The following is a 228610-nucleotide window of genomic DNA, read 5'->3' on the forward strand; positions in this document are numbered from 1 at the left end:
CCTCGCCCTTGACCTGGGGGCCGAGCTTGGGCTCGACCCACTCGAACGGGGTCCACTGGTCCGGGTTGGTGCTCCGGCTTCCGAACTCGATCTTCCGGACGAGTGATGTGGTCATTTCATTTCCCTTTCAGTGGGTGCCCCAGTGGGCTCGGTGGGGTGAAACATCGAAGCGGCGGGGATCAGGCGTTCGCCTGCGCGGCGGCCGGCTCCTTGCCGTTGGTGGAGACCGGACCTGGGGCCAGGTCCTTGAAGACCCCGAAGCTCGATTCCTGCTCGGTCATGTACGGGAAGTGGAATCCGCAGTTCGGGCACTGCTCACGCAGCACCGCCTGCTCCTGCCCGAGGTCGTACGGTTTGTCCTGAAGTTCGTTGCAGCACGGACAGATTCGCAGCAGGCGGGTTCCCACCAACTCGAAGTTGGTGATGATGTCCTCCATGATGGCGCCGTTCGCCGCCCATGCCTTGGCGTGCTTGTGATAGGTGTCGGTGTGCCAGTCGTAGAGCGCTTCCTTGTTCGCCCAGAAGCTGCATTCGTTGAACCACATCCGGTCGTCGGGGTGCTCCCACCAGGTCAGGTGCAAGAAGCCGGGCAGCTTCATCAGGTGGTGCCGGGTGTCGGCGAAGACCACCTTGAACTTCTCGTACGCGTCCGGGCTGGAGAACCGCACGCGCTGCATGCTCAGGTAGATAGCCATGATGGGGTCAAACCTTCCTCGTCTCGAAACAGTGCGCTCTCGGGGCGCCCGGGGAAGTGGGCGTCGACTCCAGCACGCGCACCGATGTCGCTCTGTGACTGCGTTCACACTGATCTGTGTGTGGTTCCTATAATTGACCTGATCCGACCGGTCCAACAGATCCAATTCCGAGGCAGTTAGAGGTACCGGTATGTCATCTGTCAGTAACACCCCAGATGGGCCGGATTCACCCGCGCCCGGGTATCGCCGCCTGTATGAACAGCTGAGGGAGGGCATCCCCAGCGGCCAACGAACGGTGATTCCTGCCGGATGAGCGAGCGCCGTCAGTCCGGGCGGGTCCAGCCGCTCTCCAGGCGGTACCGGCGCGGGCTTACCCCGTATCGCGCGGTGAACTCCCGGCTGAAGTAGGCGGGTGTCGAGAAACCGAACCGGGACCCGATCTCGTTGATGGCCAGGTTCCGTGATGCCGGGGAACCGAGTGCTCGCCGGGACGCTTCCAGCCGTCGATTCTTGATCCAGGCGGACACCGTGTACCCGCCCTGCGCGAAGAGTCGATGCAGCGTCCGGGGCGAAATGAAGAACTCCTGTGCAATGCGGTCATGGGTCAGAGCCGGCTCCGTGAGGTGCGCCTCGATGAAGGCCTGGATCTCCCGCAGCCGCTCACCGCCGCGCTCCACCGCCCGCTCGCCTCACCCGCCGCGGTGACGGTCAGTTCGGCGACCTCACATGCCAGGCGGACTGCCCCCTCCCCGGACATGCCCGCGGCGGACTGCGTCAGGCGGTCGAGCATCGGCGACAGGAAGAACCCGACACCGGCACTCGTGCGCACCGGGGTGGCTGTCAGCTGCTGCAACTCCGCCGCGCCGACCGCGATGCTCTCACGCGGCCACGTGTACACCCGCAGTCGCCAATCCCCCGACATCGCCCAGGTGAAGGGCCGCGAGGTGTCGTAGACCGCGAAATCACCGCCGGACACGACGCAGTCGCGGCCGTCCTGAGCAAGATATCCACTCCCCCGGTCGACCAGACCGACAGCGGCTCATCGAGAACACCGCCGCCCTCGTACGCCAAGGCTGCCCACTACCACCAGACGTCACCGAAGACGTCCGACCCCACCTGCAGAAGACACTCCGCGAAGACGCCGCCCGGCTCCGGGCACTGATCCCCGACACCAGCCGACGGTCCGGCTCCGGCCTGTGGGCGGTACCCGACGATCCATCGTGACCGGCGCGGGCGCATTCGTACCGACAGAATCGATAGAAGCGCAGACGTGTCCGCGAAGGGCTGATCCTTGATGCGGCGCCTCGCAGCGATCACGACCATTTTCATACTTATCGGATAAATGGAAATCTTTGTCTGCCAGCATATTTGGCAGACACGCACTGTCTGTAAGTTGGTTATTCGCATGGCCTGCGAATACGCCCACTCGTGGTAACGCTCCTCCGCCGCCGTCTCCGAGGGTATTCACCTGCAGTCCTGGTGAATTGAGTAATGCGATGACATCTGCGATACGCAGTACATGGGCGGCCGAGCCGAGCGAACGAAACAGGTTCTGACCTGGTAATTCTGCGCCGGTCCGGCAGTGGTCTCGTCCCTGCCATGAGGCTAATAGCGAATGCACATCGGCGCCCGGACGGAAGCGCCGGTCTACCGGGAGCTCCGCGACCGGGTCCCGATCCAGTCGTCAAGTACATCCTCGGTATCAGTTACCATCTGTCGGGGCCCTGTCGGGGTCGCGGCGGGAGTTCGGGAGAACCTGGGAGCAGGTGCCGGCTGCGGAACCTCGTCGATCTCGATAATCGTGCCACGGTGGGCCAGATGGTCACCGGCCGCAACCTCATCGAGCGTAAGGACCGGCGTCACACATGCGTCGGTGTCGGCGAACACGGTCGCCCAGTGATCGCGACTGTGTGCGGCGATCGTGTCGGTGAACAGTTTCCGCAGTAGCGGCCACTGGTCGCGGTCGTTCTGATCGGGCAGATCCGCGGGCGGGATGCCGAGACCGTGCAGAAGTTGCGCGTAGAACTGGGGCTCGATCGCTCCCAAGGCAATCCACCGGTCATCGGCACAGCGGTAGGTGTCGTAAAAGGGGGCCCCGCCGTCGAGGAGATTCGCGCCCCGTTCGCCGGTCCACGCATCCGCGCCGCGCATAGCCCACATCATCTGCATGAGCACGCTCGCCCCGTCCACCATCGCGGCGTCGACGACCTGTCCCTTGCCGGAGCGTTGCCTTTCGAAGAGGGCGGACAGAATGCCGACAAGGAGGAACATCGATCCTCCGCCGAAGTCTCCCACAAGGTTCAACGGTGGCACCGGTTTGCCATCACGGTCACCGATCGCATGCAGAGCCCCGGTGAGGGAAATGTAGTTGATGTCGTGCCCGGCCCGTGGGCTCAGCGGACCGTCTTGCCCCCACCCGGTCATGCGTGCGTAGATGAGGGCGGGGTTGACCTCCGCGCAGTCATCCGGGCCCAGGCCGAGCCGCTCCGTTGTCCCGGGGCGGAAGCCTTCGATCAGCACGTCGGCGACCGACGCGAGCGCGAGCACCCGGGCCCGGCCCTCCTTCGTTTTCAGGTCGGCGCCGACGGACCGCCGGTTGCGCAGCATGTGGTCGGCGCGCCCGTTGGTCACGTCGAGCCCACCGTGGGGACGTTCGACCCGTACAACGTCGGCGCCGAGATCACCGAGGATCATCGCGGCGTGCGGGCCGGGACCGATGCCCGCGAGTTCGAGAACCTTGAGACCATGGAGTGGACCGGGCATTGGCTAGTAACCTTCCATGACGCGAGGGTCGGCGTGCCCGCCGACCCTCGTCGAACGTGAGCGATTCAGACAGATTCGATCGCTGGTGTGGGACTTGAGAATTGCTCGCGATAGCTGTGAACGATCGGAGTGAGCTCGAGGGGAGTTGCGCCGTGCATGATGACGCCGTCGACACCGAGATCGAATTGGCCTCGTACCTTGCGGGCACATTCGGCGGCGGTCCCGACTGCCGCGCAGTCCAACCACGAACGGGGAATAGCTTTCTTGAGCGCCCTCAGCTTGTCGTTTAACCTCGGCCATCGCGTGGGGCAGTTGGTGATGATGTTGTTCGGCGTGTCGCCGCGGCATGGGGCGACCACCGCCTGATCATCTTGAGGTTCCTCTCACAGAACTTTCGAGACAAAGGCAAGCGGTGGCCGTGAGTGTCAGTGTGCCCTACACGCAGGTGGTCGGGGAAGGGTCGTGCGCGGATGACGGGGTCGAGCTGGTGTCGTTCCGCGAAGAGTTCTACCGGTGTTTGTCGGCGCGCAGCGATGCGGTGTTCGAGCTGACCGATGCGCTGCTGTGTTCCGGGGACCCGGTCACCACACTGGTCGACTTGTCGCTGACCCCTGAGCATAGGCGCGGTCACGGCGCCTTGTACGACGGATTAAACTGCGGCCGAGTAGATATCGGTCGACTGCGACGCGCAGTCGGAGCACTTCCCCTGCCGCGAAGCAGCGATGGCCGGATCGTCCTGGCCATCGATATCAGCCCGTGGCTGCGCCCGGATGCGCCAACCAGCTCCCAGCGAGCGTTCTGTCACGTCTACGGTCGCGGTAAGAATCAAGCACAGTTGATCCCCGGGTGGCCGTATTCCTTCGTCGCCGCGTTGGAGGTGGGCCGCACGTCGTGGACGGCGGTACTCGATGCGGTGCGCCTGCGGCCCGACGACGACGAAACTACGGTCACCACGGCACAAGTCCGTGAAGTAGTCGGGCGATTGCAATCGGCCGGGCACTGGAGAGACGGCGACCCGGACATCGTGCTCGTCTTCGATGCCGGGTACGAACTGGCACGGATGGCGTTCCTACTCGCCGATCTACCGGTTCAGGTGTTGGGTCGGATGCGTTCGGATCGGGTGCTGCACTTCCCCGCGCCGCCGCCGGGTCGAACCGGGCGCCCACCCCGGCACGGTGCCGAATTCAAATTCGCCGACCCCCAGACCTGGCCCGAACCCGACAGCAACACCGATACCGACACCGACCGCTACGGAACAGCCGTCACTGCGGCTTGGAATCGGTTGCACCCGAGGATCACTCACCGTGGATCGTGGGCCGACCACCCGGGACCGCCGCCGATCGTCGAAGGCACGGTGATCCGGCTGACGGTCGATCACCTGCCCGGCGACCGGCATCCCAAACCGGTGTGGCTCTGGTGCTCACATCCGGGTGCGGGCACCGCCGATATCGACCGATTGTGGCAGATGTTTCTGCGGCGCTTCGATATCGAGCACACGTTCCGGTTGTTCAAGCAGACGTTGGGCTGGACCGCCCCGAAGATCCGCAACCCCGAGGCGGCCGACCGATGGACCTGGATCGTCCTGGTTGCGCACACCCAACTCCGGCTCGCCCGGCCGCTCGCCGAAGACCTACGCCGTCCGTGGGAACGACCCGCCCCACCGCGACGGTTGACGCCGGCCCGCGTCCGTCGAGGGTTTCCGCGCATCCGCGCGACCATGCCCAATCCTGCCAGTGCACCGAAACCCAGTCGACCCGGTCCCGGACGCCCACCCGGCTCGAGGAACCGTCGCCCCGCCCAGCACCATCACGTCGGGAAACGCACGAAAATCGACATCACGGAGCCAAAAAGTGAAACCCAACCAGGTTAAATAACAAGCTCAGGGTGTCGATGTCACGCAGTTCATCGGCCCATCGCCCGAGTCCGCGGACGACGTCGGCGTTGCGGAACCGGTCGAGGTCGGCGGTGTCCCAGTTGTTGGTCCGCACCATCAGGTCACCGTAGACCTGCAGATAGGTGGCCATTCGGCCGACTGTTTTGTGCAGGACCGTTTCCTCGTCCAGATCGGTGGTGACCGTGGCGTAGCAGGACCAGATCTTGATTCCGGCAGGATCGCGGCCGGACTGCTCGGCTGCTGTCCGCACAGTCTCGACGCATCGGCGGACGGTGTCGTCGCTGAAGAACGTGTGCAAAACGACTACGTCGAATGCCCTGCCGGCCAGTGCCAGGGTGGAAGGCCCGAAGGCGGTGATGCCGAGCGGGATGTGCTCGTCGAAGTCCTCGTTGAGGGTGATTTTCGGGAGTTTCCCCAACGCGCCGTCGTAGTCGCGGATCGTTTCGCCTCGCCAGAGTCGACGCATGAGTGTGGCGAAAGCCTCGAGTTGCACGGTGGTCACCGGCGGCAGGCCGAGGCCGGCGAGTTGGGGGCGCAACCCGCGGCCGAGCCCGAGTGTGAACCGGCCGCCGGTGAGACGATGCATCGTAGTGGCGAAGGCCGCGGTGATTGCGGGATGCCGGGTGTTGTGGTTGGTGGCGGCGGTGGTGATCCCGATCGATTCGGTTACCGCACCGGCGGCCCCGGACAATGCGCAGGCCTCTTTCACGTTGAGGCGTTCGGACAGGAAGGCCTGACCGAGTCCGAGGTCTTCGGCCTGGGCGAGTTCGGTGAGCATCTGCCGTGGGTTTTCGACATGCCCGCCGAGAGTGTAGAAGCCAAGTTGGTCGAGTCCTGGTGCCGTGCGGGGGTCAGACATCGGCGTGGGTGGGGTCGAGGTTCAGTTCGCCGGCGGCGTTGCAGTCGCGTGCGTGCTGGAGTGATCTGGTCACCATGGAGACGAACAGCTCGTCACCGCGATCGGTGCGTTCGACCAGCATTGCGGCCGCGACACCGATGACGAAGTTCTGGAAGGTGGCGACGGTGTAGTCCGCGACCAGCTGGTCGAACGGGTAGTCGACGCCCAGGTCGGTCAGTTCGCTGTGATAGGCACGCAGCAGGGGCATCTCGTGTTCGCGGCGGGTCTGCGGATCGAGGGCGCCGCCGACGAAGTAGGCCACGTCGACGACACCGGGCCCGAGGATGATGGTCTGCCAGTCGAGTACGGCTAGCGGCACGGTTCCGCCGCGGGCGTCGAAGAGGACGTTGTCGGGTCGGTAGTCGCCGTGTTGCACGGTGAAGGGCATGGCGGTCAGGCGGGCGTAGTAGCGGTCCATGTGTGCGGCGAAGGCGGTGCCGAGCGCGATGTCGTCCGGGTGCAGGTGCTGGCGGTACCGTTCGGCGAATCCGGCGAACCAGGTGGGCATCTCGTCTGCGAACCGTGCCCAGTAGGTCTGGGAGATGTCCAGCCAGGGCAGGCCGCGGAGCTGGTCCGAGCCCCAGTAGGCGGCGTGGATACGCGCCGCCTGCTGCACGGCCAGATGTGTTTGCTCGACGGTGACGCCGGCGAGTTGGTCGCCTTGGTGAGCGGGGGCAAGATCTTCCAGGAGCAGGACGAACTCGGTGTTGTTCGAATCGATTTCCGCGTGATAGCAGTGCGGCACCCGGACCTGGAGTTTGTCGGCGATGTCTTGGTAGAAGCGGACTTCGCGCACGTAGTTCAATTCGCTGCGGCCGGCGGCGCGGCTTTGCGGGCCGTCCGCGGTGACCTTGGCGACGATGCTCGACGGCCCTCCCCCGGCGTCGGTATAGGTCGGGCTGATCCGGTAGCTGTCGGCAACCTGCCCGGTGCCCACCGGGTGGACGTCGATCGCGGTGATGGAGGTGCCGGTGGGCAGTTGGTTCGCTGCGTGTAGCCGGGCTTGCACCCACGCTGCGGTGAGGTCGTTGGCGTGCATGATGGCCTTTCCGAACAAGGGCGGTGGGGCGCGTCGGACGGATGCCGCGACGCGCCCTACCGCGGAATTGTGCTCAGCCGAGCGGTGCCACTTCGTCTTCGTCGAGTCGGGAACTGGCAACGGGCGTCCGCTTGGGGTGGCGGCGGATCCAGGCCAGCACGATGCACACTGCACCCAGTAGGAGCAACGCCAGCGGCGCGTAGGTGCCGATCATCGTCAGCTGGGAGCTGGCCTTGGCGGCGGCTGCGGCGCCGGCGGCGACGGAGGCGTCGGTCAGTTCGGTGTCGATGGCGAGCACGGGCATCACGCTGACAGTGCGTCCGCTGAGGTCGAGGTTGGCGATGACCTTCTGGTTCAGGGTGGCGTCGAGGGGTGCACCGGTGACGGTGTCGGCGGCGAGGGTGATGGCGGTCTCGGCGGTGTAGTTCAGCGGTACCAGGTCGGCCAGCGTGTCCAGGGCGCCACCGATCTCGGCGGCGGTGTTCGCCGGCAACAGCGGCAGAATGCTGGTCAGCAACGACTTCGGCAGTGCCGGTGGCAGGCTGGCGGCCACGGTGGGGTCGGCGAGCGGGCCCTGGGCGTCGACGGTGTAGTTGTGCACGTCGCGTCCGGAGACCGTACCGCTGTCGACGTAGGTCACCGGGACGGTGGTGCGGGTGGCGGTGTCGTAAAACTGGTAGTCGGAGGAGGCCGCGGGGTGCAGGGGCAAGGAGATCGTCAGACCGGAGTGGTCTTCGACGGCTTCGCCGGACGGGGCCGGTGCACGGTCGAGGGTGGTGCGGTCGAGGGCGTAGGTGTGATTGTTGGGGATGGCCCCGCTCGGGGTGTTCAAGGTGGTGTCGTCGTGTGTGACGGCGGTGTCGCCGGTGCTGCTCGAGACGTAGATGTGGCGATTGATCGTGACGGGCACGTCGCGGGCGACGGCGTTGGCGATGTCACCGCTCTCCAACGCCTGTGCGTTGAGCAGGTCGGCGGTGCCGGTGTACTGAGCGGTGCTGTCGAGGTCGGTGGGCAGTTTCGTGGCGCTGGGGACGAGCAGGAAGCGGATCGCGGCCGCGGCCGCGACGAGTAGCACGCCGACTACGAAGAGGATTTTCGAGGAACGCCGAATCGGCACGGGAGAACTCCTTGCCAAGGTTGGGTGTCACGGAAATGTCGGAACAGACACGGGGTGCGGAGTAAGGGACCCGCCCGTACCGGAGGTGCGGGCCTGCGCCACGGCAGTGCGGGCGCGTGGACGAAAACCGCAGGTGGCACGAGAAGGTTGACCGCGGTGCGCGGGACCGGATAATGCAGGGGTGCGCCGCCAGAGGGGCACAAGTGGTCGGGCCGGGGTGGTTCCGCGGGCTTTCGCCGTCGCGGAACCACCCGGCTCCCGGTGTACTGCAGGAACTAGCTCAGGGGGTCTCGATCACGGTGACGGTGCCGGTGGTGCCGTCGACCTCGACCACGGCTCCGTTGGGAATCCGCTTGGTCGCATCGGTCGCCGAGACGATGCACGGGATACCGATCTCGCGGCTGACGATGGCCGCGTGCGAGAACGGAGCTCCGACGTTGACGACCACCGCGGAGGCGGCGACGAACAGCGGTGTCCAGGACGGGTCGGTGATCGGGGCGACGAGGATCTCGCCCGGCTCGAGCGCCGACGGGTCGTCCGGGGTGGTCAGCACCCGTGCGATGCCCCGGGCGGTACCGGTGCAGCCGGACACACCGGCGATCGACTCGCCCGCGGTCAGCATGGCACCGGCGGTGTCGCTGCGCAGCTCCCAGCTTTCGAGCGGCGGCACCTCCTCGGACACCACGAACGGCGGCTTGACGTCGAAGAGGCTGATGTAGCTCTTCTCCCGATCCCGCAGAGAGTCGGTGAATGCCGCCGGGTTCGCGAGATAGTTGTCGAGTTCATCGGCGAAGAGCATGAAGATCTGCTCGATACTGTCGAGCGCTCCCGCCTCGACCCCGCGACGACCGAGTTCGAGTGCGGGAAGGCGAATTTCGTGGATCACCATGGCCGCGGTGGTGCGGGCGCGTTCGCGGCCGCGCAGCCACAGTGCGGCGGCGGAGAGAGTGGCCTCGAACTGGGCGGAGGTCTCGGGATCGCCGGCGAGGAGTTCGCGGACCACAGCAGCTGCGGCTTCGCGTTCCTCGCTGCGGATGGTGCCCTTGCCTTCCGGCGCCTCATTTTCACCGACTTGCCGCATCCGGTCGATGGTGCCCAGTGCCAGTTCCGGTTTCACACCCCACGTCTGCGCGCGGATTTCCCATTCGGCCGGGCCGCGGAAGTCCCAGTCCGACAGGAAGGCGTCGAGATCGGCGCGGAACTGAACGACGGTGGGCTCGGTGCTCGCCGCGAGACGGGCGTAGAGGCCGGCGACGCCTTCGTCGAACGCGGCCGCTACAGCCGGGTCCTGGGCGGCGCGGCTGAGAGTCCACATCCGCTTGGACGGCCCGGTGGAGTCGACGTCGCCGATGCCACCGACCAGTGTCAAGGCGAGCTCGGGGCGCCCGACGGCGGCGGCGATCTGCGCGACCGCACCCAGGCCGACTCCGGACTTGAGGCTGGCTTCGATGTGATGCTTGAACAGCGGCCGCAGGATGTAGTCGAAGGAGGTGATGCGTTCGCGCAGCTGCTGATCGGTCAACGTCGTCATGTCGGGCCGGTCGGCGCGGATGCGCAGCACGTCCTGGCGGTCGGCGTCGAACTCGGGCAAGCCGGTGGCGCCGATGACCTCCTCGACCAGCCAGGCCCCGGCGCGGGCCTCGAACTCGGGGTTCTCGTCGAAGTCGCGCTTCTCGCTCTCATAGCTGGGAATGCCTGGCATGTCGCCGAAGTACTGCAGATCGACCGCCTCCGGTGACATTCCCGGCACGCGGACGCCGAACAGCCGCATCAGCGACATGTTGATGTACAGGTAGCTGCCGAAGGCCGGGAGGATGTTCTTCTCGACATTCACGTCGTAGAGGTCGTGATCCCAGACCTTGCATGCGACGAAGGCGTCCCGCCAACCCGGTTCGAGATTGTGCTGGAACCCTGCCGACGCGTTCAGCGGGCTGATCGGATCGGGGAAGATCTCGCCGACGTTCGCGCGGGAGTACAGAGGAAACACCTTCGACACAGTGTCGTTGATGGGCCACTCAGCCATGTGATGCCTTCTTCCAGACAGAAAGTGTGGGGTTTTCCGGTCTCTTGCCGGAACGATGTGCACGTCACCACTCGTATTAGCGACTGTGAATTCACATTCTTATGTGAGTGGCGTCACTCTGTCAACCCTCCCGCGAACCTTCGTGTCGTTCGGTGGGCCAAACTCGCGAAGCTTCCCACGCCCTCACTTTCTGCTGCGTGACCGGGAAATGCGCGGGACCTACAGATGTGACCTCCTCTGATCGGGATGGCGAGAGGGGTATCAGTCCCGCATTTCACAATTCTTCGACGGAGTCAACGGTAGACAAAAGTGTGAACCCTAAGTCACAATCCTTGGATACGAGGTTGAGCTGGCGTCTGTTTGTGGAGGTCGGCGTGGAAGGAGAGCGCTCACATGCGCATTTTGATCACCAACGACGACGGCATCGATGCCCCCGGCCTGCATGCGGTGGCCACTGCCCTGGCAGATGAGGGTTACGAGATCACCATCGCCGCACCACGCGACGAACGCAGCGGCAGTGGCTCGTCGCTGGGCACCCTCGAGCACGCGGCGGAGATCGCGTACGAGGAACGCCGGTTCGCACATCTGCCGGGAGTGCAGGCGATCAGTTTCGACTCCCCGCCCGCGTTTGCCGTGTTCGCGGCCTGCGCCGGCGTCTTCGGCGCTCCGCCGGACCTGGTCGTCAGTGGCATCAACCCGGGGCCCAACACCGGCCGGATGATCTTGAACTCGAGCACGGTGGCGGCTGCGCTGACCGCCTCGACCCTCGGTGTCCGCGGTCTCGCGGTCAGCTGCGGGTTTCCGCCCGAGCACCGCTTCGACACCGCCAGCCGGATCGCGGTGTCGGCAGCGGAGTGGATGCTCGCCCACAGTGCCCGGCGGGCGGTGCTCAACATCAACGTGCCCGACCTGGACATCAGCGACGTCAAGGGCGTGCGGATGGCGCCACTGGCACCGCGCGGACTGCTCGGCTTGACCTTCGACAAGACCCCGGAGGTGGTGCGGCTGCTGCGCTTCGTCAATACCGAACGCCTCGGTACCGGAACCGACTCTGCTCTCGTGCGTGACGGCTATGTCTCGATCAGTGCGATCTCGGCCGTGGTTGCCAACTCCGAAGGCTCCGACGTCGCCGCCCACCTCGAGGCATGCTTGCCCCTTCCGGCGGTCACCGAGTCCTAGACACTGATTCCGGCGGTGTTCGTCCGGCCCGTCGGCCGGACGAACACCGCCGAATTCTTTTCTCGAGCAAGACCGTTCGCCGGGCACGCGAAAAGGTCGGGCCGGTCATCGACCGGCCCGACCTTCGTGTCGAACTCGCTCGTCAGCCTTCGTCGGCTGCGCCGCGGGTGCGTCCGGTGCTGAGGATGAGATCTTCGTGCAGTTCCATCCAGATGTCGTGGTAGCTGTCGTACATCGGCCTCGCGAACGAGGCGTTGTCACCGGCGCGGACGCGGTCGAGCGCGGCGGCGAGGCGGGGCAGGTACCGGCCGAACTGCGGAAGCACCTCGGCGAGCTCCTGCAGCGGTGCCCGCAGCTGCTCACCGGTCTGTGCCAGCTGGTCGACGACCTCGGCGTCGTAGCCGGGGGCGGTGTGATCGTTGGGGGTGTCCTCGCTGCGCATCTGCCAGCGCTGGCACACCTTCTTGAAGTCGGAGTTGATGGGCAGGAAGCGGTCGTAGAACGCTTGCAGCGCGGCGGCCGCGCCGGTGGTGGCCGGGTCCTGGGCGAGCAGCCGCAGGTGTTCGGTCTTACCGGCGGGGGTCAGCATCGATCCGGGCATCCGCCCCTCCCGGCGCACCACGAGCCCCTGCTCGACGAGCGGGTCGAGAGCTGCGGGGAGGTCCTCGACGGACACGCCGGACAGGGCGCTGAGCACCTCGTTGTTGGCAAGTCCCTTGACGCGCAGCGAGTGCAGGACATCGAAGGTGAGCTGGTCGTTCTGAGTGTGAACCATATCTGGCTCCTGTTCGGATCGATCGGTGGGTCGGATGACGGTCACGAGCTCGCCAGATACGGTGAGCGCAGGGCCTTTTTGTTGAGTTTTCCCGTGGGCAGCCGAGGCAGGCGGTCCACGAAGTCGACCGACCGGGGCGCCTTGAAGGTTGCCAGGATGGCCCGGCAGTGGTCGATCAGGTCCGCGGCGGTCCCGTCATCGGCGGCCACGCCCTCGCGCAGTTCCACCATCGCCTTGACCTGTTCCCCGAATTCGGGGTCGGGAATGCCGAAGACGGCGGCGTCGACGACATCCGGGTGGCGCAGCAGGGCCGCCTCGATCTCCTCGGGGTAGATGTTGACCCCACCGGAGATGATCATGAAACTCTCCCGGCCGGCGAGGTAGAGGAAGCCGTCCTCGTCGAGGTAGCCCCGATCGCCCATGCTCTTCCACGCGGCGGTGGTTGCGGTGTCCGCGGAGTTAACGTAGTCGGCCGAGGCGGGCGGCTCGAACCACACCTTGCCGATCTCCCCCGCCGGCAGCGGGTTTCCCGCATCGTCGGTGACATGCACGCGGGTGCCGCCCAGGGGCCGGCCCACCGAGCCGGGGTGGTCGGCGGATTCGGTCGCGGAGATGTAGGTGTGCCCATAGCCCTCGGAGGCGCCGTAGTACTCGTGCAGGACCGGCCCCCACCACGCATTGATCTGGTCCTTGACCTCGACCGGGCACGGGGCCCCGGAGGTCACGGCGGTGGTGTGCGTCGGCGAGAGCGTAATCGCGTCCCGGTCGGGCAGGGCGAGAATGCGCAGCAACATCGTCGGCACCCACTGCGAGTGGGTGACTGCGTAGGTCGCGATCGCGGTCATGGCCGCGGCCGCATCGAATCGCTCCATGCACACCACCGTGCCGCCGGCGGCCATTGTCATCAGCTGGAAGGTGAACGGTGCGGCGTGGTAGTTCGGGGCCGGCGACAGCAACACCGTGTCCGAATCGATGCCCAGTTTCTCGACCAGACCCGCGTGCCGAGTGGGAGCCTCGGCGGGGTGGATGTCGAGCAGTTTCTGCCGGAACGCCTTGGGCCGGCCGGTGGTGCCTCCGCTGTAGAGGACACGTGCGCCGAAGCGTTCGTACGCGATCGGAGTGGCCGGATGGTCCGCGATCGCGCCGGCGAGGTGCTCGAAACCGGGAGCGGGGTCAGTGCACAGGGTCAGCGCGGCGTGCCCGTCGGGTAGGGCGGTGGCGACCGCGTCGGCCAGTGAGCCGCTGGTGACCACCGCGGCCGGTGCCGCTTCGGCCAGAAGCGCAGCGAGCTCGCTGGGCGTCAGGTGCCAGTTCACCGGGGTGACGTACAGACCGGACCGCATGCCGGCTGCGACCACCACCGGCCATTCGATCCGGTTCTCCATCACCAAGACGATGGAGGCTCCGGCCGTCACGCCGCGGGAGCGCAACAGGTGGGCGAGCTGGTTGGACTGCTCATCGAGCTGCCGGTAGGTCAGCGAAGAACCGGATCCGGCCATCACGAAGGCGAGGGATTCCGGGCGCTCGTTGGCGATTCTGGGAGGGTACACAGGACCTCTTTTTGTGAATGTTTCGTCACTATCAGGGTCCAGGCTACAAGCGAATCGGCTCATCATACAAGGGGTGTTTTCAAATTGGCGGATCTGTGCTTTAGTGACACTAATGTCACAAACGGACGTGACCGTGACGGGAGACATCCAATGACCACCAGCAGTGGTATCGACCTGATGGACCTGAGGGCCTTCGAATCCGGCTATGCGGACGAGGTCTTCGCGCAGCTGCGCGACGAGGATCCTCTGCACTGGAACGAGGAGCCGAACGGGCCGGGATTCTGGTCGGTGACCCGATACGCCGACGTCAAAACCGTCGCCTCGGACCACGAGACCTTCACTGTTACCGAAGGTACCCAGATCGCGAGCCGCCGCGCCGAGGGCGAAGGTGCCCGCAGCATCCATCACGTCGATCCCCCCGAGCACGGGCCGCTACGCAAGATCGTCACCCCGCAGGTGCGCCCGGCCAAGGTGAAGACGCTGACGCCGGACATCGAGGCGGTGATCGATCAACTGCTCGATCAATCCGTCGGCGCGGGGCCGATCGACATGGTTGCCAACATCTCTGCTCAGCTTCCCCTGGTGATGATCGGCCGCCTGCTCGGCGCTCCGCTCGAGGACTGCCCGAACCTGCTGCGGTGGACCAACCAGATGGCGTCGGAGGATCCCGACTACTCCGAGGGCCCCGAGACCGCCGTGCGCGCCCGCGACGAGGTCTTCGCCTACTTCCGGGCCCTCGAGACCGAGCGGCGCGCCTGCCCGGCCGACGATCTGGTCAGCGTGCTGACCGCCGCCGAAATCGACGGCGTACCCCTTGCCCGTGGCTATCTCGACGCCTACTACCTGATCCTGATGGTCGCCGGCAACGAGACGACCCGGAATCTGCTCTCCGGCGGGGTCCTCGCCCTGCACGACAACCCGCAGTGGTGGGACCTGCTCCGCGAGAACCCGGGCAAGATCCGCACCGCGATCGAGGAAATGGTGCGCTACGTGTCTCCGGTGCTGTCGATGCGACGCACCGCCACCCGAGATGTGGAGATGCACGGCAGGACCATCAAGGCCGGCGACAAGGTGGTCATGTGGTTCTGCTCGGCGAACCGGGACGAACGAGTCTTCGAGGACCCGAACACCTTCCGCGCCGACCGGTTCCCGAACGAGCACCTCGGTTTCGGGTGGGGTGATCACGCCTGCCTCGGCGCCAATCTCGCCCGACTCGAGGCGAAGCTGTTCTTCACAAAGCTCGTCGAACGTGGCATCGACATCGACGTGGTCGAGCCACCGAAGCGGTTGCAGAGCAACTTCTTCCGCGGCGTCAAAACCCTTCCCGTGCGATTGGAGCAGCGGCATGGCTGACACTTTCGACCGGGCCGGGTGTCTGGTCGACGGCGACTGGTTCGTCCCGGACGGACCGGTGCTCGAGGTGATCGACCCGTTCACCGAGACCGCGATCGGCGATGTCGTCGACGCCGGTGCGCAGGTCGTCGACGACGCCGTCCGATCGGCCGCGTCCGCTCATCCGGCGTGGCGGGCCACCGACGTCGCCGAACGGGCCGCACTGCTCGACCGGACCGCGGATCTGCTCACCCGCGACGGTGACACCGTCGCGGGCATCGTGAGCCGCGAGATGGGGATGCCGATCTCTCTGGCCCGCATCACCCAGGCGCAGCTGCCAGCGGACGTGCTGCGGGCCACCGCCCGCACCGCCCGCGCCTTCCCCTGGTCGCAGGACATCGACGGGGCGACCCTGGTGCGCCGCGGCAGCGGTGTCATCGCCGCGGTCACGCCGTGGAACATGCCGGTCCACCAGATCGTCGCCAAGGTCTCGGCGGCTCTCGCCGCCGGATCGACGGTGGTGCTCAAGGCCTCGGAGATGACCCCGTACGACGCGAACGCTCTGGCCCAGCTCTTCCTCGAAGCGGGACTTCCGCCCGGGGTGTTCAATGTGGTCACCGGCACCGGTGCGGCCACCGGGGCCGCGCTGGCCGCGCACCCGCTCCTTGCGCATGTCTCGTTCACCGGCAGCGTCGGAGCCGGCCGCGCGGTCGCGGCCCTCGCGGCGCAGACGTTGACCCGGTGCACCCTCGAACTCGGCGGCAAGTCGCCCGCGGTGGTGCTGCCGGACGCGAACCTCGAGACCGCGCTCGCCGGGGTGGTCGCCTCCGGGCTGGTCAACTCCGGACAGGCCTGCAACGCCACCACCCGACTGCTGGTGCCCGAGGCACTGGCCGCAGACGCCGCCGACGTGCTCACCGCGGCGGTCGCTCAGCACACCCTCGGCGACCCCGCCGACCCGGAAACCCGGCAGGGCCCGCTGGTCTCGGCCCGTCAACGGGACCGGGTCCTCGACTACATCGGTGACGCCGTCGCCGCGGGCGGGCACCTGCTCACCGGCACCGGCAAACCCTCCGAGGCATCTTCGACCGGCTTCTTCGTCGATCCCACCATCGTCACCGGTCTGCCCGAGGACGCCCGCGCGATCCGCGAGGAGATCTTCGGCCCGGTCATCGCGGTGCAGACCTACACCGACGTCGACGACGCGGTACGGATCGCCAACGACAGCGCATACGGGCTGTCCGCGGAGGTCTGGTCCGCCGACGTCGAACGCGCCCGCGCCGTGGCCGGCCGACTCGACGTCGGCCAAGTCAAGATCAACGGCGTCCGCACCCGCAACCGGCCCACAGTCCCCTTCGGTGGCGTCAAGGATTCCGGCTACGGCCGCGAACTCGGCCATCTCGGCATCGAGGAGTTCACCGACGTGACGGCGGTAATGTCATGACCGGCACCACTTTCAGCGGAAACATCGTCGTCACCGGCGCGGCATCAGGAATCGGACTCGCGCTCGCCGACCAGTTGAGCGGGGCCGGGGCCACGGTCTACGCCCTCGACCGGCGGGAGTGCCCGATCGGATCGGTGCGCACCCTGCTGTGCGACCTCTCCGATCCCGGCTCGATCACCGACGCCGTCGCCGCACTTCCGGCCGAGATCAGCGGGCTGGCCAACGTCGCCGGTGTCCCGGGCACTGCCGCCGCCCAGACCGTGCTGGCGGTCAACCTGCTCGGGCCCCGCCTGCTCACCGAACTGGTGTTGCCGCGGATGGTCGAGGGTGGCGCGGTCGTCAACGTCGCCTCGGTCGCCGCGCACCGCAACACCGAGCCACCGGAGTCGATCGACGCACTGCTGCGGGTGCGCGACCGCCCGGAACTGCAGGCCTGGCTTCGGGACCACCCGGTCAAGGGGCCCGCCGCCTACGACACCTCCAAACGCGCCCTGGTCGACTGGACGCAGTTGCTGTCGGCGAAACTGACCGGGCGCATCCGGGCGCTGTCGGTCAGCCCGGGACCGGTCGAGACACCGATCCTGGCCGACTTCGAGGCCAGTATGGGCGCCGACGCGATGGCCCGGTCCCAGGACGCCGTCGGCCGGCACGGCTACCCCCACGAGATCGCCGCCGTCGTCGCTTTCGCCCTCTCCCCCGCCGCGTCGTGGCTCAACGGCATCGACATCCCGGTCGAGGGTGGCCTGTTCGCCACCCGTGCGGCCGCCAAATCCCCCGTTTTCGAAGGACTCTCGCTATGAATTCCCCCACCACCCCGGCCGAGCACGTGATCACCCTCGACGGCACCCACCCCGGCTCCCGTGAGGTGCTCGGCGGCAAGGCCTACAGCGTCAACAAGATGCGGGCCATGGGATTGCCGGTCCCGCCGGCGTTCGCGCTGCCCACCGGCGTCTGCGCGCTCTACCACGACAACGGCAGGGCGCTCCCGGACGAGATCTGGCAGGAGGTGCTCGAGCACCTGCGCGGACTCCAAGCCGCGACCGGCCGCCGGTTCGGCGCGGGTCCGTCGCCGCTGCTGGTCTCGGTCCGCTCCGGTGCCGCACAGTCCATGCCGGGCATGATGGACACCGTTCTCAACCTCGGCCTGACCCCCGAGCTCTGCCAGGCGCTCGCCACCGAGACCGGCGACCAGCAGTGGGCGACCGACACCTGGGAGCGGTTCTGCCACAGCTACGCCGACATCGTCGTCGGGAAGCCCGGCGCCCAACCGCCCAGCGATCCGTTCGAGCAACTGCGCTCGGCGATCGGCGCGGTCTTCGACTCCTGGACCAATGAACGGGTCCGCGCCTACCGTGCCCGGCACAACCTCGGAGCCGGTGCCGGCACCGCAGTGACCGTGCAGGCCATGGTGTTCGGCAACCGCGACGAGCAGTCCGGGACCGGGGTGATGTTCAGCCGGGACCCGGCCACCGGTGAGAACACTCTCTACGGTGAATGGCTGGCCAAGGCCCAGGGCGAGGACGTCGTGTCCGGGGAGAAGACCCCGAATCCCCTCGTCACCGTCGGCGAGATCCTGCCCGAGGTCTACCCCGAACTCGAGCGCATCGCCGGGGTACTCGAACGCGAGCACCGCGATCTGGTCGACATCGAGTTCACCGTCGAAAGCGGACGGTTGTACGTCCTGCAGTGCCGGGCCGGGAAGCGCTCACCCCGCGCGGCGGTCCGCATCGCCGTCGACCTGGTCCGTGAAGGCCTGATCACCGACGACGAAGCCCACACCCGGATCTCGGCCGAACAGGCGGCGAGCCTGGCCACCACCCACGCGGTGCACGCCGACCAGACGGTCCTGGCAAGCGGTCTCGGCGCCGGCCCGGGTGTGGCGGTCGGTCAGGCTGTCAGCGACATCGACGAGGCCCTCGACCTCGCGGCGGCCGGAACACCGGTCGTGCTGGTGCGCCCCTCCACCGCACCCGACGACGTGCCCGCAATGTTCGAATCGGTGGCGGTCGTCACCGAACTCGGCGGAGCCACCTCACACGCCGCCCTGGTGTGCCGCGAGATCGGTCTGCCGTGCGTGGTCGGTGCCGGAACCGGCACGGTCGCGAAGCTGGCCGGGCTGACGGTGACCGTCGACGGGGCCACCGGTTCGGTGTACGAGGGCGATGTCCTGCACACCCCGACCGACGGAGCCGTCGACGAATACCTCACCGAACTGCTCGGCTACCTGCCCGACACCGTTCCGGCCGATCACCCGCTCGCACCCCTACGCTCGGCACACCTGGAGCGGACATAATGCGAGGTCAGCAGGATGCAACCCTCACCATTAGTGATAGGGTGTTCGCAAACGCGGGCGACGGAGAGGAGGCACGGATGACCGCACAGCATCCGGCCGCACCGCGCACGCTCGACGACGTCTACACCCACGTCGGCCTCGTCGAACCCGGATCGGCCGCCCCCAAACGTCCGAACAAGCGCGGCGAGCTCACCCGGGAACGCATCGTGCAGGCCGCGATCGAATGCTTCAGCGAGTACGGCTACACCCGCACCCGGGTCTCCGACATCACCCACCGGGCCAAGACCGCACAGGGGAACTTCTACCGGCACTTCACCGACCTCGACGACGTCTTCCTCGCCGCCATGCACACCGGGCTGCAGGAATTGTCCGAGGCCACCAGCCGCAAGACCACCACCAGCGGGGAACTCGAGGCGCTGATCGAGGTCAACATCACCTACCTGCATGCCTACTCCCGGCACCGGCACATCCTGCGGTTGTTGCGTGAAGCCGCCGCCGCCAGCGCCAACGAGGGTTTCCAGCAGCTGTGGTTGCAGCTGCGCAGCGACTTCGTCGGACGCACCCGCCGGTGGTTGCAGAAACTGCACGAGCGCGGGGAAATCGGGGACACCAACCTCGACCTGCTCGCCGAATCCCTCGGCTGCATGACCGAGCAGATGGCCTACGTCCACGTCGGCCTGCCGGCCTCCACTCCCAAACGCGAACGTATCGACGAACTCGGCCGATCCCTCGGTGAGGTCTGGTTCCGGGCGCTGCCCCCGGCCGCGCCGTCCGCCGAGCGCTGATTCGCACCGTCACCGGCTGCCCGGTGCGATGCACATCGCTCCCCCATCCTGAGCTGCAACGAAAGATGCATCCATGACCTCCGTCGCCTCCGATTCCCTCGGTCACACCGTCCGTGTCGCCGACGTCATCACCGAAACACCCGACGCCTCCTCCTTCGTCATCGACGTCCCGCAGGAGCTTGCCGACCGGTTCGCGTACCGGCCCGGGCAATTCCTCACCGTCCGCATTCCCAGCGATCGCACGGGTTCGGTGGCGCGCTGCTACTCCATCGCCAGCTCCCCCACCACCGACAACCTCATCAAAGTGACCGTCAAACGCACCGCCGACGGCTACGGCTCGAACTGGCTGTGCGACAACCTCGCTGCCGGCGACACCGTGCACGTACTGCCGCCGTCGGGAACGTTCACCCCACACAGTCTCGACGGTGACTTCCGGCTCTTCGCCGCCGGAAGCGGCATCACCCCGGTGATGTCGATCCTCAAGACCGTCCTGGCGTCCGCCACCGGAACCGTGTCGTTGTACTACGCCAACCGGGACCGGGAGTCGATCATCTTCGACGCCGAACTCGTCGACCTCGCCAAGAAGCACCCGGACCGGCTCACCGTCGAGCACCGGCTCGAAAGCGAGTCCGGGTTACCCACCCCGGACAGCCTGACCCGGTTCGCCGACGGCGGCCAGGACGGCACCGTCTTCGTATGCGGGCCCGCACCGTTCATGGCGATGGTCAAGGAAACGCTGACCAGCATCGGCTACGACCGGCACCGGATTCACATCGAGGAATTCCGCTCCCTCGACGGTGACCCCTTCGCGCCGATCAAGCACATCACCGCCACCGACGACTCCGAGTCCTCGACCGTGGACATCACACTGGACGGCGACACACACACCCTGTCCTGGCCGGCCGACGCCACACTGATCGACGTCATGGTCAACGCCGGAATCGATGCCCCCTACTCCTGCCGCGAAGGCGAATGCGGCTCCTGCGCCTGCACCCTGTTGGAAGGGACGGTTGATCCCGGCGTGACCGACGCCCTCGACCCCGACGACGTCGCCGACGGCTACATCCTCGGCTGCCAGGCAAAGCCGACCAGCCCGACCCTGAAGGTCGAATTCTGACCTGTCGATCCTTCGCGGAACGATTCTCCGCGAACACAATTTGATACCCGGCGTGCTCTGATGTGTGTTCGTGTTCAATATCCGAGCCCGAGCCCGAGCGCTGCGCCGACTGCCTGGAGGAGACCGTATGCCGACGCTCATGCTCCATACCGTGATCGCACTGCTCCGTCTCCTGCACGGAGGCAGGCTGGTGAGCTTCCGCGAAATTATCAGGACGACCGCGTACGTCCGCGCCCAGATGTGTTGGCTGCGGGTATGTACCGAACCGGTGGGGGTGGTCGAGTGCCAGTCATTGTCGCAGCACACTGCCACACCGTCATATCGACCATCGACGGCTGACCGACGTGATGAGGAATAAAACGCGTGAGCATACTTTTCGAGCCCTCACCTCGCGTGATCTCACCCTCGTCAATCGCGCGTGGATGTCACCGATGTGCCAGTACTCCGCCGATCAGACCGGACCCCGCACAGGGGCTCCGAACGAGTGGCATCATCTGCATCTGGTCACCCGGGCGATCGGCGGCGCCGGCCTTATCGTCGTGGAGGCCACGGCCGTCAGTCCGCAGGGCCGCACCAGCCCCGCCGACTTCGGACTCTGGAACGACACGCAGGCCAGCGCACTGGCCGACCTCGTCCACGACATCGAACGCTTCGGCTCAGTCGCAGGAATCCAGCTCGGTCACGCGGGACGGAAAGGCTCGTCCACCGTGCCGTGGCAGGGGAAACACAGCATTCCCGCCGAGGACCCCCTCGGATGGCACACCCTCGCACCGAGTGCGGTGCCATTCGGGCACTTTGCCGTCCCGCAGGCGGCGACGAAAGATGACATCGCCCAGGTCATCGACGATTTCCGCACCGCCGCCCGCCGCGCCCACACCGACGGGTTCAAGGTCATCGAACTACACGCAGCCCACGGTTACCTGATCCACCAGTTCCTGTCGCCGGAAAGTAATACCCGAACCGACGAATACGGCGGTCCCTTCGACAATCGGATACGACTGCTGCTCGAGGTCGCCGACGCCGTGCGTGAGAGCTGGCCGGCCACCCTTCCCCTCTTCGTTCGACTGTCGGCAACGGACTGGACCGGCGAGGAGAAAGGGATCGAATCGATGTCCTGGACACCGGAACAGTCGGTTATGCTCGCCCACCGACTCCGCGAGCACGGGGTCGACCTGATCGATGTTTCCACCGGCGGCAATCCCCGGCCGCGCAGATCCCGGTCGGACCCGGATACCAGGTGCCGTTCGCCGGCCGCATCCAGCAGGAAGCCGGGATCCCCACCGCGGCCGTGGGCAGTGATACTCCCGGAGATGCCCTGCACCGGTTCCGTCGGGTGCGCCCAGTCACCAATGACACTGGAGCATCCGCACCCCTCGGAAGTGGTCGACACCCGAATCCGGATCGTAGCGGCAGGTTCCGAGCCTACTGACCTCGGTGCGGGCAGAGTCGATGCGGTTGCCCTCACGTGACGTCGTCGAGGATCCCGAGTAGCTCGGCCAATAGCTGGTCTGCGCGGTCTTCGAGGGTTTGTCCACATAACGGTGTAACTGGTTGATTTGTAGCTACTTTCGTCCGGCGGACAGGCGTCCGTCGAAGGTGATCTCGAAGGCATTCAGCGCTGCCTTCCAGCGGTTGGACCAGCGCTGGCGGGCGGTGCCTTTGGGGTCGAGGCTCATGATGGCCAGGTACACGCATTTCAAAGCCGCTGCTTCGGTCGGAAAGTGACCGCGGGATTTCACGGCCCTGCGGATTCGGGCGTTGACGCTCTCGATGGCGTTGGTTGTGTAGATGACCTGCCTTATCGCGTGGTCGAACTGCAGGAACGGCCGCGTTCTCGGCCCAGGCGTTGGTCCAGAGCCGGATGATCGCGGGATAGCGTTTCTCCCATTTGTCGCTGAACTCGGCGAACTGGTCGAGCGCGGCCTGCTCCGACGGTGCGGTGTAGACCGGTTTGAGGTCCTTGGCGATCTCGGCCCAGTCCCTGCGGGAGGCGTAGGCGTAGGTGTTGCGGAGAAGGTGTTCTCTGAACTACGACGTTTTGCTTGGGATCTGTTCGTCATCGGACCGTTCGGCCGACGAGGTGGGAGAAGTGGGGTAGTCCCAGGTGCACGGTAGCTGCGCGGGTGGTGAGTTCGCCGAGTTGTGCGAGTTTGTGTTCGGCTCCGGCGAGGCTGATGCGGAGTCCGTCGACTTCGCCGAGCCAGCCTTCGCGGTGGGCTTCGTCGATACGGGCGAGCAGGTTGTCGCGGACCTCGGTGAGTCGGCGGCGTTGCTGGGGGTCCGGTCGCAGTAGCGAGCAGCGCAGACAGGAGTGCTCATGAATGCAGGGCGTGTTGTATGCGCGCCCGCAGGTTCCGAGGGCGACCTTGCGGTGCTCGAAATGCCCAAGGAACTCGTTCCATTCGGTGTCGGTGGGAGTGCGGTATTCCTCGCCGGGCCGCAGGGCGCGGCGGCGGGCAAGGAAGGCGCGGTGGCCGGTGATGACTTCTTCGGGGTAGACCGCCTTGTAGCCCATGGTGGTGTTGATGTCGCGGTGGCCGACGACGAGTTGGGCGATGTGGGGTGGCATGCCGTTCATGATGGCGTCGGTGATGAAGATTCGGCGGAAGTCGTGCGGCAGGAACCGCAGTGGTTGCCCGGTGGTGTCGGTGAGACCGGTTTTGACCAGCGCCGCGTTGAGCAGTCGGCGGACGGCCGGTGGGTTGATGGGGCGGCGTTCGCCGCCGTAGTGCCGCTGGAAGAGCAGCGGGATCGTCGGGTTCCAGACCTTCTCGTGGTAGTCGTAGGCGGCGACCAGCGGAACCGCGCCGTCGTCGCCGCGGACACGGCAGACGATGGCCGACAGGACGTCGGCGAGCTCGGGGCTGATGACCAGCAGCCGTTCGCAGTCGGTCTTCGACGGCGCGACGTGCAGTAGCGGGATGAGCTCGCCGGTGGTGGGCAGGGTGTATTGGACGAAGCTGTGGTGGCTGAGCTCGCAGAGTTCTTCAATGCGCAGCCCGGTGTGGTGCAGCACTTCAACTACTGCCCATGCCCAGAATGCTTGGTGCTCTTGAAAAGTCAAGTCGAGTCGGGGCCCGCCGGTAGGGTCCTCGGACCAGATCTTCGTGCCACCGTCGCGGGCGGCCAGGATGCTGCGGCGTAGGGTCTGCCCGGCCGCGGTGAACGTGTCGCCGGGGCGAGCAGCTTGGGCTGCGTGGAGCAGTTCTGCTGCCTGGCGTCGCTCGGCGTTGACGGCGGCGACAAGGTTGGGCAGGACAGGAAGTCGTTCGCGGGTGCGCTGATCCATGCGGGATTTGCGCTGCCGCAGGGTTTTCGTCCGCGACATTTCGTCGCTGCGGATCGGGCACGGCGCTGCCCACGGACCCCATCGTGTGGGTTCTTCCATCGCCCACTGCGCGATGTCCAGATAGAACGCCCGCACCATCGCCAGGGTGGACAGGCCCGACTCTCGGGTGAGGACGCGCTGCTTCCAGGCCGCGGCGACCTCGGGGGCCAGTCGCGGCGAGTCGATGCCCGGGTGGTGGTGTTCGAGGTCGGCCCAAAACAATTTGCCCAGAGTTCCGGCCAGTCGTTGCAGAGTCACATAGTCGACAGTGGATTGGCGTTCGCGTAGGTAGTCGACCAGCAAATCCCGAACGGGGCGGCATGATATGCCGTACCGGTCGATCAGCTGCTCGACGCTGACCTGCCCGGTGGTGCCGAACACCCGCACCGTGGACGGAGCGTCTGCGCCGAGGACGCCGATGGTGCGCAGCAAGTGATAGAAATAGCCGCTGGTGGTGGTCTTGCCACCCCCGATCCGCTGGATGGCCTGCAGCAGCTCGAGGCAGTCGCCGACCGTGATGTCGGCGACTGCGCCGCCCTTGGCGGCCATGATGACCGCGATCCGACACAGCGCCCTCGTCTTCGTGGAGCGCCCGGCCGGGTCGGCGTCGCAGGCTGCGCGCAAGGCCGCCCACCCGTGCGGATCACGCGCCTGCTCCAGACGCATGGCCAGGTTCTTCGGCGTTCTGGGGCTCATCAACCAGTCCACCGGGGGCCGCAGCACGTCCGCACAGATCAACGAGGCGGTGCCGATGGCAATCAGGTTGATGCCGTTCTTGACCGTCGTCGGTTCTGGTCGTGTACTCGACCACCATTGCGCTGCAGCGTGTTTCCAGCCAATGTTGTCCGCAGGCGTCTCAATACTGTCGAGGAACCGTTCCTGCCAGGTGACGCCAGGGAACTCGGTCAGCCAATCCAGGACCGCCCGCAGACCGCGGTGATGTCGTGACTGCTCGTGCCGGTCGGCGTCGAGCAGCGGCTGCACGAGTGCCCGCGCAAGCACCTCGCCCCGTGAGTCCCGTGTCGCGTCCCAACTCACCGGCAGGGTTCGCGGTGGGAACTGGTGCAGCAGCTGCGGGACCGTCTGCAGACTCGACGGCTTATAGCGTGGATCGCGCAGGGCTTTTGTCGGCAACGGTGCGGCGATGAACGGCTCGATCACCGGACGCCTCTGCCGAACAGCACGTCCAGCGACTCGGGTCGGTATCGCTGGGTTGACGTGTCGTCGCCGGCACGTGGTTGTTCGTCGGGGTTCGCGCGGCGGACGTGGTGGGCCAGCACCGAGGCGATCACCTCTTCCGGGACGGGGTTGGTATAGATCTGCGTCGTGGTCAGCGACGCGTGGCCGAGCACCCACTGGACATCGGTGATCGGCATCCCGGGATCACGCGCCATCCGATAGGCGGCGGTGTGACGGAGGTCGTGCAGCGTCCAGTTCGCGTCCAGCAGCGCGTTGACCCGAGTGAACATACGATGGGCCGCGTGATAGGTCAACGGCCGGAACGGCTTGCGCAGCGTCCACCACAACGGGTCATCGCCTCCGGCGGACACCAGGCCATGCATCTGCTGCTGGTAGAGCCGCAACCACACGAATGCGTCAGGTGACGCGGGCACCTGCTGCAACACCCTTGATCCCTTGCGCACCACGGTGATCAGCTGCCGCCCCGTGTCGGCGTCGGCTCTCTTGCAGCCCAGCAGCTCCGAGGCGCGGGTGCCGGTGGAGACCCAGAACGCCACCAACGCCCGGTCGCGATGCGATCCCAGCCGCACGAACAGCTCATCGAAACAAGAATCCGGAATACTGCGCGGGATTCTGGGCACCAGCCGCGGTCGATACTGCCCCGAGCGTTCACGCCGATACGGCTCCATCGGATTGTGATGCGCATTCGCGCGACCATCCCGGCGTCGCCCTCGCGACAGCGGGAACGGGTTGATCATCGGTCCGCTGCCAGATTCTCGATGGAACTCGTAGAAGTTGCGCAGCACCGTTTCCGAATGCGCTCTGGTCGAGGACGCGTACTTGCGTCCCGGACCGACCTTGCCGGTCACAGGGTTCGGTTTCGGCTCCGGCGCGCCCTCTCGCCGACTCGGCTTGTCAAACGATCGAATCCAGATACTGAAATCCCGGGCTTCGACCTGGGTCGCCTCGTTCCACGGCACCTCGACTGCCCACAGAAACCGGAACCAGCGCAGCAAGGCCATCCCATACGACCGCTGCGTTGCCGCCGATCGGCCCGCTGCGCTCAAGTCACTGAAGAATGCGGTCACTGCTGCGACCGGCGCTCCGTCCGGATCAAGCAGCCGCCACGGCCGCCACCCCTCGCCCGTGTCCACCAGTGAACCCCGGCGACCCACCACCAGCGCGACCAGATCCCGCGGACTGCCATCGGATTCGATCATGGCAACGAACCGTATCCGCACCAGTCATGACCTGCAAGAATTCCGGCGGTAGTTCAGTCAATAGGTGGACCACGCAGGATTGCACGATGGTCTGCGGCCACACCTGCCCGATCGAGTCGGGCAGATGCTTGAGACCGTCGCACACGACGATCAGAACATCCTGCACACCATGATTTTTCAGCTCAGACAACACCCGAAGCCAGTACTTCGCCCCCTCCCCGTCACCGTGCTCGCCGGCCCACAATCCGAGGATGTCGCGGGTACCGTCGACAGTCACCCCCATCACGACGTAGATCGGCCGGTTGGCCACGTTGCCGTCGCGGATCTTGACGTGGATGCAGTCGATGAACAACACCGGGTACACAGGGCGGATTCCACTAGTCGTGGCGAATCATCGGGTAATCGTGCAGGGGCCACCATCGTCGCACAGCCTGGTTCGGAGTGAGGTCATTCAGGCATAGCCTCGGACGGTCGTTGAGTTCGGTGGCGACCTCGTCGAGCTGGTCTTGGGTCCAGCCGCTTAGGTCAGTTCCCTTCGGGAAATACTGCCGCAGAATTCCATTCGTGTTTTCGTTTGATCCCCGCTGCCACGGCGAGTGGGGATCGGCGAAGTAGATCTTCAGGCCGGTGGCGTCCGCGATACGCTCGTGGTGAAACATCTCGTTGCCCTGGTCCCAGGTAAGCGACCGACGCAGGGAGACGGGCATCTGCGTGAAGCGCTCGATGAGAGCATCCCCGACGACTTGCGCGGAGTGGCCACCACGGATCGCGACCAGGATGGTCAATCGCGTCTTGCGCTCGACGAGTGTCGCGATCGCCGATCTCTGGCCGGCGCCGATGATGAGGTCGCCCTCGATATGCCCTACCCGACGACGTGATTCCACGTGGGCTGGCCGTTGCGCGATGGGCGTCATATTCGTTGACTGCTTGAGCGAACCGTCCCGGGATCGTCCGCGGCCACGGCGCCGGCGATAAGTCCGGCCGGTGCGCAAAGACCCGCCAGTCGCAGCCAAGACCAGTCCGCGGTACACCGCTTCATAGATCGTCTCAACGCACACGTGCCACGCCGTGCGGCGTGGGTAACGTCGCCGCAGCCACCGGCTGATCTGTGCCGGTGACCAGCGCTTGCCGAGCTTAGCGGCGACGAGCCGACGCAGCGTGTCATCGTGGGTGAACACACGCACTTTCGGGCGTCGTCGACGCTGGTGTGCCTGGTTGTGGGCGTACCACGGTTGGTAGCGACCATCGGATTTTCGATTGCGTGCGATCTCCTTGTACACCGACTGGAAGCTTTTGCCGATGCGTTCCGCGATCGTCTTGACCGACTCCTCACGGGCCAGCCCGTCGGCGATCTCGATACGGTCGTCTTGGCTCAAGTAACGGCTACTGATCGGACTCTCGACATAAGACATACTGCCAGCGTCGATGAACCACAGCGACCCACAGCTCAGCGACACGCCGACCGTCGCTGCCGCCTTCGATCCTGAGTGGCCTTGTCTGATCAGCTCGAAGTAGCGGCGCTTGTCTTCCTGTGGTGACTTGTTCCACGCATACCTGGGCATCGTAATCCTCTCGGGAAAGGATTCGCCTCGATCAGTGGAATCCGCCCAGGATCCAGCGGCCGGTTCTGCCACTCGGCCATGCCGTCCATCACCCGTTCGGTGATCGTCGAGATCGTCTGCTTGGACACCTCGGCTCCGTACACCTCGGCCATGTGCGCCGAGATCTCACCGGTGGTCAGCCCCTTGGCCGACAGTGAGATCACCATGTCCTCCACCCCGGTCAGCCGCCGCTGCCGCTTGGCCACGATCTTCGGCTCAAAGGAGGATTCCCGGTCACGGTGCACCTCCAGCTCGACCGGACCGGCCTCGGTCAACACGGTCTTGGCTCGCCTACCGTTGCGGGAGTTGCCGCTGCCCCGGCCTGCGGGGTCGCTCTTGCCATAGCCGAGGTGGTCGTCCATCTCGCCTTCGAGCGCGGACTCCACCACGAGCTTGGTCAACTTCGCCAACAACCCACCGTCGCCGGTCAACTGTCTGCGAGGGAGCCTGCGGCCGACTGGGGGCCGGCGTCTGCGGGTGCGGAACAACCTCAGACTGGGTTTCGTATGTGAGGGGTTCGGCAGCCACGACCACGGGCCCCGTCGGTGGTGCGGAGGAGTCCTCCGCCCGTGTCGGCGGGGGTGCCGTGGGCGCGGCGGTGGGGATCGGTGTGCTGGGCGTGCGCGGCTCGACCTTGCCGTTCGAGAGGACGGTCAGGTGGCGGCTGTTCTCGCCCCTCCGGTACACGACCTCCAGTTCGACGTTCTGGCCCTTGGCGACTGAGTGCAGGAACCTGTGCACCACGGCCTCGAGCGTCTCGGTTTCAGTCGCTTGCAAGTCCACCGGGTCCACTTCGGCGGAAGCAAGGATCGCGCGGGCAGTCGTTTCGGAGGTGATCTCGACATCGATGCTCGGTGTCATCTTTAGTTGATCCCGCTGAAGGCGTTGGCGCCGGACAGCTCGGTGTCCATCTCGCACCTGTTCCCTTCAGCGCTGACAAGGTCTCGGGGCACATCGTCACGGCTCGGCACCCGGCCCCGGAGCCCCCGTGTCGGGGGCGGTAGATCTCCCGGTTCAGGCGCAGCGGCGGCCGGTGTGGGCTACTGCGTGCGCAATGAATGGCCTCTACCAGCACAGATTCGGTGAGGCGCGGTTGACGTACGGTGTGGGGATGGGATCGCCCATCACCAGTCTGTACGCGCGCGTGGCGCAGGACTTCACCGGTAGTGGGGCGCGTCTTCTCTTGCCACTAAGCTGAACTCCTGTTTAGCTGCAAGTTGTGTCTAAGATTCCGACGTCGTCCGACCTGGTCTACGCGACAGTCAAGGAACTCATCCTGTCGGCTGAACTCCCCGGCGGTGAGCTGATCAGCGAAGGCGACATCGCCACGCGAGTGGGCACGAGCCGGACACCGGTTCGTGAAGCATTTCTTCGGCTCGAAGCCGAGGGATGGATGAAGTTGTATCCGAAGCGCGGGGCATTGATCGTTCCGATCGCGGACGGCGAGGCCGAGCACATCGTTGCGGCCCGGCTGCTGGTGGAGACCGGCAGCCTGTGCGCGTTCAGGTCCGATACGGGGCGTCGCGAGGCTGCCGCGGCGGAGATGCGCGCCAGCGTGAACCGTCAGCGCGACCTTGCCGCGTCCGCCGGCAGTGCAGCATTCACCGCGGAGGACGCCGATTTCCATTCGGTGGTGGTGCGATACGGCGCAAACCCCTTGCTCGCGGCGTTCTACGTGGGTCTTCGAGATCGGCAGCGACGTATGGCGGCATGTTCGGTCGGCCGGGATCCGATGCAGATCGACCGAATCATCGCCGATCATGCCCAACTTGCGAGTTTCGTCGAGCACGGGAATGTCGAGGAGTTCGACACGCTGCTTCGCAGCCATATGCGTGAGGTTCATCATCTGACTGCGAGGCGATAGTGCCCCGGCAACTACGTCCCAGCCAGGTGTCGCTCGGAGAGAACACCGACGTCGACCGCATTTCGGCGAGCTACGACAACGGTGTCCTCAGCGTGATTCTGCCGGTCGCCGAAAGAGCGAAACCGCGGCGCATCGAAGTAGCCCGTAACGCCTCAGCTGTGGAGTGCGGTGACCGCGCCTCCCCGACGATCAGCCTGGCCCCGGTCACCACACCCGTGACCCGGCCTCCCGTCATCACGACGACCGAGCAGACCGTGCCCCGGATCGCGGCCCCGCCGACGGCGGCACCCGCGAAGCCGACACTGCCGCCGGTCACCACCACCACGACGACGCGTCCGGTGATCACCATCCCGCCCGTCACCACCAGACCGCGGGGCTGATCGACGCCGCTCAGGTCCGCCTGCGCGCGACCAACTGGGCCACGGCCACTCCGGCCCCCAGCGCGGCGACCAGGCCACTGAAGACGATCCCGGCGGTGCGAAGGTCGGTGAAGCGTGCGAGCACACCCACACCGACCGCGGGGACGGCCAGCATCACGTAGATCCCCGCGAAGAACGCCGAGGACACTCCGCCGCGGAACTGCTGTTCGACCCGTTCGACGGTGGTGGCGAGCGACGCATTGAGGCACAGGCCCCCGGCGACGCCGAGGACCACCGCGGACGCGAGCAGCGGCTCGAGGACGGTGTACGCCAGCGCGAGCGCCAGCAGCGCGGCGGCGGGGATCAACGCGAGGCACCCGACGAGCATCGCGGTGGCCGTCGACAGCCGACGGGCCAGGAGCTGCCCGACCGCCATGAACAGGAAGGTCAGGAACACGACGAGGCCTGCCTTCGTGTGGCTGGTCGACCCCAGATATTCCGTCAGGAACAACGCCGACACGGCGGTGAGCACGCCGGTCACCGCGAACGCTGTTCCGGCTGCGAGCACGGCGGTGACGAACGCGCCGCGGATCGAGGAGGGAACCTGCAGTCGGCGGGGTCGGATCCGCCACGTCGGAGTGGTGGCCGGTGCGACTGCGAAGATCCACAGCCCGGTGCCCGCCAGGACGGCGAGCACGAGGTTGACCACATAGGGAATGGTCAGCGGACTCGACGTGACGTCGGCGATCACCCCTGCGCTGAGCGTGCCCAATCCGAGGCCGCCGGTGTTCACCGCGACCGCGAGCATTCCGCCGACCGCTTTGCGCTCGGGTGGGAACAGGTCGATCACTGCGGCGGTGCCCGTGCCGGTCATGAGACCCGCGGACAGCCCGGAGATCACGCGGGCCACCACGAACACTGGAAGCGTCGACGGCAGCAGGAACAGCACGGCACTGACCGCGGTGAGGGCGACCGCGACGAACAGCACCGGGCGCCGACCGACGTCGTCGGACAGCCGCCCGAACAGGGCGAGCGCGACCACGACCCCGACCGCGTACACGGCGAACAGGATGGTGACGGTGAGGGCGCTGAACGCCAGCTCCTGCGCATAGATGGAGTAGAGCGGGGTGGGCAGTGTCGTTCCCATCATCGTGACGAGAAACGCGAACGACGTGGCCCCGACCGCGAGGACGGACGACCGCCGGGTGCGCGTTCCGGACAGTGTGGGCGAGAACGACGGCATGGATCCGAGCCTTTCCGAGATCGGGAGCGGTGACAAGTCAGTGCGGCTACGAAATGGCGCTGGTCTCCGGCCCATCGCGTCACCTGATGATCTCGCAGGACCGACGACGCTCGCAGTGCTTACCCAGCAGTACCCCAGCCCTGTGGGGTACCCGTCCCATCCCCTGGTTCGAGACCATTTCTGTTATGCAAGGTGAAGCGCTGGGGCATTCAGGAACAACGTTGCTCCGGAACCGTTGGAGTGGTTTTGAATCGGTTGGACCACCTCTGCCTCTTTCGCTCTGTGGGCGAGAGTCCGCCCCAGATCCCGTGGGGCTCTTCGGCATCTACGGCGTAGTCACGACAGTGGGCGAGGACGGGGCAGTGGTTGCAGATCGCTTTCGCGGCGTGTTCGTCTGTGGAGTCGTCGGCGGGGTCGAAGAAGAGGTTGGCGTCGAAGTAACGGCATCTGGCGTGTTGTCGCCACTCCCACTCGTTGGGTGAGAGCGCGGGAACTGTGGGGTTTTGTTCGCGAAGCATGACCTTCCTCTTGTGTAGTCCGGCGGTCGACCGCAGGGTCGCGGGCGGAGTCCACGAATACGAGGATCGTTGACTTGGAACCTGTGTGGAGACTTGGGTTCGAGGCAAGTCTCCACACAGGGGTGCAGGGACACTGGATTCTGCGATGGGCGGTTGCCGGAACTCGCCGAATCAGGTGCCGGGGCTGAGGTTCAGATCTGGTGTGGTGAATGTGCGGGGTTACTCAGAAGATCGGTTCGTGAGGAGCCCCGCACGTTCTTCTCAGGTTCGATCGACCGCGAGCAGATGTTCGGCGGCCAGTTCTTCGGCGGCCGAAGCGATCAGATCTGCAGCCCCCGCCATCGAACGTGCGACGTCGGGTTCACGATCCTGTAGGGAATAGATGGCGGCGAACTGAGAAGCCGCCTCCTCTTCCGGGGAAAGCCGCGACACCCCGACAATGGCGTAGGTCGGAACGTCGCGAGCGGTGGCATGCAGGCGTACCCCGATCGGGGCTTTGCCGTGCAAGGACTGGTGATCGAGAGAGCCCTCACCGGTGATGACCGCGCACGCGCCGTCGAGGTGCTGATCGATGCCCACCAGCTCCAAGATGAGGTCGATTCCGGAGCGGAACTCCGCTTGCAGAACGGTCAACGCAGCGAATCCCACTCCCCCGGCCGCCCCTGCCCCGGGACTGTCGCGGGCGTCGCGACCGGTGGCCGCTGCGACGCGGTCGGCCCAATGTGCCAGTGCCGCATCGAGTTCGGCGACTTGTGTGGGAGTGGCGCCTTTCTGCGGTCCGTAGACCGCGGCGGCACCAGTGGGCCCGTACAGTGGGTTGTCCACATCGCTGGCGAGGGTGATCTTCGCGTCTCCGAGTCCCGGGTGCAACCAGGAAACATCGAGCATCGTGGCCTGAGACAGGGCGCCGCCTCCGTCTCGGATCGGGCTCCCGTGAGCGTTGACGACCTCGGCGCCGAGCGCACGAAGGAACCCGGCCCCGCCGTCGGTGCAGGCGCTGCCACCGATACCGAGCACGATCTCTCGGCATCCGTCGTCGAGGGCGCGGGCGAGGACTGTGCCGAGACCACGGCTCGACGCGGTCATCGGACGCAGTACCCCGGCGGGCAGTCGGTGCAAGCCAGAGATGTCCGCCATTTCGATCACCGCGAGCTGCCCTTTCCGTGCGTAGGCAGTCAGCGTCCGCTCGCCGGTCGGCCCGGGCGCAGCGACGGGGATCCTCTCGAAGCCGGCCGCCAGAGCGGCGGCGAGTGTCCCCTCGCCGCCGTCCGCGATCGGGCACTCGATCGTCCGGATCGTCGGGTCGCGCCGCTGGAGTCCTCGGCTGATTTCCGCGGCGGCATCGGCCGCAGAGATCGACCCCTTGAACTTGTCGGGAGCGACGACGACATGACGGGGCATCTCAGACCACCATCCAGCTCAGCACCGGAGTCGCCTGTAGGTACACCGGGATGCATATCAGCAGCAGCGGCAGCAGGCTCCACCCGAGCGCACTGTGGAAGGGGCCACCTTCCTTGCCCTGGAGGCCCGCCGCGGCCGCGGCGATCGCCAGGGATTGCGAGGAGAGCATCTCGCCGATCACACCACCCGAGGAGTTCGCCGTGGCAAGTAGATTCGCGTCCGGCCCGGCGGCGTGCGCAGTTTTGGCCTGCAGTGAACCGAACAGTGAATGCACGGATATGTCCGATCCGGTGCCCCTCACCCCCGGCCGTCCAATGGCCGGAACCCGGACAGGCGGACCGCAGCGGCCATAGCTGCAGGTGAGCGAGCCCCTTACCGGGGCGTAGTCGGGCCGAAACATCAGATCACAGCTCCCGGGTTCAGGATGTGCTGCGGGTCCAGCGCGGACTTGATGCGACGGGTCAACTCCATGACGTCCTCGCCGACCTGGTTGGGCAGCCACGCCTTCTTCAGCCGGCCGACGCCGTGCTCGCCGGTGATGGTGCCGCCGAGGGAGATCGCCAGGTCCATGATCTCGCCGAAGGCGATGTTCGCGCGTGCGGTCTCGTCCTCGTTGGCAGGGTCGTGCACGATCAGCGGGTGGGTGTTGCCGTCGCCGGCATGGGCGATGACCGCCACGAGGACCTCGCGCCGGGCTGAGATGTCTTCGATGCCCTGAATCAGCGCGGGCAGTGCGGGCAGCGGGACTCCGACGTCTTCGAGGAGCAGGTTGCCCAGACGTTCGACGGCCGGGATGGCGAACCGTCGTGCCGCGGTGAAGGCTTCGCCCTCTTTCGGGTCGTCGGTGGTAAACACGTCGGAGGCGTTATTGTCGCTGAAGACCTTGGCCATGAACTCGGTTTCCCGGGCGCGGTCCTCGCCGGGCGAGTCGGACTGGGCGATCAGCATGCCGTGCGCGGTCAGGTCGAGGCCCATGTTCATGCCGGCCTCGACGGCGCCGATGGAGGCGCGGTCCATGAATTCGAGCATGGCCGGACGCATCACCCGGGTGATGTCCAAGATCGCGTTCGTCGCGTCCTGCACGGTGGCGAACGATCCGACCACGGTGCTGGCCGGCGCCTGGGCGGGAATGAGGCGGACGGTGATCTCGGTGATGATACCGAGGGTGCCTTCGCTGCCCACGAACAGCTTGGTCAGCGACAGACCTGCCGAATCCTTCAGGCGTGGGCCGCCGAGTCGGACGACGGTGCCGTCGGCCAGGACGACCTGGAGGCCGAGGATGTAGTCGGTGGTCACGCCGTACTTCACGCAACACAATCCGCCGGCGTTGGTGGCCGCGTTGCCACCGATCGAGCACATCTCGAACGACGAGGGGTCCGGCGGGTACCACAGTCCGTGCTCGGCTACTGCCCGCTTGACCTCGACGTTGATCAGCCCGGGCTGCACAACGGCGGTCCGCGTCACCGGGTTGACCTCGATGTTGCGCATCAGTTCCGTCGTCAGGACGATTCCGCCGTCGACGGCGGTCGCCCCTCCGGACAGACCCGATCCTGCGCCGCGCGGAACGACGGGGATGTTGTGCACCGTCGCCCACCGCATCACCGCTTGGACGTCCTCGGTGGACGTGGCGCGCACGACCGCCAGCGGCCGGCCGGCGTCGGGGTCGCGTGCCCAGTCCCGCCGGTAGCTCTCGGTCACATCGGGGTCGGTGATGATGGACGCGTTGGGAATCCGAGCGTGCAGGTCACCCAGTCGCTCATCTATCACAGTCATCGGATCTCCTTGATCAATGTGGTGCCAGTCGGCCCGGAGGGCGCATGTCGTCTTGGACCGGTTACTTTCGGGGCGGGGCATTTCCGGAATGGAGCGCCGTCTCAGGGGGCTGGCGGTGACAGACCGCCGGCAGGTAGTCGGCAGGTGTGCGGTGCGTTCGGTGCTGCAGCGAGATCGGCTCTATCTGCACGAGCTCGGGAGCACCGACGCGCTTGCGTGCCATCAATCGAACCTCGATCTCATCGAGAGCCATCTCTGAGAATGCCGGCGAAGATTCCCGCCGCCATCCACCCAGTTTCCGTTCTTCGAGAATATACTTTCGCATTACGAGAGTGGCAGGGATCACCCTCATTGTCAATACCTCGCGCTCCGCCCCACCGGGCGACTTCGAAGGTCGATCACCCCGACCACGATTCGCCTGCAACGCAGCCGTTCCGGGATTCGGCCGAGGCGCCGCGACAGTGCACTCTTGGCACACCCGGCGCCGTCGGCGTGCATCGCGGACAGCCCGTCCCGCGGCGTCCGCCAATCGGGCTGCGGCACTCCGCGGCCGACGCGAGGGCTTGACAGATGCCCGGTAGCCAAGTTCACTCAGATCACACAACGGAAAATTTCTTCCACATTACGGAATACATGTAGAGGACTCTTCAGCTTTCCGGCTTTGGTTTGCCAGAGAAGCGCTCAGCTGTCTGGGCAGTGGCGGACCACCGCACCGAACTTCCATCACCACGACCACCTCACCCCGCATCCCCCTGAAAGGAACGTTCCCGGATGGTTAGCCCTGCTTACACTGTCAATTGCTCGATTCTGCTGACCGATATCCCCTTGCTCGAGCGACCGCAGGCGGCCCGGGATGCCGGATTCGACGCCGTCGAGTTCTGGTGGCCCTTCGCCACGCCCGTCCCCGCCGACGATGAGGTCGACTCCTTCGTTCGTGCGATCCGCGGCGCCGGCGTGCAGCTGACCGGTCTGAACTTCGCCGCAGGCGACATGCCCGCCGGCGACCGGGGAATCCTGTCCGACCCGGGACAGGTCTCCGCCTTCCGCGATAATGTCGACGTCGCGATCGGTATCGCAGAATCGTTGGGCACCAGAGCATTCAATGCTCTCTACGGCAACCGGCTCGACACGGTCGAGGTGGACCGGCAAGACGCGATCGCCGCCGAGAACCTGGCGTACGCCGGGCAGGCGGCAGAGAAGATCGGTGCGGTCGTACTGATCGAGCCGGTCAGCGGGGCGCCGGCCTACCCGCTCAAAACGGCCGCCGACGCGGTCGCGGTCATCGACCGCGTACGCAGCGAGCACGGCGTCGACACGCTGCGGCTCCTCGCGGACCTCTACCACCTCGAGGTCAACGGCGACGACGTCGGCGCCGCGATCGACACCTACGCGGACCGCATCGGGCACGTACAGATCGCGGACGCACCCGGCCGCGGCGAACCCGGCACCGGAACACTCGACATCGACGGCTACCTGAAGAGGCTCGCCGGACACGGCTACGCCGGTTATGTCGGGCTCGAGTACAAAGCCACCCGGCCGGACACCTTCGACTGGCTGACCCGTGAGCTGCGCGGCGCGCGGCGCGTCGAGGCCTGACACCTTCCCCCCCAACGAACGACGACTTCGAGGAGACCTCATGAGCACCATTGCATTCATCGGACTCGGCATCATGGGCAGCCCCATGGCCTGCAACCTGGCGAAGGCCGGCCATCAGGTGGTCGGATACAACCTCATACCGGACCGCACCGCGGCACTGGTCGAGGCCGGCGGCACCGCAGCGGACTCCATCGCCAAGGCCGTTGCCGGCGCCGACGTCGTGGCCGTGATGGTCCCCGATTCCCCCGACGTACAGGCCGTACTCACCGGTGAGGACGGAGTCTTCGAGCACGCCCCGGCAGGCGCGCTGATCATCGACTTCTCCAGCATCCGGCCCGACGTCACCACCGCACTCGCCGCGCAGGCGACCGAGCGTGGATTCCGGCTGATCGACGCCCCGGTATCGGGTGGCGAGGCCGGTGCGGTCAACGCCGCACTGTCGATCATGGTCGGCGGCGCCCCGGAAGACTTCGAGTCGGCCCGCCCGATCCTCGACGTCGTCGGGAAGACGGTGGTCCACGTGGGCCCGAACGGCTCCGGGCAGACGGTGAAGGCAGCGAACCAGCTGATCGTCGCCGGCAACATCCAGCTGCTCGCGGAGGCGATCATCTTCCTCGAGGCCTACGGTGTCGACACCGCGGCCGCGGTGGAGGTACTCGGCGGCGGGCTTGCCGGATCGGCCGTCCTGAACCAGAAGGCGCAGAAGATGCTGGACCGGTCGTTCGAGCCTGGATTCCGCATCGACCTGCACCACAAGGACCTCGGCATCGTGACCAGCGCTGCCCGTGAGGCAGGCGTCGTGATACCCCTCGGCGCCGTCCTCGCCCAGCTGATGGCCTCCGCCCGTGCGAACGGTGATGGTGGCCTGGATCATTCGGGCCTGCTGCGCGGAGTGGAGCGGCTGTCCGGCCGCCCCTCCCAGTGACCCGCCTCAACTCGTAATCCTCGATGGAGAACTGATATGCCTCGTATGCGCGCCGCTGATGCAGCGGTCAAGATTCTGGAACTCGAAGGTGCCACCCAGGCCTTCGGCCTCCCCGGTGCGGCGATCAACCCGTTCTACGCAGCAATGCGCGACCACGGTGGGATCAAGCACGTCCTCGCCCGCCACGTCGAGGCCGCATCCCACATGGCCGAGGGATTCACCCGCGCCAAGGCCGGAAACATCGGTATCTGCATCGGGACGTCCGGGCCGGCCGGGACCGACATGATCACCGGCCTGTACTCGGCGATGGCGGACTCGATCCCGATCCTCGCGATCACCGGGCAGGCCCCGGTCGCGCGCCTGCACAAGGAAGACTTCCAGGCCGTCGACATCGCCGCGATCGCGGGTCCGGTCACGAAGATGGCGATGACGGTGCTCGAGCCCGCCCAGGTTCCGGGTGCGTTCGCGCAGGCATTTCACCTGATGCGGTCCGGCAGGCCCGGACCGGTTCTCCTCGACCTGCCGATCGACGTGCAACTGGCGGAGATCGAGTTCGACCCGGACACCTACCAGCCGCTGCCCGTGTACAAGCCGGCCGCGACCCGGGCGCAGGCGGAGAAGGCCCTCGACATGCTGGGGTCCGCCGACCGCCCGCTGATCGTCGCCGGCGGCGGCATCATCAACGCCGACGCCGCGGATCTGCTCGTGGAACTGGCGGAACTGCTGGACGTTCCGGTGGTGCCGACGCTGATGGGCTGGGGCACCATCCCGGACGACCACCGCCTCGCGGCGGGCATGGCCGGTCTGCAGACCGCTCACCGGTACGGCAACGCGACCATGCTGGCGTCGGACTTCGTCCTGGGCATCGGCAACCGCTGGGCCAACCGGCACACGGGCGGTCTCGACACCTACCGCAAGGGGCGCAAGTTCGTTCACGTCGACATCGAACCCACCCAGATCGGGCGCGTGTTCGCACCGGACTACGGGATCGTCTCCGACGCCAAGGCGGCGCTCGAACTGTTCGTCGCCGTCGCGCAGGAGCGCAAGGCCGCCGGAACCCTGCCCGATCGCAGCACCTGGGTCGAGGACTGTGCCACCCGGAAGCGGACCATGCAGCGCAAGACCCACTTCGACGACGTCCCGGTCAAACCGCAGCGGGTGTACGAGGAGATGAACCGCGTCTTCGGGCGCGACGTCCGGTACGTCAGCGCGATCGGGCTCTCGCAGATCGCGGGCGGGCAGTTCCTGCACGTGTACAAGGAGCGGAACTGGATCAACTGCGGGCAGGCCGGCCCGCTGGGCTGGACTCTGCCGGCCGCCCTCGGTGTCGTGACCGCCGATCCGACCGCCACGGTGGTCGGGCTCTCCGGCGACTACGATTTCCAGTTCCTGATCGAGGAACTGGCGGTGGGCGCCCAGTTCAACCTGCCCTACATCCATGTGGTGGTGAACAACTCCTACCTCGGGCTGATCCGGCAGGCCCAGCGCCAGTTCGACATGAACTTCTGTGTCTCGCTCGGATTCGACAACATCAACACCCAGGAAGCCACCGAACACGACGTGCTGCCCGCGGTCCCGAAGGGGTACGGCGTCGACCATCTCCGTGTGGCGGAAGGGCTCGGCTGCAAGGCAATCCGAGTGACCGAACCCGGTGAGATCGCCGGGGCCCTCGAACGGGCCAAGACGTTGGCGGGCGAGCACAAAGTCCCCGTGATCGTCGAGGTGTTCCTCGAACGCATCACCAACATCGCCATGGGAACCGAGTTGGACAGTGTGAACGAATTCGAGGCACTCGCCGAGAGCCCCGACGATGCACCGTCGTCCTACGCCCTGCTTGATTAGCAACTCGATCAGCAGATAAGCATGGATGTCGGTGCCACGCGTCCGGGAGCCGGCTCTCACCGTGTCGGCTCCCGGGCTCGATCGATCGCGCAGGTATGGGGGAACCGCCGCACGGCGGAATCGATACCCGCCACACCCCTTCTTCAGGCCGGTCACCTCGGACGCTACCGACCGCGGTTCGGCGGCTCCCACGCGGTACATACGTCCCCATCCGAGGAGGAGAAATGATCGATACCACCACTGCAATAGTGCACTTCGCACAGAAGTGGCGGCGCTGGGGCGGCGGAGATCCGACGCCGACATCTTTGTCGAATTCGGTCTCACCCCCGTCCAATACTTCCGCCGATTGGAGCAGATCCTGGTGAAGAAGCATTTCCTGCACAGTCTTGGTATCACCCCGACGGTCTCGGCTCAGCTCCAGCTGATCTGCCAGGTCCGGCTCGCATGCCACTCGACCAAGAACGCACTTGCACACGACGACACCCGGCTGAGTACGCGATGACCGAGTCGGTCACGCTCACCGCACCGCACCCGAGTGAAGTCGTCAGCGAGTCGGCGAGCACCACACGCCACTTCGACAGCCACACTGCTCCACTACGCCACACGAAGATCGTCTGCACACTTGGACCTGCTACCGCCACCGGTGACCGTATTCGCGAGCTCGTCGAAAGCGGTATGGACGTGGCGCGGCTGAATTTCAGCCACGGCGAACACGCCGACCATGAGGAGAACTACACACGCGTCCGGGCCGCCTCGGACGCGACGGGCAAGGCGGTCGGTGTCCTCGCCGACCTCCAGGGCCCGAAGATCCGGCTCGGCCGGTTCGCCGAGGGTCGCACCACGTGGGCCAACGGTGAGGAAGTGCGGATCACCGTCGACGACGTCGACGGCACCCACGACCGGGTCTCGACCACGTACAAGCAGCTCGCCGAGGACGCCAAGCCCGGCGACCGGCTGCTCGTCGACGACGGCAAGGTCGGTCTCGTCGTCTCCGGTGTGGAGGGCAACGACGTGATCTGCCGGGTCACCGAGGGTGGCCCGGTCAGCAACAACAAGGGTGTGTCCCTGCCGGGGATGAACGTGTCGGTCCCGGCGCTGTCGGAGAAGGACATCGCCGACCTCGAGTTCGCGCTCGGCCTCGGCGTCGACTTCATCGCGCTGTCGTTCGTGCGGTCGCCGGCCGATGTGGAACTGGTTCACGCCGTGATGGATCGGGTCGGTCGCCGGATCCCGGTGATCGCGAAGCTCGAGAAGCCGGAGGCGATCGACAACCTCGAGGCGATCGTGCTGGCGTTCGACGCGGTGATGGTCGCCCGCGGTGACCTGGGGGTGGAGTTGCCGCTCGAGCAGGTGCCGCTGGTGCAGAAGCGGGCGATCCAGATCGCCCGGGAGAACGCGAAGCCGGTCATCGTGGCCACCCAGATGCTCGAGTCGATGATCGAGAACTCGCGGCCCACCCGCGCCGAGGCGTCCGACGTCGCGAACGCGGTCCTCGACGGTGCGGACGCGGTGATGCTGTCCGGTGAGACGTCGGTCGGTAAGTACGTGATGGAGACGGTGCGCACGATGGCGCGGATCGTCGAGGCGGTGGAGAACGAGTCCACCCAGGTGCCGCCGCTGACGCATGTGCCGCGCACCAAGCGGGGTGTCATCTCGTACGCCGCCCGCGACATCGGGGAGCGCCTCGACGCGAAGGCGCTGGTCGCGTTCACCCAGTCCGGGGACACGGTGCGCCGCCTGGCGCGGCTGCACACTCCGCTGCCGTTGCTGGCGTTCACCCCGTTGCCGGAGGTGCGCAGCCAGTTGTCGCTGACGTGGGGCACCGAGACGTTCATCGTCGATCCGGTCGAGAGCACCGACGCCATGGTGCGGCAGGTCGACCACGCGCTGCTCGGGTTGGGCCGCTACCAGAAGGGGGAACTGGTAGTCATCGTGGCCGGGTCGCCGCCCGGCACCGTGGGCTCGACCAACCTGATCCACGTCCACAGAATCGGCGAAGAGGACCGCTGATCGGCAAGGACTGATCAATCGGCACGCACCCAACAGCACCGGCCCGACACCGGAGCCTGCCTCCCCCACCGCTTTACAGAGCGGCATCCTTGTCGAACTCGGTCCCCAGCTCCAGCGCCACCCGCTGGAGCAGGGGAGCGATCTCATCGGCGGACTCGACGGTCACGCGCGCCGCCGGTCCCGAGATCGACACAGCAGTCGGGGTAGGCGCGTTGGGGACCGGCACGGCGAAGCAGCGAACGCCGATCTCCTGCTCACCCTCGTCGATGGCGTAGCCGCGTCTTCTACTCACCTCGAGATCGGCGATGAGCGTCTCGGGATCGGTGATGGAATTCTCGGTGTACGACGGCATACCCGTCCTGGTCACCAGCGAACGAACCGTCTCGTTGGACAGCTGCAGAAGCAGCGCCTTTCCCACTCCGGTGCAGTGCGGGAACACGCGCCGACCGACCTCGGTGAACATGCGCATCGAGTGCGGGGACGGAACCTGCGCCACATAGACCGCCATGTTCCCGTCGAGCACCGCCATGTTCGCGGTCTCACCGGTGCGCTCGACCAAATCCGACAGGTGAGGTCGCGACCAGGACCCGATGAGCTGGGTAGCACTGTCCCCCAGTCGAATCAACTTCGGCCCCAACGCGTATCGGCGGGTCGGCAACTGACGCACGTACCCCCGATCCACGAGGGTGCGAATCAGCCGGTGAATGGTCGGAAGGGGGAGCCCCGCCCGGTCGGCCAGCTCACTGACCCCGATCGCGCCGCCGGCCGACGCCATGAGCTCGAGGATGTCGAACACCCGCTCGACCGATTGAACTCCACCGCCGGCGCTGGCCCGAGTTGCTGTTGTCATGCCTGATCTCCATTCTGCGGTCACCGGCCCATCAGAGTATTCCACGAAGCGGAAGGCTTAGTTCGAGCGATGATAGCGTGGCCCCCTTGTGCCTGACGCGATCGCAGATCCTCCGCACCACGGATCGCAATATTATCTCATTTTTCGGAAGAATATTTCCGAATTACGAAATCGCTATGGTGCGCTCGCTCGACCTCCGGTACGTGGACGGAAGCGCCGGCGCCCACGAGCCCACCACTAGCTCCTGACTCTCACCGTTCGGAACGCGGCAGTCGACCTGCACACCAGCACCCCGAGGAATCCCCTATCGCGGAGATTCCCGGTCCCTCGTCCGCGGCGCAGGCGAGTAGGCGAAGCGCGCTGAACCCGCGAGAACCGAGCTCACCCACCTCGCCCCCTGAGGGCGCCCCCAGCAAGCAAGGAAGCGGTCTGCCGAAGCTCAGGCGAGAAGTCAGATCGCCGTCCCCGCCACTGCCCCGGTCGGAGCCAGCACCACCTCGACGCTCACCGGGGCGATCGCATCGGTCAAGGGCACGAGGACCGCCCTGGGCGTAGTGGAGAGGCATCCCGACCACATCGTCATCGACCCGCGACGCGGCGAACGTTCGAACAGCCGAGTAGATCACCACTGCAATCGCGCGCATCGTCTGTCAGCGCACCGGTTCCCCGTCAGGAAGGTCGGCGGCCCGCCCCTCTCGTTGCCGGGGCCGGATGTGCCGTCTGCGGTCGTTCTCGGACATCCCGCCCCACGTTCCGTACGGTTCGGCAACGGCCAGGGCGTACTCGCGGCATTCGGTGAGCACCGGGCAGTCCTGGCAGACGCGCTTGGCGCGCGCTTCGCGCCGCGCCCGATCCCGACCACGCTCCCCCTCTGGAGAGAAGAACAACGACGACTCGACGTTCCGGCACGACCCCAGCATGCGCCAATCTCCACGATCACGGTCGACGGGCAGTCCGGTCCGTGGCGTACCTTCACGGCGGGAAGCCGGCACAGTGCTCGGCGCACGAGCGGATATACACGTCATCGGATCGGTCTCACTCATCTCACTCACGGGTATTTATGCTGCGGACCTGTCACCGCGGTAATCCTTTCGCAAACAACATCCTTCACAATCAGTCCGGACGGTCTCTTCAAGTTCAGGTGCCCAGCCAGAACCTTCGACGAGCGACGGTGATCACTTGCTCGACCAAGCGGCCGCAGCGGTGCCGGCGCGGCGACGTCGAGATACGCGACCAGTGCCCGACAGAACGCTGCGGTGTCCATCCCGAAATCGGTTCTGATCACCTCGGGAGGGCCGCCGCCGTGGGCGCACCAACGTGGGGCCTCGCACCACCGGGAGGGGCGACCCCTCGACGCCCCACCGGTAAATTCCAGCGTCTGTTGATCACTCCGAATCAAACTAGAACCGCAGGGCGTCGGCATGTCCGATTGTGAAACACACGCCTGTGACACCGGGGCGCGTGTGCCAGCATCAGTTAACGCAAATGCATGCATGAACTAACTCATGCATGCCGGTGTGGTCCGATGAGACTGTCGAGGTAGGCGACCTGGGCTTCGAGAGCTGCGCGGATGTCGTCGATGTCGTTGCGTAGCGCGGAGGTCCGATCGATTGAGTACTCGGCGCCGACGATGTCTTCGTAGAGTCGGTCGACGTCCGCTCCCCCGGTAGCCATCTCGGTGACGACAGACGGTATTGACATCCCGGGTGACCCCTGTCACTATTCGTAGAACGAAAGTATATTCTCGCAATACGGAAATGATGACCGGGTCGTAAAAGTGCACCCTCTCGTGGACCGCTTTCGCGTTCCGCACTCCGCGACCCGATTTCGATGAGGTTCCAGGTCTGAACGATGACTCGACCTGTTGGTGAGGCAACCGTGTGCCACTGGTTGCCCCGACCGCCTCGACCTCGCTGCTCGGTACTACCGGTCGGCTCGAACGAAAGGCCTACCCCGTGTCCCCCACCGATCCTTCCCCGCTTGCCACGTCATCCCGGAGCGGCCCGCTCCCCGATGCAGATGACCAGGAATGGGCGTCCGGCAAGCCCTCCGACGAGGTCCTTCTGAAGGGCCCGCCCGAGCACAGCCGCAAGTTCCTGCTGACGACGTCGATCGTCTGCTTCCTTGCCTGGGTGTTCTCGGTCTACGACTTCGTCCTCTTCGGCACCCTGCTACCCGAGATAGCGAAGACCTTCGAGTGGTCCACGAGCACGGCCACCGCAGTCGCCACCTGGGTCACCTTGGGCACCTTCTTCGTGTCCCTGGCAGTTGGCCCGTTGCTCGACCGCGTGGGACGCAAACCAGCGTTGGTCTTCTGCACCGTGGGCGCCGCGCTGACATCGGGTCTGACGGGTCTGGCGAACGGCGCGCTCGCCTTGATCGGAATTCGTGCGATCTCGGGTCTTGGCTACTCGGAGGAGGTCGTGAACAGTGTCTACCTCAACGAGATCTACGGTAAGAGCCGTCGTCGGGGATTCATGTTCAGCTTCGTCCAAAGTGGTTGGCCCGTAGGCGCTCTACTCGCCTCCGCCTTCGCCGCGGCCCTGCTTCCGTTTGTGGAGTGGCGCTGGATCTTCGTCCTCGCCACCTTCCCCGCCATTGTGGTCGTGTTCCTCGCGCGCCGTCTGCGGGAGTCGCCGGCGTTCATCGCGCTCCGGCGCACGAGAGAATTGCGTAAGGAGGGCCGGGCCAACGACGCGGAACGCCTCGCCGCCCTCTACGACCTGGATATCACCCGGGATCAAGAGTCCGGGCTGCGCCAGATCTTCGCTCCGGACCTCCGCCGGCACACGATCTGCCTGTCGGCGGCGTGGCTGTTGAATTGGATGGGCATTCAGGTCTTCGCCGTCCTCGGAACCACGATCCTCACCGACGGCAAGGGCGTATCGTTCGGCAACGCATTGCTCATCCTCATCGTGTCCAACGCGGCCGGCTTCCTCGGCTACCTCGCCCACGGCTATGTCGGTGATCGTGTCAACCGGCGGACCACCATCATGGTCGGTTGGATCATCGGCGGCGCCGTCATGACAGTGATGCTCTTCGGTCCGAACAACGCCGGTTTCGTCATCCCCCTGTATGCCCTCGGAATCTTCTTCTTGAACGGCCCCTACGCTGCGATGCTCTTCTACATGAGCGAGTCCTTTCCCGCCCGTGTACGCGGGACGGGCCCCAACGCCGCGCACATCATGGGCCCGGTCGGCGCCATCCTCGGCGCGGGTCTGCTGACGATCATCCTGTCCACCGGCGTTGACGTCCCGATGGCCGCGTTCATCGCGGGAGCCGTGGGAATGTTCGGATCCGGCCTGGTGATGCTCGGATGCCGCAAGGTCGATCAGAACCACCACCACGGTGACGTCGACGACGACGTCGACGTCGACGACACGGACGCGGTCACGGCCTAAAGAACCGCCACGTCACCACCAGCGTGGACCTTTATACCCAGCCCGGGGCGGTCCACGCCTGCATAAACCAACTACCAGTGAGAGGTAAGTTCCGTGCCCCACAACACCAGTACCCCCACCCGTGATGACGGCCTGCAGGGCAAAGTCGCGCTCATTACCGGAGGATCCAGCGGCATCGGCCAGGCCCTGGCGGTGGCCTACGCTCGCGCCGGCGCCACCAGCGTCATCGGCTACTACACCGGCGATCCGCACGACGTCAACGACACCGTCAAGCAGGTCGAGGCGATCGGCGGCCAGTGCACAGCGGTCGCGGTGGACGTGCGCGACAGCGGCCAGGTCGAGACGTTCGCACAGAGCGCCATCGACATCTACGGGCGGCTTGACATCGCCGTCGCCAACGCCGGGATCCTGCGGCAGGCGTCTTTGGCCGAGTTGGACGACGCCGCTTGGGACGACATGCTGTCGGTGGACCTGACGGGTGTACTGCGCACCTTCCGGTCGGCGGCCAGTCGAATGACCGGGCCGGGCGCGATGGTGGCCATCTCCTCCATTGCCGGCGGAGTCTACGGCTGGGATCATCACGCACACTATGCGGCCGCGAAGGCCGGCGTGCTGGGACTGTGCCGTTCGCTCGCAACGGAACTGGCAGAATCCGGTATTCGCGTCAACGCGGTCATCCCGGGCCTCATCGAGACCCCGCAGTCCCTTGACGGGGTCAACTCCCTCGGCCCCGAGGGGCTCGCCGATATCGGCAAGATCATTCCGTGGGGCAGGGTGGGGTGCGCCGACGAGGTGGCACGGGTCGTGCGCTTCCTCACCAGCGAGGACGCGGGATTCGTTACAGGGCAACAGATCATCGTCGACGGCGGCCTGACCGTCCGCTGGCCGAAGTGACCGGGTAAACGAGTGGAAGGCAGAAGATAATGGGTATACTCGAAGGGCGTACCGCGATCGTGACAGGTGCCGCGAGCGGGATCGGAGCAGCCATCGCCGACGCCTACGCGGCCGAGGGCGCACACCTGCTGCTTGCCGATCGCGACGAGGAGCGCCTCGCGGCCGCCGTGAGCCGTTACTCGGAGGGCGAGGCAAAAGCGGTGGGTGTCGTCGTCGACGTGACCGATCCCGACCAAACCAAAATGATGGTAGATCGATGCCTGGCGGAATTCGGTGCACTCGACATCCTGGTGAACTGCGCCGGGCTGCTGACAGAGGTCCCGTTGGCCGAGATGGACGTCGCCACCTGGGACGAAATGATCTCCGTTGATCTGCGCAGCGTGTTCCTGTGCTGCCGGTGGGCGGTACCGCACATGCTGGCACAAGGGTCCGGTCGCATCATCAACATCAGCAGCCAACTGGGGATCAAAGGCGGTGTCGGCCTGGTCCATTACTGCGCCGCTAAGGCGGGTGTCATCGGACTGACGAGGGCGCTGGCCCGCGAATTGGCCCCCAGTGGGGTCTTGGTCAACGCGATTGCCCCCGGACCGGTCTGGACCCCGCTCTTCGCCGGCATCACCGAGGACTGGCGACAGGCGAAGGAGGCCGAACTGCCGCTGGGCCGATTCGGGTTGCCGCACGAGATCGCGCCCACAGCGGTCCTGCTCGCCAGCGACCCCGGAGGCAACCTGTACGTCGGGCAGACCTTGGGGCCCAACAGTGGCGATGTGATGCCGTGAGCGTTGATCCCCCCGGTCCAACCCCGGCTAGTCGGTACGGGCCGCGAGCGGCCGCACAATTTCCATACGATCTGATGTGAGGAGTCACACCATGGCACAGCGCGTGATCGACCTATCTCTTCCGATTGACGACAACATGCCCAGCCACAAGTTCTTTCAGAGCCCCGTTCACGTCCCGCATACCCGGCACGAAGACTCGGTCAAGCTCAACCTCGGGACCGACGACGATCCGATGTCCCTGGCCACGTCGTACATCGGCACCCTCGACCACATCGGCACCCACGTCGACTCCTTCTTCCACGTCAACCCCGACGGCCTCAAGGTCGGTGAGATGCCGCTGGAGATGTTCTTCGGAAAGGCGGTGTGTTTCGACATGACGCACATCCCCGACCTGGGGATGATCGAGGTCGAAGACCTGGAAAGGGGACAGGAGCAATCCGGGGTGACGGTGGACGGCCATATCGTGCTCCTCAACACAGGTCTGCACAAACGTCACTATCCCAACCATTCGGTGGTGACCAGCAACCCCGGCATCAGTACGGACGCCACCCACTGGCTCGCCGACCACGGCTCGAAGGTGCATGGGGTGGAGGGGCCGTCAACGGATGCCCCGAATCACAACTACTTCTACAACCACCGTGTGTGCCGAGACCGCGGCATCACCCACTACGAATGGCTGGTCAACCTCGAGGAACTGGTCGGTAAGGGCGAGTTCATGTTCTTCGGAGTGCCGCTCGCGCTCATGCATGGCACCGGCGGGCCTACTCGTGCGTTCGCCATCCTGGACGAGTAGCTCGGGATCCGGCCATTCTCGACGCGATCGCTGAACAGCAGTTGTTCCTGCCCGCTTCGATACATGGTGTATCGACCTCCAGCCGCAGTCAGGGCACCGACTCGGCCGCCCTGACTGCGGCGTGGTGCCGTCACACGCAATTCGGTGGGGACGTCCCTCCGTGCCAAGTAGGAAGAGCGAAACGTCCAGTGAGCAACGATTTTTCATACCTCACCGCCTTCGAGCTGAGGCAGCTGATATCCACCAAGCAGGTGTCACCGGTCGAGGTCACCGAGGCGGCCTTGACCCGGATGGACGACCTGGAACCGACACTCAACGCCTTTGTGACCGCAACACCTGATGTGGCCCTGAAGGCCGCTCGCGCCGCAGAGGCCCAGGTCCTCGCCGGCGGTCAGCTCGGAAAATTGCACGGAATTCCGCTCTCGGTGAAGGACTTGATCGACGTCGCGGGCGTCCGGACGACGTTCGGGTCCAAGACCAGGGCCGACAACGTCGCGCGGTCCGATGCACCCTCGGTCGAGCGGATCAAGTCAGCGGGATCCTGCATCCTGGGCAAGACCACGACCACGGAGTTCGGCGCCAAGGCCGGTGGCGGGGACAGTCCTCTGACCGGGGTGACCCGCAATCCATGGAACACCGATAAATCGCCGGGTGGCTCCAGCTCGGGCGCAGCGGCCAGCGTGGCGGCCGGGGTGACGCCCTTCGCCCTCGGAACCGACGGCGGCGGATCCGTCCGGATACCGGCCGCCCTCTGTGGGTTGGTCGGCGTCAAGGCGCAGTACGGTCGAGTCCCCGTCTTCCCGACCAGTGCCACCCCCTCCCTCGGCCACGTCGGCGCGATTGCACGGTCGGTCCGCGATGCCGCGCTGTTGATCGAAGTGATGTCCGGGTTCGACGCGCGCGACCCGTCGAGCGTGGCACAGGATGTCCCCGATCTTGTCGGCGCCTGCGGTCGCGGGACGACCAACATGCGAGTTGCGTGGAGCCCGACCCTCGGTTACGCGTCCGTCAGCGGCGAGGTGCGAGAGCTCTGCGAATCCGCCGTCGGGCGATTGGAAGAGGCGGGTTGTCATGTCGACCTGATCGACGAGGTGCTACCCGACGATCCCATCGGGCTCTGGGAGGCCGAGTTCTACGCCGGAGTCGGACTGAAGTTGCGCGAGGAGCTGGACCATTCCCGGCACTTGCTCGATCCCGATGTCGCCGAAGCGATTACGCAAGCGCTGTACCGCGAGACACTCGCGGACTACTTCGCCAAATTCTTTCAACGGTTTGAACTCAGGGAGCACGTACGTCAATTCTTCAGCCGGTATGACGTTTTGGTCACCCCGACTCTTCCCGTCGCCGAACTGGGCGCCGGCATCAATGTCCCCCCGGAGCTGCCGGACCGCGGCCTCGTGTCGTGGGCCTACTACACATACCCCTTCAACCTGACCGGCAACCCCGCAGCCTCCATACCGTGCGGCTTCACCACGAGTGGGATGCCAGTGGGCCTGCAAGTTGTCACGGGAACGAATCGCGACGCCGACCTCTTCCGAATCGCGGGGACGCTCGAGGAGGCCTCACCCTGGGGTCATCTCAGACCGCTCTAGTCGGCGAGACTGGTCGCGCCGATTTGAGGTTCTCCGCTCCTACACCGGGGTCGTTGTCGCGCGAGTGTCGCTGCTCCGCCTCACTATCAATTCGGGCTCGAGGAGAACAGAATCCGGTGTCCGGCCGGCTAGGACCTCGAGCAACAGGCGGAGGGCGTGTCGACCCAGTTCATGCATGGGAGAGCGGATAGTTGTCAGTGGGACGGCGCCTCCCTCGGCCAAGGGGGTGTCGTTGTAACCGACAAGCGCGACGTCGTCGGGTACGTGGATGCCCCTGTCTCGGAGGGCTCCGAAGGCTCCCAGTGCAGCGAAATCGTTGGTCGCGAAGATCGCATCGGGCACCGGTCCTGTAGCCAGAACCTTCTCGACCGCCGCGCGTCCACCCGCGGGATCAAACCCCGAGTACACGATGCGATCAGTCGGTACCTCGATTCCGTTGTCGGCCAACGCTTCGACCACCCCCCGTGCGCGATCGCGTGCTGTGGACGCAAATTCGAGACCCGCCAGAACCGCAACGTTTCGGCGGCCGGTATCAGCCAAGTGTTGTCCGACGAGGCGACCGCCCTTGACATCGTCGACGGTTGCCGAGGTATAGCGGCCCGCGCGCCGGGAGGCCAAGGTGAACTTGAGCCCCTGGTCATGGACTTCGTCGAGGAATTGGTGGTCGAGGTGGGCATCGCCGAAGATCATTCCGTCGACGCGGCGATCGATCATCATTTGTGTCCGCGCTCGTTGATTGGCAGGGATGTCCAACGAGTTGGTGACGAAGGTGGACAGTCCAGATTCCCACGCCGCTTCCTCAATGCCTCCGTAGATGGTCGCGAGCACGTAGTCCTCCAGGCGTGGCACCAGCACCCCGATGAGGCCGGACCGCCGCGTCCTCAGACTCGACGCTTGAGGATTGGGGGAATACCCATGCTCCTCGGCGAATGCCCGGATTCGCGCCACGGTTTCGGGGGATCCCCAACGCAGGGCGGCGTCGCCTTCGGTGTTGAGGACCCGCGAAATCGTCGACGGGCTTATCCCCAGCTCGGTCGCGATCATGCGGAGTGTCAGCGGGCCTTTCTGTGACGCCTTCAACGGCTCGCCTCCCTGGTCATCGACATCGAACTCGGTCTCTCGACCTCAGACTACCGAACGAAGACCCCCACAACGATCAACACACAAACGTTTGTCAAAAGTGAGCCCAAACGATTGCGGCAAACGTTTGTATTGTGCTTCACTTCTTGGCATGCCGTTGCGAATAGCGATCATCGCTACCGGAGGCACAATCGCCTCCACGACCACCGAGGGCGGTGTCGTCGCGAACCAGACGGCGGCGACTCTTCTCGAGGGCACCGGCATAGCCGGCGTCGAGATCGAAACGATCGATCTGATGACCATCGGCTCGTACCGGATGACGCTCGGTCACCTGCGCCAAATCAGTGACCAAGTCGCCGACCTGCTCGCTCGCGAGCACGAGCGCGTCGACGGAATCGTCATCACCCACGGCACCGACACGATGGAGGAGACAGCGATCCTCCTCGATCTCGTGCACGACGATCCCCGCCCCCTCGTACTGACCGGCGCACAGCATCCCAGTGACGCTGTCGCCGGTGACGGCCCCCGCAATCTTGCGGACGCCGTGCGGGTTGCGGCCTCGCCCGACGCCCGCGCTCTGGGTGTGCTGATCGCCTTCGCCGGGCGGATTCTCCCCGCTCGGGGAACGCGCAAGATGCACACGACCGCTCTGGCGGCGTTCGACTCGATGGTCGGCGGCAGCGTCGGCAACGTCAGCGGAGGCGCCGTGTCGATCATCTCCGCCCCGCGCCGTCCCAAGCCGCTACCGCGGCCCACCCTCGCGTTCGACAACATCCGGGTCGATCTGGTCGAGATGTATCCGGGCGGCGACGCCGCGTTGATCCATGCAGCCGTCGCGGCCGGGGCGAAGGGTGTGATCGTGGCCGGCACCGGCATCGGCAACGCCAACCCGGCCGTGGTCGCAGCCGCGCAGGATCTCTTGCCGCGAGGGATATTCCTCGTGCTGTCCACCCGAGTCCCCGAAGGTCCGGTCGCCGGCGTGTACGGAAATGGTGGCGGGGCCGACTTGGTGGCCGCGGGCGTTCCTGCGGCGTCGGGCCTGCCGGCCACGCAGCTCCGAATACTCCTGGCCCTCTGGCTGTCCCAGCGAGTGGATGCCTCGGAGCAGGTCAACTCCCTGATCGATATCTACGCAGACAACAAGGAGGACTGAACTATGGCCAAGGAGATTTTCGTCGCCTTCGGTATCGACGTCGACGCGGTCGGTGGCTGGCTGGGTTCGTATGGAGGCGAGAACTCACCCGGCGACATCTCCCGGGGCGTCTTCGCCGGCGAAGTCGGCGTCCCCCGACTCAACAATTTGCTTGCCAAGTACGACCTGCCTGCCACCTGGTTCTGGCCAGGGCATTCCATCGAGACCTTCCCGGAACAGTTCGACGCCGTTGTCGCAAGCGGACACGAGATCGGTCTCCACGGATACAGCCACGAGAACCCCATCGCGATGACACGTGAGCAGGAGTCGGAGATCCTCGACCACTGCATCGATCTCATCACCACCCGCACCGGTAACCGTCCCACCGGCTACGTCGCCCCCTGGTGGGAGTTCAGCAAAGTCACCAACGAGCTCCTCGTCGAGCGGGGCATTACCTACGACCACTCACTCATGCACCGCGATTTCGAGCCGTACTACGTGCGCGTCGGCGACTCGTGGACTCCGATCGACTATGACAAGCCCGCCGGGCAATGGATGAAACCCCTCGTCCGGGGCGAGGAGACCGATCTGGTCGAAATCCCCGCGAGCTGGTACCTCGACGACCTGCCGCCGATGATGTTCATCAAGGGCAGCCCCAACAGTCACGGCTTCGTGAGCCCACGGCACATCGAGGAGATGTGGCGGGATCAGTTCGATTGGGTCTACCGGGAGAGCGACTACGCCGTCTTCACCTTCACCATTCATCCCGATGTCTCCGGTCGTCCTCAGGTGCTCCTGATGCTCGAACGGCTCATCGAGCACATCAGCTCGCACGACGGCGTCACCTGGACGAATTTCAACACCATCGCCGAGGACTTCAAGAAGCGCTCACCACGCCGGTGAGCCACACCCCTATCCGTCGTCCCACCTGTATCTCCCGTGAACCCTCTAGCAAGAAGCAGACTGATGTCTCACGCACATGTCGCCCCGCCCCCGGGACTGCGGCGCGTCACCGGTAAGGAGACTCGCCGTGCGTCCGGTATCGCTTTCTTCGCCTGGACCATCGCTGTCTACGACTTCGACGATGACTGGAAGCGCGCCAAACGTGCGCAGTTGCCGCTCGGCCGGTTCGGACTGCCAGAGGAGATCGCTCCCACAGCGGTGCTGCTCGCCTCGGATCCGGGGGGAAATCTGTTCGTCGGACAGGTCCTCGGCCCCAACTCGGGCGACGTGATGCCCTGATGTGCGGCGGATGCGGCGGCGCGCCACTCGACTGGGCCGCTGAGCTGGTCAGCGGACCACGGCAGCGGACCGCAGTGGCCCGTCGAATCGGGGGGCTATTGCGACGGGACACGGTTCGTGCCATCACCGCTGGCTGGGTGGTTAGCAGCCCCACCGGCGCATCCGTGGTGTGCCGGACGTATGACGACCTCGTCGACGCGGTCAGCGAACGCTCAGATCGACCCATCTCCGAGGTTCGGGCACACGGACTTGCCGACTACACAAACGTTTGCCACAATCGTTTGTTTAGTCCGTAGGGGCATGCCCCAAGCGCCAGGGCAACAGATGTCATCAACGACATGCACGATCACTATGTTCGGGAAGGCCCCAAATGCAACACACGTCTACAACGGCAAGCACCCTGTTCTCACCGCTCAAGCTGGGACCGACGGAGCTGGCCAATCGCGTTGCACTCGCACCGATGACACGGGTGAGCGGCGACGAGGACGGGTCGGCGAACGAGTCGATCGCGTCGTACTACGAGGTTTTCGCGAAGGGAGGGTTCGGCCTTCTCATCACCGAAGGCATCTATCCCGACACGAAGTACAGCCAGGGGTATCTGAACCAGCCCGGATTAGCGACAGCCCAGCACGCGGACTCGTGGAAGCCCGTGGTTGAGCGGGTTCACACCGCTGGCGCAAGAATCTTCGCCCAGCTGATGCACGCGGGTGCGCAGTCCCAGGGCAACAGGTACGTGACCGAAACGGTCGCACCCTCGACGACACGTCCACTCGGCGAGCAACTGGGCTTCTACGGAGGTACAGGCCCGTACGCGACGCCGCGCGCCCTGTCTCTGCGGGACATCGACGACGTGTGCGCTGGATTCGCCCAGGCTGCCCAGCATGCGGTAGCCGCCGGATTCGACGGGGTGGAGATCCACGGCGCCAACGGCTATCTGCTCGACCAGTTCCTCACCGATTACATGAACCAGCGTGATGACGAGTACGGCGGATCCCTCGCCAACCGACTGAAGATCTACCGAGAGGTCATCGCCGCAGTTCGGCAGGTGGTTGGCTCCAAGGTCACTGTGGGAGTGCGGATTTCGCAATCCAAGGTGAGCGATTACAATCACCGTTGGGCCGGAGGTGAGTCCGACGCGGCGGAGATCTTCCAGGGGCTGGCCGAAACCGGCGTCGACTACATCCACACCACCGAGTTCGATGCCACCGCACCTGCCTTCGCGGACTCAGGCACCACGCTTGCAGCCTTCGCGACGAAGTACTCGGGCTTGCCTGTTATCGCCAACGGGCAACTCGGTGACCCCGCGGCAGCAGACGCGCTGATCGAGAACGGCTCCGCCCAGGTGATCTCGCTAGGCAAGCCGGCACTGGCGAACCGTGACTGGCCACAGCGTGCCCTCGATGCCAAGCCGATCCAGTCGGACGTCGACCCCTCGGTATTCAGTCCCATGGCGACCGTAAAGAGCTGGGAGCTCTCGGCGTAGCCGACTGGGTACGCCGACAACCTCATCAGGCTGAGTGACGCGCGGGGATATGTTGTTTCGGCATGCCGCGGGCACTAAATAGCTGCGCTACCTAAAGCCAGTCGACGAACGCCGGGCTATCGACCCCGGGGTGTGCAGAACCGTCGGCCCTTCGCCTCTTCTAGCGAAGAGCAACCCCCCGGGGTCGTCGTCTTCGGGCAGAGCCACGCAGGAGAAACGCAGGTCACATTCCGGTCCGGCCAGAACAACCGTCAACGATCCGATCAGGGTCGTGGGAATCCGCCCTTCTGCTCGACGACATCTACTTCGGGAACGGCCTCAACCTCATCTCCGACGCCCCCGACAGCGAGGAACACCGGGCATCGGGTCCGAACCGCAGGGTCTCCGTCCCCCATCGCGACCAGCTTGCCGAGGCCTTCCAGCGGTGGGTATCGGACCCGCAGAGATACACCGAGGTCGCCGAGACGCTCGCCTCGATCGTGTCGGAATTGTGCGACTCCCGACACGGCGCAGATGGATGGCGAGCGGTCGCCGACCAGTGGCTCAGCCGACCAGCCTCGATCGCAATGGCTTCACCATCACCTACCGGCTCTTCTATTCGCGCAGTCAGTTCTACAACGATCCAGGCCTGTAGCGCGCCGGAATACCACCCGCTCCGGCGCTGTTGAAGAGGCTGACGGTGGCGCTCATACCCCGGGTACCACACCAGAAAAGTCGCTGCGAGCGACCACTTGCCGAGAGGCGATATGGCGTCACTGTCACCCCCGAGCCGGGTAAGACCTACATTGCGTAGCGTTCTCGACGTAGGGGATGAGGAGCCGCTGACGCCGGGGAAGGTGTCGGCGGCTTTCCTCTGGACTACCTACAGGTCCTCCACCCGGACCGATTGAAAATCGACGTCGAAGCGCCGGCCTTTCAGTGAGGGGTGTCGGAGCCCACCCGCCGTGTGCGCCCTGTAGGCCACGTCCACGACCAGTCGAGGACGTCTCTTCGGCGCACCCACAGTTCAGACGAGAGGTTATCGGAACTTTGCGTAACCACATCCTGATCCTCATTATTAGAGAAATCTCGGGGTTCGCCCTTGTTTGTGAATATGCAATAATTGAAGAATCTTGACCGTGTGTGCTGGGGTACTCCTAGGAGGGGGATCGGTTGTGGCGACTCGTCGACCTCGCGACCGCAAGCAGCAAATCCTCGCTGCTGCGAGCGAATTGTTTCGCGAGCACGGTTATCACAATGTATCGGTCGTTGACGTGACCACCAAGGTCGACATCGCCGCGTCCGCACTCTATCGGCACTATCGGAACAAGCACGACCTGCTCTACTACGCCGTTCTCTCCGGACTCGATTCTCTCCAGGAATCGGTCTCCAGTTCGACCGACCTGGACGCGCTGCTGTCTACGCTGTCGGTCACCTCTACCGGACGCCGCGGCCTGCCCATCCTGTGGCAACGCGAGGCTCGCTACCTCGAGGGCGAGCCGCGAGCGGAACTGCGCACTCGGCTGCGGGCGGTGACCGCGGATGTGTCCCGACGGATCGCGGTGGATCGCCCCGACCTGTCCGCCGCCGATTGTGAGTTGCTCGCATACTCGGTCCTGGCACTGTTCAGCAGTGTGTCCGGACACCGCGTCACCTTGCCGCGTCGCCGCATGCAGGCGCTGCTGCGCTCGCTGTCCGAGCGCGTCGCTCGTTGCCCCCTCGGGACCGGCCCGCAGACCGCGGCTCCGCCCGTCGCCGGGGTGGCGATTCCGTTGTCGCGGCGGGAACAACTACTCACCGAGGCCATCCGCTTGTTCGACGAACGCGGGTATCACACAGTGAACAACGAGGACATCGGTGAGGCCTGCGGGATGTCCGGGCCGAATGTGTACAACCACTTCGACGCGAAAATTGATCTCCTCGTCACTGCGATCACACGGGGCTTCGACCGCCGCGGGCTGGCTGCGCGGCAGGGGTTGGCTCGGGCCACCGGGCCTCGGGAGGCGTTCGGGAACCTGCTCCGCGCACATGTCGCGTTCGCGCTCGAGGACGGTCATCTGATCGGTGCGATGGTCACCGAACTCGGCCATCTCCCGGACAATGTCCGCAGAGCGTGCGTCCAGGAGCAGCGCGACTACCTCGATCTGTGGGTACGGGTGCTCGACGCGGTGCGCCCCGGACTGGACGAGGCGCAGGCACGGATCACGATCAGCGCGGCGATGACCATCGTCGCGAATGCCGCCCGCACCGGTCGTTTTCGTCATCGCACGGACCTGGCGGATCGACTCGCGGAGATGTGCACGGCCCTGCTGCTCGACACGTCGTCGCCGGACGAGGTGGTCGCCGTCGCCGGTACGGCGACGACGGTCGGCTGAAGGCCCGGCACCGCGCCGCGCCGTGCCGGGCCCTTTGGTGCCGGTCCTGGTAGTTGCTGCTGTTACGGGACGAGTGCCGGTTCCGGGGTGGTCGTCGATCGACGCGTGCGCAACAGGACCTCCTGGTTGACGGTAGCGACCAGGGTGCCGCTCCTGGTCCACACCTGACCGGTGGTCAGCCCGCGGCCGTCACCGGAGGTCGGACTGTGGTGGACGAACAGGAGCCAGTCGTCGGCGCGGCAGGGCCGGTGGAACCAGATCGCGTGGTCGAGCGAGGCGAGATACAGGTTCTGTGCCGGCGTCCCGGTTGTCCCGGTTGCGCGCAGGTGGCCGAGTGCGGCGGTGCGGGCCACGGTCAGGTCGGAGCAGTAGGTGAGCGCCGCAGCATGCACGGCGGGGTCGTCCGGCATGCCTGAGGCGATTCGGAACCACATGCGCCGGTGCCCTCCGCCGGTTTCAGCGCCGCCGCCGCCGTCGTCGTCGTCTCCGAGCACCGGTCGTACGTCCACGACCCGTCGGATCGGTGAGGCGGGGTCGATGCCGGACCACAACCGGTCCGCGGCCTCGCTCTGGGCGGGCAGCGCCGCCGGATCGGGTGCCGGTGGCATGACGATGTGCCGGTCCGCGGCCTCCTCCACCTTTTTGAACGACGCGGTGAGCGTAAACAATTCGTCCCCCCGCTGACGGGCTGTGACGTGCCGTAGCGCGTAGGTGCCGCCGTCGCGCACGGTCTGCACCTCGTACTGCACCTGCTCGTCGGGGCGGCCCATGCTGAGGAAGTAGCCGTGCAGTGAGTGCACCGCCCGCTCGGGGTCGACTGTGCGGTGGGCGGCGAGCACCGCGTGCGCGGCGATGTGGCCGCCGTAGGCGCGGCCACGCCCGCCGGCGGCGCAGACGCCGAGGTAGGTGTTCGGGCGTGGATTGTCGAGATGCAGGACTTCACGCATGACAGGTGGTCTCCTACAGTCCGAGCGACTTGGCGATGATCGTCTTCATCACTTCGCTGGTGCCACCGTAGATTCGGGAGACACGGGTGTCGGCGTACAGGCGGGCGATCGGGTATTCGAGCATGTATCCGTAGCCGCCGTGCAGTTGCAGGCACTTGTCGATGACGCGGCCGGCCATCTCGGTGCAGAACAGTTTGCAGTGGGCTGCGTCGACGGCGGTCAGTTCGCGGGCGTCGTCGAGTTCGATCGCCTTGTCGACCATGGCTTGGGCGGCTTCGAGTTCGGCGGCGCTTTCGGCCAGGACGAACTTGGTGTTCTGGAAGGCGGCCACGGGTTGGCCGAACACGTGCCGATCACGGGTGTAGGCGAGGGCGTGTTCGATCGCGGCGCGGGCGGTGGCGCACCCGCCGACGGCGATGGCCAGACGCTCGCGGGGCAGATTGTTGCCGAGGTAGGAGAACGCGGCGCCTTCCTCGCCGAGCAGATCGGATGCGGGAACTTCGACGTCGCGGAACGAGACCTCGCAGGTGTCGCTGAATTTGAGGCCGATCTTGTCGAGTCGACGACCGACCTCGAATCCGTCGGAGGTGGTGTCGACGACGAACAGGGACAGTCCTCTGCGGCGGTCGGCGGAATCGGCGGGTGCGGTGCGCGCCACGACGACCATGAGATCGGACTGAGAACCGTTGGTGATGAAGGTTTTCGCGCCGTTGAGGATGTAGTGGTCACCGTCGCGGCGGGCGGTGGTGCGGATGGCGGCGAGGTCGGATCCGGTGCCGGGTTCGGTCATCGCGACCGCGAGAACCGTCTCGCCGGCGGCGCAGCCGGGCAGCCAGCGTTTCTTCTGCTCGTCGTCTGCGAGCATGAGCAGGTAGGGCAGCACGATGCCGGTGGTGACACCGTAGTTTCCGAGGGAGACCCCGGCGAGGGCGGCTTCTTCGGTCATGATGGTGATGTACTTGTAGCTGGTGGGTCCGGTGCCGCCGTACTCGACGGGGATGTCGAAGCCCATCACCCCCAGTGCCCCGAGTTTGCGGTAGAACTCGTGCGGGGCATAGCCCTGTTCCTCCCACTTGGGGAATTCCGGCACGACCTCCCGTTCGAGGAAGTTGCGGAACATTGACCGGAAGTCCTGGTGCTGGTCGTCGAATATGGTGCGCTTCATGGGAAGTCTCCTCGGCCGATGTCCGTCGGCTGCTCGAGTGTGTGTTGGCGGAGTGCGCGCTTGTCGATCTTGCCGGTGGCGGTGGTCGCCAGTGCCTGCACGAGTTCGATGGTGCGCGGGGCTTTGAAACCGGCGAGCCGCGTCTTGACGTGCTCGCGGATTTCCTCCACAGCCACTGTCTGACCGGGTTGCGGGACGATGATCGCGTGGACGCGCTCACCCCACTGCTCGTCCGGGACGCCGATGACCGCGCAACGCAGCACGGCGGGGTGATGGCTGAGCACGTTCTCGACCTCTGTCGAGTAGACGTTTTCGCCACCGGTGATGATCATGTCTTTCGCCCGGTCGACAATGAAGATGTAGCCCTCGTCGTCCATGTAGGCGAGGTCTCCGGTGTGGAGCCAGCCGCCGCGTAGCGCCGCCGCGGTTTCCTCCGGACGATTCCAGTACCCGAGCATGATGTTGTCCCCGCGGGTGAGGATTTCCCCAACCGCCCCGCGGGGCACCTCGTTTCCGTCCTCATCGGCGATGATGATCTGTACGTGCAGGGTGGCGCGTCCTGCCGACTTCAGGCGGGGCCCCCCGAGCCGGTGGGTGGCCCCGAGCAGGGAGGCGATGACGGCAGTTTCGGTCATCCCGTAGCCCTGCACGAACTGGGCGTTCGGAAAGGCGGCCATGGCCCGGGTGAGGACGGCTTCGGGCATCGGAGCCGCTCCGTAGACGATGGTGGTGAGCGAGGTTACGTCGGCGGCGGGGAAGCTGGGGTGGGTGTAGAGCAGTTGCAGCATGCCCGGGGTGGAGGTCATGGTCGTGACCCGGTGCCGGCCGAGAAGCTGCAGGACCTCGTCCGGTTCGAACCGGTTCGCGAACACCAGGGTGCCACCCACCAGGGTTTGCGCCATCATGCCCAGTAGCGCCGCGATGTGAAAGACCGGGGCCATCACCAAGGTGGCGCCGTCGGGCTCGCTGGAGCGGGCATACCCCATGCTCCCGAGCAGGGCGGTGGACAGGGATCGGTGCGAATGCATGGCGGCTTTCGCAGCGCCGGTCGTGCCGCCGGTGTAGATGAGGGCGGCGAGCGTGTCGCCGTGGGCCCGTACGTCCTCTACGGCCGGAGCGGTGGCGATCAGGTCCTCGTAGCCGACGGTGCCGGCCGGGGCCGTTCCGTCACCGAGGTGCACGATCACCGGGCCGTCCAGGTCCGCGATCAACGGCATGCAGTCCTCGTCGACCAGGAGGCAGCGACTGCCGGCATCGGCGACGGCATCGGCGACCTCCCGGAGCGACCAGCGACAGTTCAGCAGGGTGACCACGCCCCCGATCCACCAGGTGGCCATCACCGCCTCGAAGTAGCGGTCCGAATTGAACGCCAGGATGCACACCCGATCCCCCGGCGCCACCCCCTGTTCCCGCAGGCCGCCGGCCAGGCGCGCCACCCGCTCGGCGACCTGACCGGCGGTACGATGGCGGGCACCGTACACGGTCAGCGGTTGGTGGGGCTGTTGTTGCACCGCCTTGTGCAGCAGCTGTGTCAGGTGCATGGCTCACGTTCTCCTCGAAGGTGGTAGCGGTAGGGCGGGGTGCGCACCGCTGGTGCGCACCCCGGCCGTGGTCAGTCGAGCAGAAATTCTGCGTCACCGACCAGTGCGTTCACACCGCTCTGGCGGGCACAGGTCATCTCGATGCGCACCCGGCGACCGTCCTCGGCATCGAGGATGTCGACGACCTTCGCAGAGCAGGTCAGTTCGTCTCCGGGCCAGACCTTTTCGGCGAACCGGATCTTGAATCGGCGCAGGTTTTCCACGCCCAGCCAGTCGGTGACGTAGCTGGCGAGCATGCCGGCCTGCAGCATGCCGACCGAGAACACCGAGGGAAATCCGGTTTCGAGGGCATAGGTCTCGTCGTGGTGCAGCGGGTGGAAGTCGCCGGATGCGCCCTGGTATTTGACGAAGTCGGTTCGGGTCAGCGGTGGGTACGTCCGCGGCGGGGCCTGCTGGCCGATCACCGGTGTGCTGGTCGCGGTGGTCATCACTTGCTCCCTTCCGAGCTGCCCGTGGTCGCGGTCTCGATGATGGTGCTGTTCTGTGTCGCGACCAGGCGGCCGGTCTCGTCCCGGAACTCGGTGATCATTTTCGCGAACGTCATGACCCCGCCCCGCTTTCCGGGCTTTTCGAAGGTCTCTCCGATGCGGGTCTCCGCGGTCAGGGTCTGCCCGGCGCGCGGGAGCGGTCCGTGGAAGAGGTATTCCTCCTCACCGTGCAGGATCCGGCGCCGGTCGAACCCGAGCTTGGCGAAACCGGATTGCTCGGCCGGCTCCCAGATCATCCGGCCGCTGGTGAGCATCGTCGGTGGGATCACAGGTTCCGTGCCGGTGTGGGCGGGGTGCTCGGTCTTGACTGCTCGCGCGAATTCGCGGACCTTGCTGTAGTCGAGCGGGAATGCGTAGCTCATTTGGTGGCTCCTTGCACCGGGGGAATGCCCGCGCGGCGGGTTTCGACGGACTTGGGGAACGCCTCCGAGCCGATGACCTCGGCGAGTTCGGCGACATCCCACTGGCGGTCCGCGCGGACTTCGTGCGCGATCGAGTAACCGGCATAGAGCCCGACGTAGCCGCCATAGACGCCGAAGACCTGCCCGGTGAACTCACACCCCTCGGTGCCCAGGTAGGCGACCAACGGGGAGATGTTCTTGGGGTTGTAGCGGTCGAAGACGTTCTCGTCGACCGGCTCACCGACGAGGTCGCTGATGCCCGGGGTGGCGGCGACCGGGGCGGTGCGCGCCACCGGGGCGATCGCGTTGGCGCGCACCCCGAACTTGCCCAGCTCGCGGGAGGCGTTCACGACCTGGATGGCCAGACCTGCCTTGCAGGCCGAGTAGTTCCACTGACCGAAGTTGCCGTGCAGTCCGGAGCCGGAACTGGTGTTGACGATCGAGCGGTCCGCCGTGACACCCTCTTTCGCCTTGGTGCGCCAGTAGCGTGCCGCTGCCTGGGTCGCCGAGAACGTGCCTTTCAGGTGCACGTTGACCACCGCGTCGAAATCGCGTTCGGTCATGTTCCAGATCATCGAGTCGCGGATGATGCCGGCGTTGTTGACCAGCACGTGCAGATCCCCGAACGAGTCGACCGCGGCGTCGGTGAGTGCGGCGCCGACGGACATGTCACCGATGTTGCCTTCGACGGCGACGGCCTGGCCACCGTTGGCGATGATTTCGGCGACCGTGCTGTGGGCGTCTGTCAGGTCGTTGCAGACCACGTTCGCTCCCTCTGCCGCCATCAGCAGTGCGTGCTCGCGGCCGATACCGGCACCGGCGCCGGTGACGATCGCCACGCGTCCGTCCAATTGTCCCATTGTGTTGCCTTTCTCAAAGGGTGGGTGCTGACCGGGGGTCAGGAGACTTTTTCGTAGAGGGTGACGACACCGGCGCCACCGAGTCCGAGGTTGTGCTGCAAGGCCAGGGTTACGCCCTCGACCTGCCGGGCGTCGGCGGTGCCGCGCAGCTGCCAGACCAATTCGGCGCACTGGGCCAGACCGGTCGCGCCGAGCGGGTGCCCCTTCGACAGGAGCCCACCGCTGGGGTTGACCACCACGCGGCCGCCGTAGGTGTTGTCACCGTCGAGGATGAACTTCTCCGAGCCGCCCTCCTCGACCAGACCGAGGGACTCGTAGGAGAGCACCTCGTTGATGGAGAAGCAGTCGTGCAGCTCGACGACCTTGATGTCGCGTGGATCGACGCCGGCGGCTTCGTAGACCTGGGCGGCCGCCGTCTTCGTGATATCGGCGCCGACGACCTTGAGCATGTCGTCGGCGGTGAACAGGTCGGGCAGATCGGTGGCCAGTGCCTGGGCGGCGATCGCCACGGTCGGCGTGATGGCGTGCGTGCGGGCGAACTCGTCGCTGCACACGATCGCGGCGCCGGCCCCGCACGTGGGCGGGCAGGCCTGCAGCCGGGTGAGCCCGCCGTACAGTGCGGGTGAGTCGAGGACTTCCTGCTCGGTGACCGGGTCCCGGAACACCGCGTACGGGTTGTTCGCGGCGTGCCTGCGGGACTTGACCGAGATCTTCGCGAACAGCTCCGGTGACACCCCGTACCGCTTGCAGTACTCCTGGGTCGCGCCGCCGAAGAACTGCATGGCGTTGGACGGGTTGTTCCGGTCCACCCCGTAGGTGCGGTCCAGGACCTCGAGGTGCCGGCTCATCGGCGCGGGCCGATCTCCCCAGGCGTTGAGCAGCGGTCCGGGCCGCATCTGCTCGAACCCGACGGCCAGCACGCATTCGGCGGCACCCGATTCGACGACCTGCCGCGCCAGCCACAGCGCCGAGGATCCGCTGGCGCAGTTGTTGTTGACGTTGACGATCGGGATGCCGGTCATCCCGGCGTTGTAGATCGTGCGCTGCCCGCTGGTCGAATCACCGTAGACGTACCCGGCGAAGGCCTGCTCGATCGCCTCGAAACCGAGACCGGCGTCCGACAGTGCGGCGCGAATCGCCTTCGCGCCCATGTCGAAGTAGTCCTCGCTCTTTCCCGGTTTGGCGAACGGCACCATGCCGACGCCTGCTACCAAGACCCTGCGACTCATTGTGTTCCTCCAGGTGTTTCTTCCGATGTGTATGTTTCGGTAAACTGTTGCAGCTCAGAGCAGTTCGAGGATGGTGGCGTTGGCCATGCCCCCGCCTTCGCACATCGACTGCAACCCGTACCGGATGCCTTCGTCCCGCATGTGGTGCACCATCGTCGTCATCAGGCGCGCACCCGATCCGCCGACCGGATGCCCGATGGCCATGGCCCCTCCGTTGGGGTTCATGCGGGTGTAGTCGGCTCCGGTCTCGCGTAGCCAGGCCAGCGATACCGCCGCGAAGGCTTCGTTGATCTCGTAGGTTCCGATCTGATCGAGCGTGAGCCCGGACTTCTTCAACGCCAGGGCGGTGGCGGGGATGGGGCCTTTGAGGATCGTCACCGGGTCGGTACCGGTGACGACCGCGGTATGTATCCGGGCCACAGGGCGCCACCCGTGTGTGCGGGCGATGTCGCTGGTGGTGACCAGCAGGGCGGCCGATCCGTCGGAGACCTGCGACGCGTTGCCCGCGGTGATGTCCCTGCCTTCGGCAAAGGGTGACGGCAACGTGGCGAGTTTCTCGAGGGTGCCCCCGCGGCGGATGCCTTCGTCGGTGTCGAAGATCCGAGTGCTGTCGCCGGGACCGGCGACCTCGATCGGGGCGATCTGTCCGGTGAACCGGCCGGCGTCGGTCGCGGCAGCGGCGCGGGCGTGCGAGTCGAGGCCGTGCTGGTCCATCTCGGTGCGGGTGATCCCGTATTCGTCGGCGATCATCTGGGCGCCGCGGCCCTGGTCGTACCGGTCGATGTTGTACCGGCCCAGCACCTGGGGTCCGTAGATCGGTCCGTAGTCACCGGCTCGGGCGGCTGCGCCGAGGGGGATGACGCTCATCATCTCCACGCCGCCGGCGACGGCGATGTCGTACTGGCCGGAGATGACTCCCGCGGCCGCCTGGTGCACGGCCTGCTGCGAGGAACCACATTGACGGTCGACGGTGACTCCGGGTACGTGCTCGGGCCATCCCGCGGCCAGCACCGCCGATCGGGCGATGCATCCTGCCTGCATGCCGAGTGTGCCCACGCACCCCCAGATGACGTCGTCGACCAGGCCCGGGTCCAGTCCGGTGCGCTCGGCCAGGGCGCCGAGCACGTGCGCGGACACCGCCACCGCGTGCATCCGCGACAAGGCGCCGTCCCGTTTGCCGACCGGTGTGCGCACCGCGTCGACGATCACTGCATCTCGCATGACTCTCCTTGTCCGAAGCGTTCTTTCGGGGTCGCTACAGACCCATGTCCTTGGCCACGATGGTCTTCATGACCTCACTGGTGCCGCCGTAGATCCGGGAGACGCGCGTGTCCGAGTAGAGGCGGGCGATCGGGTACTCGAGGATGTAGCCGTAGCCGCCGTGCAGCTGCAGACACTTGTCGATGACCCGGCCGGCCATCTCGGTGCAGAACAGCTTGATCCGCGCCGCATCCGCCGACGTGAGCTCGCCGGTGTCGTCGAGCTCGAGTCCCTTGTCCACCAGTGCCTGTGCGGCCGAGACCTCGGTCTCGCACTCGGCGAGCACGAACTTGGTGTTCTGGAAGGACGCGACCGGCTTGCCGAACACGTGACGCTGCTGGACGTACTCCGAGGCGAACTCGATTGCCGCGACGGCCATTGACGTCTGGCCGACGCCGATCGACAGACGCTCGCGCGGCAGGTTCTGACCGAGGTAGGAGAAGCCTTGGTCCTGCTCGCCGAGAAGGTTCTCCACGGGAACCTTCACGTCGGTGAACGAGATCTCGTTGGTGTCAGACGCCTTCATGCCGATCTTGTCGAGCTTGCGGCCGAACTCGAAACCGGGGCTGTCGGTAGGGACGACCAGCAGGCTCAGCCCGAATCGACGATCCTCGGTGGGAGCGGACGTGCGGGCCGCGACGACACACAGTTCCGAGTTGCGGGCACCTGTGATGAAGGTCTTGGCGCCGTTGAGGATGTAATGCGTTCCGTCGTCGGACAGACGTGCGGTGGTCTTGATCCCGGCCAGGTCCGAACCCGTGCCCGGCTCGGTCATCGCGATGCACAGCATCGTGTCACCCGATGCGACCCCGGGCAGCCAACGCTGCTTCTGCTCCTCGTTCGCCAGCCGCAGCAGGTACGGCAGCACGATGCCGATGCTCACGGTGTAGTGGCCGAAGGCGACCGCCGCACGGTTGACCTCCTCCTGCATGACGGCCTGAAACTTGAAGCTGGTGGGACCGGCGCCCCCGTATTCCTCGGGAATGTCGAAGCTGGTGGCGCCGAGCTCGGCGAGCTTGTTGAACAGCTCGCGCGGAACCTGGTTGTCCTTCTCCCAGTCGGCGTAGAAGGGCGTGACCTCTTTCGCGATGAAATCGCGGATGGTACGGCGGAAGTCCTCGTGCTCGGCGTTGTAGACGGTGCGCTTCATTACTGTGCTCCTACAGGTGTGTGCTGATGCGGCGGTGGTTGTGGTCAGACGCGGCCAGCGTCAACGACCAGGCACTGGCTGTTGATGTAGTCGGATTCGGGTGTGCACAGCAGGTACACCGCCCCGGCGGCTTCCGCCGGGGTGCCGCCGCGCCCGAACGGGATCATCTTCGAGGCCATCGCCATGCGGTCGGGGTTCACCCCGACGCGGATGTCTCGCCCGTCGATGTTCAAGGTGGTGTCGGTGTCGGCGGTGACCTCGGTCATCCGGGTGATGATCAGCCCGAACGCGACCGCGTTGACGTTCACCTTGTAACGGCCCCACTCCTTGGCCAGGGTCTTGGTGAGTCCGAGCAGGCCCGCCTTGGCCGCACCGTAGTTCGCTTGGCCGGCATTGCCGTAGAAGCCCGACACCGACGAGATGTTGACGACCTTGCGGTGATAGTCGGTGGGCGCCGACTTGATGAACGGTTGCGCCGCACGCAGAATCCGGAACGGCGCCTTGAGATTTACGTCCAAAATGGTGTCCCACTGCTCGTCGGTCATCTTCTGGATCACCGAGTCCCACGTGTATCCGGCGTTGTTGACGATGATGTCGAGGCCACCGAAGGCCTCGACCGCGGTGTCGACAAACCTTTCGGCGAATCCGTCCTCCGATACCGATCCGGCACAGGCGACAGCACGGCCGCCGCCTGCGGTAATCGCGTCCACGGTCTGCAAGACCGGCTCCGGATCGAGATCGTTCACCACGACCGCAGCTCCCTCACGGGCTAGTTTCAGGGCGATTTCCCGCCCGATACCGCGCCCCGACCCCGAGACCAGCGCGGTCTTACCGCCCAGTGTTCCCATCATGTCGCCTTTCATAAATGACTGTCTTCAAATTCCGATTCACGCACCTGTGAATCGCGTAGAAATTAGCTTTTTACTGGTATAACACGGCGAAAATGCGAGCCGCACCATCCGGAGCAATCGGTTACTCGCAATTCGCATTGCCGCGTCGATGCCGTCCTGTCAACCCCTTGTGTCGGCTAACGATCGCCCGGGAGGGAGACGGTGGTTTCCCGGGTGGGTGCGAGGACCCCTCTCGGCCTCCGGCGCGCAACCCTCCAGGAACCACTTCCCCGCCCACCCCAGCTCGTCCCTTTACCGCGGAGTTGAAAGTGACCCTTGACACATCGGCGGTAATGCTCAAAAGTGAATCACTAGTAATTCCAATCCGTGAGGTTCCCGAGATCCGGTAGGAACGGTTCGCTCGGCGACGGCATGCAACCACGGACGAAATCCCATAGCCAAGCCGGTAGCAAACGCGCATGCCCGTCATGAACGGAAGGCGGAGCGCTTTACGACACGACCACGCAGAGGAATCGCGGCATCAAGAGGAACGAACGATAACCAATATTCATAGCTTTGCAGGGCCGCGCCTGGCCTGGCCACATGGCACCGGACCTGGATGACGCGCTGTCTCGCTCGGCGAGGTCAGGCCCTTCCGGTTCGGCTCGGTTCCGGCGTCAACCCGCACACTCTCGTAGATGATCCGAAAGGGATTCGTGGTGACCACACGCGAAAACACATCGCAACGCCCACAGCCAACAAACTCGACCAACTCCGTCCGCTCAACGCGCGCATGGAGTTTCACCTCCCTGCTCGTGCTGCTGACGGTGGTCAACTGGAGCGACAAGGCGGTTCTCGGGATCATCGCGCAGCCGCTGGCCAAGGAATTGGATCTGACGGCAGCGCAGATCGGCCTGGTCGGCAGCCTCTTCTTCTTCACCTTCATCATCGGCGGCTTCATCTCCGGGACGGTGAACAAACTGCTGTCGCTGCGGTGGGCCCTGGCCGTGCTGGCCCTGCTGTGGTCGGCGTCGATGCTGCCGATGGTGTTCACGGCAAGTTTCGCGGTGCTGCTGATCAGCCGACTGTTGCTCGGACTGGCCGAAGGACCGAGCGGCCCGTTGACACACACGGCCACCTTCTCCTGGCATCCGCCCGCCAAACGGGCACTGCCGGGCGCCCTGCTGGCGGGGTCCGCCTCCCTGGCGAAGATCGTCGTCGCGCCGGCGCTGGCCCTTGTCACCGTGTCCTGGGGATGGCGTGCCGCGCTGATCTGCCTCGCGATCCTCGGCGTGCTCTGGTGTGTGCTGTGGGTGCCGACCTGGTCCGAGGGGCCCTACATCCGAAGCGGGAAAGGCCATGGCGCCACCGAGTCCGGCACCGATGCGGACGAGCCCGCGGTCCCGTGGATCCGCATCTTCCGTACGCCGACGTTTCTCAGCTGCATGCTGCTGATCATGACCATCTATGCGTTGGTCGCGATCGTACTGACCTGGCTGCCCTCGTACTTCGAGGTAGCGTTGGGCTACAGCAGGTTACAGGCCGGATCGATGTTCGCCTTCCCCAGCATTGCGGGTCTGATTCTGATGCTGGCGTTGGGCGCCACCGGTGACCGGCTGACGTCCCGGGGTGCGACGTCTCGGGTGGTGCGCATCATCATTCCCGCGACGGGGGTGTTGATCAGCTCGGCCATTCTGGTGACACTGCCCTATGTCAGCGTGCCCGCCCTCGCCGTCCTCATCGTCTCGGTCGGCTACGGGTTCCTCGCGTCGGGTTACCCGCTGATCATCGCCACCATCACGGAGTTGTGCCCACCGCGCCAGACGGCGGGGACGCTCGGGGTGTTCATGGCGATGATGGGTGTCGGCGGGCTGGTGGGACCGTATGTGACCGGACTGATCGTCGACGCCGCCGCCAGCCCGGCAGCGGGGTACGCGACCGCTTTCCAGGCCTTCGGAGTGGTCGCGATGGTATTCGCGATCGGCGCCCTCGTCGCCGCAAATCCCGAGCGCGACAAGCTTGCGGTGCGCGGGGACGCCTCCACCCGATAGCCATGTCGATCGACACGACGTCAGAAGACGTCGTCGCGTAGTTACCGGTACCCGGGGGTGGAGCGACGGCCATGACCGTTGTGGGCCCACCCCCGGCTGCTGCGTGTGCCTGAACAAGTCCTTTCCTGTTGGTTGCCACGATGAAGTGATAGGAGGCTCGAGCCGTGACCGGTCCCCTCGCGGGTGTCAGAGTGGTCGAGCTTGCGAGGATCGGTCCGGTCCCGCATGCGGCGATGGTTCTCGGCGACCTCGGCGCGGACGTGGTCCGCGTCGACCGCCCTGATTCCGGGGCCTCGCTCTACGACCGCGCCGAAGATCATCTGTTCCGTAATCGTCGTGCAGTGTTGGCCGACCTCAAGGATGCGGCCGACCTCCGCCGCGTTCGTCAGCTCATCGACCGAGCCGACGTCGTGCTCGAGGGTTTCAGGCCGGGCGTCGTCGAGCGGCTCGGTTTGGGCCCCGAACAATGTATGGCGACGCACTCACGACTGGTCTTCGGGCGCATGACCGGATGGGGCCAGACGGGCCCGAGCAAGGATGGGGCCGGCCACGACATCAACTACATCTCACTGACCGGAGCACTCCACGCCATCGGCCGCCCCGGGCAGCCGCCGGCCGTCCCTCTCAGCCTCGTCGGAGACTTCGGCGGTGGGTCGATGCTGCTGGTGACGGGTGTGCTCGCGGCTCTGGTCGAGCGCAGCGTCTCGGGTCGCGGCCAGGTGATCGACGCCGCGATGGTCGACGGTGCGAGCCTGCTGATGCAGCCGGTGTGGGGAATGTTCGGCGCCGGCTTCTGGCAGGACGAACGGGGCACCAACTTTCTCGATGGCGCATCACCGTTCTATCGCACCTACGAGTGCGCGGACGGGAAGTTCGTCGCCGTCGGCGCACTCGAGCCCCAGTTCTACGCGGCCCTCCTGCGCGGCCTCGGCCTCGAGGGCGACGACCTTCCCGCGCAACACGACCGCCGGTCCTGGCCGCAGCTGAGCGAGCGGTTCGCCGTGATCTTCGCCGGGCACTCACGGGACCACTGGGGCGCGGTCTTCGCCGGCACTGACGCATGCGTGACACCGGTGCTTTCTCTCCGCGAGGCAGCCCAGAACCAGCACCTGCGCGACCGGCAGACCCTCATCGACGTCGAGGGTGTCGTACAAGCCGCGCCCGCTCCCCGCTTCTCCCGTACACCGCCCGGTGCGCCGCGTCCGCCTCGGTCCTACCAATCGATCGACGAGATCGCGCGGAGCTGGGCCCAATTGGTCCGGAACCCGAGGTAGCCGGCCGGTCGAATGCGGCAATCAGTTGGCCGAAACAAATTGGCCAAGAACAACTGTCGAAGGAGATGCAGTATATGACGTCCGACGAACTTCTCAATGGTCTACCACGATCGCTTTCGTACCCGCAGGTCGGAATGGACTCGATGCTGGCCGGCGTGGCTGCGTCCTACGGGAACCGGATCGCGCTGATGGATGGTGACGACCACCTGACGTTCGGCGAACTCCATGACGACGCGCTCCGCATCGCCACGTGGCTGCGGAGGCGGGGAGTCGACCACGGAGACCGGGTCGCGATTGCGATGCCGAACAACATATGGTTCGCCGGGGTGTACCTCGGAACGGTACTGGCCGGGGCGACGGCGTGTGTGGTCAACCCACTGACCCCGCCGGCCACCCTCGCCGAGCAGTTCGAGGACTTCGACCCGGTCGCGCTGTTCATCCACCCGACATCCGAGTCGGCACTCGAGGCCCGCACGTCACGGATGGAACTCGTAGTACGCGCGCCCGGCACGCACACATCCGGACGCGGCGCGGCCGGCCGGCCCGACTCGGCAGTTCCTCTTGTGGATCTGCTCGCGGTGCAACCGCAACCCCTGCCGGCGTGCCACCCCGACACCGTCGCGCACCTACAACTCACCGGTGGTACTCTTCTGCCAAACCATGCGTGTTGCGACGACCGCTGGAATCCGCCCCCCGATGCCGGGGCACAACCATGCGCACAGGCGAACGAGAAGATCGAGGAATGACGGAGACGAGGCCAGGTCGGATCCCCGTGGGCGATCCCATCGCGCTTCGCTTCGACCATGAGACCAAACGCAGGCTAGAGGACATGGCCGAGGGAATCGGGCCGCGCCGTTTCGGGGCGCTTATCCGTGTTGCCTGCCGGCGACTTGTCACCCAACCCAACCCAAAGCCGTCGGCAACGGCCTCGCCGAACAGCGTCGACTCTCGGAAGCGCTGCGGGCGATCCCGCTGGTCATGCTCAAGATAAAGCTGGAACCGGATACCGCGCAGAAGTTCTCGGCGCTGGCCGCCGAGCACGACACCACGGTCAGCGCGCTCATGCGGATCGCGCTGCACCGATTCCTCGAAACCCCCGGTCGTCGTAAGCCAGGGCCGCGACCATCGCGCCGGAAAACAACGCGGGAACGTCAACGCCGATACCAACCCCATCGACAGACGTGACTGGCGGCACCCATTCGGCCACCGCCCAGGCGGCACCGCAACCAGCCCCACCCCCTGCCGCCAAACCGAGGCACGGTTGCGGAAACTCCGGCACCCGGTGGTGAACAGTGTGCTCGGGTTCTCTGACGGGCCGATGTATTCGCTGTTGTACGAGTGCAAGCTCGGGCCTGTAACGTATTTTCTCGTGAACGGGCTCCCTACCACGCTCGATGCCGATCGTCGGTGTCTGGTGATGGCGCCCAGACCGTGAAAACTGCGAAGCCGCACGTCCGGCACCCTCCTCAGCAGGCCGCGGTCGACAGCGTCATCGAAATGCGCGGATTGTCGAAACGCTTCGGTGGCCTCATCGCCGTCGACGCGCTCGACCTCGACGTCCATCGGGGTGAGGTCTTCGGGTATCTCGGCCCCAACGGGTCGGGGAAAAGCACGACGATCCGCATGCTGTTCGACTTCATCCGGCCGTCCGCCGGAACTTACACCGTCCTCGGTGGCCGCGGCGCCGACCCGGCGATCCGCCGCCGGCTCGGCTACATCCCCGGCGAGCTCAAGTTCGACCCCAGATACACGACGGCAGACCTGATCGCGTTCTACGGCCGCCTTCGCGGTGGAGTCGACACGACCTACGTCGACGAGCTTCTCGAACGCTTCGACCTCGATCCAGTGCGCCCGATCGGACAACTCTCCACGGGCAACCGCCGCAAGACCGCAATCGTGCAGGCGTTCATGCATCGTCCGGAGCTGTTGATCCTGGACGAACCCACGGCGGGTCTCGACCCATTGCTGCAACACGAGTTCCACCAGCTGATCGGCGACGTCAAACGCGACGGCGCGACGGTGTTCCTGTCCTCACACGTCCTGCCCGAGGTGGAAGCGCTCGCCGACCGCGTCGGGATCTTGAGGAAGGGCCAGCTCGTCACGGTGGCGGCCATCGACCAGCTCCAGCGCCAAGCCCGCCAGCACGTCGACCTGTACCTTGCCCGCGAAGCAAGCGCCGAGCCGTTCGCGGACCTTCCGGGCGTCCTCAGCGCTACGGCTTCCGGGACGGTGATCAGGCTCGTCATCGAGGGGAACGTCGACGCCGTCCTCAAGCAGGCCGCGACGCTGCCGGTGCGGCGGATCGTCACCCACGAGACCGATCTCGAGGAGGCCTTCCTCAGCTTGTACCGGGACGAGCCGAGCCCGTGAGGGTCCTGGGGCGTTACCTCGAGGACCGGCGACGATCAATGGTGTGGTGGTCGGGCGGCGTGGCTGCCTACGTGGCGGTCAACAACGCGTTCTACCCGACGATCAAGAACGTGACCGGGATCGAGAATCTTGTCAAAAGTCTTCCGGACACCTTCAAGACCCTGATCGGCTCGAGCGACCAGATCCTCATCACCTCCCCGGCGGGGTACCTGCAGGGACGATTGTTCGGCCTCACCCTGCCGGTCCTGCTGTTGATCTTCGCCGTGGGAGCGGGCGCGTACGCGATCGGCGGCAGTGAGGAGGACGGCACCCTCGAACTGCTCTTGTCCAATCCGGTGACCCGCGGACGTGTCCTGATCGAGCGATTCGTCGCAGTGGTCGCGCTGTCGCTCGGCCTTGGGATCGTCACCACCGTGAGCCTCCTCGCGTTCTCCCCGCCGTTCGGCTTGCTCGAGGGTGTATCGATCCCCGGGCTCGTCGCGGCGGTGTTCGCGGCGACCGCATTCGGGCTGATGCACGGCGCGATCGCGTTTGCTGCGGGCGCCTGGACGGGCCGACGGTCGGTGGCGATCGCCACGGCCGCAACCGTGGCGGTGATGGGAAATCTCCTCAACGCCGTCGCGGCATCGAGCGAGAGCTTGCACATCTTGCGCTTCGCCTCGCCCTGGCACTGGTACGGGGGCCGCAACATGCTCGCGCAGGGAATCGCGCTCGAGCCGTTCCTCGCTCCGATTGCCGTTTTCGTGGTCTGCGCAGCGGTGGCCCTGTGGAGCTTTCGACGGCGGGACCTGCACTGACCCACCGCACGTGGGGTGACTTCGAACCGCTGTACCGGACTCATGCCGTATCCGCGACCAGCGTGGCAGTTTCAGCAGTTCCCTGCACGGACCCCAGAGGAGCTAGTCGTTGGTGCAGACTTCATCCGAATGGGAGGCGGCAATAGTCATGTGCACAACGCGATCATCTACTTGCTGAAGCCCATTCGCGATATCTGGGCGCAGCCGTGCAGTGCGAGGACGACGGTGGCGACAGCGAGGACGCCGGCCGTGGCCTGGCGGCGGATTCCCTCCAGCCACGAATCCAGGCCACCCCTCCGGTGGTGATTGCCATGAGCGTCGTCGATCCCCCGTCCTACCCTGAGTTGAGGCCGCCGGGAAATGGTCGGCGGTGCCGTCGTCGACCGCTGAAGGAGTCCCGTGTCCGGTGACACAGATCCGGAACTCATTTCCGCCCCGCGTGGTCGGATCACCCACATGCTCAGCGCCCGCCCGTTGCTGCTCCTCGCGTTCGCGTTCGCGGTCATGGCGGACCCCGTCTCCTCCGTGGCGTACGCCATCGAGGCTGCACTGCGAGCCCTGGGCGGTGATCTCGCTCTGCTGATCCCGACCATGGGCGCAGTCGTTGCCATCATCGCGGTGGTGAGCGTGAACTACCAGCAGCTGATTGCCCGTTACCCGCGGGGCGGCGGCGCGGCGGCGGCCGTCGGCGAGGCCTTCGGCGAAGGCTGGGCGTTCGTCCCTATCGCAGCCCTCGTCGTCGATTTCGTCCTGACGATTGCCATCAGTGTGTCGGCCGGGGCATCCGCGATGATTGCATACTTCCCGCCGCTCAGAGCCGAGCGGCTGCTCCTGGCCCTGGCATTGATCTTGGTCGTCGCAGCAATGACCTGGTTCGGGCACCTGGGCCGGCTGGTATTCGCGGTGATGACCATCGCCTTCATCGCCGTGGCGATCACCGTGTTGCTGTACGGGTGGGGTGCGTCGCCGCAGCCGGTGGGCACAATCGCTGCCACCCCGAGCCACCAGCCCGTTCTTGCAATGGCATTGGCGTTCCCCGTAGCGATGGCCCTGGCAACCGGCGTGGAGGCACCCTCGTCCGCTATCGCGCAACTCGGCCAACTCGATGACGCCGGCCGCCGCAGGTTCGGGCAGATCACGTTGTGGATGATGCTCGGCATCGTCGGAACCATCACGATGGGACTGACTCTCGAGGCGCACCATCTACAGAGCGGGATCCCCACAACCGACACCACCCAGATCGCAGAACTCGCCCGGATAGCCGCACCTGCCCCGGTATTCGCGGCGTTTCAGCTCGTGACGGCGTTACTGCTGCTCTCGGCGGCCAGCTCCTCCTTCCAGGCGGGCCCGGGACTACTCAAAGCCCTTGCTCGCGATACCGACCCCGAGGGCCGCAGCACCGGCATCCTGCCACCACTGCTCGGGCGAACCAACCTCCGATACACCCCGTACACCGGAGTCGCACTGTTCACCGTCATCGCCGCGGCCGTCACCGCCGCCGCTCGCGGCGAAGATCAAACGCTGGTCCTCTTCTACGCCGTGTCGGTATTCTTGAGCTTCCTCGCCGGCCTGGTGGCCATGGCCGTGTTTTCCCACCGTGAGCGCAGACCCGGCCGTCTGCTCCTCAATGTCGCCGGCGCCGTCGTGGTCGGCTTCACCTTGCTGATCAATCTCGCTCGCGGGGAACCGGTGTTCAGTCTCCTCGCCGCCGTACTCATCGCCGGCGTGCTTCACCGTCTGTGGGTCCGCGCCGGCCGTCCCCGTGGCATCCACGCCGCCCTCACCCTCACCCCACCCCCAGCTTCGTAGGACTCGGGCCACCGCGAGGCCGATCGCACCGGACTGTCCGACTGGGTCGACGTCATGGTCAACCCTTCCAGCAAGCAGCAAATCTGGAGACTCGCCGGCCGATACGGGGACAAGCTCAACCCCGCACTGCTCCGAGTCGCCCTACGGCGCCTACTCGACGAGCCCGGTGACCTCACCACGGACCTGGAGACCATCGCCCCACTGCGAGACCTCCGGCCCGAAATCTATCCAGCCAGGGCGAATGTGCACTTCGACCCCCCGCTACGCGACAGACTCGACGCGCTGGCAGCACGGGTCGGCTCCGATCGCGCCGAGTTGATGCGCCTCGCCGCGAAGCGTGTGCTCGACGCGCCCGGATTGATCGAGCAGGCCGTGAACCGCGAGATCTTCCGCAGCGAGAAGAACCGGAAGCACCTCATGCCAGGCACGCCCGCCGCCAGGCGCGACGCCACACCTTGCACGACTGATTAACCGGCCAGCCGCTGGCCAATTCAACGGGGCGAGTTCCGTTCCCATGTACCCGCCTCCGGCGGTTACCAGGCCACCTGCGGTGTGCTGGATAGGGCTGAATGGCCTTTGCCAGGCACCGCTCGGAAGCCGTCATCCGCGTCATCGGTGATACTTCGGCGCCGCTGGGGAAGCCGCCTCGTCCCGGGGTGCGCTGAAGTTCCGCCTGGCTTCGCAGCCCGGGCTTCAAGTCCCACCTGCCAATGCGACGGCTGGTCCGAGAATTGCGCAAGTCCGGGTGTCGTGCCCGGCGCGCAGCGCACAATGAGAGCACAGCACCGAGCCAGGAAGGGGTGAACCACCGTGGCCGAGAATTCGAACGTCAAGCAGGAGATCGCGGCCGGCACGTCAATCGGGGCAGCGGTCATTCTGGTGACCGTCGGTGGGCTTCAGGTGCTCCAGGGCATCGCCGCGGTCGCCAACGACGACGTGTTCGTCGTGGGTATCGAGTACACCTACAGGTTCGATCTCACCGTGTGGGGTTGGATCCATATCGTGCTCGGCGTGGTGATTGCGCTGGTCGGTCTCGCCCTGTTCACCGGCGGGATATGGGCGCGAACGCTGGCGGTCGTCATCGCGGCAGTGTCGATCATCGTCAATTTCCTGTGGCTGCCCTACTACCCGGCGTGGTCGATCCTGATCATCGCGCTCGATGTAGTCGTCATCTGGGCGATATTCACCTGGATCCCGGACACCGCGAAGGACAAGGATCTCGCAGCACCCCCACCACCCTCGCCACCGACCTGAACGGCCCGACCGGGGTGGCAGTGCAACCCGGCTCACCGGCGCCATGCTCGGGTTCGGTGCGCCTGCCCAGCTTCGGCTCCCGCGGCAGCTGGATGCGCTGGCTGGAGGACACCATCGGCCAGGTGTTGCGTCGCCATCCCTGGCGCAGCAGAGATGCAGGGGCGTGGCCGGCCCACTCGGACGGGCGGAGGCGCCGGTCGCATGCTCGGCGGACCGAGACACTCGCCGAGTTCCTCGGCCCGAGAACGGAAGGTGGGATGAGCACGATGGTGAGTGAGCAAACGAAGGCCCGGATCCAGCACGATCTCGACGCCCGGTTCGGCCGGTTCGGGGTCTGGCTCTATCGCGTGACCAGGGGCCGCATCGTGCGCCCGTGGGGGCGACGAGTCCTGGTGCTGACAACCCGGGGCCGGCGCACCGGGATGGCTCGGTCCGTGCTGCTCCAGTACTTCCCCGACGGCACCGACCGAATCGTCGTGGCCGCCAACAGTGGCCGCCCGACACATCCCGCCTGGTATCACAACCTGACGGCGACCCCCGAGGCGACGGTCGAGGTCGACGGGCACACCCTCACCGTCCGCGCCGTCGAGCTCACCGACGCGGAAGCGAAGCACTGGTGGCCGAGGGTGGTGGCCATCGCCCCTTCCTATGCCAAGGTCCCCGAGCGGACCACCCGCCGCATCCCGTTGATCCGACTCGTCCCAGTGGTCTGACCGGCGATGGTCCGGGTCCGCGGCAGCCTCGACATCGCTCGACCGGTCGAGGAGGTTTTCGACTTCGTGGCCGATCAGCGCAACGAGGTGCGCTACAACCCGGCCATGACCGACTCGGTCAAGATCACCGACGGGCCGATCGGGATGGGGACACGGTTCCACGCGACCATTCTTCGCCGAGGCAAACCACTCGCGGTGATCGTCGAGTACACCGGGTTCGACCGCCCTCACCTGCTAGCGTCCCGCAGCGTCATGACGGGTGCGGTCGTGACCGGACAGATGCGATGCGAGCCCACCGCGGGCGGCACTCGGTTTCGGTGGGAGTGGGAGATCACGGTGCCGGGCCTCGCGCGCCTCGCCGGACCCGTCCTCGGATTAATCGGTCGGCGGCAGGAACGCGCCATCTGGACGGGCCTCGAGCACGTCCTCGAAGCCGGGAACGACCCGCCCTGATCCACGCCGTCAATCCGATGCTTTTGCCGTCGGCGAGCGGATATCGTGATCGGCGACAGTTTTCAAGGCGGGTTCAGGGCCTGCGCACACGTCCCCGCTTTGGGGTACTCAGTCCGGATCGCCCGGTTCACCAGGGGCGCAGAAGTCGGGAGGATCTCCGTGTCGACGTCGTCACGCCCAGCAGCCGATCCCGGTTCTGTCCTCGCGGACCACTTTCCCCGGGACCTCACCGATGCGGCGCTCACCCATTCGGATGCGAGCCTCGTCCTCGACATCACCGGACACGGACGGTGGACCGTCGCCGTCGACGATGGCAAGGCCGAGGTGACCACGAAGGTCGCCGCGGATCCGACGTGTACGGTGCACACCGACGCCGACACGCTCGCCGATTTGCTCATCGGCCGGCGCAGCGGGGTGGACGCATTCCTCGATGGTGACCTCACCACCCGCGGCAGCCTCGCGACCGTCCTCCAAATCGGAGGCGCCTTCGCTCCGGACATCGACCTCGTCACCCGCCCCCGGTCTCGTGAGGTCACCGCGTGCGGGGTGCGCACCGCATACCTCGAGGCAGGACCTGCCGACGCACCCCCGGTAGTGCTGCTGCACGGCCTCGGCGCCACCAATGCGTCGATGCTGCCGGTTCTCGCCGACCTGGCCGAGGACTTCCGGGTCCTGGCACCCGACCTGCCCGGGTTCGGGGCCTCCGAGGCGCCGGCCTGGACCTACACCGCCGAGCAACTCCACCGCTGGTTGCGCGACTTCCTCGACACCGTGAACGCCGACGGTGCGGTGGTGATCGGTAATTCGCTGGGCGGCCGACTCGCACTGGAATTGGGCATGCGCGATCCCGACATGGTCGACAAGCTCGTGCTGCTGTGTCCCTCCCCGGCGTTCCGCCGGTTCCGCCAACTGGCCCCCCTGGCCCGGTGGTGGCCGGTGGACATCGCCCGGTTGCCGACCATCGGCCTGCCGCGTCGGGTGGTGATGGCGGGCGCCAAGGCGATGTTCGCTCGTCCCGACCGGGTGCCCCAACCATGGTTCGAGGCCGCCGTCGACGAGTTCGAGATCGCGATGGCCCAGGGCGCCCGCCGCCGGGCGGCGCTGTCCGCACTGATCAACATCTACATCGAGGAACCATTCGGCGACAACGGATTCTGGGAGCGACTGACCACCGTCCGGACTCCGACACTGTTCCTGTGGGGGCGCCGTGACCGGCTGGTCCCATCGCGGTTCGCCCGGCACGTGAGCATGGCTGTTCCTACCGCGGAATCCGTCGTGCTCCCCGACTGCGGACACGTACCTCAGCTGGAACTGCCCGACGTGACGATGGGCCTCACGCGCCGGTTTCTCGGCTCTTCGCGCGCCGCACCGACGACGTACCGCTTGCCGCACCGACGTCCCGGGCTTGGACGCCCGACGGCTCGAGATCTGCCGGTCGGCCCGTAGCGGTCCGCTCGGGCACAGGAGGCGCCCCGCGGTGACCGGGCTGAGGATTCCGACAAGTTCATGTGAATGGCACAGTGCCAACTTGGTGGTGAGAAGTCGTCAGGTCGACCCTGCTGATTCCCCCCGATCGAGATGGCGGATGTTCCGACCCTTTCCGTGCGCAGGGCGTGCCTGTTGAGGGCGCGGAGGTCCTGGCTACTCGCATCCAGAAACGAGGACGGCTGGTACATCGAAGGCGGGTTGCGGATCGGTGTCGACGACACGGCGACCGGGCGGGCCTACCGCACCGGGAACCTGATCCAGGTGCCGCAGATCAGCGATACCGGCCCGCATGGTCCGGCTTTGCTGCTGCCGCTGCGGGTGTCCGCGGACTCGGTGACCGGGGTCCTCGCCCTCGTCCGCAACCGCGGCCGGGAACCGTTCGACGACTGCCAACTGCCGCTGGCCGCGGCCTTCGCCGACCAGGCCGCCCTCGCGTTGAAACTGGCCGACGATCAACGCCAGCTGGCGGCCGTGTCGCTGATCGCCGAGCGGGACCGGATCCCCACGTGCACGCGGGGACGGTGATCACCGATGCGTGCATGACCGTCCTGCGCCATGCCGTGGTCGCCAGGAGTTGCTTTCAGCGTTGGGCGGCCACCCCGATCCCACGGGTGTCCTTCGCGTTCTCGTAGTCGTCGTTGATCAGCACGGTGGTGCGGTCGGGTCGGTCGATCATCGAGGCGGCGACGGAGGCGCGGTAGCCGGAGGCGCAGTGCACCCAGACCTCACCGGTAGGTAGCTCGCTCATGCGGCCGAGGAGCTCGTGGAGGGGAATGTTGATCGCTCCGTCGATGTGGCTCTCGGCGTATTCGTCGCGTTTGCGGACGTCGACGACGGTGACGTCCTTCTTACGCAGTGCCTCTGCGAGGCTGGGAAAGTTGGCGACCCGGTAGGAGCGCAGTTCGGTGCCGGCGACGAGGGTGTGGATTTCGCCGATCGCGGCGCCGGTGAGGTCGTCGATGCCGATGCGGACCAGTTCGCGGCGGGCGTCGGTGACCTGGTCTTCGTTTTCGCCGATCAGGGTCAGGGGTGCACCCCACTGGTAGAGCCAGCCGAGGTAGGTGACGAACGAGTCAGACAGCTCGAAGCCGAGGGTGCCGCCGAGGTGGCCGGCGGCGAAGGCGGTGCGCTCCCGCAGGTCCACGACCCATTCGCCGGCCTCGATGCGGCGGCGGAGCTCGTCCGGGTCGACGGGTGCGGGCAGCGACAGGTCGACCGGGGCCGGTCCTCGGGTGTTGATCACGCCCATGTGGGCGTAGTAGGCGGGATACTCGGACAGACCGGCGATCAGTTCGTCGACGTAGCTTTGCTCGTCTTGGGTGAGGGCGGGGTTGGTGGTGCGTTGTTCGCCGACGGTGGAGGAGTCCCCGCTCGCGGGGGTGGCGGCGCAGAAGCTGCCGAATCCGTGGGTGGGGTAGATCTTGGTGTCGGCGGGGAGCTCGTCCGCCAAGCGGTGCACCGAGTGGTACTGGGCGTGGGTCAGTTCCCGGGTGTGGGCCTTGCCGAGGAGGTCGGTGCGGCCGGTGGTGCCGAAGAGCATCGATCCACCGGTGAAGACTGCGTGGGGGGTGCCGGCGGTGTCGCGGAGGACGTAGCTGACGTGGTTGTGGGTGTGGCCGGGGGTGTGCATGACCTGCAATTGGATCGGTCCGGCGTCGATGACGTCGCCGTCATCGACGGCGCGCCGCTGGTAGCCGACGTCGTCGCCGGTGGGGACGGCGTATTCGGCGCCGACGGTGCGGGCCAGCTCGAGGCCACCGGTGACGTAGTCGTTGTGGATGTGGGTCTCGAGGACGTGGGTGATCCGCACGCCGCGGTCGTGGGCGAGAGTTAAGACCCGGTCGATGTCGCGTTGCGGGTCGACGACGACGCCGACGGCGCCGTCGCTGATCAGGTAACTGCGGTCGCCCAGACTGGAGGTCTCGATGATCGATACATCCATGACTCGTACCTTCCTCACATGTTCTCTGGTGTTCGCATGCCCGGGAGGGCATAGGTGAAACGGTGTGATGCAAGCCGCCCGCGGCATCAGCGCAGCAAGATCGTGTCGATCAGCACGTAGGCGGCGACGGCGAAGACGAGATAGGCGAACCACCGCTGCAGCCGGTCGGTGTCGACCTTGGTGCCGAAATGACCGGCGATCAGGGACCCTGCGATCGCGGTGCCCGCGAACGCGAAGGTGATCGCCCAGTCGATGCTCGCGCCGCTCAGGTGCGAGACCAGACCGGCCGCCGAGTTCGCGACGATGATGACCAGCGAGGTGCCGACCGCGACCGACATGTCCAGACCGAGCATCAGCACCAGGGCGGGGATGATCAAGAATCCGCCGCCGACACCGAAGAGGCCGGTCAGGAAGCCCACCGCGATCCCGGCGGGGATCGATCGGGGGGCGCAGCGGCGCCAGTCGATCCCCGAGTCCCCGACCTCGCAGGCCGTGCCGGTGTCGCTTCGGTCCATCAGCATCCGGATCCCGGCGACGACCATCACGGCGGCGAAACCGATCAGGACCACCGATTGCGGCAGCAGGCGCCCGATCGCGCTGCCGGCGAAGGTGGCGGGAATGCCGCAGGCGGCGAATACCCCGGCCATGCGCCAATTCACTTGGTGCTCGCGAATTTTCGGGACGGCTCCGACGAGGGAGGCGACACCGATCACGAGCAGGGAGATCGGAATGGCCTGTTCGAGGTCGAGGCCGAGGCCGAAGACCAGCGCGGGGACGGCCAGGATCGACCCGCCGCCGCCGAGGAGTCCGAGCAGGACACCGATGATCGCCCCGAGCGCGAGTGCGATCGTTATTTCCACATAACTCCTTTCGCCATCAGCCGTGGGGGCGGGGGCGGGTGTGGTTACCGGTCGCCGGTGTCCTGGGAGAGGGTGTCGATGGCGGCCTGCAATGCGGCGGTGGCGTCGTCGGCGACCGCCCCGAGCCCGGGTTGGTCGGCGACCTGAACCATCACCTGCGGGTTCATCGCATCGACCAGCACCGCACCCGGATCAGCCGGGTCGGCGCGCACGACGACGTTGCACGGCAGCAGCAGCCCGATCTGCCGGTCCACGGTGACCGCGCGATGGGCGAGCGGCGGATTGCAGGCACCGAGGATCAGATAGTCCTCCATGTCCTCACCGAGTTTCGCCTTCAGGGTGGCCTTCATATCGATCTCGGTGAGGACCCCGAAGCCTTGGTCCGCCAGGGCTTTGCGGGTGCGGTCCACCGCGTCGGCGAACGAGGTGTGCAGGGTGGTCGACAGTGCGAGCGTCATGAGCGTGTGCTGCCTTTTCTCGGAGAATATGGGATGGGATCGGCCGGTCACCTGCCCCGATCATCGTCCCGATGGGGCGGGAGACGCCGCGACGAGGCGCGGTACGCCGAGGCGGTGCAGCGGCAGACTCGCCGGGCACCACCCCGCCGCGCCGAACAGCAAAAGGTTGGCCCCGACGAACCTGGTGAGCAGCAGCCACCACAACGAAAAAGCCACGGTGAGTGCGAGGCTCGCGAGCACCATCGTTCCGGCCAGCAACGGGACCACCCGCTCGATCGTCCAGCCGCGGGCGGGGAGAGCGTCGGTCATGGTCGCCTTTCGTCGACGTCGAACGGAGGTCGGGGTGAAAGTGGCTCAGGCGAGGGCGAGGAAGAGTTTCTCGAGTTCGGCCTCGGTCATCGGCTCCTTGCCTTTCTCGGCCGCCTCGCCGGTGAGGCATTCGCGTAGGCCGGTGGCCACGATCTTGAACCCGGCCTTGTCCAGGGCGCGGGAGACCGCGGCGAGTTGGGTGACGACGTCCTTGCAGTCGCGGCCCTGCTCGATCATCGAGATCACCCCGGCGAGCTGCCCGTGGGCACGGCGGAGCCGGTTGAGTACCAATGCAATGCTGTCTTCGTCGCCGACCATCATGGTTCCTTTCCTGAGACCTGATGACAGTATACCCCCGGGGGTACGGGTGCGGTGGTTGCATTGTGCAATGCCCCACCCCACCCGCGGCCACGGTCCCGGCGTTCAGTGGGAGAAGCTGATCTTCGGCAAGACCTTGCGCAGCCAGGCCGGTGACCACAAGGCGGCGTGCCCGGTCGGCCACAGCGGTACCGGCCGCAAGATCAGGCGGATCAGCAGCGCGTCGAGGAGCTCAGTGACGCCGAGGGTGGACGGGCCTTCGCGCACGAGGACGTCGCAGGGCAGCAGTCCGATCTGCCGATTGGGTTTGACCGCTCGATCCGCGGGCGGGGAGTGCAGGTCGCCGAGGGTGGCATTGCATTCCATCCTCTCGCCGAGCTTCGCTGTCGCGCCGGCCTGCATCTCACTCTCGGTGCGAGTCAAATCCCTGCTCCGTCGACGAGTCCCGGCCTTGTCGACGGCATTCTCGAGTGTGCGGTGGCCGGCAGTCTGGGTGGCAAGGGTCTCCCGGCAGGGTGGGTGGGTGGTGCGGTCAGCGGCCGAAGAGTGTGCTGAAGAATCCGGATTTCGCGGGGGGAGCGGGATTGTCCTCGCAGGTGCACTTCTGGGATTCGGGCACGGTCTTCATGACACCGTCGACGTGTGCACCGCAGCCTCCCCAGGTCGTCTTTCCGCAGCCGGGGCACGTAACTGGATAACACATGGTGGGTTCCTCCTTGGATACCGCTGATCGTAACGCCGCCAAATATACCCCTGAGGGTATCTATACATGGGAAGTGTGCGAATGACCACAGCTGTTCTGTGCCGGTTTCCTCCCGCCTCGACCCCCACGGGTAGTTGAGCGACACGCGATCCGGGTTGCGGCGGTCTCGGGGGATCCGCGGTGGCGCACAGTGCCTCGAGAATGGCCGGCTGCCGGTGGGCGCTCGGCGGGAAATCGGCTGTGTTGGCATCAGCGTGCAGACCTGTGGGTGGAGACTGGTCGTGGCCGCGCGGGCAGGTTGGAGAGGCGGTGAGCTGGTCATGGATTCGGGTGGTGGTGTGCCGGGAGGTTACCCACGCTTTTTGGTAGCAAAGAGTTCGGCGACGTGTCGCGACGCGACGTGCGGTGTCGGTGTTCGGTGGGGCCTGGGGGCGCACGGGTCGGCCGGTTACTCTGCGCGCGCAGGTCGAACTCGGCGACCACTTCGTCCCGCTGGCTTGGTGCGAGGCACGTTCAGTGCGCGCACTGAACGTGTGCGTGTGCGACTCGGCCGCTTGTGGGACTTTCTGCGTGGTCAGGCTTGGGTGGCGCCGTCTCAATGCTGCGTGGTCGGCCAGATCCTCGGCCAGGAACTCTCGGAGCAGATCCACTGCCTGCACGACCGGGAATCATTGACCCATCGTGCTCGACAATGGAACCGGGAAACCGGGGGCTGCCTTAGCTGGCGGTGACCGTGTCCTCGGCTCCAGTGAGCGCGGCAAGAGCTCCTGTTCCGATTGGTTCGGCCGGCAACATCGGAACGATCGCATACCGGCTGTGTGTCCGAGTGATGGTGTCGATCTCGTCCCGCTCGGTGACCGACCTTTGCTGGAGCAGTTCCGATGTCGGGTTTGCTGCAGCGAGGGAGTTGTTGACCACCCAGGCCCACGACTCGATCCCGGCGCGTTGCAGGTCGGCCTGCAACCCTTCGGCTTCGAGGCGCGGGGTGGTTTCGGCGAGCGTGACGAGCAGGACCTTCGTCTCTTCCGGGTTCTGCAACCGCATCAGCGGGGTGGTGAAGTTTGTGCTGTCGCCCATCTGCCGGGCGATCTCCCGGTGATACGAGCCGGTGGCATCGAGGAGCAGCAGGGTGTGCCCGGTGGGGGCGGTGTCGACGACGACGAACTTCCGCCGGGATTCGTGGATGACCCGGGAGAACGCTTGGAAGACAGCGACTTCCTCGGTGCACGGCGAGGCCAGGTCCTCGGCGAGGGTGGCCCGACCTTGTTCGTCCAGTGCTGCACCCTTCGTGGCCAGCACCCGGTCCCGGTACTGCGCGGTGGCGACGGCGGGGTCGATCCGCGACACCTGCAGGCCGTCGAGGTTCCCGGCGAGGGTGTCGGTCAGATGCGCGGCCGGGTCGGTGGTGGTCAGGTGCACCTGGTGGCCACGCTGGGCGAGGGCGACGGCGATCGCGGCGGCGAGGGTGGTCTTGCCGACCCCGCCCTTGCCCATGCACATGATCAGCCCGTGATCGGCGTCGGCGAGTTCGTCGATCAGGGCGGACAGCGGCGCATCCGGGAACGGTGCCGCATCCTCGGCGAGGGCCTGGGGGGTCGTGGCAGGGTGCGGGGTGAACAGGCTCTCGAGTGCGCTGATGCCGACCATGTTGGTGGCCTTGAGTTCGATCTCGTCGAGCGGCAAGGTGCGCAGTTCGCGGGGAAGAGCATCGAGGGCGGCCTGTTCGCGGTCGCGGATCGCGGCGGCGAGTTGGTCGCAGTCCTCGGGGGTGGGGAGGACACCGTTGACGACGACGTGCTGGTGGGTGAGCCCGATGTCGGCGAGTTCGGTGTGGGTGCGGGCGATCTCGGCGAGCGGGGCGCTCTGGGCGCGGGTGACCAGGACCAGGCGGGTGCGCTGAGGATCGGCGAGGGCGGCGACGGCGTCGGCGTAGATGGTGCGCTGCTTCTCGAGCCCGGACATCGGGCCCAGGCAGGAGGCGTCGCCCTTGCCGGCGCTGAGGAAGTCGGTCCACGACCCGGGCAGCTGCAGCAGCCGGATGGTGTGCCCGGTGGGGGCGGTGTCGAAGAGCACGTGGTCGAAGTCTGCAAGGGTGTCGAGGTCGGTGAGCAGGGCGGTGAACTCGTTGAACGAGGCGATCTCGGTGGTGCACGACCCGGACAGCTGCTCGGTGATCGACGTCAGCTCCTTCTCCGGCAACAAACCCCGCACCGGTCCGACGATGCGTTCGCGGTAGGCGTCGGCGGCCTGCTCGGGGTCGATCTCGAGCGCCGAGAGCCCGGGCACGGTGAGGACGTCGGTGACGGTGTTGCCGATGGTCAGCCCGAAGACCTGCCCGACGTTGGAGGCGGGGTCGGTGCTCACCAGCAGCACCCGCTTGCCCGCGCGGGCAAGCGTGATGGCTGCGGCGCAGGCGATCGAGGTCTTCCCGACCCCGCCCTTACCGGTGAAGAACAGGAAGCGGGGCGGGGTGTCGAGAAACTTCATTGCGGGCAATGCCTTTCAGCAGCAGCTGGTGCTGCCGGTGTCGGTGGGGGAGCAGCAGGATCCGGCGTCGGTGGTGTCGGTGAGCCCGAGCATGGTGATGCCGGCCGGTGCGCCCGCGTCCGGGGTGTCGGTGCCGATGCCGGCCCACTTGGCGAGCTGGGTGCGGTCGGGGTAGCGGCCGGTCAGCGCGGTGACACCGTCGACGAGCACCAGGGGCAGTCCTTCGGATCCCGAGACCTGGAGGAACGCCTTGACGGGTTCGCGCTCGGCGAAGGCGAGCGGTTCGCTGGCCAGGTTGAACCGGGCGATGTCCCCGCCCTGGGAGCGGACCCAGTCCATGTCGGCGGAGAAGGTGACCAGACCCTGGTCGACGTCGTCGCCGCAGACGCCGGTGTTGCAGCACAGGGCGGGTTCGAAAATTTCGATGGTGCTCATGGTGTTCTCCTCGGCCGATCTCAGGACTGGTGGGTGGCGCGGAGTTGGGCGGCGAGCTGATTCACGCGGGCGGCGATGTCGTCGCGGACCAGCCGCATCCGCTCGATCCCGTCGATGCCGCGCTCGGACGGCTCAATGGTGTCCCAGTTCTCGAACCGGGTGCCGTCCACCGGGTCGACGTGGGCCTCGCGGCCGAGGGTGACGACCACATCGACATCGCGGACCAATTGCGGGTCGATCAGTGTCGGGGTCTCACCAGAGATGTCCATTCCGACCTCGAGCAGCGACTCCGCCGAGAGGGCGTTCACGCTGTTGCCGGGTTTGGTGCCGGCCGAATACACCTCGACCGCGTCACCGGCGGCCTTGCGCATCAGTCCGGCGGCCATCTGCGACTTGCCGCCGTTCTTCACGCACACGAACAACACGGAGGGCCTGCTCATCGTCTCGTCTCCGTCTCTCAGGCGGTGGCGGGGACGAGTTCGGCGATCAGCGCCTCGACCCGGCTCCGGATTTCGTCGCGGATCGGACGGACCGCGTCGACGCCCTTGCCGGCCGGGTCCTCGAGCGCCCAGTCGCGGTAGCTGACCCCGGGGAAGACGGGGCAGGCGTCGCCGCAGCCCATGGTGATCACCACGTCGGAGGTCTGCACGGCGTCCGGGGTGAGGATCTTCGGGGACTGGGCGGAGATGTCGATCCCGATCTCGGCCATGGCCTCGACGGCGGCGGAGTTGATTGTTGCGGCCGGGGCGGACCCGGCGGAGCGGACCTCGACCCGGTCACCGGCGAGGTGGGAGAGGAATCCGGCGGCCATCTGGGAGCGGCCGGCGTTGTGGACGCAGACGAACAACACGCTCGAGGTGGTGGACATGAAGAAGTCCTTTCGGTGGAACGGGAACGGAAGTCGGTGGGGCCCGACACCGACCGGTTCGGTCAGGCTGGGACGGTGGTGAGCTCGCGCAGCAGCTGGCGAACCCGGGTGCCGAGGTAGTGCGGGTGATCCGCGACGGGGTGGGTGTGTACCTTCGCGGTGCGCCGCAGCGCGGTGTAGGACTCAAAGACGTACCGCTCCAACGTCTGTGGGGAGAAGACGCCGGTGTACTTGGCGGCCAGGTACTCGGCGGTGCGGGAGAGCACGGCTTGGGGCATCAGCAGTTCCGGTTGCGCCCGGTGGATCTGGGAACGCAGTTCCTCATCGAGCGGATCGGGCATCAGGACTCCTTCGTCACTGCTGCAGATGGGGTTGCGGGGGTGTCGGTGAAACCAGCGGAATGCGAGAACCGTGTGCGCAGCGCCAGGGATACGTAGACCAGGCCCACGAGGACGGGGACCTCGATCAGTGGTCCGACGACACCGGCCAGGGCCTGCCCGGAGGTGGCGCCGTAGGTGGCGATGGCGACGGCGATGGCGAGTTCGAAGTTGTTGCCCGCGGCGGTGAACGCCAACGTGGTGGTGCGCTCGTACCCGAGGCCCATGACGGCGCCGAGGGCGTAGCCGCCGCCCCACATGATCGCGAAATAGGCGAGAAGCGGGAGCGCGATCCGGACGACGTCCCACGGCTGGGAGGTGATCTGCTCACCTTGGAGAGCGAAGAGGATCACGATCGTGAACAGCAGGCCGTACAGCGCCCAGGGCCCGATCTTCGGGATGAACTTGGTTTCGTACCAGGTGCGACCCTTGGCTTTTACGCCGAAGCGGCGGGTGAGGTAGCCGGCGAGCAGGGGGATGCCCAGGAAGATGAGCACCGACTTCGCGATCTGCCACGGCGAGGTGTCGATGGTGGTCTGCTCGAGGCCGAGCCAGCCGGGCAGCACGGACAGGTAGAACCAGCCGAGCACGGCGAACATGATCACCTGGAACACCGAGTTGATCGCGACCAACACGGCGGCGGCCTCGCGGTCACCGCAGGCGAGGTCGTTCCAGATGATGACCATGGCGATGCAGCGGGCCAGGCCGACGATGATCAGCCCGGTGCGGTACTCGGCCAGATCCGGCAGCAGCAACCAGGCCAGGGCGAACATCAGGGCGGGTCCGAGCACCCAGTTCAGCACCAGTGATCCGATGAGCAGTTTGCGGTCGCCGGTGACGGTGTCGAGTCGGTCGTAGCGGACCTTGGCGAGCACCGGGTACATCATGATCAGCAGGCCGAGGGCGATCGGCAACGAGATGCCGTCGATCTCCACCGCGGACAGGGCATCCCCGAGCCCGGGAATCATCCGGCCGAGGAGCAGTCCGGCGACCATGGCGACGCCGATCCACACCGGCAGGAACCGGTCCAGGGTGGAAAGTTTGCCGACGACGGCGGGGTGTTCGGTGGTCGAGACCTCGCTCATGCCGGAACCTCCGTGGAGGTGCAGGTCTCGGATGGGACGACCGGTCCGCTCTCGGTCAGCAGCACAGCAGACAGTTGCTGCAGTGCCGACGGGATCACCCAGTAGTACACCCAGGTGCCGCGACGCTCGCAGTCCAGCAGTCCGGCGGCGCGGAGAACCTTCAGATGATGTGAGATCGTCGGCTGCGACAGGTCGAACGACTCGGAGATGTCGCACACGCAGGCCTCACCACCGGCGTGGCTGGCGATCAGGCTCAGCAGGCGCAGGCGTACCGGATCGCCGAGCGCCTTGAACATCCGGGCCAGATCCCCGGCCCAGTCCTCGGTCAAGGGTTCACGTACCAGCGGCGAGCAGCACGCGCCACCGTCCGACGATTCCTGATTCGACATACGTCGATATTGACATATGTCGAATCAGGGTGCAACGCGTAGGACGGCCGGGGCGCGGATCCGGCCGAGCGTGTACTACTCGGCACGTCCGGACGGGAAGTGCACCGACCCGTCATTTCCGATGCAACCACCCTGGACGGGGCCGCTGCCGAAGAAGACGCCGTTGAGTTGCCCGCTGCCTCCGGGGGGATTCGATCCGACTCCCGCGCCGCCGACGCCGATCGCCCCGCACTGGTAGCTGTTGTTGTCCATGGGGTGGTCGTTGTGGACGTGAAGCTGTGTGCCGGGGGTGTTCGGGTCTCCATGAAATGCCGGTGCCGCCGTCGCGACACCCGAACCGAGCGCAAAAAAGGCGGCGATCGCAGCCGATGTAATCGCCGTGCGCAATGCGAACGTGTTCATCTGATGTCACCTTTGATTCGATTGTCGCCCGGCTTCTCACCGGTCGATGATTCTCGGGTTACACATGATTTCGGTGTATCCGTTTTCCAGATGAAACAATTATGGTCCGAGCCGTTGGCGGAAATCACCCCTTCGAGCGGCTTATCGGTGTTTCCAGCGCGACGTCCGCGGCCGCTCGCCGTCGCCGACGAAGCCCTGGTTGTGACCGCGTGCGTGCCGCCGCACCGAAACCACGTGACCCCGAGGGGTTCACGTGGGAGTTCCGGACGACCGCTAGCGTTGGAGTGCCCGACATCCGTACGTCCGAGGGGAAACTGCCACGCATGACCGGTGACGAGATTTCGGAAGGCAACGACGCGCACCCGACCGCGACGCCACAGTTGCGCCGCCGGTTGGGGGTGTTCGACTCGGTGATGATCGGCCTCGGGTCGATGATCGGGGCGGGGATCTTCGCCGCGCTGGGGCCTGCCGCCTCCGCCGCCGGAGGCGCGCTGCTCGTCGGGTTGGCCGTGGCCGCGGTGATCGCGTACTGCAATGCCCACTCCTCGGCCCGGCTCGCGGCGCTGTACCCGCAATCCGGTGGAACCTACGTCTACGGTCGCGAACGCCTGGGACCGTTCTTCGGATATCTGGCGGGCTGGGGTTTCGTGGTCGGCAAGACCGCCTCGTGTGCCGCGATGGCCCTGACCGTCGGCGCCTACGCCTGGCCCGGCCGCGAGCATCTCGTCGCGGTCGTCGCCGTCGCCGTCATCACCGCGGTGAACTACCTGGGTGTGCAGAAGTCCGCGCTGGTCACCCGGGTCATCGTGTTCGTGGTGCTCGCCGTCCTCGCCGTGGTCGTCGTCGTGTGCCTGACCGGTTCCGACACCGGCTTCGACGGCCTCGCGATCACCTCGGGTCACGGAGTGGCCGGAGTCCTGCAGGCCGCCGGCCTGCTGTTCTTCGCGTTCGCCGGGTACGCCCGGATCGCCACGCTCGGCGAGGAGGTGAAGGACCCGGCCCGGACCATCTCCCGGGCGATCCCCATCGCTCTGGCGATCACACTCGTCGTGTACCTGTGCGTCGCGGTCGCCGTCCTGCAGGCTCTCGGCGCCGACGCACTCGCTGCCGCGACGGATCCACTCGCGCAGGCCGTTGCCGCTGTGGGGTTCGGCGGCCTCGAGCCGGTGGTCCGGGTGGCTGCGGTGGTCGCGGCGCTCGGCTCACTGCTCGCCCTGATCCTCGGGGTGTCACGGACCACGTTCGCGATGGCACGGGACGGCCATCTGCCACGTCTGCTCGACGCCGTCCACCCCCGGTTCGCGGTGCCCTATCGGGCCGAGTTGGCCGTCGGTGTGGTGGTGGCCCTCCTCGCCGCGACCGCGGATCTGCGCGGCGTCATCGGGTTCTCCTCGTTCGCGGTGCTGGTCTACTACCTGATCGCCAACGCATCGGCCTGGACCCTGTCTGCGAAACCGTGGTCGCGGCTGGTGGCCGTCGTCGGCGCCGTCGGATGTGTCGTTCTCGCCGCGTTCCTCCCCCTGGCCTCGGTGATCTCGGGCGTGATCGTCCTCGGAGTCGGGGCCGCGATCTACGGGATCCGTTCGTCCCGCCGGGCCTGACTGTCGCGAATGTACTGCGACCCCGCACAGCATTTCGACAATCTTCCGACGGCAATTCGCCTCGGGCAGTCGTCTCGCGTGGGAGTCTTCAACGACTATCCCAGCGCCGGGAGAAGGTGAGAATGTTCGTCCTGGTCCGGCATTCCCATGCGGGCGAGAAGAAACAGTGGCACGGCCCCGACGTCGAGCGTCCGCTGAGCCCGCTCGGGCATGAGCAGGCCCACGGCCTCGTCGCGGCGCTGAGCGACATCGAGATCGAGACACTGCTGTCGAGTCCCACTACCCGTTGTCGCCAGACCCTGCTGCCGCTCGCGCAGGCGCGCGGTCTGCCAATTCGCGACGAACCGCTGCTGGCACCGGACGCACCCCCCGATGAACTGTTCGCCGTGCTACACAGACCCGACGCCGACCGGGCGGTTTTCTGCACCCACGGGGAGATCCTCAACGCGCTGGCCGAGTTCGCGCAGTCGCGTGGAATACCGGGCCTCCCTCCCTCGGGCGCGACCGCGAAAGGGGGCGTGTGGTTCGTCGACTGCGGTGCAGGTCCGCCTCCGGCGCTGCGGTACCTCGCGCCGATTCCGACCGGCTGACCTCGACTTCTAGGCCGACGCGAGCCGGGCGGCGTCCTCCCGTGCCTGCCGCGCATTCTGCAGTTCCAGGCCGTACAACAGGCCGAACGTGAAACCGTTCTCGCCCGGTGTCGTGCCGGCGCGGGCACCGAGCGTCCGGAGCGTCTCCGCGGCGACGACGCTGTCCTGGTGCTCGCCGAGGACTGTCTGCATCTTCTTGAACCGTGCCGCCTTCTTCTTTGCCGACTTTCTCCCCAGAATCGGTGTGGCCAGTTCGGCGGCGTAGCGGGCCCGTTTGGCGGCTTTCCGCGCGCGGTGCAGGGCGGCCTCGTCGTCGTCGGCAGTCGCGGTGGCGACGCGTGTGAGCGCTTTGCGTTCGGCTTTCCGCACCAACTTGTCGATCACGCGGGGATCGTCGCCGGCCTCGGCAGTCAGCGGTGGCGTGGTGCGCCACCGCGCCAGCGTGGCCAACAGCGCACGGTAGCGGTCACCGTCGAGGGCTTCCATTACGTCCTTCGTACGACGGAGTTGCTCGGCGAGCAGATCGTTCTCGATGCGCGCGGCGACCGGGCCCATCACCAGTTCGGAAGGCAGGGCCGCGAGGGCGTCCGCGAAGCGTGCGCGTTGCACCTGCCGATCCCGCACCTCCCAGAGCAACCCGGCGTACCACGACAGTTCCGCGTCGAGTTCTGCCCGCGCGGTCTGATCGAACAGGCGCCCGAATACCCGTAGCGTACTGCGGAAACGCCGGATTCCCACGCGGGTGGGATGGACCGGGTCCAGTCCACGACGCAACCACACGTCGCCGGCCACGATCGCCTGGACCTGGGCATCCAGGTAGTCGACGAGCACCGCTTCCACTGTCGTCCGGGTCGTGTCGCCGCCGTAAACCGCGAGGTGCGCGGCGCTGAGCACCCGGCTGAGCTTCGACGGATACCGCGACGGCTGCGCTCCCCGGCGGGTGAGGCGTTTACCGATCTTCCCGAGCAGTTTCTCGTCCCCGGCATCGCCGAGTTCGACCTCCACCTCCCGCCACTCGCTCAGGACTGCGCGATCGCCGGCGACGGCACCGCGCACGCTGTCGTCGGCCACTTCCGCCAGCAGACGGTCGTCCCGGTCGAGGAGTCGCTGCGTGCGTCGCACGGTTTTCAGCGTCGCCACCGGGTGCACGGGTTTGCCCAGTGCGACACCCGCAATCATGGTCGCCAACTCGTCGGGAACCGCGTCACTCTCGCCCGGAGGCATCCGAATCTCGGTGCGGGCTTTGTCGGCGGGGACCTTCAATTGCCATCCCACATCGGCATCCCCGCTCCGGCGGCGGAACGTGATCTTCTGACGGAGCAGATCGCGGTCATCCGTGTCGAAGTAGACGCTGTTCAGATTGACCGTGCCCTGCTCGATCCGGCCCCCGGCAGGTATTACGTCCTCGAGATCCGGCAGGACGAAATCGAGCCCCACCTCGTACTTGTCTTCCCGCTCGCGCTGCGTCGACACCATGGATCCAGTCTGCACCCCCAACGGCCGTCCCGATCTCCGGCGCGCGATCGGCGCGGAGAGCAGTTGATCTGTCAGCGGTGCAATTGTCGATCGCACCTCGTCGCCGGAGCCGCGCGTTGCGAAAATCTGTCCGCAACTAGTTCTTTCACACGGCCCATCGGGTCGCCCGCATTCCCAGTGCCCTGACCGTGCTCGGTCTTCCAGAGGGGGATGACTCCGCATGTGCACACCGAACAGGCATCACGACCTCGCGCACCCCGCACAGGGACGCGACTGGATAACGAGGGCTCGGTGTCGAGAAGGAGACCCGGATCGGCTTTTCGTCACTGGCGCCGCGCAACGCAACGCCGCCGCACTGTGCCGGCACTGTCCGGTGCTGATCGAATGCAGTGTGTACGCACTCGACAATCGAATCGAATTCGGCATCTGGGCTGGGATGACGGAACGTCAGCGCCGGGCACTACTCGTGGCGTATCTCGGGGTCCGCTGGTCCGAGCGGTTCACGAACCCTCCACCTGTCGGGTGAGGAATGATCGAGCCAACCCGACGAACCGGGAGAATAGCTCTCACTCGGCCAGGTAGAGAGCCACCCGGAAGTATCGGGAATCGTGACGGAAGGTCGGTGTGGTGACGCCGTACCGCTCGATGAACTCGTGTTGTTCGACGAATCGAAGGTCACCGGACGTGCCGGGCGTCGAGTACTGCCGATTCGGCATGCGCCACGTGCCCGTGTCGGGTACGTTCCACAGCTGCACGGTGTCGGGCAACGGTTTCCAGCCGTGGTCGGTGTGCAGTTCGAGGTTCGCGACGACCTCGATCGTCGCGACTACTCCGTTCACGGACCGGATGGGCTGAGGGGAGAACCCCGGGTACCTGTCGACGTGGAAGACTCCTCGGGCGGCACCATTCGGTCGAATCTCGACCTCCTCGGCCAGTGATCGAAGCTCGGCGGGAAGCTGCTGCTCGTCGAGCCACGAGAGGGCGGTGGTCACGGTGTCACCCGGGTGCCAGACGGAGTCCACGGAGACAGGCTCGTCGTCGACGAAGACCGTGAGCATCTGGGGCGAGGCATGTTCGGGCATCGTCAGACCCCGCGCAGTAGGCGGACCGATGGGCGAAGCCATCGGGTGGGGGATTAACTTGCAGCAGACGATACGCGCCTGCGGCATCGGTTCGGCCGCCGCTGCTGCACTGAACGCGGCAGCGGCGCCGGCGGAGGGCCGTCCGATCGATGCGAATCAGTACGGCAAAGACGAGCAGCTGGGGCGGTCGACGACGGCCTGACCCTCGCAGAGCATGGCCTTCTCGTCGTCGAAACGGTCGCGCCGATCGCGGTCGCGGGCATCGCGGTCCGACTGCGAGACCACTGCGACATCGGTCCCCGACGAGGCGGGCATGGCGTGCGCGATTCCGGCGGCGCCGGTGACAGAGAAAGCAACCGCGGCGAACATCAGGCCGGCGCGAATGGCGGTGTGGCGAAACATGCGGAGTCCTTGGTGGTGTGTGGTCGAGCATTCCTTGGCCACAACAACACTGCCGTCCGGACGTGCGGTTCGACAGACACCCTAGGGTGCGTGTTGCCCACCCCTGTGCGCTGACGCGCCCGTGAGTACTTGTTAACCGCCCGCGGTTAACAAGTACTCACATCCCCGCCGCGAGCGCGCGGCTCGTGTGGGCATGTGCCAATGTGCCCTGACGGCCCGCCGCAGACTGCGCCCCTCTTTCGGGTGTCATTCGAACGTATGACACCGGGCGAGCAGGATGTCTCAGCACAGGTTCGAACTCCAACCGGTCGCACCCTCCGCGTCGGACTGGGATTGGCGGATGCACGCGCGCTGCCGGTCCATGGACACCGAGCTCTTCTTTCCGTGCGAGGGTGAAGGGCAGGGCGCACGCATTCGTCGAGAACGAGCCGCGAAGCATGTCTGCGAGCCCTGCTCGGTCCGGACCGAGTGCCGAAATCACGCACTGATCACCTGTGAACAATTCGGCGTCTGGGGCGGCACGACGGAGAAGGACCGCCGGCATCTTCGACCGCCGCGACGCGGTCGATACCGCTCATGACTGAGGATGTCCGCGGCGTCAGCGCTCGCCGCGTATCGGCTCAACGCTGGTCCGCGCGCAGCGCGGTTCGGAGTCCCGCGCGCCGTCCGGTGCCTCCGTCCGCGGGCGTGGTGGATGCTGTGCGGAATTTCAGTTCGGACGCGGTCTCGGGAGCATCATCGGCGGTCGCGGACAGAAACCGGTCCGGGAGCGCCAGCTTGTGGATGGTGCGCAGGGTCAAAAGGTATTGCTTGGCAAGCGAACCGGTGGTGTAGGGCAGATCGTACTTCTCACACAGTGCGCGGACCCGCGTCGCGATTTCCGGGTAGCGGTTGCTGGGGAGGTCGGGGAACAGGTGGTGCTCGATCTGGTAGCAGAGGTTGCCGCTGAGGAATGCCAGCACGGCGCCGGCTCGGAAGTTTGCGGTGCCGAGCATCTGGCGTAGATACCATTCCGCCCGGGTCTCGTTCTCCAGTTCGGCGGGTGTGAACTTCTCGGCGCCGTCCGGGAAGTGACCGCAGAAGATCACGACGTAGGCCCACAGGTTTCGCAGCAGGTTGGCGGCGAGGTTCGCCTTCAGCGTCCGCCGCCACCGCCGCCCGCTGAGGGCGGGAAAGAGCACGTAGTCCTTGCCCGTCTGCCGCACGATTTTGCCGAGCAGGGCTCGTGTGTGGGCAGATTTCTCGGTGCCTGTGCCGGCGCGCGCCTGCTCGGAATACAGACCGTGCAGGGCTATTCCCCATTCGAACGTGGCCGCCAGCAACAGGTTCCGCAGCGGTTGCAGCAGATTGTCCGGCTTCCACGGCTGGTCGCGGGTGATGCGGATGACGCCGAATCCGAGGTCGTCGTCCATCCCGACCACGTTGCTGAACACGTGGTGGCGATAGTTGTGGGAGTACTGCCACTGGGACGACAGACCCGCCATGTCCCATTCCCAGGTGCTGGAGTGGATTTCCGGGTCGTTCATCCAGTCCCACTGGCCGTGGGACACGTTGTGCCCGATCTCCATGTTCTCCACGCTCTTGGCCACAGCGAGAGCCGTGGTCCCGAGAACCCACCCGGCTCGCGCCCGGCTTGCGTGGATCACCAGCCGCGCAGCGGCATCCAGCCCGCGCTGGAAGGCGATCGTTCGGTGGATGTAGGTGGCGTCTCGCTCGCCGAGTGAATCGGTGACGTCCCGCCTGATGGCGTCGAGTTCGGCACTGAGCGCCTCGACGTCCGCGTCGGTGAGGTGTGCGTATTCCTTGATGTCGGATATCGCCATGATCGACTCCAGTTTCCGGTACCACCCCGGATCGGCTGTGCGTCAGTAGTAGTGGCTTCCGGGAATGATCATGATGACGGCCTGATACCGGGACGGGGCTGAGTGTCGGGCAGTGTGCAGTGCGGGTCAGTGTTTGAAAATGTTCTTGATCTTCTGCCCTGCCTGCTTGATCTGGTCGCCGGATTGCTTGAGCTTGCCTTTGGTTTCCTGTGCGCGTCCTTCGGCCTCCATGCGCTCGTTTCCGAGTGCCTTCCCGACGGTCTTCTTGGCGACGCCTTCAGTGGTTTCAGCCTTGTGTCGAAGCTTCTTTCCGATGCTCATAACCAAGTCAACGCCGGACGCGACCCTCATGTCAACACTGTATATCTACGGTTTAGGCCTACAGTTGGAAATGAGGGAAGGTGTCGTGATGGCGAAGGTGCCCGAGCGTCGTTCGATCCACTCCGACGGTGGCCCGATCACGCGTGCGCGGATTCTCGAGTGCGCGCTCGAGATCATCGACCGTGACGGAATCGACGGGCTGTCCATGCGCCGCCTCGGTAAGGCACTCGGCCGCGACCCGATGACCCTGTACCGCCACGCCCCGAACAAGGCCGCACTTCTCGACGGGGTCGTCGAGCTCGTCCTCGAAGAACTCGAGGTCGATACCGACGACGGCGACTGGGCCACCCAGCTACGGGAGGTCGCGCGGGGGTTCCGCCGGTTGGCCCTCGCCCATCCTCAGGTGGTGCCGTTACTGGTGACCCGGCCGCTGTCGACGCCGCTCGGGCTCAGGCCGCTCGGCACCCTGCGTCCCCTCGAGAACATCCTGGGCCTGCTCACCAAGGCGGGTTTCACCGACGCCGATGCCTTGCACGTCTATCGGGCGTTGTTCGGCTTCCTCTACGGCCACGTCCTCAACGAGCTGCAGGAACTCGTCGAGCGTCCCGACGAGTCCGACGACCTTCTGCGCCTCGGCCTTCACCGCCTGCCGATCGGCGAGTTCCCTCTACTCCGGGGTCTGGCGCCGGTCCTGGCGTCCTACGACGGCGCCGCCGAACTCGAACGCGGAGTTGACATCCTCCTCGCGGGCCTGACCGCGACGCTGACGCAGCCCGGCCCTCCTCCCGGCCGGTGATATAGAGCGCTGGAACATCGAATCGAGCAGGCCGATGGTGCTGATATCGCACCCATCGGGCCGAAGAGTCGAGATAGGGTTGGCTCGTTCGTCATTCTCTACAGCCGATTTTTTACGGGTGAGAGGAGCGACCTGTGCAGTACATGCTGTTGATCTACAACTGTGAACGGCCCGAACAGGGCGATCCGGGTTTCGCCGATGCGAGTGCCCGGGTGAACGCCTTCGCCGACGAGTGCCGCCGCGGCGTCTTCTTCTCCGGGCATCCGCTGCAGCCGGAACGCACCGCCACCACCGTCAGCGTTCGGGACGGTCGGTCGCTGATCACCGACGGCCCCTTCGCCGAGACGCACGAACACCTCGGCGGCGCCTATGTCCTCGACTGCCGCAATCTGGACGAAGCCCTGGAGCTCGCGGCCCTGTGCCCGTTGGCCGAGCTGGGGTCGATCGAGGTGCGGCCCATCGTCGACAGGCCCATCGTCGACAATAGGACCACCGCCAACTGTCACATCGGATCGTCCGGGTTCGTCGAGTCGATCCGGATCGGGTCGGCCAGGTCTCGGAAGCCGATGCCCCGCTGGTGCAGGTCGTGGATCAGGTTCAGGGTGTCGCATACGGTGCGGCCGAGCCGGTCGAGGGTGTGCACCACTATGACATCGCCCGTGCGGGCGTAGGCCAACAGCCCGGGATGCTCGGTGGTGGCCCCGAACTTCTTGTCCACGTAGATATTCGCCGGATCGACCCCGCCTTGGTGAGCGCGTCGATCTGCCGGGCGAGGTCCTGCGTGCTCGTCGACACCCGCGCATACCCCAATTCCATACCTGGGCGTACCGAAAGTTATGTCCGCACAAAATGTTATGACACGCAATTGTGGCACTAACTTATGAAACGCCGTGACCTGGGCGGTTGCAGTGCTCCGGCGGTGGTTGGATCACCGTCCCATTTCCAAGGAAATGAGACGGCCGTGCGATGCATTGCTGGTCGCGGTCGCTGCCCTGTACCGGCGTTCCGGTGGATTCGCGCACGTGTGCGAGGAGGATCACGACGAGGATCGTCGAGGTCGTCGATCCACTCGTTGACCCCGCCTGTGGCTCGGCGGAGGATTTTCTCATGACGCACGATGAAGAGTTGCTGCACATAGACCAAGTCATCGACCGTCTCGGTACGCGGTTCCCGGACCTGCCCCGGGAGGGCATCGAACAGGTGGTGCGCTCGGCGCACGAGCACTTCGCGACCGGGAAGGTGCGGGACTTCGTTCCGCTTCTGGTCGAGCGGCTCGCCCGAGAGAAACTTCAGGGGCTGGTGCCCGTCGTTGCCGTCGAGCCCGAGGCGGCGCCGAAGGCCAGTTCCGAGGTGATCGGTTCCGAGGTGGCGGGTGCCGAGGTGATCGCGTGCCGCCGGTGGTGGCCAGGCTGGCTGCGGGGCTGGTACCCGGACACCCGAATGTCGATCGCCGCGGCGGCCGCGGAGTAGGCGTTTCCGGCTCGGATCGGCCCTGATCGTCCGGTCCGGGTCACCGGTCCTCGAGGTCGTGACCGTCGCTGAAGACGAGCCGACCCTCGTCCAACGCGACGGCCCACCGCCGGACGGGCGCCCAGTCGCGGCCCAGGTGCGCGTTGGCGGCGACCTCGTCGCCGTAGTCCTCAACGACCGTGCCGGGTAGCCGGGCGATGTGGTCGCCGCCGGCACCGTCCCGGAACCACACCTTCGCGCCGACCGTGAATCGGCCGGGCGCGCTGCTGTTCGGCTGGTCGGGCACGGATGTCATTCTCGCATGGAAGAGGCACGGCGGCCGCCTGACTGCCACCATGTTCGCGGGGCAGCACACCCCGACTTCCCGCGCAATCCGGCTTCGGCCAAGGGGCGTGGCTCTGCCGACAGGGCAGTGCACTTCGGCTCCCCCCGGCGGACTCTCGTCCATTACGAAAGAATGGGGCGGCCGGGCTCATGGTTCGGATGCGACAACACCGAGCATCGCGACAACATGGCCGAAGAGTCTCGGGCCGGGTACGGATGGAGAGGAGACCCTGATGGGGGTTCCAGGAGTATCGCGCGGACGATCGGATTCGTACTGGGAGCACCGGGTGGCGATCGAAGCGCGCCGCGCTGAGTTCATCGTGCGTGCCGAATCGACCCCGTCCGATGAACAGGCGTCGATCGTCGACCACTACGACCAGTCCGTTCGGGCCGGCCAAGCCGCCGACACCGTACCCGGGGAGCAACGCGACTGATCCGGGCGGTCGACCCCGCTCAGGAGCCGTGGTGATCGGCCACGCCCCCCGGGGAAACGTCAGAAGCCCTGTCCCGCCCGGGCAACCAGGCCACCATCACGGCCGGGATTCCCCGCGAGAAGGACTGTTTTCCCCGGGAGGGGGGTATTCCCGGGCAGCGTGCCGCCGAGCGGTGCTCGGACAGCGGAGTTTCGATCGGAGAGGGAATCCGGGACGATGCGGGAACACTTCGACGAAGAACTCGCGGAGATCAAAGATGACCTCGTCGAGCTGTGTGCCTTGACGGAGGTTGCGATCGATCGCGCCACGCGCGCACTGCTCGATACTGACCTCACTGCGGCGGACCGGGCCGCCGAACTGAATGCGGACATCGACACCCGGGGTCGGGAACTCGATCATCGCGCGCTCACCCTGATTGCCCGTCAGCAACCGGTGGCACTGGACCTGCGGGCCCTGATCGGCGGCATGCACAACATCGCGGACCTGCGACGGATGGGCAGCCTGGCGGCGCACATCGCCGAGGTGGCGCGGCTGCACCACCCCGAGCCGGTCGTTCCCTTCGAGCTACGAGCCATCATCTCGGACATGGGCGTCGCGGCGGCGGCGCAGGCGGCGGCGGCCCGGGAGGTCCTGCGGACCCGAGACGAGGCGGCCGCGTTGGACCTGATCTGGGCGGACGAGCGGACCGACGAGCTGCTCCGCCGGCTGTTCGCCGCCACCAAGGGCGACGACTGGCTGTACGGGGCCGCGTCCGCGGTGAACATCACGCTGCTGGGCCGGTTCTATGAACGGTTCTGTGATCACACCGTCGAGATCAGTCGCCGCGTCATCTTCGTGATCACCGGAAAATTTCCCGACGAATGACTATTCGGGCTGGTGGGTCCTCAGGTCGGGTTCGTGCCGGGTGTCGCCGGCCGGGTCGGCGTGGCCGATCCGCTCGAGGTGGGCCTTGATCCATTCGGTGGTGTTCACTCGCGCGGGGTACTCGGCCGGTACGTCGGTCATGGATTGCCTTCCGTCGTTGATCGGTGTGGTCATCGGACAGCGGCGGTGGGGACCATTCACCGGCCGCCGATCGCTCCGCTCGATGCGGGCGGGCGCGGGCGATCAATACCGCACCGGCGGCGAGGAACCCGGCGGTGGTCACCGCGATCAGGATCATCGCCGGCGCGGTCAGCACACCGATTCCGAACACCAACGCGGCCCCGGACACCGCACCCAACGCCAGGCAGACCACCCCCGCCGACACCGTCACGACCCCGGCCACGCTCACCCGCCCGATCCGGTTGCGGGCACTCACCGCGGCCGTGCGGGTCGCGGATGTGGTGGGCCGCCGGGGTGGTCGGTGCCGTGGGTGGCCCGTCACTGGACGCGGGGATCGTTCTCGGCGCCGCGGCGGGGAAGCAGCCGCCCACCGGTGAGGGCCTCGGCCACGCCGGCGATGTCGGTCGTGGACCGGCGGTTGTCCGGCCGAGGGTTCGGGATGCGCTCAGGGGGTGGGTGGCGGGGCGAAAGGGTCGTCATCAGCGGGAACCATCCGGTTGATGTGTTGGGTGCGTCACCAGCGTAGGCGGCGTGGAGCAACCACCGCGTTTCCGGGAGGTGAGGTCGTCGTGACTTCTCAGGGCGGGCGGACGACCCGACCCACCGTCGATGCTGCGGTTGGTCGAGCGGCGTTGCGGAGTGGGGCGGTGTCTTCGTCTGCTGCGGTGTTGCCGCTCCGGAATGGGGGTGACTTCAGTCCCGGTAGGTGGGGGCGGGCGGATCGGGGGGCGGGCCGAGTGCGGTCAGCCATCGTCGGTAGAGGGTCGTCCACGTCCCGTCCGTGCGCATCCGTTCGAGGGTGCCGTTGACTCGGCGCACCAGGTCGGTGTTGGTCTTGTTGATGCCGATGCCGTAGGGCTCGGGTTCCAGTGGTGGACCGACGATTTCGAGGGTGGGGTCCTGGGCGGCGAGGCCCTCGAGGATGGTGTCGTCGCTGCTGGCGGCGTCGGCCTGACGCTGTTGGAGGACCACCAGGCAGTCGGCCAGGTCGGGGACGGCGACGATCGTGGCCTGCGGTTGGATTCGGCGGATGGTGTCGAGGGGGGTGGTGTCGGCGGCGGCGCACACGCGTGCGCCGGCCAGGTCTGCGGGCCCGGAGATCGCCGACCCCTCCGGCACCAGCAGGCGTTGGTGGGCCTCGAGGTAGACGGTGGAGAACGCCACCCGCTCGGCCCGCTCACACGTGATGGTGGTGGTCTGCGCGACGATGTCGACCTCGTTCTTCTCGAGCGCGTCGAAGCGGCCGGCGGGGGTGAGGGGCCGGAATTCGATCTTGTCCGGGTCGCCGAGGAGGTCGTGTGCGACCTCCCTCGCCACGTCCACGTCGAAGCCGGTGATGGTGTCGGTGGTGGGGTCACGGAAACTGAACAGGTTGGTGTCCTGGCCGACCCCGACGATCAGCCGGCCCCGTTCGAGGATGTCGGCGACCAACCGTCCGGGTGGCCGGGCGCCGGTCGGGACGGGTGGGGCCGGGCGCAGGCTGGCCAGCGCGCCGCAGGTGGACGGCGCCGGTGGCTCCGCGGGGGCGATGCCCGCGGGTGGGATGATCTGCGTTCCGGTCGGCAGGGACAGCTCGGTGTAATCACCGGTGACGGCGGGCGTGACGGGTTCGGGGGCTGTGCACCCGGCGAGGACCACCCCGGCGGCCAGGAGTGCGCCGGCGAAACGGCCGGCCCGGGATGTTCGACGCCCGTGGTCCGGCTCGAGGCGCGGGCCGATCCCTGGCCCCGTCTCCATTCCGCGCCGGGGCATCAGTGGTACTCGTTCAACCTGGGCCAGATGCCCCCGCCGACGGCGAACCCGCAGAGCACGCCGAGCACGAGTGCCCCCACGGGCAGCAGCGACGTGGCGCGGTACGCGTCGTCGCTGGCTTCGCGTTCCTCGTCCCGCAACTTGTCGATCGCCGACCGCAACGCGTCATCGAGTGCGGCGAACCGGGCGGTGGACGCGTCGTCGCCGGGGCCGACGGCGAGGGCGCCCGCCCCCGGATAGTCTCCGTTCCCGAGTCTGTCCTGCAGCACCGTGTGGGTGTCCCGCCACCCGTCGAGTGCTGTGGCGGCGTCGGCGACCGGAGCGTCGGCCACCCCACCTCGAGAAGTGTTCCGGTGTTGGGCGAGTATCTCGGACAGCACGGTCGAGTGCCGGGAGAAGTCGACCTCGGATTGGGAGTCCGACCCTCGCCGCAGCATGCCGAGCATTTCATCTGCCCGCGCCTGCTGCGCCAGGATCCGGGCGGTCACGAGCGCGCTGAGCGGTTGCGTCCCGGCCGTCCGGGCGCGCTCGGCCGCCGCGGTGGACACCATCAACGCCGCCACCGACCACACCAGCAGGCCGGCCATCAGCAGCGCGGCCACGACCAGGCCAGGGTTGATCAGCCGCCGGCTCTTGCGTGCCAGGTACACCTGCGCCAGCACCAGTCCGAGCAGAGCGGACGTCGTCACCGCGAATGCGAGCACCGGCAGCCGGGTTGTGCGCGTCTGCGTGGTGGCCACCAATGTCCACTGCTCGGTGCACAGCCGGTGCGCCAGCGGCAGGATGGTGCCCTGCAGCATGGAGGAGGCGTTACCGAGGTAGGTGAGTCCGACCGGGTTTCCGGAGCGGTCGTTGGCGCGCGCGGTGGCGATCAGGCTGGTGTACTCGGCGAAGCGCCTCGATATCTCCGACAGCAGACCGACTGCTTCCGCATCCGCCGCGGAGACGCCGGTCGAGGCGGTCACCAACGTGTTGGCGGCGTCCCCGACGGCCTGGTTGTAGCGCTCTCTCACCCCAACTGGTTCGGACCCGCCGAACAGGAAGGACGTCGTCGCGGCGGCGTCCGCGATCGACAGCGAACTGTAGAGGCTCTGGGCCGCGTCGGCCAGGGGCTCCGAGTGTGTCCGCAGGGTGTCGATCTCCCGCTGACGCGCGTCGGTGACCGCCAACGCCACCACGCCCGCCGTCAGCGCGGCCGCGACGAGGACCACCGCCAGCACCGAAAGCCGGCCCGGTGTGGAGGCCAGGAAGGTCCGCCAGAATGGGCGGCGGGACTCGGGCTCGACGAGCATCGACTCGTCCAGCTCGTGTACGTCGCGGGTGAGGGTGCTGCCGCGGTGGAACACCTGATGCCCTCCTCCCCGCACCGATACCGAGCGTTCGATGCGGTGCGATCAGACCATCAGCGCGACTCAGTGCGGATGGTCGTTCGGCGTGTCGTCCGTGATGGCCCAGCCGCCGGCCACCAGATGGGCGCGGACCCGCTCGACGTCCACGTCGAGGGGTATCTCGTTGGTGACCTTGGTGATCATCATCTGGATGTCCGGCTTGCCGATCGGGAGGTCACCCTGGTCGACGAGCGCCGCTGTGATCTCGCGAACCTCCTCGTCGGACAGGCGCCGGCGCAGCAGGGCGATCAGCGGGATGTAGTCGTTCTCCGGCACACCCTGCGGATAACCGGCGCGCAGCCAGCCGATGATGCTGGCCAACAACGGGGGCAGGGCCTTGACCAGCGGGGTTTTCTCCGCGAGCGCCGACTCGAGCGGCCAGCCGCCCGCGGCCAGGCGGGAGGCCACCCGGGTGATGTCGTCGTCGTCGGGGTGTTCGTGGACCAGGTGGGCGATGGCGTCCTCGATCTCGGCGCGGTCGATCCTGCCGTCCTCGAGGGCGTGCCCGGCCGGCGCCGACAGTTCGTCGACGATCTCGCCCACCTCGGTCTCGGTGAGGTGGCGATGCAGGACGGCGAACAGTGCGACGTAGTCCTCCCGGGGGATCCCGTGCGGGTAGCCGCCGCGAACCCAGGCCAGAACCTTCGCCGGGACTGCGGTGATCGATGTCCGATGCACGACAGGTCGTCCTTTCCGTGCGTCAGAAGATGTGGATTCCGAAATCGTGGGCGAGAAAGTCCTTCATGATGAAGAGTATTCCGGCGACGATCGCGACGAGGATCACCGCGAAGCATGCCAACCCGGCGAACAGAGCGGCTGGTGTGCGGGTGACGCCGTTTCCGTCCGCGGTCGTCGTGGCCCCCGGCGACAGGAACCGGATTCCGAGCGCGAAGACGGCGGGCAGGCCGGCACCCAAGAGCAGGCCGATGAGCATGACCTGCCAGAGCGAGTCCACGGTGTCCATGAACAGATCCACGGTGCCACCCCTGTCAGAGCTGGGTCGACTGCGGTGTGGGGGTCTTGGTCTTCTCGGACGGCGGGGTCAGCCCGCCGGCCCACTCCTCGTTGACGTTCGAGGTGTCGATCGGGTTGCGGCGCGAGCGCAGGTACAGGGCGGCGGCCGCGATCAGGAGCAACGCGAACACCACGAGGACGCCGGGCAGCCCGCCGATCACGTCGGCGATGATGGATCCGGTCGCGACCTGGGTGGTCGAGAGCGGGAGGCTGAAGTGGCTGGAGGTGAGGATGATTGCGGCCGAGGACGCCTCGGCGGCCATCCCCTGGGGCGGGGTGATCTCGACCAAACCCTTCCCGAGCGTGCGGATGATCCGCCAACCGCCGAGGTAGGTGCCCAGGGCGATCGCGAGGGCGCACGAGAGTTTCACCCAGAACGGCATCGCGGTGTCGGCGGTGATGCTGCCGTACGCCACCAACGCCAGGAAAATGATGCCCATCGTCTTCTGAGCATCGTTGGTACCGTGCGCGAGCGAGACCAGCGAGACCAGCGAGGCCGACCCGATCTGCCCCCAACGGAAGCCCTGATCCTCGGCGTCTTCCTCGACGCCCGCAGTGATGCGGTAGATCAGCCAGGTGCCGGTGGCGGCCACCAGGCACGCGACCACCAGGTTCAGAAGCGCGGAATGAGTCACCGCCACCTTGGGCGTGAGTGCCCCGGTGGCGATCGTGGCGATCGAGGTGACCATGGCATTGGCGGTGGTCGTGGAAACCGTTGGTGAAATCGAAACCCAGTGCGGTGACGACCACGATGAGAAGAACGACAAATTCTGCGTTCACTACTCCAGCCTGGTCGGAACCGTCCCGGCGAACCACCCCGTACCTGGGTGTTCATGGTGTGTTCAACCCCCGTTTCCGCTCGGGACACACAGCCGCCGAGATCGAGAGCGCAGGCTTTGGGGTATGAACGCTGCGGAGGAAGCGCGCCAGCTTTCGCAGGTCGCGGCACGGTTGCTGAACACGTTCCCGGCCGCGTCGCGGGAGGCGGTCGGGACCGCGGTGGGGGAGGCGGTCGCCCAGTTTGCGGGATGCCCGATTCGGGATTTCGTTCCGTTGCTCGTCGAGCGTGCGGCGACCGCGAAGCTCGGCTCGTTGCTCGAGGCATGAGTTTCGGCGTGATGGCGGACGACTCGGACGCGGCGCAGCCGCGGATCTTGCTCGACCAAGTGGACGCGGAGATCGACGTCATCGCGGCGCGTATCGAGACCGTCGACGCCCTCGCCGAGCGCGCCCGCAGGGCCTACCGTCTTACCGACCGGCTGCGCGCCGAGCTGTACGAGGTGCACCGACTCGTCGATGCGATCGTGTTCCGGTTTCGCGAGGTGATGACCCGCGACGCATCAGCACTCGATTGACCACCCGGAATGGTGCCCCGGTCACTGCCACCGGCCCTGCGGGGCCGTGCGAGGAACCCGCCACCCTGCCTGTCGCGGATGGCGGGTTCCGTTGTTCGCCCGTGCCCGCGCTCCACAGCGAAGACTCCCGCTGCGAGGGCGGTGCGGGGGCGCCGAACGTCGGCGAAGACACCGCACTCGTCAGTACCGTGACGGTGGCCCGTCGCGGCCGCAGCCAGGCTCGCCGCTGCTACGGACTTTCGGACACGGTGACGGCGCGGCCGTGGGGTTTAGAGGTTGTTCGCTGTCCGCGGGGTGGCGTTGCGCGCTTCGATGGCCGTGACGGTCTTGTCGAACGCCTTTCCCAGGACGCGGGTGCCGAAGACGCCGAGCACGGCCCCGAGCGCTCGTCCTTTGAGATTCTTGCCGTCGCGGACCACGACGGCGTCGATGTCGGTGGTTCCGTCGGGCCGTGGGGTGAGGGTGTAGGTGTGGCCGGAGTTGCCGCCCCACAGGTTGGAGTCGGTGGTCGCCATGACGACGTGGTGGGGGTCGGTCCAGTCGTAGTGCAGGCGCTCCCAGGCCCCGCCGGAGCCCTCGGTGACGTCGGCGTTGGTGGTGCCGAGTTCGTGCACTTTCAGGTAGTCGTCGGCGCTGTTGCTGAAAACCGCCTCGCGCTCGGGCCCGAAGTCGGTGAGTGCGTCGAGAAATTGTTCCGGCGTCGCGGTGGTGGTCTGGTGCAGGTGGATTGTGGACATGACGTTCTCCTTGGTAGGTGGTGCGGGGTGACGGGTTGACCCCCCGTCACCAGTGGGTGTCAGCGCGTGTGCCCACCGACAGCTGCGGGGTCCATCGTCCAGGAAGTCGGGTACTAGAGGGGCAGGGCAGAGGGCCGGTACGACGCCGCATGGAACCGTCGGGTCCGCGACGAAACCGAAACCCAGCGACTCACCGCAACTGGAGCAACCTGCTGCAGGAATTGCGGGTGGTGCAGACCGGTGTCCAACTGCTCACCGGATTCCTGCTGATGCTGCCGTTCCAGCAGCGTTTCCAGGAGCTCTCGGACGCCCAGGAGGTGATCTACCTCGGCACCGTCGCCCGCTCGGTCACCGCGACGATGAGCTGGTCGCGCCAGTCGGCATCCACCGTCTGTTGTTCCGCCGGCATGCCCTACCCACGCTCGTTGCGAACCGGACAGCGTCTGGCGATCGGCGGGGTTTCGCTCTCGTCGGCGTGGTGCTGCTGGTCTTCAGCTTTGTGGTCGACATGCGCACCGGGATCATCGCGGCGGCAGCGGCGATGCTGATGTTTTTCGGTTTCTCGATCCTGCCCTCGCTGCCGGCCCGGCGCTCCACCGGCGGTGGCCGGCCACCCCACGATGCGATGTGGGCCGCCTTGTGGGGTGTGGCGGGGTTGAGTGTCGGCCAGTTCCATGTCGGCGACGGACGTGTGTCCTCGGGTGCACTGGAAGTAGTCGTTCAGGCCGCCGACGGCGCGGGTGTTCGCGAGGGGCGCCGACGACCGGTCGTGGTGACGATGTACCCGGCGACGAGCGCCAGGGCGACGGGCCAGTCGATGATCTGCAGTCCGACCAGAACGGCCAGTGCGGCCAGGTACGCGGTCTGCTCGGGGGTGGGGATTGGGACGCGACCGACTCCCGGCAGCGCGACGGCGAAGCGCTCGGCTTGCTGCACCCGGTCGCGGAGTGTTCGGTGTGCGTCGTCGACGTGAGGGTGCTCGCGCTCGTGTTCGGCCAGGGGATCGTCGAGTGTGCGGCGTGCCAGGCGGTGACCGATCCACAGCCCGCCGGCGGCGCCGCCGGTCAGGGGTTCGGTGCCCCGGAAGGGGATGCTCGCCAGCAGCAGCACTGCACCGAGTAGTGAACTGCCGGTGGAGAGTTCGACTCCTCGGCGGCTGGCGGTGCGGGCTGCGGGGACGGCGCACAGGATCCGCCAGGCGGTCGCCGGGTCGTCGACCAGCAGATCGGCATACCAGGGCGGGGCCTGGTCGCCCATGATGCCGATACTCACGTCCGCGGCGGCCAGGGCATGCGGGGCGTGCGCGGCGATCACGGCGACGGTGGCGCCTCGGCTCTGGAGCTGTTCGACTGCGTCGTGCAGGGCGGTGTCGGGGGTGGTGTCGGTGGGCTCGTGCAGTTCGTCGAAGGTCGTCTGCCCGTCGCTCATCGCCGGGCTCTTGAGGCCGATCGTGCGGATGCCGGCGCGCCGGAGGTAGTCGAGCACGGCCGCGTCGGGCCCGGGTGGGGTCAGCGTCTGGGGGTCGATCACCACGGTGTCGACCCGATCGAGATGGCGCAGCGCCTGTGGTCGCAGCGGCAGCATCCGGTGTCGGTCGGCCAGACCCCGGCTGAGGGTGGCCGCGAAGGACTCCCGCGCGGTGCGGGTCGCGGCGGGGGCGGCGACGATCAGCGCGGTACCGGCGAGACCGGCATCGCCGGTGGCCGCCCCGGCGACCGCTGCGGCTGCGGGGGCGGCGACGACGGAACGGTTGGCGTGGTGTTCGAGCGGTCCGACCGGGAGTGAGCGCGGACGGTGTGGGTGCTCGGGCGGGTGGTCGTCGCCGGCGTGAGGGGCCAGGTTCGGTTCGGTGCGGTGCCAGGCCTGCCGGGCCGACCAGGTCTCTGCGGTCAGTGTGGCCCGGAGCAACACGTTCACCGCGAGCAGGGTGGGGTTCTGGGTGAGCGTCAAGATCGCGGCCTCGGCGGTCGCGAGCACCACGTCGGTCGACTCCAGTCCGAGGCGGTGTTCGACGAGTCGCCGGATTCGGGGTTGGTAGTCGGCGGAGATGACGGCCGAGGCCACCGCTACGGACAGCTGCGGCAACCGCAACGCTGCCGCGGCCACCGACACCCCCAGGCCCAGTCCGGTGGTCGCCAGCGCAGCGACCCGCCCGGCGAGTACGACGTCGTCGCCGGGCAGATCGAGCGGCTGCTCGGGTTCCGGTGCGCGAACGGAGTTCTCGGCACCGGACACGGTGTCGCCGAGCTGCGTCAGCGCGGGGGTCTCGTCGCCGACGGTGGCGACGATGCGTGAGAGTGCGTGGTTGAGTTGTACTGCGGTGACTCCAGGGAGGTCGCGCACGGCGGCGAGGACGGCGGTGCCGATCTGGGGGCCGTCGGGGGTGTCGAGTCCGCGGACCTCCATCCAGATTCGGTCGTTTCCGCGCCAGTATCGGCGGGACGGTGCGCCGCCGAGGAATTCGCGTGCCATGTCGCGCGCCGAGACGGTGCCTCCCCGCAGGGGTGCGGTGGCCAGGTTCATTCCGACACCGGTGACCGCGGCGGCGCCGGTGACGGTTGTGTCCAGCACCGTGGTGCCCATCCAGGCGCCGGCCTGTAGGCCCCGCCGTGCTAGCCGGGCCGGCAGCAGGACCGTTGCGGTGAGGTATGCGCTCAGGTTCATGTCGTGGTGGGTCGCGGCGACGACTGGCTTACTCGGTGCGGGGCGGTGACGTCGTGGGCGATGACGGGGAGGTGGATGTCGCGGCCGCGGATGTGCCGGCTTCGGCGACTGACGTCGTGGGTGTGTTTCCGGTAGCGGTGTCGGGCTCGGGTGTGCGGCGGCGGATCGCGTCCACCGATTTGATTCCCATGCCGGCTCCGCCGCGCAGACCGGCGCCGGCGCCCTGGAACAGTCCCGTGACAGCTCCGAGCGTTCCTCCGACGACGCCGCCTCCGACCGCTCCCGTCGCGGCGATCGTCAGGTCCGCGGCGCGACCGACGGCATTCGCGGTGCGATTGATGACGTTCATGACAACCTCCCGGCAGGGTTGGGGGTGTCGGTCGCAGGGCGGCGACCGCCCCCTACCTTACGCCCCGAGGGCAACGCGGAACCGGCGACAATGCGGTCCGGCCGGCGGGTAGCTCGTACTCGAAACAGGCGCCTCCACAGCCGTGATGGGACGTCACTCGTCTGCCACCGTATAGTGCAACCAAACTGCGCCACAATGATTCTCACGATCAATGGGAGCTCTGTGGGCGGTGTGGGGGAGATCGGGTGGTGTCTGTGGTGGCGCAGGTGTTCACGCCACCCTTCCGGGTGTTCACGCCACCCTTGCGGGTGTCCGCGCTTATGGCACGGGTGGGTGCGGTCGAGATCATCGACTGAATTACTTTCGGTCGGTTACTGCCTCGGTACCCGTGGGGGTGGAGTGGTCTGCGTTATTCCGTCCGCTGAGGACGTCGACGGGACTGTCCGAGAAGGACAGTGTGCGGTCGTGGTTACCTGCGGCGTGGAGTAGTTCGCGGATCGTGTGGCTGATCCCGGGTGTGCGGGAGAGTAGGTCGGGTGCGATGGCCGCGGTGGCAGTGGCTGCCGCGGCGGATCCGAAGCCTTGCGCCCAGCCGAGCGGGCCCAGGGGCACACAGCCGAGGAATTGGCTGACTCCGGGGGTGCTGATCAATACCGTCATGACGGCGAGGGACCCCACCGACGTGGTCAGAACGAGGGGGCTGCGGGAGTCCAGCAGAATCTGCCCGAGCTGGGTGCCGATGAGTGCGACCAGGGCGACGGTGGAGGCCCGCCGGGGTCCGCCGGTCAGGCTGGCCATGGTCCAGGCCGCGGTGGCGCCGGCGGCGGTGGTGGTGCCGCGGAAGGCGACGGTGCGCAACAGCGCTGCCTCGTCGGGTCCCCGGGTGGCGACACCGTTGTGGCTGGTGGGGCTGACCGCCAGGGCCGCGGCCGGTAGCGCGTCGGTGAGCATGTTCACCAGCAGCAGCTGGCGGGGGTTGAACGGGGATCGCCCGGAGACGGCGCTGCCGATAGGGCGAAGGCGACTTCACCGGCATTGCCGCCGACGAGGACGGCGACCGCGGCCCTGAACCCGCCGCCACAGCTGGCGACCTTCGTCCAGTGCGTCGAGCAGTGCCCCGACCTTGCCGTCGAGGAGGACGACGTCGGCCGCGCCGCGGGCGGGAGCGATTCACAGTCGTTACGACCACGCTCTCGCCGACGCTTCGATCGGTAACCGGCCCCGCCGTCTCGTGCTGCGGGTGCGTCGGATCTTGTGCCCGTCCGTCGAGTGCAGTCGACGGGCCTTCGCCGAGCAGATTGATGGGTTGACCACCGTCTATTCCCGACGCACCTTGCTGCTGAAGGGGATCTTCGAGCGGATCGGCGTCGCGTTGGCCGGGCGACCCGGTGCGCGGTTGGCGTTCACCCTGGGAGTGCACGTCGGCCGCTCCACCTTGTTGCGGCTGGTCCGAGCGTTGCCGGTCGTCGGGAGCAGCGAAGTCGGACGTTGACCGCTCGCGTGACGGCGAATTTCGCGATCGGGATGGCATTGAATTCGGAAGGCTCCTACGAGGATGTCTTCGAGCAGCTCACTGATCGTTTGTCGTGGTCGTCGGGATGGTCGCAGTCCTGGTCGCCGCCGACGAAATCGGCCATCTTCCAGGCCCGTTCACGTTTGGGATACGAACCGGTGCGGGAGCTGTTCCGCCGGGTCGCACGACCCTTTCGCCGACACGGATACACCCGGATCCTGGCTCGCGGGGCGCCGGTTGGTGGCCCTCGACGGGACCTGCCTAGACCTGCCCGACACACCGGCCTACGCCGAGCATTTCGGGCGGCCGGCATCGAGCCGCGGCGAGAAGTCCGCGTTCCCGCAGGCACGGTTGGTAGCGGTCGCCGAATGCGGCACCCACGCGGTATTCGACGCCGCGATCGGACCGTGCCGCACCTCCGAGCGGGAGCTGGCGCACGATCTGATGGACACCCTCGAACCCGGGATGCTGCTGTTCGCCGACCGCGGCCTCTACGGATCGACATGTGGACCCGAGCCGCCGCCACCGGCGCCGACCTGCTGTGGAGGGTCAAGTCGACCCTCTCACCTCGACACCTTGAGACCCTCGACGACGGATCCTGGTTGGCACAGATCATCCCCACCTCCGGAAGGAATCGGCAGCAGCGAACACCACTCACGGTGCGCGTAATCGACTACACCCTCGACGACGGGCGGGAGAACCCCGAGCAGTACCGGCCGCTGACCACGATCCTCGACCCCTCCGATGCACCTGCAGAAGAGTTGGCCCTCGCGTACGCCCAGCGTTGGGAAATCGAGAACACCTTCGACGAACTCAAAACCCACCAACGCGGCCCCCGCGCCGTCCTGCGGTCGAAATCCCCACCGTTGGTTCGGCAGGAAATCTGGGGGCACCTGTGCTGCCACTACGCCATCCGCACCCTGATGCGCGACGCCGCGACCGCCGGCCGTCACGACCCTGACCGGATGTCCTTCGTCACCGCCTTGCGGATCACCCGACGATCGCTGTCCCACAGTTCTTTTTCCCCCCTCATATCCACACTGCAGCCGTCCGACTGTGGGATCAGGGCATCGCCAAACGACTGCGCCGCGTCAACCCGGTACGCCGACTCCGCGCCAACCCCCGCGTCGTCAAACGTAAAGTTCTCAAATGGGCAGCCAAACGGGGACACCACCAACACCATCCGCAACTACCCAGTCACCGATATGCACCATTCTTGTTCACTAACTGAACGATATTGGGGTTAAAGGGGGTTAAAGGCCGTATCCGGGTAGTGCCTGCGACGAGCCCGCAGGTGATGGCAGCGATCGTGTCGTCCTGCGGGCGGTGGCCAGACCATCGTGGTCGGTAGTGCTCGTGGACACGCCTCGGCCTGCCGTCGCGGTGGCACCGCGCCCAGCACCCGCCTCCGCGACACCACTGGCGACAGCGGGTTGGTGACCTACGGCCACCTGTCGAGGGCGCGCGCTCGCCGAGCATGCCGAGGCGGTCGTACGTGAAACGCTCAGCAACGTCGTGCACCACGCCCAGGTCCCGCAGCGTCGTCGTGACCGTCTCCGTCGCGACGACCACCGCGGTCCCCCGACAAGCGTCGAGTGATCAATCGGTCGGCGACGAGCCCGAGTCCGAGCGCGCAGCAGATCCCGATGCCAGTGGCAAGAAGGGGTTGGCCTGCGAACTGCGTTCCGGCCAGGGCGCCGATCGTCACCGTGAACACGGCCCAGCCGAGGGCCGCCGCGACGGTGAGCGGGACGAAACGGGTTCGGGGGAACTTCGTGGCGCCGGCACACAGGTTGACGGCCACACGACCGATCGGAACGAAGCGTGCGGTCAGGATGACGACCGCGCCCCTACGGTCGAGGATCCCCCGGGCTCGCGTGAACGCCGCGACCGCCCTGGGCTGGCGCATCCAGGCGAACCGATCGATCCCGACCCACCGGCCCACGCCATAGACCAGGTTGTCACCGATCACCGCGCCGACCGTGGCCACCAGCACCACCGACCACAACGTCGGCGCCCCGGTCGACGCGGCCACGGCGGCGACTCCGACCACCACCTCGTCACTGGGAAGCGGAGGGAAAAGCGCATCCAGCGCGCAGACCAGCAACAGCACCAGCCACATCCAGGGCGACGTCACCGCAACGGTCACGAACTCCTGCACCGCGTCCACGTCGCCCCTTCCGTCCCGGCGATCTGTCCCTGTGCGCGACACCCCGTCCATCCCATCATGAGCGAGCAGGCCTGGGGAGGCGCCGACGGCGACTTCGTCTCTTCCCCGTCCGCAAACGCGCACGTGCCGACGCCGGAAGGAGGCGCTCCGGTTGCCGCACGCCCTCGCCGCTGTCCCGCCGTCATCGCAATCCAGGACGAGACCACACGGTTGGTGGCCGATACCGCTTGTGCCGCAACGAACGTGGACGGGACCGTGGGGACTGCGACGGGAGGTCCTCGCCAGCGAAACCGATCGACACCAGCCGCGGCACCGACCACTGCGGCCCCATGGAGTGACCGGCAGCGTGACCCTCGGGGACATTGCACCGGCACGGATCCGTCGGCGGAAGACCCTCCGACCGCGAAGGACGCACTGAATTCGTGACGAATCTCGGTCAGCTGCCGCGATATCGGGTGAGGTGTCGGGTCTGTCGTCAGTCGTCGACGATGACGACGACCCCGGCGCGTACCAGCACCGTGTACAGCCCGCACAGCGGCGGCGTGAGCAACCGAACGACAGCGGTGACCACTGCATCGTGACCGAGTCCAGCCACCGGGTTTGACATAAAAAGTCACGATAGGGGATCGGCGTCCGAACCATGTGAACCGTAGTGAACAATTGAGGGAACAATGTCCGACGATCAATCGTTTTTCGAGTCCCATCGAACGGTCGGCCGGCTCGTCCGCGACGCCGAGCGATTCGCCGTTCGCCTTCCGATCGTCGGTCAGCTCGGCATCCCGAGGCCGGATCAGCTCGCCTACTGTGCGGGGCTCGCCGCGCTAGTGGCGTTGGACCTGATCGAGTGGCCGGTGGCAGTGGCGATTGCCGTCGGGACCGCAGTCGCCTCCGAGCAGCACGGTCGACGCCCGGGCGAGGATTCCGCGAAACCCGAGAAATCATCGCCGAACCCCTCGTCGGAGGCACCGCCGGTGCCGCACCGGTGATGTTGGGCTGCGCGCGGCGGCTGCCACCACACCATCGACACGGGGACCGGCCATCGATACGGGGACCGGTCCGAGACACCCGAAATCGGGCGGGGGACGCCGGGGGCGGCGAAGAGATCGGTGACCGCCGGGCGTTCCCTGGTCGGCTACTTCCGGAAGACAGGAGAAACCCGTCCGGAAACTGTTCGCCGTCATCGAGGGCGAGAGCTCGGCCGCCGTGACCATCACCTTGCCGGGGCGCTGCTGCGAACGCGTCGGTGACCACACCGTGGAGATCAGCCGCCGCATCGTCTTCGTCGTCGCCGGGGATTTCCCGGGGGCGCGACCTCCGGGCGAGCACGCCGGGGCGCTCCGGCCGGCAGCGCCGTGCCCCGAGTTCGGGGCCTGACCGGTGCACCGGCGGTCGGCGGGGCAGGGCGGGACTGGGCATCCTGAGGCGGGGCACCGGCTGGGCCTGGGCGCCGGGAACCGATCCGCGCACGTGTTCCGGCTCGGGCGGACTGCGGACGTGACTCTCGGTTCCGGCGGTAACGTCCGCACCTGGCTGTGGTGTGGGGGACGGCTGGTCGCCGAGAACTTTCCGCTCGCCGATGTCTCCGACCACTTACACGACCGGGATGCGCTGGGCTGGGCGGATCTGCGCGATCCGGACCATGCGCTGCTGACTCAGCTCGCCGCGGAACTCGACTTCGACCCGCATGCTGTCGAGGACGTGGTCGCGAGCGGGGAACGCACCAAGGCCACCGGCTATGCCACCCATACCTTCCTCACGGTGTACGCGACGCGCCTGGTCGACGACCCGATCCAGGCGCTCGACGACGCGATCGAGGACCTCGAGGACGGCCTGTTCGACGACCATGGACACCCGCACGCGGTCCAGCGTCGCACCTACCAGGTGCGTAAGGAGCTGGTGGAACTGCGGCGGGTGGTGCTGCCGATGCGGGAGGTGATCGGCACGGTGATGCGGCACCCGGCCGAACGCGGCAACAGCCGAACTCGACAGCTGGTACACAGACCTGTACGACCACGGTGATCCGCGCCGCGGAGTGGACCGAATCGCTGCGCGACATGGTCACCACGGTGTTCGAGACCAACCTGTCGCTGCAGGATGCGCGCCTGAACACGGTGATGAAGAAACGGATGGGCCGCGATCATCGCGGTACCCGCCGCGGTGACCGGCTGGTACGGGCAGAACATCCCGTATCCCGGGTTCGGTCACCCCGGCGGGGTCGTCTCGAGTGCGATCGTCATCGCGGTCTCGGCCGGCGCGCTCTTGGTGATGTTCAAACAGCGTGGCTGGCTTTGACGTCGCTGCCGGAGCGTGGTGGTTTGTCAGAGGTGTTCGGTGTCGTCCAGGGTCTCGGTGGCCGCTCGTTCGACGAGCAGGGGGACGAAGTCGCGCACCTTCGTTCCGTCGAAGCGACGCAGCGCCCAGGAGACCGCCTCGTCGATCGTCCCGGGGTCGGTGTCGGGGTATTTCCGCGAGAGGTGTTTCCTGACCGAGTCGATCTGGCGGGGTTCGTCCTCGACGAGATGCGCCCGACGCGCCTCGTTGTACGCGTTGAATGCTGCGGCGCGCGACCGGATGTCCTCGTCGTCCTTGTCATCCTTGTCGGCGTGGTCCGGGCCTCCGGTGGTGGCGGGGCAGACCATCGCCGGACAGGTGCTGTGGTGAAGCAGGTAGTGGCTCACCGACCCGAGGACCGCACCGGCGAGTCGACCGTGCCCGGAACTGCCGACAACCACCAGCTGCGCCTCGGTCGCCCGCTCGGCGAGGGCCCGGCGAGGATCTCGCCTCGTGACGGTGTGTGTGACGGTGACGTCAGGGAACGCGCGCACCGCGGCGGCGAGGCGAGCGGTCAGCAGGACCCGCTCGTCTCGCTCGATCTGGTCCAGGTCGAGCACGTACGGGACCGTACCGCCAACGGTGTGGTGGTACGCCGACCAGGCGTGGACGGCGACCACCGGCGCATCGACCAGGTGGGCGTAGTTGAACGCCTGCCGGACCGCTCCCGCGCTGAGCTCGGCGTCGTCGACGCCGACGACAATGGGCCGGTGATCGGACGGCGCTCCGGGTTGTCCCTGCCAGATCGTGACGGGACATGAGGCGTGTTTGGTGAGAGCGATGGCGGTCGATCCGATTATCCGCGTGCGCAGAGCTCCGGCTCCGGTGTTTCCGATGACGACCATCCGGGCGTCGGCGCTCGCGGCGGCCAGGGCGCGGGCGGGCGGCCCGGGCACGAGGTCAGCTCTCATCTCGAGGTGCGGCCACCGTTCGCGAACCAGAACGAGCGTCTCGTTCAGCACCAGCTCCCCGGTCTCACGCGCCGCGGCGGCGGCGGACCCCTGTCGGATCACCGCGTTGTCTGCCGCGGAAGAGGGAGCGTCCGGGAGTGCGTGGACGATGCGCAGCGGGCAGCCGAGGCGCGCGGCGAGGGCGGCCGCCCACAGCGACGCCTCGAGGCCCACCCGCGATCCGTCGACCCCCGTCACAATCACCGAATCATCGTGTGCAGCCACATCGCATCCCTCGTGGAGTCACCGCGCGCAATGATCGTCCGCACCGACAAGGTTGCCCCCCGGCGCCGCCGAACGGTAGAGCATCGCCCGGGTGGTAATCGTCGGTCGTCCTGCGTGGTTCACACGCGAATATTTCACGCCCGGCAACCGCGCCTCGGGTGGATCGCGTGGCTACTGGGTGAACTTGCTGCGGCTGTCGCGATTCCGTCACGACTTCGCCGGCGTGTCCGGCTCCGGCGTTGTTGCCGTCGGCTCCGGCTCCGGCGTCGCTGCCTCCGGTTCTGCTGGTGTCGGGGTGGTTTCGGTGGGTGCTGTGTCGGCGGGTTGGGGTGCCGGGCGTGGGTTGAGCATCCGGATGGCGAGCGCACCGCCCCCCAGTACCACCGCTATCGGCCAGCCGACCAGTCCGGTGGCGCCGAGTGCCGCGATAGTCCATGCTGCCGCCGGCGTCGAAGCGGTTCCACTCCGGATACCGGAACGGACGCCGTCGACCGCGCCCTGCACGCTCCCGGTGATCCCTCCCTTCGCGGCCGCGCCGACGGCCCCGACCGGGCTGGTCTCGGCATGGGCGTCGCCGGAACGGACGCCGTCGACCGCGCCTCGCACGCTCCCGACGATCCCCCCGAGCGTGGCTCCGCCGACGGCACCAGCCGCACCGGTCGCAGCGTAGGCGGCGTCGATGACCCAGCGCGTGCTCTTGTCCCCGATCGTCATGAAAGGCTCCTTGTCGCGAGTACTGCAGATTCTTCGTTCGGTACGGAGTGTCGTCGCGAGCAGGTCGTCGATGTCGGTGCCTGCGTATCGATCTCGACGAAAGGCGACCAATGTCCTGGGAGAACTCGCTTCAACTCTAGCCGCCCCGGAGCGGGATACGGGGCCTGGTGCCGTGGGATGGCACCGAAGCGGAACCGCACCTGGACGGTGCGGGTCGGCCGAATCGGTCGAACTCGTGTTCCGCGCCCGAAGGCACTGTGACACCCGATCATTCGTCGTCTCCGTCGTCTCCGTCGTCTGCGTTGGTGTGGACCACCGCGCGCACGACCGCGTCGATGCCGGGTAGCCGGCCGACGAGGTCGGGGGCGAGGGCGGCGGCCGCGGTGGCGGCGGTCGCCGAGCCCAGGCCCTGTGCCCAGCCGAGCGGGCCCACGGGGACGCAGCCGAGGAATTGGCTGATTCCGGGGGTGCTGATCAGTGCCGCCATGGCGGCGATGGACCCGAGCGAGGTCGCCACGACGAGGGGGCTGCGGGAGTCGAGGAGGGTTTGGCCGAGTTGGCTGCCGACCAGCGCGATGAGCGCGACGGTGGAGGCGCGTTGCCGGGTTCCGGTGAGGCTGGCCGCGACCCATGCCGCGGTCGCGCCGGCGGCGGTGGTGGCGCCGCGGACGGCGACGGTGCGCAGCAGCGCCGCCTGGTCTGGTCCGTGCGCGGCGCTTGCCTCGGGGGAGGTGTGGTTCGGGGAACTGACCGCGAGGGCCGCCGCGGGGAGTGCGTCGGTGAGCATGTTCACCAGCAGCAGTTGACGGGCGTTGAGTGGTGAGTGTCCGGTGGCCACGCTGCCGATCAGGGCGAACGCCACTTCGCCGCTGTTGCCGCCGAGCAGCACCGCGACGGCCGCGTCGACCCGGTGCCACAGTTGCCTGCCCTCGTCGAGGGCGTCGAGCAGTGCTCCGACCCGGCCGTCGAGGAGGACGATGTCGGCGGCGCCGCGGGCGGGGTCGCTGCCGCGCGAGGCTACCCCGATGCCGACGCTGGCCGCCCGGATAGCGGCGGCGTCGTTGGCGCCGTCGCCGACCATGGCGCATACCCGCCCGGCTCGTTCGAGGGTCTGCACGATCTGCACCTTGTTCTCCGGAGACATGCGGGCGAAGACCAGGCAATCCGCCACGGCTCGTTCTTGTTCGGTCTGCGACAGGGTGTCCCACTCGGCTCCGCTGATCACCTGGGCCGGGGTGACCGGCATGCCGAGTTCCTCGGCGATGGCGAGGGCGGTGACGGGGTGGTCTCCGGTGATCAGGCGGACTGCGATGTTCTGCTCGAGCAGGGCCGGAAGCAGTCCGATCGCATCGGCGCGCGGTGTGTCGGACAGCCCGAGTAGGCCGACCGGCTGCAGTTGCTGCTGCGCGAGCGCGACCAGGGCGTCGGGGTCGTCGGCGGATGCCTCGGCTTGCCTGGCCGTGAGGTGGCGTTGGCCGACGGCGATGACTCGTAGACCGGCGGCGGCCATCGACTGCACCCGCTCGGCGAGGGCGGTGTTCTTTTCGGTGAACGCGGCGAGCACGGCCTCCGGTGCGCCCTTGACGGCGAGGTGTGTCCCGGCGACCGCCGCCGCGTAGGAGCGGCCCGACCGGAACGGAAGATACGCCACCCGCCGACGTTCCCCATATATGGCGGAGGCGGCGTCGGCAGCTTCGACGACCGCGACGTCGGTGGCGTGGTCGGGAGGACCGCCGTTCTCCGACCAGCCCGTGCGCGCGGCGTAGGCGAGTACCTGCTCCCGGGAGAACCCGGGTGCCGGTTCGACCGAGGAGACGCGCAGCCGGTTCTCACTGAGGGTTCCGGTCTTGTCGAAGCACACCACGTCGACGCGGCCGAGGGCCTCGATCGAGCGGGGGGTGCGGACGAGGGCCGCGGACTTGGTGAGCCGGCGCGCGGCCGACACCTGCGCCAGCGTGGCCACCAGCGGCAAACCCTCCGGCACCGCGGCGACGGTGATCGCGACACCGCTGATCACCGAGGCCCGGATCCCGGTTCCGCGGAGCAGGCCGAGCGCGGTCACGAGGGCGCCGCCGCCGAAACTGATCGGCAGCGCACGCCCGGTCAGCACGCTCAGCTGCGACTGCAATCCCACCTCGCGCACCTTGGCCGGGGCCATGGCGGTGGCCCGCCGCGACTCGGTGGCCCGGCCGACCGAGGTCACCAGGGCGGTGGCGGTGCCGGTCAACACGGTGGTACCCGCGTAGATCATGCAGGTGCGTTCGGCCAGTGGTGCACCGGGCGTCGGCTCGGTCTGCCTACTCACCGGGAGTGATTCGCCGGTCAGCGACGACTCGTCGACCTCGACGCCCGGCGCCGCGAGCAGCCGGCCGTCCGCCGGTGCCACCTCACCCGGCCGGATTTCGATCACGTCCCCAGGTCGCAGCCGGACCGCGGCGACGTCGACGTAGAGACCAGGGCCGGTGATCCGTCGGGCGGGCGGATCCTGCACGGCAAGAAGCTTCTTCAGCACCTGCTCGGCGCGCAGCCGCTGAGTGGCCGAGATCGACGCGTTGAGCATCAGGACCGAACCCACCAGCACCGCATCGAGCGGCGACCCCAGCACCGCGCTCGCCGCGGCGCAGGTCGCCAGCACCGGGGTCAGGGGATCGGAAAGTTCGCTGCGCACCGCGCGGACGAAGTCCCAGGTCGACGTCACCGGGCGGGCGCTGAGAAGCAGCGTCATCGGTGAGCTGATCAGTGAGACCGGGCTCCCGCGTCCAGGGGACACGTCGTCGTCCGGTAGCGGGGGGAGCAGCCGGCGGGCTTCGGCGATCGGCATCGCGTGCCACTCGTGTCCCGACCGCGGTACCGGCAGTGCGGCGCCGAGGACACCGCGGGCCAATGAATACCCGGTCCACAATCCGCCGGCTGCGCCGACGGTCACCGACTCCGTCCCGGTACCGGGCACACCGGGCAACATCAGCAGGGCGCCGAGCAGGGAGGCGTTGAGCGAGACCTCGACACCGCGTCGGCTCGCCGCCCGGGCGGCCGGAAGCGCACGCAGCACACGCCACACACCCGTCAGATCCGCGGCCAGCAGATGCGCGCCCCACGACGGCGCAACCCCGTCACGGGCGACTGCGATGCCGACGTCGGCCAGCGCCAGTGCCCGCGGCGCACCCGCGGCCACCACGGCGACGGTGGCGCCGTCGCGTTGGAGCCCCGCCACCACCTCGCGCAGGGTCTGATCGACCGAATCGCCCAGTGGCTGAAGGTGATCGAAGCCGTTGCGCAGCGAGCGGAGCGCGTCGTCGTCGACCGAGATCACCTTCACTCCCGCCCGGCGAGCCTCGGCGATCACCGCGGAGGCGTATCGGTCGTGGACCGAACTGACCAGGACCCGCGCGTCGGCGTCGGCCTCCTGCGGGGCGTCGGGCACAGCGGAGACCGGGTGCCAGCCGGGGGTGAGCCCGCCGCACGCCACCGACTCCCGCGCTGACGCCCACACCCGGGTGCGGTCCCGCTCACGAACACCGAGGACGCGGCTGACGCTGAGCGCCGCGGTATACAGGGCGCGCGGATCGATCACCACCGTATCCACCCGGTCGAGGCGGCGGAGCGCGGCCGGCTGCAGCATCAGCACACCGTGCCGCTCGTTCAGGCCACGCCCGAGGGTGGCGGCGAACAATTCCCGTGCCGAACGAGTCGCCTTGGGTGCGGCCACCATCGCCGCGGTGCCGGCGGTCACCGGGTTCGCGGTGAGGGTCCCGAGCCCGACCGCGCCGGCAAGCCCTGCCAGGCCGGCCCGGTCGGCATAGCGCTCGATCGGACCAGCCGGCCGCGCACCCGGCCGGACCGAAGGGGGGAGTTCGTCGGCCGTGGCCTGCGGCGCGAACGTCGCCTCCAGCGCCCGCCACGCCCGTCGACCGGACAGTGCCTCGGCCAGCGCAGCCACCCGGGTCGTCGCCTCGACGGCCAGCGATGCCGGTGACAGACTCAGGGTATACGACGCCGCGGTCACGACCGCGAAGACCAGATCGGTGGCGTCCGCGCCGATCGCGCTCTCCACGACGGCCCGTACCCGCGGTTGATAGTCGGCTACGATCACCGGGGCCGCCACCGCTCCCGGCAGGCGCGGCAAACGCAGAACCCTCCCGCCGAGGCTCACCCCCAGGCCGGCGAGGACGATACCGGCGGCAACCAGGTGACCGACCAGAACGACCTCGTCGCCGGGTAGGTCCAGTGGTCGGCCGGCGCAACCGTCACTGCTGAAATAGTTTTCGGTGTCCGCCACGATCCGGCACAGTGCCTCGGGTGTGGGACCGCACCCAGCGGCGGCCACCACGATCCGGGACCACGGTCGGTGGAGTTCGGCGTGTTGGACTCCCGGCGCCGAACGGACCGTCTCGAGCACCCGCTCGCCCAGTGCCTGCCCGTTCGGACCGTCGAGGCCGCGCACCTCGATCCACGTGCGATTCTCGCCGAACCCCCACCGACGTGCGGGTTCACCCCCGACGGCCTCACGGGCAGTGCCCGCGAGCATGCGAAATAGGTCGGACGGCGAGGGCGCTGCCGCGGCAACCTCGGCGGGTGCCCGCAGCAGCGCGGTCCCCACACCGGCGGCCGTCCCCGCACCTATGAGTGTGGTGTCAAGCGTGATCGCACCCGCGGCCGCCATCGTCCGCATCCCGGCACGCATCCACCGCCCGGGCAGGGAGGCCACCGTCCGCACGGATGTTCCTGCGATCACGACGAACCCGCTCGTCCCGGATACCGGGATCGCACCGCCGGAGATCGCCGGCCGTTCACGGCGACCGTGTCGGTAGTGGCGCGGCGGATTTCACGGTGTCCTCCTCCGGATGCCGTGACGTTGCCGGTGTTACACGAGGGCGGCACCGACTGTCGACGTCGCGCTCGGACCCGGCTTGCCCGCCATCCGGGCCGCGAATGCGATCCGGTGCCAGCCTAGTCCCGCATGTGCCGGGGCGGACTCGATGTGGCAGGTGAACATCTCGGAAATTCAGCGCGGCGGACCGCGGCGCGGCGCGGTTCGGCCCGACACCGGGGCGGACTGCCGACCGGCCGGCGGCGACCGACCCTTCCGGCTGTCGACGAGCCGGATGATCAGTTTCCGGATCTCGCTGACCCAGAGCACCGTGCTGGCCATCGCCACGCACACCAGCCACTGCGTCGGGGCGAGGGGCTCGGTGGTGAACGCGGCGCCCAGGAACGGCGCCTGCACCACTGCCACCTGCAAGAGGGTGGAGAGGGCGATTGCGCCCCACAACCACCGGTTGGCGAACACCCGGCGGAACGCAGTACCGGTCTCGGAGCGGGCGTTGAAGGTGTTGAACAGCTGCGCGAATACCAGCACCGTGAAACCCGCGGTCCGGGCGTTGTCGAGGGATTGTGTGCCCGCGAGGAGACCGCCGGGCAGATACAGATCGAGGGTCAGCAGCGTCGCGGCGGCCGTGGCCAGGCCGATCACGATCACGTTGCCCCACATCCGATTGTCGATGACCCGATCCCGCATCGACCGCGGGGGCCGGTTCATCACGTCCTCGGTCTCGGGATCCACCCCCAGCGCGAGGGCGGGGGCGCCGTCGGTGAGCAGGTTGATCCACAGGATCTGGGTGGCCAGCAGGGGCAGGACGATCGCACCGCCGCCAGGCGAGGTCAGACCGATGCCGCTGGCGAGGACGACGCCCAGGAAGACGGTCAGCACCTCACCCATGTTGGACGAGAGCAGGTAGCGCAGAAACTTCTTGATATTCGAGAAGATGCCGCGGCCTTCTCGAATGGCCTGGACGATGGTGGCGAAGTTGTCGTCGGCCAGGATCATCTTCGCGGCTTCCTTGGTGACCTCGGTGCCGGTGCGGCCCATCGCGATGCCGATGTCGGCGAGCTTGAGGGCGGGGGCGTCGTTCACCCCGTCCCCGGTCATCGCCACCACCGCGCGGTCGACCCGGTGATCGGTGTCGACCTTGTGGTCGGCCTGGAGGGCGTCGACGATGCGCAGCTTGTCGGCCGGGGTCACTCGTGCGTACACCACGCAGTGGCGCACCGTTTCCCGGAGCTGCTGGTCGTCGAGCCGACCGAGTTCCATCCCGGACACCACCGCCGGTTCCCGCCGGGCGAGGCCGAGATCGTGCGCGATGCGCGCCGCCGTGCGGGGATGATCCCCGGTGATCATGATCACCCGGACTCCCGCCCGGTGGGCCTGCGCGATGGCCACCGCCGCCTCCTTGCGGGGCGGATCGATGATCCCGGCGATGCCCGCGTAGACCAGATTCCGCTCGAGCGACTCGTCGAGCGGTGGCGGTACGGTGACCTCGAGCCGCCGGTACGCCACGGCGAGGGTGCGGAAGGCCTCGCCGGACAGACGCTCGACGTCGCCGAGGATGCGTGCCGTCCAGACGTCGTCGAGCGGCTCGAGCCCGTCGCCCACCTGCACCTGCGCACAGTGGTCGAGTAACACGTCCGGGGCACCCTTCGTGACCACCGTGATCTTCCCGGCCCGCTGGGTATCGGACGCCAGGCTCGTCATCATCTTGCGTTCGGCGGTGAACGGGATCTCGCCGACCCGGCGGAACCGTCCGGTTCTGCGGTCCCGGACGCCGAGTTTGACCTCGGCGACCAGGAAGGCGGCCTCGGTCGGGTCGCCCTGGACGATCCAGTGCCCGTCCTGTTCCCGCAGGGTCGCATCGTTGGCGAGGCTGCCGCCACCGAGCACGCACGCCGTCTGCCGCCACAATCCGGTGCCCTCCGCGAGGGGTGCCCCGTCGTGGAGAATCTGCCCCTCGGGCCGGTAACCGGCGCCGGTGACGGTCACCTCACCCACCGGGGTGACGACCCGCCCGACGGTCATCTCACCCTTGGTCAGGGTGCCGGTCTTGTCCGAGCAGATCACCGACGCCGAGCCCAAGGTCTCGACCGAGGACAGTTTCTTGACGATTGCGTGACGAGTGGCCATCCGCTGCACACCCAGGGCGAGCACGACCGACAGAATCGCCGGCAGCCCCTCCGGGACCGCCGCCACAGCCAACGACACCCCGAGCAGCAGGGCCGTGATCACGTCGTCGACACCATGGACGCCGAAGACGAGGAAGATCGTCGCGATCACCACCCCGGCGATCACCATCACCGCGATCCCCAGCATCCGGCTGACACGGCCGATCTCGACCTGCAGCGGGGTCGGGCCCTCCTCGGTCCCGTGCAGCAGGCCCGCGATCCGGCCCAGTTCGGTCGCCATCGCGGTGGCGGTCACCACCGCCCGCCCGACCCCCTGCGTGACGGCGGTGCCGTTGAAAACCATGTCGAACTGGTCCCCGAGCGCCGCGGGACCCGGCAAGGTGCGGGCATCCTTGAGGACGGATTCACTCTCCCCGGTCAGCGAGGCCTCCGACACCTCCAGCGTGGCGGCCGACAGCAGTCGCGCGTCCGCGGCCACCGTGTCGCCCTCGCCCAGCGCCAGCACGTCGCCGGGCACCAACTCTCGGGCCGGCACCCTCAGCCGCACACCGTCCCGCACCACCGTCGCGGTGGCGGCGCTCATCCGCGCCAGCGCCTCCACCGCATGTTCGGCGCGGGCCTGCTGCACGTAACCGAGGAGGGCGTTCACCACGATGATGGCCGCGATCACCAGGGCATCGATCGGCCATTCCGAAGCCCCGTCCACCACCCACACCGCCAGCGAGATGGCGATCGCGGCGAACAGCAGATAGATCAGCGGATCGCGGAACTGCTCGACGAACCTGCGCCACGCGGGCACCGGCCTCTCGGTTTCGATCTCGTTCGGGCCCACCGCGGACAACCGACGCGACGCCTCCACCGCCGTCAGACCCCTGTCCGGGTCGGTGCGCATCGACTCGACGACACCGCTCGCATCCATCAGCGAGGCGTCGGAGTCCATCACCACCCCTGCCACAGGGGCCTTCCTCTCCATCGGACCACCCATCCGTCCCCGACCGCTCACCCACGCCTGGACCCGCGCGATCGCCGAGTGACCAGCAGCAACGTTAGCGGTGATCGCCGGCGGGGCGCAGCAGAGTGGTCCGGTGCCCGGTGCCCGGTGCCCGGTGCCCGGTGCCCGGTGCCCGGTGCCCGGTGACCCGTGCGACGTCGATGGCCAGGCATCCATCATCGCAGCGTTCCCCGGGCGCCGGCGTCGGGATGTCGAATCCGGTCAGCTCGTCCGCGCCGGGCCACAGCCGAGACCGACCCAGCGACAGGGCAGTCCACCCGGAATCGGGTGGTCGGGGTCGACCGTCCCGGCCTCGAAAGCGAGGACCGCGCCGTCGAAACGATCGAACCAGGGATTGCCGCCGATGGGGACGACATTTCCCCGTCGGCGCTGGCCCGCTACGAGGGCATCGCGCCGTCGCTGGATGGAGGTCGCCCGTGTTGCGGTGACGCCACCCGGAGAGGTCAGACGCCCCCGCGATCGCGAAGTGCTGTCGACAGCCCGCGGCGCAGGCCGGTGACCGGGTCGATCTGCGGCCTCGGATCGGTGAATCTACGTTCCGACGCGGTCTCGGGCGCGTCGTCGGCGGTCGCCCGAAGGAACTGGTTCGGCAGCGCCAGCTTGGCGATGGTGCGCCACGACGTCAGGTACTGCACGGGCAGCGATCCGGTCGTGTAGGGCAGGTCGTACCTTTCGCACAGCGCACGCACGCGCACGGAAATCTCGCGGAGCCGGTTGCTCGGCAGATCGGGGAACAAGTGATGCTCGATCTGGTAGCACAGGTTGCCGCTCATGAATGCCATGACCGGCCCCGCCTCGAAATTCGCGCTGCCGAGCATCTGGCACAGGTACCACTGCCCCCGCGTTTCGTCCTCCAGCTCGGCTTCGGTGAACTTCTCCGCGCCGTCGGGGAAATGCCCGCAGAAGATGATCATGTTGGACCAGACGTTGCGGATCATGTTCGCCGTCAGGTTCGCGGTGAACGTGGGCATGTGGAAAGCCGGGGCGCTGTACACCGTGATCGGAACGCCGGGCCGGTTAGGGCCGGGTAGAGAACATAGTCCTTGGCGATCTGCGTGCCGATCTTCCCGGCCACCTCGCGGCATCTGCGCACGAACTCGACACGACACCACCGTTGGCCACCCTGCCCAGCTCCAAGTGCTGGAGGGCCACGCCGTACTCGAAGAACAGCTGCAACAGCAGGTTGTAGACCGGATTGCCGACACTCCACGGCTGCCAGGGCTGATCACGGGTGACGCGCAGCAGGCCGTAGCCCACGTCGTCGTCTATCCCGAGCACATTGGTGTCCGGCGCGAAGGCCGTGATGTAGACGAGGGCGGCGACCTTCTGGGGCGTGCCCGCCTCGGTGGGTGGGCGCTTCGCAGGAGGTGACTGCAGGCGCAGTACGGAAGTTGTCCCGACGCTGAGCGCGACGAATCGTGCAGAGAAGAGGAACGGCCGCACGACCTCTGTCATCGAGAAAACCGTCTCCGAGAACGGGCTGGCGCGGATCGCGCAGTGGCTGGCCAGGTGGACGGAGAAGTGGCTTCCCGACGCCTACGTTGTCGCCCCGGTCGGCGTGTTCATCGGCGCCGTGGTGCAGCGGCGGATCAAGCCGCCAGGGCGTACTCGGCGACCCACGGAACTCGAGCACAGCCGGTGAATCGGCAGGTGAGACGCTGCTCCTCACGTCATCGCGGTGACCGTGATCGACGGAACTGCGGAAACGACCGTCACGGGCACCGTGACACTCGCCGGCCGGGACACCCCGTCGATGCTTGTCAGCAACTCAGGGGCGCTTCGCTGGCCCCTCCGTCGGGACGGAAAGTCGATATGGGCCGGCGGTACCCAGGCCGGGGTGATGGCCCCTCGGCGGCGTCGGCCATCTCGACCCGGTTCCCGCGGACGCGAACGGACTCGCTCCGTCGACCCGGAGAACATCATCTTCCGCGAGATGAATCCATAGCCGTCTCGTCCGGCCGGTTCCACGCGTCCGCCGTATGGAGGCCGGTCGGTGCCGGGGTGCTGTCACGTCAGGAACGCGGTGACCGCCGCGAGGTAGATCACGATCGACAGCAGGTCCTGGACTACGGTGGCCAGCGGCCCGGATCCGAAGGCCGGGTCCCTGCCGAGCCGGTGCAGCAGCCAGGGCAGGACCATCGCCACCGTGGTGGCGATGGCACTGGCGGACAACACCGCGACCGCAACCGCGGCCGCGAGCTCCCAGTCCCCGGTCATCAGCGCGACCATCGGTGCCATCACCACGCCGAGAATGGTGCCGACCCAGAACCCGGTGAGGACTTCCGGCCCGACGATGCGCCGGATCCCGATCCCGACCGACAGCCCGCGGATCGCCAGGGTCTCGGTCTGGGTGCCGACGGCGTCGGCGAGATAGACGATGCCGGGCACGAAGTAGGCCACCGCCAGGTTGGCGTCCAGCTGCTTCTCGAATCCCGCCATCAAACCCGCCGAAAGCATCGCGCCGAGCAGTCCGACGAGCAGCCAGGGCAGCCGGTGCCACAGCCGACGCACTACCGTCTCGACGCTGGTCGTGCGGGCGGCTTCGACCGAGTGCATGAATCCGCCGAGCCGGGCCAGGTCCTCGTCGTGCTCGTGCGCGAGCACCGTGAGCAGCTGTGGCGGTGCGATCAGACCCCGGAACCGGCCGTCGGCGTCCACCACGGCGAGTCCGGGCTTTCCGTCCTGCGCCGCCTGCCACGCGGCATGTTCCTCGTCGGTGTCGGGTGTCACGGTCGGTGGGTCGGGATCCATGACGTCGCCGATGGTGGCGCCGCCCGGTGCGCCGAGGATCCGCTCGATGACCGCCACGCCGACCAGGTGGTCGTCGTCGAGCACCGCGACGACGGACGCGGCTTCGAACTGTCGACCTCGGATGCGGTCGAATGTCGCCGAGACCAGATCGTTGGGCTGAGCCGTGGGGACCCGGGTGCGGGCGTGCGTCAGCGCGGTGTGCGGACTGCCGACCGACGCGGTTTCGGGGTGTGCGATGACGGGACCTGCACCGGACATCGCGGCCTCCTCGAAGGGCGGGTGCCCCGCGCGATATGGTGCCCGATCGAATGGCTCCGGAGCTGTCGACGCCCGGCGGCCGCCGACTCCGGCGGCGGCCGGGGCAGGTTGGCGGGGCGGGAACCCACTGCTTGCGGGTGTACCTCGGTCGGCGCCGGTGCAAACGCGGTTGTGCACATCGGTTACGGCGACGCGGTCTCCGGCGACTGCGGTCCGGTGGGTGAGCGGGTGTGTGGCTCGGAGGCCAGGACCTGGCCCGCCGCGATGACGAGGGCGACGGGCCAGTCGATGATTCCCAGCGCTGCGAGGGCGCCGAGGTCGGTGAAGAAGGTCAGCTGCTCGGGGCGCGGGATGCTCACGCGCCCCAGGATCGGCAGTGTCACGGCGAACCGTTCGCCGCGGCGTACCCGTTCCATCGTGTCCCGGTGCGACGAGCGGGTGTCCGTTTTCTCGGTCACGGCGGACCTCCCTACGAACTGCGTTGCGCCGGAGGCGAACAGGGCCTGCAGCTCGATGCCGGTCAGTGCGGGGACGAGGCCGCGTGCCTGTCAGTATCCGGGGGTGCTCAGGGGTGGTCGGCGTCGGGGCCGGGCCATCGCTTCTTCTCGCCCGCGTGCGCGTGACGGACCAGGACGAGCATGCGCACCTCCTCTCGGCCACCACGGCCACCGGTCGTTGGCCGGTGCAGGTGGGATCTTCGTCGACGATGCGCTCCTGTGACGCACAGCTGCCGCCGCCCGGAGAGGCGGACCCACTCCTTGGACACCAGTGGTTCATTTCAGGTTCACCGAGGATTAGGCTTGCGGCCGGGGGAATTCGGCCCACGCGTCCGAGTCGCGGTGGGCATTGATGCGACCAGTGAAACTGGGTGGATGTCATGGGGATTGTGCAAGGTACGACACGGTTGGTCACGGGAGCGGGTGAGGCCGTGACGGCCACCGCCGGTGCCGTCGGTGGTGCCGCGGTGGGAGCGGTGGCCGGAAGTATGCGGGGCGCGGCGAGAGGAGTGCGCGAGGGGGTCAAGGTCGGCAGCCACTCCATCCCCGCCGCGTTGTTGACGATGGGGGCGATCGGTGCGGCGGGATTGGTCGAGTGGCCGATCGTCCTGGGGGCGGGCGGCACCGCGCTGGTGCTGCACCAACTGCACGCCGCACGGTCTGGCAAGACGACTGCGACGACATTGGCGACCACGTCGACCGCCGGAGACCGGGGCGCCGCCGAATCCGCGGCGGTATCGGTGGAGGCTGCGGGACCGACCGACAAACCCGCCGCTGCGCCCGGCCCAGCCGGCGCATCCGGTGCCGGAAAGACATCGTCGACCGGCTCTGTGAAGGCGCGGCCCGTTCGGTCGACGCCGCAGCCGTGAAATCCTCGAGCACGAGCACCGCACCCGCACTTCGGTGAGGCGGTGTCGATTTTCGCGGTAGTGGTGCTGCCGGGTGGGTCTGTCGTGAGTGCGACAGCAGTGGCCAGGGGCCTGGCGGCCATCCGGGCCGCTGCCTGCGGGCCGGGACCCGGGCTGCGGGTGTCGGCGCCGCGACGGCCCTGGACACCACCGTTGTGGGGGCGGCGACCGTTCTCGGTGTCGGGTCGGTGCTCCTGCGGGCGCCCTCATCCGTTGCTGCGGGGTCGCCGTCTCCTCGGGCGGTCGCGCGTGCGGCTGCCGGTGGTCTGCGTGAGGCGGCCGGGGGGAGCCCGGCACGGCGATTCGGGTCGGGTTCCGAGCGCACTTGGGTCGAGGTGCGTGGGCTGGACGGTCCGCAGGGACCGGAGGTGGCCGACCGGGTGCTGTCGGCGGTCCGCACCCTTCCGGGTGTCGAGGCCGCCGACGTGCATCGTCCGTGGTCGCGGATCGTGGTGTCCGCCGGGCCGGACGGTCCCAGCGAGGAGACGTTGTGCCGGGTTGTCGACGACAACGACACCGCCACGGCGACAAAGATTTCGGATCATCGTCCCATCGATCTTCCTGGCGACGACGTGGTGCTGGTCGCCCGGGCGGTGGGTGCCGCGACCGTGGGCTTGGGTGTCGCGCCGGCCGGGCGATTTCTGCGTCTGCCCCGGTTGCCGACCGCCCTGGCATCGGGGGTGGTCTCGGTCGACTACCAACCGCGGCTGCGGGGATGGGTGGAGAAGGCGGTGGGCCCAGGTGCCACCGATCTGCTGTTCGCGACCGCGACCGTATACACGCTGACTCTGTCGCCGGATTCGCTTGCGCTTGACGCCGCGCTGCGGGGCGCGCTGGTCGCGGAGACGTGGTCGGCGCGACGGGCGTGGCAACGCGTGGAGCCGGCTCTGCATGCCGCTGTCGACGGCCCACCCGCATCCCTGCCACCACGGGTCGCACCCACCGGCCTGGTTGAGCGCTACGCCGAACGCGCCGGCCTGGCGGGCCTGGTCGGCGACGTGGCACTCGGCGCCGTGACCCGCAACCCCGCCAGCATCGGGATCGCGACGCTGGTGGCCGCCCCCAAGGCGACCCGGTCCGCGCGGGAGCTGTTCGCCGCCACCCTGGGGCGGGGGCTGGCCGACCGGCACGACGTGTTGCCGCTGCACCCGAGGCGCTGCGCCGCCTGGACTGGGTCGATGCGGTGGTGATCGACCCTCGCGCGCTCTACACCCCGCAGCTGACCGTCAGCCGGGTGCTCGGGGTGCGCGACGGGGATCGCACCCGGGTGTGGGAAGCGGCCCGCACCGCGGTCAATCAGGGCCGGCTCGCCGCGGGGTGGCATCCGGTGACCGCCGTGCCCGGCGTCGCGGGCACCGCCCTGGACGACGTTTCCGATGACGGTCCTCGGGTCCTGGTCAGCCCGGTCCACGGACCCGTACGCGTCGGCGGTCGTCGCCGAGGCCCGCCGCGCCCAGGTCGAGGTCGTCTCGGTCGACGACGACGCCCTCCGCTCACTGCGCAACGGATTCAATCGCCTCGTCCCGCTGGCCGGCTCAATCGACGACACCCTGCGCGAGGCGGTGACCCAGCTCCAACGAGACGGTCGAGCAGTCGCGGTGGTCGCGGCGGGGGCACCCGAGACCCTCGTGCGGGCGGACGTCGGAGTCGGTGTCACCCGTGACGGTGCTCCACCGTCGTGGGGTGCGCACCTGTGGGCCGCCGACCTGACCGGGGTGTGGCGCATCCTGCACGCGATCCCGGCGGCGCGGACAGCCAGCCGCCGGGGTATCGAGATCTCTGCGCAGGCGTCGGCACTCGGCACCCTGCTGCTGCTGCCCGGTGTTCCCGGCAGCGGACCGGAACCGGTCACCGCCGGGGCGGCCCTCGGTCTGTGGGTCGGTCGCTCGAAGGCCCGGGGCGTGCTCACCGCGCCGCTGCCCGCACCACGGCCGGGACATGAGTGGCATGCGATTCCCGCCGCCGAGGTGCGCGAGCTGCTCCCCACGCCGCGCAGGGACGACCACACCGCCCCGATTCCGAAACGCCGATACTCCGGGTTCGCCACCACCGGACCCGCACGGGCAATCGGTCGCATCGGCGTCCGGCCCGTCACCACTACGTGGCACTTTCTCCGCGCGGTGCGCGACGAACTGGACGATCCGCTGACCCCGATCCTCGCGACCTGCTCCGCGGCGAGTGCGGTGCTGGGCTCACCGATCGACGCCGTACTCGTCGGGTCCGTTCTCGTGCTCAACGCCGGCATCTCGGCAACCCAGCGACTGCGCGCCGAAGAGGTCTTGAATCGCCTTCTCGCCGTTCAGGATGCGCCGGCACGCCAGCTCACCGAGCTCAAAGACGCCTACGACCCGGTGGATGCCGCCGACTGTGGGGCCGACCGCCGCTACGTCGACATCGCGGCGGACCGGCTCCGGCCGGGCGAGGTCATCGAGGTCCGCCCCGGCGAGGTGGTCCCCGCCGACGGACGACTCCTCGCCGCCGAGGGGGTCGAGGTCGACGAGTCGGCGCTGACCGGGGAATCGCTGCCGGTGGTCAAACAGACCGATCCCACACCGGGTGTGCCGCTGGCCGAGCGCACCTGCATGCTCTACGCCGGAACCACGGTGCTGACCGGGACCGCCGTGTCGCTGGTGACCGCGACCGGCCGGACCACCGAGACCCGGCGTGCCACCGCCCTCGCGCCGGCGAAGGCGCGGGAGGTGGGCCTGAACGCACAGCTGAGCCGGTTGACCCGGCGGGCGATGCCGGTCAGTTTCGGCGGCGGCGGCATCGTCACCGGAATCGGTCTGCTCCGCGGCGCCGGCGTGCGATCCGCCGTCACCAGCGGAGTCGCGGTCATCGTGGCGGCGATTCCCGAAGGACTGCCGTTGGTGGCCACCCTCGCGCAGATGTCCGCCGCCCGCCGGCTCACCCGGTCCGCGGCCCTGGTCCGCGTCCCGCGGTCGGTCGAGGCGCTCGGGCGGGTCGACGTGGTCTGTTTCGACAAGACCGGCACACTCAGCGAGAACCGGCTGCGTGTGTCCGCCGTGGAACCGGCACCGGGATTCACGCGGAAACAGGTACTGTCCTACGCCGCGCGCACGGGGTGGTCGTCGAACGGTGGACCGCCCGATCACGCCACGGACGTCGCGATCGTGGACGCCGCCGACGCCGAACACGCGCACGAGGGCGAGGGCGAGGGCGACCGGACCCGGCAGGCCTACCTGCCGTTTCGTTCCGGCCGGTCCTACGCCGCCGCGGTGTCCGGCCCCCATCTCGCGGTGAAGGGCGCACCCGAGGTGATGCTCGAGTCCTTCGGCGAATCCGACGGTTCGCTCGCGGGGCGGGTGCACGGGATGGCCTCGGCAGGTTTGCGGGTGATCGCCGTCGGCCAGCGTGGGCTCAGCACGGACGACGCGGCGGCGGCCGCCGAGGACCCCGACGCCTTGGCGCGACTCGCTGAACGCGAGCTCGAGCCGGTCGGGTTGCTCGGCCTGCCCGACACTCCCCGCGCCGACGCCGTCGGCCTGCTGCCCGCGCTGCTGGACCAGGATGTCGGTGTCCGCCTGATCACCGGGGACCACCCGGTCACCGCCATCGCGATCGCCGACGAATTGGGGATGCCGGTCACCCCGGAGCAGGTGATCAGCGGCACCGACTGGGACGACCTCTCGCACCGCGAACAGGAGCGGGCAGTCGAGGACCGTCGGGTGTTCGCCCGCATGTCCCCCGAACACAAGGTGCAGATCGTGCAGACCCTGGAGCGGATCGGCCGGGTGTGTGCCATGGTCGGCGACGGCGCCAACGACGCCGCCGCCATCCGGGCGGCCAGCGTCGGCATCGGAGTGGCCTCCCGCGGCAGCGCTCCCGCCCGCGGCGCGGCCGGCGTCGTCCTCCTCGACGGCAGGGTCGGGGCCCTGCTCGATGCGTTGGACGAAGGTCGCCAGCTGTGGCGGCGGGTTCAGGCCGCGGTCGCCGTCCTCGTCGGGGGCAACGCTGGTGAAGTCGCCTTCGCCCTGATCGGCAGCGCCGTCTCCGGGCGCTCACCGTTCAACCCCCGCCCGCTGCTGCTGGTGAACATGCTCACCGACGCGCTACCGGCCGCGGCCCTGGCGGTCAGTCCCACCAGCCACAACGGTGTCGCCACCCGGGGACCCGACGAGGCAGCGCTGTTGCGCACCGTCGCCTTCCGCGGCACCACCACCACCGCCGCCGGCGCCACCGCGGCCTGGGCTATGGCCAGCCTGACCGGCGGACCCCGGCGGGCCTCCACCGTCGCCCTGGTCGCACTCATCGGCACCCAGCTCGGGCAGATTCTGCTGGACTCCCGCAGCCCCCTCGTTCTGACCACGTCGGTGGGGTCCCTCGCCGTCATGACGGTATTGATCAGCACCCCCGGAGTCAGCCAATTCCTCGGCTGTGTGCCCCTGGGCCCGCTCGGCTGGGCGCAAGGCTTCGGATCCGTCGCGGCAGCCACTGCCACCGCGGCCATCGCACCCGACCTACTCTCCCGCACACCCGGGATCAGCCACACGATCCGCGAACTACTCCACGCCGCAGGTAACCACGACCGCACACTGTCCTTCTCGGACAGTCCCGTCGACGTCCTCAGCGGCGGGTGGAAGGAGTGAGGTTCGGTCGATGATCTCGATTACGCCCACCCGCACCAGCAGCGCGTACAGCTCCCGCAACGGCGGCGTGAATACCCGCGCCACCACGGACACCACCGGATCTCCACCCACATCGACCACAGAGTTCGCCACGCTGCCACCCTGCGGACCCGAAACGAACTCCCGGTAAACCCCACACAGTGCGGAGGCGAGCAATGGTCGACAAATCACCTACCAGCCCATCCCACCGGGACACGGTCGAACGCGTGCGCCACGCCGACAGCTTCGCTGTGAAGCTGCCGATCGTGGGGAGCGTCGGCATCCCCCGGCCCGAGCACCTGGCGTTCTACGCCGCCCTCGGTGTCCTCGCGGCACTCGAGGTCATCGAATGGCCCGTCGCCGTGATCGTCGCCGCCGGGCATGTCATGGCCGCCGAGGAACACCACCGCACCCTGCACGAGGTCGGCGACGCGCTGGAGTCGGCCTAATACCGTAAAGGTCAGTGACCAACGCCCGAGCTGTGTACCCGGAGCCTCCGTGCGTCCACCGTTCCTCTATGGTTCTGTCCCCCAACAGGTCACGGCCGGGCTGCGATCCCGCGCGTGACACTCGGCGCCCTCCCGATGTCCTCCTCCGCTTCGAATATCGGCTCGTCCGCCTCCCCTGCAGTTGGTCGAGAACATCGCGGTCACCCACCTCGACGAGCAGGGGCCGGTTGCGACTTGCCTACCAATAGTTCCTTATCGGCTGCGACCGCGCCGCCGCCTACCTCCTCGACGACGAGAATTCGGCTGCACGTGCCGCCGCACTCAAGCGACAGATGGCCGGCGTCCGCTTGCTGATCGCGCGCGAACAGCACCGCACTAATCATGCAAAGGTGATCGTGCTGGACCGGCAGCGGGCACGGTTCACTGAACGTCATTGCCACGAACGGGCGCCAGACCCGGACCCGACCTGAACTCTCACGCGATCGCGGGCGCCTGCTTCCGCGGCGAGCCGGCTCCGAGCGACTGCTTGACAGGTTTCCCTGACCGCACCGGACCACGCCAGCGCGATGGGTGTTCCCCGTGGACAACAGGAATGAAAAGGTGAGCGCCTAACACTCAATATGGTTCTTGACCAGGATGTTCTGTAGGGAGAAAATTGCGTCTGATGCACTCAAGCTAGGTTGGTGCCGTCCACGGTTGGTTGCAGTATTCGAGGCCGGGCCCCACCTGCCGAGGAGGCCTCATGGCTCGAGCCGTCGGCATCGACCTCGATCTCGGTCGTGTCTGCACAGGAGGCCGCCGAGCCCGTACTGCCGGCCAACACCGAAGGCTCACGCACCACCTCGTCGGTCGTCGCGTGCGCCAAGAACTGCCACGTGCCAGTCGGCCTGCCTGCCAAGAACCACCCCGTCACCAACGTTGACCGCACCACCCGCTGAGCGCGGGAGGAAGGAGATGGCCAGTGACGCAGCGGGAATGGTTGGAACGCGACTTCTATGCCGACCTGGGCGTCCCTTCGAACGCGTCGGTCGAGCAGATCAAGAAGGCCTATCGCAGGCTCGCCCGCGCTCTGCACCCGGATGCCAACCCGCAGGACCCCCGAGCCGAGGACCGCTTCAAGACAGTCAGCGAGGCACACGCCGTGCTCTCGGACCCGGCCAAACGCAAGGACTACGACGAGGCACGCAGGCTGTTCACCGCCGGCCCCTTCGACCGCACCCGATTCCACCCCGGCGAGCGAAGCGCCGGCGTCAGCGGCGATTTCGACTTCGGCAACCTGTTCGCGCGAGGCTCAACCTCCTCCACCGCGGGTGGCGGAATAGGCGACCTCTTCAACCGTGCCGGCAATCGGACCACCGGCACACGACCACGGCGCGGCAGCGACGTCGAGACCGACACCCGGCTGCCCTTCCGTGACGCCGTCCGAGGCGTCGTGGTGCCACTTCGAGTGAGCACTACTTCCACTTGCACCGCATGTCACGGCAGCGGCGCCACGCCCGGCACCACCGCGAGAGAATGCTCACGCTGCAACGGGATGGGATTGGTCACCCGGAACCTGGGGGCATTCGGGTTCAGCGAACCCTGCGACGACTGCCGTGGCACCGGCACCCTCATCGACGCACCGTGCCCGGACTGTCAGGGCGCCGGCATCGGGAATCGCACCGGCACGATCAACGTCCGGGTGCCGCCCGGCGTGCGCGACGGTCAACGCATCCGCATCCCCGGCCGGGGCGAACCGGGCCTGCGGGGCGCACCTGCGGGCGATCTGTATGTGAGCGTGCACGTCAACACGGACCCGGTGTTCGGCCGCGACGGCGATGATCTCACCGTCACGGTTCCGGTCACCTTCAGCGAACTAGCCTTGGGTGCAACGATCTCCGTCCCCACCCTCGACGGCCACGTCGGAATGAGGATCCCAGCCGGCACGGCAGCGGGACGGACCTTTCGAATTCGCGGTCGCGGAGTGCCCGTACGCGGCGGCACGGCGGGCGATCTGTTGGTCAGAGCCGAGGTCACGGTGCCACCGAAGCTGGACAGCACGGCAGCCGAAGCCCTGCGGGCCTACGCGCAGGCCGAGAAGGCAACAGGATTCGACCCCCGTGCCGGGTGGGCAGGCAAGAGATGACTTCGACATCCGTCCACAGGGGAGGAACTGCCGTTCACCGATCCCGTTCGGTGTGCGGCTCGGTCGGCGGCCACGCTCCACAAGCGGATTGAACGAGGCAATGCGCAGTGAGGTGTAGGACACGATGACACCCGGGTGGACTTCGGACAACAAAGAAGGCGGCGGGTGGTGATGTCGGGGGCGCCGATGAGATCGCGGGCCCGCGGTCAGCATCCTATCGGTGTGCAGGCGGGGGAATGGCCGAACCCGCCTGTGCACCGCGCAACAACTGTGCATTCGAAGCGAAATGCATTGGACTGCAATTTTATTGGCCGAATTTATGTCGGTGATGCGCAACCGATCGTTCACCGAATGCGAAGGAACACAACCACACCCGCACATACGACATTCTCCATGTCGCACGCACGCACCCACGCCACGGCCGACGGGATGATCGTCGTGTGCATCACATCGACGGGTGGGTCTCTCCGTCTCGACGAGCAGGAGGCGGTGCGACTGGCCTGTGAGCAGTTCCTCAGCGAAGCGACCGCGCGACTCGCCGGGGATCATCGACTGGTCCGTCGTCGCGGTGCTCGACGACGACCACCTGGTCGGCGTGGCGGTCATCGAGCGGATCCTCGGCGCATCGGGCGGCGCCACCATCGGCGACGTCATGGATCCCGACCCACCGACCGTGACACCCGACACCGACGAGGAACATGCCGCGTGGCAGGCGGCGCAGGACGGAAAGCCCGGACTCGCCGTGGTGGACGCCGACGGCCGGTTCCGGGGTCTGATCGCACCGCAACAGCTGCTCACGGTGCTCGCGCACGAGCACGACGAGGACCTGGCCCGGCTCGGCGGATTCATGCACTCGGTCGAAGCCGCCCGCACGACCAGCGTCGAGACGGTAGTGCGTCGGCTGTGGCACCGGCTGCCCTGGCTGCTCGTCGGACTGCTCGGCGCGATGCTTTCGGCGGGTTTGATGGCGGGATTCGAGAAGCAGCTGGACGCCAACCTGGCGGTGGCCTACTTCGTGCCCGGCATCGTCTATCTCGCCGACGCCGTCGGCACCCAGACCGAGACCCTGGCGATCCGCGGGCTGTCGGTCGGGATCGGGATCCGGCGCATCGTCGGGCCGGAAGTCCTCACCGGGTTCTGGGTCGGCACCATTCTCGGCGTGGTGATGGCACCGATGGTCGCGCTGATGACCGGGGACTGGGAGCTCGCGGCCGCGGTTGCGGTCGCGGTGTTGTCCGCCAGTGCCATCGCCACCACGGTGGCGATGGTCCTGCCCTGGCTGCTGCACCGGCTCGGCAGGGACCCGGCCTTCGGATCCGGGCCGCTGGCCACCGTAGTCCAGGACCTGCTGTCGATCGTGATCTACCTCGCGGCGGTCACCGCGTTCCTGACGTGACAGCACCCCGGCACCGACCGGCCTCCATACGGCGGACGCATGCCACGCCCCAGCCGGCCGGACGAGACGACATGAGTTCCATCGCAGGAACTGATCGGTCACCAGCTCATCGACCCGTTCGTCCGCCCAGATCAGGTCCGATGCGGCCGCATGGTCTCGGGCCCGCAGGACGTCCCGCGCCGCCCCCGCCCGGCCGTGGCGGCGGCCACCCCCCATGTCCGAGATGCTGCCTCGCAGCTTGTGGGAGCGACCGGCTCGGGGTGGTGCAGCCGCGCCCCTCGGCGATGTGAACTGAGTGACGGCCTCCCGCACGGTTACGTCGGCACCAGCGCCTGGAGTTTCTCGCGGGCGAGTCGCTCGACCAGCAGGGGAACGAAGTCGCGCACCTTCCTGTTCGCGAAGTGTCGTGCGCGAGTGCACCACCTGCTCGATGCTCTCCCGGGGCAGATCCGGATACCGGACGTCTTGGCGGTCGATGACGTGGTCGATGTGCAGCAGCTCTTCATCGCGCGTCATAGAAAATCCTCCGCCCGGCGAGCGGCGGGGTCGAAGAGGGGATCGTCTTCTTGCACCTTGGCCACGACAACGCCGATAGGCACACCTCACACCCGTTCGGTGCCGGGGTCGTCGACTGCCGGGGCGGGCGACGGGTCGGGGTGATCCATTCGCTCGAGATGAGCCTTGATCCATTCGGTGGTATTGACCCGCCCAGGAGGGCGCGCGGACGAGTAGTGGACTGGTACGTCAGTCACGGATACTCATTTCTTCCGACGTCGGTGCAGTGCGGGCGCATGTGGCAGATCCCGAGAACGACCGAGACGCGAACCGCACCTGCACCGTGCCCCGCGGCGGGTGCTGCGTCAAGGCGCACGGGTGCATCTTCGCCCGGTGCGGGATCGGTGGCCAGGCTGTGTACTCGGTCCAACCACGGTCTAACCAGCTACGCCCGCCGCGCTGCGGCCTTCGGTGCGGCCGGTGTTTACGAACGGGACCAGGGAATTTCGTGCGGGCACACCGTTGCCGCGGCCACGGCGAGGATGCAGCATTGAGGCCGTGCGCCGACCACGCTGGCCCGCGATCGCACCGCCGACGTGCGGCGGTGTCCAGGTGCACGGCCACCGGCTGCTGGCCGCCGATACTCACCTGACCCTGGACCTGGTCCGCATCGTGGCGTTCCCCGGTGGCCTCGGTGTCCACCTCACCCTGACCGCCATCGGCCGGCCCGCCGAGCGGGCCCGGTATCAGACCCGGACGCTGACCGATTCCGCCGACCGATCGGCCAGCTGGTCCTACCTCGCGGTGCGCGCCGGGACGGGTCACCTCGCAGTTGCGGACCCGTACCTGCCAAAACCGGACGTCCACACCCGCGACCAGGGACAGTGCATCTACTGGTGTGGAACATCGTCAACCGCCTTGCCAACGCGTTCGGCTTCACCCTCCTGGAAGGCCAGTTGCACAGCGGTACCCGCGCCCTGCACCGTTTCGGCTACCGCTTTCCCGGCTTCCTGCTCGCCGACGGCGAGAAACCCGACGAGTGACGATGTCGTGGCCAACCTCCGCCACTCGGTGTTGAACCGGCCCGCCGTCACCGACCCGGGCCTGCGGATCGCCGCCGCGGCCGGCGACCCGCTTCCCGAACCGTGGCAGGCCTACGCCGCGATGGTCCGCGACGCCTCCTACGCGATCACCGATACCGACATCGGCCGGCTCCTCGCCGCCGGACCCACCGAGGATCAGGTCTTCGAGGTCACCGTCGCCGCGGCGGTCGGCGCGGCCCTGGAGAGTTTCGATGCCGGAATGTCCGCACTGGGACACACGTCCACGAGCTGAATCGAGCAGATCGACGGAAAAACCTGACACAGGATGTCAGGGTCTCGGTGCGAGCATGGTTTCACCGTTCGGCGCCGGGCCCCGGATCGACATCGACACAGACAAGGACCTCCATGCGCGAAACACGAGAAGAGCTCGAAGAGCTCCAGACCCTCCTCGACGCCTCCCTGTCCCGCTCCACCGCACATCTGCGTTCCATCATCAACACCGAGAACACCCTGACCGCAGAGCAGCTCACCCAGATCGTCACCGGCATGTGCACCCTCGCCCTGTCCACCGTCACGGCCGAGGGCGAACCGCGGATCAGTGGTGTGGACGGGCACTTCCTGCACGGAAAGTGGCACTTCGGCACGGCACGCGGCGCCGCCAAGGCCCGCCACCTCGCTGCCCGGCCGGCCGCCAGCGCCGCGCACATGCGGGGTGAGGACCTGGGCGTGTTCACGCACGGCACGGTGGAGACCCTCAACCCCCGGGACGGCGAGCCGGCCGCGGACTGGCCGGACCTGCTCGCCTACTTCAAGAGCCTTTACGGCGAAGACTTCTTCGACTGGGACAACGACGTGGTCTACTACCGGCTGCATCCGCACTGGATGACCGTCTACGCCGCCGGTCTCGACGCGGCACCGGTTGCCGGGTGAGGCGGTACCGTCGGCCGTGTGGCTCTCATCCATCACGCTCAACTGTCTCCGTCCAAGGCCGAGATGCTCGGCGAGTGGGTTCCTCGCCAACCCTGGATCGGGTCCGCCGACGCGTCGTCCCTCGAGGTCGTCGGTGCGTACCGGTTCGACGATCCGGCCGGGGAGGTCGGCATCGAAACCCACCTGGTCCGGACGGCCGACGGGCAGGTCGTGCAGGTGCCGGTGACGTATCGCGGTGCCCCGACGGCCGGTGCGGAGGCGTCGTTGATCACCACGATGCAGCATTCCGTGCTGGGTGAGCGCTGGGTCTACGACGCCTGCGCCGACCCGGTGTACGCGAGTGCGCTCGCGACGGCCATCCTGACGGGCGGGACCGAGGCGGAACTCCAGTTCGCCGCACTCGCCGAGCGCCGTGAGGTGACCACGAGGGTGTCGGGTAGCGGCTCACCGGGCTCGACCGTGCCGGTCGTCGGTGCCGTGACCTGTGCGAATGAGGGAACGGCCACCGTCATCACGGCGGCCGCGATCGGCATCCGGGTGTTCCGGGTGATCGATCCGGATCGGGTCGCGGACCTCGGCTCGCACACTCTGGAGGGCACCTGGCCGGGCCGAGGTGCGCCGGCGCTGCTCGCGATCGCGCATCCGACGGCTGACCACGACGTGTGACGCGGGAGGGGCGGAATATCTCCGAGGACGGTACAGTTGAACCCGTCGACGGTGTCGGACATACCCCGGGTACCACATTAAAATTGTCGCCGAGAGCGACCACTTGCCGAGAGGCGATATGACGGCACCGTCGCAGAGGCCGCCGGCACCATATGGTGTCGGCGGCTTTTTTTCTGCGGTGGACCTCACGCGACGGGCTCGAATCCGGCCAGCATCTGCTCGAGTGCGGCCTGGTCGGGCCCGATGAAGGGGTCTGACTTCGGTGCCTCGGCGAGCATGTCCAGAAACTCGGCGGTGCGTCCGTCCGCCGGGGGGAGGTGGGTGCTGAGGATCCATCGCGGGTCGAGCGCCCGGACCGCGGCGACGGTGCGCAGGAACTTCGTCTCGTCCACCAGGTGCACCCAGGGACTGTCGACGGTGGCCCACAGGTGCTGCGCGGCGCGGACGGCGCCGGGTGCGGAGTACCCGACGTCGTTGGCGGTGGCGAGTTCGGCGGTCTCCATCGGCGCCCCGAAGCAATCCGACGAGAAGCAGGCCTCGCTGCGGTCGTCGTAGAAGCCGACGGTGCTGGGATTGTCGAACAGCGGGGGCCGCAGCGCCGTCAGTGTGCGATCGCCGACGTCGAGGGATTGACCTGGATTGAGCAGGTAGACCCGGTCCATCGGGACGGGCCGTGCGCAGGACATGATGCCGATGCCCGCGAACGTCGTGATCAGGCGGGCGCGCGGCGCCGCGTCGAGAAGGTCGAACAACGCGCCGGTGTGATCGCGGTCCGGATGCGTCAGCCAGATCCACTCGACGTCCGCGGGGTCGAGCACTGATCCCAGGGCGTCCATGAAGCCGCGTCCGGGCAGGCTGAGTCCGGTGTCGACGACGACGGGTTCGGCGGCGTGGAGAACGTACGCGTTCACCGGTAGGTGCCCGATCCCCGGTACTTCCAGTTCGTCGCCGAGTACCGTGATGTCGCGTCGGATTCTGTTGATACGCATGGGAACTTTCCTCAGTCGTCGTAGTCGACGCGGATCAGCGACCGGGCGATCGTGGCCAGTTCGGCTTCGGTCGGCTCGTATCCCCGCGGGACCTTCAGGCCCAGTTCGAACGGGGTGGCCCCGTCGTCGAGCGCGGCACGGAATGCGGCGCCTGCCTCGGCGGGGGTGGCCTCGAGTAGCAGGGCCCAGCCCCGGCGGACACGGCCCCGGTGGGTGACCGTCACGGGTGCGCCGCCGGCGAAGTTGCGCCGCCACGGACGCTCGGTGAAGACGAGCGTCTGACCGTCGACGTCGTGCAGGCATACCGGCACTCGCAGGGTGCGCCCGGTACGACGGCCGGTGAACTCGATCAGTCCTTGGCGCCGGATGCGCCGACCCAGTGACCGGGTCGTGAGGACCCGCCGGACCAACGGGTTGACCAGCCGCATCAATTGGGGTGGCGGCGGGTTCAGCCGCACATTTGCGGTATCGGTTTTGGACATGTCACCGACGCTAGGAGCGGTGGAGCGGGCGCACCATTCCACAATTCTGGTATTTCCGCCGCCGATCCGCGCTCGTACGCTTGACTCGTGAGCGTGGATTCCGTGCAGTGCGCGGCAGACAAGGTCGCACGATTGTGCGCCGCACCCCGCGGACTGGTGTCGCTGTGGCGGGACGCGTCGGACGTCGTCGCCGGTGTCGTCCCGTACTACTGGACGCCGTGCTGGTTCACCCTCGACCCCGTGTCCATGCTGATGACCAGTCACTATCACTTCGGCATGGACGAATTTCCCGGAGAATGGCTGGCCGCCGAGTACTACGAGGACGACGTTCAGTCCGTCCCCGACGTAATGCGTTCCGCCGAAGGGATTTCCACGTTGCACGAAGCCGCGCACGGTGATCCGTCGGGAAGTCCGCGCTGGCGCCGGAACCGGACACTCGGCGGCGACCAGGAGTTGATTGCGCGGCTACGCACGCGCTCGGGAGAAACCTGGGGAGCGCTGAGCCTCTATCGCGACGAGGGGATGCCGATGTTCTCGGAAACCGAGAAGTCGTTCGTGCAGCAGATCGCGCCGGTCCTCGCGGGCGGTGCCCGCCGAGCACTGCTGTGCGGGCAGGCCGAGGAACCGGAGTATGCGGATTCGCCGGGTCTGCTCGTCCTCGACGAGAAGTGGAACATCGAATCCGCGACGCCCGGGGTCGACCGGTGGATGGTGGATCTGCCGGGCGGGGACTGGGATCGGGGGGAGTTGCCGGCCTCGGTGATTACTCTCGCCGGTCGCGTGTTGCGGTGTGTGGAAGACCGCGACCGGCTGGGCGACGTGGCCATCTCGCGGGTGCTGTCGCGGTCGGGGGCCTGGTTGGTGCTGCACGGGGCATGCCTGACGTCGACGGGCAGGCGGCGGATCGCGGTGATCGTGGAGCCGGCGCATCCGAGCCGTCTGTATCCGCTGCTGATGTCGGCGTACGGGCTGACCGAGCGCGAGAAGGAGGTTACGTCGATGGTGTTGCAAGGGGCGTCGACTTCGCAGATCTCCGCCGAACTGCACGTGTCGGCGCAGACCGTGCAGCAACATCTGAAGAGCATCTTCGACAGGACCGGTGTGCACAGCCGACGCGACCTGGTCGGCAAGGTGTTCTTCCATCACTACGAGCCGCGGTTCCGTGACAACGAAAAGCGGACCGCCGCGGGCAGGCCTGTCCGCGGCGGTCCCTGGCCGACGCAGAGGGGTTGAGTTCCGCCCCGGGCCAGTCGGGGGCGGAGGCCTACTGTTCCTTCTTCAGGCGGGCGGCCAGCATGGCCTTGCCCAGATCGCCACCCTTCCGGCTCACGGCTTGGGCGCGGCGGAAGAAGTCGGCCAACTCGGCGTCACCGTCCATGTCGGCGTCCGAAATGTAACCCTCGAGACGCAGAGCGTTGCTCAGTGACGCTTCGACGAACCAAATCAGGTTGTAGTCCTTGTCCCGAACACCCGTCACCGAACGTGCATCTTGTTCGCTCATCAGTGCGTCCTTCCCGAGAAACGGCCGACTGTCTTGTGGTTCCTGCCTACCCGTGTGGTTGCATCGTAAACGTGAGGCGCGCCGGGCTCAGGCGAATGCCCAGTTCATCAGGGCGACATACAGCCCGGTCCCGACGACGATCGAGAGCACCGCATTCTTGCGCCACAGGTGCACCGCGGCCGTCGCCCCCACCGCGACCAGTTCGGGGATCCCGTGCGACGGAGCGGTGACGGAGACGTTCTTCAGCGAGTACGCCACCAGGATCAGCATGATCCCGGCCGGCAGGTAGACACCCAGATAGCCGACGAGCGCGGACGAGCGCAACGGCATGACGATCGCGAAGGGGACGGCGCGCAGGGCGAACGTGACGATCGCCATGATCGCGATGGCCGCGAGGATGTAACCGGTGTCAGGCATCGGTGGCCACCTTTCGCCGGGCGAGGAAATAGCGGACGACGAGCAGGCTCACGAAGGCGCCCATCGCTATCGGCAGCATGTGTCCGGGGTCGACGAGGCGCGCGATCAGCGCGCACATCACGGCCATCGAGGGCACCGCGAAACCCCTCTGGGACCGGACGGCCTCGATGGACAGCACGACGAACAGCGCGGTCAGCGCGAAGTCGAGACCGACGATGTTCTCCGGGATCCATTGCGCCGCGGTCGCTCCGAGCATCGCACCACCGATCCAGTACGCGTGGAGATACAACTGCGAGTACACGACGACCCGGCCGGACATCGACTTCCGGTCGCCAGTGACCGTCATGGCGTACGCCTCGTCGGTCAGCGCGAACATGCTGTAGAAGCGGGCGAGCCGGCCCTTCACCCTGTCGAGGGGAAAGCTCAAGGCGTAGAACACGTGCCGGAAGTTCACCAGCAACGCGGTCAGCGCGATGTACGGGAGCGGCGTCATCGCCGCCACCATGCCGACCGCGATGAATTCGAGGGAACCGGCGTAGATCAGCGAGGTGAAAACCATCGCCCACCACGGGTTGAGTCCCTGCTGGACGACGAGCACCCCGAGGGCGATCCCCAGCGGAACCAGCCCGATCCCGACGGGGAGGGACGCCTGCAGGGCGCGACGCCATTCCGGAGCGTGCCGGGGGGCGGAGTCGACGACTGCGGTCGTCGAGAGGGTTGCTGGATCGATCACCACGCAAATCTATAGCAACTATCCCGGTGCGCGATTGCGAGCAAATGCCCATTCTCCGCACTCTGCGCAATAATAGTTCAATGGATGACATCGATCACGCAATTCTGGACCACCTGCGGAATGACTCCAGTCTGACCAACACGGAATTGGCGGATCTGGTGGGTCTGACTCCGTCCCCGTGCCTGCGCAGGGTCAAGAAGCTCGAGGCGGACGGAGTCATCACCGGCTACCGCGCCATCGTCAGTCAGGAAGCGCTCGATCGGGGTTTCCAGGTGATCGTCACAGCCGAGATCGGTGTGAACGACCAGGCGACCATCGAGCAGTTCGAGTCCCGGGTCGCTGCCTTCGACGAGGTGATCGAATGCCGGAGGCTGTTCGGCATCCCCGACTACTTCATCCGGGTGGCGGTCCGCGACCTCGCGACGTACGAGGACTTCATGGCCACCAAGCTCAGCGGGCTCCCGGCGGTATCGCGGGTCACCTCGTTGATCACGATGAAGACGATCAAGAGCGCCGACTGAGTCAGCGGTGCGCCGCGACCTCCCGGTAGAACTCGAGATGTTTCTGCGCAACGTCGTCCCATCGGTGTGAGCGAGCGAAGGCGCGCCCCTCGTCGAGGGAGGAGCCGTCGGCAGGCTCGGTCAGGGCGCGTGCCATCTCCTCGTGGTTGGACGCGTACCGGACCGTCCCGCGAAAGACCTCCCGTAGGACCGGCAGGTCGCGTGCGACGACGGGAACGCCCGCCGCCAGGGCTTCCATCGCGGCCAGTCCGAATCCTTCCTTGGTGGAGAGGAAGGCGAACGAGCGCGCCTGGGCCACCAGCGAGGGGAGGTCGGCGTCGTCGATCGTTCCGAGAATGGTCGGTGTCACACCCAGCTCCGCGGCCCGTCGGTCGAACTCGTCCCGGTACCCCCGGTAGTCGAACAGGGTCTCGCCGCCGGCGAACACCAGCCGCAGGTCCGGTTGCTCCTTCACGAGTAGTGCGAACGACTCCAGCAGGTCGATGCTGCCCTTGCGCGGTTCGATACCGCCGACCGCCAACACGTAGTCGCCCAAGTCACCGGCCCACCTGCGGCGACGCCGGGTGTCCTCGCGTGCTTCCTCGAATCGGGCGGCGTCCACGCCGTTCGGAATGACGGCGCAATCGAGACCCCACCCGGCCGAAACTTCGGCGGCGACGGCGGCGGACACGCAGATCCGCGCGTACGGATCCACGATCGCGCGCTCGTGGCAGGCGGCCAGCGCGGGCGTCGTGAACTGGTCGAGATGGTGGATGGTTCGCACGCACCGCCCGACGGCGTTGGCGCTGATGCAGTCCTGCGCGTGGACGATGTCGTAGGCCCCCGGGGGGAAGGCGGCGCGCATCGTCTCGATGGATCGGAGGATCCGCTCACCGACGGTCTCGTCGTCGACGTGTGCGAACGGCACCACTCGCACGGTGACAGCCGGGTCGACAGGACGGAAGAAGGCGGCGTCGCCGTGCCTGCCCAGAGTCCAGACCGTCACGTCCGCACCCTGTCGGGCGAGGGCCTCGGCCAACGCCAGCGTGTGCACGACTCCCCCGCGAGGTTTGGTCGAATAGGTCAGCAGAGCGATCCGCACGTCAGTGTTCTCCTCGGTCCAGCATTCTCCGGTAGGTGTCGATGCGGCGTTCCTCCAGGTGCCGTAGCACCTTCCTGGCCCGGTTGACCTCGTAGTCGACGTCGAGTTCGGCGACGGCGAGGCCGCCCTTCGTCCCCGTTCGCGCGAGCACGTCGCCGCCCGGGCCGACTACCTTGGCCTGACCGAGAAACCGCAGGCCACCCTGGATTCCGGTCTGGTTGGACGACACGAGGACCACCTGGTTCTCGGCGGCCCGGGCCGAATCGTAGAGATCGAACAGGCGTGATTGCCGGTCCTGCATCATGCGCGCCGCCCGGTCCGTGATGCTGGCAGGCCACGCGGACAACGCGGCGATGATCCGCGCGCCGTCGAGCGCAAGGGTGCGAGTGGATTCCGGGAACGTCTTGTCGTAGTCGATCAGCATCCCGATCCGGCCCACCGGTGTGTCGAAGGCGGTGAAGGAGTCACCCGCGGCGTACGCCAGAGATTCCCCGGCCGGCTGATGCACCTTGCGGTGACTGCCCAGCACTCCGTCACCGGTCACGCAGGTGGCGGCGTTGTATCGCACCCCGTCGCACAGTTCCGTGTACCCGATGCAGACCGTCATGCGGCCCGCCATCTTCGCGACGGCCTTCAGTTCCGGGCTGTCCGCGGCGAGCGCGGGCGGAAGCTCCTCTGTGTCCGGCCGCCGGAGATCCGAGATGTAGCCGCCGAGGCAGGCGTCGGGCAGGACGAGCAGGTCCACCCCGTCGTTCGTCGCACTCTCGATCAGCGCCTGCAACTTCAGGAGCGCGCGATCGATGTCGCGGCCGAAGTGCCCCGCCAATGCTGCCAACCGTGTCGTCACCATAGGCGTCAGGCTAGTGTCGCCGTCGCCGGCAACACACCCGCTTCGAGTTCGATGCGGTCCGCCAGATACTCCGCGTCCCGCGCCACTCCCGCGAACCGTCCCGAACCCCACGTGTGCTGCCACGGAAGGCCGAGGAAGTACAGCCCGGGCACCGCGGTGACGCCGCGGTTGTGGGTGGGATGGCCCTCACCGTCGAACACGCCCGCGCGGAGCCACCGGTAGTCGGTCCGGAAACCGATGGACCACACCACCGACGTGATGCCCGACGTCGGCAGCTCCAACTCGGTGACCTCACGTTCGGGACGCCAGACCGGCACGTACCGTTCCTCTCGCGGCGCATCGATGCCCGCGCGGTCGATATAGGCGTCGATGGAATCCTTGATGCTCTCACTGACGGCATCGGCAGCATCCAGCGACGACTCCAGAGTGGGCGCGAACCGCAGGGTGCCGTCCACGACGTCGAGCAGCCGCCCGTACAGGCGCATTCCCGTGAGCGCGAACGCACGGAGGTCGATGTCGCGGCCACCGTCCCGGCCGGTGACGTAGTGGTTGGTGTTCTCCCGCTTGCCCAGACCGCCCGGGTGATCGGCGATCGAGACGTCGTAGGTGCCCATGTCGTGCAGCCAGGCCACGCAGTCCCGGCCGCGGTAGAACCGCGCGACCCGCGGCGCCCCACCGGTGACGAGGTGGACGGTACGACCCGCGAGATGAAGATCCTCCGCGATCTGGGCGCCGGACTGGCCGTTGCCCACCACGAGAACCTCGCCCGCGGGCAGCTCGCCGGCGCTCCGGTACTGCGACGAGTGCAATTGCGTGATGTCGGCGGGCAGCCGTTCGGCGAACCGGGGAACGACCGGTGTGTGGTACCCGCCGACCGCGACGACGACGTGGTCGGCGTGCATCGAGCCTTCCGTCGTGTCCACGTCGAACCCTCCGGAACCCGACTGCCGGACCCCCACCACCGTGACCCCTTCGCGCACAGGAGGATCGAAGGTATCGGCGTACCCACGCACGAACTGGTAGGTCTCCTCGCGGTTCATGAACCCGTCGGGATCGCCGCCCGAGTAGCTGTATCCCGGAAGGGTGCACTGCCAGTTCGGAGTGACGAGAGTGAAGCTGTCCCAGCGACTGTCGCGCCACTCGTGCGCAATCGACTCTCGCTCGAGCACCACGTGGTCGATTCCACGCTGCACCAGATGCCAGCTGATCGACAGGCCCGCCTGGCCGCCGCCGATCACGACGACTGTGTGTTGTTCGGTCATCACGACTCTCCGGGGAGTGAAGCCGGGTTCATCTCGAGGACCCGGACGAGGGATTGGGGGTCGAGGGTGCGGCCGGCGCGTTCGAGTTCCTGCATCTGCTCGGACGCGGACGTGCAGTACATCCCGAACTTGGCACGGACTCGCTCACTGGCCTCGGTGAGCGCCGTCGTGGTGCGTGTGAGGAAATCGGCGACCGTGTAGTCCTCACCGGCCACCAGGTGGTCGTGCATGACCAGCGACGGCGAGTAGCAGGACTGGGTGCTTCCGTTCGGCCAGCGCACCGTGAACGTCATCTCAGGCATCGACGGGCTCCAGTTCGGCTGTCGTGGTGCGGAGGAACGACGGTCGTGCCGTCGCGTCGAGCCGGGTGCCGCTCACCCGGTTCTCCGCGACGACGTCTCCGTACAGTTCCGGCCGGCGGTCCCGGAGGTTGTACATCCCGCCGCTGCGAATCGCGTCCAGTTCGGCCTGCACATCCAGCGTGGCCGAGGCGAGGCCGGGTTCCACGCCTGTGGTGGCGAGGATCTCGCCGCCCGGGCCGACGATCTTCGCGCTGCACACGAACCGGAGCGACCCGAACGTCCCCGCCTGATTCGACGCCACCCAGACCACCTGATTCTCCGTGGCCCGCGCGCGGTCGTAAATATCGAATCTCTGCTTCCACCGGTCGTCTTCGGGGTTCTCGACGCGGTTGGTGCGGGCGGTGGGCCACGCCGACAGCGACGTGATGATCTCCGCGCCGTCGAGGGCGAGCGTCCTCGCGGCCTCGGGAAAGGCTTTGTCGTAACAGATCTGCATGCCCATCCGTCCGACCGGGGTGTCGAACGCTTCGTACTTGTCGCCGGCGCGGTAGCAGAGGTTCTCCCCCAGCGGCTGGTGCACCTTGCGGTACGAGCCGAGTATCCCGTCGCCGTGCAGCGTCACCGCGGCGTTGTACCGGTCGGCGCCGTCGGCCTCGCAGAATCCGAGGGTGATCACCAGGTCGCCGGCCATGTCGACGACCCGCCGGATCTCGGGCCCGTCCAATTCCAGTGCGGGCGGGAGGCTGCGGAGCCGACGCTGCCGCTGCTCCTCGGTTTCGTCGCCTCCGCCCAGGCTGGGCAGGTAACCGCCCAGGCAGGCCTCCGGAAGCACGAGTAGCGAACTCCCGGCTGTCCGCGCCTGCTGGATCAGTTCACCGATCGTGCGATACGCCTGTTCCATGTCGCGGCCGAACTCGGCTGCCGCAACGGAGATTCCGATGTCAGTCATGCTCTTCCCAATCCTGTGACCGTGGAGTGCACCACGCGTGTCGTTACGCCGTCGGGCCAGCGAAGGCTGACCCCCGGCTCGTATGTCAATTCCCCGCAGACGGCCGAGGTGGCCGGCCCGGCGGGCGCCGGGGCGCTACCGCGCCGATCGGCGGTGATCATCGCGAACCCGGGAAAGCACGTCATCCAGTCACCCGCCGTCGTACCGGGCGGCCTGGGGACCGATGCGACGTCGAGGACGGCGCCGAGTCCGCTCGCCTCGGCGAGCATCCCGGTGGTGCCGGCGATCCCCGCCATGCTGATGTCCTTCGCCGCGGCGGGGCGGGTGCGGGCGACGAACGAGGCCATGTCCCGCAGTTCGTCCGAGCTGCGATGGGACGTCGAATCCCACTGCTGTCCGGTGTATCCCGGCCGCCATTGCCCGTCCAGGTCTGCTGTCAGCGTGAGCTCGTCGCCGACCCGACCCCCACCCGCGGGCACCGGATCCGCGGTGCGTCCGAGCGCTGTCACCGACAGCGCCGCGGGAACACCGAGCTGGGTGTGGCCGCCCAGTACCGGTACGCCCCACGCTTCCGCAGCCCGGCTGAGCCCACGGATCACCTTCGACAGGATCGAGGTGTTCGGTGCGCCGACCGAGTCGAGCATCCCGACGGGGACGGCACCCATCGCCGACAGGTCGTTGAGGTTGACGAGGGCGGCGCACCATCCGGCCCACTCGGGATCGCGCTCAACCATGGCGGGCAGGATGGCGTCGCACGCCGCAATCAGGTCGCTGCCCGGTACCGGTGCGCCGTCGTCGCCGCGGAACCCGCTGCCGCCGAGCGCATCACCATGCGCACCCAAGGGAGCCAGGGTGTGGGCCAGACAGGACTTCGTGCTCTGGACCAGACGCTCGACGCGATCGATCGGCCACGTCATATGCACGTGCGGCGCGCCCGCCACCGTGACGTCACCCATCCGCGTCCAGCCCAGGTGGGCGAACATCGTTTCGTTCCGGCTCTGCACGGTGGCGTCGAACCGCAACGCGCCGCGGGATTCGGCGTGGGCGCAGGCGGCGCGCACGAGTGCCTTTCCGATTCCCCTGCTGCTCCGGATGTTTCGACCCACCACGAGGCGGCTTCCCACCCACCACCCGAGGTCGGTGCCGTCCGTCATCGGGGCGAGGCGAACACCGCCGAGCACCTCGCCCGTGGTGCTGATCGCCACGAGCACCACGGTTCGGGGATCGTCGTCGACATCGTCCCGGTCGCTGGCGGTGAACAGTCCCTGTTCCACGACGAACGTCTCACGCCGCAGTCGTCGGTACGCCTCGATCATCACCCGACCGGTGGCGGGTTGCACGAGGAAACTCCACTGTGACTCCTGAACCGACGGCCCGGTGAGGACGGCGAAATCGGAAGGAGTGCTCTCGGCGGTCGGCAGGTCCCACATGTCAGCCTCCTGCGTTCTGAAGGACGCTGCAGGCCCCACACGCGGCGCAGCCCGCCTTCTGGTCGGCGCCGCGCATGCCGACCGCCTGCAATTCCTTCGCCACCCGCGAGGTGACGTCGGCGAGCAGGGCCGGCGACGGCGCCTGAGCCCCGTCCTCGACTGCCAGCGTGCCGGCGAGCGGCCGGAACGGGACGACGAACGGGTAGACGCCCATGTCGATCAGTTCGGCTGCGCCCGCGACCAATTCGTCGGGATCTTCACCCAGCCCGACCAGCAGGTAGGTCGACACCTGATTCCGTCCGAAAACCCGAACCGCCTCGCGCCACGCCGCCCGGTACTCGTCCAGCGGAACAGTCGCCTTGCCGGGCATCCAGCGCCGCCGAACCTCGTCGTCCAGGGACTCCACGTGGATGCCGATGGAATCGGCCCCCGCGTCCCGAAGATCCGTGATGGTCCCGAGATCGCCGGGCGGTTCGCACTGCACCTGTATGGCGAGGTCCGGGGCCACCACCTTGACGGCCGCGACGCATCGCGCCAGGTGACGGGCACCGCGATCCTTGGCCGCCGACGTGCCCGTGGTCATGATCATCTGGGTGACGCCGTCGAGGCGGACGGCGGCTTCGGCGACCTCGGCGAGTTGTTCGGGCTTCTTCACCGCGATTGTCGAGCCGGACTGCAGTGATGCCTCGATCGAGCAGAATCGGCACCGCTGTGCCGGGTCGTATCGAATGCAGGTCTGGACCACGGTCGTGGCGAGTACGTTCGTCCCGTGCAGCCGGGCGATCTTCTCGTAGGAGATTCCGTCGGCGGTATCGAGGTCGTAGAACCGAGGCCGTCGGACCGGCTCGATCTCCACCCCCATGTCGGTGCCGTTCAACAGCAGGCGGTTTCCACTGACTTCGTACGGGCTGTCGGACCGGATGGGGATGGCGCCGCCGATCCCGCCGATCAGTACATGACCGTCGTCGCTGGGGCCGGCGCCGGAAGTCCGGGTGACCGGGACGTTCAGTGATCGAATTCCACGTACTGCTACGTCAACTCGTGTCGAGAGATCGCTCATGGTTCACACCTCAGACCATGTATGTGGAGTTGATGATGGCGCCCTTGCGGGAGTAGTGGATGATGGCGTCCTGCACATCCAGGGGATGTGCGGGCACGACGCCCTCGATCAGGTCCTCTTCCCGTCCGCCGTGCAGCGCGAGGCCGAAGCGGCACGCGAAGACGGTCCCACCTTCGGAGATGAATGTCGCGAGTGCGTCGTTGATGTTCTGCTCGCCCGGGAAACCGTTGTCTCCGGTGGTCGGAAACCCACGCGTCGCAAGGCAGTTGAGGGCGCCGGGGCCGTAGAAATAGATTGCCGACTCGAAACCCTTGCGCAGTGCGCGGGTTGCCTGCAGGACGGCGACGAAGCTGACGGAGGATTCGTGCGCGATGCCGTGCACCAGCGTGAAGTAGGACTCGCCGTCCTGGGCCTTGTAGTCCGGGAAGATCTTCGTCGACCCGTAGATGTTGGTGCCCTTGGGCAGTGCCGGGTGGGGAATCTCGCCGAGTGCCTTCTGGATGTTCTCGGCGATGGTGTTCTCGATGTCGGTCACAAGGGACTCCTGGTTGTTCGGGGGCGGAGGCGCCCGAAGGGCCTGAACGCGCTGATGAGATGCTGTGGGCGACGGGCCGGGCGTAGACTTCGATGTCCATTCGCTCTGCGTGGGGAGAGTGCGCTGCGCACTCCGTCGACCTGAAACAAGTACACGGTTCGGTGATTTCCGAATGGTCACGCGAGGAACAAGCTCAGGTTTCGTAACCCTCACCGCGGCCCGAATCCGGTAATCCGGTCGTAACACCGACCGCGTGACTCTGCGCACCCGCCGATCGAAAAAGTAAAGAGTCCTTTACTATGGGTGACTCGTACCCCGAATACAGAGAGAGCCATGACCAGCGCTTCGCGCCCCGAAGACCCAGCCCGCCCCGGAGTGATCACCGCACTCCCGGACGCACCGCGGGGGTGAACACATGGTGACCGTCCTGAGCATCGGCTTCGGCGTCGTCGTCGTATTGCTGATCACCGCCCTGACCGGCTACTTCGTCGCCCAGGAATTCGCATACATGTCGGTCGACCGCTCGCGGCTCAAAGCCCGGGCCGAGGCGGGAGACGCGGGCGCCGCCCGCGCCCTCGGCGTCACTCGCCGCACCTCGTTCATGCTCTCCGGCGCCCAGCTGGGCATCACCGTCACCGGCCTGCTCGTCGGTTATGTCGCCGAACCCCTGATAGGACGCGGCCTCGGTGAGCTTCTCGGCGGTGTCGGCATCCCCACCGCGGTCGGGATCGGCGTCGGCGCCGTCCTCGCCGTCCTGTTCTCCACCTTCGTCCAGATGCTCTTCGGGGAGCTCGTCCCGAAGAACCTGGCGATCGCCCGGCCCGAACCGGTGGCGCGTTGGCTCGCACTGTCGACCACGATCTACCTGAAACTCTTCGGCTGGTTGATCTGGCTGTTCGACCAGTCGTCGAACCTGCTGCTGCGCGCGCTGCGGATCGAGCCGGTCCACGACGTCGAACACTCAGCCACCGTGCGGGACCTCGAACACATCGTCGCCGAATCCCGCGACGCCGGTGAGCTGCCGCGGGAACTGTCGACCCTGCTCGACCGGATCCTCGACTTTCCGACCCGCACCGCCGGGCACGCGATGATTCCCCGCGCCCACGTCGACACCGTCCGGGCCCACGATTCCCTGAGCAGTGTTCTCGAGAAGATGGGTGCGGGCCACACCCGCTACCCCGTGGTCGGGACTTCCTCCGACGATCTGCGCGGCGTCATCCACCTCCACGACCTGCTCGGCGAGCAGGCCGACGGTCCGGCCGCGTCCCGGGCCCGTTCGGCCGTCGTCGTGCCGACGTCGCTGCCGCTGCCCGCCGTGCTGGAACAGCTGACGGCGGCCCGGGACGAAATGGCGCTCGTCGTCGACGAGTACGGCGGGTTCGCCGGTGTCATCACGATCGAGGACCTCGCGGAGGAACTCGTCGGTGAGATCGCCGACGAACACGATCCCGACGGCGGCGTCTCCGTGACGGGGTCCGAATCCGAAGGCTGGACGATGCCCGGCGATCTGCACATCGACGAGGTGGAGCGCATCCTCGGACACGACCTGCCGCCCGGCGACTTCGAGACGCTCGCGGGTGCCGTCATCGCCGAGTTCGGCGGGCTCCCCGTCGTCGGTGACGCCGTCGCGATCCGATTGAACCCGGATCCGGCCGACCTGATCAACGACGCCGACCCACCCGTCCGCACCCTCGACGCCGAGGTGCGGACAGTCGACAAGCACGTCCCGTCCTCGCTGTTCGTGAGGCTCCGCATCCTGGAGAGCGACTCGACCGATGGGTAATCCGTGGGTCATCGTGCTCGTCACCGTCGGGTTGATCGCGGCCAGCGCGTTCTTCGTGGCGATCGAATTCGCGTTGATCGCTGCCCGCCGCCACCGGCTCGAGGACGCCGCCCCCACCAGTAGGGCTGCCTGCGCGGCTCTGCGCAGCGCATCCGAGCTGTCCGTGCTGCTGGCCGGATCCCAGCTGGGCATCACCGTCTGCACCCTCGCGCTCGGCGCCGTCACGAAGCCGGCCGTGCATCACTGGCTCACCCCGGCCTTCGAGGGGTGGGGTGCCCCGCTGTGGCTGGCGGACGTGCTCGGATTCATCCTCGCCCTGATCATCGTCACGTTCCTGCACCTTGTCGTCGGTGAGATGGCACCCAAGTCGTGGGCGATCGCGCACCCGGAGAAATCGGCGACACTGCTGGCGATCCCGATGCGCGGATTCATGTGGGCCACCCGCCCGCTGCTGCTGGTGCTGAACCGGATGGCGAACCGGTGTCTGCGAAGGTTCGGCGTGGAACCGGTCGACCAGGTGGGCGCCGGGCAGGGTCCCGACGCGCTGCGTCACCTCGTCGAGCACTCGGCGACCGTCGGCACGCTCGACGAGCGATACCACGGCCAACTGACCAGCGCCCTGGAACTCCAATCGCTCGCCGTGCGAGACATGGTGCGGCCGAACACCGCCCCGAGCAGTGTCGCCCCGGACGCCACCGCGGCGTCGATCAGGGTGGCCGCGGATCGGAGCGGCCACCTCCGACTGCTCGTACGCGACGAGGACGGGATCAAGGGGATGGTGCACGCCCGGGACAGCCTGCGGGCCGGCGCCGCAGTCACGGCCGCCGACCTCATGCGCCCGGTGCTGACCCTCGACGCGGACGCTCCCGTATACGAGGCCCTGCACACCATGCGCGAGACCCGCAGCCACCTCGCAATCGTCACCGACAACGAGCAACTGACCGGTGTCGTCACCTTGACGGACGTCCTCGCGCGACTGCGCCCGGCGGCAGGGGCTTCCGCCTGACCGGTTTCGCACACCGCGGCCGGGCTGGGCATCGCGGAAGCGGTACCCTCGCGGGGTGACATCACGGTTGGATGTGGTCGCGCGGGTGCGCGGCTCCGTCGTGGGTTCACTGTCCGGCGCGGTCAGCATCGCCGCGCACGGCATCGCCGGAGGCGGAATGCCCCCGAGCGATGGCTCGGTGGTGCTGCTTCTCGCGGCGTGCGCCGCAGTCGGGGCGTCGGTCGCCGCCGTCCGGGTGCCCCGCCGTGAATGGTTGTTCGTGCTGTCGGTGCTCGCTGCGGGCCAGCTGATCGGCCACACCACACTGGCCTTGGCCGCCGATCATTCCCATGGTCTGGGGCTTTCCACCCCGATGATCGCCGCGCACCTCGCCGCGATCGCAGTCGCCGCGGTGCTGGTCCGGTCCGCCGAACGCGCCTGCCTGAGGGCATTGGCGGCGTTGTCGCGGATCGTTCTCGCAGTCCTGGCCCCGCTGCAGGTCGATACCGGCACCTGGACGGCGACCCCGGTCTACCGCGCGAAGCTGTCGTTGTGGCTGCTGGTCGCCGCGGGCGCCGGCACCCGCGGACCACCCGCTCTCGTCTAGTCGAATCCTTCTCACCGCCTTCCCGGCACACACACCAGACGTGTGGTCGCCGGTCCGGCGTGTCCTCACACGGCATCAGCAGACTCCCACGCGAGTCCCGGTGCCGATTCCTTCCTGAGTCGGCGCATCCCTGACGTGTCACCTCGAGTTGCCCAGCGCACCCTGTTGTGCGCGACCTCGACGGCGCCGGGTGCCCGTCTCACCCGATTCGAAGCGAGATCGTCATGTCCATCCCTGAACTCGAACGCGACACACCGGTCGCGTCCTCCCCGGCGTCGAAGGTCTCCTCGCCGCCGCGCAGTTTCCGGCCACTGATCCTGCGCCTGCACTTCTATGCGGGGATCCTGGTGGCCCCGTTCCTGGTGATCGCCGCGGTCAGCGGCGGCCTCTACGCCCTCGCGCCGTCGGTCGAGCAGCTGGTCTACCGCGACTACCTGCACGTCGATTCGACCGGCCCGGACCTGCCGATGTCCGAACAGGTGCGGGCCGCGCAGCAGGTTCGCCCGGATCTCGCCGTCGCCGCCGTGCGCCCGGCGACCGAAGCGGGTGACACGACGCAGGTGATGTTCACCGATCCCGGGCTGGGCGAGTCCGAGCGCCGCGCGGTCTTCGTCGATCCCGTCACCGCGGAGTCGGTGGGCGAGCTCGTCGTCTACGGCAGTAGTGGGGCGTTGCCGATGCGGACCTGGATTTCGCAGTTGCACCGGCACCTGCACCTCGGTGAGCCCGGCCGCATCTACAGCGAGCTCGCCGCGTCGTGGCTGTGGGTCATCGCGCTCGGTGGTGTGTACCTGTGGGTGCAGCGCTACCGCACCACCCGCGCCCGCAACGCGGACGCCGCCAGGCTGTGGACGCTCGACCGGTCGAGCCGCGGACGCAACCGCACCCTCAGCTGGCACGGGGTGGTCGGCATCTGGATCGCGGTCGGTCTGGTGTTCCTCTCGGTCACGGGTCTGACGTGGTCGCGGTACGCGGGGGCGAACGTCGGCGAACTCCGTACCGCCCTGAGCTGGACCACTCCCGAGATCGACAAGAAACTGGACTCGGCGCCCGCCGCCGGCGCCGCCGCATCGGGCGGTCACGACGGGCACGGCGCCGGGCACACCCCCGCGTCGGATACGGGAATCCTCGACCACAACGTGGGCGCACTCGACACCGTCCTCGACGTGGCCCGGCAGAGCGGTGTCACCGGGGCTGTCGAGGCGACCCTTCCCGCCGACGCGGGCACCGCGTTCACCGTCACGCAGACCCGCGAACCGTGGCAGTTCTCGACCGATTCGATCGCGGTCGACGGGGCCACGGGCGCGGTGACGGACGTGTCGCGATTCGGTGACTGGCCGCTCGCCGCGAAGCTGACGTCCTGGGGCATCGCCCTGCACATGGGATTGCTGTTCGGCCTGCTCAACCAGCTGGTCCTGGCCGCCCTCGCGGTGGCCTTGCTCGCCGTGATCGTCCGCGGCTACCTCCTGTGGTGGCGGCGCCGGCCCACCCCCGGCACCACCCGGGCGGTCGGCAGGCCGCCGGTGCGGGGCACCTGGCGTCGAATCCACCCGGCCGCGGCCGTGGCGGGGGCCGCCTGCGTCGTCCTCGTCGGCTGGTTCGTCCCGCTGCTCGGCGTCAGCCTCCTCGCGTTCCTGCTCGTCGACGTCGCGGTCGGCGCCCTCGCCCGCACCCGGGCAGGGTGATCGACCGGGGCACCCGTGCGGCCGCGGTGGTTACGGCTTGGGAACCGGGTGCCCCTCCGAGGCCTGGACGACGACGATGCCGTTTCCGGTGAGACACAGCTGATATGCCTCACCGGAACCCCGGCCGATCGCGGCGCCCATCTTCGCGGTCTTGCGGATCGTCGAGTGCAGGCCTGTCGACCACAGCACCGCGCTCTGCATGTCGACGTAGGTGGGGGTGTCCACGTTCAGGACGACGGGAGTGCCGTAGATGGTGACGGCGAGGACACCGCGGCCGGTGAACGTGGTGTTGAACAGTCCGCCGCTGAGCATCGACGCGCCCTCGACGCGGTTGATGTCCCAGTTCAGGGAACTGTCGAACGCGAGGACGTTGGAACCGCTGACGGTCACCGACTCGTCCTCGAGTTCGAGCAGGAAGATTTCGTCGGCGTCGCGGGCGAGGAACACGTCGCCGCTGCCGGAGACCTTCATCAGCGACATGCCCTCACCGGTGAAGGCCTTCTTGAAGAACTTCCCGACACCTCCGCTGCCCTGGTAGGCGAAGTCGACATCCCCCTGGTAGGCGACCATCGATCCTTGCCGGGCAAAGAAGTGACCGCTGGTTCCGGCCAAGTCCACCTTGAGCATTCGGGGATTCTGTAGCACGAAGGTGCCCGGGTCACCACTGCGTTCCGCGTTCTTCATCAGGTCGCTGCGCATGACGGAATCCTATCCGTCCCGTCAACGGACCCATTCCGGTCCGGGCCCGTTGGCTTCCTCGAAGATCAGCCACGTCTTGGTCGACTGCACCCCCTCGAGGCTCTGCAACCGTTCGAGGACGACATGACGCAGTGCGCTGTTGTCCGGTGCGCGCACCAGGACGAGAACGTCGAAATCGCCGCCCAGCAGCGAGAAGTGCTCGACGAAGGGCAGTGTTCGGAGCTGGGTGGAGATCCCCCGCCACGAATCCTGCCGAATCGAGAGGGCGATGAACGCAGACGAGCCGAGTCCCGCCTTGGAGTGCGAAATCCGGGTGGTGAAGCCTTCGATGATCCCCGCCTCCTGCAACCGCTCGATGCGGACGTAGGCGTGCGCGCGGGAGATGTGCGCCTTCTCCGCCAGCGCCCGCATCGAGATGCGGCTGTCGGCGACGAGTTCCTTGATGATGCGCCGGTCGATGGCGTCGAGTTCATACGTGTCCGCTGTGCCGCCGGCCATCTGTCCATCCCTGCTGTGGTCGCTCACACTCCGGTGAGACATTCTGCTCCCGATGAGCCGATTCTAGACCGTTTGTCTCTGATTCCGCCTTGTCGTTGTCGATAGGTCGTTCAGTTGCGAGCATTGACGAACACAATGCATCTGGAGGTAGACGTGACGCTCGTAGAGCCGCCCCTGGCGACGCCGTATCGGAAGTTCCTTCCCGCCGAGTGTGCGGTGCAGTATCTGGACGCGGCCGGCGAGCTGACCGAGAGTGAGGCCCGGTATCCGAGGCCGAGCGACGACCGTCTGGTCGAGATGTACCGGAACATGGTGCTGGGCAGGCGTTTCGATCAGCAGGCGACGGCGCTGACCAAGCAGGGCCGGTTGGCTGTGTACCCGTCGTCGCGTGGTCAGGAGGCCTGCCAGATCGCGGCGGCGATGAGCTTGCAACCCGGCGACTGGATGTTCCCCACCTACCGCGACTCGGTGGCGCTCGCCGCCCGCGGCATCGATCCGGTCGAGATCCTCGGCATGCTCGCCGGCGACTGGCACTGCGGCTACGACCCCGCCGCCCACCGCAGCGCCCCGCAGTGCACCCCGCTGGCCACCCAGTTGTTGCACGCGACCGGTGTGGCCTACGGCGAACACCGCAAGGGAAACGACACGATCGCCCTGGCGTTCTGCGGTGACGGCGCGACCAGTGAGGGCGACTTCCACGAGGCCCTCAACTTCGCCGCCGTGTTCAAGGCCCCGGTGGTTTTTCTGGTACAGAACAATGGATTCGCGATCAGCGTGCCGCTCGCCCGGCAGAGCGCGGCGCCCACATTGGCGCACAAGGGAGTCGGCTACGGAATCGGCTCCGAGCAGGTGGACGGCAACGACCCGGTCGCCATGCTCGCCGTGATGGACGAGGCCGCGAACTTCGTCCGGGCCGGCAACGGTCCGGTCATCGTCGAAGCTCACACCTACCGGATCGACGCGCACACCAACGCCGACGACGCCACCCGCTACCGCGACTCGTCCGAGGTGGAACAGTGGCTCGGCCGCGACCCGCTGGCCCGGCTGGAGAAGTACCTGCGCGGGAAGGGACTGCTCGACGACGAATCGTCGGCAGCCCTCACCGCGGACGCCGAGGCCGCCGCATCCGCGCTGCGTGCCGGCATGAACGTCGACCGGCCCACCGACCCGATGGACCTGTTCCGGTACGTCTTCGCCGAGCAGACCCCGCAACTTCGAGAGCAGCAAGCGCAGGCGGAAGCCGAACTGGCCGCCGAGTCCGAGGAGAACTGACACCATGCCCGTGCTCACCATGGCCCAGGCCCTGAACACCGCACTGCGCGACGCCCTCGCCGCCGACGAGAACGTCGTCGTCTTCGGCGAGGACGTCGGCGCCCTCGGCGGCGTCTTCCGCGTCACCGACGGCCTGACCCGCGACTTCGGCGACAACCGGTGCTTCGACACCCCGCTCGCCGAATCCGGCATCATCGGCTTCGCGATCGGCATGGCGATGTCCGGGTTCACGCCGGTCGTCGAAATGCAGTTCGACGCGTTCGCCTACCCGGCGTTCGAGCAGATCGTCTCCCACGTCGCGAAGATCCGGAACCGCACCAAGGGCGCGCTGTCCGTGCCGATCGTCATCCGAATCCCGTTCGCGGGCGGCATCGGCGGGGTCGAGCACCACTGCGACTCCAGCGAGGGCTACTACGCCCACACCCCCGGACTGAAGGTCGTGGCCCCGTCCACCGTCGAGGACGCCTACACCCTGCTGCGCGAGGCGATCGACGACCCCGACCCGGTGATCTTCCTCGAACCGAAACGCCTGTACTTCTCCCGCGCCGACGTCGACCTCGCGGTGGGCGCACCGATCGGGCAGGCCGCCGTCCGGCGTCCCGGCCGGGACGCGACCATCGTCGCGTACGGACCGTCGGTGACCGTCGCGCTCGAATCCGCCGAGGCGGCCGCGGCGGAGGGTCACGACATCGAGGTGATCGACCTTCGGTCGATCGTGCCCTTCGACGACGAGACCGTCATGGCATCGGTCCGGAAGACCGGTCGCTGCATCGTCATTCAGGAGGCGCAGGGATTCGCCGGTGTCGGCGCCGAGATCGCCGCCCGCGTCCAGGAACGCTGCTTCCATCACCTGCACGCGCCGGTGCTGCGGGTCAGCGGATTCGACATCCCCTACCCGGCGCCGAAACTCGAACGCCTCCACCTGCCGAGCGTCGACCGTGTCCTCGACAGCGTCGACCGGTTGCAGTGGAACGACTCCGCCGACACCCGCTGGGCGGTGACCGCATGAGCAACCAGGTCTTCCTACTTCCCGACCTCGGCGAAGGACTCACCGAGGCCGGCATCGCCGAATGGAAAGTCCGGGTCGGCGACACCGTCACCGTCGACCAGGTGGTCGTCGAGGTCGAAACCGCGAAAGCCGCGGTCGAGGTGCCGATTCCCTTCGAGGGCACGGTAATCTCCCTGCACGGCGACGAAGGCTCGACGCTGCAGGTGGGCACCCCGCTGATCACCGTCAGTGGAACACCCGCCGCACACGAGCAGCATCGCGAAGAAGAACGAGCCGGCTCGGGCAACGTCCTGATCGGCTACGGCACCAGCGAGGACACGCGCCGGCGTCGCCGACGCGTCGGCGTGACACGCGAGCTCACACGGCCGGAACCGAACCGCGCCGGTATTGCGCCACGGGTCATCTCGCCGGTCGTTCGCAACCTCGCCCGGAAGAACGATCTCGACCTGTCGCGGCTGCCCGGGAGCGGTCCCGGCGGTGTGATCAACCGCGCCGACGTCGAGAAGGCACTCGCCACCACACCCGCGCCAGCCGACGTACAGCGGATTCCGATCAAGGGCCTGCGGAAAGCGGTCGCCGACAAGCTGTCGACGAGCCGACGCGAAATCCCGGACGCGACAACCTGGGTCGACGTGGACGCCACCGACCTCCTCGCCGCCCGCCGGGCTGTCAATGCCGCCCTCGACGCCGACACCGGCGTGAGCCTGATGGCCCTGCTCGCGCGTCTGGCCCTCGCGGCGCTGAAGCAGTACCCGGAACTGAACTCGACCGTCGACACCGAACGCAACGAGATCGTCCGATACGGTCACGTCCACCTCGGCATCGCGGCGCAGACACCGCGAGGCCTGGTCGTCCCCGTGATCGAGCAGGCCGACTCGCTCACCACCGTCGAACTCGCCCGGCAACTGCGCGACACCACGGTGCTGGCACGTGAGGGGACGCTCCCGCCGGCACGGCTGACCGGTGGCACGTTCACCCTCAACAACTACGGCGTCTTCGGTGTGGACGGCTCGACCCCGATCATCAACCATCCCGAGGCCGCGATCCTCGGTGTCGGCCGCATCATCGACAAACCGTGGGCCGTGGACGGGCAGTTGGCCGTTCGGAAGGTCACCCAGGTATCGCTGAGCTTCGATCACCGGGTGTGCGACGGCGGCGTCGCGGGCGGATTCCTCAGATTGTTCGCCGACTACATCGAGAACCCGATCACCGTGCTGGGGAGGCTCTGATGACCACCACCCACAGTGACGTCCTGATTCTCGGTGGCGGTTCCGGCGGCTACGCCTGCGCCTTCCGCGCCGCGCAGCTCGGGCTGTCGGTGACGGTGATCGAGGCGGACAAGATCGGCGGAACCTGCCTGCACCGGGGCTGTATCCCGACCAAAGCGCTGCTCCATTCCGCCGAGGTCGCCGACACCGCGCGGACCGGTGCCGCGTTCGGCGTGCGAATGACGTTCGACGGCATCGACATCGAGGCGGTGCACCAGTACAAGAACGGCACGATCGATCGGTTGCACAGGGGACTGCAGGGCCTGGTCGCCCAGCACAAGATCAGCGTCGTGAGCGGGCACGGAAAGTATGTCGGAGACAGGACGATCGAGGTGGACGGCACCCGCTACACCGGGACGTCCGTCGTTCTCGCGACCGGCTCCTACGCCCGGACGGTGCCGTCCATCGAACTCGGTGAGCGCATCGTCACCAGCGACGACGCATTGAATCTCGGGTTCGTCCCGAAGAGGGCCATCGTTCTCGGCGGTGGCGTGATCGGCGTCGAGTTCGCCAGCGTCTGGGCGTCGTTCGGCGCGGAAGTGACGGTCGTCGAGGCGCTTCCCCGCCTGGTTGCGGCGGAGGATCCGTGGTGCTCGAAGCAACTCGAACGCGCATTCCGCAAGCGCGGTATCGCCGCCCGCACTGGTTTGACCGTCGCGGCGGCGAAGGAAACCGCGGACGGCGTTCTCGTGGAACTCGAGGGCGGCGACACCCTCGAGGCGGAAATCCTGCTGGTGGCGGTCGGGCGTGGTCCGCGCACCGGCGACAGTGGATTCGCGGAACACGGAATCACGCTGGATCAGGGGTTCGTCGTCACCAACGGGCGGCTGCGCACCCACGTCGACGGGGTGTATGCCGTCGGCGACATCGTGGCGGGACTTCAACTGGCGCACCGCGGATTCCAACACGGGGTGTTCGTGGCGGAGGAGATCGCCGGCCTCGATCCCGTTCCCGTGGCCGAGCATCTCGTTCCGCGGGTGACGTACTCGCACCCCGAGGTCGCGTCCGTCGGCCTCACCGAGGATGCCGCCCGCGAAAGGTACGGCGACGTCACGTCCGTCGTGTACGACCTCGCGGGCAACGGCAAGAGCCAGATTCTGAAGGCGTCGGGTGGGATCAAGGTCGTCCGAGCCGGCGACACCGGACCGGTGGTCGGTGTGCACATGGTCGGCGACCGCGTCGGCGAGCTGATCGGTGAGGCCCAACTGACCGTCGCCTGGGAGGCCCTGCCCACCGATGTCGCGCCGTTCGTCCACGCGCACCCCACCCAGAACGAAGCGCTGGGTGAAGCGATGCTCGCGTTGTCGGGGAAGCCACTCCATACGCACCGCTGACCGCATTCGATCCGCGTCGGGGAAGATCGCGCACTCGTCCGCGGTTGATACCGGGTGATCATCGAGAAGTTCCGGCAGGACTACTCGACGCTCGTCCGCGTCACCCCGGACCGGTTGCGCGGCTGGTAACCCCGAGTTCTGGGCAGAACGACGGCAACGACGTCCCCGATGCGCCACCATCTGATGCGGAGCAATTCGCTCCCCACCGATACGGAGGAACTCGCATCATGGACTGGACACTCGAAGTGGTCGTTCTGCCCGTCAGTGACATCGATCGTTCCGTCGCGTTCTACCGCGACAAGCTCGGCTTCCATCTCGACCACGACACCACCAACGAGCACATGCACGTCGTTCAGCTGACCCCCACCGGTTCGGGCTGCTCGATCGTGATCGGCGATCTCCCGTCGCAGACGGAGATGGCACCGGGGTCGATGAGGGGACTGCAGTTGGTGGTCGCCGACGCCGCCGCGGCCCGCCAGGAGTTGCTCGATCGGGGTGTCGAGCCCAGCGAGATCACCGTGTTCGACGAGCGTGACGGGGGAACCTTCTTCGGATTCGCCGATCCCGACGGCAATACGTGGGCGGTCCAGCAGATCAAGGCGCGGGCGGAGAAGCCGCTGATTCCGGTCGAGGCCCGGGGGCGGTTCGGGGAGAACGGCTGAGGGTTCGCACGCTCACGTCAGGGGACAGGCGTTCCGGGTGTCGTCGACGAGTTGTTCGGCCAGGGTGAGGGCGGCGGTCAGTTCGCCGGGCGTCGTTCCGAGCCGGCCGAGGACGGCGTGAGCGCGAGCGGTGAAGTCGGTGGGTGCGTTCGGCAGGGCACCGGCGGCGGCCACAGCCCCCTTCTCGTTGATCACCCAGCGCCGGGCGTGCGCGTGGAGGGCGTGCGCGCACAGGCACACCGTGCGAAACAGGCAACCCGCCACATACGTCGCATCGGCACGCGGGATCGCCTTGCGGGCCAGCATGGTGACGAAGTCCGCCTCCCACAGTCGCCGCACCAGGGCTTCACGCAGGAGGTCCGGGTAGTGCTGCATGTCGGCGTGGAGCGCAGCGATGCGTCCGGACGGATCGGCGAGGATCACCGCCGATGCGAGTTCGCCCGCGTACGCGAAGTCCGCGAACCCGAACGGGTGACCGGTCTGGGCGTGAAACCCGTACACACCCTGCTGGGTGTCCTGCCACACCGCGGTCACCCGGTCGAGGTCGCGGTACAGCCAGTCGACCGCCCGGCCGTCGATCGACAGCCACGCACCACTGTCGACCCACGGTACCCACTCACGCGTCCGGGTCGCCGATGCCCCGGCACCCGCCCACTCCCGCGCGAGGTCGTTCAGCCCGTCGGTGTCGAGGGCCCCGCGGTAGTAGACGCCCAGGTCGTAGTCGGATTCCGCCGTGTGTGTCCCTCGGGCGCGGCTGCCGCCGAGGGTGACGCCGACGACGCCGCCGACGCGACACAAGCGTTCGGCGAGGGGTCGCAATGCCAGGTCCTCGAAATCCACCCCCCACATCGTCCATCCCGGCCCGGCGCAGCGGATAAATTCGGTTCATGCTCATCTTGGGAACGACCGTGATCGGGGCACGCGACGTTCGGCGTGCAACCAGGTTCTGGACCGAGGCACTCGGATTGACTGCGCTCCCGCCCGTCGGCGACAACGGCTTCACCAACTTGACGCAGCCCGACGGCCGGCCACTGCTGGCGATCCAGCAGAGCGAACACGACGCGGAACCCGAACCGCGACTGCACCTCGACCTGCACGCCCGCGACAGCGCGGATCAGGCCGCGGAAATCGAACGGCTCGTCGGTCTCGGCGCGCAGAGGGTGCCGTGGGACCGGTACCCCGAGGAATCGGACTTCGTCGTGCTGGAGGACACCGAGGGCAACCGGTTCTGCGTCATCGACAACTCTCGCGCGCCCGAACAGTGCCGGCTCGAGATGTCCTGAGTCTTGCTCTACGCGGCGCCCGCGTAGTGGGCGGGGCGGGGCAGCATCGGCCGGCAGACGGCACGGGGGATGCCGCACACTTCGAAGAAGTCGATGACGATGGACCGGACCTGCGCGGAGACGACCGCTGCGGAGAACCCTGCCGAGATCTCCTGCTGCGGCAGTGAGCGCGCGAATCGCTCGAGTTCGTCGCTGATCTGGATTTCGTTGGGCTTCTTCGCGGGAGTCGCGAGAATCATCAGCCGCATCCGGTCGGCGAGGTGCGCCAGCTCGGAGATGGCGTCCGCCAACTGCGGGTCGACTCGTTCGCCGTCGTACGTGGCGATCAGGGCGCGCCGCACCAGGACCCGGGTGTTGCGTGCGGCGTTGTCGATCGGGTCGGCAATCGATGCCAGCCGGCCGATGCGGCGTCGCCCCCGCCAGTGAATCGGTGAGATCCGGGCCACCTCGGATCCGGAGCGGAGTTCGACGCGCATGCTGTCGATGGTCGACTGCGTCGAACGGGCAAGTGCGAGAGCATCCTCCAGCGCGGAGACATCACCCGCGGCCAGTCCCTTCGACGTCTGCCGGAGGGCTGCGGCCACGCTGTCCAGCACAGCGGCGGCGCACCGGCGCGTCCGCCGCACAGGGTCGGTGGGCAACACAGACAGCGCCACCAGGCTGAGCGCACCCCCGATCAGTGCGTCCACGACACGGTCGAACGGGTGGGCGGCGGTCGCGGATGCCATGGCCGCGACCAACGCCGCCGACGAACCCGCCTGCAGGACGATCACCGAACCACCGTCGAGGAGCACCGCAAAAGACATCGCCACAGCCACCACAAGGCAGATCTGCCACGGCCCGTTGCCGATGTACCGCACGACGACGTCCGAGACGATCGTTCCGATGGTGACACCCGCGATCAACTCGCCGGCCCGACGACTGCGGGCACCCCGCGCGACGCTCAGGCATACCACCGCCGCCAACGGAGCCAGCAGCGGCTGCTCGTGTCTAGCCACCTCGACCGACACCCACCACGCCGCCCCCGCGGTGACCGCCGTCTGCGCGATCGGCACCAGGTACCCCGCGAAGCGAAGCAACGCGACGTGCACTGACGGCAGAGCGGTGGAGCCGACCCTTCGGAGAAAGGCGAGTATCGAGATGAGCTGGAGCACAGTGGTACAGCTTTCTGGACGGTCACACGTGGGCAGGAGCACATTCTGTAGAGCCTGCCGACACCGACGACCGCCGGTGGACAAGCCTTCGCAAAGCTTGTCCTGGATTTCTTACGCCGGTGTAAAAGTCGCGGCTTTCATAGCGCAGATCACGTTTTCCATCTGGTTTCGGGCGATTCAGGTCACAGCCGACTGCTGAACGTGGCTTGAAATCTTCGTGATTCAAACCACTCACCGCCATCGTGAGCGACCCTACGATTTCCCCACATATGTGGGGAATCTGTCTCCGTGAGTGAAGGGGTTGCACGCATGCCCGAAGTGGAAAGTGACCGAATCCGAGGTGTTGCCGGTCAGCAGCAGCTCCCTCCGGGTGCGCGAGGGTACGACGGATTCGGCGGACATATCGGGCGGACGAGTGCGGAGTCGACGCCGTGGTGGGCGCCGGAGACGAAAGCCCTCGCCGGTGCGCCGAACATCGTGGTCATCCTCATCGACGACATGGGCTACTCGGACATCGGACCGTTCGGCTCCGAGATCGACACGCCCAACCTGAACCGGCTCGCCGACAGCGGCTACCGGCTGTCGAACTATCACACCACCTCGGTCTGCTCACCGGCTCGTGCGGCGCTGCTCACCGGCCTGAACCCGCACCGCGCCGGCTACGGCAGCGTCGCCAACTTCGATCCCGGCTTCCCCGGACTGCGGATGGAACTCGCCGACGACGCGCTCAGCCTCGCGGAGATTCTGCGTGCGAACGGGTATGCCACGCACGCGGTCGGCAAGTGGCATCTCGCGCGCGACACCAACCTCGCGCCGGGTCGCACCCGCGACTCCTGGCCCCTGCAACGTGGATTCGACAGCTACTACGGCTCCCTCGAAGGGTTGAATTCGTTCTACTACCCGAACGAGTTGATCTCGGACAACTCCGTGGTCGACGTCGAGGAGTATCCGTCGGACTACTACGTCACCGACGACATCACGGACAAGGCCGTCTCGCGGATCAAGAGCCTGCGCGCACACGACGCCGACAAGCCGTTCTTCCTGTACTTCTCGCACATTGGGATGCACGGACCGCACCAGGCCAAGCCCGAAGACCTGGCCAAGTACCGCGGCCGCTACACCGAGGGCTGGGACGCAGTGCGACGCAGCCGCTTCGACGCGCAGCTCGAGGCAGGCTTCTTTCCGCCCGGCACCCAGATGGCCGAACGCAACACCGAACCCGGCTACGACGCGCCGCCGTGGGACGAGCTCACCGAAGAGGAGCAGCTGCGGTTCGCCCGGTACCAGGAGGTCTATGCCGCGATGGTCGACAGCATCGACCAGAGCGTGGGGCGGGTGCTCGACACCCTCGACGAACTCGGCGAGACCGACAACACCATCATCGTGTTCACGTCCGACAACGGCGGCACCGCCGAGGGCGGCGCGGCGGGAACACGTTCGTACTTCAGTCAATTCGTGCACGGGCCGGTCCCGTCAGACTGGGTGCGCGACGTTCCGCACGACGAGGAACTGATCGGCTCGGAGAAGATCGGCGTCCACTACCCGCGCGGCTGGGGGCAGGCGTCGAATACCCCGTTCCGGTTCTACAAGGGGCAGACGTTCGCCGGTGGTGTCCGGGTACCGTTCCTGCTGTCCTGGCCGGCCGGTCTCGGGCGCGCCGACGGTGACACCGGACTGCGCAAGCAGTACTCGTACGTCACCGACATCACCCCGACGCTGCTGGATCTCGCCGGACTCGAGACTCCGAGCCACCGGAACGGGCTGCCAGCCCAGGAGCGTGACGGTGTCAGCATCGCCGGCGTCCTACGGGACGCCGCGCAGCCCACCCCGCACACGGAGCAGTACGCCGAGTTCGGCGGTCACCGCGGGTTCTACCGGGACGGCTGGAAACTGCTGTCGCTGCACATGGATCCGACCCGGGTCGACGATCCACAATGGCAGCTGTTCGACGTCGAATCCGACCCCGCCGAAACCACGGACGTCGCGCATCTCTTCCCCGAGAAGGTGCGAGAACTCGCCGAGGCGTGGGATCGAGCGGCGTGGCACAACACCGTGTTCCCGATCCTCAACGACCGCAAGGCCGTGCAGCGGCGACCCGACGAGCGTCGCCTCGCGGAGCCGGTGAAGATCCTCGCGGGCACGCCGACGCTGGAACGCTATCGGTCCAGTGTGCTGATCCAGTACCGCGACTTCGCCATCGACGTCGCCACCCATGCGATCGCTGCGGGCGACGAAGGCGTGCTCGTCGCGCACGGTGACCCGCACGGCGGATACGTGCTGTACGTCGAGGACGGCCGGATCGTGTTCGCGGTCAACAGCTACGGCCGCGTCGCACACACCTCCGCGCCCCTCGGCGCGGATGTGGTGGGCGTGCAGGTCCGGGCGGAGGCCACCGAATCCGTCCGGTGGAACTTCACCGTCTCCCTCACCGACTCGACCGGGGTCACCACCGACGTGGCCACCCTCGACGACCAGTTCCAGCTGGTCGGCATGGCGCCGTGGACCGGGATCTCGGTGGGCGTCGACGCCCGCGGACCCGTCGTGTGGGATCTGCGTGAACGCCGTGGAACCTTCCGATTCACCGGCAGGCTGCGGTCGGTGACCTACACCCCCGGGTCCGTGCGGGTGCCCGAACCGGTCATCCAGGAGGTCGAGGAGCTGGCCGAGGCGATGGCCGACTGACCGGATCGGTCGGGCGCGCGAAACCGCGCCCGACCTCCGGTGGATTCGCGGCTAGTTGTCGCTGTCGGAATCCTTGTTGCCGTCGGAATTCCTGCGCCAGTGCGTGAACCGCTCCTTGATGTCCGCCGCGACGTCACCGACGCCGTTTCCGACGGCGTCCACGGTGGTGCCCAGTCCGCTGCCGATCTCGCGGAGCATGCGGATCAGCGGGTCGTTCGAGGTGTCGAAATTCTGTTTGTACGATTTCGCGGCCTTACGGAATTCTTCGCTGATCTTGGCATCGTCATCCTCGCCGCGACGCGGGTATTCGCCACGCAGGATGGCTGCGTAGGCGCCGCTGTCCACCCACTTCTTCAACTCGACGGCACGCAGCACCGAGAACGGGTGGGTGAGCAATTCGATGTTGAGGAGCTTGAGAACACCGTCGCGCAGGTCGCCGCTGGCGTCGTACTCCGCGGCCTGGGCCAGGAAGGCGTCGGTGTCGATCTCACTCACCCGAGAGCCGCCTGCCAGTTTCAGCTGCACGCGGAGGGCGGTGTGGACGTCCTGCCCGCACAGCAATCCGGCACGGTCGCCGGACAGTTCCGATTTGCGCTGCCATTCCATGAGCGCGGCGATGATCGCGCGCAGCGCCCACCCGCCGATCGGAATCCAGCCGATGGTCCCGGCCAAGCGCATCAGATGCATGAGGATCGTGCGATACACCGCGTGCCCCGACAGCGCGTGCCCGAGTTCGTGACCGATGATGAACCGCTGCTCCTCGAAATTCATCACGTCCAGCAGTCCGGTGGTGACCACGATGAACGGCCGGTCCATGCCGATGGTGAAGGCATTCACGACCGGGGTCTGCAGCACGAACAGCTCGGGCGTCTCATCGGCGCCGAGAATGTGCACGCAGTCGCTGCGCAGGTCGTGGAGATCGCTGAACTGCCGTTCGTCGACGCGCACGGACGTGGCCAGGTACATCAGACGGTGCTGGCGCTCCTGCAACAGACCCGAGATGGTCCGGAAGACCGTGTCGAACCCCTTCAAGGTGCGCAGGGTGACCAGCGCCGCCCGATCCGCCGGGTGCTCCCACGCACGCGAGCTGATCTCCGGGAACGCCGTGCGGACGCGGTCTGGTGTGGTGGTCAAGCATTCCCCTGGGTCGGTGTGCGCGGTGCAGTGCCCTCCCGGTCAGGGTAGCGCCGGACGGTAGCGGCGGCGGTCGTGCTGGGCATTTTGCCAACCGCCGACCACGGCGGCTGCTCCGGACATGCGCAGTATGCTCAAACGTGACGCTCGGTATTGCTCAAAGTGCGTTCCGGTGGTCGACTGTTGTGCGAGATCTGCACACGAGACCTCGAAGATGCGGTGAGGTCGGTTCCCACAGGTCCGCCTTCCCGTCACCGCCGATCCGCCTCGCTCACGAACTGGGCCGAGGAGGATCGGATTCGGTGCCAGGAACTCACAGGCAAGGACGAAGCAATGAACGACGCCCGTACGATGGACGACCACACGGCGCAGCTCACCCCGCGCGCGGCCACTCCGGAAGCGCTCGTGGAGATCGAGAAGCGCGTGCTCTGGTTGGCGACGTCGATGATTCACCACGCCAACCGGGTTCGCCCGAACCCGACGGGGTTGAAGGTGGGCGGGCATCAGGCGTCGTGTGCGTCGATGGTGTCGATCATGACGTCGCTGTGGTTCGAGCAGCTCCGGTCCGGTGACCGGGTGTCGGTCAAACCCCATGCCTCGCCGGTGCTGCACGGCATCAACTACCTGCTCGGTGAGCTGGACGAGAAGTATCTGACGACGTTGCGGGAGTTCGGTGGCCTGCAGTCGTACCCGAGCAGGTTGAAAGATCCTGATCCGGTGGACTATTCGACGGGTTCGGTCGGGATCGGTGCGACGGCCCCGATCTGGGGTGCCATCGCCCGCCGCTACGTCGACACCACGATCGGCGGCGCCGGCACGGGCCGGCAGTACTCCCTCGTCGGTGACGCCGAACTGGACGAGGGCGCGGTGTGGGAGGCGATCCTCGACACCTCCGTGTCCGAACTCGGTGAGATCGTGTGGATCGTCGACCTGAACCGGCAGTCCCTGGACCGGGTGGTGCCGAACATCGCCGCGGGCCGGCTCGAGGCCATGTTTGCTGCCGCCGGGTGGCAGGTGATCACCGTGAAGTTCGGGACCCTGCTCGAGTCGCTGTTCACCCGGACCGGCGGGCCGGCACTGCGGACCCGGATCCTGGACATGCCCAACCCCGAATACCAGCGGCTGCTGCGGTGCGACGCCGAGCAGGTGCGGGTGCGGCTGCCCGGCGACGGCCCCGACGCCGCCGCGATCGCGTCGCTGATCGCCGAGTTGGACGACGACACCCTCCTCAAAGCGATCCGCAACCTCGGCGGCCACGACCTCGACGCCCTCCGCGCCGCCTATGCGCAGATCGACGACACCCGCCCGACGGTGATCATCGCGTACACCATCAAGGGCCGCGGCCTGCCGACGCAGGGGCATCCGCAGAATCACTCGTCGCTGCTGACGGTAGAGCAGTACGAGCAGCTCGCCGCGGAACTGGGTATGGACCCCGCGCACCCGTGGGCCCGGTTCGACGCCGACAGTGCGGGGGGCCAGGCGTGTGCGGCGACCGCGGACAGGTTGCGGCGGGAGAAGATCGAATTCGGCACACCGCCCGCGGTCCCGACCGATATCGGCCGCACCCCGTCGGGGACGTCCACAACGCAGGCGGCGTTGGGTCGGGCGTTGCTGGATCTGTCCCGCGAGGCCCCCGACGCGGCGAAGCGGGTGGTCACCGTCAGCCCGGATGTCTCGTCCACCACCAACCTGGCGGGCTGGCTGAACAAGGTCGGGGTGTGGTCGCCGCACGAGCGGCGTAACTGGTTCGACGACGACGCCGAGACGATCATGCACTGGCGGGAAAAGCCCACCGGACAGCACATGGAACTCGGCATCGCCGAAACGAACCTGGTCGGCCTGATGGGTGAGCTCGGTGCCACGTGGAGTCGGTGGGGACAACCCTTGTTCCCGATCGGGGTGATGTACGACCCGTTCGTCGAACGGGCGCTGGAACCCTGGTCGTACGGCATCTACGCGGGTGGGCAGTCGATCCTCGTCGGCACCCCGTCCGGGGTCACCCTCGCCGCGGAGGGTGGGGCACATCAGTCGATCAAGACCCCGTCGATCGGCCTCGAACAGCCCGGCTGCGTCAGCTACGAGCCGGCGTTCGCGATCGACGTCGAATGGACCCTCCTCGACAGCATCTCCCGGTTGGGACGGCCGGACGGCACCTCGTCGTACCTGCGGCTCTCGACCCGCCCGGTCGACCAGACCCTCGCCGCCGTCCCCACCGATCCCGCCGCGCGGGAACGTCGCCGCCGTCAGGTGGTCGCCGGCGCCTACACCCTCCGGCACACCGACAATCCGGCGGTCACCCTGGTCGGCATGGGCGCGGTGATCACCGAAACCCTCACCGCCGCTGACCGGTTGGCCGAACAGGGCATTACCGCGGACGTCGTGTGCGTGACCAGTCCCGGATTGTTGTTCGAGGCGGTCCAGGCCCGCCGCGGACTCGCCGACGGCCCGTCGTGGATCCTCGACCAGGTGTTCCCCGCCGGCCGGGCGGCGCCGATGGTGACCGTCCTCGACGGGCACCCGCACACCCTCGCCTTCCTGACAGGGATCAACCACGTCCCCGGTGCCGCGCTCGGCGTCAGCCGGTTCGGGCAGGTCGGTTCCCTCGACGACGTCTACCGCTACCACGGCATCGACACCGACAGCATCGTCCGCGCCGCCCTCGACCTCTCCTGAACGACCCCTCTCCTGAACGAACGGGACGCTCGTTGCGTCAGATCGAACGAGCGTCCCGTTCGTCCAGGGAGCGCAATACCTTTTGGGTATCAAAAGATCCAGCACTAGTGTTGGACTTGAATGGTTGACGCTCCTAGTCTTGGGGACACAGCGCGCACCGACGGTGACGCGATTGCGAACGAGGAGAACGAAACCCATGGCCACTGCGTCCCCCCACGAGATCGCCCACAAGCTCGGCTCCGGTCTGTTGTCGTTCCCGGTCACCCACTTCAAGAATGACCACTCGTTCGACGAGGCCGCGTACCGCGAGAACATCGGCTGGCTCGGGCAGTTCGACGCCTCCGGGTTGTTCGCCGCGGGCGGCACGGGCGAATTCTTCTCGCTCACCCCGCCCGAGGTGGAGCAGGTGGTCCGCGCCGCAGTGCAAGAGGCACCCGACGGTCTCCCGGTGATCGCGCCCGCCGGCTACGGCACCGCGACCGCCGTGCAGATGGCCCGGTCGGCCGAGAGCGTCGGCGCGCACGGCATCCTGCTGCTGCCCCCATACCTCACCGAGGCGAGCCAGGACGGTCTCGTCGCCCACGTCAAAGAGGTGTGTGCCGCAAGCACTCTCGGTGTGACGATCTACAGTCGCGCCAACGCCGTCTACACCGAGGCCGCCGTCGCGGAACTCGCGGACAGCTGCCCGAACCTGGTCGGGTTCAAGGACGGGGTCGGCAACATCGAGCAGATGACCCGCATCTACGCGAGTCTCGGCGACCGGCTCACCTACATCGGCGGACTGCCCACCGCCGAGATGTTCGCACTGCCCTATCTCGCACTCGGCGTCACCACGTACTCCTCGGCCATCTACAACTTCGTGCCCAAGTTCGCGCTCGACTTCTACAACGCACTCCGCAGCGGAGACAACGCGTTCGTCATCAACGCGCTCAACGAGTTCGTGATCCCGTACTGCAACCTGCGCAACAAGAAGCAGGGTTACGCGGTCAGTATCATCAAGGCAGGCATGACGGCGATCGACCGACCCGCAGGCCCCGTCCGCGCGCCGTTGACCGACCTCGACGCCGTCGAACTGGCCGAGCTCGCCGACCTGATCAAGAAGGTGAGCTGAGCCGCACCGTCCGCGGATTCATCATCGGAGAACGCCATGACACTCACCGCAGCACGTGCACAACTCGCCCTCGACCTCGCGGGCGCCATGCCGCGACACTCGACACGGCCGTCGCCGTCAGCGTCGTCGACGACGCCGGAAATCTGATGTGCTGCTCCCGGACCGACGGAGCTGCCGCGGAACTGCTCGAATCCGCGACCCGTACTGCACTCGGCGTCGCGCGGCGAATGTCGGGCACGACTGACGGGCGAGGGGTAGAGCCGGCACCCGGCGTGACGGTCGACTGCGGCGTGGTCCCCGCGTGGACATCCCACCCGGCCGACAAGACCGCTGCGGTCGGAGTACTCGCGGTCGCGACCTCCGTCAGTGGTGCCGGGTCACGCATCGTCGAGACCGTCATCGACGAGATCCACCGGTTCGACGAGCGACACCGCCGCAACATTTCGTGACACCGGTCCCGGCAGCGACCGTTGCCCCGCTGGAAAAGTCGTCTGTGACTATCTCGTCGCCCGCAGTGCCACATAGACTTGCCCGGTCGTGGCTTCGCGCAAGGCGTCAACTTCCTCGGACATCGGAACGTCGCGAGATGAAGGATAGGGAATGCGATGATGAATTTTCGATCCGTCACCCAGTGGGACTCGGTGAGCGCCTGGGACGACGACCCGGTGGTCGCGTCGTGGAACGGTCTTCCGGTGTTGGAACAGAACGTCACGGCCGACGTGTGTGTCGTCGGCCTCGGCGGGTCGGGTCTCGCGGCGATCGGCGCCCTGGTCGAACAGGGGCTGCAGGTTGTCGGCGTCGACGCCGGGCGGGTCGCGGCAGGCGCGGCGGGGCGAAACGGCGGCTTCCTCCTGGGCGGCCCGGCGACGTTCCTCCACTCGTCCCTCACGACCTGGGGGACGTCGTCGGTCGATCTCTATCGCGCAACTCTTCTCGAGTTGGACCGGCTTGCCGAGTTGCTGGGTCCGGAGGTCATCGCACGGACGGGTTCCATTCGCCTCGCCGGATTGCCCGGCGAACCTGTCGACGACGCCGAGGCCGCCGACCGTGTGGCGGAACTCGCGGATTGCGCAGCACTGGAAACGGTGCTGCGTGACAACGACATCGCTGTCGAAGAATACGACGGCGAGCTCGGGCGCGGCCTGTTTCTGCCCGACGACGCGGCAATGAACCCCTCCCGTCGAGCTCTGGGATTGGCGTCACTCCTTCGGGGGCGGGCCGACCTGTACGAGCACTCGGCTGTCACCGCCGTGGAAAGTGGAAGGGTGACAACAGAACACGGTTCGGTCAGTGCGCCTGTCGTCATTGTCGCGGTGGACGGCAAACTCGAACAGGTCCTCCCGGTCTTGCAGGGGCGCGTCCGGACGGCACGCCTGCAAATGCTCGGGACGGCGCCGGGGCTGCCCGAACGCCTGCCGTGTCCTGTGTACGGACGCTGGGGATACGACTACGCGCAGCAAGCGAAGGATGGGCGCCTGTTCGTCGGGGGCGGGCGAGACCGTTTCGTCGACACCGAGTGGACATTCGACACTTCACCCACTCCGGATGTCCAGGGCTACATCGAACGAGTAGCGGAACGTATGGCGGGCAAGCCCGTCGACGTCGTTCGGAGATGGGGTGCGTCCGTGAGTTACACAACCGACGGTCGACCCCTCTGCTCCGAGGTTCTTCCCGGTGTCATCGCCATCGGTGGGTACAACGGGACGGGAAACCTGGTCGGTCCCGTCGCTGCCCGCGCGGCTGTGGCACTGGCACTCGACTCGACGACGCCCCCGGTGTACTTCTCCGCCTAGCCGGCGAGGGGGGAGGGCCGACGGCCCTCCCCCCTCGATCGCAACCGCGCGAACGCCGGATTCCGGTGCGTCAATCCGCGAATCGGTTGACGTCGAACAGCTCCAAGGAGAATTCGGGGGTCGAGCCACAACTGAGATCGGCGGCGATCTCCCCGATCACCGGTGCAAATTTGAAACCGTGACCAGAGCACGCGGAAACGACTGTCACGTTCCTGTAGGCGGGTGGATTTCCGATGACGAAGTGCCCGTCGGGTGTGTTCGTGTACATACACACCGCGGCCCGAACGGGGCGCGAACTCAATCCCGGCAGGTAATGACGAACGAGGTCCCGCAACGGAGCGGTGTCCTCGTCATGGACCACCCGATCCAGCTCGTCAGGGTCGGTCTCGCGCCCGCCGAGATGGAGCGCGAGCTTGACCGTCTTGCCGTCCATGGTGGGGAAGCCGTACCACGTACCCTCCGGGCTGTCCCTCAGGAATATCGGGAACCGGTCCGGCCCGAACTGCGTCGGATCTTCGGCTGGGAACCATGCGAGGATCTTGCGCTCCACAGTCAAGGGGAGCTGGGCTTCTGGGAGAAGGCCGGGAATCCAGGCGCCGGCCGCGACCACGACGCGGTCGGCTCGAATGACCTCTTCGTCGAGCCGCACGAGCACCGTGTCACCGGGACCGTCCTCGATACCTAGGACGCGGCTCTCGGGACGCACGGAGGCACCCAGTTCGCACGCACGGCGCACGGCACCGGTGATTGCCAACTCCGGCCTTATCACGCCGGCGTCCTTCTCCCAGATGGCCGTATCTCCCTCACACAATCGCTGAGTGGGAAACCGGGCACTGAACTCGGCCGGGTCGAGAATCTCCTGTGTGAGGGCATGCACCTTGGCCGCTTCGAGGCAGCCACCCACAATCACGCCGGTCGACGGGCCGATACTGAGGCCCCCGGTCATCGTCAGGACGGGTTCGCCGGTTTGCTCACCGAGTGCCCGCCAACCTCGGAGTGCGGCTCGGAGCATCGGGACATACGCGGGATCCTCGTGATATGCAGTTCTGAAGATGCGCGACTCGCCGTGTCCGGAGCCACGATCGTGCCCGGGAGTGAACTGCTCGAGACCGACGGCAGGAATACCGCGCTCCGACAGTCGCCACATGATTGCGGAGCCCATGGTGCCGGTACCGATCACGGCGACATTGGTTCTCGTCGTGGTCATCGACTGCGCACCAGCGTGTATTCACCAGCGGGCGAATTGGTCATGATCACAGTGGCCTCTCGAATGTGCAGTCGGTCTGCGGAGTCGGACCCGGACATGTTGCCATCCCGCGACTCCACTCCAGTGTCGCCGAACGTCATGTGCTCGAACATCGGAGGCGGAGCCCCCGCAGAGACACCGCGACCCCAGTATTCGTCATGGTGACGGTCGCGACCCGGCGCAAGGACCAGTCGACCTTTCGGTGAGGCATCAAGACTCTGATTCTGCGACTCTTGCCCGCTGATCCGCGCCACAGGATGATCTAGGGATGGCCGAACAGATCGACGACTACTTCACCTCTGTCGTGTCGGGGCTGATCCCCGGGGAGAGCCGCCCCGGCGTCGGTCCGGAGGATCCGATTCAGCCGCCGTTCCCGTTGTCGGTGCGGGGCGCTCTGGACCTCTTCGACGCCCAGCTCGGCAGCAGGCATCTCGATCTGGCGGCCCGCTGGTTGCGGTCGCGGGGCAAGGGTTTCTACACGATCGGCTCGTCCGGGCACGAGAGCAACGCCGCCGTCGCGGCCGTGCTACGGCCCACCGATCCCGCTCTGCTGCATTACCGTTCGGGCGGTTTCTTCCTGGCGCGGGCGCAGCAGGTGGATGGCAGCGATCCGCTGCGCGACGTCCTCCTCGGTCTCGTGGCCGCGACGGAGGAGCCGATCTCGGGTGGTAGGCACAAGGTGTTCGGCCGCCGCGACCTCAACATCATTCCCCAAACCTCCACCATCGCTTCGCATCTCCCACGCGCTGTCGGTGTCGCCTTCTCCATCGCCCGCTCGGAGAAGTTGCACGTGCCCTCGCCGTGGCCGGCCGACGCGGTCGCCGTCTGTAGCTTCGGGGACGCGTCCGCGAACCACTCCACCGCCGTCGGTGCCCTCAATACCGCGGTGCACGCCGCCTACCAGGGGTTGCCGTTGCCGCTGCTGCTGGTGTGCGAGGACAATGGAATCGGGATCAGCACCAGGACTCCGCAGGGCTGGATCGCCGCGAACTTCGGTGACCGGGCGGGGCTCGAGTACTTCGAGGCGGATGGCTCCGACCTGCCGGCGGCGTACGCGACGGCGAGAGATGCCGCCGACTGGGTCCGCAGGCACCGGAAGCCCGTGTTCCTGCACCTGCGCACCGTCCGGTTGATGGGGCACGCCGGCTCCGATGTCGAGACCGCGTACCGGACATCAGCGGAGATCGCCGCCGACTTCGACCGCGACCCGGTGCTGTGCACGGCGAAACTGCTGGTCGAGCGAGGACACCTGAGCCCCACAGATGCCCTCGACCTCTACGAGCAGAAGCGTGCCGAGGTGCTCGAACTGGCCGAGCAGGTCGGTGAGCTACCTCAACTGGACAGTCCCGCGGCGGTGATGAAACCGCTCACCGACAGTGCCGTCGAGGCGGCCGCGGCCGTGCCGGAGCGCGTCGATTCGGACCGTCGCGCGCAATTCATCGGATCCCCGCTTCCCGAGGATGAAGGTCGGCTCACCACCGGTCTCGCGATCAACCGCGCACTGCTCGACGTGCTGGCCCGCTACCCCGAGGCGCTGGTGTTCGGTGAGGACGTGGCCCGCAAGGGCGGGGTCTACGGGGTGACGCGGGGTCTGATGAAGAAGGCGGGGTCGGCGCGCGTGTTCGACACGCTTCTCGACGAGCAGGCGATCCTGGGACTCGCGCTGGGCGCGGGGGTGTCCGGGTTGTTGCCGATCCCGGAGATCCAGTACCTGGCGTATCTGCACAATGCCGCCGATCAGATCCGCGGGGAGGGTGCGACGTTGCAGTTCTTCTCCGACCGTCAGTACCGCAATCCGATGGTGGTGCGGGTCGCGGGATACGGGTATCAGAAGGGGTTCGGTGGGCATTTCCACAACGACAACGGCGTCGCCGCCCTGCGCGACATCCCCGGCATCGTCGTGGCCTCCCCGGCTCGCCCCGACGACGCCGCGGCCATGATGCACACGTGCGCGGCGGCCGCGCGCACCGCGGGGGCGGTGTGTGTGTATCTGGAACCGATTGCGCTGTATCACACCCGGGATCTGTACGAGGACGGTGACGAGCAGTGGCTGGCCGCGTATCCGGATCCGGTGAAGCGGGCCGAGAACCATGTGCCGATCGGCTCCGCCCGCACGTACGGTGACGGCACCGACCTGACCATCGTCACGTTCGGCAACGGGGTCCGGATGAGCCTGCGGGTCGCGCGCCGGCTCGAGAAGGCGCACATCGCCGCGCGTGTGGTGGACATGCGGTGGCTCGCACCGCTACCCGTGCACGACATCCTCCGAGAGGCGAACGCCACCGGCCGGGTGCTCGTCGTCGACGAGACCCGCACATCGGGGGGAGTGTCCGAAGGCGTGGTCGCGGCACTGGTCGACGACGGCATCACCGGGCCGCTCGCACGCGTCACGAGCGACGACAGCTTCATCCCGCTCGGCGATGCCGCCCTCGAGGTCCTGCTCTCGGAGGACACCATCGAGGCCGCGGCGGTCAAACTCGTGAGCCGGTAGCATCCGTATCCCTCGCGCTTCGCTATGACGGCAACGTCAACCGGTATCCCCTCCGCCATTGCCAAGCTGTTGTCCGGTCGGGCATGTTCGAACTGCATCTCTCCATACCGGCGGACAGGAACATTTCATGAGTGGCGATCAGCGACCCCACATCGTGGTGATGGGGGTGACCGGCTGCGGAAGACGACAGTCGCGCAGCAACTTTCCGAACTGACCGGCCACCGGCATCCCGCTGACCGACGACCAGGTGCTGTGTGCACGGGAGTTTCGATGTCGGGGAAAGGGTTGCGCTCGTCACGGGTCGAGTCGGGAATCGACTTCGCACTCGCCAACGGACACGCCGAGGCGGGTGCGGAGGTCGTGCTCAACTGGCGGGACGTCGAGGTCCTCGCACGCAGCCACGACGAGATCGTGCGCGTCACCGGTGCGACAGTCCACACCTGCGCGTTCGGCGTCGCCGCTCCCGAGGAGGTCGCCGCCGCCGCGAAGCGGGTCGAGAGCGAGATCGGTCCGTCGAGATCGTCGTGAACAACACCGGCGTCCAGCACCGCAGCCCATTGCTCGAGTTCGGCGACGACGACTTCCGTCGTGTGCTCGACTGAGCGGCGCCTTCTTCATCGTCCGCGAGTTCGCGCGGGCGATGGCCCGGCGGGGGCACGGGACGATCGTCAACATCTGTTGCGTCCGGAGTGAACTCGGCCGGGCCATCGCCCCGTAGGCCTCCCGGCGCAGTTGCCGGACTCGGTGCGCTGGAAGCAACTTCCCTCGGCGGGTGCCGGAGGTCTATTCCGGCTACCGTGTCCAGCGCAACCTTACGCGGGGGCCGGGTAAGGGCGGGGTGCGATTCCATCCCGACAGCGACATCGACGAGGCGACGCTCGCGATGTGGATGACGTGGAAGTGTGCGCTGCCCGGGCTGCCCTACGGTGGAGCGAAGGGCGCATCGCGATCGACCCGCGTGGGCTGACCGTGTCGGAGAAGGAACGGCTGACCCGTCGCTATACGCAGGAGATCCTCCCGTTCATCGGACCCGACAAAGGACATTCCGGCGCCGATGTGATACGGACGAATCCACGATGGCCTGGGTGGTTGTCTCGTACCTCGAATGGGTCCAGAACGTGAGGCATTCACCTCGACCGGTGTCGAGGTGGTCCGGGGGCTCTGCGTGTTCATGCAGAACGCCTCCCGTAGCCACGTCATCGGTGTCGGGCAGGTGGCGAGGTGCATGAGGCGCGGGGGACTGTTCCCCTGACCGCCATCCCACGCAGCGGCTATGCCGTGGACACCTGCTCGGAGGATTCTCGGCGCAAATAATGCTCGTCCTCGCCGGGCGTGTCCGAGCCTCCGGTCAGTTCGTCGAGGACGATGTATCCCCCGTAGCCGAGGCCGGCAACGGCGAGGACAGCGGCGTACAGCCGGTCGAGCATCAGTTTCTCCGTATCGTCTGCGGACACCCCCGAGCCGGCCAAGTATGCCCCCGGACGCGCCGGTCCGGGTACTACCCGACCGGACGGTTCGAAGACTCTCCTTGACACCTCACTGTGGCTGGGTCGTACGCACGACCTGCGACAACTGGTCGCTGAATATCAGGTTTCCTTGCTTATAAGCGTGAGGGGCATCGCTAAAAGGAGCAATCCGCTCTGCGCCGGCGTGATGCGGATTTCTCCGGCATCCGTGCTGGTCAGCGGGATTATCACGGAGAGGTCTATCCGGTTTGCGTAAAACGGCGGCGGTGGCCGGGCCACCCGTCACGGGATCCCGGCCATCGCCGCCTGCGTCTGCGTCGTTCAGGGTTTGAGCTGGATCTTCACCGCCCCGTCCTGCTTCTTCTGGAAGATCTCGTAGGCGTGGGGTGCCTGTTCGAGGGGGAGTTCGTGAGTGGCGAAGGTGTCGACGCCGAGCGGGTCGTCGTCGCCGAGGAGCGGCATGATGTCGTCGACCCACTTCTTGATGTTGGCCTGGCCCATGCGCACCTGAATCTGCTTGTCGAACAAGGTGAGCATGGGAATCGGGTCGGCCATGCCGCCGTAGACGCCGATGATGGAGAGGGTGCCTCCGCGGCGGACGATGTCGATCGCCGAGTACAGCGCACCGAGACGGTCGACACCGGCCTTCTGCATGAGCGGCGCCGCGACCGCATCGGGCAGGTACCCGACGATCTGCTGGGCGAGTTTGCCGATCGGTGAACCGTGCGCCTCCATGCCGACCGCGTCGATCACCGAGTCGGTGCCGCGACCGTCGGTCGCGTCGCGGATGACGTCGGCGAGATCGCCGCCGTGCTCGTCCAGGTCCAGGGTTTCGATGCCCCGGGCCTTGGCGCGAGCCAGGCGTTCAGGGACGTTGTCGACCGCGATGACCCGGGCGCCCTTGTGGTGGGCGATGCGCGCCGCCATGTCTCCGATCGGTCCGAGGCCGAGCACCGTCACCGACCCGCCCTCGGGGATCGCGGCGTATTCGACCGACTGCCACGCCGTCGGCAGCACATCGGACAGATAGACGAAACGGGAATCCGGCGGGCCCTCGGGGACTTTGATGTGAGTGAACTGGGCTTGAGGAACACGCAGGTACTCGGCTTGTCCTCCCGGCACCTCGCCGTAGAGCTTGGAGAAGCCGAACAATGCCGCTCCCATGCCCTGCTCGCGAACCTGCGTCGTTTCACACTGCGTGTACAGCTGCAAGTTGCACATGAAGCAGTCGCCGCACGAGATCTGGAACGGGATCACCACTCGGTCGCCGACCTTCAGGTCGCCCGCCTCCGTCCCGACCTCCTCGACGATCCCCATCGGTTCGTGGCCGAGAATGTCCCCTTCTCCCATGAACGGGCCGAGAGTTTCGTACAGATGCAGATCGGAACCGCAGATGTTCGTTGTCGTGACCTTGATGATGGCGTCGGTCGGGTGTTCGATCTTCGGGTCGGCAACGGTGTCGACGCTGACCTTTCGTTTGCCTTGCCACGTGACTGCTCGCACTGGGAACCACACCTCTCGTCGGTCGATGTCCGTGTTCGGGTGCCCGACGGGGGATGGAGGTAAACCGTGCGACGGGGGCGTCCCTACTTGACGGCGATGATGTCGACGGGACGAATGTCGGGATCCGTGGCGAGCAGTTCGGGCCCGACCTTGCCGAGTGCCTGGGGGATGGCTCCGGTCAGGTGCGCCTGCCGGCCTTCCTCGTTCTCGAATGTGTCAAAGATGCCGTACGTCGTGTCGCTGACCTTGAACGCGTACCAGGTGACGGTGCCCTGTTCTTCCGCCGCCAGGGCGCGCCCCTGCTCGAGGAACGCGGCCAGTTCTTCGCCCTTGCCCGGCGTGGCCTCGAGCAGTGCCAGTATTCCTCTGTCGATCGTCATGATGTCTCCTCCTCGGTCGATGTATGACTTCGTTCACCTCCGACGCTATGGGCGTCGAGCGGCACGCGGGGCGGCGGAAGCGCCACCTTTGTTACCGTTTCCGTCATGAGAGTCGCGGTGCTCGCCGTGGACGGCATGTTCGTTCGGGTCTGAGTATCATGCTCGACGTCCTGGCGACGGCCGAGGCCCTGCGTGACGACGCGGAGGCGGGCGACCCGGCATTCACCGTCATCCCCGTCGCGGTCGGACCGTCGGTCCGCACCGGTCACGGACTCGTGCTGGCCACCATCCCGCTGACGGAGATCACCGTGCCGCGCGACGTCCTCGTCATGCCCGCCGTGGGGGTGAAGACGCCGGATCGGATCGTCGACGTGGTGCGTGGCATCCCGCCCTCGACTGGGTCGCGGCGGGTCGCGGGTCCGGCGCCGCCCTGCCGCGGCGTGCAGCGGCACGTTCTTCCTCGCCGAGGCAGGGGTGCTCGACGGATTGACCGCGACGACGAGTTGGTGGCTCGGGCCGGCGTTCCGAGCCCGCTATGCCCCGCGTCAACTTCGACGAGCGGCGCACCCTCATCCACGACGACCGGGTGACGACGGTCGGGGCGGCGTTCGCGCACATCGATCTCGCGCTGGCGATCGTCCAGCAGCACAGCCCGGCGCTGGCAGATCTCGTCGCCCGGTACCTTCTGATCGGCGAACGGCCCTCGCAGGCGATCTTCGCGGTGCCGTCCCTGCTCGCCACCGCCGATCCGACGATGACCGCCTTCGAACGGTGGATTCGCGATCACCTCGCGGAACCGTTGCCGATCAACTCGGTCGCGCACGCGATCGGGGTGAGTGAACGAACGCTGCAACGCACCGCCGCCGCAGTGCTGGGGATGTCGCCGGTGGAATTCGTTCAGGAGATCCGACTCGACCAGGCGATATTCCTCCTACGCACGACGCAGCAGAGCGTCGACACGATCGCGTCCGCTGTGGGCTACCAGAACTCGGCCACACTGCGCGCGTTGATTCGCCGTCGGCGTCACACGAGCACAACCGAGATCCGCCGTGGCAACGCGTCATTCGGCCCCGGACACCGGCGGCGCGGACGGGAGCGCGGACCGGCCGATAGTTCGCACTGGCGCCGGACGGACTCGGGCGGGACGATCGAGGGTGACGAACGGAGAGGAGCATCGTGAACCGAAACCAGCCTTTCGTGTGCGAGATGGCCTTCCACATCGTCCACCTGCACCGAGCGGGGGAGACGGACAAGGCGCTCAACCTGCGAAAGCAGCCGCAGGGCATGACCGTCGACGACGAACAACTTCACCGCGCCGTCGCGCAGATCTACGGTCTGCCCGACCAGTCGAACGAGGCGATGGAGGAATGGGTGCGCTCCCAGTACCTGGCCGACGGTCGCGACAAGGGTTACCTGACCGACGACGACGCGTCGGCGCCTCTGTGGCTTCTCGCCGGCAAGGCGCACACCCACTACGGCGACCTGAAACCGCAGGCGAGCTGAGGGCCCCGCGCGCTGCTATTCGGCACGGGCCGCGACGAGGGCGGCGAGACCGTCGAAGATCCGGGCCAGGCCGAACTCGAGCGCGTCGTCGTGCCCGGAGGTGGATCCGGCCGACGCGAACGCGGCTGTCACCTCGGGGTAGCGGTCGGCGTGGTCGGCGAGGATTCCCGCCATGATCGCGTTCAGGGACTTCTCGGGTGTGTCGGTTTCTGCGCCGGGTGCCGTTGCCTGCTGAACGAGGCTGCGCACGTGTCCGGTGATCAGGACCACCGCGTCCAGCCGTTCCGCGCCGGTGAGTCCCGTGTCGCGCAGCGCTGCGAGGCCGGTTTCGAGCCAGTCCAGTTCGTTCGGGCCCAGTACGCGCGGACCGACGGCGACGTCCACCACCCACGGATGCCGCCGGAGGCCCGCCCACATCCGGAGTGCCCACTCGTGGAGCGCACCGCGCCAGCCGCCGTCGATCCCGGACGGGTCGGGCGCGGGTCCGAGAGCGGCATCGAGCATGAGGGCGGTCAACTCGGCCTTGCCGGGGGTGTAGCGGTAGAGGGACATCTTGGTGAACCCGAGGTCTTCGGCGAGGCGCTGCATCGACAGCGTGGCGAGGCCCTCGGCGTCCGCCATCGAGATCGCGGTGGCGACGATCTGTTCGAGGCTCAGCGCGGGTTTCGGACCCCGCTTCGGTCTCTCCGACGATCCCCACAGCAGCTCGGCGGTACGGGGCTGGGTGACCATCTGCGCTCCTCCGGCCGACTCTTGATCCGGAATAGTGTCTACCATACACTGAATTGTGTCCGACAGACGCAATTAATCCCTTTGGGGGCTCCCATGCCGAACAGAACCGTCCTGGTCTCTGGTGCGAGCATCGCCGGGCCCGCCCTGGCGTTCTGGCTCAGTCGGTGCGGATACGCCGTCACCGTCGTCGAGCGGGCACCGGACCTCCGGCTCGGCGGTCAGGCCGTCGACTTCAAGGGGGAGGTTCACCGAAAAGTGTTGGAGAGGATGGGAATTCTCGACGACGTGCTCCGCAGTCAGACCGGAAAGACCGACCTCCTGATCGTCGACGAACGCGACAAGCACCTGGCGACCATCCCGGGCGAATTCGTCGGCGGCGACATCGAGATCCTGCGGGGCGACCTCACCGAGATCCTCTACCGGCACACCGCGGATTCGTGCGAGTACCTCTTCGGCGATTCCGTCACCGCACTGGTCGACACGGAGTCAGGTGTCGAGGTCACGTTCGAGAAGTCGGACGCACGCCGGTTCGACCTGGTGTTCGGCGCCGACGGCATTCACTCGGCCGTCCGACGTCACCGGTTCGGGCCGGAGGACGAATTCGTCCGATTCCTCGGGTACTACTACGCCGTCGTCGGGACCACTGGCTCGGCGAGCGACACCTCGCCGAACCGGGAACGCGGGACGGGGCTGATGTACAACGAGCCGGGACGGATGGCCGTCGTCGGCGGACCGAAGGCTCCGGAATTGTTCGTCTTCGCCTCCGACCGGATCGAGTACGACCGCGGCGACCTCACCCAGCAGAAACGGATGCTGGCCACCGCGTATGCCGATTCGGGGTGGCGCGTGCCCCGGCTGCTCGCGCACCTGGACGACGCGCCCGACTTCTACCTCGACTCGATCGCGAGGGTCGAGACCAATACGTACACCGCCGGCCGCGTGGCCCTGGTCGGCGACGCCGCGTACGGAAACACGCTGGGCGGCTTCGGGACCGGACTCGCCCTCGTGGGTGCGTATGTCCTGGCGGGTGAGCTTGCCGCCGCCGACGGAGACCACCGCGTGGCGTTCGGACGCTACGACGAGCAGATGCACGGGTACGCGAAGATCGCCCGCAAGGGCAGCGCCGGACCGTTTCTCGCGCCGAAGTCGGCTACTCGAATCAGGCTGCGCAACTGGACGTTCAAGTCCAAGACCCTGTTCGGCCTGATGATGAAGCTGACCGACTCCTTCGCTACCGACATCGATCTGCAGGACTACCCGGCGCTGCGATCAGCCGGGTGTGCCGGCGATGTTGACCATCCATGAAATGCCGAACTTGTCTGTACAGGCACCGAATTCGTCTCCCCACATCTGCTTCTCCAGGGGCACGGACACGGATCCGCCGTCGGCGAGCTTGGCCCAGTAGCCGCGGAGTTCGTCGCCGTCGTCTCCGCTCAGACTCACCGCGATGTTGGTCCCCGGATTGTGTTCCATTCCGGGCGGGGTGTCTGCACCCATGATCGTGTAGCCGCTGTCCGACTCGAGCATGGCGTGCATGATCTTGTCGGCGCCCTCGCCCTCCGGCGCACCGTATTCACCGAACGTGTTCAATGCAAGGGTGCCTCCGAAGACGTCCTTGTAGAATTCCATTGCCTGCCGCGCGTTGCCGTCGAAGCTGATGTAGGGGTTGAGCCGAGAGGTCATGGGACATGCTCCTTCTTCGTGCCGGAACCGACAGCAACGACGGTACAACGACCGGCCGACACGTTGTGAGGAACGGACGGCCGAGGCGGATCAGTGCGTTGAGACCGTCGCGAACGCCGCCCACAGCACCGGCGAGTGCTCGATCGTCCGCTCGTCCTGCCAGGCGGCCACCCGGTCGCGTTGCCAGTCGCAGAGCGCGCCGACCGCGTCGGGCAGTTCGTGCGCCGCGTCGATCGAGCAGATTGCGTCCTGCAGAGGACACGAGTGTGATGTGGCGCCGGCGATGCGCTGGAACGCGAGGTCGGTGGGCAGGGCCCAGCGGCTGGCCGTGACGAGTTCCGCCCCGCCGGCGATCATCGCGGAGACCAATCCGAGTGCCTCGCCGAACCGCAGGTCGCCACCGCTCTCGCAGGCGATGAGTGCAACCCTGCTCGGGATCGGCCAGAGGTCCGTGCCGCGGATCGGCTCGGCCGTGAGCGTGTGCGTTCCCAGCAGCAGGTCCTTCGCGGACAACGGCCGGTGGGCACGGGTCGGCTCCGCGAACCCGACGGAGTCCGCGGCGCAGGCGAGGTGTAGTTCGGCGTGCTCGCTCTGACCGGATTCGGGTGCCGCCGCGGTGACATGTCCGACGTACACCAGGCGGCCCGCACCGTCACGCAACGCTGCGCCGAGCCACTCCCGGTCCACGTCTTCGCGGCGGAAACACTCCGTCGGTCCGTCGACGGCGGGGAGCAGCCGGCCCTCCCCGGCGTAGGTCGCGACCCGCTGCGACAGCGGACTGTCCGCGGCCATCCGTCCCAGGACCGAGCCGAGCGCCGAATCCGCGCGGAAGCCCGGAACCCTGGGGTCGAGCACCGCGACGACGGGGAGTTGTCGGGTGTGCGTCCAGGCTCGGACCGGTCGGCCGGGCGAGTGGACGATGCTGAGCGGAGCCAGCAGGCTGACGTCTGCGATGTCGACGAGACGCAGCCCGGCGTCGGGTGCGATCAGTTCCCACGGCACCTGCGCGCCGCGGGGCGACGGCTGGATCCGGAGGTGGGGGCGCACACCGCGGGTGAACAGCTCGTGCAATTGCTGCGCGAGACCGAACGGAAGGAATGTGCGTGAAAGGAGCTGAGCCAGATCGTGCTCCGGCTCGTAAGCGGAGAAACCGCCCGCCGTCAGCGCGTGGTGTAGCCCCTGCGGATCGGTGAGGTCGGGCAGGGCCCGGGCCAGCGCGGCGAGGGCTTCGTCCACCTGCACGGCGGGTGCGACGCCGACACCGCCGGGGTGCGCGTCGTGGGTCCACCGCCACGACGTGTACAGATCGCCGGCGTCGGCCATCCGGACGATCGCGGTCGGCGGGTGAGACAGGTGAGTCGGCACTGTCACAGCATCCCTTACCCACCCGGGCGGTGGTGTGTGTACCGGGCACCCGGGTCGAGCCGAAAGCCGAAAGCCGTGCCTGACATGCAGGCACGGCTCGTCGACCTCGGCCGAGCTATCCGACCGTTGCGGCGGTGGAATCCTCGGCGGGCACGCCCGTTCGGATGAGCCGATCGAACGCGCTCAGCGCGGCCGTTGCTCCGGCACCGGCGGCGATCACGATCTGCTTGTACGGCACGGTCGTGCAGTCGCCGGCAGCGAACACGCCGGGCACCGACGTCTGGCCGCGGTCGTCGATCGCGATCTCGCCGCGGTCGGACAACTCGACCGACCCGGCCAGCCACTCGGTGTTGGGCAGGAGGCCGATCTGGACGAAGACACCCTCGATGTCGAGCGTGTGCGAGGCGTCGGTCGTGCGGTCCTGGTAGGTCAGACCGGTGACCTTGTTACCGTCCCCGAGGACCTCCGTCGTGAGCGTGCTCAAGAGGATGTCGGCGTTGGGGAGGCTGCGCAGCTTGCGCTGCAGCACGTCATCGGCGCGGAGCACCGAGTCGAACTCGACGAGCGTGACGTGCTCGACGATTCCCGCGAGGTCGATTGCGGCCTCGACGCCGGAGTTACCGCCACCGATCACGGCGACGCGCTTGCCCTTGAACAGCGGTCCGTCGCAGTGCGGGCAGTAGGTCACACCCTTGTTCCGGTACGTGTCCTCGCCGGGCACGTTCATCGAACGCCACCGCGCACCCGTCGACAGGATCACGGTGCGAGCGAGAAGAGAAGCGCCGCTTTCCAGTTCGATCTCGACGAGACCGTTTTCGGTGGCGGCCGGCACGAGCTTCGCGGCACGCTGCGTATTCATGATGTCGACGCCGTACTGACGGACGTGATTCTCGAGCGCCGACCCGAACTGGGGCCCCTCGGTGTAGGGGACGGAGATGAAGTTCTCGATCGCCATGGTGTCGAGCACCTGACCGCCGAAGCGCTCAGCGGCGATGCCGGTGCGAATTCCCTTGCGCGCGGCATATACCGCGGCCGCGGCGCCGGACGGTCCGCCTCCGACGACGAGCACGTCGAACGGATCCTTCTGCGCGATCGCGGCGGCGGCGCGGTCGGCGGCACCGACGTCGAGCTTGCCGGCGATTTCCTCCAGGCTCATCCGGCCGGAGCCGAAGAGTTCGCCGTTGAGGAAGACCGTCGGGACAGCCATGATCTGGCGGCCGTCGACCTCGTCCTGGAACAGGGCGCCGTCGATCGCGACGTGGCTGATGCGCGGATTGAGCACGCACATCAGATTCAGGGCCTGCACCACGTCGGGGCAGTTCTGGCAGGACAGCGAGAAGTAGGTCTCGAAGTGGAAGTCGCCGTCGAGGTCACGGACCTGCTCGAGCAGTTCGGGAGCCTCCTTCGACGGGTGGCCACCGACCTGGAGCAAAGCGAGTGCGAGCGAGGTGAACTCGTGACCGAGGGGGATGCCGGCGAAGCGGACCTCGATGTCGGTGCCGCTGCGGCGGACCGCGAACGACGGACGTCTCGTGTCGTCGTCGCGGCGTTCGTAGGTGATCTTTTCCGACATCGCCGCGATCTGGGTGAGCAGTTCGGCGAGTTCGACAGACTTGGGTCCGTCGTCGAGTGAGGACACGAGCTCGATCGGCAGGGTCAGCTTTTCGAGCAGGGACTTCAGTTGGCCGGCAAGCGAGGCTTCGAGCATGAGGATCTACTCCATCGATCGGGAGGACAAGGGATCGGAAACCGGAAATTCTGGTTCAGGTGGTCCGGAAGGTGTTGGTGCGACACCGATTGCCCCCACGGGAGCTGAGCACCGGGAACCGCCCGCACGGGCTCAGGAAACCTGAGCCCGTGCCTGCGGTACGACTGGGCTGCGTCAGATCTTGCCGACGAGATCGAGCGACGGGGCGAGGGTCTCTTCGCCCTCTTCCCACTTGGCCGGGCAGACCTCGCCCGGGTGCGACCGGACGTACTGAGCTGCCTTGACCTTGCGAACCAGCTCGGCGGCATTGCGCCCGATGCCTTCTGCGGTGACCTCGGTGAACTGGATGACACCGTCGGGGTCGACGAGGAAGGTGCCGCGGTCGGCCAATCCTTCGTTCTCGCGGAGGACCTCGAAGTTCTTGCTGATCTCCTGGGTCGGGTCACCGATCATGGCGTACTTGATCTTGCCGATGGTGTCGGACGATCCGTGCCATGCCTTGTGCGTGAAGTGCGTGTCGGTGGACACCGAGAAGACCTCGACGCCGAGGCGCTGCAGTTCCTCGTGGTGGTCGGCGAGGTCGCCGAGTTCCGTCGGGCAGACGAAGGTGAAGTCGGCCGGGTAGAAGTAGAAGACCGCCCACTTGTCCTTGATGTCGTCCGCGGACACGGTGATGAACGCGCCGTCCTTGAAAGCGTTGGCGGCGAAGGGCTTGATCTGCGTGTTGATCAGGGCCATTGAAACCTCTATTCGGTGGATACGGGGAAGCCGACAGCGACGAGGCTATCCAGCAAATTGGAATAGGTCCAATCTATGAGACCTATTCCATAGATTGGGTGGGGCTATCAATGGTGGCCGAATCGGCAGCGCTGCAGGTCAGTGCCGCTCTCCACCCACACCGCCCGTGGTACTCCCCGGACGTGCGGTGTGACGACCGTGACACCCGGGCGAGGTCACCGTGCGGGCACCACCTGGCTGTCCCGCACCTCGCGCCCATAGCGTTCCTCGGCGACCGCGATCGCGGTGCCCAGCACATTCCGTCCATCCGGCGTGACGAGTCGCGGAGGAAGGGGCACCGGCAGACCGGCACCGGCCGCGGCCCCGGCCAGTGCGGCGCCGAGCAAAAACGAACCCTCGGTGCCGGTCGCGCCTGCCGGGGGAAGGTCCGGCAACTGCAGAGGGAGCCGCGCCGGGGTGCGGTGCCCGGCCCGGCCGACGTCCACCGTCGTCCCCGCGCACTGCGCTTCGACGAGATCGGCCACCAGGTGCGCATCACCAGACGCGTAGGCGAGGCGGAACGCCAATTGCATCGCCGGATCGGCGATCTCGCGGTTCCACTGCTCGCGCTGACGCCCGTTCGGGAGTGTGCACCGCACGGCGTCGATGGCGATCGCCGCGGGCACCGCGAGCGCGGTGGCTCGTACTCGCACCGCGCTGTCGGGGGTGCCGGACGCCGCGAGCACGGATTCGAGGAGGGCTGCATGCCAGAAGTCGACCTGCGCGCAGTGCAGCCCGAGCCCCAGCCCGCGGTACGTGTCGAACGCGGCGGCGAGCAGTGTCTCTCCCTCGTCGGGCCGCCCTTCACGGAAGGCGACGGTGGCGAGGCGGGTCTCGACGTCCGCGACGTCGAGTACCGCTCCGGAACTCCGGAAGTAGTCGAGACTGCAGCGATAGAGTGTCGACGCGCGTTCGGTGTCGCCGCGGCCCTCGGCGAGGAAGGCCAGCACCTTCGACCCGATTCCCGCCCGGTGGCCGATCCCGGCGCGCTCGAAATACGTCTGGCTCGACAGCAGCAGCGGTTCGGCGTCGTCGGGCCGCCCCGAGCGGCAGTGCATGATGCCCAGGTTCTGCTGTGTTTCGGCGACCGCGTTGACGTCGCCCGCCGTCTCGAACGCCTCGAGCGCCTGCCCGGCGAAGTCGTCGGAAAGGTCGAAGCGCCCGGTCTCGAAATGGATGCCGGCCAGGTTCATGAGCGGGTGTCCCGCCAGCGTGGGGGCGAAACGCACCGCCGCGTCGAGGGACTCGGTGGCAATCTCGGCCGCGTGCGCCCACTGCTGCCGGTGCATCGCGACCGCGGTCAGCGACAGCAGGCACGCGACGCGCAGGTCGCCCTGATCGTCGGCTGCCGCGAGCAGTCCCCGCGCCTGCTCGAGCGCGTCCTGCGCGTCGTCGAGGTCGCCGAGGTGCTGGAAGGCCTGCGACAGGTTGACCAGCGCCGCGGGACGCATCCGGATCGCGTCGGCCGGCATCGCCGCGAGGGCTTCCCGGTAGAGGTCGACGGCCTTCGTGTGATCGCCCAGCTCGTCGGACATGCTGGCCGCGTTGATGATCGCGCTCGTCCGCAGATCGCCGGTGGTCGAGCGGGCGACCTGCTCGAACGTCCGGAGTGCCTCGGCGACCTCTCCGCGGGAGTACGCTGCCGCGCCGGCCGCGAGGAGGTCGCGCGCCGCGTCCGGGCCGAGCGTCTGATCTCCCACGTCAGAAGTCCGAATCCGAGGCGGCCGCCGCTATCTCCGCGAGCAGAGGTGAGTCCGGCCCGTCGTCCGACACCGTCTTCGCAGCCCGGCGTAGCCGCCGGCGGACCAGGGCCCGAACCCGCTCCCGGGCCTCCGGACCTCCGTCGTCGGCGTGACCGTTCACACCGAACCCGGGCAGGTACACGTCCACGGACACCCCCGATTCCGAGCCCGGTGGTGCGGCCGACTCGCCGAACCAGGAATCCCCGGACAGTCGCAGCGCGACATCGACAGCGCCCGATGCCGTGCCGACCAGCGCGTGGGGACGCACATGCTCCGGCACGGGTTCGGAGAGGCCCGGTGCCGCAACGATACTCACCCGCACGGTCGTGTTCCCGGCGGCGCGCACCACCACCCACGACACCGCACGCTCGGACGCGTCGACGAGTCCGGGTGGGTACCGGCGCCAGTCGGATCCGGTGGTACCCCGCGCCAGGACGAGCGTGCTCGGCAGCGTCGCCGCGGCGCCGGCCGCGAGGGCGTAGTCCTCTGCCCGGCCGGGCCGGTCGGCGAGCGCCGGGCCGGTCGGCGCGACCGAGTCGTCCCCGTCGACGAGCAGATCGCATTCCTCGACGAGCGTGGCGATCTCGCCGTTCAACAGCCCCTCGTCGAGTGGTGGGACGGCGTCGATCGTCGAGGTGGGCCACCACCGCGCCGCCCAGTGCGCGTACGCGAGTCGCCGTGCACCGTCGGCCACGCGAGGGCGCGCCGGAGAAACCGTGACGTCACGTCCGGATCCGGCCGCCACGGCGAGCGCCACCTCCTCGCCGAACACGGCCCACACCCAGTCCTGCGCCGAGGCGACGTCGTCGAGCACCGCGACCGGGACCGTATGGTCCGCGAGCACACTCCATGACAGGTGCCCGCCGAGGACTTCCAGCACTGCCACGTCGATGCCTGCGGTGTCGTCGAGGACGCTCGGTGCGTCGTCGGGGGTGATGATCCAGACCCCGTCGGGCGCGCGCTCGATCCGCACGGTGCCGGTAGTCAACTCGCCCTCGATTCGGGAGCATTCGCCGCGCCTGTGAGCGGAATTGCGCTGAGCGCCTGCTTGACCCGCATGCGATGGTCGAGGATGACCGATCGCGCCACGCCGTCGAGGAGGTCCCAGAGTCCGTCGGGTTCGTGGACGGCGAACTCGCGCACGTCGCGGCCGTGGAGGCGGACCCACAGGCGGCGGAGGTAGGGCCGCCACGGCTCGAGGAGTTCGGCGGCGATGGCCGTCAGTGGATTCGCTGCGGGCAGCGACGCGGCGTCGGCGCTCACCGCGAGGCGGCGTGCCTGCAGGACGTACGCCTCCCGTTGCCAGCGACCGTTGATCACCCGGACGGCGGTGGTGTCCGTGGCCGCGGGAGAAGACGGCGTTCCGATCGGACGGAGACCGGTCGCCAGCGCGGCACCCGTCGTCGCCGCGACCCGCAAGGATTCGTCGAGAAGCGCCCAGGGCGAGCAACTTCGGGCGATCTCGGTGGTGACCAGTTCGTAGATCGGTGGCAGTTCCGTACGGTCGGTCGACGCGCGGAGCACCGTGAAGACGCGTTCGTAGACGGATCGGTCGAACGGGAGCCCGAGAGTCGACGTGGACGCCGATGACCCCAGCCGCGGCGGCACGGGCACAGGATGCGTTGTCAGGCCGAGCCGGTGGGCCGTGACCTCGATTGTCCAGAGTGCGATGCCGTGGTGGGTTCCCGCATGCCCGGCGACCAGGCTGTCGAGTGCGTGCCGTCCGTCGTCACCCTCCTGCTCGAGGCGCGCGCCGGGACAGGCGTCGAGGACCGCGTCGATCGCGGCGGCGTGGTCGCCGGTGGCCGCGCCCGACAGCGGACGCCGTCCCCACGCGACGTCGATCAGGGCGTTCAGTTCCCGTGCCCGTTCCGGGTCGGTGACGTGGGCCTTCAACGCCTGAGTGGTGCGGCCGGCCGCGACATCGTGCACGTCGCGCAGCGTGTCGTCGGCAACGGATTCGTCCCGGAGCGGGTCGGGTGAGCCCGAGCCGGTCGCAAGTTCGAAACAGCGTTGGAAGTACAGGTCCTGGGGGTTGCCGTCGGTGATGCGCAGCGCTCGGCGAACCCGCTTGAGCAGCGTGAACCAGGCGGCGGTGGCGCGGAGCACGTCGGCAGAGGCGTGCACCCGGGTGGCGAGCAGCTGCGCCCCGTCGGCCGTGACGATCGGCCCGGCGCACAGCGGGTTCTGCACCGGGCGGATGACGAGCGGATCGAGGATCAGTTTCACGGTGCGGCTCAGTGGTCCGCCGTCCGGCCCACTGAGCGGTTCGACGCCGTCCAGCTCGCGCCACACCTCGTCGAGGACCATCGCGCGCGGTCGCCGAGCAGCCGTTGAGCTCCTCGATCCAGTCCGCATTCGAGCAGGTTACCGCAGGGATGCCCCGTCGACCCGTCGACAAATCTGGGATCGGTAGGGCGCGAGACGTTCCTACCTTTCTCACATCGGCTCCAGTCCGCGAGCCGAAGGAATCGACGACGGGCGCCGAGCGCCCCTCACGAAACGTGAAGGACGGATCATGAACAAGATCGTTCGGACTCAGAAGCGCGTCTACACCGCCGGCATCGTGGCGGCGGCCGCTGTCGCCCTGCTCGTCTCGGGCTGCAGCGACACCAGCGACAGCGACTCCGGCGGTGGAAGCTCCGAACAGTCCCCGGCCGCCGCGTCCGAGGCAGGCGCGTCCTCGGCCGCGGTCGACGGCAAGGCACTGGAAGCCGACTTCGACGCCACCTGCGCCAAGCAGGGCGACACCCTCGCGTTGGCGCTGGCAGACACCGCCAACGCGACGTACGGCGACCTGGCGGTCTCCGCGACCATCACCGGCACCGACACCGTGCAGGCCGTCGGGATCGCGGGCAGCAAGGGCGGGTCGAACGGCCTCCCGTACGCCCTCGGCTTCGGCCAGGGAATGCCCGGTGGCTCCGCGACGGTCGTGAAGGACGGCGACACCTACACGATCACCGGCGAAGGCGTCGGGGCGCCCGACATGAGCAACCCGACCGCGCCGAGTTCGTCGAAGTTCGACATCACGTTCGCATGCTCGACCGTCGTGGGCGGCTGAGCCGGCTCACCCGGGACGCGCGCGGGAGTCGAGTTCGCGCGCGTCCCACCCGTTCTTCCCCCCAGTTCAGGCACGGAGAGGATTCATCGTGAAGAAGATCGTGCGTGCCGCCGCCCTGCTGTTTCTCGTCGGGTCGGTCGGCTACTACCTGTGGTACGGCCTCGGCGATCGGGGACGGACGAACTACGGAATCGACGCCCTGTCGTGGGTCGGCCCGCAGATGATCTGGCCGATTGTCGCGGTCAGCGTGGTCGTGGTCTGTTTCGCCCTCACCGGCGACAGCGTGCTGTCAGCATTCACCGGGCGCAACAGCGCCGCGTTCCGGCAGGGCGCCGTCGGGATCGGGACGGTGCGGTCGGTGCGCCAGACCGGCATGACGCTCAACGATCAACCGGAAGTGCGGATCGACCTCGGCGTCGAGGGCGCCGACGGCGAGACCTTCGAATCGCACGCCAGGATGATCGTGCCGCTGACCGAGTTGGCGCTTCTCCGTCCGGGGGTCGTCCTGCCCGTCCGCTATCTTCCGGACCGCACCGACAAGGTCGAGATCGATCGCTCGGGCGACATGTCGACGGCGCAGGACGCGTTGAACCGATCCATGATTCGTCAGGGAATCACCACCCCGGGCAAGCTCGACATCGCGGCCCGCGGCATCCCCGTGCAGGCGGTGGTGCAGTCGCTCAGCGTGCCCGGCGAGATCCGCAACGGGAATTCGAAGGTCGAACTCGGGCTGGCGGTCACCCGGCCCGACGGCACGACGTTCACCACCCGTGTCGAGAAGTTCCTGCCGCCGCGCAGCGTCGGGCACGTCCAGGTCGGCCGGGTGGTGACGGTCTACTATCTGCCGGCGAACGAGCAGGAGGTCGTCATCGCCCTTCCTGCGAATGTGTGACGACGGCGATCACTCCCGGGGCGGAAGTCCCAGTGACCGGACGAGGAGCAGGAGTTGTTCGCGCAGCGGCCCCACGTCGCCGACGGCGGCGGTGAGGGCCGCATCCTCCTTCTCCAGGGTGAGCAGGCGGCGGTAGATCGCGCGGCCCGGCTCGGTGATCGCGACCCGCTTGCGCCGCTCGTCGAGTGGATCGGTTTCCCGGGTGACGTACCCGGCGCGTTCGAGGCGGTCGATGGTGCGGCTGATGGTCTGGTCCGTCACCCGCGAGACCTTCGCGATGTCCCGCTGCGAGGCAGGCCGGTCGGCGATCGTGTGCAGGCAGATGAGGCCGGCGTGGGTCATGTTCTGTGACCGGAGAATGTCCTCCCACGAGTGCTCGACCAGCCGCGCAGCCGTGGACAACAGCCGTCCGGTAGGCCACTCGTCCATGCCGTCGCTCGTCATTTCTTCGCCTCCACTTGCAATTTGCTCAGCAGGCTGAACAAAATAGGAACATCGCAATCCGGACATCCGGTCGTCGAACCGTCCAGCATTGGAGAGCACGTGACCACAACTGCCCGCCCGCGCCCGGTTCGTCGCCTGCGGTGGATTCTGCCAGCCCTGCTGGTGATCGTCTGGCTGGCCGTCGGCGGTTTCGGTGGTCCGTTCGCCGGCAAACTCTCCTCGGTCCAGCAGAACGACAGCACGTCGTTCCTGCCCGCGTCGGCCGAGGCCACAGAGGTCTCGGCGCTGCAGAAGGGTTTCACCGACACGCAGTTCGTGCCGGCGATCGTCGTCGCCGAACGGACGTCGGGGATCACCGCGGCCGACACCGAGTTCCTCGCCGGCACCGCGAACTCCTTCGCCGGTTCGGAGGGATTCGGTGACGAGGTGTCACCGCCGATCCCGTCCGCCGACGGCCGGGCACTGCAGCTGTTCGTGCCCGTCGACAGCGCCGGCGAGGTCGGCGACAGTGTCACGGAACTCCGGGACGCGCTCGATGCCGCACCGGACGGTCTCACCGTCCTCGTCACCGGCCCCGCCGGTCAGGTAGCGGATCTGTCCTCGGCGTTCGCGGGAATCGACGGACTGCTGCTCCTGGTGGCGGGTGTCGTCGTGATCCTCATCCTCATCGTCGTCTACCGCAGTCCGATCCTTCCGTTCGCGGTGATCACCTCCGCTGTCTTCGCGCTGGGACTGTCGAGTCTCCTCGTGTACCTGCTCGCCGACGCCGGTGTGATCGCGCTGAACGGTCAGAGTCAGGGAATCCTGTTCATCCTGGTATTCGGTGCCGCGACCGACTACGCACTGCTGCTCGTGTCCCGCTACCGCGAGGAACTGCGGATCGAGCAGGACAAGTACCGTGCCATGCGGACCGCGTGGCGGGCGACGCTCGAACCCGTCGCCGCCTCCGCGGGCACCGTCATCGCCGGCGTGCTCTGCCTACTGCTGTCCGATCTCAACTCCAACCGCGGACTCGGGCCCGTGGCGGCCATCGGCATCGCGGCGTCGTTCGTCGCGTCCATGACATACCTCCCCGCGGTGCTCGTACTCCTCGGCCGGACGGCGTACTGGCCGAGCCGGCCCGCGTTCGACGCACGGCACGCAGAGAAGGACGAAGCCGCAGACCACAAGTTCTGGGCCGCGCTCGCGGCACGAATCGGTGCGCACCCGCGCCGTTTCTGGGTGGCGTCCAGCCTGGTGCTGGTGCTCTTCGCGCTCCTGATGCCCCAGTTCGAGGCGAGTGGGGTCGCGGAGTCCGAGACGTTCCTGCTCGAAGTCGATTCCGTTGCGGGCCAGCAGATCCTCGGCGACCACTTCGACGCCGGCTCCGGTTCGCCGGCGGTGATCATCGCGAACGAGGACTCCCGTGATGCGGTAGCCGACGCTGCCCGGGTCGACGGAGTCGGCGACATCACCGTGCTGTCCGCCCCCGGCACGCAGGACCCACTGGTGGTGGACGGCCGGGTGGCGATCGAAGCCACCCTGACCGATCCAGCCGACTCCCTCGCGGCCGAGGACACCATCGTCCGCCTGCGTGACGCCGTCCACCCGATCGACGGCGCCGACGCCCTGGTCGGCGGCACCACCGCCACGGACCTCGACACCAAGACCACGTCGACGCGTGACCGCACGCTGATCATCCCCGTCGTGATCCTCGTGGTGTTCGCGATCCTGTGCCTGCTGCTGCGTTCGCTACTCGCGCCGCTGCTGCTGATGGGAACGGTCGTCCTGTCCTTCGCTGCGACGCTGGGCGTCTCGTCCCTGGTCTTCGAGCACATCTTCGGATTCCCGGGTGCCGATCCCGTGGTCCCGCTGTTCGCGTTCGTGTTCCTCGTCGCCCTCGGAATCGATTACAACATCTTCCTCATGACCCGGGTCCGGGAAGAGGCCCGGCGCATCGGAACCCGGCGCGGCGCGTTGCGCGGCCTGACCGTCACCGGCGGAGTGATCACGTCGGCGGGAGTGGTTCTGGCGGCGACCTTCTCGGCACTCGCCGTCATTCCGCTGATCTTCCTCGCGCAGATCGCCTTCATCGTGGCGTTCGGCGTGCTCCTCGACGCACTCCTCGTGCGGTCACTCCTGGTGCCCGCCCTCACCGTCGACATCGGGCAGAAGATCTGGTGGCCGAGCAAGCTCGCATCGGCACCGGAGCCCGACGAAAACGTCTCTGCGGAGCCGGAATTGGATTCGAGTCGTATGTGAGCGCGCTCGGCGAATGCCGCAAGCGTGATGCCTGCCTGTTCGCTCATGGTCGCGCAGCGTTGAACCCTGCCGCCCTTCCTTCGGGGACTGTCCCAATCGGAAGTGGCGCGATCGCGAGGATCGCCGACCAACTGGGTATCCATCCGGAGGCCCTTCGTACTTGGGTTCGTCAGGTCGAGATCGACGGTGGTGACCGACCAGGCACCACGACCGATGATGCGAAGTGGATCGCTGCACTCGAACGTGAGGTGCGGGAACAAGCGGGCCAACGAGATCTTGAAGACGGCGTGCGCATTTTTCGCGGCAGCGGGCCTCGTCCCCCGCAAGCGGGAGGTGCCCCCACGCAAACTGAAGTGCTCGTCGACTACATCGACGCACACAAGGCCGACTACGGGGTCGAGCCGATCTGCGGAGCTCTCGTCCAGGTCGGCGCGGAAGATCGCCCCGTCGACGTACTATGCCGCGAAGTCCCGGCCGCCGTCGGCCACTGTCATCGCCTTCCTGTCTTCCGACGATGCTGCCTACCTGCTCGGACGACCATCGACATCAACGGTGGAAGCCATGCACTGACGACGTCCCAGCTGCGATGTCTCGTTGCTGGTTCGATGTCGCAGCGGGGCGGGGTGACGTGTCTGCGGATGTCAGGTGAGGTTCAACGTGTCCGCGATCGTGGTGAGGTAGTCGATGTGCGCTTCGACGTTGTTGAGGCCAAAGCCCATCGTCGCTACGGCGGCGTGGGTGCCGCCCGCTGCGCGCCAGGCCGCGATCTCGGTGCTGACGGCGTCGGCACCCTGGCTGAGCACGACGTATTCCCCGCCGAAATCCTCGACCGGCCGGCCCACTGCATGCACGCGTTCGCGCAGCCTTTGCCAGGATTCAACAGCGGTGTCGATCCCGGTCGCTCCGAAGAATATGAAACCGTCTGCGAGGCGGGCGGCGCGTTCGAACGCTGCCTTTGTGGCGCCGCCGAGCCAGATCGGGATGGCCCGGCTCGGTTGGGGTGTGAGGGCGGCGCGATCGACTCGGTCGAAGCGGCCGGAGAACTCGACGACCGGTTCGGTGAACAGCTGGCGTAGCAGCTGGACCTGTTCTTCTTGCCTGGCTCCCCGGGTGCGGAAGTTCTGGCCGAGGGCTTCATATTCGACGGGGCTCCAGCCGACACCGACACCGAGCCGCAACCGGCCGCCGGAGAGTAGATCGACGTCGGCGGCTTGCCGCGCCACCAGGGCGGTTTGGCGTTGCGGCAGGATCAGCACGCCGGTGGAGAAACCGATCCGCTCGGTGATCCCAGCCAGGAAGGCGAACATGACGAATGGGTCGTGAAACGGGTCGTGTTCGGTGTAGGGCCCTGTCAGAGGCGGTGTCCGGTCGGCGTGCACGGCGCCCAGGACGTGGTCGTAGGCGAGTAGGTAGTCGAAACCCAGATCCTCGACTGCTGTGCCGAATCGCCGCACAGCATGGGGGTCCCCGCCGAGCTCGGTTTGCGGGTAGACCGCACCGATCCGCACGCGGTCGGTGTCCCTTCCGGTCGGGGGCACACTGCTATCTTCGGACATGTCGGTTCTCCATTCGTCGGGTCGCTTATCCAACGGGATCAGTGGTCGGTGGGGTGGCCTGGGTCGGCGACCGCAGGGCTGGTTCCGGTCACGCCCGGACTCGCTGGGTGGGCCTGGCTGCTCGAAGCGGCATCACATCCACATCACCGTTGCTTCCAGTACACAACAGGAGCCTGAGTTCACACCAGGGCAGACCTCACCCAGGATCTGACGGACCCCCTCTGCGGCTCCCGGAGGATCGTCATCATCGCCGCGGCGCCACCCACGTGATCGACCCCGCCGCCGGCCCCTCGCCGATTCAGGGTCGGCGGGTACGCCGATGAGTCCGATCTTGCCCTGGAAGGTCACGGCGCCGATCAGGGATCCGAAGCCGTCGAGAGCTCACGACGTTGCGTTCGAACGCGAGGATGTGGGTAGCGAAGAAGGATGGTCCGAAGAACAGACCGGTCAGCGACTCACCGTCAGTGGTGGTGATCGTCCCGGTGCCATCGTCGCGGACCCGAGGTACATGACCTGGTGGCACTAGGTCCTCGGCCCGCGGGCGTTGCAGAAAGTTGCGCGCATGCTGGCTGGTGGATGCGGAGGTCCTCGTCGATCAGGTGCTCGAGACGGCAACCACTTCCCGCGCTGGCGGCCGCGTTCCCGCTACGGGTCTTCCCCGACGCCGTCGGCATCCCCGAGGCGGGCCGGGAGAACCTGCTGCCCTACGGCGACCACCTGTTCAACGCGTTCGGGCCGGTCAACAGCCTCGTCGAAAAGGGCGCCCTGCGGAGGAGCGAGCTGTCCGGGTGGGTCAACGCCCAGTGCACCCGCGACGTGCTGAGCGACGACGGATTCGGGGCCCAACTCTGTTGATCGCGGACATCATCGACGAGCAGCCCCGCTGATCGTGCGCTCGTTGCTCTCGGCCGGGGTGGAGCCAGATGCGGGTTCGCCCGCACCCGCGCCCACTGATCCGGGTGGGATGCGAAGGCGTAGAGCACGGCCGGCAGAAAGTTGACGGTCGTGTGCCCGAGATTTCCGCGTAATGCACGAAGACGTCCGGAGTTCCGTCGTCGGGCGCGATGAAACCGAAGCCCTTCTCGCCGTTGAACCACTTCGCAATGCCCTGCGCCATGCCGATACTCCCTGAATATCGATCCGGTACTCACATCTGATTCCCGATCTCGATACCAGTGATCCTGCCACCCAGACGACGGATCGGGACGACCACACCTGATCTGAGGAAGCGGACATCTCGACGCCTACTGCGACTGCCGACTTCGCCGTCCGTCATCGATCAACGAGAGCCGGTCCGTCGAGCGAGCGGCCGCCGACGTGGACAGAAAAGTCGGCTGTCGGGTGTGAAATCCCTGGTCAACCGCTCCAGAATTTCTGTAGTGGTGACTGTAGACATTGAGGGGTCGCTGTTGTAGAGTTCCTCTCGTCGCAAGGAAAGAGTTCACGAGGTGCGGGAGAGAATGAACTGCCCGCAGAGAAGTACCGCAAGACCAGGATGTGCCGGGCAAGGGTTGATGTGAGTGTGTAAGGCCCCGGCATATCCGGCGGCTGCCGGGCGGCACGAAGGCCCGACAGCCGGAAGAAGTGCAGTGAACAAGGAAGTGAAACCCGCTCCGGCCCCCGGTGCCTCACGGCACCGGGGGCCCTGTCCGTTGAAAGGTGTCACCCCATTCAGGAAGATTCGCCCGACCGTGACCCGGCCGGGAAGCTCGACGACGAGGACTACCCGGCCTACAGCATGGGTCATGCCGCCGAGATCCTCGGCGTGACACAGGCATTCCTGCGCAGCCTCGACGCCGCGAAGCTGCTCACCCCCGAACGCTCGGAGGGCGGCCATCGCCGCTACTCCCGATACCAGCTCCGCCTCGCGGCCCGAGCCCGCGAACTGATCGACCAGGGCACCGCACTCGATTCCGCGTGCCGCATCATCATCCTCGAAGACCAACTCGCCGAGGCCCGACGCATCAACGCTGAACTCCAGCACCCCCACCGCCCCAAGTCGGACCAGCCCGGCCCCGCATCCGGCTGAAACACCGCCGCCCCTTCGGAACACCAGTCGAGGTCCATTCCGCGGAAGCCGCCCATCCGCTCGGCGACCTCACCGCGGGCCTTTGCGAGAACGGACTGTCCGCATCAGCCCAGACCACACCATGCGAGGCGTCGGCGTGCGGTCCCGCTAAATCATCGGTCACCGGACGCGTCACGGCCGGCCGTTGGGCGCCGTCGCCGATTGAGTTTCTTTGGCCCAGGTGAGCAGAGTGGTCGGGGAGGATGTCCCGAGGTCCGTGGTGGGGGCCCGGTGACGTGTCAGGCTGCGCTCGTCTCGTCGTTGTGTACCAAGATTCGACAGGTTCGGCGGACTCGGCGGCTCAGAGCTTGTCGGCGAGCACGTCGAGGTTGCTGATTTCGGGCGGCGCAGCGAAGAGTTCGTCGGCGCGTTCGCCGAGGGCCTTGCCGACCGGCCCATTGAGATGTGTGTCGCGGGCGGCCTCGTCGGGGAATGCGTCGATGATGCCGAACGTCGAGGGGCCGAACCGTACCGCCAACCAGGGCTTCGTGCCGGGCTCCTGTTCGACGAGTGGCAGCGCCGATCGGAGGAATTCCTCGACCGCGCTTTCCTTGCCGGGTTTGGCTTCGAGTCGGACCAGCAGCGCCTTGGTGGCCATGTCGGGTCTCCTGTTCGAGGTGGTGGACATGGTCCAGCATCACACCATCGACCGGTGAAGGGAAGGAGCCCCCGAGCCCACGAATCAAGGAAACCGATCTCACCCCTAGTAATCGTGGAGCCGAAAGAGGAGACTCCATGGTGGATGGAATGCGACGCCTGGAATGCGCCCGCTGTTGTCGGCTGTGACGCGAAACATGGTGGTGTGCCAACGTTTTGGTGTTGTTTTCAGTTCCGTGCGCTGTCGCGTCTGCCCCCAGCGGCACGATTCATTCGGTCGCTCACATGTCATCGCCTGTGGCCGCCGGGCCGGGATCCACCGGGAAACGCAGCATCAGGGAGTCGAGATGAAAGCGCTTGTGTACGACGGGCCACGTGAGGTTCATGTGAAGGATATGCCCGATGCCAGGATTGAGCAGCCGACCGATGTGCTGGTGAAGATCACCAGCACCAATATTTGCGGGTCGGATCTGCACATGTATGAGGGCCGCACCGATCTGGAGCCCGGGATGGTCCTCGGTCACGAAAACCTGGGGATCGTCGCCGAGGTCGGCAATGCGGTGGTCAAGGTCTCACCCGGGGATCGGGTGTGCCTGCCGTTCAACATCGGCTGCGGTTTCTGCCGCAACTGCGAGGAAGGGTTGACCGCGTTCTGCCTGACGGTGCACCCGGATCCGAAGATGGCCGGCGCCGCATACGGGTTCGCCGGGATGGGCCCGTTCTGGGGCGGGCAGGCGGAATATCTGCGGGTGCCGTTCGGCGACTTCAACTGTCTGCGGTTGCCCGAGGATGCCCAGGACAAGGAAACCGACTACGTGATGCTCTCCGACATCTTTCCCACCGGCTGGCACTGCACCCGCCTCGCGGACATGCAGCCCGGCGATTCGATGGTGGTGTACGGGGCCGGGCCGGTCGGGTTGATGGCGGCGTATTCGGCGATGATCCAGGGTGCGAGCAAGGTGATGATCGTCGACCGGCATCCGGACCGGCTCGAGCTCGCCGAGCAGATCGGCGTCATTCCGATCGACGATTCGAAGGGCGACCCGGTCGAGCAGGTCCTGGAACAGACCCGCGGGCAGGGTGCCGACAAGGGTTGTGAGTGCGTCGGCTATCAGGCGCACGACCCGCAGGGTCACGAGGACGCCGCGATGACGATGAACCGGCTCGTCGACTCGGTGCGCTTCACCGGCCACATCGGGGTGGTCGGCATCTTCCTGCCCCAGGACCGAAACGGCCCCGACGAACTCGAACGCAACGGCAAGATCGCCTTCGACATGGGCAAATTCTGGTTCAAGGGGCAGAAGGTCGGGACCGGGCAGGCCAACGTCAAGCACTACAACCGGCAGCTGCGCGACCTGATCCACCAGGGCCGTGCCAAGCCGTCCTGGATCGTCTCCCACGAACTGCCACTGGCCGAGGCCGAGTCCGGTTACCAGCATTTCGATGCCCGCGACGACGGATGGACCAAGGTCGTACTGCATCCGTGAGGCCCGTCTGCTCATGCGGGTGCTGCCGAGGCTGCCTTCGGACTGCCGGTTTTCCGTCGGCGGGCGTCCCGAATGCCGAACCCGCACCGGCGCGTCTCGAAAGCCGGCCGCTGACCGGAACTCGCCGACCTCTCTGCATAACCGCCAGCTCGGTATGAGACCCGTCCGGTGATGATTTGCTTTCGGGGCGTCAATCGGAACACCCCGAACGATCTGGAGCGGGCGTTCGCGGCCGCCGGTTACAGGTCGGAACGGGCGCCATTGAGCAGAAGCGGGGGTGGATCGTCAGGGTTCCCCGCTTCGTGTCGGTGTGAGCTGCGTCAGCTCAGTCGGTTCATGCTTACCGGCCGTCATCGTCCGCTCGGCAGACTTACCACGTCTGGCCCGGTCCTTGCGGGCCTTGGGTTAGCTGCCCGTGCCAGCCACCGATTCGACCGGGTGTCTGGCCTGGTCGAGGTCGGCGCGCATGCGAGTGGCGACGTCTTCGTCGATGCCCGCGGCCCTCATCTGGTCGGTGTCGCGCTGCCGCGGTGGCCGGTTACGTGCGTCGTCGTTGCTCAGCGCGGTCTGTGCTGATGCGGCGCGAGGGGCCCGGGGCGGGTAGGGGAAGTCGAGGACGTGCGCAGGTGGGGTGCTCGCGTGCTGCTGCGCCACGGGAGCATCGGCTCGTAGTGCATCGCGGACGTAGCCGACGAAGAACTCGTCATTCGAACTGGTGTCGAGGGTGTTGATGGACACCCGGAGTTCACGCACGGACTGTCCGTGCGCGTCGATCTCCGAAGCAACCTCCCTGATCGCCTATTCTCGACGCTCCTTGGTCCCAGGGCCTTCGCCCTTGCTCCTTTGTCGGTACGACAGTTGCGTGACTAGTTCGCCAGGACCACACTGGTTCTGCAAGCCCCTCGCCGGCACACGGAACCCGCGAGGGTCTTGTGTCGCTCACCGCCCAGTCAGCGTCCGCTCGGCAGATTTGCGAAGTCCGCTTCGGCCCCTTGTTATGTAGGTCACGCAAGTCTGCGCGAACGGCAGGGAAGCGCGCTGGAGGCGCCGGAGAGTCGCGGCGTCGCCACGAGTCGAACGGATCGCACGGGAACATTCTCGCCGTTTGTTCGCATCTCACAGACGTGAACGTGACCTTGCGCTCTACTGCGACCCACGGCGACCCCGTCACCGTCGCCACCCCACATGGCACCGTCCTGGGCACTGAGCGAGCACATCTGAACCCCGTCCGGGAGGCGCTGCGCGCCGACGACGCAGCGCTACGCCGCCGGTTTGCTGTCGATCCGGAAGGAGGCCGGCCTCCCCAAAGATCTCAGCGCTCCGTGTGGTCATGCGATCGGGTGGATGGACGGCAAAAACCGTGCTCTCGGAGAGCGCGCTGACCAGGAAAGATGACACGTCTCGGTGTGAGCGTCCGGTGCCGAAGCTGTTGACGCGCACGTAGACGGGTTGGTGTCGAAGATCGGTCGGCGATGGTGTCGAGGGCGATCGCCCGGGCGGCTCCGGACCGGTCGTCCTCTTCTTCGCCAACTATCCCTCCAAGACAGCGTTCATCGCCGCCTCCGTGGTGTGCATCTCCTAACTGCTTCGGAGCTACTGCAAGGCTTCCCAGGCCGCCCCGGCCGTCGACGACGACGGATGAGACACTCAACACCCGATAGCCGTCCCATGGCCGGGGCTTCGTGACCTGCATGACCTGCATCCGAAACTCCGCTCAGCTGTGACGAGCCCGCTCTTCGTAGGCCTGCCTGGCAGTGATGTCGACGTCTTCCAGAAACACTCTGTCCGTGTGGAGCGCACGGGTGAGCGCTTCGCTGATCCGACGAGGGAAGAACTTCTGACTGGCGGCGAGGGCACCGACGAGCTTGGTCACCCGCACCTTCGGTTTGGGGCATTCGATCAATGCCACGATGGCACGCGCAATGTCCTCCGGCTCGGCGTTCTTGAGTCCAGGGAGCCCCTTGGTGCCGGCAGTCAGCTCGGTGTTGACGAAAGACGGGAGCACCGCGGAAAACTCGATTCCCGTTCCGCGGTGCTCCACCCGGGCCGCGTCCGTGAAGCCGACGACGGCATATTTGCTGGCGCAGTAGGTGGCCAGCCCTGGTGTGTAGATTTCGCCTGCGAGTGAGGCGATGTTGACCACGTGCCCACGGCCGCGCGGCAGCATTCGCCGAACAGCCAGTTTGGAACCGGTGATCACCCCGAGGACATTGATATCAAGGATCCGGCGGGTGACCGCATCGGGCTCGTCCGCGATTCGGCCGGCGGGCATGATGCCGGCGTTGTTTACGAGCACGTCGATAGGTCCGAGCGTTGCTTCCACGTCGTCGAGGAAGGCCCCGAACGATTCGGGGTCCGTCACGTCGAGCTTCCGGTAGCTGACCAGGCCGAGTTCGGTCGCGGACTCCTTCAGCTTGACCTCGTCGATGTCCCCGATCGCCACCTTCGCGCCGAGCCTGGTCAGGGCCGTGGCGGTCGCGAACCCGATTCCGCGGGCACCGCCGGTGATCGCGATGACGCGACCGTGCAGAGATTGTGTCATTTTCCTTCTGTCCTTCTGTCGTCGTTACAGGGAGTTCGAGCGGCTTGTGACGGACAGGCGGCGGCGCGGGTCGCGCGCGACGAGGGCGCGCAGCACCCGGCCGACGAAACGACCGCGGCCGGGTGCGTACGGATACCAGAGCAACTCCCGCTTCATTGCGGGTCCGCGCGGCACCGTGATCGCCTGCTGCCGGGTGTACTTCCGAACTCCATACTCACCACCGAATCGCGCGCCGAGACCAGACTGCTTCCATCCCCCGTGCGGTAACCCCAGCGCGAACAGGTTGGAGAAGGCGTCGTTGATGTTCACCGCGCCGGCTTCGAGCCGGCGCGCGATCGCCTCGCCGCGGGCCCGATCTCCGCACCACACCGTCGCGGACAGGCCGTACTCGGAATCGTTGGCCAGGCGCGCGGCTTCGTCGGCGTCGGCGACCTTCACCACCGGGATCGTGGGCCCGAACGTCTCCTCCCGGATACAGGCCATCGAATGGTTCACGTCGACGAGGACCGTCGGCTCGAAGAAGGTGCCAGCGCTCCCGGCCTTGCCGCCGGTCAGCGCCGTGGCGCCGCCGTCCACAGCGTCGGCGACGTGTCGGGCAACGAGGTCACGCTGGGCCTGTGTAGCCATCGCACCGACATCGATCCGGTACCCGTCGCCGTCGTCACCCTGTCGGAGCGAGCCGACGAGTGCCACCAGTCGCGCGACGAATTCGTCGTACACGGGCGCCTCGACGTAAACGCGTTCGATCGACACGCACACCTGTCCGGCGTTGAACATTCCGCCCCAAGCGATTCCGGCTGCCGCGCGGTCCAGGTCCGCATCCGCCAGCACGATGGCCGGATCTTTGCCGCCGAGTTCGAGACTGCATGGCACCAGCCGCTCTGCGGCCCGCACGGCGATCGCTCGACCGGTCGGGGTGGAGCCTGTGAACTGCACGAAGTCCACCGAATCCACTACCGCTGCACCTGTGTCGCCGCGGCCGGTGAGTACCGAGAAGACCAGGGGTGCACCGATTTCCGACCATCCCCGAGCTAGTTCGACGGCTGACAACGGCGTTACCTCAGACGGCTTGAGCAGCACCGCCGCACCAGCGAGCAGCGCCGGTATGATGTCCATCGCCGGCATCGCGAGCGGGAAGTTCCACGGGGTGATCACACCGACCACCGGGTAGGGGCGGACGGTCTTGATCAGTCGCTTTGTCATCGACAGCGGCCCGTGCGGCTTCACCCGCTCGTCGGCGAGAAACTTGCCGGCGTTGTCCGCGAAGTAGTTGATCAGGTCGCACGCGAGCGCAGGCTCGATGGCTGCTTCGGCGCGTGGCTTCCCGGTCTCGGACCGCAGCACGTCGATGAGGTGGCGCTCATTGTCGAGAAGCCAGTCCCGCAGCTTCCGCAGCCACGTGGCCCTTCCTTTCGGCCCCAGCGCTTCCCACTCGGGTTGGTGGGCGCGCAGTCGACGGACGGTATCGGTCACTGCCTCGGAACTCTCGTCCGGTACACGCGCGACGAGGCGGCCGTCGGCGGGGCAGTGCACGTCGATGTCGTCGCACCTCGTGTGCGCCTTGCTTCCGGATCTCATGTGAACCCCGCCTCCTATGATGCACGACACTTCCTATTAGAATTGCACAACCAATCCGCACGTTTCTTAGCGAAATCAGCCAATTGGGCCCTCGTCATTTGTGCTCTGGGTCCAATTAGAAGGAGGTATCGACGTGTCCGCTGACGACATGGTGCTTGCCTGGCTCCGGGAGTTCGCTGCGGAGGCGCTGGTGCCCGGCACCCTGGATGGTCTCGTCGCGAGGTTCGACGCCGTGATAGTGGCCGAGGTTCCCGAGGTTTCCGCGGACCGAGAGTTGCGACGGGACCTCGATGCCAGCACCCGTGACCAAGGGCGCGCACTGCTGGTCTGGCTCACCGGAGACTCCGCAGAGGTGGACCTCCCACCCGCGGCACATGGTCTCGCGCGCACAATCGCCCGACGGGGCCTGCATCTGAGGGTATTGATGCAGATCTACCGAGTCGGCCAGAAAGCTCTGCTGAGCTTCGCCGCGGAAACAGCAAGTGAGCGCATCGCCGACCCGGTATTGGAACCAAAAGTCCTGATTCGGCTACTGGAGCGGGCGAATCACTGGCTCAACGTCTCATTGGAGGTACTCGCGGATACCTACAGCGAGGAACGAGAGCGGGGATTGAGCGGCGCGTTCGCCCGGCAGGCAGAAACGGTGCAGGCGATCATCCGAGGCGAGATCGCCGATACCGTGGCAGCCTCGAATCGTTTGAATTACCCCTTGCTCGGGCATAACACCGCACTTGTGCTGTGGCTCGAGGACACACTTTCGAATCAGGCCGAGGACGGGATCGGCGTTCTGGACTCCGCCGCCCGTGCGGTTGCGGCCACGATCGGGGCTCGGCAAATGCTTACTGTGCCGTCCGGATCGCGAGGGCTCTGGGCATGGCTGGCGGCGGAAGTCGAGCCGGATCTCACCGCATTGGACATCGGTCCGGATATCCCGGACGGGATCCGGATCGCGATTGGTAACCCGGGTAAGGGAATTCGGGGATTTCGGCAGAGCCACACCGAAGCGATTGCTGCTCAACATATCTCGGAATCTCGACCGGCCGAGTCTCACCTCATTTGCTATGCGGACGTCGAAATTGTCCACCTGCTCGACGGCCATCCCGACGCGGCGAGGGCGCTGGTTTCCCGTGAACTGCGCGGCCTTGACGGTACCGATGCAGCCTCCGCAATGCTGCGCCGCACGCTGCGCGGCTATCTGACCGTGAACCGCAGTCCGGACGCGGCTGCTCGGGCGCTCGGCGTGCATAAGAACACCGTGCGTTACCGCATCCAGCGCGCCGAGGAGTTGCTCGGCCGCCCCGTCGGACCGAACAGGCTGAAGCTGGAACTCGCGCTCGAATACGCCGACACCTACGGTCCGGTCGTTCTGAAGGAGTGAAAAGGCACCTCCGTCGGCGAGTGCGCCCCAAGGGCTGGCCCTACACACTGATCGATGCCGCACAGTGCAAGTGTTGGGTAGCCCCGTGTACAGCATTTCGTCGCAGCGTCAGGACCTTGACTTTCCTGTGCATCGAGGGCGTCTGCCTCGATCGGCAAAGCCGGATTGCGCAATCTGTCGTTCGCTCTGGCCGACGAACTGCCCCCATGGCATCAATGTGGGTACCGTCACCCATCGGTGGCGTAGTCCAGTCGGGAATCTTCTTCGATCCGGATCTGATTGCCGAGTCGTGCTGGTAACTTGTCGCCAAGGCCTAGGCTACCCGATCGTGAGCCTTTCATATCGACGATCCCGAACAACGCGTCCGTGTCCCGTCGCCAACATTACGAGCCCAAGCACCGCGCCCCTCATCGGTGTGCGGTGGAGGTGAATTGATATGTTGCCGCATCGACGATCTCGCCGGGCGTGATGGAGATCTCGTCGTTCAACCATGCGGTGACCAGCTCGGCCAAGCCGCCCACAAACAGCAGTCCGTTGATTTCACCTTGATGTGGTGGCCACGCTCGGTCTCCGTACATGCGCGTGGCTTCGTCCGCCACCATCTGAGCGAAGCCCCGCAGTGCCGCGCGTCGGTGGGTGCGCAGAGGTTCGGACGCGGCGGATTCGATCATCGCAACACGTCCCTTGCGTGGATCATCGGTGAGGATGGTGACGAACGACGCGATGGCATTTCGTACGCGTTGTTCGATCGTCCCGGTGCTCGCTCGAAGCGCATCCAGTCCGGCCTGACGGACCTCGTCGGCGATGCCGTCCAGGACCTTCTGTAGGAGTTCGTCTCTGCTGGTGAAACTTTCGTAGAAGTATCGCTCCGTCAACTTGGCGTGCGCGCAGATGGCGGTCATGGTGGCGCCGCCCTTACCTGTGGCTGCAAACACGTCCAATCCCGCCTCGAGCAGACTCTCGCGGCGCAGTGCTGCACGTTGGTCGCCGCTCAGGCCAGCGTATCGACGGGGCGTAGGAGGGGTCATGGATCGATATTGACAGACGTGATCTCGATGGCGCAGACTACGCTCATCTGACAGGAAGCGCTGTCAGATTAGACGGGAGTTGAGGTTCGTCATGTCCAAGATCCTGGCCGTTCCACCCGCACAGTCGCAGTTGCACCCGGTCTCGGGGCGATCGGGGCTGCCCGGCGTCGGGCACGTACTCGAATACATCCGAGATCCACTCGCATTGATGCAAAAGCATTGGGACCGTTACGGCGAGGTCTCCTGGTTCTCGATGGTCGGTCGGCGTTGGGTCGCAGTCCTCGGACCCGACGCATGCCAGGAAGTGCTGCAGAACAAAGATCGGGCATTCGTCAACGGTGACGGCTGGTCGGTGCTGATCGGCCCCTTCTTTCACGGTGGCCTCATGCTTCTCGATTCGGAAGAACATCTACGACACCGTCGAATCATGCAGCAAGCCTTCACCCGATCGCGCCTCGAGAATACCGTCGACGTTCTCAACCCGGCGATCGATTCGGCGCTCGACGCGTGGACTCCCGCCGACGGATTCCGCGCCTACACGGCGCTCAAGACGCTCACTCTCGATCTCGCCACCGACATTTTCATGGGTGGCGCGGAAGGGTCAACCGAGGGCGAGATTTCCTCGGTAAAAAAGGCTTTCGTCGATTGCGTGCAGGCGGCAACCTCGGTGGTCCGCTATCCGGTCCCGGGGACCAGGTGGAAGCGAGGACTAGACGGACGCCGAGTCCTGGAAGACTTCTTCCGGCAATACCTACCGGCGCGTCGATCACACGAAACGGACGACCTGTTCTCCGTGCTCTGTCATATCGAATCCGAAGCAGGACAACGCTTCAGCGACGACGAGGTGGTCGATCACATGATCTTCCTCCTGATGGCCGCGCACGACACCTCCACGATCACCATCTCCACGATGATGCAGTACCTGGGTCAACACCCGCAGTGGCAGGACAGATGCCGGGCGGAGTCGCTCGCGTTGGGGACCCCGGCGCCGAGTTATGCCGATCTCGACGGACTGGACAGCCTCGATCTGGTCATGAAGGAATGCCTCCGGATCGTCTCTCCGGTGCCGGTCATGGCGCGCCGAGCGGTTCACGACACCCAGGTGCAAGGGCACTTCGTGCCAGCGGGAACCTACGCGGCGGTGGTGCCACATTTCACCCACCACATGTCGCAGTACTGGCCCGAACCCGAGCGTTTCGATCCCGAACGCTTCGCGGAGCATCGACGTGAAGACAAGGTGCACCGATATGCCTGGGAGCCCTTCGGTGGTGGCGTGCACAAATGCCTCGGAATGCACTTCGCCGGCGCCGAGATCAAAGCAATCATGCATCACCTCCTCCTGCGCTTCGACTGGCACGTCGACGCCGACTACGTCGCCCCACTCAACTTCACGTCCTTGCCGTTCCCCTCAGACGGACAACCTGTCGATCTGCGTTTGCTCGCTACTTCTTGAGGCAACTGGGGTGGTTTGGCGGACCCTTTAGCTATTGCTAGGAGTCCGAGCCTTTGGGTTGGCACTGTGGGAGGAATCTCCACGATAAACTGCCGAAATTCGGACGATTCCCCGCTGTCGATTCGGCTCACTCATGGTTTGCGCGCGGTCGGTGACGATAATTTCCTTTATCGCAGCTAATGTCGGCATTATTGCATCTGATGCATGATTGTCCTTCGATCGGCCATCGCCATCAGTGACGCCATCTGTTTGCGAGATCTGGGCGTTGACCTGGCCATATACATACCAGCGCACCGGACGACCCGCAGCTAATCGCTCATAAGTGCGCCCGAGTGAGACCGTTAGACGATGGATCGGCGTGTCGATGGCCTGCATGCTTGCCACGTTTTTGCATTTGTTGCATGATTCGGGCATCAGATGCTCGCAGCATTCGGAGGTGCTCCGTGGCGGTGGACAACGTTGGTCGGGTGCTTGAGCTTCCCATGATTTCGTACCTGCATCCCGAGGATCAGGTACTGGCGGAGATGCTGACCGGATGGCGAAATCAGCAGCTCAGCCGCAATCTCCAGCACTCGACGATCGAGCAGCGTGAGCGGCTGGTTCGACGCTTCTTCGAGTACACCAACGAGTATCCGTGGTGCTGGACTCCGGCACATGTCGACGAGTTCTTCGGGGATCTGCGCTCGGAGCGGCGGGCGAAGCAGTCCACGATCCGCAACTACCAGGACGCACTGCGGGCCTTCTGTTCCTACGTGAGCACCCCAGAATATGGCTGGGATAGGTTGTGTGAGAAGTTCTTCGGCACCCACCCGGCGCAGGTGTGCTTCGAGTGGAACACCGCCCGTCATGTTCAGGACGCGGAGTCCGATCCGGGAAAGCGGGCGTTCACCCGCCGTGAGTTACAGGACTTGTTCGATCGCGCGGACGACGAGGTCACCCGCATCGCGGCGTCAGACCGCAAAGGGTGGCTGCCCGCGTTCCGAGACTCGGTGATGTTCAAAGTTGCCTATGGATGGGGCTTGCGCCGCAACGAAGTTCGGCACCTGCAGACGGTGGACTTCGTGCGCAACCCTCATGCCGGTGAGTTCGGCAAGTACGGGGTACTCCACGTGCGGTTCGGCAAGGCGATGCGCGGATCGCCCCCGAAACGCCGCAGCGTGCTGACCGTCTTCGACTGGTCGGCAGAAATTGTCGCCGACTGGCTCGAACGCGGCCACCCGCACCTGGGCGCCGGCCTGGACCTGTTCGTCAGCGAGCGGGGCACCCTCGCGTCCGAAACCGCGCTGCTACGCCGGTTTCGCCGCTACTGCGAGGACCTGAACCTCGCCCCGGGCCTCGATTTCCACTCGCTGCGACGCTCCTACGTCACCCACCTGATCGAAGCCGGCATGGACGCGCTGTTCGTGCAGCAACAGGTGGGCCACGAGCATGCCTCGACCACTGCCCTCTACACCTGCGTGTCGAGCGACTACCGCACTCGCACGCTGCGGCGCGCGCTCGATTCGACACTCAACAACGCTCTCGGGGGTAAGGAAAGTGAGACATCATGACGCGCGACGTGGACTACACCTGGCGGCTGGCGGAGCTCATGGCCAGTCGCGGCTGGCACAACAGCACCGATCTGACCCCACACCTGCGTGAGCGCGGCATCGACCTGTCCGCCTCCCAGGTATACCGGCTGGTGACCCAACGGCCCGAGCGCGTTTCCTTGAAGATGGTGTCCGCCCTGTGTGACATCTTCGCCTGCGGCCCTGAGGATCTCATCACCACTACCGCCGCCGACGCACGCCGCAAGAAGACGGCCGCCGGCCCGACCAACGTGACGGATCTGAACAAGTCGATCCGCCCCAAGAGGGCACGCGTGATCGCCGATGACAATTGACGTCAGGCCAGGTACCGCCACCCGCGGCCGGCCCCGCACCATCGGCGAGGTCACCTGTGATCGATGCGGGCTCCGGGCCACGCGAGCCCAGACCCGCTGGCCCGAGGGCTTGATCTGCGGCATCTGTTACCACCACGCCCTGCGCACCCGAGGTACCTGCCCCCACTGCGGAATTGACCGGCTGCTCCCCGGACGATCCGGCCAGGGCAGCCACCCGATTTGCGTCACCTGCGCCGGCATTCCCGCCGACTTTCATTGCGCGCGCTGCGGCACCGAGGCCGAGCACTACCGCAAAGACATCTGCGCCCGATGCGCCCTCAGGGATGACCTGACCAGCCTCCTGCTCGACGACGCATCCGACCGACAGTCGATGCACCAGCTCACGGAGGCACTCTGCACCGCGGACCGAGCCGAGAGCATCCATACGTGGTTGCGCTCGGCCCAAGTGCGGACACTCCTCGGAAGACTCGCTGCCGGCCATATCTCGCTCAGCCACGCAGGCCTCGATACCGAACCGGCGAACAACCGCACCGAACATCTACGGAGCCTGCTCGTCCATCACGGACTTCTCCCGCATCGTGACCCATCGCTCGCGCTCTTCGAACGATGGCTCGACACCAAGCTCGAACAGATCACCAAAGACGACGTCCGTCGCCCGGTCGAACAATTCGCACGATGGCACCATTTGAGCAGGATCCGCGACCGAGCGCGCTCCGGGCGCCCGACCCGAGGCTCCGTTCTTCACTCCAAACAAGGGATCACCGAAGCCATCAAGTTTCTCACCTGGCTGCACGACACCCACCACCGCGCCATCACCACCTGCAGCCAGGCCGACGTCGACAGCTGGCTCGCTAACGGCCCCACCACCCGACACATCATCCGCGGCTTCATCGTCTGGGCCGGCAAGAGCCGGCTCTGCCAGGACATCGTGGTCGAACGCTATCGGGCGAGAACCGTCCCGCTCCTCACCCAGGACCAACGCCTCGACTGGCTCCGCGAACTCCTGACCGGTAACAGCACAACACTCCCCTATCGCATCGCGGGCATCCTGGTCCTTCTCTACGCTCAGCCCCTCGTCAAAGTCGCCGCGCTACGCACCACCGACGTCACCGACTCCGCGGGCGAGCTCATGCTCACGCTGGGAAAAGAACCCGCACCGGTGCCGAATCCGTTTGCCGCGCTGCTGAAAGAACACCTCGCGAACCGACCGAACCTGCGGACCGGCAACCACGGCCAAAGCCCGTGGCTCTTCCCCAGCTACCGCACCGGCCAACACCTCCACCCCACGACTCTGAGTGACCGGCTGCGATCCCACGGCATAAGCCTGATCGGGGCACGCAATGCTGCGCTCCGCGACCTCGTCAGCGACGCGCCACCCCCAGTCGTCGCCGAACTGCTCGGCTACAGCCACTCCGCCACCCACAGACACGCCACCGCAGCCGCAACTCCATACGCCCGATACACCACCACAGGGCAAGCCGACTAATAGTGCCGAATCGAATATGCGCGGTTACCAGCATCCCGGCGACTCCCCACCTCAGCGCGTTTTTCGCCGGAAACTGTCGGTGCGCCCACAAAGCCCGCGGCGGGGCCATCGACGAGGGAAACGAGCCGCTGATCGGGCGGTATCAACTTCTACCTGGCCATTGGCACGGGCGGTGTCGCGCATTCGACGTGTGTGAGGGAGGCGGCCGCTACCGGGGTTTCCGTGTATGCAATCTCGTGCCGCGAGCCGGTACGACGACAGTTCGTCTCGGTCGACGTTCTGAGATGGTCGACTACCCCTCGTCTCCGGCAAACCATGGGGCGACTGGCGACCGACCATCGAAGACTGTCCGCCACGATGTTGACTACATCGGCGACCTGCACTCCGAACTGAGCGCGCCGGCGGCCACGCCGATTGCCAGCTTCACCCGGCAGACCGCCTGGGCCTGCGCGGGTGGCCACAGTCAAGGCTCCTTCGACGACGTACTGCACCGGGCCGACCAGCAGGCTGCTCTGATACAGGCGGCGAACTCCCTGTCGACGCGGCGCGCCGAACTAGCGGAACGGTTGCTGCGCGGCCCCGAACAACTGCGGAACCAGCTCCACCGCTTCCTCACCGAATGCACCGAGATCTTCTTCGAGGAAACCTGGAACACGCTGCGCCCGATGCTGCACCAGGAACAGACCCAATGTGCCAGACCCTGTCGGCGGACGGCCCCCAATATGGGCTGCTGCGCACCGGCCGCAACGTCACCCTGCAGGAAATCCGCTGCGGGTAACCATCGAGAAACAGCGGCACTCGATCCTGCAACCGGCCCACACCGGGCTGCTACTCGTCCCCAGTCGGAACGGTCGGCCACACTTACTGGTCAAGACCGAACCCGAGCACGTGCCAGTCCTGCACTACCCCCCCTACACGGCGGACACCCAATCCGCGGCTATCACCCAGGGGCAGATGCGGCGCTGGCCGATCCTAGTCGAATCAAGTTGTGCCGGTTGATCGCCCGCCAGCCAATGTCGACGGCAGCATTGGCCAAGAGCTGCTCGATGACCACCCCGCAGGTTTCGCGACATCCACTCCATGCCCCATCTCACCCGCGTTATCAGCAGAATGCAGCGAACGTTCCCCACCGTCATCGTGGGCGAGCGGTGGGTAGGTATCCGACCAGTTACGATCTACGGCAGGATTCTCGATGCCGATGGTCGCTGCGCAGAGACCATTCCAATTGATCTCTGGACCGAAAGTTCGCAGTGGTGGTCGACTCGCCGTTGGCGGGCCAAGCTGCCTGGTGCAAGCTGCAGGCAGCACAAAACGTTTGTGACCCGATGGCCGTCGACGCCTTCCGCACCGATGCCTGCACGATCCGGGGCCGAAGCCGACGCAACGGCATCACACTTCCCGACGGCGACCCGCTCGAGGGCCACGACCATTTCGAGGGAAAAATCGAAACCGCCGCTCGAGCCGGGCGAATGGCACAGGTTCGGGCTGTTCGCGGCCGATAACGACTGTTCCCAGAACATCACGCGGGAGCGCTGGATGAAGCGCCGATCTCCTCCGGCGCATCGCGAACGAGAATGTCGTCCTACTTCAGGGTGCCGCGTGGATGAAAGACGCCGGCAGTGGAACGCCGTTCGGGGTGAACTCCCTCTCCTCGAAGATTCTGTGCGGGAGGCACAACGGGGCGATGAGCCCACTCGACACTGCGGTCAGGTTGGGTCTCCGCGTGTTGGTTATTCGAGTGTGATGGTGCGTGCATCGTACCGACGTGATCGGGGAATCGGAGGCGCAGCGCTGCGGCGGCGAGGGCCGCGGCCAGGACAATAGTGGCGCCGACTAGCAGGGCCTGGTGGTAGCCGTGGTGCAGCAGTGGGGTGGCGACGAGGGGGCCGAGAATCTGGCCGACGCTGTATCCAGTGGTTAGCAGTGCCACCGCGCGTGGGAACTGCAGATGCGCACCGATGCCCAGTGCGATCGACCCGATGCCGAGGAAGGTGGCACCGAACAGGACGGCGGAGATCAGAGCGGGGCCGACATTGTCGATGACGGCGGGCAGCGCGATGCCGACTGCCTGGATGAGCAGGGCAACCAGGAGGAGGGTCGGCTGCGACCAACGACGGCCCAGCCACGCCCACACTGCGCAACTCGGCAACGCGGCCAATCCCACGACAATCCAGGCCCCGCTGCCGACCCACCCGCCCGCGGTTTGATCGATCGCGGCGACGAGGAACGTGCCCGCGATGATGTAGCCGATGCCTTCCAGGAAGTAGCTGACGAACACGGCAGTGAACCAGCGGTCGGTCCGTGGGCGGCGGTAGGCTGCCGGTCCGGACGGCGTGGCGGTCGGCGACGGCTCCGGTGTCAGTGCCCAGGCTGCGACGGCACAGACCAGTGCCAGGGCGGCGGCCGCCCACCATGTCGAGCGCCAACTGCCGGCGGAACGCAGGATGAACACGAGGACGCCTGATAGGGCGATGCCCGCTCCGACCCCGCCGAACGCCCAACCGGCCAGGTGCTGGGCGTGCGCCCGCAGGTGGGAGAGCAGGGCGCTGACGGCGATCATGAAGATGAGTGCGCTCGCGATGCCGGTGACGAGTCTGAGGACGAACCAGGAAGATCCATCGTGTGTGGTGGGCATGAGCGCCAGGGTCGCGACGAGCACGACCAGAGAGATTCGCATGACCCTTGCTGAGCGCACCACCGCCGGAATGAGGATGCCGGCCACTGCCCCGACCAGGTATCCGATGTAGTTGGCCGTGGCCAGCGCGGCTCCGAGAGAGGAGGACAGACCGGCCTGGGTGTGCATCAACGGCAGGATCGGGGTGTAGACGAATCGGCCGATGCCCATGCTCGCCGCCAACGCCGCAGCCGCCTGGATGACGTGCGCCCGCGGGGATACCTCGCTCACCACTGGCCCGGATCGTTCGGGTGTGGTCGCAGCGGGGTGACGGCGACACTCATCCACGGGCGCAGGGGCAGCGTGTCGAGCACATTTGCGTGGAGGTCGGCTTCGTCGTCGGCGCGCCACACCCCGATGCTGCGCAGCTCACCGACCGGGCGCCACAACCGGACCAGGCGCCCTGCAGAGGAAAGTTCCTTGGCGCGCAACGCTTCCGCGGCGCGGCGTGCCCCCACTTCGGATGGTGTGGTGCCGTCGGGGACCGTGGTGACGATCTCGACGAGAAACTCCTGCATGGTCGTTTTCCGTTCAGAGGCTGAAACCATGGAACTCATCGTGCGCCCGGGTGCGGCCGGCCCGCCACGACCGCTGTGCTCCCGACTGGTAGGCGCAGCCTCTCACCGCGCATAGCATGATCAATGTGGAGCTACGCCAGCTGAGATACTTCCTCGTCGTCGCCGAGGAGCTGCACTTCGGCCGGGCGGCGACGCGGCTGCTGATCGCCGGGCCCTCGCTGTCCCAGCAGATCAGGGCTCTCGAACGAGACCTCGGCGTACAGCTGTTCGCCCGCGACCGCCGTTCCGTTGTCCTCACCCCGGCCGGTACGGAACTGCTCCCCCACGTCCGCGCGCTGCTCGAACGTGCGGACGACCTGCGCGCCCGCGCCGAGCGCCTCTCCGGGGCGGAGCCGGTCCGGATCGGCTACGTCAACTGGCTTCCCGCGGACCTGACCGCGCGCACCGCGGGTGTGGCGCAGCTGCACGTGGACCCGTGGGTGGTGCCCTCGCACGCCCAGGCCGCACGGGTCGCCGACGGCAGCCTCGACCTGGCCGTGTGCTGGGTGCGGAACGCCGATCTCGCCCGGTACGGTCTGCAGGCCCGGCTGCTCGGCGCGGACCGCCTCTACGCGGTGTCCACCGGCGAGAAAGCCACACCGGTGAGGGCGCGGGACGTCGCGCTACTCGTCGACGACGACGCAACGTCCTGGTCGTCGTGGAACCTCTTCGCCGAACAACTGGCCCGCGACACCGGCGCCCGGATCGTGCGGATCGACGACGGCGGCATCACCGGCCCCGCATTCTTCGACCACGTCCGCGCCGCGGGCCGCCCCGTGCTCAACTCACCCAAGGGGCAGACCACGACGCTGCCGCCCGACCTCGCCGCACGCCCGGTGATCAACCCTGCGGTGATCTGGACGTGGTCGCTGGTATGGCGCCGGAACGAAACCCGCCCCGTCGTGCTCGCCGCCTCCGACGCCCTCACCCGGGACGTCCGTGATCTCGGCATCCACGCCAGCGGAGTCTGGCTGCCCGCGGACGACCCCCACCGGTAACAAGGCTGCCGTGGGAGGTTGCGCCTCCTACGAGGGAGCAAACAGGTCCTGGCGCGAGCCCCCGACTCGGGGACATCATCGATCCGTGAACGAAACACCCCGTATTCCGCACGGTATTACCGGGCTTTTCGGTCACTGAGTCCTTGTGCACCAACCCCGTTGCGAAAGCGAGTAAGTCGACATATGAGCACCACGCAGAAAGTCGTCATCGTCACCGGCGCGTCCCAGGGCATCGGCGCTGCGCTGGTCGCCGGCTACCGCAAGCTCGGCTATGCCGTCGTCGCGACCTCCCGCTCTATCGGCGCATCCGACGATCCCGAGGTGCTGACCGTGCCCGGCGACCTCGCCCAGCCGGGAACCGGCGCCGACATCGTCGAGCAGACGCTGGCGCGGTTCGGCCGGATCGACACCGTGGTGAACAATGCGGGAATCTTTGTGGCCAAGCCGTTCACCGACTACACCGACGAGGACTACGACGCCGTGACCGGCGTGAACCTGCGGGGCTTCTTCGACATCTCCCGCGGCGCGGTCGCCGCGATGCTCGCCCAGGGCAGCGGCGGTCATCTGGTGAACGTCTCCACTACTCTGGTCGACCACGCCAACTCGCAGGTGCCCTCGGCACTCGCATCGCTGACCAAGGGCGGCCTGAACGCGGTCACCAAGTCCCTGGCGGTCGAGTACGCGACCCGCGGAATCCGGGTCAACGCCGTCGCGCTCGGCGTCATCCGCACCCCGATGCACCCGGTCGAGACGCACGAGGCTCTCGCCGCCCTGCACCCGGTCGGCCGGCTGGGCGAGATCGATGAGGTCGTCGACGCAATCCTCTACCTCGAGCACGCCGGATTCGTCACCGGCGAGATACTGCACGTCGACGGCGGCCAGAGCGCTGGGCACTGAGAGCACGAGGCGGACAGATCGTGAACGGCACAGCAGCAAACGAAGAGATCCTGCGCGGGGTGCTCGACCGGTGGAAGGCCGCCGTCGACGCCCACGAGCCCCAACGCGTCGCCGCTGAGTTCACCGCGGACGCGATCTTTCAGGGCCTGCATCCCTATACCGTCGGACGGCGAGGTGTCGCCGACTACTACGACTCCCAGCCGCCGGGCATGACCGCCGCGTACCGGATCCTCGAAACCCGTCGACTCGCCGACGACCTGGTGCTCGGGTACCTGAGCGTCGACTTCTCCTTCACAGACCGACCAACGCTGACCGTGAACCTGAGCGTGCTGGTCAGGCGATCGCCAGACAGCGATCGGATCATCCACTACCAGGTGTCCCGGCTCAACTGAAACAGATTGTGTCCCAGGGCGAGCCGCGCAGTGGATCCGTGGCCGCGCGCTCGGACCTCGGCCACGCCGAGGTCGTGTTCACCATCCCCGCCGAATCGGTGCGGCAGGCCACCTCGACGGCCCTGGCGGTCCTGGGGACCTACCCCTGGTCGTTGCGCTCCCTGCGAGTGCTCACCACCGCCGATTTCGACCGTCTCACCGATGCCATGGACCTGCCGCCGCTCGTGTCGGTGCAGGAGGCCGCCGACGGCCTCGGAATGACCCGTCAGGGCGTACTGAAGGCCATCAAGGGCAAGGTGCTGCCTACCCCCTGTCGGCGGTACCTGGGTGCTCCAGCAGTCCGTGGTCGAGGGCGCCCGCGCCCGCCGCGGCGCATAACCACCGACAGCCGCCGTCTCAGGTACCGAGTCGGGCTCGTGAAGCAGTGAGGGTCGCTGCGCAGCGCCGCCCCGACTGTGCTGGTGCAGTTCGTCAGCCACATCACCCGAAACCGATGCCGCCACCGGGTGACGGGGTAGGCGCGGGATTGCGTCGCCAGTTGCAGCGCGTAGATGACGTACACGAATATTCCGACCAGCATGAGTGCGATCGCCACGAGCAGGACCATTAGGACGTCGTTTGTGATTGTGGGGGCGCCGGCGACGTGCCCGGGGGAGTGCCGGCGCCGGGTGTCGGCGGGCGCGCGAGGTGACTGTTTCGTGTTCGTATCGAGTAGTTTGCGAAAGTTGTTGGTAGGCTGATGGTTTGGTGTTTCCGAAACAGGAGCCATCGTGACTTAGTGCCACAGTCGAGCGATCGGTCTCGAGCAGTTGTGAATTCCTATCTGGGTGATTGGTCTATCGAGGAAGGAACTTCGACCGAATTTCACCTAACAACACCTGGGTGTCCTCATCGTCGACTACCGCGTAGTAGGTCGCGTCCAGGGCCGCCCGCGCGGGATCGGCGGCCCCAGCGCTGGTGAGTGAACTGACGGCGAAGACTTGCCGTGCGAGTTGCTGGTTTCGGAGGGCTGGCTTCGCGCGAGCACGAAGCCGCCGAAGGGCGGGGTCGGTCTCGACCCGCTGCCGCGCATTGAAGAGACCGTCGAAAGGCGCAGGAAGCGCGACTTGCCCTTCGAGCGCGTCAAGTCCGTCCTGCACCCACTGCGTCCTACACCCACTGCGTGTTGCACAGGCCCGCTCGCTCGATCGCTGTCCGGGCAGCCCACCGGGCAATCGAGCGTCAAGTGGTGGGGGATGACGATGCGATCGCTTCCGTGAGGGCGCGGTCCAGGAGGCAGAGGTTCGGTGCCGTCGACCCGGCTGCGAGAAGCTCGGCTGTAGGGGGTTTACCTCCCCAGATCGCAAATCGTCATCTGGCGAGAGCTCGGGGCTGTGGGTTGTCGTCCGAGAAGCCGTTGCAGGCGTCGATTCCGGCCGAGCTTCTGCAGGATCCGCATCACTGGTCGTGGTGTCGGTCTCGGTCCAGAGCTTCCTCGGTCGGAGGTCCTCGGTTGTAGACGTGGCCGGCCACAAGGGGACGCCACGTGTCCCCGGGTTCGGTCGAGCCGGGCCAACCGAGGGCCACGAAGCCCCGGCCGCATACTTCCACGCGGTACCAGCCCGGATCGACCGTCACTTGGTACGGTTCTCCACCGGGAGGGGAATCAAGTAGCAGGGATCCGTCTTTGATCGATCTCGAGGACGAGGTCGACCACCTGTTCCCTCGATCCTCAGGTGGGTTCTGGTCCCAGCCTTCGATCGCCATCTGCATGTCGAAGTTGTTCTGGTGCGGGGACAGAATAGCGGCGGACGTCCCGTTGCTTGCGATCGTTCCGTCGCTCAGAGCATCTCGACAAGCTCCTCCAGGTGGTGCTGGTTGCCGGGAGAACTAACACCGGACAAGTAGAACTGACCGTAGTCCATGACAAGTGACAGCCGGTGAGATGGAATCAACGACGAAGACGACTCAACCATTTATGAAGGTTCCCACGGGAAGGCGGGCCTTTGGTCGAGGTCATCGATCCCTCACCGATACCCGTCGAACCAGTCACCTTTCCGGCATCGCACGCCGTAGTCGCCAGTCGTACGTGGCCATGACCACCCCGACGGCTGCGCCAAAGAGCGCGCCAACTGGTGCGATCAACCACCACAGCAGATCGGTGTCGACATCGTCATCCGCGTCAGCGACGGCAGTCGGTCGCCGAAATGCTCGGTCGCAGTGCAATACGGAACAGCCACTATGGTGAGCGCTACGATAACACCTAGCCCGGTGCCACTGCATTAACTCGGGCGCCCTGGGCCGCCCACTCCACGGCCATTGTCTTGGTCATCGAGTGGACCGCAGCCTTGGCTGACGAGTAGGCGATGCGCCGTGGGTGACCGAACTGGCCGGCGATCGATCCCACGTTCACGATTGCTCCTGGCCGCCCGTCGAGTGAGCGAACCAGCGCTTGTGACCACACCAAGGTGCCGTGGATGTGAACTGCGTGGAGTCGAGTGAAGTCGGCCAGCGCGATGTCGGCGGTGGCTTCGTTCATGACGGTACCGGCGCAGTTCACCAGACCGACCACCGGCGGGGCCGCCTATTCGATCTGCGCCCGTGCGTCCTCCTGATGCCGGATCGGTGACGTCGCAGGCGATGAGATGTACTCGATCAGTGAAGGCCGGGGGCCTCGCCAGCGTCGAGGTCCACCAGGACGACCTGGCGCTTCGGACAATCCTCAGAAGGGTACGCGCTGTCGCAAGCCCGATCCCGCCGCGGCCTTCTGTGACGATCGTGGTGTTCACGCCTGTCTCCACACGTTCAGATGGACGCCGGAACTCCGGTGCGCCCGACCTGCGCGACGGCCACATGAGCGGTCGAGCGTCCTTCGTGAAACTCTTCGAGCGTTGTTGTGTTGCAGCAGAGGTAGAGGGTGTCGAGGTTCTCTCCGCCGAATGCGCACGCCACCGCCCACGTGTCGGTGACCTCGACCTTATCGGTGATCTGGCCGCCTTCGACGACCCGATAGAAGCCACTGTCGGCGCCGAGGGTCAACGCGTTCCCGAACCAGAGGCCGCCGTCACTATCCAGGGCGATGCCATCGGGATGAAACGATTCGTCGAGCTGCGCCCATACTCGGTGGTTGGTCAGACCGCCATCTTCCGCCATGTCGAACGCGCTGATGCGGTGCGGGAAGGTTTCCGCGACCAGCAGGGTGCCATGGGGGGTACGTGCGCAGCCGTTGGGGAAGATCAGATCTCCAGGAACCTGCGAGACGCTGCCGTCGGCCCGGATGTGGACGAGGTGAGTCGGCTTCGGATCCTCTTCACCGAGCGCGAATCCGAAATTGCCGGCATAAGCGTCGCCCGCCGGTGACACATACAGGTCGTTGCCGATCCCTCCAGCCAGTGCGCTGAAGTCGGCATACTGCTCGAGCTTGCCGTCGGCGGTGATGCGATACACCGACCGCTCGTTCTGCGAGACGACAAGGGGGGTCCCGTCGGGTAGGAAACCGAGTCCGGACGGTCGGCCGGGCACTTTGGTTATCGGCGTTGCGGTGCCGTCCTCGGTGAAGGTGAGCACCTGTTCGCTGAAGAAGTCACTGGCCCAGAATTTTCCGTCATGCCAGCGAGGTGCCTCGAGAAACTGATGCCCGGTCGAGAATACTGTGGGTTGGTAGGTAGCCATCGCGTGAACTCCTTAGTCCGTGCGGGTTGAGGTACTGGGTGATTGTCACTCGGCTGTCAGGAATTGGGTCCCGAGCCAGGATTCACACTTGGGCACGATTGTGGACTGGATCAGCTCCTTGTGGAGAGGGTGGTCGAGATACTGCTGGAAGTCGGCTTCGTCCTGGAAATGGGCAAGCAGTGCGTAGCTGGCGTTGTTCGGTCGCGTTCCGAGGTCGATACCGTGTCGGACATTGCGCGCGTACGGTATTTGGTCGACGAAAAATTTGAAATCCTCTTGGAATTCGTCGATTTCACTGGTCGAGATGGACGGCTTGAAGGTGAATGTCACGACATGTATGAGCATGTCTACCCTCGGGTACCGATCGGGGTGGCTGGTCAGGTGAGATCAGACGAGTTCGAACTGCTCCTGATATCCACCGGCAGCAGCCTTCTCGAGGATCTCGAGGTATACCGAAAGACCGCCGGGATACATGAGCATTTCGACGGTTTTGCCGGGCACGTTGGCGCCCATGTACCAAGACTTGGCCAGCGGGAACAGGGTGGCCGAGGTCAGCTCTGCGATATGCGCACCCCAATATTGCTGGGCTTCCGGCTTGGCCTCGATACGGGTGTAGCCGTTGTTCCGCATGTGCT

212 protein-coding genes and 20 pseudogenes (2 of these 232 running past the window's edge) are annotated in these 228610 nt (G+C 67.0%); 107 read left to right on the forward strand and 125 right to left on the reverse strand.

Features of this window, described 5'->3' with window-relative positions:
• The 5 genes from GO592_RS32705 to GO592_RS32725 all read right to left on the reverse strand — a co-directional run.
• Window positions 1–115, reverse strand: the 5' portion of a protein-coding gene (locus tag GO592_RS32705) for a cupin domain-containing protein (protein ID WP_172652011.1). Its footprint begins 719 nt before the window's first position; only the first 115 of its 834 coding nucleotides appear in the window; the start codon lies at window positions 113–115; its stop codon lies off the left edge, out of view.
• A 64-nt stretch (window positions 116–179) separates the two neighbouring features.
• The gene (locus tag GO592_RS32710; RefSeq protein ID WP_202715049.1) at window positions 180–695 is read right to left on the reverse strand and encodes an antibiotic biosynthesis monooxygenase family protein; all 516 of its coding nucleotides are present in this window, start codon (window positions 693–695) and stop codon (window positions 180–182) included.
• A 323-nt stretch (window positions 696–1018) separates the two neighbouring features.
• Entirely contained in the window at window positions 1019–1372 is a 354-nt protein-coding gene (locus tag GO592_RS32715; RefSeq protein ID WP_007297141.1) for a helix-turn-helix domain-containing protein, read from the reverse strand.
• Window positions 1300–1671: a hypothetical protein gene (locus tag GO592_RS32720; protein WP_237720399.1), complete on the reverse strand. Its 372-nt coding sequence runs from the start codon at window positions 1669–1671 to the stop codon at window positions 1300–1302. The genes GO592_RS32715 and GO592_RS32720 overlap by 73 nt, the downstream gene beginning before the upstream one ends.
• Before the next feature lie 671 nt (window positions 1672–2342).
• Window positions 2343–3458, reverse strand: a complete 1116-nt coding sequence (locus tag GO592_RS32725; protein WP_007297144.1) for a CaiB/BaiF CoA transferase family protein — start codon at window positions 3456–3458, stop codon at window positions 2343–2345.
• A gap of 418 nt (window positions 3459–3876) precedes the next feature.
• Between GO592_RS32725 and GO592_RS32730 the strand changes: the two genes are divergently transcribed.
• A complete protein-coding gene (locus GO592_RS32730) occupies window positions 3877–5328 on the forward strand; it encodes an NF041680 family putative transposase (protein ID WP_237737149.1) in 1452 nt (483 codons plus the stop codon).
• Here the strand turns inward: GO592_RS32730 and GO592_RS32735 are convergent.
• From GO592_RS32735 to GO592_RS32750, 4 genes are all read right to left on the reverse strand, one after another.
• Complete coding sequence (locus GO592_RS32735) at window positions 5294–6211, reverse strand: TIGR03857 family LLM class F420-dependent oxidoreductase (protein WP_202715050.1); 918 nt, start codon at window positions 6209–6211, stop codon at window positions 5294–5296. The two genes, GO592_RS32730 and GO592_RS32735, sit on opposite strands and share 35 nt — an antisense overlap.
• Window positions 6204–7289: a phosphotransferase gene (locus GO592_RS32740; protein WP_172652009.1), complete on the reverse strand. Its 1086-nt coding sequence runs from the start codon at window positions 7287–7289 to the stop codon at window positions 6204–6206. Before GO592_RS32740 ends, GO592_RS32735 begins: the two co-directional genes overlap by 8 nt.
• A 73-nt stretch (window positions 7290–7362) precedes the next feature.
• Window positions 7363–8406 (reverse strand): porin PorA family protein, encoded by a 1044-nt coding sequence (locus GO592_RS32745; RefSeq protein ID WP_202715051.1) that lies wholly within the window; start codon window positions 8404–8406, stop codon window positions 7363–7365.
• A 280-nt stretch (window positions 8407–8686) separates the two neighbouring features.
• The gene (locus tag GO592_RS32750; RefSeq protein ID WP_172652007.1) at window positions 8687–10429 is read right to left on the reverse strand and encodes a PEP-utilizing enzyme; all 1743 of its coding nucleotides are present in this window, start codon (window positions 10427–10429) and stop codon (window positions 8687–8689) included.
• A 393-nt stretch (window positions 10430–10822) separates the two neighbouring features.
• Here GO592_RS32750 and surE point away from each other — a divergent pair, with 393 nt between their 5' ends.
• On the forward strand, window positions 10823–11608 hold the full coding sequence (gene surE, locus GO592_RS32755) for a 5'/3'-nucleotidase SurE (RefSeq protein ID WP_172652006.1): 786 nt from the start codon (window positions 10823–10825) through the stop codon (window positions 11606–11608).
• A gap of 142 nt (window positions 11609–11750) precedes the next feature.
• Here surE and GO592_RS32760 read toward each other — a convergent pair whose 3' ends face one another.
• Together GO592_RS32760 and GO592_RS32765 are read right to left on the reverse strand one after the other, a co-directional pair.
• On the reverse strand, window positions 11751–12383 hold the full coding sequence (locus GO592_RS32760; RefSeq protein WP_202715052.1) for a MarR family transcriptional regulator: 633 nt from the start codon (window positions 12381–12383) through the stop codon (window positions 11751–11753).
• Between the two features lie 41 nt (window positions 12384–12424).
• Window positions 12425–13933 carry a phage tail assembly chaperone gene (locus GO592_RS32765; RefSeq protein ID WP_202715053.1) on the reverse strand — a complete coding sequence of 503 codons (1509 nt, stop codon included), beginning with the start codon at window positions 13931–13933 and terminating at the stop codon, window positions 12425–12427.
• A gap of 150 nt (window positions 13934–14083) precedes the next feature.
• On the opposite strand from GO592_RS32765, the gene GO592_RS32770 reads away from it, so the two are divergent.
• The 7 genes from GO592_RS32770 to GO592_RS32800 all read left to right on the forward strand — a co-directional run bounded on the left by GO592_RS32770 (window position 14084) and on the right by GO592_RS32800 (window position 22373).
• Window positions 14084–15286: a cytochrome P450 gene (locus GO592_RS32770; protein WP_172652003.1), complete on the forward strand. Its 1203-nt coding sequence runs from the start codon at window positions 14084–14086 to the stop codon at window positions 15284–15286.
• Window positions 15279–16709 (forward strand): aldehyde dehydrogenase family protein, encoded by a 1431-nt coding sequence (locus tag GO592_RS32775; RefSeq protein ID WP_172652002.1) that lies wholly within the window; start codon window positions 15279–15281, stop codon window positions 16707–16709. Before GO592_RS32770 ends, GO592_RS32775 begins: the two co-directional genes overlap by 8 nt.
• Entirely contained in the window at window positions 16706–17509 is an 804-nt protein-coding gene (locus GO592_RS32780; protein ID WP_172652001.1) for a coniferyl-alcohol dehydrogenase, read from the forward strand. The genes GO592_RS32775 and GO592_RS32780 overlap by 4 nt, the downstream gene beginning before the upstream one ends.
• A complete protein-coding gene (locus tag GO592_RS32785) occupies window positions 17506–19002 on the forward strand; it encodes a pyruvate, phosphate dikinase (RefSeq protein ID WP_172652000.1) in 1497 nt (498 codons plus the stop codon). The genes GO592_RS32780 and GO592_RS32785 overlap by 4 nt, the downstream gene beginning before the upstream one ends.
• 77 nt (window positions 19003–19079) lie before the next feature.
• Entirely contained in the window at window positions 19080–19787 is a 708-nt protein-coding gene (locus tag GO592_RS32790; RefSeq protein WP_172651999.1) for a TetR/AcrR family transcriptional regulator, read from the forward strand.
• Between the two features lie 73 nt (window positions 19788–19860).
• Window positions 19861–20904: a ferredoxin--NADP reductase gene (locus tag GO592_RS32795; RefSeq protein ID WP_172651998.1), complete on the forward strand. Its 1044-nt coding sequence runs from the start codon at window positions 19861–19863 to the stop codon at window positions 20902–20904.
• Window positions 20905–21335: 431 nt separating this feature from the next.
• On the forward strand, window positions 21336–22373 hold the full coding sequence (locus GO592_RS32800; protein ID WP_371737013.1) for an oxidoreductase: 1038 nt from the start codon (window positions 21336–21338) through the stop codon (window positions 22371–22373).
• A 93-nt stretch (window positions 22374–22466) separates the two neighbouring features.
• Here the strand turns inward: GO592_RS32800 and GO592_RS32805 are convergent.
• From GO592_RS32805 to GO592_RS32830, 6 genes and pseudogenes are all read right to left on the reverse strand, one after another.
• Window positions 22467–22923 (reverse strand): annotated as a pseudogene (locus GO592_RS32805) (transposase); the annotation flags it as partial.
• Window positions 22924–22960: 37 nt separating this feature from the next.
• A complete protein-coding gene (locus tag GO592_RS32810; protein ID WP_237737170.1) occupies window positions 22961–25393 on the reverse strand; it encodes a tyrosine-type recombinase/integrase in 2433 nt (810 codons plus the stop codon).
• The gene (locus tag GO592_RS32815; RefSeq protein ID WP_202715054.1) at window positions 25390–26631 is read right to left on the reverse strand and encodes a tyrosine-type recombinase/integrase; all 1242 of its coding nucleotides are present in this window, start codon (window positions 26629–26631) and stop codon (window positions 25390–25392) included. The genes GO592_RS32810 and GO592_RS32815 overlap by 4 nt, the downstream gene beginning before the upstream one ends.
• Window positions 26632–26689: 58 nt before the next feature.
• A pseudogene (locus GO592_RS32820) lies at window positions 26690–26995 on the reverse strand (transposase); the annotation flags it as partial.
• 13 nt (window positions 26996–27008) lie between these two features.
• Window positions 27009–28193, reverse strand: a complete 1185-nt coding sequence (locus GO592_RS32825) for an IS30 family transposase (protein WP_202715055.1) — start codon at window positions 28191–28193, stop codon at window positions 27009–27011.
• A gap of 50 nt (window positions 28194–28243) precedes the next feature.
• Window positions 28244–28720, reverse strand: a pseudogene (locus GO592_RS32830) (transposase); the annotation flags it as partial.
• Window positions 28721–29451: 731 nt separating this feature from the next.
• Here GO592_RS32830 and GO592_RS32835 point away from each other — a divergent pair.
• Both GO592_RS32835 and GO592_RS44865 read left to right on the forward strand, forming a co-directional pair.
• Window positions 29452–30096 carry a GntR family transcriptional regulator gene (locus GO592_RS32835; protein ID WP_007300023.1) on the forward strand — a complete coding sequence of 215 codons (645 nt, stop codon included), beginning with the start codon at window positions 29452–29454 and terminating at the stop codon, window positions 30094–30096.
• A 23-nt stretch (window positions 30097–30119) separates the two neighbouring features.
• A pseudogene (locus tag GO592_RS44865) lies at window positions 30120–30272 on the forward strand (Hsp20/alpha crystallin family protein); the annotation flags it as partial.
• 214 nt (window positions 30273–30486) lie between these two features.
• Here GO592_RS44865 and GO592_RS32845 read toward each other — a convergent pair.
• From GO592_RS32845 to GO592_RS32865, 5 genes are all read right to left on the reverse strand, one after another.
• Window positions 30487–31698, reverse strand: a complete 1212-nt coding sequence (locus tag GO592_RS32845; protein WP_007300025.1) for an MFS transporter — start codon at window positions 31696–31698, stop codon at window positions 30487–30489.
• A gap of 209 nt (window positions 31699–31907) precedes the next feature.
• Complete coding sequence (locus GO592_RS32850) at window positions 31908–32216, reverse strand: WhiB family transcriptional regulator (protein WP_272943293.1); 309 nt, start codon at window positions 32214–32216, stop codon at window positions 31908–31910.
• Between the two features lie 261 nt (window positions 32217–32477).
• A complete protein-coding gene (locus tag GO592_RS32855) occupies window positions 32478–33617 on the reverse strand; it encodes a glycerate kinase (RefSeq protein ID WP_007300027.1) in 1140 nt (379 codons plus the stop codon).
• 1 nt (window position 33618) lies between these two features.
• Window positions 33619–34017, reverse strand: coding sequence for an L-lactate permease (locus GO592_RS32860; protein ID WP_272943294.1), 399 nt, complete (start codon window positions 34015–34017; stop codon window positions 33619–33621).
• Entirely contained in the window at window positions 34017–35390 is a 1374-nt protein-coding gene (locus GO592_RS32865; RefSeq protein WP_007300029.1) for an FAD-binding oxidoreductase, read from the reverse strand. Before GO592_RS32865 ends, GO592_RS32860 begins: the two co-directional genes overlap by 1 nt.
• 771 nt (window positions 35391–36161) lie before the next feature.
• Here GO592_RS32865 and GO592_RS32870 point away from each other — a divergent pair.
• The 5 genes from GO592_RS32870 to pyk all read left to right on the forward strand — a co-directional run bounded on the left by GO592_RS32870 (window position 36162) and on the right by pyk (window position 41763).
• On the forward strand, window positions 36162–36986 hold the full coding sequence (locus GO592_RS32870) for a hydroxypyruvate isomerase family protein (RefSeq protein WP_016881990.1): 825 nt from the start codon (window positions 36162–36164) through the stop codon (window positions 36984–36986).
• Between the two features lie 40 nt (window positions 36987–37026).
• Window positions 37027–37911, forward strand: coding sequence for a 2-hydroxy-3-oxopropionate reductase (locus GO592_RS32875; RefSeq protein WP_172651991.1), 885 nt, complete (start codon window positions 37027–37029; stop codon window positions 37909–37911).
• A gap of 36 nt (window positions 37912–37947) precedes the next feature.
• Window positions 37948–39753, forward strand: coding sequence for a glyoxylate carboligase (gene gcl, locus GO592_RS32880; protein WP_202715056.1), 1806 nt, complete (start codon window positions 37948–37950; stop codon window positions 39751–39753).
• 265 nt (window positions 39754–40018) lie between these two features.
• Complete coding sequence (locus GO592_RS32885) at window positions 40019–40255, forward strand: hypothetical protein (RefSeq protein WP_202715057.1); 237 nt, start codon at window positions 40019–40021, stop codon at window positions 40253–40255.
• A complete protein-coding gene (gene pyk, locus GO592_RS32890; protein ID WP_237737171.1) occupies window positions 40252–41763 on the forward strand; it encodes a pyruvate kinase in 1512 nt (503 codons plus the stop codon). The genes GO592_RS32885 and pyk overlap by 4 nt, the downstream gene beginning before the upstream one ends.
• Window positions 41764–41836: 73 nt before the next feature.
• Here the strand turns inward: pyk and GO592_RS32895 are convergent, their stop codons facing one another.
• From GO592_RS32895 to GO592_RS32905, 3 genes are all read right to left on the reverse strand, one after another.
• Window positions 41837–42613: an IclR family transcriptional regulator gene (locus GO592_RS32895; protein ID WP_011595879.1), complete on the reverse strand. Its 777-nt coding sequence runs from the start codon at window positions 42611–42613 to the stop codon at window positions 41837–41839.
• Window positions 42614–43263: 650 nt separating this feature from the next.
• Complete coding sequence (locus tag GO592_RS32900) at window positions 43264–43656, reverse strand: WhiB family transcriptional regulator (RefSeq protein ID WP_039951908.1); 393 nt, start codon at window positions 43654–43656, stop codon at window positions 43264–43266.
• A gap of 460 nt (window positions 43657–44116) precedes the next feature.
• Window positions 44117–44314, reverse strand: a complete 198-nt coding sequence (locus GO592_RS32905; RefSeq protein ID WP_007298647.1) for a hypothetical protein — start codon at window positions 44312–44314, stop codon at window positions 44117–44119.
• Between the two features lie 254 nt (window positions 44315–44568).
• On the opposite strand from GO592_RS32905, the gene GO592_RS32910 reads away from it, so the two are divergent.
• The 5 genes from GO592_RS32910 (at window position 44569) to GO592_RS32930 (ending at window position 50072) form a co-directional block, all read left to right on the forward strand.
• Complete coding sequence (locus tag GO592_RS32910; RefSeq protein WP_007298646.1) at window positions 44569–46014, forward strand: MFS transporter; 1446 nt, start codon at window positions 44569–44571, stop codon at window positions 46012–46014.
• A 93-nt stretch (window positions 46015–46107) separates the two neighbouring features.
• Window positions 46108–46908: an SDR family NAD(P)-dependent oxidoreductase gene (locus GO592_RS32915; RefSeq protein WP_007298645.1), complete on the forward strand. Its 801-nt coding sequence runs from the start codon at window positions 46108–46110 to the stop codon at window positions 46906–46908.
• A gap of 29 nt (window positions 46909–46937) precedes the next feature.
• The gene (locus tag GO592_RS32920) at window positions 46938–47687 is read left to right on the forward strand and encodes an SDR family NAD(P)-dependent oxidoreductase (protein WP_007298644.1); all 750 of its coding nucleotides are present in this window, start codon (window positions 46938–46940) and stop codon (window positions 47685–47687) included.
• A 91-nt stretch (window positions 47688–47778) separates the two neighbouring features.
• Window positions 47779–48480, forward strand: coding sequence for a cyclase family protein (locus GO592_RS32925; protein ID WP_007298643.1), 702 nt, complete (start codon window positions 47779–47781; stop codon window positions 48478–48480).
• 188 nt (window positions 48481–48668) lie between these two features.
• On the forward strand, window positions 48669–50072 hold the full coding sequence (locus GO592_RS32930; protein ID WP_007298642.1) for an amidase: 1404 nt from the start codon (window positions 48669–48671) through the stop codon (window positions 50070–50072).
• Window positions 50073–50111: 39 nt separating this feature from the next.
• Here GO592_RS32930 and GO592_RS32935 read toward each other — a convergent pair whose 3' ends face one another.
• Window positions 50112–51116, reverse strand: a complete 1005-nt coding sequence (locus GO592_RS32935; RefSeq protein ID WP_007298641.1) for a LacI family DNA-binding transcriptional regulator — start codon at window positions 51114–51116, stop codon at window positions 50112–50114.
• A 187-nt stretch (window positions 51117–51303) separates the two neighbouring features.
• On the opposite strand from GO592_RS32935, the gene GO592_RS32940 reads away from it, so the two are divergent.
• From GO592_RS32940 to GO592_RS32960, 5 genes are all read left to right on the forward strand, one after another.
• Complete coding sequence (locus GO592_RS32940) at window positions 51304–52305, forward strand: asparaginase (RefSeq protein WP_007298640.1); 1002 nt, start codon at window positions 51304–51306, stop codon at window positions 52303–52305.
• A 3-nt stretch (window positions 52306–52308) separates the two neighbouring features.
• Entirely contained in the window at window positions 52309–53187 is an 879-nt protein-coding gene (locus GO592_RS32945) for a polysaccharide deacetylase family protein (RefSeq protein WP_007298639.1), read from the forward strand.
• A 63-nt stretch (window positions 53188–53250) separates the two neighbouring features.
• A complete protein-coding gene (locus tag GO592_RS32950; RefSeq protein ID WP_007298638.1) occupies window positions 53251–53526 on the forward strand; it encodes a hypothetical protein in 276 nt (91 codons plus the stop codon).
• Between the two features lie 370 nt (window positions 53527–53896).
• Window positions 53897–55009, forward strand: a complete 1113-nt coding sequence (locus GO592_RS32955; protein ID WP_007298637.1) for an NADH:flavin oxidoreductase — start codon at window positions 53897–53899, stop codon at window positions 55007–55009.
• 1154 nt (window positions 55010–56163) lie between these two features.
• Window positions 56164–57363, forward strand: coding sequence for a TetR/AcrR family transcriptional regulator (locus GO592_RS32960; protein ID WP_085990382.1), 1200 nt, complete (start codon window positions 56164–56166; stop codon window positions 57361–57363).
• A gap of 62 nt (window positions 57364–57425) precedes the next feature.
• Here the strand turns inward: GO592_RS32960 and GO592_RS32965 are convergent, their stop codons facing one another.
• The 10 genes from GO592_RS32965 to GO592_RS33010 all read right to left on the reverse strand — a co-directional run bounded on the left by GO592_RS32965 (window position 57426) and on the right by GO592_RS33010 (window position 67312).
• Complete coding sequence (locus tag GO592_RS32965) at window positions 57426–58310, reverse strand: acyl-CoA thioesterase (RefSeq protein ID WP_007298635.1); 885 nt, start codon at window positions 58308–58310, stop codon at window positions 57426–57428.
• A 13-nt stretch (window positions 58311–58323) separates the two neighbouring features.
• Window positions 58324–59475: an acyl-CoA dehydrogenase family protein gene (locus GO592_RS32970; RefSeq protein ID WP_007298634.1), complete on the reverse strand. Its 1152-nt coding sequence runs from the start codon at window positions 59473–59475 to the stop codon at window positions 58324–58326.
• On the reverse strand, window positions 59472–61016 hold the full coding sequence (locus tag GO592_RS32975; protein ID WP_007298633.1) for a class I adenylate-forming enzyme family protein: 1545 nt from the start codon (window positions 61014–61016) through the stop codon (window positions 59472–59474). Before GO592_RS32975 ends, GO592_RS32970 begins: the two co-directional genes overlap by 4 nt.
• 71 nt (window positions 61017–61087) lie before the next feature.
• A complete protein-coding gene (locus GO592_RS32980; protein WP_007298632.1) occupies window positions 61088–61504 on the reverse strand; it encodes a MaoC/PaaZ C-terminal domain-containing protein in 417 nt (138 codons plus the stop codon).
• The gene (locus tag GO592_RS32985) at window positions 61504–61926 is read right to left on the reverse strand and encodes an FAS1-like dehydratase domain-containing protein (protein WP_007298631.1); all 423 of its coding nucleotides are present in this window, start codon (window positions 61924–61926) and stop codon (window positions 61504–61506) included. The genes GO592_RS32980 and GO592_RS32985 overlap by 1 nt, the downstream gene beginning before the upstream one ends.
• Window positions 61923–62825, reverse strand: coding sequence for an SDR family NAD(P)-dependent oxidoreductase (locus GO592_RS32990; RefSeq protein ID WP_007298630.1), 903 nt, complete (start codon window positions 62823–62825; stop codon window positions 61923–61925). The genes GO592_RS32985 and GO592_RS32990 overlap by 4 nt, the downstream gene beginning before the upstream one ends.
• Window positions 62826–62863: 38 nt before the next feature.
• Complete coding sequence (locus tag GO592_RS32995; protein WP_007298629.1) at window positions 62864–64054, reverse strand: lipid-transfer protein; 1191 nt, start codon at window positions 64052–64054, stop codon at window positions 62864–62866.
• A gap of 54 nt (window positions 64055–64108) precedes the next feature.
• A complete protein-coding gene (locus tag GO592_RS33000) occupies window positions 64109–65275 on the reverse strand; it encodes a thiolase family protein (RefSeq protein ID WP_007298628.1) in 1167 nt (388 codons plus the stop codon).
• 34 nt (window positions 65276–65309) lie between these two features.
• Complete coding sequence (locus GO592_RS33005) at window positions 65310–66464, reverse strand: acyl-CoA dehydrogenase family protein (RefSeq protein WP_007298627.1); 1155 nt, start codon at window positions 66462–66464, stop codon at window positions 65310–65312.
• A 44-nt stretch (window positions 66465–66508) separates the two neighbouring features.
• Window positions 66509–67312, reverse strand: coding sequence for an SDR family NAD(P)-dependent oxidoreductase (locus tag GO592_RS33010; protein ID WP_039951902.1), 804 nt, complete (start codon window positions 67310–67312; stop codon window positions 66509–66511).
• Window positions 67313–68013: 701 nt separating this feature from the next.
• Here GO592_RS33010 and GO592_RS33015 point away from each other — a divergent pair.
• The 12 genes from GO592_RS33015 (at window position 68014) to GO592_RS33075 (ending at window position 80028) form a co-directional block, all read left to right on the forward strand.
• Complete coding sequence (locus tag GO592_RS33015; RefSeq protein ID WP_420228108.1) at window positions 68014–69345, forward strand: MFS transporter; 1332 nt, start codon at window positions 68014–68016, stop codon at window positions 69343–69345.
• Between the two features lie 164 nt (window positions 69346–69509).
• On the forward strand, window positions 69510–70619 hold the full coding sequence (locus GO592_RS33020; protein ID WP_007298624.1) for a CaiB/BaiF CoA transferase family protein: 1110 nt from the start codon (window positions 69510–69512) through the stop codon (window positions 70617–70619).
• 74 nt (window positions 70620–70693) lie between these two features.
• Complete coding sequence (locus GO592_RS33025) at window positions 70694–71365, forward strand: AMP-binding protein (RefSeq protein WP_007298623.1); 672 nt, start codon at window positions 70694–70696, stop codon at window positions 71363–71365.
• 685 nt (window positions 71366–72050) lie between these two features.
• The gene (locus tag GO592_RS33035; protein ID WP_007298622.1) at window positions 72051–72989 is read left to right on the forward strand and encodes an ABC transporter ATP-binding protein; all 939 of its coding nucleotides are present in this window, start codon (window positions 72051–72053) and stop codon (window positions 72987–72989) included.
• A complete protein-coding gene (locus tag GO592_RS33040) occupies window positions 72986–73786 on the forward strand; it encodes an ABC transporter permease subunit (protein WP_237720489.1) in 801 nt (266 codons plus the stop codon). The genes GO592_RS33035 and GO592_RS33040 overlap by 4 nt, the downstream gene beginning before the upstream one ends.
• Before the next feature lie 399 nt (window positions 73787–74185).
• Window positions 74186–75595, forward strand: coding sequence for an amino acid permease (locus GO592_RS33045; protein ID WP_007298620.1), 1410 nt, complete (start codon window positions 74186–74188; stop codon window positions 75593–75595).
• 54 nt (window positions 75596–75649) lie between these two features.
• Complete coding sequence (locus tag GO592_RS33050; protein WP_007298619.1) at window positions 75650–76066, forward strand: CopG family transcriptional regulator; 417 nt, start codon at window positions 75650–75652, stop codon at window positions 76064–76066.
• Window positions 76067–76405: 339 nt separating this feature from the next.
• Window positions 76406–76849 carry a DUF7144 family membrane protein gene (locus tag GO592_RS33055; protein WP_007298618.1) on the forward strand — a complete coding sequence of 148 codons (444 nt, stop codon included), beginning with the start codon at window positions 76406–76408 and terminating at the stop codon, window positions 76847–76849.
• A gap of 257 nt (window positions 76850–77106) precedes the next feature.
• On the forward strand, window positions 77107–77562 hold the full coding sequence (locus tag GO592_RS33060) for a nitroreductase family deazaflavin-dependent oxidoreductase (protein ID WP_007298617.1): 456 nt from the start codon (window positions 77107–77109) through the stop codon (window positions 77560–77562).
• Between the two features lie 6 nt (window positions 77563–77568).
• On the forward strand, window positions 77569–78015 hold the full coding sequence (locus GO592_RS33065) for an SRPBCC family protein (RefSeq protein ID WP_007298616.1): 447 nt from the start codon (window positions 77569–77571) through the stop codon (window positions 78013–78015).
• A gap of 159 nt (window positions 78016–78174) precedes the next feature.
• Complete coding sequence (locus GO592_RS33070; RefSeq protein WP_007298615.1) at window positions 78175–79461, forward strand: alpha/beta fold hydrolase; 1287 nt, start codon at window positions 78175–78177, stop codon at window positions 79459–79461.
• Window positions 79462–79593: 132 nt separating this feature from the next.
• Window positions 79594–80028, forward strand: coding sequence for a GAF domain-containing protein (locus tag GO592_RS33075; protein ID WP_272943281.1), 435 nt, complete (start codon window positions 79594–79596; stop codon window positions 80026–80028).
• Between the two features lie 55 nt (window positions 80029–80083).
• On the opposite strand, the gene GO592_RS33080 is transcribed toward GO592_RS33075, so the two are convergent.
• The 14 genes from GO592_RS33080 to GO592_RS33150 form a co-directional block, all read right to left on the reverse strand.
• Window positions 80084–81445: an MBL fold metallo-hydrolase gene (locus tag GO592_RS33080; RefSeq protein ID WP_202715058.1), complete on the reverse strand. Its 1362-nt coding sequence runs from the start codon at window positions 81443–81445 to the stop codon at window positions 80084–80086.
• An 86-nt stretch (window positions 81446–81531) separates the two neighbouring features.
• A complete protein-coding gene (locus GO592_RS33085) occupies window positions 81532–82305 on the reverse strand; it encodes a sulfite exporter TauE/SafE family protein (RefSeq protein ID WP_202715059.1) in 774 nt (257 codons plus the stop codon).
• 44 nt (window positions 82306–82349) lie between these two features.
• Window positions 82350–82763, reverse strand: coding sequence for a DUF302 domain-containing protein (locus GO592_RS33090; protein ID WP_007296768.1), 414 nt, complete (start codon window positions 82761–82763; stop codon window positions 82350–82352).
• A gap of 60 nt (window positions 82764–82823) precedes the next feature.
• Window positions 82824–83072 carry a YgaP family membrane protein gene (locus GO592_RS33095; protein ID WP_007296769.1) on the reverse strand — a complete coding sequence of 83 codons (249 nt, stop codon included), beginning with the start codon at window positions 83070–83072 and terminating at the stop codon, window positions 82824–82826.
• 45 nt (window positions 83073–83117) lie between these two features.
• A complete protein-coding gene (locus GO592_RS33100; RefSeq protein ID WP_012686900.1) occupies window positions 83118–83390 on the reverse strand; it encodes a metal-sensitive transcriptional regulator in 273 nt (90 codons plus the stop codon).
• Between the two features lie 105 nt (window positions 83391–83495).
• Complete coding sequence (locus tag GO592_RS33105; protein WP_007299867.1) at window positions 83496–83813, reverse strand: DUF302 domain-containing protein; 318 nt, start codon at window positions 83811–83813, stop codon at window positions 83496–83498.
• Between the two features lie 997 nt (window positions 83814–84810).
• Window positions 84811–86580 carry an arsenical pump-driving ATPase gene (gene arsA, locus GO592_RS33115; RefSeq protein WP_007299868.1) on the reverse strand — a complete coding sequence of 590 codons (1770 nt, stop codon included), beginning with the start codon at window positions 86578–86580 and terminating at the stop codon, window positions 84811–84813.
• Window positions 86581–86595: 15 nt separating this feature from the next.
• Window positions 86596–87015 carry an arsenite efflux transporter metallochaperone ArsD gene (arsD, locus tag GO592_RS33120; RefSeq protein ID WP_007299869.1) on the reverse strand — a complete coding sequence of 140 codons (420 nt, stop codon included), beginning with the start codon at window positions 87013–87015 and terminating at the stop codon, window positions 86596–86598.
• 20 nt (window positions 87016–87035) lie between these two features.
• Window positions 87036–87455 (reverse strand): arsenate-mycothiol transferase ArsC, encoded by a 420-nt coding sequence (locus GO592_RS33125; protein ID WP_039952588.1) that lies wholly within the window; start codon window positions 87453–87455, stop codon window positions 87036–87038.
• Between the two features lie 17 nt (window positions 87456–87472).
• On the reverse strand, window positions 87473–87883 hold the full coding sequence (locus GO592_RS33130; RefSeq protein ID WP_007299871.1) for an arsenate reductase ArsC: 411 nt from the start codon (window positions 87881–87883) through the stop codon (window positions 87473–87475).
• Between the two features lie 62 nt (window positions 87884–87945).
• The gene (locus tag GO592_RS33135; protein ID WP_007299872.1) at window positions 87946–88224 is read right to left on the reverse strand and encodes a hypothetical protein; all 279 of its coding nucleotides are present in this window, start codon (window positions 88222–88224) and stop codon (window positions 87946–87948) included.
• Complete coding sequence (gene arsB, locus GO592_RS33140; RefSeq protein ID WP_007299873.1) at window positions 88224–89345, reverse strand: ACR3 family arsenite efflux transporter; 1122 nt, start codon at window positions 89343–89345, stop codon at window positions 88224–88226. Before arsB ends, GO592_RS33135 begins: the two co-directional genes overlap by 1 nt.
• Window positions 89342–89734, reverse strand: coding sequence for an ArsR/SmtB family transcription factor (locus tag GO592_RS33145; protein ID WP_005567964.1), 393 nt, complete (start codon window positions 89732–89734; stop codon window positions 89342–89344). The genes arsB and GO592_RS33145 overlap by 4 nt, the downstream gene beginning before the upstream one ends.
• Before the next feature lie 75 nt (window positions 89735–89809).
• Window positions 89810–90136, reverse strand: a complete 327-nt coding sequence (locus GO592_RS33150) for a hypothetical protein (RefSeq protein ID WP_005567965.1) — start codon at window positions 90134–90136, stop codon at window positions 89810–89812.
• A 323-nt stretch (window positions 90137–90459) separates the two neighbouring features.
• Between GO592_RS33150 and GO592_RS33155 the strand changes: the two genes are divergently transcribed.
• Together GO592_RS33155 and GO592_RS33160 are read left to right on the forward strand one after the other, a co-directional pair.
• The gene (locus GO592_RS33155; protein ID WP_172651973.1) at window positions 90460–91737 is read left to right on the forward strand and encodes an APC family permease; all 1278 of its coding nucleotides are present in this window, start codon (window positions 90460–90462) and stop codon (window positions 91735–91737) included.
• A gap of 122 nt (window positions 91738–91859) precedes the next feature.
• Window positions 91860–92327: a SixA phosphatase family protein gene (locus tag GO592_RS33160; protein ID WP_007299875.1), complete on the forward strand. Its 468-nt coding sequence runs from the start codon at window positions 91860–91862 to the stop codon at window positions 92325–92327.
• A 9-nt stretch (window positions 92328–92336) separates the two neighbouring features.
• Here GO592_RS33160 and GO592_RS33165 read toward each other — a convergent pair whose 3' ends face one another.
• Window positions 92337–93803 carry a CYTH and CHAD domain-containing protein gene (locus GO592_RS33165; RefSeq protein ID WP_007299876.1) on the reverse strand — a complete coding sequence of 489 codons (1467 nt, stop codon included), beginning with the start codon at window positions 93801–93803 and terminating at the stop codon, window positions 92337–92339.
• Window positions 93804–94023: 220 nt separating this feature from the next.
• On the opposite strand from GO592_RS33165, the gene GO592_RS33170 reads away from it, so the two are divergent.
• Complete coding sequence (locus GO592_RS33170) at window positions 94024–94329, forward strand: WhiB family transcriptional regulator (RefSeq protein ID WP_039952589.1); 306 nt, start codon at window positions 94024–94026, stop codon at window positions 94327–94329.
• A 40-nt stretch (window positions 94330–94369) separates the two neighbouring features.
• Here GO592_RS33170 and GO592_RS33175 read toward each other — a convergent pair whose 3' ends face one another.
• A complete protein-coding gene (locus tag GO592_RS33175; protein ID WP_039952591.1) occupies window positions 94370–94927 on the reverse strand; it encodes a hypothetical protein in 558 nt (185 codons plus the stop codon).
• A gap of 114 nt (window positions 94928–95041) precedes the next feature.
• Window positions 95042–95287 carry a hypothetical protein gene (locus GO592_RS33180; protein ID WP_007299879.1) on the reverse strand — a complete coding sequence of 82 codons (246 nt, stop codon included), beginning with the start codon at window positions 95285–95287 and terminating at the stop codon, window positions 95042–95044.
• A 340-nt stretch (window positions 95288–95627) separates the two neighbouring features.
• Between GO592_RS33180 and GO592_RS33185 the strand changes: the two genes are divergently transcribed.
• Window positions 95628–95867, forward strand: coding sequence for a WhiB family transcriptional regulator (locus GO592_RS33185; protein ID WP_272943292.1), 240 nt, complete (start codon window positions 95628–95630; stop codon window positions 95865–95867).
• Window positions 95868–95907: 40 nt separating this feature from the next.
• Here GO592_RS33185 and GO592_RS33190 read toward each other — a convergent pair whose 3' ends face one another.
• Both GO592_RS33190 and GO592_RS33195 read right to left on the reverse strand, forming a co-directional pair.
• The gene (locus tag GO592_RS33190) at window positions 95908–97110 is read right to left on the reverse strand and encodes a fatty acid desaturase family protein (RefSeq protein ID WP_005568000.1); all 1203 of its coding nucleotides are present in this window, start codon (window positions 97108–97110) and stop codon (window positions 95908–95910) included.
• A gap of 126 nt (window positions 97111–97236) precedes the next feature.
• Window positions 97237–97431 (reverse strand): CsbD family protein, encoded by a 195-nt coding sequence (locus GO592_RS33195; RefSeq protein WP_005254699.1) that lies wholly within the window; start codon window positions 97429–97431, stop codon window positions 97237–97239.
• 88 nt (window positions 97432–97519) lie between these two features.
• Between GO592_RS33195 and GO592_RS33200 the strand changes: the two genes are divergently transcribed.
• Window positions 97520–98227, forward strand: a complete 708-nt coding sequence (locus GO592_RS33200; RefSeq protein ID WP_007299881.1) for a TetR/AcrR family transcriptional regulator C-terminal domain-containing protein — start codon at window positions 97520–97522, stop codon at window positions 98225–98227.
• 143 nt (window positions 98228–98370) lie between these two features.
• Window positions 98371–98634: pseudogene (locus GO592_RS33205) on the forward strand (YciI family protein); the annotation flags it as partial.
• 98 nt (window positions 98635–98732) lie between these two features.
• On the opposite strand, the pseudogene GO592_RS33210 reads toward GO592_RS33205, so the two are convergent.
• Window positions 98733–99043: pseudogene (locus GO592_RS33210) on the reverse strand (recombinase family protein); the annotation flags it as partial.
• 291 nt (window positions 99044–99334) lie between these two features.
• Here GO592_RS33210 and GO592_RS33215 point away from each other — a divergent pair.
• Complete coding sequence (locus GO592_RS33215; protein WP_007299884.1) at window positions 99335–99697, forward strand: three-helix bundle dimerization domain-containing protein; 363 nt, start codon at window positions 99335–99337, stop codon at window positions 99695–99697.
• Between the two features lie 40 nt (window positions 99698–99737).
• Here the strand turns inward: GO592_RS33215 and GO592_RS33220 are convergent, their stop codons facing one another.
• Window positions 99738–99983 carry a hypothetical protein gene (locus GO592_RS33220; RefSeq protein ID WP_005254691.1) on the reverse strand — a complete coding sequence of 82 codons (246 nt, stop codon included), beginning with the start codon at window positions 99981–99983 and terminating at the stop codon, window positions 99738–99740.
• Window positions 99984–100308: 325 nt separating this feature from the next.
• Here GO592_RS33220 and GO592_RS33225 point away from each other — a divergent pair, with 325 nt between their 5' ends.
• Together GO592_RS33225 and phoU are read left to right on the forward strand one after the other, a co-directional pair.
• Window positions 100309–100455 (forward strand): hypothetical protein, encoded by a 147-nt coding sequence (locus GO592_RS33225; RefSeq protein ID WP_237720579.1) that lies wholly within the window; start codon window positions 100309–100311, stop codon window positions 100453–100455.
• Between the two features lie 216 nt (window positions 100456–100671).
• Complete coding sequence (gene phoU, locus GO592_RS33230) at window positions 100672–101319, forward strand: phosphate signaling complex protein PhoU (protein ID WP_007299886.1); 648 nt, start codon at window positions 100672–100674, stop codon at window positions 101317–101319.
• Here the strand turns inward: phoU and GO592_RS33235 are convergent, their stop codons facing one another.
• Window positions 101320–101460 carry a hypothetical protein gene (locus GO592_RS33235; RefSeq protein ID WP_157234318.1) on the reverse strand — a complete coding sequence of 47 codons (141 nt, stop codon included), beginning with the start codon at window positions 101458–101460 and terminating at the stop codon, window positions 101320–101322. It abuts the gene before it with no gap.
• Window positions 101461–101594: 134 nt separating this feature from the next.
• On the opposite strand from GO592_RS33235, the gene GO592_RS33240 reads away from it, so the two are divergent.
• Entirely contained in the window at window positions 101595–101876 is a 282-nt protein-coding gene (locus GO592_RS33240; protein WP_005254688.1) for a hypothetical protein, read from the forward strand.
• A 316-nt stretch (window positions 101877–102192) separates the two neighbouring features.
• Here the strand turns inward: GO592_RS33240 and GO592_RS33245 are convergent, their stop codons facing one another.
• From GO592_RS33245 to GO592_RS33265, 6 genes and pseudogenes are all read right to left on the reverse strand, one after another.
• Complete coding sequence (locus GO592_RS33245; protein WP_050998688.1) at window positions 102193–103236, reverse strand: glutamate ABC transporter substrate-binding protein; 1044 nt, start codon at window positions 103234–103236, stop codon at window positions 102193–102195.
• A gap of 14 nt (window positions 103237–103250) precedes the next feature.
• On the reverse strand, window positions 103251–104597 hold the full coding sequence (locus tag GO592_RS33250; RefSeq protein WP_007299888.1) for a hypothetical protein: 1347 nt from the start codon (window positions 104595–104597) through the stop codon (window positions 103251–103253).
• Window positions 104598–104663: 66 nt separating this feature from the next.
• Window positions 104664–104984, reverse strand: coding sequence for a DUF3349 domain-containing protein (locus GO592_RS44875; protein ID WP_039952597.1), 321 nt, complete (start codon window positions 104982–104984; stop codon window positions 104664–104666).
• Between the two features lie 36 nt (window positions 104985–105020).
• Window positions 105021–105317, reverse strand: a pseudogene (locus GO592_RS44880) (DUF3349 domain-containing protein); the annotation flags it as partial.
• A 22-nt stretch (window positions 105318–105339) separates the two neighbouring features.
• A complete protein-coding gene (locus GO592_RS33260) occupies window positions 105340–105603 on the reverse strand; it encodes a hypothetical protein (RefSeq protein WP_007299889.1) in 264 nt (87 codons plus the stop codon).
• A 25-nt stretch (window positions 105604–105628) separates the two neighbouring features.
• Window positions 105629–106433, reverse strand: a pseudogene (locus tag GO592_RS33265) (inorganic phosphate transporter).
• Window positions 106434–106556: 123 nt separating this feature from the next.
• Between GO592_RS33265 and GO592_RS33270 the strand changes: the two are divergent.
• Both GO592_RS33270 and GO592_RS33275 read left to right on the forward strand, forming a co-directional pair.
• Complete coding sequence (locus tag GO592_RS33270; RefSeq protein ID WP_007299891.1) at window positions 106557–106760, forward strand: three-helix bundle dimerization domain-containing protein; 204 nt, start codon at window positions 106557–106559, stop codon at window positions 106758–106760.
• The gene (locus tag GO592_RS33275) at window positions 106757–107008 is read left to right on the forward strand and encodes a hypothetical protein (protein WP_007299892.1); all 252 of its coding nucleotides are present in this window, start codon (window positions 106757–106759) and stop codon (window positions 107006–107008) included. Before GO592_RS33270 ends, GO592_RS33275 begins: the two co-directional genes overlap by 4 nt.
• Window positions 107009–107277: 269 nt before the next feature.
• On the opposite strand, the gene GO592_RS33280 is transcribed toward GO592_RS33275, so the two are convergent.
• Complete coding sequence (locus tag GO592_RS33280; protein ID WP_007299893.1) at window positions 107278–107745, reverse strand: hypothetical protein; 468 nt, start codon at window positions 107743–107745, stop codon at window positions 107278–107280.
• A 135-nt stretch (window positions 107746–107880) separates the two neighbouring features.
• On the opposite strand from GO592_RS33280, the pseudogene GO592_RS33285 reads away from it, so the two are divergent.
• Window positions 107881–108349, forward strand: a pseudogene (locus GO592_RS33285) (DUF6328 family protein); the annotation flags it as partial.
• Window positions 108350–108465: 116 nt separating this feature from the next.
• Here GO592_RS33285 and GO592_RS33290 read toward each other — a convergent pair.
• The 3 genes and pseudogenes from GO592_RS33290 to GO592_RS33300 form a co-directional block, all read right to left on the reverse strand.
• Window positions 108466–110409: a hypothetical protein gene (locus tag GO592_RS33290; protein ID WP_007299895.1), complete on the reverse strand. Its 1944-nt coding sequence runs from the start codon at window positions 110407–110409 to the stop codon at window positions 108466–108468.
• Window positions 110410–110437: 28 nt separating this feature from the next.
• Window positions 110438–110758: a hypothetical protein gene (locus tag GO592_RS33295; RefSeq protein ID WP_007299896.1), complete on the reverse strand. Its 321-nt coding sequence runs from the start codon at window positions 110756–110758 to the stop codon at window positions 110438–110440.
• 357 nt (window positions 110759–111115) lie between these two features.
• Window positions 111116–111922 (reverse strand): annotated as a pseudogene (locus GO592_RS33300) (cation transporting ATPase C-terminal domain-containing protein); the annotation flags it as partial.
• A 224-nt stretch (window positions 111923–112146) separates the two neighbouring features.
• Between GO592_RS33300 and GO592_RS33305 the strand changes: the two are divergent.
• Window positions 112147–113299 (forward strand): annotated as a pseudogene (locus GO592_RS33305) (IS4 family transposase); the annotation flags it as partial.
• Window positions 113300–113775: 476 nt separating this feature from the next.
• On the opposite strand, the gene GO592_RS33310 reads toward GO592_RS33305, so the two are convergent.
• Together GO592_RS33310 and GO592_RS45980 are read right to left on the reverse strand one after the other, a co-directional pair.
• Window positions 113776–114441, reverse strand: coding sequence for a DedA family protein (locus GO592_RS33310; protein WP_007296417.1), 666 nt, complete (start codon window positions 114439–114441; stop codon window positions 113776–113778).
• A gap of 475 nt (window positions 114442–114916) precedes the next feature.
• On the reverse strand, window positions 114917–115048 hold the full coding sequence (locus GO592_RS45980; protein ID WP_258085187.1) for a hypothetical protein: 132 nt from the start codon (window positions 115046–115048) through the stop codon (window positions 114917–114919).
• A gap of 64 nt (window positions 115049–115112) precedes the next feature.
• Between GO592_RS45980 and GO592_RS33315 the strand changes: the two genes are divergently transcribed.
• The 3 genes and pseudogenes from GO592_RS33315 to GO592_RS33325 all read left to right on the forward strand — a co-directional run bounded on the left by GO592_RS33315 (window position 115113) and on the right by GO592_RS33325 (window position 116733).
• Window positions 115113–115427, forward strand: a complete 315-nt coding sequence (locus GO592_RS33315; protein WP_007296418.1) for a hypothetical protein — start codon at window positions 115113–115115, stop codon at window positions 115425–115427.
• Between the two features lie 217 nt (window positions 115428–115644).
• Window positions 115645–115815, forward strand: a complete 171-nt coding sequence (locus tag GO592_RS33320) for a hypothetical protein (RefSeq protein WP_007296419.1) — start codon at window positions 115645–115647, stop codon at window positions 115813–115815.
• Window positions 115816–115935: 120 nt separating this feature from the next.
• Window positions 115936–116733 (forward strand): annotated as a pseudogene (locus tag GO592_RS33325) (magnesium transporter CorA family protein).
• 26 nt (window positions 116734–116759) lie between these two features.
• Here GO592_RS33325 and GO592_RS33330 read toward each other — a convergent pair.
• The 7 genes and pseudogenes from GO592_RS33330 to GO592_RS33365 all read right to left on the reverse strand — a co-directional run bounded on the left by GO592_RS33330 (window position 116760) and on the right by GO592_RS33365 (window position 130094).
• A complete protein-coding gene (locus tag GO592_RS33330; RefSeq protein ID WP_039950759.1) occupies window positions 116760–117947 on the reverse strand; it encodes a universal stress protein in 1188 nt (395 codons plus the stop codon).
• Between the two features lie 207 nt (window positions 117948–118154).
• Window positions 118155–118661, reverse strand: coding sequence for a hypothetical protein (locus tag GO592_RS44895; protein WP_007296423.1), 507 nt, complete (start codon window positions 118659–118661; stop codon window positions 118155–118157).
• Between the two features lie 268 nt (window positions 118662–118929).
• Complete coding sequence (locus tag GO592_RS33340) at window positions 118930–123321, reverse strand: cation-translocating P-type ATPase (protein WP_007296424.1); 4392 nt, start codon at window positions 123319–123321, stop codon at window positions 118930–118932.
• Between the two features lie 342 nt (window positions 123322–123663).
• Entirely contained in the window at window positions 123664–126534 is a 2871-nt protein-coding gene (locus GO592_RS33345; RefSeq protein WP_082324887.1) for a cation-translocating P-type ATPase, read from the reverse strand.
• Between the two features lie 536 nt (window positions 126535–127070).
• A pseudogene (locus GO592_RS33350) lies at window positions 127071–127911 on the reverse strand (fatty acid desaturase family protein); the annotation flags it as partial.
• Window positions 127912–128634: 723 nt separating this feature from the next.
• Window positions 128635–129636, reverse strand: a complete 1002-nt coding sequence (locus GO592_RS33360) for a magnesium transporter (protein WP_202715060.1) — start codon at window positions 129634–129636, stop codon at window positions 128635–128637.
• A gap of 182 nt (window positions 129637–129818) precedes the next feature.
• Window positions 129819–130094: a hypothetical protein gene (locus GO592_RS33365; RefSeq protein WP_007296687.1), complete on the reverse strand. Its 276-nt coding sequence runs from the start codon at window positions 130092–130094 to the stop codon at window positions 129819–129821.
• A 419-nt stretch (window positions 130095–130513) separates the two neighbouring features.
• On the opposite strand from GO592_RS33365, the gene GO592_RS33370 reads away from it, so the two are divergent.
• A complete protein-coding gene (locus GO592_RS33370; RefSeq protein WP_039950930.1) occupies window positions 130514–131002 on the forward strand; it encodes a hypothetical protein in 489 nt (162 codons plus the stop codon).
• Window positions 131003–131136: 134 nt separating this feature from the next.
• Window positions 131137–135651, forward strand: a pseudogene (locus GO592_RS33375) (HAD-IC family P-type ATPase).
• On the opposite strand, the gene GO592_RS46320 reads toward GO592_RS33375, so the two are convergent.
• Window positions 135565–135861, reverse strand: a complete 297-nt coding sequence (locus GO592_RS46320) for an Rv1535 domain-containing protein (RefSeq protein ID WP_337952682.1) — start codon at window positions 135859–135861, stop codon at window positions 135565–135567. The pseudogene GO592_RS33375 and the gene GO592_RS46320 sit on opposite strands and share 87 nt — an antisense overlap.
• On the opposite strand from GO592_RS46320, the gene GO592_RS33385 reads away from it, so the two are divergent.
• The 4 genes and pseudogenes from GO592_RS33385 to GO592_RS33400 all read left to right on the forward strand — a co-directional run bounded on the left by GO592_RS33385 (window position 135846) and on the right by GO592_RS33400 (window position 139639).
• Window positions 135846–136118: a hypothetical protein gene (locus GO592_RS33385; RefSeq protein ID WP_172651953.1), complete on the forward strand. Its 273-nt coding sequence runs from the start codon at window positions 135846–135848 to the stop codon at window positions 136116–136118. The two genes, GO592_RS46320 and GO592_RS33385, sit on opposite strands and share 16 nt — an antisense overlap.
• A gap of 742 nt (window positions 136119–136860) precedes the next feature.
• Window positions 136861–137053, forward strand: a pseudogene (locus GO592_RS33390) (Hsp70 family protein); the annotation flags it as partial.
• A gap of 26 nt (window positions 137054–137079) precedes the next feature.
• Entirely contained in the window at window positions 137080–138243 is a 1164-nt protein-coding gene (gene dnaJ, locus GO592_RS33395; RefSeq protein WP_202715062.1) for a molecular chaperone DnaJ, read from the forward strand.
• A 502-nt stretch (window positions 138244–138745) separates the two neighbouring features.
• Window positions 138746–139639: a magnesium transporter gene (locus GO592_RS33400; protein WP_237737173.1), complete on the forward strand. Its 894-nt coding sequence runs from the start codon at window positions 138746–138748 to the stop codon at window positions 139637–139639.
• 314 nt (window positions 139640–139953) lie between these two features.
• Here the strand turns inward: GO592_RS33400 and GO592_RS46680 are convergent, their stop codons facing one another.
• Window positions 139954–140145 carry a three-helix bundle dimerization domain-containing protein gene (locus GO592_RS46680; protein ID WP_371737008.1) on the reverse strand — a complete coding sequence of 64 codons (192 nt, stop codon included), beginning with the start codon at window positions 140143–140145 and terminating at the stop codon, window positions 139954–139956.
• Window positions 140146–140241: 96 nt separating this feature from the next.
• Window positions 140242–140391 carry a hypothetical protein gene (locus GO592_RS33405; protein ID WP_157234249.1) on the reverse strand — a complete coding sequence of 50 codons (150 nt, stop codon included), beginning with the start codon at window positions 140389–140391 and terminating at the stop codon, window positions 140242–140244.
• A gap of 639 nt (window positions 140392–141030) precedes the next feature.
• Between GO592_RS33405 and GO592_RS44910 the strand changes: the two genes are divergently transcribed.
• The 4 genes from GO592_RS44910 to GO592_RS33420 all read left to right on the forward strand — a co-directional run bounded on the left by GO592_RS44910 (window position 141031) and on the right by GO592_RS33420 (window position 142773).
• Complete coding sequence (locus GO592_RS44910; protein ID WP_007297855.1) at window positions 141031–141177, forward strand: hypothetical protein; 147 nt, start codon at window positions 141031–141033, stop codon at window positions 141175–141177.
• 7 nt (window positions 141178–141184) lie between these two features.
• Entirely contained in the window at window positions 141185–141469 is a 285-nt protein-coding gene (locus GO592_RS44915) for a hypothetical protein (RefSeq protein WP_007297854.1), read from the forward strand.
• 113 nt (window positions 141470–141582) lie between these two features.
• The gene (locus GO592_RS33415) at window positions 141583–142107 is read left to right on the forward strand and encodes a pyridoxamine 5'-phosphate oxidase family protein (RefSeq protein ID WP_007297853.1); all 525 of its coding nucleotides are present in this window, start codon (window positions 141583–141585) and stop codon (window positions 142105–142107) included.
• Window positions 142108–142125: 18 nt separating this feature from the next.
• A complete protein-coding gene (locus tag GO592_RS33420) occupies window positions 142126–142773 on the forward strand; it encodes a CG0192-related protein (RefSeq protein WP_007297852.1) in 648 nt (215 codons plus the stop codon).
• A gap of 185 nt (window positions 142774–142958) precedes the next feature.
• Here the strand turns inward: GO592_RS33420 and GO592_RS33425 are convergent, their stop codons facing one another.
• Together GO592_RS33425 and GO592_RS33430 are read right to left on the reverse strand one after the other, a co-directional pair.
• The gene (locus tag GO592_RS33425) at window positions 142959–143762 is read right to left on the reverse strand and encodes an MBL fold metallo-hydrolase (RefSeq protein WP_007297851.1); all 804 of its coding nucleotides are present in this window, start codon (window positions 143760–143762) and stop codon (window positions 142959–142961) included.
• 11 nt (window positions 143763–143773) lie between these two features.
• On the reverse strand, window positions 143774–144244 hold the full coding sequence (locus GO592_RS33430; RefSeq protein WP_237720445.1) for a grhN: 471 nt from the start codon (window positions 144242–144244) through the stop codon (window positions 143774–143776).
• 102 nt (window positions 144245–144346) lie between these two features.
• Between GO592_RS33430 and GO592_RS33435 the strand changes: the two genes are divergently transcribed.
• Entirely contained in the window at window positions 144347–145477 is a 1131-nt protein-coding gene (locus GO592_RS33435; protein WP_007297849.1) for a helix-turn-helix transcriptional regulator, read from the forward strand.
• A gap of 31 nt (window positions 145478–145508) precedes the next feature.
• Here the strand turns inward: GO592_RS33435 and GO592_RS33440 are convergent, their stop codons facing one another.
• The 3 genes from GO592_RS33440 to GO592_RS33450 form a co-directional block, all read right to left on the reverse strand.
• On the reverse strand, window positions 145509–145745 hold the full coding sequence (locus tag GO592_RS33440; RefSeq protein ID WP_005254663.1) for a hypothetical protein: 237 nt from the start codon (window positions 145743–145745) through the stop codon (window positions 145509–145511).
• 87 nt (window positions 145746–145832) lie between these two features.
• On the reverse strand, window positions 145833–146162 hold the full coding sequence (locus GO592_RS33445; RefSeq protein ID WP_007297848.1) for a branched-chain amino acid transporter permease: 330 nt from the start codon (window positions 146160–146162) through the stop codon (window positions 145833–145835).
• Window positions 146155–146898, reverse strand: coding sequence for an AzlC family ABC transporter permease (locus tag GO592_RS33450; RefSeq protein WP_007297847.1), 744 nt, complete (start codon window positions 146896–146898; stop codon window positions 146155–146157). The genes GO592_RS33445 and GO592_RS33450 overlap by 8 nt, the downstream gene beginning before the upstream one ends.
• A 77-nt stretch (window positions 146899–146975) precedes the next feature.
• Here GO592_RS33450 and GO592_RS33455 point away from each other — a divergent pair, with 77 nt between their 5' ends.
• On the forward strand, window positions 146976–147416 hold the full coding sequence (locus GO592_RS33455) for an Lrp/AsnC family transcriptional regulator (protein ID WP_007297846.1): 441 nt from the start codon (window positions 146976–146978) through the stop codon (window positions 147414–147416).
• A gap of 1 nt (window position 147417) precedes the next feature.
• On the opposite strand, the gene GO592_RS33460 is transcribed toward GO592_RS33455, so the two are convergent.
• The 8 genes from GO592_RS33460 to GO592_RS33495 are packed head-to-tail and all read right to left on the reverse strand — an operon-like array spanning window position 147418 to window position 154885.
• Window positions 147418–148497 (reverse strand): MSMEG_0565 family glycosyltransferase, encoded by a 1080-nt coding sequence (locus tag GO592_RS33460; protein WP_007297845.1) that lies wholly within the window; start codon window positions 148495–148497, stop codon window positions 147418–147420.
• A gap of 1 nt (window position 148498) precedes the next feature.
• Window positions 148499–149347, reverse strand: a complete 849-nt coding sequence (locus tag GO592_RS33465) for a carbon-nitrogen hydrolase family protein (RefSeq protein ID WP_039951449.1) — start codon at window positions 149345–149347, stop codon at window positions 148499–148501.
• Window positions 149348–149352: 5 nt separating this feature from the next.
• Window positions 149353–150609, reverse strand: a complete 1257-nt coding sequence (locus tag GO592_RS33470; protein ID WP_007297843.1) for an MSMEG_0569 family flavin-dependent oxidoreductase — start codon at window positions 150607–150609, stop codon at window positions 149353–149355.
• Window positions 150609–150911: an MSMEG_0570 family nitrogen starvation response protein gene (locus GO592_RS33475; protein WP_039951448.1), complete on the reverse strand. Its 303-nt coding sequence runs from the start codon at window positions 150909–150911 to the stop codon at window positions 150609–150611. Before GO592_RS33475 ends, GO592_RS33470 begins: the two co-directional genes overlap by 1 nt.
• Complete coding sequence (locus GO592_RS33480; RefSeq protein ID WP_005254655.1) at window positions 150904–151860, reverse strand: carbon-nitrogen hydrolase family protein; 957 nt, start codon at window positions 151858–151860, stop codon at window positions 150904–150906. Before GO592_RS33480 ends, GO592_RS33475 begins: the two co-directional genes overlap by 8 nt.
• Window positions 151857–153290, reverse strand: a complete 1434-nt coding sequence (locus tag GO592_RS33485) for an MSMEG_0567/sll0787 family protein (RefSeq protein WP_007297841.1) — start codon at window positions 153288–153290, stop codon at window positions 151857–151859. The genes GO592_RS33480 and GO592_RS33485 overlap by 4 nt, the downstream gene beginning before the upstream one ends.
• A 1-nt stretch (window position 153291) precedes the next feature.
• Window positions 153292–154350 (reverse strand): MSMEG_0568 family radical SAM protein, encoded by a 1059-nt coding sequence (locus GO592_RS33490; protein ID WP_007297840.1) that lies wholly within the window; start codon window positions 154348–154350, stop codon window positions 153292–153294.
• A gap of 10 nt (window positions 154351–154360) precedes the next feature.
• Window positions 154361–154885: an MSMEG_0572/Sll0783 family nitrogen starvation response protein gene (locus tag GO592_RS33495; RefSeq protein ID WP_007297839.1), complete on the reverse strand. Its 525-nt coding sequence runs from the start codon at window positions 154883–154885 to the stop codon at window positions 154361–154363.
• Window positions 154886–155300: 415 nt separating this feature from the next.
• Between GO592_RS33495 and GO592_RS33500 the strand changes: the two genes are divergently transcribed.
• From GO592_RS33500 to GO592_RS33515, 4 genes are all read left to right on the forward strand, one after another.
• On the forward strand, window positions 155301–156668 hold the full coding sequence (locus GO592_RS33500; RefSeq protein ID WP_007297838.1) for a hemolysin family protein: 1368 nt from the start codon (window positions 155301–155303) through the stop codon (window positions 156666–156668).
• Window positions 156661–157674 (forward strand): hemolysin family protein, encoded by a 1014-nt coding sequence (locus GO592_RS33505; RefSeq protein WP_007297837.1) that lies wholly within the window; start codon window positions 156661–156663, stop codon window positions 157672–157674. The genes GO592_RS33500 and GO592_RS33505 overlap by 8 nt, the downstream gene beginning before the upstream one ends.
• 55 nt (window positions 157675–157729) lie before the next feature.
• Window positions 157730–158260, forward strand: coding sequence for a hypothetical protein (locus GO592_RS33510; protein ID WP_193385480.1), 531 nt, complete (start codon window positions 157730–157732; stop codon window positions 158258–158260).
• A 224-nt stretch (window positions 158261–158484) separates the two neighbouring features.
• Window positions 158485–159945: a PepSY-associated TM helix domain-containing protein gene (locus tag GO592_RS33515; RefSeq protein ID WP_039951457.1), complete on the forward strand. Its 1461-nt coding sequence runs from the start codon at window positions 158485–158487 to the stop codon at window positions 159943–159945.
• A gap of 30 nt (window positions 159946–159975) precedes the next feature.
• On the opposite strand, the gene GO592_RS33520 is transcribed toward GO592_RS33515, so the two are convergent.
• Together GO592_RS33520 and GO592_RS33525 are read right to left on the reverse strand one after the other, a co-directional pair.
• Entirely contained in the window at window positions 159976–160644 is a 669-nt protein-coding gene (locus tag GO592_RS33520; protein ID WP_005254630.1) for an AIM24 family protein, read from the reverse strand.
• 21 nt (window positions 160645–160665) lie between these two features.
• On the reverse strand, window positions 160666–161142 hold the full coding sequence (locus tag GO592_RS33525; RefSeq protein ID WP_007297835.1) for an Lrp/AsnC family transcriptional regulator: 477 nt from the start codon (window positions 161140–161142) through the stop codon (window positions 160666–160668).
• 135 nt (window positions 161143–161277) lie between these two features.
• Between GO592_RS33525 and pdhA the strand changes: the two genes are divergently transcribed.
• The 5 genes from pdhA to GO592_RS33550 all read left to right on the forward strand — a co-directional run bounded on the left by pdhA (window position 161278) and on the right by GO592_RS33550 (window position 166687).
• Window positions 161278–162414, forward strand: a complete 1137-nt coding sequence (gene pdhA, locus GO592_RS33530) for a pyruvate dehydrogenase (acetyl-transferring) E1 component subunit alpha (RefSeq protein WP_007297834.1) — start codon at window positions 161278–161280, stop codon at window positions 162412–162414.
• A gap of 4 nt (window positions 162415–162418) precedes the next feature.
• Window positions 162419–163423 carry an alpha-ketoacid dehydrogenase subunit beta gene (locus GO592_RS33535; protein WP_007297833.1) on the forward strand — a complete coding sequence of 335 codons (1005 nt, stop codon included), beginning with the start codon at window positions 162419–162421 and terminating at the stop codon, window positions 163421–163423.
• Window positions 163420–164652: a dihydrolipoamide acetyltransferase family protein gene (locus GO592_RS33540; protein ID WP_039951456.1), complete on the forward strand. Its 1233-nt coding sequence runs from the start codon at window positions 163420–163422 to the stop codon at window positions 164650–164652. The genes GO592_RS33535 and GO592_RS33540 overlap by 4 nt, the downstream gene beginning before the upstream one ends.
• Window positions 164652–166025, forward strand: a complete 1374-nt coding sequence (gene lpdA / locus GO592_RS33545; protein WP_007297831.1) for a dihydrolipoyl dehydrogenase — start codon at window positions 164652–164654, stop codon at window positions 166023–166025. The genes GO592_RS33540 and lpdA overlap by 1 nt, the downstream gene beginning before the upstream one ends.
• A 227-nt stretch (window positions 166026–166252) precedes the next feature.
• Complete coding sequence (locus GO592_RS33550; protein WP_007297829.1) at window positions 166253–166687, forward strand: VOC family protein; 435 nt, start codon at window positions 166253–166255, stop codon at window positions 166685–166687.
• Window positions 166688–166699: 12 nt separating this feature from the next.
• Here GO592_RS33550 and GO592_RS33555 read toward each other — a convergent pair whose 3' ends face one another.
• Window positions 166700–167536, reverse strand: coding sequence for a nucleotidyltransferase domain-containing protein (locus GO592_RS33555; RefSeq protein ID WP_039951445.1), 837 nt, complete (start codon window positions 167534–167536; stop codon window positions 166700–166702).
• 38 nt (window positions 167537–167574) lie between these two features.
• Between GO592_RS33555 and GO592_RS33560 the strand changes: the two genes are divergently transcribed.
• Window positions 167575–167970: a VOC family protein gene (locus GO592_RS33560; RefSeq protein ID WP_005254606.1), complete on the forward strand. Its 396-nt coding sequence runs from the start codon at window positions 167575–167577 to the stop codon at window positions 167968–167970.
• Window positions 167971–167978: 8 nt separating this feature from the next.
• Here the strand turns inward: GO592_RS33560 and GO592_RS33565 are convergent, their stop codons facing one another.
• On the reverse strand, window positions 167979–169124 hold the full coding sequence (locus GO592_RS33565; RefSeq protein ID WP_007297827.1) for an FUSC family protein: 1146 nt from the start codon (window positions 169122–169124) through the stop codon (window positions 167979–167981).
• Window positions 169125–169433: 309 nt separating this feature from the next.
• Here GO592_RS33565 and GO592_RS33570 point away from each other — a divergent pair, with 309 nt between their 5' ends.
• Window positions 169434–171806, forward strand: a complete 2373-nt coding sequence (locus tag GO592_RS33570) for an arylsulfatase (protein ID WP_007297826.1) — start codon at window positions 169434–169436, stop codon at window positions 171804–171806.
• A 51-nt stretch (window positions 171807–171857) separates the two neighbouring features.
• On the opposite strand, the gene GO592_RS33575 is transcribed toward GO592_RS33570, so the two are convergent.
• Window positions 171858–172940, reverse strand: a complete 1083-nt coding sequence (locus GO592_RS33575) for a M48 family metallopeptidase (protein ID WP_007297825.1) — start codon at window positions 172938–172940, stop codon at window positions 171858–171860.
• 333 nt (window positions 172941–173273) lie between these two features.
• Between GO592_RS33575 and GO592_RS33580 the strand changes: the two genes are divergently transcribed.
• The 4 genes from GO592_RS33580 (at window position 173274) to GO592_RS33595 (ending at window position 178517) form a co-directional block, all read left to right on the forward strand.
• On the forward strand, window positions 173274–175613 hold the full coding sequence (locus GO592_RS33580) for a transketolase-like TK C-terminal-containing protein (RefSeq protein ID WP_007297824.1): 2340 nt from the start codon (window positions 173274–173276) through the stop codon (window positions 175611–175613).
• A 196-nt stretch (window positions 175614–175809) separates the two neighbouring features.
• Complete coding sequence (kdgD, locus tag GO592_RS33585) at window positions 175810–176724, forward strand: 5-dehydro-4-deoxyglucarate dehydratase (RefSeq protein WP_007297823.1); 915 nt, start codon at window positions 175810–175812, stop codon at window positions 176722–176724.
• 146 nt (window positions 176725–176870) lie between these two features.
• Window positions 176871–177173 carry a hypothetical protein gene (locus tag GO592_RS33590; RefSeq protein WP_007297822.1) on the forward strand — a complete coding sequence of 101 codons (303 nt, stop codon included), beginning with the start codon at window positions 176871–176873 and terminating at the stop codon, window positions 177171–177173.
• 156 nt (window positions 177174–177329) lie between these two features.
• Window positions 177330–178517 (forward strand): NAD(P)/FAD-dependent oxidoreductase, encoded by a 1188-nt coding sequence (locus GO592_RS33595; protein ID WP_007297821.1) that lies wholly within the window; start codon window positions 177330–177332, stop codon window positions 178515–178517.
• Between the two features lie 70 nt (window positions 178518–178587).
• Here the strand turns inward: GO592_RS33595 and solA are convergent, their stop codons facing one another.
• Window positions 178588–179724, reverse strand: coding sequence for an N-methyl-L-tryptophan oxidase (solA, locus tag GO592_RS33600; protein WP_007297820.1), 1137 nt, complete (start codon window positions 179722–179724; stop codon window positions 178588–178590).
• A gap of 307 nt (window positions 179725–180031) precedes the next feature.
• Here solA and GO592_RS33605 point away from each other — a divergent pair, with 307 nt between their 5' ends.
• The 3 genes and pseudogenes from GO592_RS33605 to GO592_RS46325 all read left to right on the forward strand — a co-directional run bounded on the left by GO592_RS33605 (window position 180032) and on the right by GO592_RS46325 (window position 183376).
• A complete protein-coding gene (locus tag GO592_RS33605; RefSeq protein WP_202715063.1) occupies window positions 180032–182254 on the forward strand; it encodes a thiamine pyrophosphate-dependent enzyme in 2223 nt (740 codons plus the stop codon).
• Window positions 182255–182524: 270 nt separating this feature from the next.
• Complete coding sequence (locus GO592_RS44920) at window positions 182525–182782, forward strand: hypothetical protein (RefSeq protein WP_237720514.1); 258 nt, start codon at window positions 182525–182527, stop codon at window positions 182780–182782.
• A 310-nt stretch (window positions 182783–183092) separates the two neighbouring features.
• Window positions 183093–183376 (forward strand): annotated as a pseudogene (locus GO592_RS46325) (Glu/Leu/Phe/Val dehydrogenase dimerization domain-containing protein).
• Between the two features lie 149 nt (window positions 183377–183525).
• On the opposite strand, the gene GO592_RS33620 reads toward GO592_RS46325, so the two are convergent.
• The 3 genes from GO592_RS33620 to GO592_RS33630 form a co-directional block, all read right to left on the reverse strand.
• Window positions 183526–183708 carry a hypothetical protein gene (locus GO592_RS33620; protein WP_157234288.1) on the reverse strand — a complete coding sequence of 61 codons (183 nt, stop codon included), beginning with the start codon at window positions 183706–183708 and terminating at the stop codon, window positions 183526–183528.
• Window positions 183709–184041: 333 nt separating this feature from the next.
• Window positions 184042–185223, reverse strand: coding sequence for a zinc-dependent alcohol dehydrogenase (locus tag GO592_RS33625; RefSeq protein WP_007299004.1), 1182 nt, complete (start codon window positions 185221–185223; stop codon window positions 184042–184044).
• A gap of 83 nt (window positions 185224–185306) precedes the next feature.
• Entirely contained in the window at window positions 185307–185603 is a 297-nt protein-coding gene (locus tag GO592_RS33630) for a putative quinol monooxygenase (RefSeq protein WP_007299003.1), read from the reverse strand.
• A gap of 158 nt (window positions 185604–185761) precedes the next feature.
• Here GO592_RS33630 and GO592_RS44930 point away from each other — a divergent pair, with 158 nt between their 5' ends.
• From GO592_RS44930 to GO592_RS33640, 3 genes are read left to right on the forward strand one after another with little or no spacing between them, the layout of a single operon-like run.
• Window positions 185762–186193, forward strand: coding sequence for a hypothetical protein (locus tag GO592_RS44930; RefSeq protein WP_007299002.1), 432 nt, complete (start codon window positions 185762–185764; stop codon window positions 186191–186193).
• On the forward strand, window positions 186139–186783 hold the full coding sequence (locus GO592_RS44935; RefSeq protein ID WP_007299001.1) for a helix-turn-helix domain-containing protein: 645 nt from the start codon (window positions 186139–186141) through the stop codon (window positions 186781–186783). The genes GO592_RS44930 and GO592_RS44935 overlap by 55 nt, the downstream gene beginning before the upstream one ends.
• Window positions 186780–187106 (forward strand): hypothetical protein, encoded by a 327-nt coding sequence (locus tag GO592_RS33640; protein WP_005261491.1) that lies wholly within the window; start codon window positions 186780–186782, stop codon window positions 187104–187106. Before GO592_RS44935 ends, GO592_RS33640 begins: the two co-directional genes overlap by 4 nt.
• Before the next feature lie 15 nt (window positions 187107–187121).
• On the opposite strand, the gene GO592_RS33645 is transcribed toward GO592_RS33640, so the two are convergent.
• On the reverse strand, window positions 187122–187838 hold the full coding sequence (locus tag GO592_RS33645; RefSeq protein WP_007299000.1) for a TetR/AcrR family transcriptional regulator: 717 nt from the start codon (window positions 187836–187838) through the stop codon (window positions 187122–187124).
• 93 nt (window positions 187839–187931) lie between these two features.
• Between GO592_RS33645 and GO592_RS33650 the strand changes: the two genes are divergently transcribed.
• The gene (locus tag GO592_RS33650) at window positions 187932–189143 is read left to right on the forward strand and encodes an FAD-dependent monooxygenase (protein WP_007298999.1); all 1212 of its coding nucleotides are present in this window, start codon (window positions 187932–187934) and stop codon (window positions 189141–189143) included.
• Here the strand turns inward: GO592_RS33650 and GO592_RS33655 are convergent.
• The 7 genes from GO592_RS33655 to GO592_RS33685 form a co-directional block, all read right to left on the reverse strand.
• Window positions 189108–189521, reverse strand: a complete 414-nt coding sequence (locus GO592_RS33655; protein ID WP_005261503.1) for a VOC family protein — start codon at window positions 189519–189521, stop codon at window positions 189108–189110. The two genes, GO592_RS33650 and GO592_RS33655, sit on opposite strands and share 36 nt — an antisense overlap.
• A 90-nt stretch (window positions 189522–189611) precedes the next feature.
• Window positions 189612–190886, reverse strand: coding sequence for a CHAT domain-containing protein (locus GO592_RS33660; RefSeq protein ID WP_007298998.1), 1275 nt, complete (start codon window positions 190884–190886; stop codon window positions 189612–189614).
• A gap of 115 nt (window positions 190887–191001) precedes the next feature.
• The gene (gene ahpF / locus GO592_RS33665; RefSeq protein WP_005261514.1) at window positions 191002–192594 is read right to left on the reverse strand and encodes an alkyl hydroperoxide reductase subunit F; all 1593 of its coding nucleotides are present in this window, start codon (window positions 192592–192594) and stop codon (window positions 191002–191004) included.
• Between the two features lie 174 nt (window positions 192595–192768).
• Complete coding sequence (ahpC, locus tag GO592_RS33670; protein WP_005250059.1) at window positions 192769–193332, reverse strand: alkyl hydroperoxide reductase subunit C; 564 nt, start codon at window positions 193330–193332, stop codon at window positions 192769–192771.
• A 215-nt stretch (window positions 193333–193547) separates the two neighbouring features.
• Window positions 193548–195071 carry a tetratricopeptide repeat protein gene (locus tag GO592_RS33675; RefSeq protein ID WP_007298997.1) on the reverse strand — a complete coding sequence of 508 codons (1524 nt, stop codon included), beginning with the start codon at window positions 195069–195071 and terminating at the stop codon, window positions 193548–193550.
• A 1-nt stretch (window position 195072) separates the two neighbouring features.
• Complete coding sequence (locus GO592_RS33680; RefSeq protein ID WP_007298996.1) at window positions 195073–196101, reverse strand: hypothetical protein; 1029 nt, start codon at window positions 196099–196101, stop codon at window positions 195073–195075.
• A complete protein-coding gene (locus GO592_RS33685) occupies window positions 196098–197423 on the reverse strand; it encodes a hypothetical protein (protein WP_007298995.1) in 1326 nt (441 codons plus the stop codon). The genes GO592_RS33680 and GO592_RS33685 overlap by 4 nt, the downstream gene beginning before the upstream one ends.
• 208 nt (window positions 197424–197631) lie before the next feature.
• Between GO592_RS33685 and GO592_RS33690 the strand changes: the two genes are divergently transcribed.
• Window positions 197632–198174: a lipoprotein LpqH gene (locus tag GO592_RS33690; protein ID WP_007298994.1), complete on the forward strand. Its 543-nt coding sequence runs from the start codon at window positions 197632–197634 to the stop codon at window positions 198172–198174.
• 88 nt (window positions 198175–198262) lie between these two features.
• Window positions 198263–199066: a hypothetical protein gene (locus tag GO592_RS33695; protein WP_007298993.1), complete on the forward strand. Its 804-nt coding sequence runs from the start codon at window positions 198263–198265 to the stop codon at window positions 199064–199066.
• A gap of 9 nt (window positions 199067–199075) precedes the next feature.
• On the opposite strand, the gene GO592_RS33700 is transcribed toward GO592_RS33695, so the two are convergent.
• Window positions 199076–199510 (reverse strand): MarR family winged helix-turn-helix transcriptional regulator, encoded by a 435-nt coding sequence (locus GO592_RS33700; protein WP_007298992.1) that lies wholly within the window; start codon window positions 199508–199510, stop codon window positions 199076–199078.
• A 99-nt stretch (window positions 199511–199609) separates the two neighbouring features.
• Between GO592_RS33700 and GO592_RS33705 the strand changes: the two genes are divergently transcribed.
• A complete protein-coding gene (locus GO592_RS33705; protein ID WP_085990384.1) occupies window positions 199610–201751 on the forward strand; it encodes an MMPL family transporter in 2142 nt (713 codons plus the stop codon).
• Window positions 201748–201996 (forward strand): annotated as a pseudogene (locus tag GO592_RS46685) (transposase); the annotation flags it as partial. The gene GO592_RS33705 and the pseudogene GO592_RS46685, both read left to right, overlap by 4 nt.
• 396 nt (window positions 201997–202392) lie before the next feature.
• Here GO592_RS46685 and GO592_RS33715 read toward each other — a convergent pair.
• Window positions 202393–203307 (reverse strand): LLM class F420-dependent oxidoreductase, encoded by a 915-nt coding sequence (locus tag GO592_RS33715; RefSeq protein ID WP_007298990.1) that lies wholly within the window; start codon window positions 203305–203307, stop codon window positions 202393–202395.
• A 526-nt stretch (window positions 203308–203833) separates the two neighbouring features.
• Here GO592_RS33715 and GO592_RS33720 point away from each other — a divergent pair.
• Window positions 203834–204226, forward strand: a pseudogene (locus GO592_RS33720) (cytochrome P450); the annotation flags it as partial.
• Window positions 204227–204313: 87 nt separating this feature from the next.
• Here GO592_RS33720 and GO592_RS33725 read toward each other — a convergent pair.
• A pseudogene (locus tag GO592_RS33725) lies at window positions 204314–204424 on the reverse strand (cold-shock protein); the annotation flags it as partial.
• A gap of 528 nt (window positions 204425–204952) precedes the next feature.
• Between GO592_RS33725 and GO592_RS33730 the strand changes: the two are divergent.
• Entirely contained in the window at window positions 204953–205336 is a 384-nt protein-coding gene (locus tag GO592_RS33730) for a MerR family transcriptional regulator (protein WP_082324969.1), read from the forward strand.
• Window positions 205337–205676: 340 nt separating this feature from the next.
• Here the strand turns inward: GO592_RS33730 and GO592_RS33735 are convergent, their stop codons facing one another.
• Window positions 205677–205973 carry a putative quinol monooxygenase gene (locus GO592_RS33735; protein ID WP_172651931.1) on the reverse strand — a complete coding sequence of 99 codons (297 nt, stop codon included), beginning with the start codon at window positions 205971–205973 and terminating at the stop codon, window positions 205677–205679.
• A gap of 346 nt (window positions 205974–206319) precedes the next feature.
• On the opposite strand from GO592_RS33735, the gene GO592_RS33740 reads away from it, so the two are divergent.
• On the forward strand, window positions 206320–207459 hold the full coding sequence (locus tag GO592_RS33740) for a glutathione-independent formaldehyde dehydrogenase (RefSeq protein ID WP_172651930.1): 1140 nt from the start codon (window positions 206320–206322) through the stop codon (window positions 207457–207459).
• Window positions 207460–207864: 405 nt separating this feature from the next.
• Here GO592_RS33740 and GO592_RS33745 read toward each other — a convergent pair whose 3' ends face one another.
• From GO592_RS33745 to GO592_RS33755, 3 genes are all read right to left on the reverse strand, one after another.
• A complete protein-coding gene (locus GO592_RS33745; protein ID WP_172651929.1) occupies window positions 207865–208212 on the reverse strand; it encodes a hypothetical protein in 348 nt (115 codons plus the stop codon).
• A 961-nt stretch (window positions 208213–209173) separates the two neighbouring features.
• Complete coding sequence (locus tag GO592_RS33750; RefSeq protein WP_172651928.1) at window positions 209174–210001, reverse strand: SDR family oxidoreductase; 828 nt, start codon at window positions 209999–210001, stop codon at window positions 209174–209176.
• Between the two features lie 24 nt (window positions 210002–210025).
• Window positions 210026–211579 (reverse strand): aldehyde dehydrogenase family protein, encoded by a 1554-nt coding sequence (locus GO592_RS33755; RefSeq protein WP_202715064.1) that lies wholly within the window; start codon window positions 211577–211579, stop codon window positions 210026–210028.
• A gap of 133 nt (window positions 211580–211712) precedes the next feature.
• On the opposite strand from GO592_RS33755, the gene GO592_RS33760 reads away from it, so the two are divergent.
• A complete protein-coding gene (locus GO592_RS33760) occupies window positions 211713–212957 on the forward strand; it encodes a PucR family transcriptional regulator (protein WP_172651926.1) in 1245 nt (414 codons plus the stop codon).
• 407 nt (window positions 212958–213364) lie between these two features.
• On the opposite strand, the gene GO592_RS33765 is transcribed toward GO592_RS33760, so the two are convergent.
• On the reverse strand, window positions 213365–213985 hold the full coding sequence (locus GO592_RS33765; protein WP_202715065.1) for a TetR/AcrR family transcriptional regulator: 621 nt from the start codon (window positions 213983–213985) through the stop codon (window positions 213365–213367).
• Window positions 213986–214076: 91 nt separating this feature from the next.
• Here GO592_RS33765 and GO592_RS33770 point away from each other — a divergent pair, with 91 nt between their 5' ends.
• Complete coding sequence (locus tag GO592_RS33770) at window positions 214077–215438, forward strand: cytochrome P450 (protein WP_202715066.1); 1362 nt, start codon at window positions 214077–214079, stop codon at window positions 215436–215438.
• A 27-nt stretch (window positions 215439–215465) separates the two neighbouring features.
• On the opposite strand, the gene GO592_RS33775 is transcribed toward GO592_RS33770, so the two are convergent.
• The gene (locus GO592_RS33775; protein WP_172651923.1) at window positions 215466–215813 is read right to left on the reverse strand and encodes a hypothetical protein; all 348 of its coding nucleotides are present in this window, start codon (window positions 215811–215813) and stop codon (window positions 215466–215468) included.
• 68 nt (window positions 215814–215881) lie between these two features.
• Here GO592_RS33775 and GO592_RS33780 point away from each other — a divergent pair, with 68 nt between their 5' ends.
• The 5 genes and pseudogenes from GO592_RS33780 to GO592_RS46695 all read left to right on the forward strand — a co-directional run bounded on the left by GO592_RS33780 (window position 215882) and on the right by GO592_RS46695 (window position 219805).
• Complete coding sequence (locus GO592_RS33780) at window positions 215882–216988, forward strand: tyrosine-type recombinase/integrase (RefSeq protein WP_172650046.1); 1107 nt, start codon at window positions 215882–215884, stop codon at window positions 216986–216988.
• On the forward strand, window positions 216985–217320 hold the full coding sequence (locus GO592_RS33785) for a helix-turn-helix domain-containing protein (protein ID WP_095870768.1): 336 nt from the start codon (window positions 216985–216987) through the stop codon (window positions 217318–217320). The genes GO592_RS33780 and GO592_RS33785 overlap by 4 nt, the downstream gene beginning before the upstream one ends.
• The gene (locus GO592_RS33790) at window positions 217310–218806 is read left to right on the forward strand and encodes a recombinase XerD (RefSeq protein WP_237737154.1); all 1497 of its coding nucleotides are present in this window, start codon (window positions 217310–217312) and stop codon (window positions 218804–218806) included. Before GO592_RS33785 ends, GO592_RS33790 begins: the two co-directional genes overlap by 11 nt.
• A gap of 284 nt (window positions 218807–219090) precedes the next feature.
• Window positions 219091–219459 (forward strand): annotated as a pseudogene (locus GO592_RS46690) (DUF5937 family protein); the annotation flags it as partial.
• 172 nt (window positions 219460–219631) lie between these two features.
• The gene (locus GO592_RS46695; protein ID WP_443218442.1) at window positions 219632–219805 is read left to right on the forward strand and encodes a hypothetical protein; all 174 of its coding nucleotides are present in this window, start codon (window positions 219632–219634) and stop codon (window positions 219803–219805) included.
• Between the two features lie 583 nt (window positions 219806–220388).
• Here the strand turns inward: GO592_RS46695 and GO592_RS33795 are convergent.
• Window positions 220389–221651 (reverse strand): YbfB/YjiJ family MFS transporter, encoded by a 1263-nt coding sequence (locus GO592_RS33795; protein WP_082324879.1) that lies wholly within the window; start codon window positions 221649–221651, stop codon window positions 220389–220391.
• Between the two features lie 56 nt (window positions 221652–221707).
• Complete coding sequence (locus GO592_RS33800) at window positions 221708–222028, reverse strand: muconolactone Delta-isomerase family protein (protein WP_202715067.1); 321 nt, start codon at window positions 222026–222028, stop codon at window positions 221708–221710.
• Between the two features lie 95 nt (window positions 222029–222123).
• On the opposite strand from GO592_RS33800, the gene GO592_RS33805 reads away from it, so the two are divergent.
• From GO592_RS33805 to GO592_RS33820, 4 genes are all read left to right on the forward strand, one after another.
• Window positions 222124–223035, forward strand: a complete 912-nt coding sequence (locus tag GO592_RS33805; RefSeq protein ID WP_193385472.1) for a LysR family transcriptional regulator — start codon at window positions 222124–222126, stop codon at window positions 223033–223035.
• Between the two features lie 183 nt (window positions 223036–223218).
• Window positions 223219–223932, forward strand: a complete 714-nt coding sequence (locus tag GO592_RS33810) for an SDR family NAD(P)-dependent oxidoreductase (protein ID WP_007295969.1) — start codon at window positions 223219–223221, stop codon at window positions 223930–223932.
• 20 nt (window positions 223933–223952) lie between these two features.
• The gene (locus GO592_RS33815) at window positions 223953–224324 is read left to right on the forward strand and encodes a YybH family protein (protein ID WP_007295968.1); all 372 of its coding nucleotides are present in this window, start codon (window positions 223953–223955) and stop codon (window positions 224322–224324) included.
• A gap of 38 nt (window positions 224325–224362) precedes the next feature.
• A complete protein-coding gene (locus GO592_RS33820; protein ID WP_007295967.1) occupies window positions 224363–224752 on the forward strand; it encodes a hypothetical protein in 390 nt (129 codons plus the stop codon).
• 1814 nt (window positions 224753–226566) lie between these two features.
• Here the strand turns inward: GO592_RS33820 and GO592_RS33825 are convergent.
• The 4 genes from GO592_RS33825 to GO592_RS33840 all read right to left on the reverse strand — a co-directional run.
• A complete protein-coding gene (locus GO592_RS33825) occupies window positions 226567–226875 on the reverse strand; it encodes an SDR family NAD(P)-dependent oxidoreductase (RefSeq protein ID WP_007295965.1) in 309 nt (102 codons plus the stop codon).
• Window positions 226876–227108: 233 nt separating this feature from the next.
• Entirely contained in the window at window positions 227109–227975 is an 867-nt protein-coding gene (locus GO592_RS33830) for an SMP-30/gluconolactonase/LRE family protein (RefSeq protein ID WP_007295964.1), read from the reverse strand.
• A gap of 45 nt (window positions 227976–228020) precedes the next feature.
• The gene (locus tag GO592_RS33835; RefSeq protein WP_157234189.1) at window positions 228021–228305 is read right to left on the reverse strand and encodes a Dabb family protein; all 285 of its coding nucleotides are present in this window, start codon (window positions 228303–228305) and stop codon (window positions 228021–228023) included.
• 57 nt (window positions 228306–228362) lie between these two features.
• A protein-coding gene (locus GO592_RS33840; RefSeq protein ID WP_007295962.1) for a flavin-containing monooxygenase crosses the window boundary here: on the reverse strand, window positions 228363–228610 show its 3' end. 1384 nt of this gene lie beyond the right edge of the window; only the last 248 of its 1632 coding nucleotides appear in the window; its start codon lies off the right edge, out of view; it ends in the stop codon at window positions 228363–228365.

Origin of the sequence: Rhodococcus sp. 21391 (assembly GCF_016772255.1) — a bacterium.
Lineage (GTDB): Bacteria > Actinomycetota > Actinomycetes > Mycobacteriales > Mycobacteriaceae > Rhodococcus_F > Rhodococcus_F opacus.

Excerpts from the sequence above, each read along its gene's own strand:
- ahpC (WP_005250059.1), bottom strand. The coding sequence starts at position 193,332 with ATGGCCCTGATCAACACGCAGATCAAGCCCTTCGCCGCCAACGCTTTC.
- GO592_RS33445 (WP_007297848.1), bottom strand. The coding sequence starts at position 146,162 with ATGCCTGACACCGGTTACATCCTCGCGGCCATCGCGATCATGGCGATC.
- GO592_RS33785 (WP_095870768.1), top strand. The coding sequence starts at position 216,985 with ATGACGCGCGACGTGGACTACACCTGGCGGCTGGCGGAGCTCATGGCC.
- GO592_RS32710 (WP_202715049.1), bottom strand. The coding sequence starts at position 695 with ATGGCTATCTACCTGAGCATGCAGCGCGTGCGGTTCTCCAGCCCGGAC.
- GO592_RS33090 (WP_007296768.1), bottom strand. The coding sequence starts at position 82,763 with ATGACGCTCGCACTGTCGACCACCCTGCACACCTCGTTCGCCGACGCG.
- GO592_RS33750 (WP_172651928.1), bottom strand. The coding sequence starts at position 210,001 with ATGACACAATCTCTGCACGGTCGCGTCATCGCGATCACCGGCGGTGCC.
- GO592_RS33295 (WP_007299896.1), bottom strand. The coding sequence starts at position 110,758 with ATGAACGTCATCAATCGCACCGCGAATGCCGTCGGTCGCGCCGCGGAC.
- GO592_RS33195 (WP_005254699.1), bottom strand. The coding sequence starts at position 97,431 with ATGAGCATCGGAAAGAAGCTTCGACACAAGGCTGAAACCACTGAAGGC.
- solA (WP_007297820.1), bottom strand. The coding sequence starts at position 179,724 with ATGACCACGACGAGAACCAATGTCGCCGTGATCGGTACCGGCACCATG.
- GO592_RS32990 (WP_007298630.1), bottom strand. The coding sequence starts at position 62,825 with ATGGGACAATTGGACGGACGCGTGGCGATCGTCACCGGCGCCGGTGCC.
- GO592_RS32760 (WP_202715052.1), bottom strand. The coding sequence starts at position 12,383 with ATGGTTCACACTCAGAACGACCAGCTCACCTTCGATGTCCTGCACTCG.
- surE (WP_172652006.1), top strand. The coding sequence starts at position 10,823 with ATGCGCATTTTGATCACCAACGACGACGGCATCGATGCCCCCGGCCTG.
- GO592_RS33630 (WP_007299003.1), bottom strand. The coding sequence starts at position 185,603 with ATGACGATCGACAGAGGAATACTGGCACTGCTCGAGGCCACGCCGGGC.
- GO592_RS32955 (WP_007298637.1), top strand. The coding sequence starts at position 53,897 with ATGCAACACACGTCTACAACGGCAAGCACCCTGTTCTCACCGCTCAAG.
- GO592_RS44895 (WP_007296423.1), bottom strand. The coding sequence starts at position 118,661 with ATGACGATCGGGGACAAGAGCACGCGCTGGGTCATCGACGCCGCCTAC.
- GO592_RS44920 (WP_237720514.1), top strand. The coding sequence starts at position 182,525 with ATGTCGGGGAAAGGGTTGCGCTCGTCACGGGTCGAGTCGGGAATCGAC.
- GO592_RS32950 (WP_007298638.1), top strand. The coding sequence starts at position 53,251 with ATGTCTCACGCACATGTCGCCCCGCCCCCGGGACTGCGGCGCGTCACC.
- GO592_RS32920 (WP_007298644.1), top strand. The coding sequence starts at position 46,938 with ATGGGTATACTCGAAGGGCGTACCGCGATCGTGACAGGTGCCGCGAGC.
- GO592_RS44935 (WP_007299001.1), top strand. The coding sequence starts at position 186,139 with ATGCCCCGCGTCAACTTCGACGAGCGGCGCACCCTCATCCACGACGAC.
- GO592_RS33145 (WP_005567964.1), bottom strand. The coding sequence starts at position 89,734 with ATGTCGAATCAGGAATCGTCGGACGGTGGCGCGTGCTGCTCGCCGCTG.
- phoU (WP_007299886.1), top strand. The coding sequence starts at position 100,672 with ATGCGGGAACACTTCGACGAAGAACTCGCGGAGATCAAAGATGACCTC.
- GO592_RS32940 (WP_007298640.1), top strand. The coding sequence starts at position 51,304 with ATGCCGTTGCGAATAGCGATCATCGCTACCGGAGGCACAATCGCCTCC.
- GO592_RS32975 (WP_007298633.1), bottom strand. The coding sequence starts at position 61,016 with ATGCACCTGACACAGCTGCTGCACAAGGCGGTGCAACAACAGCCCCAC.
- GO592_RS33290 (WP_007299895.1), bottom strand. The coding sequence starts at position 110,409 with ATGAACCTGAGCGCATACCTCACCGCAACGGTCCTGCTGCCGGCCCGG.
- GO592_RS33065 (WP_007298616.1), top strand. The coding sequence starts at position 77,569 with ATGGTCCGGGTCCGCGGCAGCCTCGACATCGCTCGACCGGTCGAGGAG.
- GO592_RS32875 (WP_172651991.1), top strand. The coding sequence starts at position 37,027 with ATGAGCACCATTGCATTCATCGGACTCGGCATCATGGGCAGCCCCATG.
- GO592_RS33010 (WP_039951902.1), bottom strand. The coding sequence starts at position 67,312 with ATGGGAACACTGGGCGGTAAGACCGCGCTGGTCTCGGGGTCGGGGCGC.
- pdhA (WP_007297834.1), top strand. The coding sequence starts at position 161,278 with ATGCATCTGGAGGTAGACGTGACGCTCGTAGAGCCGCCCCTGGCGACG.
- GO592_RS32750 (WP_172652007.1), bottom strand. The coding sequence starts at position 10,429 with ATGGCTGAGTGGCCCATCAACGACACTGTGTCGAAGGTGTTTCCTCTG.
- GO592_RS32870 (WP_016881990.1), top strand. The coding sequence starts at position 36,162 with ATGGTTAGCCCTGCTTACACTGTCAATTGCTCGATTCTGCTGACCGAT.
- GO592_RS33235 (WP_157234318.1), bottom strand. The coding sequence starts at position 101,460 with ATGACCGACGTACCGGCCGAGTACCCCGCGCGAGTGAACACCACCGAA.
- GO592_RS32790 (WP_172651999.1), top strand. The coding sequence starts at position 19,080 with ATGACCGCACAGCATCCGGCCGCACCGCGCACGCTCGACGACGTCTAC.
- GO592_RS33025 (WP_007298623.1), top strand. The coding sequence starts at position 70,694 with ATGACGTCCGACGAACTTCTCAATGGTCTACCACGATCGCTTTCGTAC.
- GO592_RS33005 (WP_007298627.1), bottom strand. The coding sequence starts at position 66,464 with ATGAAGCGCACCGTCTACAACGCCGAGCACGAGGACTTCCGCCGTACC.
- GO592_RS32780 (WP_172652001.1), top strand. The coding sequence starts at position 16,706 with ATGACCGGCACCACTTTCAGCGGAAACATCGTCGTCACCGGCGCGGCA.
- lpdA (WP_007297831.1), top strand. The coding sequence starts at position 164,652 with ATGACCACCACCCACAGTGACGTCCTGATTCTCGGTGGCGGTTCCGGC.
- GO592_RS32845 (WP_007300025.1), bottom strand. The coding sequence starts at position 31,698 with ATGCCGTCGTTCTCGCCCACACTGTCCGGAACGCGCACCCGGCGGTCG.
- GO592_RS33800 (WP_202715067.1), bottom strand. The coding sequence starts at position 222,028 with ATGGTTTCAGCCTCTGAACGGAAAACGACCATGCAGGAGTTTCTCGTC.
- GO592_RS33685 (WP_007298995.1), bottom strand. The coding sequence starts at position 197,423 with ATGGTCCTCGACGAGGTGTGGCGCGAGCTGGACGGCGTCGAACCGCTC.
- GO592_RS33125 (WP_039952588.1), bottom strand. The coding sequence starts at position 87,455 with ATGAGCAGGCCCTCCGTGTTGTTCGTGTGCGTGAAGAACGGCGGCAAG.
- arsD (WP_007299869.1), bottom strand. The coding sequence starts at position 87,015 with ATGAGCACCATCGAAATTTTCGAACCCGCCCTGTGCTGCAACACCGGC.
- GO592_RS32735 (WP_202715050.1), bottom strand. The coding sequence starts at position 6,211 with ATGTCTGACCCCCGCACGGCACCAGGACTCGACCAACTTGGCTTCTAC.
- GO592_RS33155 (WP_172651973.1), top strand. The coding sequence starts at position 90,460 with ATGACCGGTGACGAGATTTCGGAAGGCAACGACGCGCACCCGACCGCG.
- GO592_RS33315 (WP_007296418.1), top strand. The coding sequence starts at position 115,113 with ATGTCCGACGATCAATCGTTTTTCGAGTCCCATCGAACGGTCGGCCGG.
- GO592_RS33690 (WP_007298994.1), top strand. The coding sequence starts at position 197,632 with ATGAACAAGATCGTTCGGACTCAGAAGCGCGTCTACACCGCCGGCATC.
- GO592_RS33830 (WP_007295964.1), bottom strand. The coding sequence starts at position 227,975 with ATGGCTACCTACCAACCCACAGTATTCTCGACCGGGCATCAGTTTCTC.
- GO592_RS33505 (WP_007297837.1), top strand. The coding sequence starts at position 156,661 with ATGGGTAATCCGTGGGTCATCGTGCTCGTCACCGTCGGGTTGATCGCG.
- GO592_RS32770 (WP_172652003.1), top strand. The coding sequence starts at position 14,084 with ATGACCACCAGCAGTGGTATCGACCTGATGGACCTGAGGGCCTTCGAA.
- GO592_RS32860 (WP_272943294.1), bottom strand. The coding sequence starts at position 34,017 with ATGTTTCGGCCCGACTACGCCCCGGTAAGGGGCTCGCTCACCTGCAGC.
- GO592_RS32900 (WP_039951908.1), bottom strand. The coding sequence starts at position 43,656 with ATGAGTGAGACCGATCCGATGACGTGTATATCCGCTCGTGCGCCGAGC.
- GO592_RS33060 (WP_007298617.1), top strand. The coding sequence starts at position 77,107 with ATGAGCACGATGGTGAGTGAGCAAACGAAGGCCCGGATCCAGCACGAT.
- GO592_RS33370 (WP_039950930.1), top strand. The coding sequence starts at position 130,514 with ATGGGGATTGTGCAAGGTACGACACGGTTGGTCACGGGAGCGGGTGAG.
- GO592_RS32815 (WP_202715054.1), bottom strand. The coding sequence starts at position 26,631 with ATGATCGAATCCGATGGCAGTCCGCGGGATCTGGTCGCGCTGGTGGTG.
- GO592_RS33385 (WP_172651953.1), top strand. The coding sequence starts at position 135,846 with ATGGTCGACAAATCACCTACCAGCCCATCCCACCGGGACACGGTCGAA.
- GO592_RS33260 (WP_007299889.1), bottom strand. The coding sequence starts at position 105,603 with ATGGACACCGTGGACTCGCTCTGGCAGGTCATGCTCATCGGCCTGCTC.
- GO592_RS32935 (WP_007298641.1), bottom strand. The coding sequence starts at position 51,116 with ATGATCGCGACCGAGCTGGGGATAAGCCCGTCGACGATTTCGCGGGTC.
- GO592_RS46680 (WP_371737008.1), bottom strand. The coding sequence starts at position 140,145 with ATGAAGAGCTGCTGCACATCGACCACGTCATCGACCGCCAAGACGTCC.
- GO592_RS32970 (WP_007298634.1), bottom strand. The coding sequence starts at position 59,475 with ATGAAGCGCACCATATTCGACGACCAGCACCAGGACTTCCGGTCAATG.
- GO592_RS33605 (WP_202715063.1), top strand. The coding sequence starts at position 180,032 with ATGGCCGAACAGATCGACGACTACTTCACCTCTGTCGTGTCGGGGCTG.
- GO592_RS33100 (WP_012686900.1), bottom strand. The coding sequence starts at position 83,390 with ATGGTCGGCGACGAAGACAGCATTGCATTGGTACTCAACCGGCTCCGC.
- GO592_RS33580 (WP_007297824.1), top strand. The coding sequence starts at position 173,274 with ATGAACGACGCCCGTACGATGGACGACCACACGGCGCAGCTCACCCCG.
- GO592_RS33170 (WP_039952589.1), top strand. The coding sequence starts at position 94,024 with ATGTGCACACCGAACAGGCATCACGACCTCGCGCACCCCGCACAGGGA.
- GO592_RS32895 (WP_011595879.1), bottom strand. The coding sequence starts at position 42,613 with ATGACAACAGCAACTCGGGCCAGCGCCGGCGGTGGAGTTCAATCGGTC.
- GO592_RS33275 (WP_007299892.1), top strand. The coding sequence starts at position 106,757 with ATGAGTTTCGGCGTGATGGCGGACGACTCGGACGCGGCGCAGCCGCGG.
- GO592_RS32905 (WP_007298647.1), bottom strand. The coding sequence starts at position 44,314 with ATGTCAATACCGTCTGTCGTCACCGAGATGGCTACCGGGGGAGCGGAC.
- GO592_RS33190 (WP_005568000.1), bottom strand. The coding sequence starts at position 97,110 with ATGGCGATATCCGACATCAAGGAATACGCACACCTCACCGACGCGGAC.
- GO592_RS32865 (WP_007300029.1), bottom strand. The coding sequence starts at position 35,390 with ATGACTGTGATAGATGAGCGACTGGGTGACCTGCACGCTCGGATTCCC.
- GO592_RS33645 (WP_007299000.1), bottom strand. The coding sequence starts at position 187,838 with ATGGTCACCCAGCCCCGTACCGCCGAGCTGCTGTGGGGATCGTCGGAG.
- GO592_RS33765 (WP_202715065.1), bottom strand. The coding sequence starts at position 213,985 with ATGACCCCTCCTACGCCCCGTCGATACGCTGGCCTGAGCGGCGACCAA.
- GO592_RS33080 (WP_202715058.1), bottom strand. The coding sequence starts at position 81,445 with ATGGATGTATCGATCATCGAGACCTCCAGTCTGGGCGACCGCAGTTAC.
- GO592_RS33525 (WP_007297835.1), bottom strand. The coding sequence starts at position 161,142 with ATGGCCGGCGGCACAGCGGACACGTATGAACTCGACGCCATCGACCGG.
- GO592_RS33770 (WP_202715066.1), top strand. The coding sequence starts at position 214,077 with ATGTCCAAGATCCTGGCCGTTCCACCCGCACAGTCGCAGTTGCACCCG.
- GO592_RS32850 (WP_272943293.1), bottom strand. The coding sequence starts at position 32,216 with ATGCTTCGCGAACAAAACCCCACAGTTCCCGCGCTCTCACCCAACGAG.
- GO592_RS33535 (WP_007297833.1), top strand. The coding sequence starts at position 162,419 with ATGCCCGTGCTCACCATGGCCCAGGCCCTGAACACCGCACTGCGCGAC.
- GO592_RS33650 (WP_007298999.1), top strand. The coding sequence starts at position 187,932 with ATGCCGAACAGAACCGTCCTGGTCTCTGGTGCGAGCATCGCCGGGCCC.
- GO592_RS33775 (WP_172651923.1), bottom strand. The coding sequence starts at position 215,813 with ATGCAGGCCATCGACACGCCGATCCATCGTCTAACGGTCTCACTCGGG.
- GO592_RS32775 (WP_172652002.1), top strand. The coding sequence starts at position 15,279 with ATGGCTGACACTTTCGACCGGGCCGGGTGTCTGGTCGACGGCGACTGG.
- GO592_RS33165 (WP_007299876.1), bottom strand. The coding sequence starts at position 93,803 with ATGGTGTCGACGCAGCGCGAGCGGGAAGACAAGTACGAGGTGGGGCTC.
- GO592_RS33185 (WP_272943292.1), top strand. The coding sequence starts at position 95,628 with ATGCACGCGCGCTGCCGGTCCATGGACACCGAGCTCTTCTTTCCGTGC.
- GO592_RS33480 (WP_005254655.1), bottom strand. The coding sequence starts at position 151,860 with ATGACTGACATCGGAATCTCCGTTGCGGCAGCCGAGTTCGGCCGCGAC.
- GO592_RS33555 (WP_039951445.1), bottom strand. The coding sequence starts at position 167,536 with ATGTGGGGGGTGGATTTCGAGGACCTGGCATTGCGACCCCTCGCCGAA.
- GO592_RS32800 (WP_371737013.1), top strand. The coding sequence starts at position 21,336 with ATGTGCCAGTACTCCGCCGATCAGACCGGACCCCGCACAGGGGCTCCG.
- GO592_RS33475 (WP_039951448.1), bottom strand. The coding sequence starts at position 150,911 with ATGCCTGAGATGACGTTCACGGTGCGCTGGCCGAACGGAAGCACCCAG.
- GO592_RS33075 (WP_272943281.1), top strand. The coding sequence starts at position 79,594 with ATGGCGGATGTTCCGACCCTTTCCGTGCGCAGGGCGTGCCTGTTGAGG.
- ahpF (WP_005261514.1), bottom strand. The coding sequence starts at position 192,594 with ATGCTCGAAGCCTCGCTTGCCGGCCAACTGAAGTCCCTGCTCGAAAAG.
- GO592_RS33215 (WP_007299884.1), top strand. The coding sequence starts at position 99,335 with ATGACGCACGATGAAGAGTTGCTGCACATAGACCAAGTCATCGACCGT.
- GO592_RS33715 (WP_007298990.1), bottom strand. The coding sequence starts at position 203,307 with ATGTCCGAAGATAGCAGTGTGCCCCCGACCGGAAGGGACACCGACCGC.
- arsA (WP_007299868.1), bottom strand. The coding sequence starts at position 86,580 with ATGAAGTTTCTCGACACCCCGCCCCGCTTCCTGTTCTTCACCGGTAAG.
- GO592_RS33245 (WP_050998688.1), bottom strand. The coding sequence starts at position 103,236 with ATGGAGACGGGGCCAGGGATCGGCCCGCGCCTCGAGCCGGACCACGGG.
- GO592_RS33740 (WP_172651930.1), top strand. The coding sequence starts at position 206,320 with ATGAAAGCGCTTGTGTACGACGGGCCACGTGAGGTTCATGTGAAGGAT.
- GO592_RS32980 (WP_007298632.1), bottom strand. The coding sequence starts at position 61,504 with ATGACCACCGCGACCAGCACACCGGTGATCGGCCAGCAGGCCCCGCCG.
- GO592_RS33595 (WP_007297821.1), top strand. The coding sequence starts at position 177,330 with ATGATGAATTTTCGATCCGTCACCCAGTGGGACTCGGTGAGCGCCTGG.
- GO592_RS33790 (WP_237737154.1), top strand. The coding sequence starts at position 217,310 with ATGACAATTGACGTCAGGCCAGGTACCGCCACCCGCGGCCGGCCCCGC.
- GO592_RS32855 (WP_007300027.1), bottom strand. The coding sequence starts at position 33,617 with ATGCCCCGTCATGTCGTCGTCGCTCCCGACAAGTTCAAGGGGTCGATC.
- GO592_RS33050 (WP_007298619.1), top strand. The coding sequence starts at position 75,650 with ATGGTCAACCCTTCCAGCAAGCAGCAAATCTGGAGACTCGCCGGCCGA.
- GO592_RS33810 (WP_007295969.1), top strand. The coding sequence starts at position 223,219 with ATGAGCACCACGCAGAAAGTCGTCATCGTCACCGGCGCGTCCCAGGGC.
- GO592_RS33795 (WP_082324879.1), bottom strand. The coding sequence starts at position 221,651 with ATGGGCATCGGCCGATTCGTCTACACCCCGATCCTGCCGTTGATGCAC.
- GO592_RS33465 (WP_039951449.1), bottom strand. The coding sequence starts at position 149,347 with ATGGTGACGACACGGTTGGCAGCATTGGCGGGGCACTTCGGCCGCGAC.
- GO592_RS32795 (WP_172651998.1), top strand. The coding sequence starts at position 19,861 with ATGACCTCCGTCGCCTCCGATTCCCTCGGTCACACCGTCCGTGTCGCC.
- GO592_RS33755 (WP_202715064.1), bottom strand. The coding sequence starts at position 211,579 with ATGAGATCCGGAAGCAAGGCGCACACGAGGTGCGACGACATCGACGTG.
- GO592_RS33150 (WP_005567965.1), bottom strand. The coding sequence starts at position 90,136 with ATGAACACGTTCGCATTGCGCACGGCGATTACATCGGCTGCGATCGCC.
- GO592_RS33160 (WP_007299875.1), top strand. The coding sequence starts at position 91,860 with ATGTTCGTCCTGGTCCGGCATTCCCATGCGGGCGAGAAGAAACAGTGG.
- pyk (WP_237737171.1), top strand. The coding sequence starts at position 40,252 with ATGACCGAGTCGGTCACGCTCACCGCACCGCACCCGAGTGAAGTCGTC.
- GO592_RS33280 (WP_007299893.1), bottom strand. The coding sequence starts at position 107,745 with ATGTCCACAATCCACCTGCACCAGACCACCACCGCGACGCCGGAACAA.
- GO592_RS33360 (WP_202715060.1), bottom strand. The coding sequence starts at position 129,636 with ATGTCCGGTGCAGGTCCCGTCATCGCACACCCCGAAACCGCGTCGGTC.
- GO592_RS32725 (WP_007297144.1), bottom strand. The coding sequence starts at position 3,458 with ATGCCCGGTCCACTCCATGGTCTCAAGGTTCTCGAACTCGCGGGCATC.
- GO592_RS33270 (WP_007299891.1), top strand. The coding sequence starts at position 106,557 with ATGAACGCTGCGGAGGAAGCGCGCCAGCTTTCGCAGGTCGCGGCACGG.
- GO592_RS33180 (WP_007299879.1), bottom strand. The coding sequence starts at position 95,287 with ATGTTTCGCCACACCGCCATTCGCGCCGGCCTGATGTTCGCCGCGGTT.
- GO592_RS33455 (WP_007297846.1), top strand. The coding sequence starts at position 146,976 with ATGGATGACATCGATCACGCAATTCTGGACCACCTGCGGAATGACTCC.
- GO592_RS32945 (WP_007298639.1), top strand. The coding sequence starts at position 52,309 with ATGGCCAAGGAGATTTTCGTCGCCTTCGGTATCGACGTCGACGCGGTC.
- GO592_RS32825 (WP_202715055.1), bottom strand. The coding sequence starts at position 28,193 with ATGCCCAGGTATGCGTGGAACAAGTCACCACAGGAAGACAAGCGCCGC.
- GO592_RS33550 (WP_007297829.1), top strand. The coding sequence starts at position 166,253 with ATGGACTGGACACTCGAAGTGGTCGTTCTGCCCGTCAGTGACATCGAT.
- GO592_RS33415 (WP_007297853.1), top strand. The coding sequence starts at position 141,583 with ATGCGCGAAACACGAGAAGAGCTCGAAGAGCTCCAGACCCTCCTCGAC.
- GO592_RS33175 (WP_039952591.1), bottom strand. The coding sequence starts at position 94,927 with ATGGCTTCGCCCATCGGTCCGCCTACTGCGCGGGGTCTGACGATGCCC.
- GO592_RS33485 (WP_007297841.1), bottom strand. The coding sequence starts at position 153,290 with ATGTGGGACCTGCCGACCGCCGAGAGCACTCCTTCCGATTTCGCCGTC.
- GO592_RS33570 (WP_007297826.1), top strand. The coding sequence starts at position 169,434 with ATGCCCGAAGTGGAAAGTGACCGAATCCGAGGTGTTGCCGGTCAGCAG.
- GO592_RS33470 (WP_007297843.1), bottom strand. The coding sequence starts at position 150,609 with ATGACCGAACAACACACAGTCGTCGTGATCGGCGGCGGCCAGGCGGGC.
- GO592_RS33655 (WP_005261503.1), bottom strand. The coding sequence starts at position 189,521 with ATGACCTCTCGGCTCAACCCCTACATCAGCTTCGACGGCAACGCGCGG.
- GO592_RS33345 (WP_082324887.1), bottom strand. The coding sequence starts at position 126,534 with ATGGATGCGAGCGGTGTCGTCGAGTCGATGCGCACCGACCCGGACAGG.
- GO592_RS33700 (WP_007298992.1), bottom strand. The coding sequence starts at position 199,510 with ATGACGAGCGACGGCATGGACGAGTGGCCTACCGGACGGCTGTTGTCC.
- GO592_RS33500 (WP_007297838.1), top strand. The coding sequence starts at position 155,301 with ATGGTGACCGTCCTGAGCATCGGCTTCGGCGTCGTCGTCGTATTGCTG.
- GO592_RS32985 (WP_007298631.1), bottom strand. The coding sequence starts at position 61,926 with ATGAGCTACGCATTCCCGCTCGACTACAGCAAGGTCCGCGAATTCGCG.
- GO592_RS33560 (WP_005254606.1), top strand. The coding sequence starts at position 167,575 with ATGCTCATCTTGGGAACGACCGTGATCGGGGCACGCGACGTTCGGCGT.
- gcl (WP_202715056.1), top strand. The coding sequence starts at position 37,948 with ATGCCTCGTATGCGCGCCGCTGATGCAGCGGTCAAGATTCTGGAACTC.
- kdgD (WP_007297823.1), top strand. The coding sequence starts at position 175,810 with ATGGCCACTGCGTCCCCCCACGAGATCGCCCACAAGCTCGGCTCCGGT.
- GO592_RS33200 (WP_007299881.1), top strand. The coding sequence starts at position 97,520 with ATGGCGAAGGTGCCCGAGCGTCGTTCGATCCACTCCGACGGTGGCCCG.
- GO592_RS33340 (WP_007296424.1), bottom strand. The coding sequence starts at position 123,321 with ATGGCGGCCGCGGGTGCGATCACGCTTGACACCACACTCATAGGTGCG.
- arsB (WP_007299873.1), bottom strand. The coding sequence starts at position 89,345 with ATGAGCGAGGTCTCGACCACCGAACACCCCGCCGTCGTCGGCAAACTT.
- GO592_RS33430 (WP_237720445.1), bottom strand. The coding sequence starts at position 144,244 with ATGTCCAAAACCGATACCGCAAATGTGCGGCTGAACCCGCCGCCACCC.
- GO592_RS33130 (WP_007299871.1), bottom strand. The coding sequence starts at position 87,883 with ATGTCCACCACCTCGAGCGTGTTGTTCGTCTGCGTCCACAACGCCGGC.
- GO592_RS33520 (WP_005254630.1), bottom strand. The coding sequence starts at position 160,644 with ATGCGCAGCGACCTGATGAAGAACGCGGAACGCAGTGGTGACCCGGGC.
- GO592_RS33135 (WP_007299872.1), bottom strand. The coding sequence starts at position 88,224 with ATGCCCGATCCGCTCGATGAGGAACTGCGTTCCCAGATCCACCGGGCG.
- GO592_RS33515 (WP_039951457.1), top strand. The coding sequence starts at position 158,485 with ATGTCCATCCCTGAACTCGAACGCGACACACCGGTCGCGTCCTCCCCG.
- GO592_RS33590 (WP_007297822.1), top strand. The coding sequence starts at position 176,871 with ATGTGCTGCTCCCGGACCGACGGAGCTGCCGCGGAACTGCTCGAATCC.
- GO592_RS33735 (WP_172651931.1), bottom strand. The coding sequence starts at position 205,973 with ATGGCCACCAAGGCGCTGCTGGTCCGACTCGAAGCCAAACCCGGCAAG.
- GO592_RS45980 (WP_258085187.1), bottom strand. The coding sequence starts at position 115,048 with ATGTCAAACCCGGTGGCTGGACTCGGTCACGATGCAGTGGTCACCGCT.
- GO592_RS33490 (WP_007297840.1), bottom strand. The coding sequence starts at position 154,350 with ATGAGCGATCTCTCGACACGAGTTGACGTAGCAGTACGTGGAATTCGA.
- GO592_RS33095 (WP_007296769.1), bottom strand. The coding sequence starts at position 83,072 with ATGACCGACGCTCTCCCCGCCCGCGGCTGGACGATCGAGCGGGTGGTC.
- GO592_RS44930 (WP_007299002.1), top strand. The coding sequence starts at position 185,762 with ATGCTCGACGTCCTGGCGACGGCCGAGGCCCTGCGTGACGACGCGGAG.
- GO592_RS32785 (WP_172652000.1), top strand. The coding sequence starts at position 17,506 with ATGAATTCCCCCACCACCCCGGCCGAGCACGTGATCACCCTCGACGGC.
- GO592_RS33540 (WP_039951456.1), top strand. The coding sequence starts at position 163,420 with ATGAGCAACCAGGTCTTCCTACTTCCCGACCTCGGCGAAGGACTCACC.
- GO592_RS32965 (WP_007298635.1), bottom strand. The coding sequence starts at position 58,310 with ATGCGTGAAGTCCTGCATCTCGACAATCCACGCCCGAACACCTACCTC.
- GO592_RS33440 (WP_005254663.1), bottom strand. The coding sequence starts at position 145,745 with ATGAGCGAACAAGATGCACGTTCGGTGACGGGTGTTCGGGACAAGGAC.
- GO592_RS32740 (WP_172652009.1), bottom strand. The coding sequence starts at position 7,289 with ATGCACGCCAACGACCTCACCGCAGCGTGGGTGCAAGCCCGGCTACAC.
- GO592_RS32925 (WP_007298643.1), top strand. The coding sequence starts at position 47,779 with ATGGCACAGCGCGTGATCGACCTATCTCTTCCGATTGACGACAACATG.
- GO592_RS33000 (WP_007298628.1), bottom strand. The coding sequence starts at position 65,275 with ATGCGAGATGCAGTGATCGTCGACGCGGTGCGCACACCGGTCGGCAAA.
- GO592_RS33425 (WP_007297851.1), bottom strand. The coding sequence starts at position 143,762 with ATGCGTATCAACAGAATCCGACGCGACATCACGGTACTCGGCGACGAA.
- GO592_RS32995 (WP_007298629.1), bottom strand. The coding sequence starts at position 64,054 with ATGAGTCGCAGGGTCTTGGTAGCAGGCGTCGGCATGGTGCCGTTCGCC.